This window comes from Chitinophaga filiformis (assembly GCF_021646545.1).
GTDB lineage: Bacteria > Bacteroidota > Bacteroidia > Chitinophagales > Chitinophagaceae > Chitinophaga > Chitinophaga filiformis_A.
The window spans coordinates 230,685-461,370 of record NZ_JAKIRP010000003.1 but is presented as its reverse complement, the minus strand read 5'-3'; the positions used below and the strand labels follow the sequence as shown (position 1 = coordinate 461,370).

General features: G+C 46.9%; 156 protein-coding genes (2 of these 156 only partly in view). 105 read left to right on the top strand and 51 right to left on the bottom strand.

The window, feature by feature from the left end; translation table 11 throughout:
- The 3 genes in view from L3C95_RS11535 to L3C95_RS11525 are tightly spaced (at most 4 nt apart) and all read right to left on the bottom strand, a layout consistent with a single transcriptional unit that may run on beyond the window.
- Positions 1-519, bottom strand: the 5' portion of a protein-coding gene (locus L3C95_RS11535) for a M17 family peptidase N-terminal domain-containing protein (RefSeq protein WP_236386063.1). The gene continues 189 nt to the left of window position 1, outside the view; only the first 519 of its 708 coding nucleotides appear in the window; it begins with the start codon at positions 517-519; its stop codon lies beyond the left edge, outside the window.
- Positions 520-523: 4 nt separating this feature from the next.
- On the bottom strand, positions 524-1,906 hold the full coding sequence (locus L3C95_RS11530) for an alginate export family protein (protein WP_236386064.1): 1,383 nt from the start codon (positions 1,904-1,906) through the stop codon (positions 524-526).
- On the bottom strand, positions 1,903-2,313 hold the full coding sequence (locus tag L3C95_RS11525; protein ID WP_236386065.1) for an OsmC family peroxiredoxin: 411 nt from the start codon (positions 2,311-2,313) through the stop codon (positions 1,903-1,905). The genes L3C95_RS11530 and L3C95_RS11525 overlap by 4 nt, the downstream gene beginning before the upstream one ends.
- A gap of 177 nt (positions 2,314-2,490) precedes the next feature.
- Between L3C95_RS11525 and L3C95_RS11520 the strand changes: the two genes are divergently transcribed.
- Positions 2,491-4,098: a sigma 54-interacting transcriptional regulator gene (locus L3C95_RS11520; RefSeq protein WP_236386066.1), complete on the top strand. Its 1,608-nt coding sequence runs from the start codon at positions 2,491-2,493 to the stop codon at positions 4,096-4,098.
- A gap of 90 nt (positions 4,099-4,188) precedes the next feature.
- Here L3C95_RS11520 and L3C95_RS11515 read toward each other — a convergent pair whose 3' ends face one another.
- The 9 genes from L3C95_RS11515 to surE all read right to left on the bottom strand — a co-directional run bounded on the left by L3C95_RS11515 (position 4,189) and on the right by surE (position 12,992).
- Positions 4,189-4,665, bottom strand: coding sequence for a Dps family protein (locus L3C95_RS11515; protein ID WP_236386067.1), 477 nt, complete (start codon positions 4,663-4,665; stop codon positions 4,189-4,191).
- Positions 4,666-5,073: 408 nt separating this feature from the next.
- Complete coding sequence (locus tag L3C95_RS11510; RefSeq protein WP_236386068.1) at positions 5,074-6,135, bottom strand: PLP-dependent aminotransferase family protein; 1,062 nt, start codon at positions 6,133-6,135, stop codon at positions 5,074-5,076.
- A 32-nt stretch (positions 6,136-6,167) separates the two neighbouring features.
- The gene (locus L3C95_RS11505; RefSeq protein ID WP_236386069.1) at positions 6,168-7,334 is read right to left on the bottom strand and encodes an MFS transporter; all 1,167 of its coding nucleotides are present in this window, start codon (positions 7,332-7,334) and stop codon (positions 6,168-6,170) included.
- 6 nt (positions 7,335-7,340) lie between these two features.
- Complete coding sequence (locus tag L3C95_RS11500; RefSeq protein ID WP_236386070.1) at positions 7,341-8,024, bottom strand: HAD family hydrolase; 684 nt, start codon at positions 8,022-8,024, stop codon at positions 7,341-7,343.
- Positions 8,025-8,034: 10 nt separating this feature from the next.
- Positions 8,035-9,057 (bottom strand): zinc-dependent alcohol dehydrogenase, encoded by a 1,023-nt coding sequence (locus tag L3C95_RS11495; protein ID WP_236386071.1) that lies wholly within the window; start codon positions 9,055-9,057, stop codon positions 8,035-8,037.
- A 13-nt stretch (positions 9,058-9,070) separates the two neighbouring features.
- Entirely contained in the window at positions 9,071-10,303 is a 1,233-nt protein-coding gene (locus L3C95_RS11490; RefSeq protein WP_236386072.1) for an aspartate aminotransferase family protein, read from the bottom strand.
- A 537-nt stretch (positions 10,304-10,840) separates the two neighbouring features.
- Positions 10,841-11,353 carry a hypothetical protein gene (locus tag L3C95_RS11485; RefSeq protein ID WP_236386073.1) on the bottom strand — a complete coding sequence of 171 codons (513 nt, stop codon included), beginning with the start codon at positions 11,351-11,353 and terminating at the stop codon, positions 10,841-10,843.
- Positions 11,354-11,478: 125 nt separating this feature from the next.
- Positions 11,479-11,991: a hypothetical protein gene (locus L3C95_RS11480; RefSeq protein WP_236386074.1), complete on the bottom strand. Its 513-nt coding sequence runs from the start codon at positions 11,989-11,991 to the stop codon at positions 11,479-11,481.
- Between the two features lie 269 nt (positions 11,992-12,260).
- Positions 12,261-12,992 (bottom strand): 5'/3'-nucleotidase SurE, encoded by a 732-nt coding sequence (surE, locus tag L3C95_RS11475; RefSeq protein WP_236386075.1) that lies wholly within the window; start codon positions 12,990-12,992, stop codon positions 12,261-12,263.
- A gap of 62 nt (positions 12,993-13,054) precedes the next feature.
- Between surE and L3C95_RS11470 the strand changes: the two genes are divergently transcribed.
- The 3 genes from L3C95_RS11470 to L3C95_RS11460 all read left to right on the top strand — a co-directional run bounded on the left by L3C95_RS11470 (position 13,055) and on the right by L3C95_RS11460 (position 16,587).
- Positions 13,055-13,945: a diacylglycerol/lipid kinase family protein gene (locus L3C95_RS11470; RefSeq protein ID WP_236386076.1), complete on the top strand. Its 891-nt coding sequence runs from the start codon at positions 13,055-13,057 to the stop codon at positions 13,943-13,945.
- Positions 13,946-14,013: 68 nt separating this feature from the next.
- Positions 14,014-15,000, top strand: coding sequence for an ABC transporter ATP-binding protein (locus tag L3C95_RS11465; protein ID WP_236386077.1), 987 nt, complete (start codon positions 14,014-14,016; stop codon positions 14,998-15,000).
- A gap of 30 nt (positions 15,001-15,030) precedes the next feature.
- A complete protein-coding gene (locus tag L3C95_RS11460) occupies positions 15,031-16,587 on the top strand; it encodes a UvrD-helicase domain-containing protein (RefSeq protein WP_236386078.1) in 1,557 nt (518 codons plus the stop codon).
- 15 nt (positions 16,588-16,602) lie between these two features.
- On the opposite strand, the gene L3C95_RS11455 is transcribed toward L3C95_RS11460, so the two are convergent.
- Both L3C95_RS11455 and L3C95_RS11450 read right to left on the bottom strand, forming a co-directional pair.
- Positions 16,603-17,025, bottom strand: coding sequence for a response regulator (locus L3C95_RS11455; protein WP_236386079.1), 423 nt, complete (start codon positions 17,023-17,025; stop codon positions 16,603-16,605).
- 2 nt (positions 17,026-17,027) lie between these two features.
- Complete coding sequence (locus tag L3C95_RS11450; RefSeq protein ID WP_236386080.1) at positions 17,028-18,497, bottom strand: sensor histidine kinase; 1,470 nt, start codon at positions 18,495-18,497, stop codon at positions 17,028-17,030.
- A 439-nt stretch (positions 18,498-18,936) separates the two neighbouring features.
- On the opposite strand from L3C95_RS11450, the gene L3C95_RS11445 reads away from it, so the two are divergent.
- The 6 genes from L3C95_RS11445 (at position 18,937) to recB (ending at position 32,457) form a co-directional block, all read left to right on the top strand.
- Complete coding sequence (locus L3C95_RS11445; protein ID WP_236386081.1) at positions 18,937-19,563, top strand: (2Fe-2S)-binding protein; 627 nt, start codon at positions 18,937-18,939, stop codon at positions 19,561-19,563.
- Complete coding sequence (locus L3C95_RS11440) at positions 19,560-20,543, top strand: FAD binding domain-containing protein (protein ID WP_236386082.1); 984 nt, start codon at positions 19,560-19,562, stop codon at positions 20,541-20,543. Before L3C95_RS11445 ends, L3C95_RS11440 begins: the two co-directional genes overlap by 4 nt.
- A 28-nt stretch (positions 20,544-20,571) precedes the next feature.
- On the top strand, positions 20,572-22,740 hold the full coding sequence (locus L3C95_RS11435) for a xanthine dehydrogenase family protein molybdopterin-binding subunit (RefSeq protein ID WP_236386083.1): 2,169 nt from the start codon (positions 20,572-20,574) through the stop codon (positions 22,738-22,740).
- Between the two features lie 1,222 nt (positions 22,741-23,962).
- The gene (gene recD, locus L3C95_RS11430) at positions 23,963-25,768 is read left to right on the top strand and encodes an exodeoxyribonuclease V subunit alpha (protein WP_236386084.1); all 1,806 of its coding nucleotides are present in this window, start codon (positions 23,963-23,965) and stop codon (positions 25,766-25,768) included.
- 16 nt (positions 25,769-25,784) lie between these two features.
- Positions 25,785-28,976 (top strand): exodeoxyribonuclease V subunit gamma, encoded by a 3,192-nt coding sequence (gene recC, locus L3C95_RS11425; RefSeq protein WP_236386085.1) that lies wholly within the window; start codon positions 25,785-25,787, stop codon positions 28,974-28,976.
- 16 nt (positions 28,977-28,992) lie between these two features.
- Positions 28,993-32,457, top strand: a complete 3,465-nt coding sequence (recB, locus tag L3C95_RS11420; protein ID WP_236386086.1) for an exodeoxyribonuclease V subunit beta — start codon at positions 28,993-28,995, stop codon at positions 32,455-32,457.
- A gap of 11 nt (positions 32,458-32,468) precedes the next feature.
- On the opposite strand, the gene L3C95_RS11415 is transcribed toward recB, so the two are convergent.
- A complete protein-coding gene (locus L3C95_RS11415; RefSeq protein ID WP_236386087.1) occupies positions 32,469-33,707 on the bottom strand; it encodes a glycosyltransferase in 1,239 nt (412 codons plus the stop codon).
- 292 nt (positions 33,708-33,999) lie between these two features.
- On the opposite strand from L3C95_RS11415, the gene L3C95_RS11410 reads away from it, so the two are divergent.
- The 6 genes from L3C95_RS11410 to L3C95_RS11385 all read left to right on the top strand — a co-directional run bounded on the left by L3C95_RS11410 (position 34,000) and on the right by L3C95_RS11385 (position 40,915).
- Entirely contained in the window at positions 34,000-36,315 is a 2,316-nt protein-coding gene (locus L3C95_RS11410) for a DUF5703 domain-containing protein (RefSeq protein WP_236386089.1), read from the top strand.
- 58 nt (positions 36,316-36,373) lie between these two features.
- Entirely contained in the window at positions 36,374-37,855 is a 1,482-nt protein-coding gene (locus L3C95_RS11405; RefSeq protein ID WP_236386090.1) for an alpha-amylase, read from the top strand.
- A gap of 114 nt (positions 37,856-37,969) precedes the next feature.
- Entirely contained in the window at positions 37,970-39,481 is a 1,512-nt protein-coding gene (locus tag L3C95_RS11400; protein WP_236386092.1) for a S10 family peptidase, read from the top strand.
- 49 nt (positions 39,482-39,530) lie between these two features.
- On the top strand, positions 39,531-40,100 hold the full coding sequence (locus L3C95_RS11395) for a Crp/Fnr family transcriptional regulator (RefSeq protein ID WP_236386094.1): 570 nt from the start codon (positions 39,531-39,533) through the stop codon (positions 40,098-40,100).
- 72 nt (positions 40,101-40,172) lie between these two features.
- Positions 40,173-40,325, top strand: coding sequence for a hypothetical protein (locus L3C95_RS11390; RefSeq protein ID WP_236386096.1), 153 nt, complete (start codon positions 40,173-40,175; stop codon positions 40,323-40,325).
- Positions 40,326-40,576: 251 nt separating this feature from the next.
- Entirely contained in the window at positions 40,577-40,915 is a 339-nt protein-coding gene (locus L3C95_RS11385; protein WP_236386097.1) for a DUF4260 domain-containing protein, read from the top strand.
- Positions 40,916-40,933: 18 nt separating this feature from the next.
- On the opposite strand, the gene L3C95_RS11380 is transcribed toward L3C95_RS11385, so the two are convergent.
- Positions 40,934-43,024, bottom strand: a complete 2,091-nt coding sequence (locus tag L3C95_RS11380; protein WP_236386098.1) for a S9 family peptidase — start codon at positions 43,022-43,024, stop codon at positions 40,934-40,936.
- 165 nt (positions 43,025-43,189) lie between these two features.
- Positions 43,190-43,855, bottom strand: coding sequence for a response regulator transcription factor (locus tag L3C95_RS11375; protein WP_106602516.1), 666 nt, complete (start codon positions 43,853-43,855; stop codon positions 43,190-43,192).
- Between the two features lie 1,221 nt (positions 43,856-45,076).
- Between L3C95_RS11375 and L3C95_RS11370 the strand changes: the two genes are divergently transcribed.
- From L3C95_RS11370 to L3C95_RS11255, 22 genes are all read left to right on the top strand, one after another.
- Positions 45,077-46,813: a gliding motility-associated C-terminal domain-containing protein gene (locus L3C95_RS11370; RefSeq protein WP_236386099.1), complete on the top strand. Its 1,737-nt coding sequence runs from the start codon at positions 45,077-45,079 to the stop codon at positions 46,811-46,813.
- 26 nt (positions 46,814-46,839) lie between these two features.
- Complete coding sequence (locus L3C95_RS11365; RefSeq protein WP_236386100.1) at positions 46,840-47,850, top strand: type IX secretion system membrane protein PorP/SprF; 1,011 nt, start codon at positions 46,840-46,842, stop codon at positions 47,848-47,850.
- Between the two features lie 26 nt (positions 47,851-47,876).
- Positions 47,877-50,174 (top strand): OmpA family protein, encoded by a 2,298-nt coding sequence (locus tag L3C95_RS11360; RefSeq protein ID WP_236386101.1) that lies wholly within the window; start codon positions 47,877-47,879, stop codon positions 50,172-50,174.
- Positions 50,175-50,494: 320 nt separating this feature from the next.
- Positions 50,495-54,583 carry a glycosyl hydrolase family 18 protein gene (locus L3C95_RS11355; protein ID WP_317207684.1) on the top strand — a complete coding sequence of 1,363 codons (4,089 nt, stop codon included), beginning with the start codon at positions 50,495-50,497 and terminating at the stop codon, positions 54,581-54,583.
- Between the two features lie 234 nt (positions 54,584-54,817).
- Positions 54,818-56,272: a T9SS type A sorting domain-containing protein gene (locus tag L3C95_RS11340; RefSeq protein WP_236386102.1), complete on the top strand. Its 1,455-nt coding sequence runs from the start codon at positions 54,818-54,820 to the stop codon at positions 56,270-56,272.
- Positions 56,273-56,430: 158 nt separating this feature from the next.
- Entirely contained in the window at positions 56,431-58,047 is a 1,617-nt protein-coding gene (locus L3C95_RS11335; RefSeq protein ID WP_236386103.1) for a glycosyl hydrolase family 18 protein, read from the top strand.
- 81 nt (positions 58,048-58,128) lie between these two features.
- The gene (locus tag L3C95_RS11330) at positions 58,129-59,298 is read left to right on the top strand and encodes a carbohydrate-binding protein (protein ID WP_236386104.1); all 1,170 of its coding nucleotides are present in this window, start codon (positions 58,129-58,131) and stop codon (positions 59,296-59,298) included.
- A 39-nt stretch (positions 59,299-59,337) separates the two neighbouring features.
- Positions 59,338-61,425 carry a T9SS type A sorting domain-containing protein gene (locus L3C95_RS11325; protein WP_236386106.1) on the top strand — a complete coding sequence of 696 codons (2,088 nt, stop codon included), beginning with the start codon at positions 59,338-59,340 and terminating at the stop codon, positions 61,423-61,425.
- A 292-nt stretch (positions 61,426-61,717) separates the two neighbouring features.
- Positions 61,718-62,302, top strand: a complete 585-nt coding sequence (locus L3C95_RS11320; RefSeq protein ID WP_236386108.1) for an RNA polymerase sigma factor — start codon at positions 61,718-61,720, stop codon at positions 62,300-62,302.
- Between the two features lie 206 nt (positions 62,303-62,508).
- Positions 62,509-63,522: a FecR family protein gene (locus tag L3C95_RS11315; RefSeq protein WP_236386110.1), complete on the top strand. Its 1,014-nt coding sequence runs from the start codon at positions 62,509-62,511 to the stop codon at positions 63,520-63,522.
- Positions 63,523-63,818: 296 nt separating this feature from the next.
- Positions 63,819-67,475, top strand: coding sequence for a SusC/RagA family TonB-linked outer membrane protein (locus L3C95_RS11310; protein ID WP_236386112.1), 3,657 nt, complete (start codon positions 63,819-63,821; stop codon positions 67,473-67,475).
- Positions 67,476-67,487: 12 nt separating this feature from the next.
- Entirely contained in the window at positions 67,488-68,942 is a 1,455-nt protein-coding gene (locus tag L3C95_RS11305; RefSeq protein WP_236386114.1) for a RagB/SusD family nutrient uptake outer membrane protein, read from the top strand.
- Positions 68,943-68,969: 27 nt separating this feature from the next.
- Complete coding sequence (locus L3C95_RS11300) at positions 68,970-69,881, top strand: putative zinc-binding metallopeptidase (RefSeq protein ID WP_236386115.1); 912 nt, start codon at positions 68,970-68,972, stop codon at positions 69,879-69,881.
- Positions 69,882-69,918: 37 nt separating this feature from the next.
- Positions 69,919-71,199: a DUF4302 domain-containing protein gene (locus L3C95_RS11295; protein WP_236386117.1), complete on the top strand. Its 1,281-nt coding sequence runs from the start codon at positions 69,919-69,921 to the stop codon at positions 71,197-71,199.
- Between the two features lie 51 nt (positions 71,200-71,250).
- Positions 71,251-80,187 (top strand): gliding motility-associated C-terminal domain-containing protein, encoded by an 8,937-nt coding sequence (locus L3C95_RS11290; RefSeq protein ID WP_236386119.1) that lies wholly within the window; start codon positions 71,251-71,253, stop codon positions 80,185-80,187.
- A gap of 16 nt (positions 80,188-80,203) precedes the next feature.
- Positions 80,204-84,379 carry a PKD domain-containing protein gene (locus L3C95_RS11285; protein WP_236386122.1) on the top strand — a complete coding sequence of 1,392 codons (4,176 nt, stop codon included), beginning with the start codon at positions 80,204-80,206 and terminating at the stop codon, positions 84,377-84,379.
- Between the two features lie 24 nt (positions 84,380-84,403).
- Positions 84,404-85,411 carry a PorP/SprF family type IX secretion system membrane protein gene (locus tag L3C95_RS11280; protein WP_236386125.1) on the top strand — a complete coding sequence of 336 codons (1,008 nt, stop codon included), beginning with the start codon at positions 84,404-84,406 and terminating at the stop codon, positions 85,409-85,411.
- 38 nt (positions 85,412-85,449) lie between these two features.
- Positions 85,450-87,234: an OmpA family protein gene (locus tag L3C95_RS11275; protein WP_236386126.1), complete on the top strand. Its 1,785-nt coding sequence runs from the start codon at positions 85,450-85,452 to the stop codon at positions 87,232-87,234.
- Positions 87,235-87,271: 37 nt separating this feature from the next.
- Positions 87,272-88,303 (top strand): type IX secretion system membrane protein PorP/SprF, encoded by a 1,032-nt coding sequence (locus L3C95_RS11270; protein WP_236386129.1) that lies wholly within the window; start codon positions 87,272-87,274, stop codon positions 88,301-88,303.
- Between the two features lie 75 nt (positions 88,304-88,378).
- On the top strand, positions 88,379-88,936 hold the full coding sequence (locus L3C95_RS11265; protein WP_236386131.1) for a hypothetical protein: 558 nt from the start codon (positions 88,379-88,381) through the stop codon (positions 88,934-88,936).
- A gap of 109 nt (positions 88,937-89,045) precedes the next feature.
- A complete protein-coding gene (locus L3C95_RS11260; protein WP_236386132.1) occupies positions 89,046-89,627 on the top strand; it encodes an RNA polymerase sigma factor in 582 nt (193 codons plus the stop codon).
- Positions 89,628-89,898: 271 nt separating this feature from the next.
- On the top strand, positions 89,899-92,511 hold the full coding sequence (locus L3C95_RS11255; protein WP_236386134.1) for a TonB-dependent receptor: 2,613 nt from the start codon (positions 89,899-89,901) through the stop codon (positions 92,509-92,511).
- Between the two features lie 33 nt (positions 92,512-92,544).
- Here L3C95_RS11255 and L3C95_RS11250 read toward each other — a convergent pair whose 3' ends face one another.
- From L3C95_RS11250 to L3C95_RS11230, 5 genes are all read right to left on the bottom strand, one after another.
- Positions 92,545-94,053, bottom strand: coding sequence for an AAA family ATPase (locus tag L3C95_RS11250; RefSeq protein ID WP_236386136.1), 1,509 nt, complete (start codon positions 94,051-94,053; stop codon positions 92,545-92,547).
- The gene (locus L3C95_RS11245; protein ID WP_236386138.1) at positions 94,007-95,230 is read right to left on the bottom strand and encodes an AAA-like domain-containing protein; all 1,224 of its coding nucleotides are present in this window, start codon (positions 95,228-95,230) and stop codon (positions 94,007-94,009) included. The genes L3C95_RS11250 and L3C95_RS11245 overlap by 47 nt, the downstream gene beginning before the upstream one ends.
- A 96-nt stretch (positions 95,231-95,326) precedes the next feature.
- Entirely contained in the window at positions 95,327-97,018 is a 1,692-nt protein-coding gene (locus tag L3C95_RS11240; protein WP_236386140.1) for a hypothetical protein, read from the bottom strand.
- A 1-nt stretch (position 97,019) separates the two neighbouring features.
- Positions 97,020-97,547 (bottom strand): RNA polymerase sigma factor, encoded by a 528-nt coding sequence (locus L3C95_RS11235; RefSeq protein WP_236386142.1) that lies wholly within the window; start codon positions 97,545-97,547, stop codon positions 97,020-97,022.
- 206 nt (positions 97,548-97,753) lie between these two features.
- Positions 97,754-98,245, bottom strand: coding sequence for a hypothetical protein (locus L3C95_RS11230; RefSeq protein ID WP_236386143.1), 492 nt, complete (start codon positions 98,243-98,245; stop codon positions 97,754-97,756).
- A 545-nt stretch (positions 98,246-98,790) separates the two neighbouring features.
- Here L3C95_RS11230 and L3C95_RS11225 point away from each other — a divergent pair.
- The 9 genes from L3C95_RS11225 (at position 98,791) to L3C95_RS11185 (ending at position 109,550) form a co-directional block, all read left to right on the top strand.
- Positions 98,791-99,819 carry a TIGR03118 family protein gene (locus L3C95_RS11225; RefSeq protein WP_236386145.1) on the top strand — a complete coding sequence of 343 codons (1,029 nt, stop codon included), beginning with the start codon at positions 98,791-98,793 and terminating at the stop codon, positions 99,817-99,819.
- A 422-nt stretch (positions 99,820-100,241) separates the two neighbouring features.
- Positions 100,242-100,532 carry a hypothetical protein gene (locus tag L3C95_RS11220; protein ID WP_236386146.1) on the top strand — a complete coding sequence of 97 codons (291 nt, stop codon included), beginning with the start codon at positions 100,242-100,244 and terminating at the stop codon, positions 100,530-100,532.
- A 956-nt stretch (positions 100,533-101,488) separates the two neighbouring features.
- Positions 101,489-101,914 (top strand): LytR/AlgR family response regulator transcription factor, encoded by a 426-nt coding sequence (locus L3C95_RS11215; RefSeq protein ID WP_236386148.1) that lies wholly within the window; start codon positions 101,489-101,491, stop codon positions 101,912-101,914.
- Positions 101,915-102,034: 120 nt separating this feature from the next.
- On the top strand, positions 102,035-102,592 hold the full coding sequence (locus tag L3C95_RS11210) for a hypothetical protein (RefSeq protein ID WP_236386150.1): 558 nt from the start codon (positions 102,035-102,037) through the stop codon (positions 102,590-102,592).
- A 142-nt stretch (positions 102,593-102,734) separates the two neighbouring features.
- A complete protein-coding gene (locus tag L3C95_RS11205) occupies positions 102,735-103,229 on the top strand; it encodes a hypothetical protein (RefSeq protein WP_236386152.1) in 495 nt (164 codons plus the stop codon).
- A 218-nt stretch (positions 103,230-103,447) separates the two neighbouring features.
- Entirely contained in the window at positions 103,448-106,261 is a 2,814-nt protein-coding gene (locus tag L3C95_RS11200; RefSeq protein WP_236386154.1) for a SusC/RagA family TonB-linked outer membrane protein, read from the top strand.
- A gap of 10 nt (positions 106,262-106,271) precedes the next feature.
- Positions 106,272-107,618, top strand: a complete 1,347-nt coding sequence (locus tag L3C95_RS11195) for a RagB/SusD family nutrient uptake outer membrane protein (RefSeq protein WP_236386156.1) — start codon at positions 106,272-106,274, stop codon at positions 107,616-107,618.
- Positions 107,619-107,707: 89 nt separating this feature from the next.
- Positions 107,708-108,691, top strand: coding sequence for a cyanophycinase (locus L3C95_RS11190; RefSeq protein WP_236386157.1), 984 nt, complete (start codon positions 107,708-107,710; stop codon positions 108,689-108,691).
- A 130-nt stretch (positions 108,692-108,821) separates the two neighbouring features.
- On the top strand, positions 108,822-109,550 hold the full coding sequence (locus L3C95_RS11185) for a carbon-nitrogen hydrolase family protein (RefSeq protein ID WP_236386159.1): 729 nt from the start codon (positions 108,822-108,824) through the stop codon (positions 109,548-109,550).
- Between the two features lie 238 nt (positions 109,551-109,788).
- Here the strand turns inward: L3C95_RS11185 and L3C95_RS11180 are convergent, their stop codons facing one another.
- Entirely contained in the window at positions 109,789-110,646 is an 858-nt protein-coding gene (locus L3C95_RS11180; RefSeq protein WP_236386161.1) for a flagellar motor protein MotB, read from the bottom strand.
- A 263-nt stretch (positions 110,647-110,909) separates the two neighbouring features.
- On the opposite strand from L3C95_RS11180, the gene L3C95_RS11175 reads away from it, so the two are divergent.
- The 7 genes from L3C95_RS11175 (at position 110,910) to L3C95_RS11145 (ending at position 127,843) form a co-directional block, all read left to right on the top strand.
- Positions 110,910-112,313: an alpha-L-fucosidase gene (locus L3C95_RS11175; protein ID WP_236386163.1), complete on the top strand. Its 1,404-nt coding sequence runs from the start codon at positions 110,910-110,912 to the stop codon at positions 112,311-112,313.
- 452 nt (positions 112,314-112,765) lie between these two features.
- Positions 112,766-117,433: a hypothetical protein gene (locus tag L3C95_RS11170; protein WP_236386164.1), complete on the top strand. Its 4,668-nt coding sequence runs from the start codon at positions 112,766-112,768 to the stop codon at positions 117,431-117,433.
- Positions 117,434-117,441: 8 nt separating this feature from the next.
- Entirely contained in the window at positions 117,442-119,532 is a 2,091-nt protein-coding gene (locus tag L3C95_RS11165) for a fibronectin type III domain-containing protein (protein ID WP_236386166.1), read from the top strand.
- A 20-nt stretch (positions 119,533-119,552) separates the two neighbouring features.
- A complete protein-coding gene (locus tag L3C95_RS11160) occupies positions 119,553-120,095 on the top strand; it encodes a hypothetical protein (protein WP_236386169.1) in 543 nt (180 codons plus the stop codon).
- A gap of 245 nt (positions 120,096-120,340) precedes the next feature.
- Positions 120,341-124,684 carry a hypothetical protein gene (locus L3C95_RS11155; RefSeq protein WP_236386171.1) on the top strand — a complete coding sequence of 1,448 codons (4,344 nt, stop codon included), beginning with the start codon at positions 120,341-120,343 and terminating at the stop codon, positions 124,682-124,684.
- Positions 124,685-124,782: 98 nt separating this feature from the next.
- On the top strand, positions 124,783-126,126 hold the full coding sequence (locus L3C95_RS11150) for a PKD domain-containing protein (RefSeq protein WP_236386173.1): 1,344 nt from the start codon (positions 124,783-124,785) through the stop codon (positions 126,124-126,126).
- Positions 126,119-127,843 carry a hypothetical protein gene (locus L3C95_RS11145; protein ID WP_236386175.1) on the top strand — a complete coding sequence of 575 codons (1,725 nt, stop codon included), beginning with the start codon at positions 126,119-126,121 and terminating at the stop codon, positions 127,841-127,843. Before L3C95_RS11150 ends, L3C95_RS11145 begins: the two co-directional genes overlap by 8 nt.
- A gap of 86 nt (positions 127,844-127,929) precedes the next feature.
- Here L3C95_RS11145 and L3C95_RS11140 read toward each other — a convergent pair whose 3' ends face one another.
- Positions 127,930-128,427, bottom strand: a complete 498-nt coding sequence (locus L3C95_RS11140) for a hypothetical protein (RefSeq protein WP_236386177.1) — start codon at positions 128,425-128,427, stop codon at positions 127,930-127,932.
- A 538-nt stretch (positions 128,428-128,965) separates the two neighbouring features.
- Between L3C95_RS11140 and L3C95_RS11135 the strand changes: the two genes are divergently transcribed.
- From L3C95_RS11135 to L3C95_RS11115, 5 genes are all read left to right on the top strand, one after another.
- A complete protein-coding gene (locus L3C95_RS11135) occupies positions 128,966-129,187 on the top strand; it encodes a hypothetical protein (RefSeq protein ID WP_236386179.1) in 222 nt (73 codons plus the stop codon).
- A 94-nt stretch (positions 129,188-129,281) separates the two neighbouring features.
- Positions 129,282-131,582, top strand: a complete 2,301-nt coding sequence (locus L3C95_RS11130; protein WP_236386181.1) for a fibronectin type III domain-containing protein — start codon at positions 129,282-129,284, stop codon at positions 131,580-131,582.
- Positions 131,583-131,591: 9 nt separating this feature from the next.
- The gene (locus L3C95_RS11125; protein WP_236386183.1) at positions 131,592-135,335 is read left to right on the top strand and encodes a Hint domain-containing protein; all 3,744 of its coding nucleotides are present in this window, start codon (positions 131,592-131,594) and stop codon (positions 135,333-135,335) included.
- A gap of 7 nt (positions 135,336-135,342) precedes the next feature.
- Entirely contained in the window at positions 135,343-135,801 is a 459-nt protein-coding gene (locus L3C95_RS11120) for a hypothetical protein (protein WP_236386185.1), read from the top strand.
- A 139-nt stretch (positions 135,802-135,940) separates the two neighbouring features.
- Positions 135,941-136,396 carry an SMI1/KNR4 family protein gene (locus L3C95_RS11115; RefSeq protein ID WP_236386186.1) on the top strand — a complete coding sequence of 152 codons (456 nt, stop codon included), beginning with the start codon at positions 135,941-135,943 and terminating at the stop codon, positions 136,394-136,396.
- Between the two features lie 8 nt (positions 136,397-136,404).
- Here the strand turns inward: L3C95_RS11115 and L3C95_RS11110 are convergent, their stop codons facing one another.
- Positions 136,405-136,716, bottom strand: a complete 312-nt coding sequence (locus L3C95_RS11110; RefSeq protein WP_236386189.1) for a hypothetical protein — start codon at positions 136,714-136,716, stop codon at positions 136,405-136,407.
- A gap of 139 nt (positions 136,717-136,855) precedes the next feature.
- Between L3C95_RS11110 and nfi the strand changes: the two genes are divergently transcribed.
- Positions 136,856-137,551 (top strand): deoxyribonuclease V, encoded by a 696-nt coding sequence (gene nfi, locus L3C95_RS11105; RefSeq protein ID WP_236386191.1) that lies wholly within the window; start codon positions 136,856-136,858, stop codon positions 137,549-137,551.
- On the opposite strand, the gene L3C95_RS11100 is transcribed toward nfi, so the two are convergent.
- On the bottom strand, positions 137,532-137,993 hold the full coding sequence (locus L3C95_RS11100) for a hypothetical protein (protein WP_236386193.1): 462 nt from the start codon (positions 137,991-137,993) through the stop codon (positions 137,532-137,534). The genes nfi and L3C95_RS11100 overlap by 20 nt on opposite strands.
- A 7-nt stretch (positions 137,994-138,000) precedes the next feature.
- The gene (locus tag L3C95_RS11095; protein WP_236386195.1) at positions 138,001-142,065 is read right to left on the bottom strand and encodes a DUF6531 domain-containing protein; all 4,065 of its coding nucleotides are present in this window, start codon (positions 142,063-142,065) and stop codon (positions 138,001-138,003) included.
- A gap of 136 nt (positions 142,066-142,201) precedes the next feature.
- Here L3C95_RS11095 and L3C95_RS11090 point away from each other — a divergent pair, with 136 nt between their 5' ends.
- The 12 genes from L3C95_RS11090 to L3C95_RS11035 all read left to right on the top strand — a co-directional run bounded on the left by L3C95_RS11090 (position 142,202) and on the right by L3C95_RS11035 (position 158,130).
- Positions 142,202-143,278: an acyltransferase family protein gene (locus tag L3C95_RS11090; RefSeq protein ID WP_236386197.1), complete on the top strand. Its 1,077-nt coding sequence runs from the start codon at positions 142,202-142,204 to the stop codon at positions 143,276-143,278.
- 76 nt (positions 143,279-143,354) lie between these two features.
- Positions 143,355-143,975 carry an RNA polymerase sigma factor gene (locus L3C95_RS11085; RefSeq protein WP_236386198.1) on the top strand — a complete coding sequence of 207 codons (621 nt, stop codon included), beginning with the start codon at positions 143,355-143,357 and terminating at the stop codon, positions 143,973-143,975.
- A gap of 45 nt (positions 143,976-144,020) precedes the next feature.
- Positions 144,021-145,073 (top strand): FecR family protein, encoded by a 1,053-nt coding sequence (locus tag L3C95_RS11080; protein ID WP_236387241.1) that lies wholly within the window; start codon positions 144,021-144,023, stop codon positions 145,071-145,073.
- A 59-nt stretch (positions 145,074-145,132) separates the two neighbouring features.
- Positions 145,133-148,576: a SusC/RagA family TonB-linked outer membrane protein gene (locus tag L3C95_RS11075; protein WP_236386200.1), complete on the top strand. Its 3,444-nt coding sequence runs from the start codon at positions 145,133-145,135 to the stop codon at positions 148,574-148,576.
- 18 nt (positions 148,577-148,594) lie between these two features.
- Complete coding sequence (locus L3C95_RS11070) at positions 148,595-150,127, top strand: SusD/RagB family nutrient-binding outer membrane lipoprotein (RefSeq protein WP_236386203.1); 1,533 nt, start codon at positions 148,595-148,597, stop codon at positions 150,125-150,127.
- A 29-nt stretch (positions 150,128-150,156) separates the two neighbouring features.
- Complete coding sequence (locus L3C95_RS11065; protein WP_236386204.1) at positions 150,157-150,618, top strand: RidA family protein; 462 nt, start codon at positions 150,157-150,159, stop codon at positions 150,616-150,618.
- A gap of 122 nt (positions 150,619-150,740) precedes the next feature.
- On the top strand, positions 150,741-151,988 hold the full coding sequence (locus tag L3C95_RS11060; protein ID WP_236386206.1) for an aminotransferase class V-fold PLP-dependent enzyme: 1,248 nt from the start codon (positions 150,741-150,743) through the stop codon (positions 151,986-151,988).
- Positions 151,989-152,242: 254 nt separating this feature from the next.
- Complete coding sequence (locus L3C95_RS11055) at positions 152,243-153,478, top strand: amidohydrolase/deacetylase family metallohydrolase (protein ID WP_236386207.1); 1,236 nt, start codon at positions 152,243-152,245, stop codon at positions 153,476-153,478.
- A gap of 49 nt (positions 153,479-153,527) precedes the next feature.
- Positions 153,528-154,442, top strand: coding sequence for an RraA family protein (locus L3C95_RS11050; protein ID WP_236386209.1), 915 nt, complete (start codon positions 153,528-153,530; stop codon positions 154,440-154,442).
- A gap of 31 nt (positions 154,443-154,473) precedes the next feature.
- Positions 154,474-155,523, top strand: coding sequence for a bile acid:sodium symporter family protein (locus L3C95_RS11045; protein WP_236386211.1), 1,050 nt, complete (start codon positions 154,474-154,476; stop codon positions 155,521-155,523).
- Positions 155,524-155,733: 210 nt separating this feature from the next.
- Complete coding sequence (locus tag L3C95_RS11040; RefSeq protein WP_236386213.1) at positions 155,734-156,765, top strand: sugar phosphate isomerase/epimerase family protein; 1,032 nt, start codon at positions 155,734-155,736, stop codon at positions 156,763-156,765.
- A 159-nt stretch (positions 156,766-156,924) separates the two neighbouring features.
- Entirely contained in the window at positions 156,925-158,130 is a 1,206-nt protein-coding gene (locus L3C95_RS11035; protein WP_236386216.1) for an NAD(P)/FAD-dependent oxidoreductase, read from the top strand.
- Between the two features lies 1 nt (position 158,131).
- Here the strand turns inward: L3C95_RS11035 and L3C95_RS11030 are convergent, their stop codons facing one another.
- Positions 158,132-158,920, bottom strand: a complete 789-nt coding sequence (locus tag L3C95_RS11030) for a FecR family protein (protein ID WP_236386218.1) — start codon at positions 158,918-158,920, stop codon at positions 158,132-158,134.
- A gap of 209 nt (positions 158,921-159,129) precedes the next feature.
- On the opposite strand from L3C95_RS11030, the gene L3C95_RS11025 reads away from it, so the two are divergent.
- The 5 genes from L3C95_RS11025 to L3C95_RS11005 all read left to right on the top strand — a co-directional run bounded on the left by L3C95_RS11025 (position 159,130) and on the right by L3C95_RS11005 (position 167,680).
- A complete protein-coding gene (locus tag L3C95_RS11025) occupies positions 159,130-160,308 on the top strand; it encodes a proline dehydrogenase family protein (RefSeq protein ID WP_236386220.1) in 1,179 nt (392 codons plus the stop codon).
- Between the two features lie 108 nt (positions 160,309-160,416).
- Positions 160,417-161,211: a thymidylate synthase gene (locus L3C95_RS11020; RefSeq protein WP_236386222.1), complete on the top strand. Its 795-nt coding sequence runs from the start codon at positions 160,417-160,419 to the stop codon at positions 161,209-161,211.
- A gap of 37 nt (positions 161,212-161,248) precedes the next feature.
- Positions 161,249-161,743, top strand: a complete 495-nt coding sequence (locus tag L3C95_RS11015) for a dihydrofolate reductase (RefSeq protein WP_236386224.1) — start codon at positions 161,249-161,251, stop codon at positions 161,741-161,743.
- A 106-nt stretch (positions 161,744-161,849) separates the two neighbouring features.
- Positions 161,850-162,767 carry a T9SS type A sorting domain-containing protein gene (locus L3C95_RS11010; protein WP_236386226.1) on the top strand — a complete coding sequence of 306 codons (918 nt, stop codon included), beginning with the start codon at positions 161,850-161,852 and terminating at the stop codon, positions 162,765-162,767.
- A 146-nt stretch (positions 162,768-162,913) separates the two neighbouring features.
- Positions 162,914-167,680: a PKD domain-containing protein gene (locus L3C95_RS11005; RefSeq protein ID WP_236386228.1), complete on the top strand. Its 4,767-nt coding sequence runs from the start codon at positions 162,914-162,916 to the stop codon at positions 167,678-167,680.
- 169 nt (positions 167,681-167,849) lie between these two features.
- On the opposite strand, the gene dnaG is transcribed toward L3C95_RS11005, so the two are convergent.
- Positions 167,850-169,829 (bottom strand): DNA primase, encoded by a 1,980-nt coding sequence (dnaG, locus tag L3C95_RS11000; protein WP_236386230.1) that lies wholly within the window; start codon positions 169,827-169,829, stop codon positions 167,850-167,852.
- A gap of 403 nt (positions 169,830-170,232) precedes the next feature.
- Between dnaG and L3C95_RS10995 the strand changes: the two genes are divergently transcribed.
- From L3C95_RS10995 to L3C95_RS10965, 7 genes are all read left to right on the top strand, one after another.
- Entirely contained in the window at positions 170,233-170,823 is a 591-nt protein-coding gene (locus L3C95_RS10995) for an RNA polymerase sigma factor (RefSeq protein ID WP_236386232.1), read from the top strand.
- Positions 170,824-170,922: 99 nt separating this feature from the next.
- The gene (locus L3C95_RS10990; protein ID WP_236386235.1) at positions 170,923-171,909 is read left to right on the top strand and encodes a FecR family protein; all 987 of its coding nucleotides are present in this window, start codon (positions 170,923-170,925) and stop codon (positions 171,907-171,909) included.
- Between the two features lie 81 nt (positions 171,910-171,990).
- Positions 171,991-175,401 (top strand): SusC/RagA family TonB-linked outer membrane protein, encoded by a 3,411-nt coding sequence (locus L3C95_RS10985; protein ID WP_236386237.1) that lies wholly within the window; start codon positions 171,991-171,993, stop codon positions 175,399-175,401.
- A gap of 11 nt (positions 175,402-175,412) precedes the next feature.
- Positions 175,413-176,993, top strand: coding sequence for a RagB/SusD family nutrient uptake outer membrane protein (locus L3C95_RS10980; protein ID WP_236386239.1), 1,581 nt, complete (start codon positions 175,413-175,415; stop codon positions 176,991-176,993).
- Positions 176,994-177,186: 193 nt separating this feature from the next.
- The gene (locus tag L3C95_RS10975; protein ID WP_236386242.1) at positions 177,187-178,383 is read left to right on the top strand and encodes a hypothetical protein; all 1,197 of its coding nucleotides are present in this window, start codon (positions 177,187-177,189) and stop codon (positions 178,381-178,383) included.
- Positions 178,383-179,072, top strand: coding sequence for a DUF3575 domain-containing protein (locus tag L3C95_RS10970; RefSeq protein ID WP_236386244.1), 690 nt, complete (start codon positions 178,383-178,385; stop codon positions 179,070-179,072). Before L3C95_RS10975 ends, L3C95_RS10970 begins: the two co-directional genes overlap by 1 nt.
- Before the next feature lie 99 nt (positions 179,073-179,171).
- Positions 179,172-180,347 carry an acetyl-CoA C-acyltransferase gene (locus L3C95_RS10965; protein ID WP_236386246.1) on the top strand — a complete coding sequence of 392 codons (1,176 nt, stop codon included), beginning with the start codon at positions 179,172-179,174 and terminating at the stop codon, positions 180,345-180,347.
- Between the two features lie 66 nt (positions 180,348-180,413).
- Here the strand turns inward: L3C95_RS10965 and L3C95_RS10960 are convergent, their stop codons facing one another.
- Positions 180,414-181,052, bottom strand: coding sequence for a hypothetical protein (locus L3C95_RS10960; RefSeq protein WP_236386248.1), 639 nt, complete (start codon positions 181,050-181,052; stop codon positions 180,414-180,416).
- Between the two features lie 185 nt (positions 181,053-181,237).
- On the opposite strand from L3C95_RS10960, the gene L3C95_RS10955 reads away from it, so the two are divergent.
- On the top strand, positions 181,238-182,221 hold the full coding sequence (locus L3C95_RS10955; RefSeq protein WP_236386249.1) for a pyruvate dehydrogenase complex E1 component subunit beta: 984 nt from the start codon (positions 181,238-181,240) through the stop codon (positions 182,219-182,221).
- A gap of 176 nt (positions 182,222-182,397) precedes the next feature.
- Here the strand turns inward: L3C95_RS10955 and cysM are convergent, their stop codons facing one another.
- Both cysM and L3C95_RS10945 read right to left on the bottom strand, forming a co-directional pair.
- Positions 182,398-183,282, bottom strand: a complete 885-nt coding sequence (gene cysM / locus L3C95_RS10950; RefSeq protein WP_236386251.1) for a cysteine synthase CysM — start codon at positions 183,280-183,282, stop codon at positions 182,398-182,400.
- A complete protein-coding gene (locus tag L3C95_RS10945) occupies positions 183,283-184,098 on the bottom strand; it encodes a serine O-acetyltransferase (protein ID WP_236386253.1) in 816 nt (271 codons plus the stop codon). It lies immediately after the preceding gene.
- 190 nt (positions 184,099-184,288) lie between these two features.
- Here L3C95_RS10945 and L3C95_RS10940 point away from each other — a divergent pair, with 190 nt between their 5' ends.
- The 5 genes from L3C95_RS10940 to L3C95_RS10920 all read left to right on the top strand — a co-directional run bounded on the left by L3C95_RS10940 (position 184,289) and on the right by L3C95_RS10920 (position 188,858).
- Entirely contained in the window at positions 184,289-185,473 is a 1,185-nt protein-coding gene (locus L3C95_RS10940) for a sigma-54-dependent transcriptional regulator (RefSeq protein WP_236386255.1), read from the top strand.
- 59 nt (positions 185,474-185,532) lie between these two features.
- Entirely contained in the window at positions 185,533-186,189 is a 657-nt protein-coding gene (locus L3C95_RS10935; RefSeq protein WP_236386258.1) for an alpha/beta fold hydrolase, read from the top strand.
- 156 nt (positions 186,190-186,345) lie between these two features.
- On the top strand, positions 186,346-187,524 hold the full coding sequence (lepB, locus tag L3C95_RS10930) for a signal peptidase I (RefSeq protein ID WP_236386261.1): 1,179 nt from the start codon (positions 186,346-186,348) through the stop codon (positions 187,522-187,524).
- A gap of 122 nt (positions 187,525-187,646) precedes the next feature.
- Positions 187,647-188,132, top strand: coding sequence for a cytidine deaminase (gene cdd / locus L3C95_RS10925; RefSeq protein ID WP_236386263.1), 486 nt, complete (start codon positions 187,647-187,649; stop codon positions 188,130-188,132).
- 93 nt (positions 188,133-188,225) lie between these two features.
- A complete protein-coding gene (locus L3C95_RS10920) occupies positions 188,226-188,858 on the top strand; it encodes a tetratricopeptide repeat protein (RefSeq protein WP_236386265.1) in 633 nt (210 codons plus the stop codon).
- A gap of 72 nt (positions 188,859-188,930) precedes the next feature.
- Here L3C95_RS10920 and L3C95_RS10915 read toward each other — a convergent pair whose 3' ends face one another.
- Both L3C95_RS10915 and L3C95_RS10910 read right to left on the bottom strand, forming a co-directional pair.
- A complete protein-coding gene (locus tag L3C95_RS10915; RefSeq protein WP_236386267.1) occupies positions 188,931-190,859 on the bottom strand; it encodes an arginine--tRNA ligase in 1,929 nt (642 codons plus the stop codon).
- A gap of 143 nt (positions 190,860-191,002) precedes the next feature.
- The gene (locus L3C95_RS10910) at positions 191,003-192,346 is read right to left on the bottom strand and encodes an OmpA family protein (RefSeq protein WP_236386269.1); all 1,344 of its coding nucleotides are present in this window, start codon (positions 192,344-192,346) and stop codon (positions 191,003-191,005) included.
- Between the two features lie 276 nt (positions 192,347-192,622).
- Between L3C95_RS10910 and dnaK the strand changes: the two genes are divergently transcribed.
- The 3 genes from dnaK to L3C95_RS10895 all read left to right on the top strand — a co-directional run bounded on the left by dnaK (position 192,623) and on the right by L3C95_RS10895 (position 196,964).
- Positions 192,623-194,527 (top strand): molecular chaperone DnaK, encoded by a 1,905-nt coding sequence (gene dnaK / locus L3C95_RS10905; RefSeq protein WP_236386271.1) that lies wholly within the window; start codon positions 192,623-192,625, stop codon positions 194,525-194,527.
- 85 nt (positions 194,528-194,612) lie between these two features.
- Positions 194,613-195,623 carry a mandelate racemase/muconate lactonizing enzyme family protein gene (locus L3C95_RS10900; RefSeq protein WP_236386273.1) on the top strand — a complete coding sequence of 337 codons (1,011 nt, stop codon included), beginning with the start codon at positions 194,613-194,615 and terminating at the stop codon, positions 195,621-195,623.
- Positions 195,624-195,650: 27 nt separating this feature from the next.
- A complete protein-coding gene (locus L3C95_RS10895; RefSeq protein ID WP_236386275.1) occupies positions 195,651-196,964 on the top strand; it encodes a PmoA family protein in 1,314 nt (437 codons plus the stop codon).
- Here the strand turns inward: L3C95_RS10895 and L3C95_RS10890 are convergent.
- Complete coding sequence (locus L3C95_RS10890; protein WP_236386277.1) at positions 196,936-197,229, bottom strand: hypothetical protein; 294 nt, start codon at positions 197,227-197,229, stop codon at positions 196,936-196,938. The genes L3C95_RS10895 and L3C95_RS10890 overlap by 29 nt on opposite strands.
- A 78-nt stretch (positions 197,230-197,307) precedes the next feature.
- The gene (locus L3C95_RS10885; RefSeq protein WP_236386279.1) at positions 197,308-197,946 is read right to left on the bottom strand and encodes a redoxin domain-containing protein; all 639 of its coding nucleotides are present in this window, start codon (positions 197,944-197,946) and stop codon (positions 197,308-197,310) included.
- Between the two features lie 346 nt (positions 197,947-198,292).
- Between L3C95_RS10885 and L3C95_RS10880 the strand changes: the two genes are divergently transcribed.
- Positions 198,293-199,150, top strand: a complete 858-nt coding sequence (locus L3C95_RS10880) for a DUF1266 domain-containing protein (RefSeq protein WP_236386281.1) — start codon at positions 198,293-198,295, stop codon at positions 199,148-199,150.
- Between the two features lie 114 nt (positions 199,151-199,264).
- Here L3C95_RS10880 and L3C95_RS10875 read toward each other — a convergent pair whose 3' ends face one another.
- The 7 genes from L3C95_RS10875 to tssD (L3C95_RS10845) form a co-directional block, all read right to left on the bottom strand.
- Positions 199,265-200,392, bottom strand: a complete 1,128-nt coding sequence (locus L3C95_RS10875) for a hypothetical protein (protein WP_236386283.1) — start codon at positions 200,390-200,392, stop codon at positions 199,265-199,267.
- A gap of 12 nt (positions 200,393-200,404) precedes the next feature.
- Positions 200,405-204,532 carry a DUF6531 domain-containing protein gene (locus L3C95_RS10870; protein WP_236386285.1) on the bottom strand — a complete coding sequence of 1,376 codons (4,128 nt, stop codon included), beginning with the start codon at positions 204,530-204,532 and terminating at the stop codon, positions 200,405-200,407.
- A 5-nt stretch (positions 204,533-204,537) separates the two neighbouring features.
- The gene (locus tag L3C95_RS10865) at positions 204,538-205,920 is read right to left on the bottom strand and encodes a hypothetical protein (protein ID WP_236386287.1); all 1,383 of its coding nucleotides are present in this window, start codon (positions 205,918-205,920) and stop codon (positions 204,538-204,540) included.
- 9 nt (positions 205,921-205,929) lie between these two features.
- Positions 205,930-207,783, bottom strand: a complete 1,854-nt coding sequence (locus tag L3C95_RS10860) for a type VI secretion system Vgr family protein (protein WP_236386289.1) — start codon at positions 207,781-207,783, stop codon at positions 205,930-205,932.
- Between the two features lie 73 nt (positions 207,784-207,856).
- Positions 207,857-208,663 (bottom strand): hypothetical protein, encoded by an 807-nt coding sequence (locus L3C95_RS10855; RefSeq protein WP_236386291.1) that lies wholly within the window; start codon positions 208,661-208,663, stop codon positions 207,857-207,859.
- Positions 208,664-208,670: 7 nt separating this feature from the next.
- Entirely contained in the window at positions 208,671-209,168 is a 498-nt protein-coding gene (locus L3C95_RS10850) for a type VI secretion system amidase effector protein Tae4 (RefSeq protein WP_236386293.1), read from the bottom strand.
- Positions 209,169-209,253: 85 nt separating this feature from the next.
- Entirely contained in the window at positions 209,254-209,646 is a 393-nt protein-coding gene (gene tssD / locus L3C95_RS10845) for a type VI secretion system tube protein TssD (RefSeq protein ID WP_236386296.1), read from the bottom strand.
- A gap of 1,101 nt (positions 209,647-210,747) precedes the next feature.
- On the opposite strand from tssD (L3C95_RS10845), the gene L3C95_RS10840 reads away from it, so the two are divergent.
- From L3C95_RS10840 to L3C95_RS10820, 5 genes are all read left to right on the top strand, one after another.
- Positions 210,748-213,201 (top strand): AAA family ATPase, encoded by a 2,454-nt coding sequence (locus L3C95_RS10840; RefSeq protein ID WP_236386298.1) that lies wholly within the window; start codon positions 210,748-210,750, stop codon positions 213,199-213,201.
- A gap of 53 nt (positions 213,202-213,254) precedes the next feature.
- Complete coding sequence (locus tag L3C95_RS10835) at positions 213,255-213,701, top strand: hypothetical protein (RefSeq protein ID WP_236386300.1); 447 nt, start codon at positions 213,255-213,257, stop codon at positions 213,699-213,701.
- Positions 213,702-213,724: 23 nt separating this feature from the next.
- A complete protein-coding gene (locus tag L3C95_RS10830; RefSeq protein WP_236386302.1) occupies positions 213,725-215,101 on the top strand; it encodes a DUF5458 family protein in 1,377 nt (458 codons plus the stop codon).
- Positions 215,102-215,191: 90 nt separating this feature from the next.
- Positions 215,192-216,064 carry a hypothetical protein gene (locus L3C95_RS10825; RefSeq protein WP_236386303.1) on the top strand — a complete coding sequence of 291 codons (873 nt, stop codon included), beginning with the start codon at positions 215,192-215,194 and terminating at the stop codon, positions 216,062-216,064.
- Positions 216,065-216,076: 12 nt separating this feature from the next.
- Entirely contained in the window at positions 216,077-217,126 is a 1,050-nt protein-coding gene (locus L3C95_RS10820; protein WP_236386305.1) for a transglycosylase SLT domain-containing protein, read from the top strand.
- Positions 217,127-217,319: 193 nt separating this feature from the next.
- On the opposite strand, the gene L3C95_RS10815 is transcribed toward L3C95_RS10820, so the two are convergent.
- The 3 genes from L3C95_RS10815 to L3C95_RS10805 are packed head-to-tail and all read right to left on the bottom strand — an operon-like array spanning position 217,320 to position 220,678.
- A complete protein-coding gene (locus L3C95_RS10815) occupies positions 217,320-219,149 on the bottom strand; it encodes a hypothetical protein (RefSeq protein WP_236386307.1) in 1,830 nt (609 codons plus the stop codon).
- A gap of 9 nt (positions 219,150-219,158) precedes the next feature.
- Positions 219,159-219,590, bottom strand: a complete 432-nt coding sequence (locus tag L3C95_RS10810) for a GPW/gp25 family protein (RefSeq protein ID WP_236386309.1) — start codon at positions 219,588-219,590, stop codon at positions 219,159-219,161.
- A gap of 17 nt (positions 219,591-219,607) precedes the next feature.
- A complete protein-coding gene (locus L3C95_RS10805; protein WP_236386310.1) occupies positions 219,608-220,678 on the bottom strand; it encodes a PKD domain-containing protein in 1,071 nt (356 codons plus the stop codon).
- A 149-nt stretch (positions 220,679-220,827) separates the two neighbouring features.
- On the opposite strand from L3C95_RS10805, the gene L3C95_RS10800 reads away from it, so the two are divergent.
- From L3C95_RS10800 to tssD (L3C95_RS10780), 5 genes are all read left to right on the top strand, one after another.
- A complete protein-coding gene (locus L3C95_RS10800) occupies positions 220,828-221,781 on the top strand; it encodes a type VI secretion system baseplate subunit TssG (RefSeq protein WP_236386312.1) in 954 nt (317 codons plus the stop codon).
- A 74-nt stretch (positions 221,782-221,855) separates the two neighbouring features.
- On the top strand, positions 221,856-222,716 hold the full coding sequence (locus L3C95_RS10795) for a TssN family type VI secretion system protein (RefSeq protein ID WP_236386314.1): 861 nt from the start codon (positions 221,856-221,858) through the stop codon (positions 222,714-222,716).
- Between the two features lie 103 nt (positions 222,717-222,819).
- Positions 222,820-223,995: a hypothetical protein gene (locus L3C95_RS10790; protein ID WP_236386316.1), complete on the top strand. Its 1,176-nt coding sequence runs from the start codon at positions 222,820-222,822 to the stop codon at positions 223,993-223,995.
- A gap of 21 nt (positions 223,996-224,016) precedes the next feature.
- The gene (gene tssO / locus L3C95_RS10785; RefSeq protein WP_236386318.1) at positions 224,017-224,529 is read left to right on the top strand and encodes a type VI secretion system TssO; all 513 of its coding nucleotides are present in this window, start codon (positions 224,017-224,019) and stop codon (positions 224,527-224,529) included.
- A gap of 115 nt (positions 224,530-224,644) precedes the next feature.
- Complete coding sequence (gene tssD, locus L3C95_RS10780) at positions 224,645-225,031, top strand: type VI secretion system tube protein TssD (RefSeq protein WP_089832892.1); 387 nt, start codon at positions 224,645-224,647, stop codon at positions 225,029-225,031.
- Between the two features lie 1,285 nt (positions 225,032-226,316).
- Here the strand turns inward: tssD (L3C95_RS10780) and L3C95_RS10775 are convergent.
- Together L3C95_RS10775 and L3C95_RS10770 are read right to left on the bottom strand one after the other, a co-directional pair.
- Positions 226,317-226,712: a hypothetical protein gene (locus L3C95_RS10775; protein WP_236386320.1), complete on the bottom strand. Its 396-nt coding sequence runs from the start codon at positions 226,710-226,712 to the stop codon at positions 226,317-226,319.
- Positions 226,713-226,720: 8 nt separating this feature from the next.
- Positions 226,721-227,254 carry a YceI family protein gene (locus L3C95_RS10770; RefSeq protein WP_236386322.1) on the bottom strand — a complete coding sequence of 178 codons (534 nt, stop codon included), beginning with the start codon at positions 227,252-227,254 and terminating at the stop codon, positions 226,721-226,723.
- A 174-nt stretch (positions 227,255-227,428) separates the two neighbouring features.
- Between L3C95_RS10770 and L3C95_RS10765 the strand changes: the two genes are divergently transcribed.
- Positions 227,429-227,875 carry a DoxX family protein gene (locus L3C95_RS10765; RefSeq protein ID WP_236386324.1) on the top strand — a complete coding sequence of 149 codons (447 nt, stop codon included), beginning with the start codon at positions 227,429-227,431 and terminating at the stop codon, positions 227,873-227,875.
- Here L3C95_RS10765 and L3C95_RS10760 read toward each other — a convergent pair.
- The 3 genes in view from L3C95_RS10760 to L3C95_RS10750 are tightly spaced (at most 48 nt apart) and all read right to left on the bottom strand, a layout consistent with a single transcriptional unit that may run on beyond the window.
- Positions 227,872-228,444, bottom strand: a complete 573-nt coding sequence (locus L3C95_RS10760) for a Crp/Fnr family transcriptional regulator (RefSeq protein ID WP_236386326.1) — start codon at positions 228,442-228,444, stop codon at positions 227,872-227,874. The genes L3C95_RS10765 and L3C95_RS10760 overlap by 4 nt on opposite strands.
- A gap of 17 nt (positions 228,445-228,461) precedes the next feature.
- Positions 228,462-229,403: a type I pantothenate kinase gene (coaA, locus tag L3C95_RS10755; protein WP_236386328.1), complete on the bottom strand. Its 942-nt coding sequence runs from the start codon at positions 229,401-229,403 to the stop codon at positions 228,462-228,464.
- 48 nt (positions 229,404-229,451) lie between these two features.
- A protein-coding gene (locus tag L3C95_RS10750; RefSeq protein WP_236386330.1) for an NAD-dependent succinate-semialdehyde dehydrogenase crosses the window boundary here: on the bottom strand, positions 229,452-230,686 show its 3' portion. Its footprint extends 124 nt past the window's final position; 1,235 of the gene's 1,359 nt are visible here — the last part of the coding sequence; its start codon lies off the right edge, out of view; its stop codon occupies positions 229,452-229,454.

The following is a 230,686-nucleotide window of genomic DNA, read 5'->3' as shown; positions in this document are numbered from 1 at the left end:
AGAATCAATACCTGCATCTTTAATATCGCTGGCATGTGAGTAAGCGCTTACGCCCAGTCGTAATGCTTCTCTCATACCGATACTACCTACCGTATACATGATATCTGCATTGAACGTATTTCTGTTGCCAAGTCCTACGAGCAACAACTGCTTTGCAGGAATAGTGCCCGGAGGAGGCGTGATAAGCAATGTTTCAAATGCATGTCCTGTAAACTTGCCACTCTTGCGCAATTCAGTAATGATGCCGTGTAATGCTTCGTCGAGGTGTAACATACCATTCAATTGCGCCGGCAGGGCAGGAGGATTGGTGATATCGCCTTCTGTATATTCGAACACACAGGCGATCTGCAGCGGAGTGACCTGTGCCGAAGGACTCTGAACCTTTACTTCTACCGCAATACCGGCGGCTTTACCCGCAATACCGGACGTCCCGATAGCTGGCAGGTCCTGCGCCTGCATGGTTGCAGCAAATAGTAGAAAGAAGCATAATCCCGCCAGGTTTGTTTTTAATGTTTTCATGTGATCAGAACTTAAATGATAACTGTGTATTGATAAAAAAGGAATTAACGGAAGAGGTGAGCTGCTGATCAATGAAGGCCCCTGTATCAAAGTATTGAGCGCCGCAACTCAGTTTGATGAACTTACTGAACACATATTCTGCACTGAGCAGATAAGCGGTACCTATATACTTTTCGTCAGATCCTGCACCCGGTACATTAAAGGAACCACTGGGCCTGTAAATACCATCGCCCGTAGCATAACGCCAGTTGAGCACTACATCTGCCTGCGCAGAGAACCGCTCGCTGAAAGTCAGCGTACCATAAGGATGAAGGTCTATCAGGTTGGCAGGCCCTATGCGCGGATTGAACCCGAAATACCCTCCCTTCGGATACATGGGGTTGAAGGTGCCCAGGCGGCCATCCCCCGGCTTTTTATCGCCGGAGATGTAATCATTGCGCAGGTTAATGGAGGGTTTATACAATGTATTTTCAAAGGAATAACCAATGTCAATAGCGGTAGTCCAGGCGCTGATATGACCATCGCCGAAGGAGCCGAACTGATAGGCGGATTCGAGGTTGTAGATAAAACCGCCACCATATTTCCAATACCGGACAGCCACCGTATGCCGTGTTTCGTTCGCGGTGCCTTCTTCAAAGGTGGCGCCATCTTTATGATACCCCAGGTAATACATATCGAGGTTTCCCTGCCCGGGAATGATCACATAGGAATATGCTCCCCACAGATTGATTTCATGCGTTGGTTGATTATCGAAGACACCCGGATTTATTTCGTCATCCATCATGGCAAAGACATCTGCACCAAAGGAAGGTGCATTGTACATGATCTTTCCTCCGGTAAAATATTTGCGTACGTTCGTGCCCTCCCGCACAGATATCAGTCTGCCGGTACCATAGTCCAGTTCCTGCCTGCCTGCTCTGACGGTAACAGACCGTTTCTCTTTTTCCCATGTTTTGAGCCGTACATCAACAAAGAGATTTTGCACGTTCAACTCGTCTTTATTCACCGGAGGGGGATCCAGTTTACTGAGACTTTCCAACGCACTGCTCAGCTGTGCAAACACCCTGACTGATGGCCCGAGGTGGAGGTCTGCATGCAGATTGTAACGCTGTAATAAAACGTGATTGTTTCCTTCACCATTTTTCTGCCAGTCTTCATGACTCGTGGCAGCATATTCATAACGGGCTTCACCACCAAAGGAAATGTAATAATGGTCTTTATGGAAGAGCGGAAAGTATTTGATCTTACTATGCCAGTTCCGGGAACTGTCTTTATTGAGATAGGAATAATCTTCATTGTAACGCAGCAGTTTGAACTGCTGTGCTGCCAGCGGTTGCAGCCGCAGGCAAAAAGAAACGATAAAAAGAAATATGATCTTATTATTCATGTCAGTTCGTATTCTACCCGGACCCGTGCCTTCAGTACCATACTCAGAGGACTGTTAGCCTCCGCATCTTTGATACAGGATTCGAATAATGCTTTACTTATTTTAGGAACATCAGCTTTTACGATCAGATGTGACTCTGTAATGGCGCCGTTAATAAGACTTACATAAGAAGTTGTTCTGATGATGTTGGGTACATACCCCGCCTCTCCTAATACAAAACTGAGTTTCATAGTGTAACAGCTTGCATGCGCTGCTGCCAGCAGCTCTTCGGGATTAGTGCCGGGAGCGTCGCCAAAACGGCTGTCAAAAGAATACAATTGCTCATCCAGCGTATTACTTTCAGTTGTGAGTACGCCGTTCCCTTCCTTCCCGGGGCCAGACCATACAGCAGTAGCGTGATGTTTCATAAAGCATGATAGATTTAATTGATGTATGATGTCGGGTTGATTGTCTTAACAACGTTCTGTTATCAAAGGTATCTGAAAGAAGCAGATTGCCAGATCAACAAATCATGACAAGTGTTGTACATTTCCAATAAAGCAGAAATAAGTAATTTTGATCCGGAGCACTTCTAATTACAGGCCATGGCGAAATCAACTCATAAAACAACTGCTCACACTTCGGATCAGCAGGAAGCGCTGGAAAAGAAGATACGGCAGCAGGAGATCTTACTCTCGCTGAGTGCAGAGATCATCCGTATAAAAAATAAACCGGGTCTGATGTCAATGATCAGGGAGACACTTGGTCAGTTGTTTGCCTTCTCGCATGCCACTGTTACCCTGATCTGTGAGGATAGAAAACACTGGAAAACATTCCTGGTGGACAGTCAGTCCACCGCTCAGCACCACAGGCAATACAAAGACCTGATCACTCTTACCTATCCTATACAGGATGGAGTATATAACAAGGTGCTGGAAACGGAAGGTAGTGTCGTATTTGATCTGGATGAACTGGTGGCCGCCGGTAATGCGCCTTCACATATTGTTATTCAGCATGAAGCCGGCATTAAGGAAATAGCCGCCATCACACTTATCTGCGATAATATACAACTGGGAGTGCTTTCATTTTATGCCAAAACACATGGGGCATTTACCAGGGATGCCAGAGACATTATGGAGCAGATCGTGGGGCAGGTATCACTGGCTGTAGCAAACATCCAGCAGATGGAAGAGATCAACCGGTATAAGCAGCAACTGGAGGAAGAAAACCATTATTTCAAAGAGGCTAGTGCTACCGGATACACTTACAGCGATATTATCGGGACAGGTGAAGCTATGCAGAAAATGTTCCATCTGTTGGGACAGGTGGCCTATGCTAACAGTACGGTGCTGATCCTGGGCGAAACAGGCACCGGCAAGGAGTTGGTAGCCCGTGCCATCCACAACTCTTCTCCCAGGAAAGATAAGTTAATGGTAAAGGTGAATTGTGCCGCTATGCCAGCCAGCCTGATAGAGAGTGAACTGTTCGGACATGAAAAAGGCAGTTTTACCGGTGCTACAGAACGCCGCATCGGAAAATTTGAGCTGGCCAGTAAAGGCACCTTGTTCCTCGATGAAATAGGAGAGATGCCGGTAGATCTGCAGGTAAAACTGCTAAGAGCTATCCAGGAGAAGGAGATTGAACGGATAGGGGGTAAAGGCCCGATTAAGGTAGATGTCCGCATTATTGCAGCTACGAACCGTAATCTGAAAAAAGAAGTAGCGGAAGGCCGTTTCCGGGAAGATCTGTTCTATCGGCTGAATGTATTTCCCATTACCCTTCCTCCACTCCGCGAACGGAAGGAAGACATTCCTGCACTGGCCAATCACTTCGTAGGAAAATATTCAAGGAACGCAGGCCGTAAGGAAATGAGCATTTCCAGCAAGGCGATGAAAGAGCTGATGAGTTATGACTGGCCGGGCAATGTCAGGGAACTGGAACATCTGCTCGAAAGAAGTGTGCTGCTCACAAACGGCAATGTTATCAGGGAAATAGATCTGCCTGTGATCTATAAGAATACTGTGAAGGAAGAAAAAGACTATACTAAAACACTGGCGGAAATGGAACGGGAATATATTGTCGAAGTATTGAAAAGATGTAATGGTAAAGTGTTTGGACCTGGTGGCGCTGCAGAAGTACTGGGGCTACGTGTATCTACTTTAAATTCCAGGATAAAGAAATTAGGTATCAAAAAGGAAACGCTGATATCCTGATCAGCATTTACATACATAACTGCTAGTATATAAATGAGAATCCCGCAGCATGCAGCCGCGGGATTCCTTTTATAGAGAGTAGGTTGGTAATTATTTGCGGTAGTGCGCACGTAACATCCAGGCCATTTTCTCATGCGTTTCCATCAGTCCTGTGATAAAATCACTGGTGCCTGCATCTTTATAAGTATTTGCAAATGCATCAACGTTACCCCTCAGGAACTCGATAATACTTTCGTGATCTCCCAGTAACTCTTTAATGAAGCCCAGGCTATCATTGGTCCTTTCGCTGTATTCGGTCAGGTGGGTCAGTTCCAGGAATCTTTTCAGTGTAGCCGGCGGGTAGTGACCGATAGCACGGATCCTTTCAGCTACGCTATCCATGATCTCATCCAGCTCTTCGTACTGTGACTCAAAGAACAGGTGCATGGAGTGAAAATCGGGTCCTTCTACATTCCAGTGTGCGTTACGGGTCTTAGTATAAAGTAAGAACTCGTCAGCCAGTAATTTAGCCAGTTGGTCAGCCACATGCTGTCTGTTTGCTTCTGTAATACCAATATTCGTATTCATATATCGCTTGTTTAATGCTGCTAAGGTAGAACATTCTTATTGCTTTAAATTCTTCCGGCAATAATTAACACATCATTTACAGTAAAGTCTACAACAGCAAAAAGCTTCAGAGCCATAGTAAGGAAACGCTATAAACAGGATAGGGGACGGCGCGAGTAGCTACAGTAAAGCCTACAACAGCAAAAAGTTTCAGGGCCATAGTAAGGAAACGATATAAACAGTCATAGGGAGAGCGAAAGTAGCACCCGGTTTCAGATGGGAATGTCGGGCCTTCGGCTCTCCGTCGATACGACAAGTGCTGCCCAATCGGTATGCAAACCCTATTCGCTTGACAACGCCAAATCGACATCCAGAGAGGCGCCGACCGACATCCCATACTGAAACCGGAGCTACTTAGCGTTGAATAATTTATCCGATCAGCTGTTTGATAATCTCCAACCCCTCTGTCACCCTGTTCATATCCCGTTCAGCCCCCATCGCTATCCTGATATACTCGCCTGCATTAACACCCGGTGCGGCAAAGATAGTACCCGGCATAACTTCCACTCCTTTCTTCAACAGCGATGCATATAGGAACGCAGCCGTAATACCACCCGGCAGTTTCAGCCAGCAGTGAAAACCATTGTCATGTCCGTATACCTCATACCCCGAAAGCACCGCTCTTGTTTTTACCTGCCTGCTGTTACCTTCAATACGTTTTTCCCGGATCAGGTTTTCCAGTTCTCCACTGGTAATAGCTGCCGACACAAACCTGGTAAAGAAAGTGGAAGGATTGCTGGAAGTCAGTTTCAGCATCATGATGATTTGATCCCGGTATTGTTCGGGAGCCGCAATGAATGTTACCTTAACATCCGGCGCAAAAGGTTTGGACAGGCTGTAAATGTACCAGCCAAGATCAGGCGCCAGTTGTGCGAAGTTGGCAGGAGGATTGTCTTCCAGGAAACCATAGGCATCATCATCAATGATGATCTGTCCGTGTTTACGGGCAATATCGATCAGTTCCAGGCGGCGTTCCAAAGGCATAACGACACCAGTAGGGTTGTTGATGGTAGGCATAATATAGATGGCCTTCACATTGTGCTGTGCCGTGGCTGCTTCCAGTGCCGATGGTAACATCCCTTTTTCATCGGTTTTGCAGCCGATCAGCTGTATATTCAGCAGTCGGGCAATGGTCAGAAAATTGGAATAGGTAAACTCATCCACCGCTATGGCCTTTCCCTGCAAAGAAGCAGCTAATAGTGACACGATAATAGCCTGATGACCGGAAATGGCCATGAATATACGATCTTCACTAACAGCGGGTCCCTTACGCGAAATCCATCCGGCCGCCACCTGCCTGTCTTCCTGGTTGCCGGCGGCGGGTTTGATGGTAAACCACTCATTGTACGTTGAGTAATGCCTGTCAGTAATGGGTTTAAATACGGCCTGCTGGTCGGCAAGTACCGGGTAATTTGAACTTAGCGATATCATGGAGCTGAGGATTTGGACCGCCAAAAATACAACTATTTCTCTTCAGAGATCTTACCTGCCTGTGAAGCCAGTAAGGTAATACCTGAACCCAGCACTGCGATGATGGCAAAAGACCAGCGCAGGTCTGTGGCTTCGGAAATGAAACCGATCATCGGAGGCCCCAGCAGGAAACCCAGGAATCCGACCGTAGATACTGCGGCAATGGCAACACCGGGGGCCAGTGTTTTAGACTTACCCGCCAACGCCAGCACCAGCGGTACTACAGAAGATACGCCGATGCCCACCAGGAGAAATCCAATAGTGGCAGTGACAAGGAAGGGAAAACAGATCGCCAGCAATAAACCGGAGGTGGTTAGCATACCACTGATCTGTAATACTTTTTTTGCACCCAGTCTTGTAACAAAGCGGTCGGCAATGAACCTGCCGCCGGCCATGGTGCTCATGAAGGCAATATATCCTGCAGTAGTGAGGTGTTCAGGTACCTGCACTGTCTTCTGGAAATAGATACCGCTCCAGTCGAACATGGTACCTTCTGTTACCAGGCTGCAGAATGCGATCAATCCGAGTTTAAGAATGCTGCTGTCTGGTTTGGCAAAGATGGGTTGTGAACTGTCGGAAACTTCATCCGCCGGCAAAAGGTATCGATAGAAGATCAACACCAATGCCCAGCAGATGATACAGATGAAAATGAAATGTTGTAACACCGGCAGCTCCATGTTGATAGCGATAGTGCCGAGCCCTACCCCGGCAAAACCTGCTAAACTCCACAGACCGTGGAAAGAAGCCATAATGGACCTGCCATATAATGCCTCAATTCCAACAGCCTGTGTGTTCATGGATATTTCAAAAACATTATTCATAAAGCCAAAACAGAACAATAGTATCACTAACTGCCATATATCTGAAGCCAGCCCGATCGCAGAAAGCATGAGGGGGAATAACAATCCGGCGCTGATCAGCACTTTCCGGCTACCCAGACGGGTAACCAGCCAGCCCGATACCGGCAGACTTACCATCAGGCCGATAGGCAGGGCAAACAGTACACCTCCCAGTGCGGCATTGTTCAGCCGGAAGATGGCCTTAATGTCATGTATCCTGCAGGCCCAGCTGGCGTAGGTCAGTCCGGCGATGAAAAAGAATACGCTTGTTGCAATACGGTGAGACCGCTTCAGGTTAAGATGGACAGTCAGATCTTTCATAAATCGTTACGAGGTTAAGGTCATAAGGCCAATATGCTGCTCCAGTTCGTCATAGTCCGAGATCTTGATGATGTCGTTGATGTGGGCCAGCTTCTTGTTGTCAATACCGATAAACTTTATGCCAAGTTGCAGCGTGGCCTGGTAGTCCCAGTTGCCATCACCGACATATATAATATCTGACAGCTCGGGCGACTCATTATGCCGCTTGTTCATCTTATTGATGGTATGGCTGATAATATCCCGTCTTGCAAAAGCATCCTGTGCAAATGAAGCCGCACTGCAGTCTTCAATATTAATGCCGGCACACTGCAATTTAAACAAGGCAGATTGTTTCCATCCACCGGTAGCGAGACCTATGCGCAGATCTTCATTACGGGCCAGTGTGCTGATGATCTTTCCTGCTTTGGGGATTTCCCGGAAATGACTGGCTTGTTTTTCATAAGCGGCTTCCAGTAATGTGCAGAAGCAATCAATGAAGTTCTCTATCTCCGTAACGGTGCACGGACGGTTCCTGCGCTCAAGCGATAACTGGTTGAGGATACCGGAGTCGGTGGTGTTCTCGTAATGTCCGTAATTGGTATTAAAGTCGGAAAAATTGAAAGTAGCGGCAATGGCCTTAGTAAAACAGAGATCGTCTATCTCTGTCGTATTGGTCAATGTGCCATCTATATCAAAAATAATGTACTTCATAAAAGCAGTTTTAAAACTTGATAACAGATTTCAGACTGGAAATGTCATTGTTACGCTGACGTTTGGCAACATTACATCCCAGGTCTGATACAGCATCCTTAAATTCATCGATGCCATATGATTTTGTGATGATCTTTTCCAGTCCCAGCACCTGGCCGTTGATGAGATCCACAGCATGTTTGAAAGTGTCTTGTGAATCGATGGAGCCGATGATGGAAATACTGCGGTCGGTGATCTCACGCGGATTGATGGTCTGCTGATTGTTACGCAGTCCTATCAGTGCAATCTTTCCGCCATCGGCTACTGCATCGATCGATTTTTCCAGCATGCTGCCTGTCGTATCTACGATCAGGTCGTACTGGTGTTTACGAGGTGCAAAATGACCAGACAGGTACCAGCCTGAAGTGAGAATATCGTTGTCGGTGATAAGCTCAGTTCTATTGGCAGAAGTCTCATAGATGGTGCCTGCCTGGATACCGTATTGTTTCAATGCCAGGTAGAACAATAGTCCGACAGGACCACCGCCCAGAATGGCTACATTATAGAATGGAGTGACTGCCAGCTTCTTCACCGCCGTTAGCACACAGCTGAGTGGCTCTGACATGGCGCCCTGTTCAAAAGGTACATCATCTGCCAGGGGATAGATGAAGCGTTTCGTAGTCTTAAAGTATTTCGTGAACGTACCGTCAATGGAAACGCCCGCCTCGGTCCTTGATTTCAGGAAACAGTGATTACGTAAGCCTTTCCTGCAGTTCTCGCAATAACCGCAGTAGTAGGTGGGGTCGATAATGACACGGTCGCCCACATTGAAGTTTTCAACGCCTCTGCCTTTTTCAACAATTACACCGGCAGATTCGTGGCCGATGATCACTTTCTCCTTAGCATTATATTCGCCGGAGATGATGCTGAGGTCTGTGCCGCAGATGCCGGTAGCGCGGATCTCTACGATGACTTCATCGGGCAATGTGATGGCGGGGTCTTCCCGTTCTTCCAGTTGAATGTTCCAGGGACCGTGATAAACGATAGCTTGCATGGGTAACAATTTTTTAAAGCTGACTGAATAATTTGTCCAGCCTGTCGCAGATTTCCTGTACATCGTCGACAGTGGCCGTGAGAGCGGGTCTTACTTTTACAACATTGCCAAAGCCATATCTGGAACCTCTCAGAATAAGTTTATGTTCTTCCAGTGCTTTGTCGATGATCCTGTTGGTCAGCGGTACATCCGGAGCGCCGTCTTTATCAACGATCTCCAGACCCCACATATATCCCATTCCTCTTACGTCGCCGATGAAGTGACCGTATTGCTCTTTCAGTCTGTTGAGCAGCTGGCCGAGTATAACGCCGTTATCGCGCACGTTTTCGAGGAATCCTTCGCGGGATACGATCTCCATCGTTTTCTGAGCAGCTGCCAGGGAGAGCAGATTGCCACCTGACGTATACGAGTGCTCAAATTTTTCCAGCACGGCAAATTCAGGCCTGTAAAGGATAGCCGCAGTAGGGATGCCTATGCCGCCTAATCCTTTTGCCAGCGTGATGATATCTGGTTGCATATCAAAATGCTCACTGGCGAACATGTAACCTGTTCTGCCGATGCCGGTCTGTACTTCGTCTGAGATGAGAACTATGTCCAGTTCATCACAGATCTTTTTGATCCTTTCAAAATACCCCGGCGGCGGTACAACGTTTCCGCCGTTGCCCAGGATGGGTTCCATGATGATGCAGGATACGTTGCCGGAGCCGCCGTATTCTACATAGTCATAGATGGCTTCTGTGCACAGGTAACCGCAATTGGGATACTTGGCAGAATAAGGGCACCTGTAGCAATAGGGCGCAGGTACAATAGCGTGTTTGTTGGAGATGGTATTGGCGAACGACTTTCTTCTGAAAGCGTTGCCTGAAATACTGGTCGTAAAAAGTGTTTGTCCATGATGGGAGAGGGACAGGCTGAGGACTTCATTTTTACCATTGAACTTGTTGGCTATTTTAACAGCGCCTTCATTGGCCGTAGAGCCAATGATGTCACGCATCCAGCCATCAGTAATGCCTTCAGGAGCATGTTCCAGTATGCTGTTCAGCACATTGGAAGCAAGTTCGCCGGTAAAAGAGGAGGAAACATGTATCAGGTCTTTTACCTGCTGCTGTAGAATGTCTACCACTTCCGGATGACTGTATCCGAGAGCGAGGTTAAAGGTACCTGAAACGGCATCGATGTACTCTTCGTCATGCGAAGTATAAAGGCGTATGCCACTGCCTTTAGTAAACTGAATGTTAACAGACATGGGGGTTGGGTTTTACATAAGAAAATCAAAAATGGTGGAATGGCGTAAGATAACGGGTCACATAGACTGAGTTACATAACGAACAAATGTTTCTTGAACTTCCTGCAGGGAATCCGGGTTATACAATTTTTTTTAAGACGTGGTGGACCTGAAAATGTGTCTAGCTTCATTATCAAAATTCACGATGCCAAAGTAGAATGTATTTATGAGAATTTCTTTTTTTTGTTTTAAACGAATCCTTTATTTTTTATTAAATAGGATTGTAAATTGTTGATGTGAGAGAGGAAATGAGATGAGCTGTAATGCTTTGTAGTTAACGGTTTCATAGAACTGCTGCATTCATGCTGCATGCAGTGGACCTGTTAAACTGCTGCATGTATTTTATGGTATAACAGTGTTATAAAACAGCAACTGAAATGATGTTGCGCTCACATGTTAGTAACTCCGTAAAACAGGTATGGCTGCTCCGGTATTGATGCGGAACAGCCACTCCCGTATTACTTTTCATTTTCGTTTATGAGAACAACGCTAGCGTCGTTATTCTATTACGGTAACCTTTCCTTTGTAAACACCCCTGATACGACGCTCACCAAATTCAAGTACATATGTGAAGGTTTGGTATTGCGGACCTTGTACGAATGTGAGACTGCCCCCTGTAGGTTTACTGAGTATCTCTCCTGTTCCGGTTACTTCCTGTCCGTCTTTGTAAGTGACATTCTGATAGAGCAGTGCCACATCAAAATTCTTATTGCTGTCAAATGCCGCCGAATCAGATGGCATATAGGTATAAGTGACTTTATCTGACAGTGTTTCCAGCAGGAATTGAACAGTATGCACCTGGCCGGAAAAGGAGGCTGACTGCTTCATGTCAGTAAAGGCAACTTCAACGCCGCCTGTCCAGTTTTTCCTGATGGCATAGTCCGTGTGAAAAAGGGAATCATTCAGTGTAAAACCATTACGCGGATCTACACCATCATTGCCACCATATACGCACCCTGAGAAGTATAAAAATAGTATAGCAGCCGCAAGGCTGAGAGTTGACATCTTCATTAGTTGTAGGTTTCTTGTAGTCTATACCGATAATGATGCAAATATATAAATTGTTTCTGATGACTATATAAAAAAAAGACTGTCTGCCATAGGCAAACAGTCTTCTTATAATGAAATTTTATCAGTTATTTGATAACCTTCACTTCTCCGTTGTATTCACCTTTAACGGTAATGGTCTTGTACTTCAGTTCATACACTACGCTATAAACTTCCTGGGTCTTTTTCACAGTAACTGAGCCACCGATCAGGGAATCCTGGTAAGTGGATGCTTCTGTAAATTCACCATCGGCGAATGGCTGCTTGAAGTATACATATGCATCTTCAAAATTCTTGGTGCCATCGTAACCGGTAGAGTCGCTGTTTTTATACGTATATGTCTGGCCGGAAATAACGGTGTCGAGGTCAATACCAACAGCGCTGGCAGTTCCCGCAAAACCATCAACAGCGATGTCTTTATCTGCAAATGCGATCTGTCTTCCGTCAGTAGCCCAGTCAAACAGGTAGCCATAAGGAGTATTGACAGTTTCTGTGTTGTAGGTAAAGCCACTTACAGGAGATTGGTCCGGATTCTCATCGTCTTTACTACAAGCAGCAAGGAACAGTGTGGCAGCGAACAGGCTAAAAACTAATTTCTTCATGATCTGTGAATTGGTTCTATTTGGTATAGGTTAAACATCGTCGTTATGACGAATATCTTAGGTTTTCTTGTTATCAGATTGACGGATACAGTAAAACAGTCATTCAGTGTAACATCCAGTTGTACGGTAAAAAACAATCATGCCCCCGGGGGCTTGCGGGCGCAAATATAGTAATATTATTTATAATGTTAATGGGTGGAAGCAAACATAATGGAAAGAGTATGCCCTGGCGGTTAACATGACTGCCAGGGCAAGTATACCTGGTTGATCTAGGACTGGCTATTCAGGGCCGCCTGTAGTTCTGCTTCATTTGTAAGGTCGAGCCGTAATGGGGTGATGGAAACAAAATCATTCTCCACTGCCCACCTGTCGGTACCTTCTTCTGCCGGTTCCAGCGGGGTAACGGTAAACCAGTAGTGCTTACGGTTCATGGGGTCGGTACCCGGTACGATCTTTCCATCATAAAGACGAACAGATTGCCGCGTCCAACGGATGCCTTTGGGCAGTGGTGGAAAATTGACGTTAAAAAGGCTCAATCCGGGTTTTTCGAGCAACAATTGAAGCACCATTTCCACATAATTCTCAAAAGCAGGAAAATTGGGTTCTGATTTACCCACAGGCGTGCTCAGTGCAATGCCTTTTATACCCAGTAGTACAGCCTGCTTGGCGGCAGCCAATGTACCTGAATGCCACATGCCGTTACCGAGATTCGGCCCCATATTGATGCCTGAAAGCACAACATCTGTCTTTGCGTAAAGGTGAGTACCTAATGCCACGCAGTCGGCCGGTGTGCCGTTCACCCTGTAAGCCTCTATACCTTCAAAGTTGATAGGAGAAGCCTTGAAGGAAAGTGGCCGGGAATGCGTTACCGCATGTCCCATAGAAGACTGTTCCACATCCGGCGCTACTATTCTTACCTCTCCGAACCGCTTTGCCACTTTTGCAAGGGCAGCTATGCCCGGACTGTAAATGCCGTCATCGTTGGTGATTAGTATTTTCATACCTATGCGGCCTCCAAATTCATGCCATCAGGGCATGGTATCCTTTTTGCAAATAATATGTTATGAAAGCGCATTTACTGCATAACCCCAAAGCGGGCGATAAAGATCATTCCGAAAATGAGCTGGTAAAACAGATCAGTGCTCATGATATCCGCTGTATATATTCCAATGTCAAAAAAGAATGGGTCAAAGACCTCACGCCCGATGCAGACTTTGTGATCATTGCAGGAGGCGATGGTACTGTCAGAAAGGTCATACTCGAATTCCTCGGCGGTAAAGCGGATAGAAGATATCCCATTGCGTTACTGCCCATGGGTACTGCCAACAATATCAGCCGATCGCTGGATGTGGTAGGAAATCCTGATGATATTATCGGTTCCTGGCATCAGCATCGTATCAAAAAGTTTGACGTGGGTAGGATAGCCGGCTTTCATGAAGAGATGTTTTTCCTCGAAGGCTTCGGATTTGGCGTATTCCCCGTGTTGATGGAAGCCATGAAACAACTGGAAGAACCCGATGAGCCGGAAGAAAAGCTGAAAATGGCCCTGGAAATGTTGCATGACGTCATAGATAACTATACTGCCCAGGAATGCCGGCTGGAAATTGACGGTGTGGACCACTCCGGCAAATACCTGCTGGTGGAAGTGATGAACATCCGCTCTATCGGCCCCGGATTGAACCTGAATGGTGATGCAGATGTAGGAGACGGAGAAATGGAAGTGATCCTGCTGGGAGAAGATAAAAGGAAAGCCTTTTCAGCATACATACAAGACAGGATCTCCTCAGCTGCACATAAAGACTACGATCTTCCCGTTATAAAAGGCAAAAATATCCGGATAGGCTGGGAAGACGAACATGCCCATATCGACGATGAACTGATAAAAGTGGGGAAGGGCAAAAGCTACATTGTCAGCATTTTGAAGCGGGAACTGGAGTTTTTAGTCCCGGCCTGAGTATAGATTGCTTGCTTCCTCCCTGTATAAGTGGTAATTTGCAGCTTTTTATGTGATATTACCTTTATATGAATTTGTTAGAAGTATCGGGCGTGCGCAAGCAGGAAGGCAATGAAGAAGTGCTGAAGGGTGTGAGCTTCACACAAAAGGAATTCCAGAAGATAGCCATAGTGGGAGAGTCCGGGTCGGGTAAAAGCACCTTATTGAAAATTATAGGCGGACTGACACAGGCAGACGGTGGACAAGTGCTGTTTGAGAACGTGCGTGTGAAAGGCCCGCTGGAAAGATTGTTGCCAGGACAACCGGGTATAGCTTATCTTTCCCAGCATTATGAATTGCGCAACCATTACAGGATGGAAGAGATCCTGTCTTACGCCAATACTAATCTATCTGACGAAGAAGCAGACGCACTTTATGAACTGTGTCACATCAGCCACCTGATGAAAAGAAAGAATGATCAGTTGTCAGGAGGGGAAAAACAACGCGTGGCATTGGCACGACTGCTCACCACTGCTCCCCGTCTGCTCATCCTCGATGAACCTTTCTCCAATCTCGATCCCATCCATAAGAATACATTAAAAAAAGTGATCCGTGAAATAGGTGAACGCTTCGATATCACCTGCCTGATGGTATCACACGACCCGGTGGATACTTTGTCCTGGGCCGATGAGATCATCATCATGAAAGACGGACAGATACTACAACAGGGAGCTCCTCAGCAGGTATACAGCCAGCCTGTGAATGAATATGCTGCCGCCCTGTTCGGCAGTTACAACCTGATACCTGCTGCAGCTGCGAAAGATTTCAAAGGCCTGCCAGGTATCAATGTGAACGGTAAAAGCCTGTATATCCGCCCCGAACGTTTTGAGATCACGGATAAAAAAGAACATACATTGAAAGGAACAGTAACGGAAGTACATTTCATGGGAAGCATCTATGAAATAGCAGTACAATTGCCTTCCAGTGTAGTCACGGTTAAAACAGGCAATAGCCATCACCGCAAAGGAGAGGAGATCCACCTGTCGTTATCCCCGGATGATGTCTGGTATGCCTGATAATAACCCCGGATGACGTAAATTCACGCCATGAAATTGACCCAGGAGCAGGCCGCCATCATCAAAAGTAAAGGAGATATCAGGATCATCGCCGTAGCCGGCGCCGGTAAAACCACCACATTGGCCGAATACGCAAAGGCAAGGCCTGATAAACGCATTCTATACCTCGCCTTCAACAAAACCGTCAAGCTGGAAGCAGAGAGGAAATTTGCAGCGATGAAGCTCTCTCACGTGAGGGTGGAAACAGCCCACTCACTGGCGTTCTATTACATCGTAAGAGGCTCAAAATATACCCTCAAAAGTGAAGGATACAAGATCAATGAGATCGTAGAGATCCTCAACCTGCGGGGCCTTAAAGGGAAACATACAGAATCGATCCTCGCTACACATATCAACGCCTATCTTGCCTATTTCTGCAACAGTGCGCCTGCCCGCGTGCAGGAACTCGACTATGAAGATATATTGACAGATAAGGAAGCCATCGAATTCGCCACTAAATACAAAAAGGACATCCAGTACCAGACCCGCCTGTTCCTTGATAAAATGAACAAGGGGGAGATTCCCATCACACACGATTTCTACCTGAAGAAGTTCCAGCTGGCCCGTCCTGTCCTGGACTATGACATCATCCTTTTTGATGAAGGACAGGATGCTTCCGGCGCGATGCTGGACGTGTTCCGTTCGCAACAGGGTACCAAGGTACTGGTAGGAGACAGTCATCAGCAGATCTATGGCTGGAGGCATGCAGTGAACTCCCTCGATAAACTGAACTACCCTTTATTTACGCTCAGTACCAGCTTCCGTTTCGACCAGGACATTGCTGATCTGGCGTCTTATGTCATACAGTGGAAAAAGCTGTACAGCGCTCCCCTGACGGTGAAGATCATCGGCTTTGGGAAATCTCATAAGAACCATACCCGCGCGGTAGTAGCAAGAACGAATGCGGGTTTACTGGTCAAGGCAATTGAACTGCTGATCGAAAAGAAAGAGATCAGGACCATCTATTTTGAGGGCCGACTGGAGAATTATACTTATGCCAATGAAGGCGCTTCTGTATATGATATCCTGAATCTTTATACAGGGGACGTAGGACGTATCAGGGATAAAACTATTGCCAGCATGGATAGCATGGACGACCTGGAAGAGTATATTAAAACCACCGGAGAGGCGCAAATGGGGATGTTGGTAGACATGGTGAAGAAATATGGAACAAAGATCCCCGGGTATATCAAAAAGCTGAAAGATTGTCACCTGGAGCACGATGATAAAGAGAAGGCCGATATGATCTTTTCTACCGTACATCGTTGCAAAGGAATGGAATATGACGAGGTGACGCTGACAAACGACTTCATTACCCACGACAAGGTCGTGAAACAGGCAGAGAATATCGACAGGGTTAATATTTCGAAATTATCAGAAGAGATCAATCTCCTTTATGTAGCCATTACAAGGGCTAAAAGCCATCTGTATATTCCGCAGGAGATCCTGACAGGACAACAGAAACTAGTGCCGGCCATTAAGAAACGAAGGGCCTCTGCGGCAGAGACAAAAGGGGAGAACTATGTGTACGCAGGAGAAAGAAAGTAGTATGCAGTATCGCTGTTAATTCTTCTTGAAGTTCAGCAGGTCTATCATCAGGTTAAATGCGTCCATAGCACTGGGACTGTTTAGTTTTAACGGTTTGATGATGTAGCCTGATACGCCCAGTCTTTCCGCCATGGTTTTGTCATCACGGTCGCCGGAAGTGGTCAGTATAAAACGCTTGATCTGCTTAAATTCCTGGCGCCCGCGCATATATTCCAGTACTTCAAACCCGTTCACCTTAGGCATGTTGATGTCGATCAGCATTACATCCGGCAATGGGCCGCTGCCTGAACTGATCTGTTCATCCAATAGCATAATTGCTTCCTCACCATTTTTTGCATTGGTCAGTTTGTAAAAGATATTCAATTTATCTAGTGAACGTTTAATGTCTATCACATCCAGCGTATCGTCTTCTACCAATAAAATATTGATCGGTTGCATTGTTACTCTTTTGACCAGGTGAACGAAAAGACAGAACCTTTCCCTGGCGATGAATTTACATTGATCTGTTGCTTCTTCATGTCGATGATTTTCTTGACTATTGCCAGTCCCACGCCCGTACTTTCGAAGCTGTCTCTGTCTTTTAAAGTCTGAAAAATAATAAAAATCCTTTGTTGGTAGTGCTTTGCAATACCATTTCCATTGTCTTCAATGAAAAATTCATAATAATCGGGCCATTCTTTATAATATACTTTAACGCTGGGAGCCGGCTTGTCATTGTGTTTGATGGCGTTACTGATCAGGTTGGAAAAGATCTGAAAGAGCCATAGTTTCTCGGCGTGAACCACAGGCAGATTGCTGATCTGTACCTGTGCATTGGCGGTATCAGGCAAATTTTCCACCACTTCTTTCACGAGGGCATTAAGTTGCACCTCTTCCTTTTCAATGTCCTGTTTGTCTGCTTTGGCATAGGAAAGCAGCCCTTCAATCAGGTTTTCAGCCCTGTGAACACGCCCTTTGATGATGCCCATATATTCATTCACCTTTGGTGTCAGCTCCTGTTGATGATCTTCTTCAATCCAGGACACAACGTTACTAATGCCTCTCAGCGGGCCTTTCAGGTCGTGGGACACGATCTGGGCGAACTGGTCCAGTTCCTCATTGGAGCGTTTTAACAGGGTAATATTCCTGGACAGTTCTTGCGACATATGGTTGAGGGCATTCCCGAGGGAGCTCAGTTCATCTTTACCAATGTCTTGAATGGTGACATCATAACGCCCGCCGGCAATATCGTTGGCCATATCTGTCATTACCCTGATACGCCTGGATATCTTTAAAGTAACAAAGATGATAATGAATAATCCTAGCACGATGGATGTGGAAGTCAGCAGTAAGGACAATCTGTTCGTGCGCGTCACAGAGGCTGCCAGCTCCTGTTTCCGGATCTCGCGCATGGCGTATTCTGAGGCGGAAAATGCTTTAAACTGTTCCTGCAGGGCCGTCTGGATGCTTCTTTCGTGACCGGAGGCAAACTTCTCCTTATATACCCTGTTAAAGGTATCCAGGTGCTGACGGCTGATGGCGGCGGACATTTTGGCCTGTTTCAATGGGTCTGTATATTCTTCCGTCCATTGGTCATTCAGCTCCCTGATGTGGGTAAGCATCCTGCTCTGGGCAGAATCGGTAATGAGTCCCGCCATTTCTTTTAAGAGCTGCTCGTTTTCAATATTGGCAGTATCATACGACTCCACGAACGACTTCTCGCCCGTTAGCAGGTAGCCCCTAAGCCCATTCACCATTGTCAGCAGATTCCGTTGAAACCTGCTGCTGTTACGCACCAGGTTGGTGGACCTGGTAAAGTAATCATTGTTCTCCATTACCGCATTCGACAGGCTGAAGTTGACGAAAGTCGTGATGGAAAACAGCACCAGGACGGACACAAATCCCAGAAATATGTAATGAGATATCTTCATTGTACCGGCAAGTCTAGTAAAAAAATGCTACAAGCCCAATTTTGAAGATGCAGGAGGAGAGGACCAAAACAGGACTATCCCGGAAAATAGCACGGCCGGCATAGCCCTCCGGTATAGTTTTGGTGGCATCCCTGGCAATGTCTGCACTGCTACATACATCCATTTCGTTGTGTGGCAGTGTATATAACGACGCTGTATCGTATGACGTGCTGGTAAAGGCTTATGTGCCGGGATGATGGTTTTATCGATATCTTGCGGCGTAGCCACCTGCCATTCGTCATTTCATGACGCACGTTATTGACTAAATTCATTAAGTTGAAATACGCCATTCAAGGCAATAAGGAAGCGATGAAGTAAACAGAAAACCTGAAATTGCCGGAGGCTTTACACAACAAACGATAAACCGCACAATACTGTCAAACTGAAACTGAAGCAAACTATGGATGACCAACTCAAAAACGGGGAGCATACCGGTACATCCCGGCGCTCTTTCCTGAAGAAATCCTCCCTGATCACCGCGCTGGCCCTAACGCCCGACACTGTGATCAAAGCCGCTGAGAAGGGCATTGATGAACAGATCGCATCGGCTATTGAAACAATGCCGCTGAATGTCACCATCAACGGGGTGAAACAAAGCGTCAGGATAGAACCACGTGTTACCTTACTGGACCTGCTGCGGGAACGTCTGCACCTGACCGGAACGAAAAAGGGATGCGACCACGGACAATGTGGCGCCTGCACCGTACATGTGGACGGCCAGCGGGTGAACTCCTGCCTGACCCTCGCCCTGACAACGGAAGGCCGGAACGTGACCACCATCGAAGGACTGGCAGATGGCGACAACCTGCATCCTATGCAGGAAGCTTTCCTGGAGCATGACGGTTTCCAGTGTGGATACTGTACACCCGGACAGATCATGTCTGCCGTATGCTGCATCCGGGAAGGGCATGCCAATACACCGGACGAAGTACGTGAATACATGAGTGGCAATATCTGCCGTTGCGGCGCCTATTCCAATATCGTAGATGCTATCATGGACGTAAAACAGGGAGGGAAAAAAGTATGAACCAGTTCAGTTATGTGAGGGTCACCTCCAAAGAATCTGCCATTGCGGCGATGGCAAAAGAGAAAACCGCTATGTTCCTGGCTGGCGGTACCAACCTTGTAGACCTGATGAAGAGTGGTGTAACAAGCCCGGAAAGGTTAGTAGACATTAACAGTGTTCCCCTGGCAACAATCGAAGAAACTAAAACCGGTCTCCGTATAGGTGCGCTGGCAAAAAATACTGCTGTGGCAGAAAATCCGCTTGTCGTCAAACACTTCCCGCTCTTATCGCAGGCCCTGAAAGCAGGCGCTTCTCCACAGCTGAGGAACATGGCCACTGTAGGTGGTAACATGATGCAGCGTACCCGTTGTCATTACTTCTACGACAGCGCATTGCCCTGTAATAAGCGTAGCCCCGGTTCCGGCTGTGGCGCCATAGGAGGTTTTAACAGGATGCACGCCATTTTTGGCGCCAGCGACAAATGCATTGCCGTACATCCCAGCGACATGTGCATTGCACTCACTGCCCTGGATGCAGTCATTACCGTGGCGGGGCCTAAAGGAGAACGGAAGATCCCCTTTGGAGATTTTCACCGTCTGCCGGGCGATACGCCTGAACAGGACAACAATCTCCAGCGGGGAGAGCTGATCATTGCTGTAGATATTCCTTTCAACCAGTTAGCGGAACATACGCATTACCTGAAAGTACGCGATCGTGCGTCCTATACATTTGCACTCGTGTCAGTAGGTGCTGCTATGCAGATCAAGGGTGGCAACATTGCCGACGTACGACTCGCCATGGGAGGTGTAGCGCATAAACCCTGGCGTTTGAAGGAAGCAGAGGCCTGGCTGAAAGGAAAGCCTGCCACAGAAGAGAACTTCCGCAAGGCGGCCAGTATGGCCATGACCAATGCGAAGTCGCAGGGAGGTAATGAATTCAAACTCACCCTAGCGCCCAACACCATAGTGGAAGCGCTTAAAACAGCTGCCGCGCAGGCATAACATCTTCTAAACGTTTAAAACCCACCATATGGGAATCGATAAAAAAAGTGAGCCGATCAACCGGGTAGATGGCAGGGCCAAAGTGACTGGTAAGGCGAAATACTTTGCAGAATTTGAAGTGCCGGGAGTTACTTTCTGTGTAATGGTGACCAGCCCTGTTACACGTGGTACCATTACAAGCATCAATACCAAAGCCGCCGAACGCGCACCCGGTGTACTGGCAGTATACACTCACCTGAACATGCCCGCCATCCCTGGCTGGGCAGATCAGGGCAACAACAGTAAACTTTCTTCCGGCGGAGAGCGATACCGCATGTTAGGCAGTAATAAAATACTCTTCAATGGTCAGCCTGTTGCTGTGGTCATTGCTGATACCCTGGAACGCGCGCAGCATGCCGCTTCCCTGGTAACAGCCACCTACAACAAAGCCGAACATCATACTGACCTGCTGAAGAACAAGGACAAAGCAGCGATGCCTCCCCGTTTGGGCGACTATACCCGCGGTAGTGATACCAACGCACACAATACTGCTCCCGTAGTGTTGAAGGCAGATTATACCGTTCCCATTGAAGTACACAATCCTATGGAGCTGGCAGGTATCCTCGCCTTCTGGGAAGGAGATGATAAACTCACCGTATATGCCAAAACGCAGGGTGTAAAATCCACCCAGCGCACGCTTGCCGGTGCATTTAAGATCGACGAGAAGAATATACAGGTACACTCCGAATTTGTAGGCGGAGGGTTTGGTATGGGCTTACGCACCTGGCCTCAGGAAGTAGTAGTAGCCGCCGCTGCCCGTGCACTGAAAAAGCCGGTGAAACTGGTGCTGACCCGCGATCAGATGTTCACGCTTGTAGGTTATCGTCCTTACACCATTCAGAATATCAGCATGGGCGCCACCCAGGATGGTCAGCTGACAGGTATTTACCATGAAGCTACCGCCGAAACTGCCAACTACGACGACTTTACCGAGGGTACCGTTGCCATGACCCGTTTCATGTATGCCTGCCCGAACGTAACTACTAAATACCGCATTGTTCCACTTGACAGAGGCGTACCTATCTGGATGCGTGGTCCCGGGGAAGCTACCGGCGCATTTGCACTGGAATCGGCTATTGATGAAATGGCATATAAAGTGAAGATGGACCCCCTGCAGTTCAGGCTGAAGAACTTTGCAGAAACTGACCCGGAAAAGAACAAACCCTTTTCCAGCAACAACCTGAAAGAAGCCTACCAGCTGGGCAGCGAAAAGATTGGCTGGGCCAAACGTAATCCCACCCCTGCATCCATGAAGGACGGCGAATGGCTGGTAGGTTATGGCATGAGTACCGGTGTATTCGGCGCTCATCGTGGTGAGTCTACCTGTCGTGCACAATTGAATGCCGATGGCACTTTACTACTACAGAGTGCTACCAGTGACATTGGTCCCGGCACCAGTACTGCCATGGTGCAGATCGCCCACGAGGTAACTGGTCTGCCTATAGAAAACATCCGCTTTGAACTCGGTAATGCCGCCTTCCCACCCTCCGGCAGCCAGGGTGGTTCTTCTACCGTATCTTCTGTAGGATCAGCCGTATTCGATGTGTGTACTGCCCTGAAAGGTATACTGACAGAAGCAGGACTGGCATTCGATAATGGCACTGTGAAGCCGGCTGCCGGTAAGTCAGACAGTTTGCAGCAGGTACTGTCGAAACAGAACAAGACTTTCTTCGAAGTAACAAAATCATCCAAGGGTGGTGCGGAGCTGGAGAAGTATTCCCTGTATTCTTTTTCCATTCACTTCGCAGAAGTGCGGGTACATCCTGCTACCGGTGTTGTAAGAGTGAAAAGAGTTGTAACAGTCGCTGATTCCGGCAGAATTGTAAGTCCCAAAACTGCAGCCAGTCAGATGATCGGCGGTGTAACCGGCGGTATCGGTATGGCGCTCACAGAAGAAGGTATCATCGACCACCGCTTCGGACGTTTTGTGAACAACAACCTGGCAGATTATCATGTGCCTGTAAGTGCCGACGTACCGCACATTGAGACGATCTTCATAGACAAGCCTGATCCGGTCACTAATCCGATGGGTTCGAAAGGTATGGGTGAAATCGCTCTGATCGGCTTCTCTGCTGCAGTCGCAAATGCTGTCTATCACGCTACCGGTAAGCGTATCCGGGAGCTTCCCATAACGCCGGATAAGATATTGTCTGCTTAATTTTTTAAGGCCTCCATATTCTGGGGGCCTTTCTTTTTGCCATTTCCGCCGATATTGACGCGTTGTCTGCTGCAAGTCTTCCCTGGCATATGCAGTTTCGGGAATGCTGTTCATCCGCCGTGTCAGACGTACCAGCTTTGCTTCAGTGTTCTAAGGCTTATGGAGTTTCTGTGGTGGTTGTTGTGTTTGTCGTCTGCTGCGGCTTCAGGTGGGACCACTGGCTGTAGTTCTTTGAAGCCGCTTGCTATTGGGCATATTCAATCGGGCGGGCATTAGGAATGCTATGAACCCACTGGTGCATCGTATCAGCGCCTGCTTCAAACAACTAAGGCCAGGGTCTCCACCCGAAGCCTTCCGCTGCCTTCGGGGGGCTGTGGTGGTATTGGGTTTCATTGTCAATAGGGATACTTTTATTACCGGAATCATCCCTCATTGACATGCCTATTATGCTTTTGACATGCTCTTACAGTGTTTTTATATTGTATTATATTAATCGTGTCTATAAGAGGCAAAAGGCAGAGTCGAAATTGTTGCCATATGTGAGCCATCCGGGGAGATCATATTTGTTGCCCAATACATCTTTTTAAGAGTATTAGGAGAACTTTTGGAGTGTGTCCGTTTCTTCTACACTTCTGTTTGTGGTGCATACGTTACCCATAAAACTAGTTGGGAGTCCGGCGGAGGGCTTCGGGTGGAGACCCTGGCCTTAGTTGTTTGAAGCCGGCCGACACGTCCTACCAGGGGTTAAATAGATATCCCACCGCTCCTCCGCTTGAAAATGCTCAATAGCACGCAGCTTCAAAGAACTCAGCCAGCGGTCCCACCTGAAGCCAGCAGCACCAAAACACAGCACCAAAACACAGCACCAAAACCCAACACCAAATCACACAAAACACAGCACCAAAATCAGAAACTCCAAAAACGCAAATGAAGCACCACATGTGCATATATTCCTCCCGAATTGTGGATAACTTTTACATCCCACCTCCTCCGACCATCAAAGACTAAAACCATGTCAAAGGCATGTTAAAGGCATGGATAAAGCATGTCATCGTGGCCCAATTTTGGCCATGCCAATAATTCAGACAAGCCCTTCTGTCAATCCCCTGAAATCCCCCCGCCGTGACAAAGAAACCGGAAAATCCCCCTGTGAAACAACAACGATAAAAATCGTAATTTCACAGATTGCCCAACCGCGAGGCGACAGGCAACGAAACGAGATATGCATACAATCAACGACGTCCACCAGCAATTTGCAGAATACTTCCAGATACCGGCGCTAAAGCCGTACGCCTACCTGCTTTCAAGAAAGCTGAGTGAAGGCCATATCTGCCTGCACCTGGGTAAACGTATTGAAAATAACGGAGAACTGCCCGCATTCTGCGACAATCTGCCGGTGGGTAGTAAGCAGTTACAACACATACCGCTGATAGCAAAGAATGGCAGTGATACGCAGCCATTTGTGCTGTACCAGGAACGGCTGTACCTGCAAAGGTACTTCCGGTATGAAACGATCTTCCTGCGCCGCATCCACCAGTTCCTCGCCACGGAAAAGACAGTGCTGCAGGAAAGACTGGACATGCTGGAAGCAAACCGCGCATTCATTAGCAGGCTGTTTGCCGCAGGGCCGGCATTCAAAGCAGACGGCGGCGATCCGGCAGACTGGCAACTCAGTGCTGCCGTAACAGGAGTGCTGAACAATTTCACGATCATCACCGGCGGCCCGGGTACCGGTAAGACCACTACTGTGGCGAAGATCCTGGCTATACTCTACAATCTCGATCCGTCTCTCAAAGTAGCACTCGCAGCTCCTACGGGGAAGGCCGCGGCACGTATGGCAGAGAGCCTGCGGAACACACAGCTGCCGGTGGATGAGACCATTACCGCACAGTTCCAGAGCCTGACACCGAGTACTATTCACCGGCTGCTGCGCTCCAAAAAAGATAGTCCGTACTTCGCATATAATGCAGAAAATCCACTCAACTTCGATGTCGTTATCGTGGATGAATGCTCGATGATCGACGTAGCCTTGTTTGCCAAACTGCTGGACGCTATTGGTGCAGGAACAAGACTGATACTATTGGGCGACAAAGATCAGCTGGCCTCCGTAGAGGCAGGTAGCTTGTTCGGCGATCTTTGTCAGGCACAGGATGCACTGAACCTTTTTACGGCCGGCAGGCTGGCACTGATCAATTCCTTTATTGCCGATGAACAAAGGAAACTGCCGGTTACACAGGTGAAAGAAGGCGACACACATCCGCTTTTCCAACACCTGGTAGAACTGCGTCGTAGTCACCGGTTCAGCGGAGAAAAAGGGATCGGTAAGTTCAGTAAGGCGATCATCGCTAATGACCGGACGGCGATACAAAGCTTCCTGACGCCGGGAGCCGATGAACAGGTCGTCATCGATCAGACGTATTCAAAAGAATTGTTCAGGGATTTTGTATCAGGTTACAGCGCGTTTATTGTGGAGAATGATATCCGTGCAGCGCTGCAACTGTTGAATGATCTTCGTGTGCTGTGTGCGATCAGGGAAGGAGAGGAAGGGCTGTACGCTATCAACAGGGCTATTGAAAAGATCCTGCATGATAAAAGGCTGATCCGTGTAAATGCAGACTTTTATGAGAACCGTCCCATTATCCTGACGCGTAACTATTACGAACATGGCCTTTTTAACGGCGATACGGGCATTATTCGCCCGGATGAAGATGGAGTGCTCATGGCATGGTTTGAGGACAGTAACGGGGAGCTGAAGGCTATTCTGCCCGGGTATCTAACGGAGGCAGAAACCGTATTTGCCATGACCATCCATAAAAGCCAGGGATCAGAATTTAAAGAAGTGATGGTGATCCTGCCAAAAGCGAAGGATGTGCCCATCCTGACACGGGAATTATTGTATACCGGTGTTACCAGGGCAAAACAGAAAGTGTATGTGCAGGCATCAGCGGACGTGCTGACGCTGACAGCAGAACGCTTCGTGGAAAGAGCTTCGGGTATCGGTCAGCGTTTTACGGATGACCATCCCTGACAATTGAATAACACTTATGGCACTATATCTGAAAGTGTCCAATTCCCTGGAGGTACTCTCCATGGGATTGGCACAGGAACTTAAAGCTTCTCACAGCCGGGTGTTTGAACAACATCTCATCGTTACACAGACGGAGGGTATGAACAACTGGCTGAAACTGCAGATGGCGGAATACCTCGGTATTGCCGCCAATTGCCGTTTCCTTAAACCGAATGACCTCATCCATCAGATCTATTTCCTGATGGATGGCCACTATACTGAAATGCTTTCCGGCAGGAACCTTACCTGGCTGCTCTACAAACTGCTGGGAGAAGACGCCTTCCGCGAAACTTATCCCGCCGTGGCTACTTATTATCACAATACTGAACCGGATAGCGACCTGAAACGAATGGCGCTGGCTGAAAGAACAGCTGACCTTTTTGACCAGTACCAGATCTATCGCCCGGAGATGATCCGTGAGTGGAATGAACAGGCCGAAGATCCGCTGGCAAAGATGGACTGGCAACAATACCTCTGGGGCAAAGCCAAGAAAGTATCAGGTAATACGCTGCCGGATAAAACGATCGTCGGACAACACATCCTCGATATGCTGAAGAATCCTGATCAACAGGCCCTGCTGGCGGAGCGTATGAGTACCGTACATCTCTTCGGCCTTTCCATCATCACAGCATATCACGTGCAGATACTGCATGAACTGTCTGCTTTTATTGATGTTCATTTCCATATTATCAACCCGTCGCCGGAGCTTTACTGGTTTGAAGATAAGAGTGAGAAACAGCAGGCCCGCTGGCGGTTAAAAGGCCGTCCGCTGCTCGAGTCAGACGTGGCGGGTAATCCGCTGCTGATGGGCTGGGGCCGGGTAGTACAGGATACCTTCGGGCTCTTCTTCCAGTATGATGCTTTTATCAATGCCTACGACAGCGAAGGAGTAGTAGTACCGGAACCGGATACCTTGCTGAATAAGATCCAGCATGATATTTTTAACAATGCCAATGAGAACAGGAACCGCATCTTCCCCGAAGATATTGAAGATGGGTCCATCACTATCAATAACTGTTATACCGTTGCCCGTGAAGTGGAAGTATTGTACAACTACCTGGTGCATCTGATAGACAGAAAAAAAGAGACATTGTCGCCCCGTGATATCGTAGTCATGGTGAGGGATATTGATGCCTATGCGCCCTACATTAAAGCGATCTTCAATAACGCTCCTTATAAATTCCGCTACACGATAGCGGACGAAAGTTACGCAGACAGCGATAACCTCTTCAATGCACTGCATGCCATCCTACGGTTGAATGAAGAGAACTTTAAGGCGGAAGAGGTGTTGCAGCTGCTGGATTCATCCTATATCAGGAAACGTTTCGGAATCAATAATGTGCCATTGGTACGTTCCGTAGTAGATCAGGCAAATATCCGTTTCGGCATACATGGCGCGAAGGAAGATGAAACCTTCCTGGTGAGCTGGAAATATGGTATCAGGCGGATCATGTTCGGCATCTGTATGAGCGGTGGTGAAGAATATGGTAAAGGTGATGACAGTTTCTTCCCGCTCGATATCCTGGAAGGCAGTGATAGCCTGGAAGTGATACGTTTCTGTCACTTCGCCGAGGTATTGATCACAGCTGTGGAAGAGCGTAAGAAGGAACGCAGTATCAGCGGCTGGGTGGAGTATATAGAAAACCTGCTGCACAACATGGTGTACGAGCCCGATGAAGAAGTGGATGAAGACTATAACACGCTGATGCAGCAGCTGGCAGACTATAACCTGCTGAATGAATATATGAGTGATACCGTGACGTTTGATGTGTTCAGTCACAGTTTCCTGCAAACGCTGACGGGTACTACCCGCACAGGCCTGTTTGTGAATGGCGGTATCACCTTCTGCTCGCTGATCCCCATGCGTAGTATTCCTTTCAGGGTGGTAGCTATGCTGGGACTGGATTACGATAAGTTTCCCCGTCGGGAGCAGCCCATTGGTTTTAACCTGATGGAGAAGAATAAACAACGGGGCGACCGTAACGTAAAGGATAACGATAAACACCTTTTCCTGGAAACAGTATTGTCGGCCCGTCAGTACTTATACATCAGTTATGTGGGACAGAGCGCCAAAGACAATAGCCGTATGCCCCCTTCCGCACTGGTGGATGAACTGCTGGACTATATAGAAACCGGTACGGATGAACCGGACCTGGTGCGAAGTCAACTGGTGACCCGGCAACCCTTACAGGGCTTTAGCAGGAAGTATATGACGGGAGATGAACGCTTGTACAGTTACCTGAATACAACCGTGCCGGAGCGACCCATTACACGGGCCGGTAAGGTGATGGAGCCGCTGGTACTGGAAGAGGTAGACCTGGATGAACTGGTACGCTTCTTTAAAAATCCTTTCAAAGCATACTATAACAAAGTATTAGGCATCTACTATAACGATGAGCAGGTATTGCTGAATGAAACAGAGATCTTTCACCTGGACAGTCTGCAGAAGTGGAACCTGAAGAATGAGTTGCTGCAGATGGATGCGAATGCCATCGCTAATATGAAGATCCGCCTGGTGAAGACTGGCAGACTGCCCTTGAAGAATATGGCATATGTAGCTTTGCAGCAGATTGAATCGGAAGTACAGCCCGTGCGGGATAAGTACAGGACCTGTATCAATGGTGCTGAGGAGCAATCCGTACAGGTGAACCTGGACATAGAAGGGACCTTGCTGAAAGGTACTATTCACAGCGTGTTCGATGGTAAACTGGTGCAGGTGTCGTGGTCGAAACGGGAGGATAAATACCTGATAGAGGCATATATCCGTTATCTCGCAGGCAGAGCAGCAGGCGTGCTGACAGGCATGTGTTTCATTTCAGGAGCCAGTAAGCAGGAGGCCTTTGAGGCAATGCCACTGGAGCAGGATGAGGCATTAAGAAGATTAACAGCATTAATGGATATATTCAGGGATGGTTTTGAACGTATCACACCATTCTATCCTGACTTTGATATTAAACCTGCAGATGTGGCAGACCTGGACTTCGGCAAGTTTGTGAAGAAGGTGGATAAGGCCCTGGACAAAGGAGACGATCGTACAGTAGATCCTTATATTTTCCGCGAATATGAAAACGGCTTCTTCAGTGATGAAGCCACACTGGATACTTATAAGATCATCTGCGCGCATGTACTGCTGCCGCTGGCAGAATTGATACCGGGTTATTACAATTAATACAGGCAAGAACACAATGACTGAACATATTAACTACCAGTATTTTGACGCAGGTACTGTGCCACTTCAGGATAGCAACCTGATAGAGGCCAGTGCAGGTACAGGAAAAACGTATTCCATCGCCATTCTTGTATTGAGGCTGGTGTTGGAAAATGCATTGTCTGTAAAAGAGATCCTGATGGTGACCTTTACAAAGGCTGCTGTCGCTGAGTTGGAAGAGCGTATCCGGATGTTTGTGCGGAATGCTTACAAGGCCAGTCAGGGTCTGGAAATAAAGGACGACAACATCCTGCGGCTGGTAGAAGAAGCAGTTGAGCGTAATGGCCTGGAACAGGTACAGCAGCAGTTGAAAGACGCGGTATTGTTCCTCGACGAAACAGCGGTATTGACAATACACAGTTTCTGCCAGAAGACATTGAACGAATTCGCCTTTGAAACCGATCAGCTGTTTGGTGCAGAGATGATACAGGATACCCGCACGCTGATAGAGAAAGAAGTACAGAAGTTCTGGCGCAAATATGTGACTACCCTGCACATCCGCCTGCTGGAAAAGATCTGGGAACCAGGCATGATGCCTGGTATCACAACTGCGCTCAATGAGCATATGGGAGGTAAGCGCTATTTCGCCTACGAACCAGGTAAAAGATATCAGATCAAAGCAAAGGAACAGGAGGAGTGGTTACAGCAGCTGGATGCGGTGGATGACAGGAGAGATGCGGCTGAAAAGGAGCTGACGACCTTTGTGAAGGATAATATAGACCGGCTGAAAGCATTGTGTGAAGGCAATCAGTACGCGAAGAAAGCGCTCCTGCCATGTGTCGATGATCCGGCGCAATTCATTGGTGTTATAAAGGAAAAGCGTAGCTCTGCAGGGTACATCGCCAAATTGTTCCCCGATCTGCTGGAACGCCTGGATAAAGTAGCCGCCCTGGATGAAGAACGTAAAGGCATCGTGCAGCAGGTGATCAGCCGCTTGTATTGTTTTGCGATAGAGGAAATTGCAGCAGGCGTTAAAGGTTATAAGAAACGTAATAACCTGCTGAGCTATGATGACATGATCACTAACCTGCACCGCTCACTGGTGGAAAAGAATAATCCGCAATTAGTGAAGGTGCTGCAGGAAAAATATAAGGCAGTATTTGTGGACGAGTTCCAGGATACAGACAGGATGCAATATGAGATCTTCGAGAAGGCATTCGGCACAGACACTATCCTGTTTTATATCGGCGACCCTAAACAGAGTATCTATGCATGGCGTAAAGCCGACATCTTTACCTATTTTAAGGCCAGAGCCAGCGTGCAGCATGTGTATGGTATGAACCATAACTTCCGCTCCTCTGAGCCGTTTATAGCGGCGATGAATACCTTCTTCCTGCCGGTGCCGGATTTCGATACTTTCTATTTCAATGGGGAAGGGAATGCGATCAACTACATTGAAGTGGAGAGTCCCGAAAGGAATACAAAAGGGCGTTTATTCAGAGGCGAAGAAGCAGATGTACCTATCACGGTTTTTAATGCTTCCAACAGCAATGAACTGACCGAAAGTGTAGCGGCACAGGTAGCTTTGCTGTTGAGAAGCGGGGAATATACTATCGGGAATGAAGAGAACCGACGCCCTGTCAAACCTTCTGATATTGGTATACTGGTGCGTACCGGCAGACAGGGAAGGGAAGTGAAGGCCCAGTTGGCGAAACTGGGAGTACCTGCTGTAACGGTAGATGACGCCAGGGTTTTACAATCCGAAGAGGCTACCTATCTCTTATACCTGCTGGAAGCAATGCTGGAGCCAAACAGATCTTCTATCAACCGGGCCTTATTGTCGCCTTTTACGAATCTCAAACTGGAAGATGTGCTCCTGCTGGATGATGAAGTTACACTGGCTTTTTTTGGCAACTACAAGAACCGCTGGCAGCAGGATGGTATTTATACTGCCATGATGGACTTCATTACAGACTTTAATGTTCGTAACATATTACTGCACGCACATACAGAAAGCGGGGAACGTGTTATTTCCAACCTGTTTCAACTAACAGAGCTGGTGCATCAGATCCAGAGCCGTAAGAATTTATCGATGACGGAACTGGTATCATGGCTGAAACGGGGAATAGATGGTATGGCCACAGAAGGAGATGAATATGAGCAGCGGGTGGAAAGTGATGAAGAAGCGGTGAATATTGTGACCATTCACAAGAGTAAAGGCCTGGAATATAAGATCGTCATGGCCCCCTTCCTTGATTTTGTGGAGAACAAGCACGCTGAGTTCTTCAGCTTCCGTGATCCTGTTACGGGCGATTATGTGGGGGTAGAAAAGAAACGTATGACGGATGAACAGCGTAGCTCCTATGCCCGTCAGGCAGAGCAGGAGAACAGACGTCTGTTGTATGTTGCCATCACCCGTGGTGTATATAAGTGTTTTGTATTCCGTAATAACAGCAAGTACTATAGCAATTCCACCTTATTGACCTTTCTGCAGGCGCTGATAGCCGCAGCGCCGCCTCCCGATATTATAAAGTTTGAGCAGGACCTGCCGGTAGCGCCGGAACAGGATGCGAACCGGAATACCGGAGCAGTGGCGAATACCGGTACAGACGTACCTGTCAGGTTTGTGCTGAAAGAGCAGAACTGGCGGAAGATGAGTTATACCATGCTGGCAGCAAAAGCTGAACAGAGCCTGAAAGGACGTCCTCTGCAGCAGGAAGATCCATATGAGACATTCATCTTCCATACGCTGAAGAGAGGTGCGAAGACAGGTAACTTGTTGCACTTCCTGTTCGAGAACATCAACTTCTCTGAAGATAGCCGCTGGGAGAAATGGCTGACAGAAACCATCCGCCGCTTTGTACCGGGGCAGCAGGAAATATACGCACCTATGCTGCGCCAGCTGCTGGAACATGTGTTACATACCGACATCCATGTAGGAGGACAAACCTTCCCGCTGTCAGCCGTTGTATGGCATAAACGTATCCCGGAATTCGAGTTCGACTTCCCTGTGTCAGCCTTCTTTCCTGATATGTTGAATGGTCTTTCTGACGACAGGACCAGCGTGATCGTTCGCCGTTTCCATGAGCATGGCAGTCATGAGCTGGAAGGGATCATGAATGGTAAAATGGACCTCTTCTTTGAGCATGAAGGAAAATTTTACATCCTTGACTGGAAATCCAATTACCTGGGCGACTCACCGGCAGACTATGCGCCGGCTGCTTTGTCTGTCGCCATGAATGAGAACAACTATCACCTGCAATACCTCATCTATACACTGGCAGCGAAGAAGTATTTAGAAAGCCGCCTGCATGCATTTAACTACGAAAAGCAGTTTGGTGGCGTGATCTACTGTTTCGTAAGAGGGATCAGAAAAGGGCAGCCTACCGGCATTTTTACCAGTAAGCCACCCTTGACGAAAATATTGCAGCTGGAGAATAGCCTGTCGCCCAATATCAATAAAAAACAGCCACCACAGCAAAAGCTGTTTGATATCTATTAAACCATATTGTTTCACGCAGGCCGCTTCATCAGCAGGTCTGCCACATATCCCGCACTAAGCGGAATAGGGTCGTATTGGTTGAATTCTTCCATCAGCCTCGATATATTCGTTTTATACAGAGGGGTCTCCATTATAACATCAAATGCTTCACTGATCTGATCTGCACGGGGATTTTCTGTATGCAGGTTAATACCATACTTCATGTATCCAATCCTGGCAGATGTTTCGTTCTTGCACTCGTCTGTCCCAGCTGCAATGATGGGAACGCTGTGCTGCAGGCTTAATAACACGCCGCCATAACCTCCATTGGTGATAAAGGCGTCTGCATAAGGCATCACATCCTTGAAAGGAATATAATCTTCAATGATCACATTCCGGTAAGGATATCTTGTACGTAATACTGCCGTATTTGATCCGCCTGTTGTGACGATAGTGAGCACATTCGAATCGCGGAATGCTTCCAGCGCAGGAATGATGATCTTATTAATATCTTTTTCTGTTCTGCCCTGTGTAACCAGTACGATCTTGCTGTATTGATGCAGCCTGTTATCAAACCAGGGTGCTCCTTTTTTCCCAACTGAATAGGGGAGCAGGGCGCCTATATACCGGATGTTGCTTCCCATATCTCTGCGCTGGTATTCCAACCCGGGAGTGCCTATCTGCAGGACGAGGTCAGCGTTCTTTACAATACTGTCCAGCATATTGACACCTTTGTTCCTGATGCCATATCTCCTGAAGACCTGCTCATGTACTTTACGGGATTGTTTGAACAGTATCTTATCTATGAGAAAACGTAAAGCTGCTTGTTTTAACCGGCCGAAAAAATGATAGGAGGGAGGCATACCAAGACCATAGGGAGGCAGGTCGCGGGATGCTTCTGCCAGCGGTACTACGCCAATGGCGATCACAGGTACGCCGAGTATCTTACGAACGATAGGAGCGGCGGTGAACATGTTGTCCACTATCAGGATATCGAAAGGAAATGCCTCATAGATGTAGCGGATGTCCTCAAAGTGTCTGACGGTAGCTACATGTTCATCATTTACAGCCCTGTGTTTTCCCGGTGTGTAATGATAAATGTACAACTGGTGGAATTTAGCGGTATAGTATTTCGATGCATACCATCTTACATCACACCCCAAATCCTGTAAATACTTCGCTAAACCTGTCAAAGGATCAATATGGGCATCAGTTGAGATAGTAGCAAATAATACTTTCTTACCGGCAAGTTGTTCGATACTACTTGTCATAATAAAATATTAAAAGCGTATGTGATAATGCTTGTAAAAGAATAGCGTTACTAAGGTTTACAGCATTAACCTTAATGGTTATTATGTTGACAGGAACGTTGCACAGGAGTTGTAGGTTCAGCGTGTAAGTGAAGTTGTTCGTTCGATAGAGTGATACAAAGCTAAGGGATTTCTGATGATAAAAACACGCGCTTGTCGAAAAAAGAAATGTTGTAGTCCCCTTTTAGGATAATCTATTAATTGTCAGCTTAACGACTTATTTTAGGGGCATTTAAATCCGGTTCCATGTATTATGAAAGGCGTTAATACCCTGCCATTAATCTTGTGTCTGAGTCTGGCTGTAATCTTTTGCAGGCATCATGCCATAGCACAGCAGACGCCTGTTTCCCGTTATGACGTGTCCTGGGATACACCGGGTAAAAGTGCTGCTGATGCCATGCCCTGTGGAGGAGGAGATATTGGGCTGAATGTCTGGGTGGAAAATGGAGAGGTACTATGCTATCTGTCAAGAAGCGGCACATTTGATGAGAACAATGCCATGTTAAAACTGGGAAGGGTGCGACTGAAATTATCCTCAGGGCCGCTTGGGCTGAAAGGATTTAAGCAGGAGTTAAAACTGCAGCAGGGAAGTGTGCGGATCCGGGATGAGCATACGGATATGGAGATATGGGTGGATGTATTTAATCCCGTAGTACATATCGATATAAAGAATGATGATCCGGTGAAGGTGACCGCTACTTATGAATCATGGCGATATGCAGATCACCTCATTACAGATACCAGAGAATGCCGTACAAATTCCTATAAGCGCTTACAATCATTCCCCATTACAACCTATAAAGATGATATAAGTTTCCAGGGAAATGATGTTGTTTTCTATCACCGTAATCGTGCCGGTGTGCAGGATGTTTTTTCATATACGGTACAAATGGAAGGGATGGGAGCAGTGACGGACCAGTTGTATGATCCTTTAAAGAATAACACCTTTGGCGGCATGATGCGGGGCGATCAGATGGTAGCAGCAGGAATAGATTCAGGTACTTACGCAGATGCGGCTTATCGCGGATGGTCTTTGCAGAGTAAGAAAGCGGTGCGTTCACAGCATCTGACAATAGGGCTGGAAGTGGCACAAACTGCCGGTGTCAGTGAGTGGAGCGAAGCGTTGCAGTACATAATGGAAACTGCGGGTAGCAACCGGGATGCAGCCCGGCGTAAAACACTGGCATGGTGGCAGCAGTTCTGGGACAGGAGTTACATATACATAGATAGTAAAGATACGGCAGCAGTAACTGTCGGACGCAACTACCAATTGTTCCGTTATATGCTGGGATGTAACGCCTTCGGCAAATGGCCGACTAAATTCAACGGTGGTCTTTTTACGTTCGATCCGCGTTATGTCAGTGCACAGTATCCTTTCTCTCCCGATTTCCGCCTCTGGGGTGGCGGTACGATGACAGCGCAGAATCAGCGGCTGGTATACTATCCATTCCTGAAAAGTGGAGATGCCGATCTGATGAAAGGACAGTTTGATTTTTATCTGCGGATAAAGAAGAATGCGGAACTCCGTAGTCAGACATACTGGGCGCATCCTGGCGCCTGCTTTACAGAACAGATTGAGAACTTCGGCTTGCCTAACGTCACCGAGTACGAACCTAAAAGACCTACCGGCGCCGATCCCGGCGTGGAATATAATGCATGGCTGGAATACCAGTGGGAAACAGTGTTTGAATTTTGCCTGATGATGCTGGACGCGAACCGTTACACCGGCATATCAAATCCTGAACATATTGCATTCATCGAAAGCTGCCTGACTTTTTACGATGAACATTACCGGCAGCTCGCAAAGAAAAGAGGTGTTAAAGAACTGAATGAAAAGGGACAATACATACTGTTCCCAACATCAGCAGCGGAGACCTTCAAAATGACCTACAATTCCACAACAGTTATTGCTGCTTTACAGGTCATCCTGCAAAGAATGTCTGAACTGCCGGAAATACAGGAAGACACATTGCGTCTGGGCAGGATCTTACAGATGAAGAAAAGAGTGCCGCCTATTGCGTTGACAGAATTCACCGGACATACAACCATTGCACCGGCGCTTGCCTGGGAAAGGGTGCAGAATACGGAGACACCACAATTGTACCCGGTTTTCCCCTGGGGTATCTACGGAGTGGGTAAGCCTGACCTGCATATTGCGCGCAACACCTGGGAATATGATCCACATGCGGTGAAATTCCGCAGCCATGTAGGATGGCGGCAATACAACATTTTTGCTGCGCGCCTGGGACTGACAGCAGAGGCGGCAGCACTCACGAAACTAAAGTTCGCCAATGGTCCTCACCGCTTTCCCGCCTTCTGGGGGCCCGGCTTTGACTGGACACCCGATCATAACTGGGGAGGAGCCGCCATGACCGGTTTACAGGAAATGCTGTTGCAGGTGGATGGAAACAAGATCTACCTGTTACCCGCCTGGCCGGCAGAATGGAATGCGGTGTTCAAACTGCATGCACCCTACAATACCATTATCGAAGGAAAGGTGAGTAATGGTAAAGTGGAGCAGTTGAAAGTGACACCCGCCGCCCGGGAGAGGGACGTGATCATCATGTAAAACACGGTGGCATGTGGTTTGTACCCCATTCATATCTTTCCCCAATTAATGATAACGGATGAAAAACGGTACAATGATGCAATACTTCCACTGGTACGTACCAGGCGACGGAAGTTGGTGGAACAAAGTAAAACAGGAAGCACCGAAACTGGCTGCCCTGGGTATTAACGCCGTTTGGCTGCCGCCTGCCTATAAAGGTGCAGGTGGTATCGACAGCCGTGGTTACGATGTATATGACTTCTATGACCTTGGTGAGTTTGATCAGAAAGGAACAGTACGTACCCGTTACGGTACCCGCCAGGAATACATCGACGCTGTCAAAGCTATTCATGACGCCGGTATGCAGGCATATGTGGACATTGTGGTCAACCACCTGATGGGAGGTGATGAAACAGAAAAGATAACTGTCAGGAGAGTAGATCCTGAAGACAGGAATAACTTCACTTCTGATCCAATGCTGGCCGAGGCCTATACCAAATTTGTTTTCCCCGGACGTAAAAGAACTCATTCTGCATTTATATGGGATCATCAGTGTTTTACCGGCATAGATCATATCACCGGATCTGACGAAGATGCGATCTTCAGCATACAGAATGAATACGGTGAAAGATGGGAAGATGTAGTGGACGAAGAAAAAGGCAACTTTGATTTCCTGATGGGTGCTGATATCGAATTCCGGAATCCCGCAGTGCGTGAAGAAATAAAGCGATGGGGAGAATGGTATTACAATACTGTGAAGCCTGATGGCTTTCGACTGGATGCGGTGAAACATATTACGCCTGGTTTTATGAAGGAATGGCTGGACCACATGCGGAAAATTACCGGCAGGGAGCTTTTTGCTGTAGGAGAGTACTGGGCTGCCGACGACGTAGAACCGGCATTGAAATATATCGACGCCATTGAAGGAAGAATGTCCCTGTTTGACGCATCTTTACATCATAACTTCTTTGATGCAGCCAAAGCGGGCAAGGAGTATGATCTTACTACCATCTTTGAAGGCTCGTTGGTATTGCAGCAGCCTGCCCTTGCGGTGACTTTGATCGACAATCATGATACACAACCACTACAGACGCTGGAAGCTCCCGTTGAGAACTGGTTCAGGCCAATAGCGTACTCCCTGATATTACTGCGTGAACACGGTTATCCCTGTGTTTTCTATCCCGATCTGTATGGTGCAACCTACACCGGCGAAAATGAGGATGGAGAGGAGGTTACGATAGAGCTGGCGCGTGTGGAGGGACTGGACAAACTGCTCGCCGCCCGGGATCAGTATGCTTATGGCCCGCAAAGGGATTATTTCGACCATCCCAATTGTATTGGCTGGACACGGGAGGGAGATGAAGAACATAGCGGTTGCGCTATTGTGATCTCCAACTCAGAGGAAGGAAACAAACACATGGAAATTGGAAAGCGTTACGCAGGGAAACCGTTTAAGGATATATTGGGCAGGCGTGGGGAGGAAGTCGTGATAGACCAGGAAGGATGGGGCGATTTCCGCTGTGCTGCGGGTGCAGTATCAGTATGGGTGCCGGGGGAATGATAGTAGCTGGTACATCGCGAACAGCAAACGGGGATTTTTCCTTTTATCCCAAAATTCGCTGTATAGCCGATTGCTTCTATTATATTTACCCTGAAACCATTTATCAATCAATTTATGACCAACAAGATCTTATTGCCCCTGCTGCTTACAGGTGCAGTCATTGCGCGGATGGCTGTATTGCCGGCACAGGCGCAGATGAAACCCTCGCCTTCCAGAGTATTGGCTGTTGACTCTTCCGTAGTAACCAAACATGAAGTGACGATCAAAGGCCAGCGGGTGCCTTATACCGCTACCGCAGGCAGCATTCCCGTGTGGGATGATGAAGGCAAACCTATTGCCGGTGTGTTTTATACTTACTATGAAAGAGATGATGTAAAAGATAAATCCGGCCGTCCGCTGGTGATCTCCTTCAACGGAGGCCCCGGTACGCCTTCCGTATGGATGGAGATCGGTTATACCGGTCCGCGGATGCTCAACATAGATGATGAGGGCTACCCGGTACAGCCCTACGGTATGCGCGATAATCCGCATTCCATCCTGGATGTTGCCGATATAGTGTATGTAGACCCTGTGAATACAGGCTATTCCCGCCCCGTGAGTAAAGATATTCCCGGCAGCAAGTTTTATGGCGTGAATGCTGATATCAAATACCTGGCGGAATGGATCAATACTTTCGTAACCCGCAAAGGGCGCTGGGCCTCTCCCAAATTCCTGATAGGCGAAAGCTATGGTACCACCCGTGTATCCGGACTGGCGCTGGAGCTGCAGGATGCGCAGTGGATGTACCTGAATGGTGTTATTCTCGTATCGCCGACAGAACTGGGTATACTGCGTAACGGACCATTGGACGCTGCCCTGAAACTGCCTTATTTTACGGCTACTGCCTGGTACCATAAAAAGCTGCCCGCCGACCTGCAGCAGAAAGATCTGAATGATGTACTGCCTGAAGTGGAAAACTTCACGATCAATGAGCTGGTCCCTGCATTGTCAAAGGGCGGCGCGCTGGATGATGCACAACGTAAAAACATCGGCGCCCGTATTGCACGTTACAGCGGATTGAAGGAGCTGGTGGTGCAGGAAAATAACCTGGATGTGTCTACGAACCTTTTCTGGAAAGAACTGCTGCGTGACCAGGGATATACTGTCGGCCGGCTGGATTCCCGTTACAGGGGTATAGATCGTCAGACAGGTGGCACAAGCCCTGACTATAACGCAGAGCTGACTGCCTGGTTACAGGCCTTTACACCAGCTATCCACATCTACCTGCGGGATGAACTGAATTACAAAACAGACCTGAAGTATAACATGTTCGGCGATGTGCATCCCTGGGACAGGAAGGATGACAAGACAGGTGAGAACCTGCGTCAGGCCATTGCCCAGAATCCTTTCCTGCACCTGCTGGTGCAATCCGGGTATTACGATGGGGCCTGCGATTATTTCAATGCCAAATACAGCATGTGGCAGCTGGACCCCAGCGGCAAACTGAAAGACCGTCTGAAATGGGAAGGTTATCGTAGCGGGCATATGATGTATTTGAGAAAGGATGATCTGGCTGCAGCAAATGAGAACCTGAGGAAGTTTATCATGGAATCTATCCCGGCCAAAGGACAGGCCGCAAAATATTAAAACAGGAGGCTCCGTACAGGAGCCTTCTTTCTTTACCGTAATATTGTGTATGCAAAGGCTCATCGCACATATCAGCAAGTTTATAGACCTGACGGAAGAAGACAAGGAGATCATACTGTCCTGCCTACAATACCAGGAGGTAAAAAAGAAAGAATACCTGCTCCGGCAGGACGCCATCTGCAATGCCAATTATTTCATTTTAAAAGGTTGTTTCCGCCAGTATTACATTGATGAAAAAGGATCTGAACAGATCATCCATTTCGGTATCGATAACTGGTGGATCACTGACTATAACAGCCTGGATAGAAGAATGCCCTCACAATACTTCATACAGGCCGTAGAACGCTCTGAAATAGCTGTGCTGGACTGGAGAGTTCAGGAGGAGCTTTTTGCCAAAATACCAGCCCTGGAACGTTATTTCAGACTAATCCTGCAAAGGGCATATGCTGCCTCCATGCAGCGCATCCGGTACATCTACGATTTTACCGGCGAAGAACGTTATTATCATTTCAGCAACCTGTATCCCGAATTCCTGCAGCGCATCCCGCAATATATGGTGGCATCCTACCTGGGTTTCACACCCGAATTCCTGAGTAAGATCAGGGCTAAGAAAATCTGAACAGTCATTTCTTGAAGGGAAACGCCTTTCTTTTCCCAGGAAGAAAGAGCCATCCTGGCCCTCACCGAAGAGGTGACCCTGATCAGCAATCATGTGAGCGATGCCACGTATAACACGGCCATACAGGTGCTGGGCGAAAAGCTGACCGCCCAGGTAATGATGGCGGCCGTGGCTATCAACTCCTGGAACAGGATAGGGATTGCCACCAGGATGATGCCTGCATGAATATAGTTAGTATAGTATAGCAATATAGTGGGACCTATAACCTACAGGCGCTGTACTATAGCGTTAAAGGCACTATTCTATAGCCATCGCTATAGAATAGTGCCTTTAACGCTATAGTACAGCGCCTGTAGATAGACAGTGGATACGGATACGTACCATAGTCGTACACTGTTGTTACCCTCCTGACCACATGCCTCCGCAATTCATATAAGTAATTATCTTTATGCCCGGCCTAAACCTGCCTGTAATTAATGAAAACCATACTTATCCTGGAAGAACTGGCGCTTTTCCTGCTCGCCATCCTTGCTTTTCACCTGCAATCGCCATATGCCTGGTGGCTGTTCCCGGCATGTATCCTGTTACCCGATCTTTCCATGCTGGGCTACCTGGCCGGCAACCGTACCGGCGCTTTTATTTACAACCTGGTGCATCACAAAGGCATCGCGCTGGCCGTTTATCTGGCTGGTCTGTACTTCCGCCTCGACTGGATCGTTTTCACCGGCATTATCCTGTTTGCCCATTCGGTAATGGACAGGATGTTTGGTTACGGTTTAAAGTATGAAACCGGTTTTAAAGACACACCTGGGTAAGATCGGGAAATAATAGTCTTACTTTTTCAGATGTCTGATCAGGAATGCGGAGGTCGCTTTGTCGACCGTAAGCCCATTACTGTATTTCATCCAGTGATGGGTATCGTCGGGAATAGCGAGATACTCAAATGGCACACCTTTGTCCTCCAGCCGGCGGAAAAGGTCGATGGTCTGGCCGAAATCCACATTGCGGTCGTCATCAGCATGAATGAGCAGTACCGGCGAGGTCCAGGTGCTGACATAGGCCACGGGCGAGGACAACCATGACACTTTTAAAGCGGTATCAACATCCGGAGCCGGGTTGGCAGTAGGAGGAGGTAGAAATTGCGTACGGTTATGCACACCGTGTACATCTACGCCTGCGGCGAATAGTTTTGAGTCCCTGCCCAGGGCGTGTGCGGTCAGAAAGCCTCCATAGGAGCCACCATATACACCGATCTTTTTAGCATCCACCTGCGGTTGCGCCGCCAGCCATTCACCGGCAGCTTTGATATCCTGGTATTCTGATGCCCCGATGATGCCGGCATGCGGCGGCTTATGGAATTCGTAGCCATAACCGATGCCCAGTCGGTAGTTCACCGACAGTACTATAAATCCCTGGCTGGCCAGGTATTGGTTCACAGCGTAAGCATTGGCATAATAGTCCATGTAGTGCCAGCCGAGCAGCATCTGGCGCTGAGGGCCGCCATGGATGTATACAACGGCAGGATGTTTTGCTGCCTTGTTTTTTGGTTCAAACAGCTGCGCATGCACCAGTGTGCCATCAGGCGCTTTGAAGGTAACCGGCTTCGGTGTCACCATCTGCGCCGCAGGGAAATTGCCTGGCAATAGTTCCTTGCCTATTACACTGGGAACGCCTTTCTGAAAAGGCATCACTGCAGGCAGTAAGGGTTGCTGTGCAGTACCGGCAAATGTGGCAATCGTCTGGCCATCGCCGGTTACGACAGGGTATGTTTCAATACCATCCCCCGAAGTGAGTATTTCCATCGCTGCTTTATCGACCGGTACGCGGGCGAGATGCCTGCGGTCTATGTCGGTAGCTGTGGAACCCGTATTGGCGCTGAACACGATCCATTTCCCGTCAGAAGTTGGCTCAATATGTTCGGCCATAAATGCGCCTGGCGTAAGTAACAGTGGTGTGCCTCCTCCTGGTGCGATGGAATAGAGATGTGGCCATCCATCGTGGTAGGAGAGGAACACGATCCTGTCATTCACGGGCCAGTTGAGATTCGTACCACCATCCGTGGTTGGAATGGAACCGCGTAGGGTAACGGGCGCTTTCCATAGCAGCCGGCCTTCTCCGCTGGCTACATCTGCTGTCCAGATAGCCCAGGGCTGGTGTCTCCTGGCCAGTAGTGAATCGGTAGCACCACCGGTACCGGGTATACGGATAAAGGCGATCTGTTTGCCATTGGGCGACCAACGGGGCGAAAAGTCTTTGGAAAAGCCAGGGGCCATCCATTGCAGCGGAGTACCTGCGTTGCGGTATACACCAATATAGGAATGATCATTACGGTTGTTCGCAAATGCAAGTCCGGAGCCATCGGGCGCCCATACAATACTGTGACAGGATCCTTTGAGCGTAAGCAGGTTCCGGGCGGGAGCAGCGCCGTCTGTGGGAGCGATCCATATCTGACCGCCCTTGATGAACGCAACGCTGTCGCCACGGGGGGAGATGACGGGAAAATCGCCTTCTGACAATACTTTGGCAGTACCACCAGCAAAAGGTACTGACCATACTTCAGTTTTGGGAGGTATGGGCTGGTGGGTGGCATTCACAGGATTACTGCTTTCTTTTCCACCATGATCACCTCCACGGGTATACACTACCCATTTACCGTCAGACGATATAGACAGGCTGCTGATCTCCTGTCCGTCGTCCTGCGTGTAGCCGGTGAGTTTCCGGGGAGTAAAATCAGGACCGGTGGCAACATATACATTCCTTTTTCCCTGTTCATTCAACGCCCAGGCAATACTACTGCCGGTGGATGCGCTGGTAAGCAGGGAGGGGAAGGGATAACTGGTAACCGCCTCCATCGTAAACTGTTGAGCGTTTACGCAGTATATGTGCAGGAGAAGGGTTGTGGAGAGAAGGATACTTCTGATCATGAGTAGCAGGAGAATTAAAATCAGGAATTAAGAATCAGGAATGAGAAAATACGAATACAAATTGACATTCCGATACTTTAGTCAATTCATTACAGCCGGCATCGGTGAAGAAGCGCTGCTGTACTGAGTTGCTGGTTCCTGACCCTTAATTCCGATTTCAGTGGGCTACTGTTTCTGCTGCTGTATAATATTCCTGATCACAAATTCAGTCAGCGCGTTGCGCCCGGCAATACCAAGTTTGCCGGCGATCCTGTACCTGTGATTTTCGATAGTACGGATGCTCACATTTAATTCATCAGCCATCTGCTTGGTGCTTTTGCCTTCTGCGATCATTTTTATGATGCGGTTTTCAGCTTTACCAAGCCTGTGATACAGTGCCTGTTGTGCGGTTGATGAGTTAGCAAGAGATACACTTCTGGTTTCGTCAGGTGTATGCACATGATTGAACTTGGCAAAACGGCCCAGTCGCGAGCGAATACTGAGCAGCAGGTCGCGTTTTCTGAACGGCCTTGCCAGATAATCATCTGCGCCAAGGTTCATGGCCATGCGCATTTCCTGTTTGTTATCTTTTACACTGATGAAGATCAGCGGAATATGATCAAAACCAGGGTCGTTCCTTAGTGCCATAATGAAATGATGCCCGCCTGTTCCGCGCAGGTGTGCACCACAAATGATAAGATCGGGTTGCTGTTGCTGGCAGATGATGATTCCTTCTTCTTCTGAGGAGGCTGTATGGATGTCATAAGATTGGGTAATCAATAACTGCCGGGTCTGTCTTACAAATACCTGATCCTCATCTACAAGTAAAATTTTATAGACTGCAGTATTCATCAGAAAAGTGTTTGCAGGTTGATATACAGGTATGAATGTAACCGATTACAATACCCATATACATGGCGGATACTGGTCAGGCATTAATGGCTCCGGTCTCCGCAGGCCAGAATTACTCGTGTAATAACAGAATGGAATGGTCGTGTGCATTTTAAATTGGTTAATATTAATGAGTTAGCGGTAGAATGCAGACACACGTATGGCATAGTTTTTTTCCGTTGCGCGTGCAGCCTCCATCAGCTGTTTTTAAACATGGTCTTTCAGGTAGAAGATATGGGAATGGTCTTTCCAGTGGCGTAAATATGAATAGAATAACGGGTGCGATTTCAACTAATGATCTTCGTCATATATAAAATAAGCGCTAGTACTCAAAAAAAGGTGAGCATATACTTACTGCTTATTCCCGCCGGGCCTGGTAAAGCGATCTAGGTAACTACATTTATATTAGTAAATATAGTGATTTGTTCACATATAGGAATTTTATGCTGTGAATGAGGGAACAGAGAGAATCTCATAGAAATAGGGTAAAATAATATTACAGAAAATGTCATTTTGAAAATATGCGTACAAGGGTGATAAGAAAAGTTATCCACATTTCGGGTCGTTTCCTTGTTTAAAAAATGTGAATAACCACATTCTTCGTTGGGCCGGTAAGGGTAGTTATAACGTTCAGCCACCATATGTTTATTGTATGAGTTAAAATATATATTTGAATGCCCCGAAGCCTTCATCAGCAAGGTTATTCCAATGGTCATATGTATATAAAATATCATGTGATTGATCCCGGAAAATGGCCATTTTTATATGCCAAATTGCATAGTATGTGCCCCAATTTCATTTGTAATGTTTTGATTTATAACCGAGAAGTAGGAGGGGTTAATGCTCATTAATTTTTAAAAAGATATTGTTTTATCAATAAATATAGATATTTTTATATTCGAATTTACTATATCCTTGACTGTCGGATATTTATAAATCATAATCCTAAACCAATGAAGAACGCTGCCTTATACGAATTGTGGACTGCTCTGAGAGCAATTTTCCATATGCCTGACCACCGTCCCCGGCTTGCCCGGATCTATATATATAATAAGAGGACAATTGGTGCACGGCGTTTCTAATGAGAGCAATACATTGGTACAACAGCATTCAAAATACACTACTTGCAGTAATCCTAAGCCTATGCGCATAAATTATAACTCTCGCTTAAATCTGCAAACGATGATGCAGCAGCGAGTTGGCCTGGTCTTTACCGATATTAAAAAGATGTCTGATCGCTGCCTGTTCATGCTACTTTTTATAGTAGGTATGACCTGGTTGCCAGCGAAGGCCAATATTCCGACAGCCGGAAAAAAAGCAGCTACCGGTATTACCGTTAACGGTAAACCATATACCAAATCCGTTGACATTTGGGTAACATATTCCTACAACGGTTCCGGTGCTGACGGCGCCGTAAAGGTGGGAGACCAGATCGACTATAAGATCTTTATTAAAAATACCGGTGATGAAGCCCTCACAGTGCGTGTAGTGGACACACTGCCTGTACACACCATTTTCTATGGTGCTTCTCCAGGCGGTACGCTTAATAATGATGTACTGTCATGGAACAACCTGCCACTGGCTCCCGGCGCACAGACCTCAGTTTCCTTTTCCGTGAATGTGGATGGTGCTTTAACCGGTGTAGACTATATTAATAATACCGGTTATGTAGACATCGGAGATGGACTGGGATTAAAGCACACTTTCGCACCTGCGGTTGACAACAACATCAACTCCGCTATAGGTGTCGACAAAGGATGGCCTGCTACAAGGACCCCGGTTGATAATGGTATGAACTCCATCGCCTGGATGAGCGTGAACTACACCGGTACTGGTCCGAACAATACTATCCAGTCAGGCGACCTGGTTACTTATGTAATACACGTACAGAATACAGGTACCGAGCAACTGAAAGATGTGGTGATTCAGGACTTCGTTCCCATATATACCAACTTCTACGATGCACCCGACGCAGCACCTGACGCTAATAACCTGCTGCAATGGACGATCCCTTTACTGGATCCGGGACAATCAGTTGTCCGTTCTTTCCGTGTAAGGGTGGCGACAGACCTGACAGGCGCTAAAGCTATCGTAAATACAGCGACCGTAAATAACGGGAATGGTAAAGGATTCGTTGAAACATTGCCATCCCTCGCTACCGATCCTAACCAGCCAGATCCAAATGGCGCAGGTAAAGAATCTACTACTATTCCTATCGTGAGTGTGACTTCTTTCGAAGGATGGAAAATAGTACTGAATGCCAGCGGTGAGGCCAGTGTAACTTCAGGTGAAGAACTGTCATATATTATATATGTACGCAACACAGGTAACGTTACTATCCCTACCCTCCAGGTAAGTGATCCTGTTCCTGCACTGACGACTTTCGTATCTGCTACAGATGGTGGTATCCACCTGGTAGGTTCCAACACAGTAATGTGGGCAGTAAATAACCTGGCTGCAGGTGCAATTGCCACACTCCACTTTAAAGTAAAGGTTGATCCGCTGCCTGATGGTATCAAGAGTATCGATAACACAGCAAGGATACAGATCGGTGGTAACTCCGACTCTACGTCCAAAGCAACATACCACTGCGACCCTAAAGAAGCAGGTTGCGATAAGGGAACCGTAACAAGTATCAAGACAGCCGGTAAGGCTGCAGGTATGGTGATCTCCAACGTGGTAACACCAAACGCAGATGGAAAGAACGACCACTTTATAGTAAGAGGAATTGATAAATACCCTGACAGTCAACTGTTCATCTTCAACCGTTGGGGAGGCATTGTGTACCAGGACAAAAACTATCAGAACACCTGGGATGCGACAGGATTAAGCGAAGGTACCTATTACTACCGCCTTGAATTGAACAGCCCTACCGAAGGAGTAAAGGTTTTCAAAGGCTGGGTAATGATTATTAGATAATGAACTGTGATCCTAAAAGTGCAATTATGTACATGACAAAAAAATGGTTTACTGTAGTATTATTACTTTGCCTGGCAGCAGGTTCCCGTGCACAGCAAAGTGTCCAGTTCAGCCAGTATATCTTTAACGGATTGAGCATCAATCCCGCATATGCAGGTTATAAGGATGTACTGCATCTTAACGCCGCTTACCGCCAGCAGTGGACCGGTATAGACGGTGCTCCACGTACTGCCAGTGTATCGCTGGACGGTCCACTGAACAGAGGTAACAAAGACGCAAACGTTGGTCTGGGTGTACAGGCCATGATGGATAACCTCGGTCCTCAGAGCGCTGTTTCTCTTTATGCTTCCTATGCATATCGTATACGCCTCGATGAAGAAGACACGCGCCGCCTGTGCCTCGGTATCGGCGTAGGTGCAACACAGTATGGCCTGAGCGGTAAAGACCTGATCTACCTGGATAACGGCGACCGTATCATTCCTGATGGTTCTGCCAAGTCTACCGCTCCTGATGCACGTGTAGGTATCTATTACTATACTCCTTCACTTTATATTGGTCTCTCTGCACTGGATCTCTTCTCCAAGTACAGTAGCTCCGGTTATAAATGGAGAGGATATACATATGAAAGTATCCGCAGAAAACAACATGTTTATTTAACTGCAGGTTACATGTTCCCGGTGAATGATAACATTTACCTCAAACCATCAGTGCTGTTCAAAACCGACTTCGCAGGTCCTGCAGGTCTGGACGCAACATTGATGATGCACATTGATGAACTTTTATGGATTGGCGGTTCCTACAGAACGAATCTCTCTGTATTCAACAAGAAATCAGTTGTAAGTAATACATCACTTGACAAGGCCAATGCGGCAAGTGCTATCCTCGAATATTACGTCTCTCCCAAGTTCCGTGTAGGTTATTCCTATGACTACAGCATGAACAAACTGGCAGGTATACAGGGCGGCTCGCATGAACTTTCGATCGGTCTATTATTTAATTCAAAGCTTTTCAGCACATCCAATCCCCGCTATTTTTAATATTTAAAAGATCATCAAATCTCGATATGCTACGTTGTTACGCGATATTATTATGCACCACTCTGATGGTTCCGGTGATGCTGTTTGGCCAGGAGCAGAAAAGCGTGCGGGTAAGGGCTGATGAGGCTTTTGAAAGACAGGAGTATGCTGTTGCAGGGTCCCTGTATGGCAGGATCATTGCAAAGAAGAAAACCAAAACTTCTATTGATCTCCTGGAACGTATAGCTCTCTGTAACCGTGAAATTGGCCAGTATGAAGACGCTGCCTTCTGGTATGAGAAAATGGATCAACGTCCGGATTGTCCGCCAGTGGCACATCTGCAATATGGAGAAATATTAAAAAGTGCAGGTAAATATGTTGAAGCAAAACAACAGATAGCCAAATTTAAAAGTTCAAAGCCAGATAGTGTCCGCCTGGCGAACGCTATGATGGCTGGCTGTGACAGTGCTATCGCATGGAAGACCAACCGTCTCGACATGGCGATGGAGAACATCAAGGAACTGAGTTCTTCCGGCTCGGATTACGTAAGCGGTGTAACAAGGCAGGGTCTCCTCCTGGTATCCAACGGCTACCGTAAAATGACCATGAACCTGTTGCCTGAGAAGAATCCCAAAATTGATACACGTACCAATCAGCCCTATTACAAGGCATATATCTTTAAACAATATTCACAGGGCGTGGCCAATACTTTCGTTGAAGAAGTAGTGCCGCAATTATTAGCCCTGGTACCTTATCACATCGGACCTGTATGTTTTAACGCCAGGGAAGATACCATCTATGTAACACTGAACTCATGGCAGCAGGATATCGCCAACCGTAAGAAACGCGGTCCTGTAAATGGTGAACGTACAATGATGGTGTTCTGGTCTGTGAAATCAGGTGATGAGTGGAGACCACTCGAACCACTGAAAGAGATCAACTCCAACGGTGCTTCTACCGGGCACGTTGCCCTCAGCCGCGATGGCAGGACCATGTACTTTGCTTCCAACAGAAAAGGCGGTCAGGGTAAAATGGACATCTGGTTCAGTGAAAAACAGAAGAACGGCAGATGGGGTAAACCTAAGAACTGCGGTCCGATCATCAACACTCCTTTCGATGAAGCATTCCCGACCTATAATGAAGAAGACATGTTGTACTTCTCCAGTAAAGGTCATCCGGGTATGGGAGGTTTTGACATCTTCCGTGTAGCCGGTAAGGGAACTGAATGGCATCGCCTGCAGAACCTGCGCTATCCGTTCAACTCCGGTGGCGATGATCTGGGTTTCATCATGAAGGCGAATATGTATGAAGGTTACTTCTCTTCCAACCGTCCCGGCGGCGGTGGTAGTGACGATATCTACCGTTTCATGGATACTCACTTCACAGAAAGGTTCAACAACGACCAGGGTATCCAGCCTTATAAAGATCCGGAGCCGGGATCAAATCCAAACCCGGTTATACTGGCACAGAACAAGCCTGCTGATAAACCACAGGTGGCAGAATCAACAGGGGTGGCAACGCCTAAACCGGATGAACCGGTGGTGGTATCTCCGAGACAAACTGTAACTGCGCCGATCAGCTTACCGGGAACAGTGGCTACTACTACAACTCCGGCAAAACCTGCTGACGAACCAGTGGTACACTCTCCGAAACAGCCTGTAAGTGCTCCGATAGATATTCCATCTACAGTTAGTACTACACAGCACCCGGTTTCAGAACCACTGGTAGCTAAAAACGAACCTGCGAGCGAGCCGGTTAAAGAACCGGTAAAAACGCCTGTCAAGCGTACACCTCCTGTTAAACCAGGAACCGGCAAACCAGTGAAGACGCCTGTGGTAGCTCCTCCAGTACCTGTAAACGAGCCAAAATCAGAATACGAACCAGAACCAGTTGCAGAAAAACCAGCTGAGAAGATCGAAACTGTAGCCGTTGCACAGCCGCAACAAACCAGACAGGATATTGAAATGTCAGAAATGGACCATGCTATCCAGAACAAAATGGAGAATATGGAGTTCTACTACGACTATAACAGTGCTATCCTGACCACTAAGTCAAGGAACCTGCTGGATAGGGTTGCCGTGGTGCTGAACCAGTACCCTGACTGGAAACTGCAGATACGTTCCTACACCGATAGCCGTGGTTCTGACGCCTATAATAAGGACCTCTCTGCTTTACGTTGCTACGCAGTAATTGACTACCTGGTAAGAAAAGGTGTAGCTTCAAACAGACTTTACTACGAGAATATCGGTAAAGATCCCGAAGATCCATGCGGTAAAGGTGCACCTTGTACGGATGAACAGTACATGCGCGCAAGACGTACCATGTTGAAAATCATTCACAAGTAAGATCGTACTACCAGAATAAAGGAACGCCCTCCCGGTACAATACCGGGAGGGCGTTTTGCATATAACAAAAAAAATTATTTTTGGGATGGTACCATACCACGTTAGGTACGACACCTTTATAGAGAGTCTGGAAAAGAGCGAACTAAAGAGTTTTTTGTATTAACCATACGCCTTAAAATACCATTTGCCTGTGAAGACCGGTCTTATATCTGCACATACTTACTTAAAGAGCAACCTGACGTAACAACAACCTGTGGCTTGGATTATTGTAAGCAGAAATAAACCAGTAGTTCCATATCGTCTCAAAAAAACCGTTATAAATGAAAGTAAATTCTACCTTTCGTAGCGCATTGTCATACCATCGCGTAAGACATGCCTTGCTGGTACTGCTCCTCATGCTGGGCATATCCCCCCTCATGGCGCAGGTAAGTCCGCAGGTGCCCGCAACGACAAAGAACCACAACAAACAGGTGATAGGATATATCACCCAATGGGATGCCTGGAAAGACGTGGCTGGCATCGTGCCCAAAGGAGGTTATAACCAACTGAACGTGGATTATTCGCAGTACACCATCCTTAACTTCTCCTTCTTCGGTGTAGCGAAAGACGGTTCCTTGCACAGTGGGGACTTCCGCAACAAAAATATTTACCAGGTGGGCGCTGTACAGGAACCCGGTGCGCTCGTAAATGAGGACATTTACAGCAGCTGGGATATGTTCCTGCTATATGGTGAGCTGGATGCTCCATTATATTATATCTCTGAAGGCAGTTATGCCTATACCCTGGGATACCGTAATGAAGGCAGCGGCTGGAAAAACGTTAACACCGGCAAAACCGGCGCTTTCCCTTTATCTGTTCCTAAACAGGGTGGTGCACAGGGCGTACTCGACCTGGCTCATTCCAAAGGTGTAAAAGTAATGGCTTCCATCGGTGGCTGGAGTATGTGTAAACACTACCCTGAAATGGCTGCCGACGCTACCAAACGGGCTAAGTTTGTGGCCAATTGCGTTGACCTGATCAACATGGGCTTTGACGGTATCGACTTCGACTGGGAATATCCTAACGATCCAGGTATGAACATTGAAAGATACAGCACTGCCGACTATAACAACTTTGCAACGCTGGTAGAAGCAGTAAGAGCCGCTATTGGTCCGAATAAACTGATCACAGCTGCATTCGCCGCTTCTCCTGCCAAACTGCAGGGTTTCAACTGGTCTCGTCTGAATAATTCAATGAATTATTACAACATGATGACCTACGACTACAATGGCGGATGGTCTAATAAAGCTGGTCACAACGCTCCACTGTACGACTATCCGGGTGCAGAATACAGCAACTTCTCCGTAGATGCTACTGTGAAAGCGCTGAAAGCCCTGGGCGTAAACATGTCTAAAGTGAACATCGGTGCTCCTTTCTATGGCCGTGGTGTAGTAACCAGCGGTGCGGCTGCACTGAATGCTGCTACTACCAAACGTGCTGAGACTGTACAACCGGATGGTCCTATCCAGACCTGCGCTGACTATACCAACTGGGCGAAAGACCTGTGGGATGGTACACCTAACTACAGTTACATTCTGCAGCAAACAAGTTCTGGCTGGACTGAAGGCTGGGATGATGTTGCAAAAGTACCTTACAAAACAAAAGGCAATTATTTCCTGAGCTACGACAACGAACGTTCAGTAGGAGAGAAAGCTAAATATATCAAGGACAATGGACTGGCAGGTGTTATTATCTGGCAGGTATACGGAGACATGCTGAACATGACCAGCAGTACCGTTGCTAAGGGCAAGCTTATCTATTGTCCTAACACTACTTCTCCGCTTGTAAATAAGATCAATGCTGTATTTGCTGATGGCAGCACTCCGACCAACCAGCCACCATCAGTGAACCTGACTGCACCAACTGCAAATGCATCATTCACTGCACCTGCAAGCATCACTGTCAGCGCTAATGCTACAGACAGCGATGGCAGCATTGCCAAAGTTCAGTTCTTCAACGGCGCTACCAGTCTGGGTACCGCTACTGCTGCTCCATACAGCATTTCCTGGAGCAATGTAGCTGCAGGTACTTATAGCATCACTGCTGTAGCGACTGACAATGCAGGCGCTGTTACCACTTCATCTGCAGTATCAGTTACCGTAAAATCAGGTACTGTTGATCCTCCTCCTCCCGGCGGTAAAGTAGTGGTAGGTTACTGGCATAACTGGAACCTCGCTTCTGCTCCTTATATCCGCTTACGCGATGTAGACAGCCGTTTCAACGTGATAGAAGTAGCTTTCGGTACTACCGGCAGCGACTATTCTACTGTAAGCTTCACTCCGGAAGGAACAACCGTGGCAGATTTCAAAGCTGATATCGCTACGCTGCAGTCACAGGGTAGGAAAGTGTTACTGTCACTGGGTGGTGAGACTGGTACGCTCATGCTGAATACCACTGCCAATAAACAGTCTTTTGTTACCAGCATGAAAAACCTGCTGGATACTTACAACTTCGATGGTTTTGACATCGACATCGAAGGTGGTACCTCTTTGCAGCTGAACAATGGCGATAACAACTTTATGGCGCCAACTACGCCTAAAGTAGTGAACCTGATCGCAGCCGTGAAAGAGATCGTTGCTTACCGTCAGGCACAGGGTAAAACCTGTCTGCTGACAATGGCGCCTGAAACTTACTATGTACAGACAGCTTACGGCGCTACCTATTCTCCGCTGGTAGGTGCTTATCTGCCTATCATCTATGGTCTGCGTAACGAACTGTCCTGGATACAGCCGCAGCTGTACAATACCGGTTCTGTAATGGGCCTGGACAACAAGGTATACAACTCAGCAACAGCTGACTTCATCGTATCTATGACTGAGATGCTGTTACAGGGCTTCCCTGTATCAGGTACCAGCCAGACTTTCCCTGCACTGCGTGAAGATCAGGTAGCATTCGGTCTGCCTGCTGCTCCTGGTGCTGCTGGTAGTGGTTATACTGCTCCTGCCGAAGTAAAGAAAGCACTTAACTATCTGACCAAAGGGCAATCATACGGTGGTGGATACACCCTGCGTAAAGCAGCTGGTTATCCCGGTCTGCGTGGTATCATGACATGGTCTGTAAACTGGGATAAAGTGAACAACAGCGAGTTTGCTGCCAACTACTATCCTTATTTCTTCGGTTCTACTCCGGGCAACCAGTCTCCGGTAGTGAGCATCACTTCTCCGGCTGCAGGCGCTGCTTTCACTGCACCGGCTTCCATCACTATCACTGCAAGTGCATCTGATGCTGATGGTACTGTTTCTAAAGTTGAATTCTATAATGGCGCGACCAGATTAGGTCAGGCCACTAGTGCTCCCTATACCTATACATGGACTAACGTAACAGCAGGCACTTATAGCCTTACTGCTGTTGCTACTGATAATGGCGGTGCTGTTGCCACATCATCTGCAGTATCAGTTACAGTAAACGGCACAGGTGGCAATACCTGCGACGGTATTGCTGCCTGGTCAGCTACCGCTGTTTACACTGCTAACATGCAGGCAGTTTACAACGGTAAGATCTATAAGGCCAACTGGTGGACACAGGGCGACCAACCTGATACCCACAGCGGCGCCGGTCAGGTTTGGGCATATGTAAGTGATTGCGGCGGTACTAATCCTGGCAACCAGGCTCCTGCTGTAAGCATCACTTCTCCTGCCAGCGGTGCTACATTTACAGCTCCTGCTACAGTAACCATCCAGGCTACTGCTTCAGATGCTGACGGTACCGTGTCTAAAGTTGAATTCTTCAACGGCAGCACTAAACTGGGCGAAGCTACTGTAAGTCCTTATTCTTACACCTGGAGCAATGTTGCAGCCGGTTCTTACAGCATCACTGCTAAGGCTACCGACAATGGCAACGCTTCAACTACCAGCGGTACAGTAACTATCACAGTAGGCGGTGGCAACACCGGTAACTGTGCAGGTGTGCCAACTTACCAGCCATATCCTGCCGTGTACAACATGGGCGATAAAGTGGTATACAATGGTAACCTGTATGAAAGCCTGTCCAACGGACTGTATAACGTAACTCCTGGTACAGCTGACTGGTGGTGGAAACCACTGGGTGCATGCGGAGCAAGTGCTGCAACCGTAGCAGCCGTATCTCCTGCGCCTGACAATGTTGTAAATGAGAAAGTACTAGTATTCCCTAACCCGCTGACAGGTACTACACTGAAAGTACAGTTCAACGCTGCAGCAGGCGAGAAAGTACTGATCGAACTGTGGAGCACCGGTGGAAGTGCCGTGATCCGCAAACAATACATCGCGGCATCCAAAGGCCAGCAAACAGTTGATCTGGATGTTTCTCAGGTACCAGCAGGTTCCTGGATACTGAAAACAAGTCATCTGAAGAGCGGTCGTAAGGGTACTGCGAAAGTAGTGCGCCTGTAAGAGGTAATTTAGAAGTCAGAGAATCAGGAACTGAGAATGTCATTCTTAGTTCCTGATTCTTAACTTTTAATTACTGATTTTTCTATCAACCATATCATTAAAACGAGAGTCTGTATGCTGCTTTTTACACCTTCCAATACTGTAATTCTTTAAGTGCTCTTTCTGTGGAGCCGGCCATAAGGCCCCTTCACTTCCCTCGAAATAATTTATCGCTGATGCTAAAATTCCATAGGTATGATTAAAAATTTTACACATTTATGTATTAAGAGCTTTATTATTCCTGTCCTGATTGCAGCCGGCCACCTAACGGTGCTGGCGCAATCAGGTATTTACGGAGGCGGCCCCATTTACAAGAACCGCAGTTATGCTATCAATGAACTGAGAAATTCAGGATACACCTATGTAGTGGTGTGGACCATTCACATTGATGCCAGCGGCAACTTTAACTTCAATGCTGAATTCCCCCTGGTGCAGAATGGCGCCTATGTTGGGGGCAGTTCCTATCCCAATTTTGTGGATGACATGGCGCGGCTGAAGTCTGCGCCCACTACCATCAACAGGCTGGAGTTCTGTCTCAGCGCCTGGGGATCTTCTACCTTTACCAACATAAAAAATCTCATTGCTGCGCAGGGTACAGGTAGCAGCAGTATCCTGTACCGTAACTTCCATGCATTGCGGAATACCTTCCCGATGGTGGATGCGATAGGCTTTGATGATGAAAGTGCGTACGACGTAAGTTCGGCTACCGCGCTGGCAGTCATGCTGGGCAATCTGGGTTTTAAAGTCAGCCTGGTGCCCTATACCAATTCCGGTTTCTGGACAAGCGTAGCTACCAATACCAATAACCAGCGCCCCGGAACGGTTGACAGGATAGACCTCCAGTGTTATTCCGGTGGCCGCAACAATTCTCCCTGCAACTGGAACTTCGGTACAATACCGGTGTATGCCGGTTTGTGGGATGCAGAGAAAACAACCGCACAGGTACAAAGCCAGCTGACCACCTGGAAGAATACGTGCAGTGCACGTATCAAGGGCGGTTTTATGTGGCTGTATGATGATATTGATAACAGTACACAAACCGCAGCTTATGCAACCGCTATCAGGAACGTATTTGGCGGTGGTACCCTCAATACGGCTGCTGCTACGTTTTACAGGGATTGCAATTACGGCGGACTGGCAATCAGTTTGCCGACAGGCGATTATACTCTTGCCAGACTGCTTTCCTTTGGCATCAGGAACGATGAAATTTCATCAGTAAATGTAAACAGCGGATATAGTACACGCCTCTACGTAAACGATAACTTTGGTGGCAATTCCCTCGCGCTTACAGCCAGTAATGACTGCCTCGTAGATGAAGGCTGGAACGACCTGGCAAGCTCCCTGATCATCCGTGCCGGTTCCGGTGCACGAACTGCTGATAATGCAGTACAGAAGACCAGCATTCCTTCGGCGCCGTTAGTAAAAGGATTTATCCTTTATCCTAATCCTGCGAACAGTCAGTTGATACTGGCCGCAGATGAGGACCTAACCGGCGTATTCATGCAGGTATTTGACATGACAGGAAGAGCGGTCCTCTCGTTCAGGAATACCAATAACAGGCTGGATCTTTCCAGGCTGCGGCCGGGCGTATATACGCTTGTATTTAACAGGAGCGGCAACAAGGTGTCCCGGCAGTTTATTAAGCAATAACCATTTGAAATATATCCTGATTACAAGTTCTGCTTTACACTTCTTGTACATGAGCGTATAAAGGGAAACACATCTCTGTCCGGAGGCAATAGTGGAACTTGTAATATGGCATGCACGGTTCATGACCGGCTTATTTTTTATCCCTCAAAACACAAAGCATGAAAACAACGAAATGGATCAAGGCGTGTCTGCTGCTGGCAGCAGGTGCGTTTATCTCCGTACAGACATTTGCCCAATTCAAGGTAGTAGGCTATATGCCTTCCTGGTCGGGCAGTGTGAGTGCCATTCAGTACAGCAAACTGACGCACATTAACTACTCTTTCGCATTACCAACTTCTACAGGTGGCCTCCAGGCCATCGAAAATCCTTCCAAATTATCCAGCCTGGTTAGCAGCGCTCATGCCAATGGCGTGAAAGTGCTGATAGCAGTGGGTGGTTGGAACAATGGTAACGATGGCGCGTTTGAAGCACTTGCTGCAAATGCCACCTATCGTACCAATTTCGTTAATACCATGATGAGTTTCGTAAACCAATACGGGCTGGATGGTGTGGACATCGACTGGGAATATCCGGACGCTGGTGCATCTGCAAATAACTACCTGTTATTGATGCAGCAGTTGTCAACTGCGCTTCACAACCAGGGAAAACTGCTGACAGCAGCAGTTGTTGGTACCGGTGGCGCCAGCATCCTGAACGGAGTATTCAATGTAGTTGATTTCCTTAACCTCATGGCTTATGATTATAATAATTACGAACACTCTACCTACAATTATGCATCTCAGTCGCTGTCTTACTGGGTTGGCAGGGGTCTGCCTAAGGCAAAAGCTATATTAGGTGTGCCTTTCTATGCCCGTCCATCATGGAACAGCTATGCAACATTGTTGTCACAGGGCGCCAGCCCAAATTCCGATTATTTCGGAAGTGACTATTACAATGGTATTCCTACCATCAAAGCTAAAACCAACCTGGCATTCGATCAGGGCGGTGGTATCATGATGTGGGAACTGTCTCAGGATGTTAACAACGCTAACTCGCTGCTGAGTGCTATCTACCAGGTGAAAATTGACCGTGGTGGTGGTACGAATCCTCAGCCCGGTTCAGTGATCCAGGCAGAAAGCTATAGTTCTATGTCAGGTGTACAAACGGAAGCCTGCACCGATGAAGGTGGTGGATCTAACGTAGGTTACATCGAAACCGGCGACTGGATGGCATATTCCAGCATTAACTTCCCGACTTCCGGTACTTACAAGGTAGAGTACAGGGTAGCCAGCCAGAGCACTGGTGGTCAGTTATCACTCGACCTTAATTCAGGTTCTATTGTACTGGGTTACCTGAACGTACCTGCTACCGGTGGATGGCAGACCTGGACCACTATTTCACACAACGTGAATGTGGCTACTGCAGGTACTTATTCTGTAGGGATCTATGCACAGGCAGGTGGCTGGAACATTAACTGGTTCCGTATTACAAAAGTATCTACTGCTGCTGCTGCTACTGTAGCTGCAACAAATCCGAAAGACGTGGTATTCGAAAATAAAGTGGCTGAAAAAGCGCCTTTATTATATCCGAACCCGGTTGCTACTTCACTGAACCTGAAAGGTGACTTTAACCAGCCAGGTGGTATTATCACTATCTATGACCTGAACGGTAAACAGGTGCTGAACGCCAAAGGTGGTGTCAGCAACATCAGCGTAGATGGTCTTCCTTCCGGTACATACCTGCTGGTATATACGAAAGGTGATAAGAAAGTGACCCAGAAATTCGTGAAGAGATAATATAAACTGTAGTCTCCGGCAGAGAGTGTTTCCCTTTTTACACAGTCCCTTTTATTAACCATTTAAAAACAAAACCCTTTTATGATGAGATCACTAAAATTGTCCCTCATGTTAACCGCTGGTCTGGCGCTTGCAGGGAGCGCCGCATCAGCCCAGAACTGGCAGCTGGTCTGGCAGGACGAATTTACGAACAGTATAGGCCCCGATTGGGTATTCGAAACCGGTACCGGTTCCGGCGGATGGGGCAACAATGAATTACAGTACTATCGTCAGGAAAACGCTTCAATTGAAAATGGCCAGCTTGTGATCACTGCCAAACAGGAGAGCTTTGGTGGCATGAACTACACCTCTGCCCGTATGAAAACCCAGGGCAGAAAATCATGGACATACGGCAAGATAGAGGCACGTATTGCCATACCTTCTTTCCAGGGCTCATGGCCTGCATTCTGGATGCTGGGTAGCAACATCGCCCAGATCGGATGGCCGTCCTGCGGAGAAATAGATATCATGGAACATGTGAACACAAATGCAGAAGTAAATGGAACTGTACACTGGACAGGCACCAATGGCCTCCATGCTTCCTATGGAAGCACTACGCCGGTGAATGTGACCGGGTACCATGTCTATACCGTTGAGTGGGATGCCAATGCCATTAAATGGTTTGTAGACGGCGTACAGTACAACGTGATCAACATTGCCAACAATGTAGGCAGTACAGAAGAGTTCCATCGCGATTTCTTTATCCTGCTCAACTTTGCGATCGGTGGTAACTGGCCTGGCTTTACCGTGAACAATGGTGCGTTGCCGGCTAAAATGTATGTGGATTATGTAAGAGTATACCAGAACGGTGGCGGCACCAATCCGGGCTTCTCCACTACCATCCAGGCAGAGTCTTACAGCGCTATGTCTGGTGTACAGGTGGAAGCTACCACTGATGCAGGTGGCGGTTCAAACGTAGGGTACATTGAAACAGGCGACTGGATGGCGTATCCCGCTGTTACTATTCCTACTACCGGCACTTACAGGGTAGAATACCGTGTAGCCAGCCAGAATGGCGGCGGCCGTTTGTCGCTCGATGTAAATGCTGGCGCTAACGTGCTCGGTTACGTTGACATTCCTTCCACAGGGGGATGGCAGAACTGGACCACCGTTTCACACAACGTTACTATCAACGCCGGTACTTACAACTTCGGCATCTTCGCCCAATCCGGTGGATGGAACATTAACTGGTTCCGCATCACCAAATTGTAAACCACATCCTTTATTAAAAAACGTAAAACAGTTTACCCTATGAGCAAAATGTTAAAATATATAGCAGGAACGTCACTGGCATTGCTGGCGGCTTCCATTACAAACGCACAACAAAAAGAGCCTTATCGTCTGGGCAGTCCTGCCGGTATCCTGCAGGATATCCGCTCGCAGGCACAAAAGCCACATGCAAGACTGGTAAGCGCTACAGAATTGAAAATAGGCGCAGGTGCTGTCCTGACAGGTAAAGTGAACGCCCGCCATACAGATGGTAAAAACATGGAAGCCGTGATCGGTGAGATAGAGAACACACCAGGTTCTTCCTTCTACCTGCAGGTAAAGGATGGAGAGGTAACAGGAAATATCATCCTGCGCAGCAGCAAAAAAGGTTACAAATATTATACAGATAAAACAGGCACGGCCTATGTAAAAGAGGTACACCTCGATTCGCTTTTATGTATTGATTATAACAAAGCACCAGATGGAGAAACCGCCGGAAGGATAGCACCTGCCAATACCAGTGTGCTGGGCGCTCTGGCCCTGCCGGAGCTGCAAAGTCTTCCGGGAGCGAATGGTGTGGTATTGCTGGACTTTGACGGGCAGTACGTATCAGGTACATTATGGAACAACGGTAATCCTATCAATGCAGCGCCTACAACACTGACAGAAGCGCAGCAGCAGGAAGTGTGGGAGCTGGTGAGTGAAGATTTCCGTCCTTTCAGACTGAATGTGACCAACAGTGAAGCCGTGTACAATACATATCCTGCCAACAGGAGAATGCGTTGCATCTTCACACCGACCAATACTGCTGCTCCCGGAGCTGGTGGTGTTGCCTACGTGGGTTCTTTCAACTGGGGTAATGAAACTCCTTGCTGGGTATTCAATGGTGGCGTAAAAGGCGCTGGTGATGCAGCCTCTCATGAAGTAGGTCATACTTTCGGTCTTGGTCACGACGGCCGTACCAGCCCTTCAGAAGGTTACTATGCAGGTCATGGCGACTGGGCGCCTATCATGGGTGTAGGTTATTATGAGCCAATCGTACAGTGGAGTAAAGGTGAGTACACCAGTGCCAACCAGCTGGAAGACGACCTGGCAAAGATTGCCAGCAGCACTTATGGTGTTGGTTACAGAACAGATGATGCAGGTGGATCTACCGGTGCCGCAGCTGTATTGAATGTGAGCGGTGGCACAGTAAATACCAACGGTGTGATCGAGCGTACCGGTGATGTGGATTTTTACAGCTTTACTACCGGTGGTGGTGCAGTGTCGCTGAACTTTGCAACACCTACCCGTCATCCTAACCTGGATATCCTCGCTACCTTATATAACAGCAGCGGCGGCGTAGTGGCTACCGGCAACCCGACAGGTTTGTCTGCATCTATCAGTACAACAGTGGGCGCAGGTACCTATTACGTATCTGTAACGGGCACAGGTTATCTGAATCCGGCCAATACCGGTTATTCCAACTATGGTTCCCTGGGTAGCTATGCTATTACCGGTACCATCGCTTCTTCTGCAACAACAGCAGCTACCGTTTACAAAGATTGTAACTATGGTGGTTACGCTGTTGCATTACCGGTAGGTAGCTATACATTATCGCAGCTGCAGGCAAGAGGTGTAGTGAACGATGATATCTCTTCCCTGAAGGTAGCCGGCGGTTATGAAGCGATCCTCTACAAGGATGATAACTTCGGTGGCGAGGCATACCTGTTCAGAGGAGACTTCTCCTGCCTGGTAGACCTGTCGCTCAATGGCGCACCGCTGAACCTCAACGACTGGACTTCTTCCATCGTGATCCAGCCTTCTACCGCTAAAGCAGCAGCACGTACTACTGGTGCACTGCAGTATATCGAGAAGGTAAGTTCAGCAGCAGCTGAAAGCAAATTGGGTACTACCCTGAACGTACTGCCGAATCCGTTTGTAAATGATGTAGTGGTGAGAACTACCGCCACTACGAAGGAAGGATTCCTGTACGTAACTGTGTTTGCGCTGGATGGTAAAACAGTACTGCCGGCCAAACGTATTGTGAACGGTGAGAAGATAGACCTCTCAGGCGTAAGCAAAGGCGTATACCTGATTAAGATCTTCAACGGTAAGGATACTGAAATAAGGAAGATCATCAAGCAATAGTGACTTTCCTGCTTGCCGGGATTGTGTAAAAAAGCAAAAAACAGGATTACCACCTACTAAATGTGGTAACTCCTGTTTTTTGCTTTTTTTGTTTTCCCCTTTTCTACAGTAGTAAATACATTCCAAATACTTTTAATTTAATTTTTTGTTATAAAATAGTGCATAATAAAAAGAATTGTTACTATTTTATATGTCGAAAAGATGGAGATTTAACATTGTAATGAAAACCCGGAGCCATTAAAACTGCCGTATAATTTGTATTGGGAAGTACGAATTATATAAACGACGTGATATGAATACACAAGATGCCGAGTTAGTAGTAAGATTAATAGAAGATGATGTAAGCGCCTTTGATGCCCTGTACTGGAAATATCACCAGGCAGTCTATCGAAATATTTTCAAGTTTGTTAAGGAACCCATTGCAACAGAAGATATTTTGCAGGAAGTCTATGCCCGCCTGTGGGAAAAGAGAAAGGACATTAATGCCGGCCAATCCGTTGCCGGATGGTTGTTTGTGATCAGCTTTAACCTCTCGGTGGACTACGTCCGGAAGAAACTGCGCGAACATACTTTTCACAAAGAATTATATAACCTGAATATTGAAGGCAGCAATTGGGAGGACAATCCGGCTGCCTATGAAGAACAATATCGTTTACTGGAAGATGCCATTTCCCAGCTTTCTCCCAAGAAACAGAAGATTGTTACTTTATGTAAACTCGAAGGCAAAACATACGATGAAGTAGCGGAAGAACTGAAAATTTCAAGGAACACCGTTAAGGAACATTTATCTATAGCGATGACCCGGATCAATGAGTACGTACAGAAGAACAAGGAACACAAATATGTGCTGCTGCTCCTGCTGTTCATGAAAAATTAGTTCGTAAACCATAATGGACTGTCATTGACAGAGAATGTAAATGCCATAGAACCAGTGGCAGGACCGTTATATAATTAAATATATATGGAGAAACCAACCAGAGTAGAGTAAGACACATTATAAATAAGAATATGTAATATTTCTCGTAAACGCACCCACCCACATCCTGTGGGTCGCCGTATTTAGGGTAAATAATCATCAAAATAGTGCAGAACAGGAAGGAATACCTCAAGCAACTGTTGCATCAAAAGGAGTGGAAACAGGAAGACCGGGATTGGCTGCTGCAGTATTTGAATGAAAACGATCTTACAGACCTGCAGGAAGTTGCAGCAGAAGCTTATGATGCTGACCTGCTCAACACAGATCCTGTCCTGGAAAGAGAACACTCAGAGCGTATACTGGAAAAGATCCATCAGCGCATCAGCGCCCGCAGGCAACCGGAACCTGTTGTGAGAAGGATCAGCTTCAGTCGCTGGAAAGTAGCCGTTGCTGCTATCATTATCCTGATAGCAGGGGCAGGCATCCTGGGCCTGCTCAGAAAACCCGTAAAACAGCTTTCAGTTACATCCGGGACACAACGGAAAACAGTGACATTGCCTGATGGTTCGGTCGCTTACCTGGAACCGGGAACAACTTTGAAGTATACCGGCAACTATGGAAGAAAAGAACGTAATGTAACGCTTACAGGAGAAGCGCTGTTCAAAGTACAAAAAGATGATAAACTCCCTTTTATAGTTGCTTCATCGCTGATCAGCACTAAAGTACTGGGTACTTCCTTTAATATGGAAGCAAAGAACGTAACAGAGGCAAGAGTAGTAGTACTGACAGGCATGGTACAGGTTGAAGCAAAAGGAGAAGAAGATCAGAAAGATAAAGAGGTGATCCTCACTGCCAACAAAAGAGCGGTATATAACAGTAACACGCATTTGCTGGAAATGTCTGACGCCACCGACGATGCAAGGTTTTATTCGCAGAAGCAGCAGGGACGGTTTATTTACGATGGAGAGGAAATAATAAAAGTAGTAAACGACCTGGAAAGGTATTACAATATAGAAATTAAAGTAGACGGAAGGATACAACACTGTGCATTTTACGGAGATGTAAACATTGTGGATGACCTGGAGAAGGCACTCGATCTGATCGCAGTGTCGCTGAACGCCAAAATCAATAAGGATAAAAATGGAAACGGCTATGTAATTGCCGGAGGTAACTGTCATTAGACAAAAAGACACAACTAACAGTTAACCTGCCTGATACCTTAAGTAAATGTACTGAGCATACCCAAAGTATGCTAGCCAGCTTGTTTTTGACCAGTTTATAAATATTGCACACAACCAAACTAAATCGACTTATGACGACTCAGGAAAGAACGCCATCCGGTTAACTATATCCTATAAAGTTAACTCAGTAAAAAAACATGTACTGCACCGCAGCTGGTGCCCTATTGCCCTGGTCTCGCAAGGACCGGTAATGGGATCTCTATTTCCCGAACTGAACCAAAATCAAATCATAACCGATGCTCAAAAAGGCGACCCTATCCCTTCACCTGATAACGCTCGCACTACTCGTGTTGCTACAAACCATCACAGTGCCGGCAGCTGCTTCAGGAATACAGGATGCCCTCGACAAAAAGATATCACTGGAATTGAAGAATGTGTTATTGAAAGAAGCACTGGACAAGATCGGAAACCTCGCAGAAGTATCTTTCATCTATGCAGGCAACAAGATAATAGTAGCCAACAAAGTAGATGTCAGCGCACGCAATGAAAAAGTGGGCGATCTGTTGAAGAAATTGCTGAAGCCCTTGTCACTATCCTATACGGTCCTTTATGACCGCATCGTGATCCGGCCCGTTGAAAAAAAAATGGACAACCTGACCGTTCCGGAAAACGACCGGCAGGTAAGCCAGCGCACACAGGACGTAAAAGGTACAGTGATGTCTCCTAAGAATGAAGCCCTGCCCGGCGTAGCCATCCTCATTAAAGGCACTACCCGTGGTACCACCACCAATGATAAAGGTGCTTTCGAACTGAAGAACGTTCCGGCCGACGCTATACTGGTATTTAACCTTACCGGTTACCAGCAGCAGGAAATAAGTGTTGCAGCTTATAAGAGTGGTGTCATCAATGTACAGCTGCAGGAGAAAACAACCAAACTGCAGGAAGTAGTGGTAACAGGTTTCCAGGATATCGATAAGAGCAAATTCACCGGCGCCTCCGCCCGTATTAAAATGGATGAAGCGAAGATTGACGGTATGGCAGATGTAAGCCGCATGCTGGAAGGGCGTGTGGCCGGTGTAGCCATTCAGAACGTGTCCAGCACATTCGGTACCGCTCCGAAGATCCGCGTACGTGGCGCTACCTCTATCAATGGCGATAACAAACCATTGTGGGTAGTAGATAACGTGGTGCTGGAAGATGTAGTGAATATCTCTAACGACCAGCTGTCCAGCGGCGACCCTACCACCTTGCTCGGCTCTGCAGTGGCGGGCCTGAACCCGAACGATATCGAAAGCTTCGACATCCTCAAGGATGCGGCAGCTACCGCACTGTATGGTGCACGCGCCATGAACGGTGTAGTGGTGATCACGACCAAAAAAGGACGCGCCGGCGCTAAACCGGTTGTTACCTACAGCGGCAACTACAGCACACAGCTGAAGCCTAACTATAGCAATTATAATATCATGAACTCCGCCCAGCAGATGTCAGTACTGGCAGAGCTGGAGCGGAAGGGCATGCTCACTTCCGATATTCTCTCCCGTGGAGATATAGGCGTGTATGGTAAGATGTATGAAATGCTGAATGCGGATGACAACGGAAATTTCCCGCTGGAAAATACACCCGCTGCCAAACGTCAGTTCCTGCTGCGATACGCTTCCGCCAATACAGACTGGTTTGATATTCTCTTTAAGACCAGCTTTATCCAGGAACATTCCCTCAGCATATCTTCCGGTACAGATAAAAGTCAGTCTTACTTCTCAACCAGCTATTACCATGATAATGGCTGGACCGTTGCCGATAAAGTAAGCCGTTACACACTCAATTTCCGTAACAACTATAAGCTCTCTGACAGGGTCAGCACAGGTTTCTCTGTACTCGGTTCTGCACGTCAGCAAAGAGCGCCCGGTGCACTCACCCGTACCAGCAACCCGGTAGAAGGCCAGTATGACCGCGATTTTGACATCAATCCATTCAGCTATGCCCTGAATACCAGCCGTACCTTAACAGCCTACGACGAGCATGGTGAACTGGAATATTTCAGGAGGAATTATGCGCCCTTCAATATCATCAATGAATCGGCCAACAATTACCTGAACCTGAGTATGATGGACCTCCGTCTCCAGGGCGACTTCTCCTGGAAGTTGGCTAAGAACTTACGTTATGAATTTGTAGGCGCCCTGCGCTATGTAAAGTCTTCCCGTGAACACCAGATCACCGAGAACAGTAACATGGCCAATGCTTATCGCGCTGCCGACAATGCCACCATCGCAGAGAACAATAAGTTCCTTTACCGCGATCCTGCCAATCCGGACGCATTACCGGTCATCGTGCTGCCTTATGGTGGTTTCTACAACCGCACAGAAGATCAGCTCATCAACTTCGACTTCCGCAACAGCTTAAACTATAATGCTACTATCGGCGATCGTCACAGCCTGACAGCCATGATAGGACAGCAGGTAAAATATGCAGACCGCCAGAATTCATCCAACACCGGTTACGGTTACCAGTACAATAATGGCGGTGTACCTTTTACAGACTACCGGATCCTGAAGCAAACTATCGAGAGCAGTTTTCCTTACTACGGCATGAGCAAGGACTATGACCGCTTTGCTGCCTTCTACGCCACTGCTACCTATGCTTACAACAATAAATATAACCTGACAGGTACGACCCGCTATGATGGCTCCAACAGACTGGGAAGGTCGAGCACAGCACGCTGGCTGCCCACCTGGAGCGTATCGGCTTCCTGGAACGTTGACAGGGAAGCCTTCATTCAGGACCTGGGTTGGGTAGATTACCTGGCGCTCAGGGCCAGCTACGGACTGACCGCCAGCATGGGACCTGCTACTAACTCTAACATCGTATTCCAGACAATTAACAGCAAGAGAACACATCTCGATGAAGTGGAGTCAGTGATCAAGATCGCTCACCTGCAGAATGATGACCTGACCTGGGAAAAGCTATACACGACCAATATCGGTCTGGATGGTACACTGTTCAACAGAAGGCTCAATTTCACGATCGATGCGTACAGCCGTAAAAGCTTTGACCTGATCAGCATCATCAAAACTTCCGGTATCGGTGGTGAAACTTTTAAAGCAGCCAACTATGCCGACATGAACTCAAAAGGTGTGGAAGTGCTGGTAGGTGGTGATGTGATCAAGAAGAAGGATTGGGGCTGGAAAACCAATGTAACATTCGGTTACAACACCAACAAGATCACCAATGCCAAGAACATCCCCAGGATCTTTGACCTGGTGGTAGCAGAAGGTGGCAACAAAGAAGGTTATCCCGTAAGAGGTCTTTTCTCTCTCGAATATAAAGGGCTGGACCCACACACAGGCACGCCGCAGTTTGTGAACCAGCATGGTAATACAAGCAAAGACGTATTCCTGCAGGACCTGAACACATCTCACCTGGTATACCAGGGACCGGTTGATCCTCCGGCAACAGGTGGATTCTCGAACACCTTCCGCTACAAAGGTTTGTCCATGAACATATTCGTGACTTACCAGTGGGGTAACAAGATCCGCCTGTATCCTGCTTTCAAGACAGCATATTCTGATCTGGATGCGATGCCGAAAGAGTTCTATGACCGCTGGATCATGCCGGGAGATGAGAAGGAAACACAGACGCCATCCATCCTCGACGGACTGGAGCAGGTAATGCTGGGCGGCGCTTATCCTTACAACAATTACAACTACTCCACCGCGAGAGTGGCAAAAGGAGATATGATCCGTCTGAAAACAGTATCACTCACCTGGCAGTTGCCCGCTACGCTGTTGAAAAGAACCGCGCTTAACAATGTCACACTGACCGGTGCGGCTATTAACCCATGGCTGATCTATTCAGACAAGAAACTGAGAGGACAGGACCCCGAGTTCTTCAACACAGGTGGTGTAGCCCAGCCTATACAAAAGCAATTCACTCTATCACTAAAAGTAGGTCTCTAAATAAACATGGTTATGACGAAATTTTTCACAAGGGTAGCAGTCATAAGTGGCTGTCTGATAACCATAGCCGGATGTAACAAATACCTCGACAAATCTCCGGATAGCAGCTGGACAGAACTGGATACCCCTGCCAAGGTATCACAGCTGCTGGGTACTGCCTATCCGCAGGCCAACTATATAGTTTTTGCAGAAGCGATGACTGATAACGTGGAAGATAAAGGCGCCGGTGTGACCGACAGGACTAACCTGGACCCTTATTTCTTCAATGATGTATCAGCTACAGAACAGGATTCTCCCGAATACTACTGGCAGGCATGTTATACGGCTATTGCAGCCGCCAATAACGCATTAAAAGCATGTGAGGCAGCGGCCGATACCAGCCGTTACACTGCACAGAAAGGAGAGGCACTGGTGGCCAGGGCATATGCACATTTTATGCTGGTAACCTTTTTCTCCAAATTCTATGATGCAACAACTGCTTCCAGTGATCCCGGTATTCCTTATGTAACAGAACCTGAAAAAGTGGTGATGAAACAATATGAGCGTAAGACGGTGGCTTATACGTATGACATGATAGAAAAAGATCTGCTGGCGGGTATGCCGCTGATCAGTGATGATAACTATGATGTGCCACGTTATCACTTTAATAAGTCGGCCACTTATGCTTTCGCTACACGGTTCTATCTCTTTAAGAAGGACTATCAGAAAGTACTGGAGTATGCTAACAAGGTATTTCCCAACAATGACCTGGCCAGCAATATGCGCCCCTGGAACACTACTTATAAAACAATGACCCCCGCAGTGATCTGGGATACTTATGCCAGGGCTTCTGAGAAAGCCAACCTGCTGCTGGTGGAAACACAATCACTGTATGGCCGTTATGTGGCGCAATACAGATACGGACTGACTTACAACATCCAGCAGCAGATACTGGGCAGTAATGTAACAGGTGGGTCTTTTGCTTATCCATTATACTACTATGGCACCAGAGATTACTTCGTGCCTAAGCTGACAGAATACTTCGTAAAGGCATCTGTAAATGCTACAATTGGTGATCCTTATGTAATGGTGCCGCTGTTCACTACAGAAGAAGTATTGTTCAACAGGGCAGAGGCTAATGCTTATCTGGGTAATAACAATGATGTGCTGGCAGATCTGAACCTGTTTGCCAGCAAACGTATCACCAATTACAGCGTTTCTACCCACCGCATCACTACCACGAAGATCAGGAACTACTATGGCATCTCAGATGTAAAGAACGGTTTGTTACAGACCATACTTGACCTCAAACGTGCTGAATTCGTACAGGAAGGACACCGCTGGTTTGACATTCAGCGCTATAAGGCGCCTGTGACGCATTATACGGACAAAGGCGAACAGATGGTACTGCAGGCAGACGATAAACGCCGTGTGTTGCAGATCCCTTTATCGGCCACTACCTCCGGTATAGCCCTGAATCCCAGATAATCTCAACCGTAAAAAGAACGCATAAATATGAAACATATAAAAATATTCTTCTTGCTGTTTGCAATGGCGGTATTGGCTGCCTGCTCAAAAGGAGATGATGATCTCAGTGGTGTGCAAGACATCCCGGGCCTGGGTGGCGATACCTGGGTTCCGGGATCTTTAGATGCCTGGTTGCACGATACGATGACTGTTCCTTACAACATTGAAGTAAAATACAAATGGGACCAGTTTGAGTTTGATGTGACCAAAACCCTGGTGCCACCCCGCGAAGAAGTGGTAGTCCCTGCTATCAGGGCCATCAAGAAAGTGTGGATCGATAATTACATCAATGCCGCAGGTGAAATTTTCTTCAAGAAATACAGCCCTAAGTTCTTCATCCTGTCAGGCAGCGCCAGCTGGAATGACAATGGTACCATCACGCTCGGTACTGCAGAAGGAGGCCGTAAAGTAGTGATGTACCTGCTGAACGATTTCCGTACCAAAGATATGCCTGGTTATACCAAAAGAGACACCGGAAATGTGAAACAGATCTTCCATGTCATCGAACATGAATTTGGCCACATCTTGCATCAGACAAAAATGTATCCTCCTGAATTCAAGAAGATCTGCGCCGGCTATTATACCGGTAACTGGAACAATATCGCTGATACGACAGCCCGCAAAGACGGCTTCGTAACAGCGTATGCCATGTCAAACGAAAATGAGGACTTCGTTGAAATGATCTCCATGATGCTGATAGAAGGAAAGGCGGGTTTTGACAGGATCGTGAACAGCATTCCGGAAGGATACAGTGTGAACGGCTCTTCCCAGGCGCAGGCCAAAGACAGGTTAAGACAGAAAGAAGCGATGGTGGTAAACTATTTTAAAGCGGCTTACAACATTGATTTCTACAGTCTGCAGGACAACACCAGAAAATCTATCGTACAACTGCTGTACTAGGTAAGGCTTTATCAACCAGATCAATTTCGAACTCATTATGAGAAAAAATCTATCATTATATTTTTTACTGATTATCGTTGCAATTGCTTCCTGCCGGAAGTATGACGATGTTTTTGATAAATCTCCGGACACCAGGATCAATGAAACGCTGGCAGCATATAATGATGCGTTGACAGGTGCTCCCTACGGGTGGCGGGCGCTTGTATATCCTTCCGGTTTACCCAATACAGCATTCGGGTTCTATTTCAAATTTGATACCGCCAACAGGGTGGATATGTTTTCAGACTTCGACTCTTTGTCGTCCGTTACTGTAAGAAAAAGCAGTTTCCGTCTGAAGTCATTACAGCAGCCATGTCTGTTGTTTGACACTTACTCCTATATCCACGTGCTGTGCGATCCCGATGCCAGTCAGAACGGTGGCTACTATGGAAAAGGATTATTCTCTGACTTTGAATTTGCGATAGATGGTATCTATGGCGACACTATAAAACTTACAGGACGTCTGAATGGCAGCAAGGCCATTCTCGTTAAAGCTACCTCGCAGGAGGCACAGGATTATTACGATAAAAAACGGAACTGGGAGTTCAATAATATTTCCCGGTTCCTTACTTATTTCAAACAGCTGACCGTAGGTGACAACAAGTATGATATCTATGTTGACAAGCTGTATCGCCAGATCACTTTCGTACGTCCTGACGCTAATGATGTAAAGACCATTACGGCCAATTACTATTTCGATGGTAACGGTGTCTCATTCTCAAGCCCCTTCCGTGATGGCGCGCTTACCTTTTCATCGTTTGCGGATATTAAGTGGGATCGCGCCGGACAAAAAATGACGATGAAAGCAGGTGAGCATACTGCTGTTGTCACCGGTGTAATTAAACCACAGGTGTTGGATCTGAACGCAGGGCGACGCTGGTACAACCAGGCTGCGTCAACAGGTTCTTACTGGACTTCTACGACAGGGTTCCATGTCAATGGTGTAGATGACGCCTACAACGTGTCCGGTATTGCAGGTTTCCGTTTTATGTTCTATTACCCCAATTATGGTGAAGGATATGACTTCGCCGGTATTGTACCGGATGGTTATGCCTATGGTCCGGCGTTTACGCCCACATTCAGATCCAATGGTACTACCACTTTTGCATATCCCGGTGGAGGTTGGGGAGAGATTCCCGACGCCGCAGCTGCTACTATGAGCCTTATTGTTACCAAATACCAGGAAAGTGAAGGATTCTACTTCGTGCAGACAGGCAATACTTCCTTTGATATGGTGAATGTAAAGGATGCCCGTAGCTGGATCAGCTGGCAGCAATAATATCATCACCCTATCATTCATCCAAGAAAGAAATATTTAAAACAAACAGCCATGAAAAATCAGCCTGTTTCTGTATTATACAAGGCTTCTTTATACCTGGTCATACTGTTGTTGTCTGTCCTCCGCCTTTCGGCACAGGTAGATATCACGATCGGGTCCAATAGCGGGGCCAATACCAGCTCGGCATATCCCTGCCCGATACAGGATTATTACGAAGGTTCCAGGGCACAGTATCTGTACCGGGCCAGTGAACTGATAGCTGCAGGCATGCAGCCAGGGTTTATTAACGCAGTGAAGTTCACTGTGAATAGTCTGAACAGCGCCAGTATTATAGACGGATACACTATTAAGCTCGCCACTACCGCGAAGACCACCCTGGATGCGAATGCCTGGGAACCTTCCGGTAATGCAGTATTTGGCCCTGTGAACTATCAGGTGGTTACAGGTGTAAATAGCTTCCCGGTATTACCCACGTTCTTCTGGAATGGTACGGACAACCTGTTGGTGGAAGTGTGTAACGGAGGCAATGGATTTACCGGGAACCCGAGTATAAGATGGACAACAGGACTGAGTTTTAATGGTTCTCATACTTACAGGAGTGATGGTCTGGGTAGCCTCTGTGGTACCGCTACTACGAGCAACTCCGGTACAATGACCACCCGTCCCGATATTATACTGAACTATACACCGGCTGCTGCATGTGCCGGCGTGCCGGAAGCAGGTACGACTGCTACTACGGCAACTACTGTATGCGGCGGTAACAGTTTCACACTAAGCCTCACCGGCAATACTGCCGCTACAGGACTGACCTACCAATGGCAATCTTCAACTGACAATACCAACTGGACAGATATTCCCGGTGCTAATACTGCTTTCCTGAACAGGACACAGTCGGTGAGCACTTACTACCGTTGTGTGGTAACATGTACCGGCAGCGGCAGCAGTGATAACTCTACCGCTGTACAGGTAGTAAGCCCGGCACTCGTTCATGGCTGGTTCACCATTGATAAGAATTCCCCAGCCGGTAACGGTAACTTTACTTCATTCAATGCTGCTTATGATTATATCAAATGTGGCATAGATGGCCCTGTTGTATTCAACGTAGCAGCAGGCAGCGGTATATATGACGAGCAATTGATCATCACAGCGGTGAGTGGTGCTTCTGCAACCAATACGATCACCTTCAACGGTGCTGGCCAGACCATCACCTACCTTCCTACCAAACAGTCAGAGTCTGCTGTGATCAAACTGAATGGTGCGGATTATTTTACTTTCAATAACCTGAAAATAGTGCCCAAAGGAACTACCTCTTCCCAATGGGGCTTCGGCGTTCAGCTGATCAATGATGCAGACTTCAATACGATCGACAGTTGTATTATTCCTGTACAGCAAACGCTTACTTCTTCTTCCTACGCCGGTATCGTAGTCAGTGCTTCCGATACCGACCCGGTTGGCAGGGGAAATACCAGTTGCGACGATAATATTTTCAGTTATAACACCATTACAGGCGGTTATTACGGCATTACCCTGGTAGGTAGCTCCTCAGTAGCCAACCAGCGGAATAAAGTATTAAACAATACCATCAACGAGTTTTATAACAGGGGTGTCTATGTACATGGCGCATTTAATGCCATCATAAAGAACAACACCTTTAGCAGGGGGACACGTTCCAGTGTGACCACCTTCACTGCAATTGGTCTCACAGACCTGAGCACAAAAGTGGTAATAGATGGTAACCGCATCAGCAATCCATTCGGTGGCGCCCTCACCAACACTTCAGCTTTCTATGGCATCTTCCTGGAAAATGTAGACGCAATAACCGGCCTGGAAAATGAAGTGATCAATAACCTGATCTACGGCCTGAATGGTAATGGTATCCGTTATGGTATTTATAATAGCGGCTCCAGCAACGTCAGGATCTATCATAATACCATCTCGATGGATGGTACATCTACTACAAACACTTCCTCTTCAAGAATAGCTGGATATAACCAAAGCTCTACTGCTGCAGGAGTGGAATTCATCAATAACATCATTACGCTGACAGGAACATCGAATATCTCACAATACGGTATTTACTTCGGTACTGCTTATCCCACAAGTGATGTTATCTCCGATAAGAACGACATCTTCATCAATCCACTGGCAACAAACAAGCACACCGGCTTCTATGAAAAGAACCTGCCTACCTTGAGCGAATGGCAAACTGCCAGCCAGCAGGATGCAAACTCCTTCGCGGTAAATCCTTTCTACCAGGATATTGCTGCAGGTAACTATTCTGCTACCAGCGCCATGCTGAATAACAGAGGTGCAGTAGTGAATGTGGCCATAGACATCAATAATGCAACACGTAATGTGAGTGCGCCCGACCTCGGAGCATATGAGTTCACACCTCCTCCCTGCGTAACGCCTCCTACAGGTGGTACTGCACAGGTGAGCAAGCCGGTAGTGTGTGCAGGTAACCAGGTGGTGTTAAGTCTGACGGGCAACACGATGGGAATGTCACAAACCTATCAGTGGCAGTATGCCACCACCGCCGCTGGTCCTTATACCAACCTGGGAGCTCCGTCTGAATACGCTGACAGCACCATCACCGCAACAAGCACCCTGTATTACAGAGCGGCACTGACCTGTGGTGTAACTACGGGTTATTCTGCACCTGTGTTACTGACAGTGAACAATGCATTGCCAGGCGGCACATATACGATCGATAAAAACACTCCGGCCAGCGCTACCAACTTTGTCAGCTTCAATGCTGCCAAAGAGGCCATGCTGTGCGGTATTAGCGGACCGGTGATCTTTGACGTCGTAGCCGGCCGTACAACTTATGAAGAACAGCTGATACTGGATTCTATTCCGGGTACTTCCGCCATCAATACCATTACTTTCAACGGTAATGGCAACACGATCCATTTCAGTGGTGATAACACAGCGGAAAGAGCGGTGATCAAACTGCGTAAGGCAGATCATATCACCTTCGACAGCCTGAGAATAGATGCAACTGGTACAGGGGGATTTGGTTATGGCGTTCAGCTGTTCAATCATGCCGACAGCAACACCATTACCAGGTGTGAGATCATTGTAAAAGCGGATGCAACAGGCACCCAGTACAATGGTATTGTTGTGAGCTCTTCTGATCAGGATGCAGATAACTCCTCAGGTAACAACTGGTGTGATGCCAACGTATTCAGTAAGAATAAAATTACCGGTGGATACTATGGTATCACCCTGACAGGTATCAGCAACAACGCAACAAAGAACAATGTGGTGATAGGAAACAAGGTATTGGATTACTACAGCGCAGGTATCAAAGTAAGATACAGCTCCAATACCCAGATAGCGGAGAATACCATCGACCGTCCGACCCGTCAGAACCACGACTGGAGTGTATATGGTATCTCGCTCGGCGGACGTGCTGACTGGGCCAAGATTGCCCGCAACAAGATAGCGAATGCTACGCCGCAGGTGGATGATTATACCTACTATGGTATTGCACTCGACAACCTGGACATTGAGGAGACAAAGCCGGATACAGTGGTGAATAACATCATCTATAGCATGAACAGCACTGGTACCCGTTACGGTATCTATGTGAGCTGGACCGGCAACATCGTTGTAACACACAATACTGTATCTGTTGACCGTGCAGGAAGTAATCAGACATGGACCGGTTCTACAGGCGCGTATATCAACTCCAGCGACAATATTAAATTCACTAACAACAATATCACCGTAACCAGTACAGGCACCGGTCCGAAACATGCGATAGAGATAAGTGGCGGAACCGTTTCCCACCAGTATAACAACTACTTCGTAAAAGCCGGCGGTACAGAAAACTACACCGGCGACTTCAACGGAGAGCGCAGAACACTGGCCGACTGGAAAACAGGGACAGGTCAGGATACTGCTGCAACAGACTATGATCCTATCTATACAGACCTCGTTGGTGGTAACCTGTCTCCATTGTTCTATAAGATGGATAACACAGGCACACCGGAAGGTATTGCTATTGACATCCTGGGTAAGCCAAGAAGTGCGACCACACCAGACGTAGGCGCGTATGAAATAAGCATGCCGCTTTGCCAGACGCCTATCAACGCCGGTAAAGCAGTCGTGACTCCTAACTCCGGCATCTGTATGGGTACGATGGTGTCGCTCGATCTGATAGATAATACAACGGCCGGTAAACTAACTTACCAGTGGCAGGCTTCCTACTCCGCAACCGGCCCATGGATCAATATCAGCGACACAGCATTTATCCCGGCATTTAAAACAGAACTGGGTACTAACAACTATTTCCGTTGTCAGCTGGTATGTAGCAATACAGATACTGCATGGTCGGTAGTGGCTTCAGTAAACATGAATCAGCCACTCATCAAAGGGGTCTACACTATCAACCCAACCGGTACAGGCAACAGGAACTTTACTTCATTCAAAACAGCGGTAGCAGCAATGGAGTGTGGTATTGCCGGTGAAGTGATCTTTGACGTGGTACCGGGTACTTATACAGAACAGGTGTACATGCACCGGATTCCAGGCGCATCAGATACCAGCCGTGTAACCTTCCGCAGTCAGAATGGTAATCCGGCTTCTGTTACACTGACCTTTGCAGGCACTGCAGCTAATAACTATGTACTGAAGCTCGACAGCGCCAGCTACATTACCTATAAGAACATCACCATTACTGCCGGCAACGCTGCTAACGGACGCGCAGTGGTATTTGACGGTACTGCTATCAAAGACAGCCTGCTGAACAACAATATAAATATGCCTGCTGTGACTGTGGATAATACCGATGCAGTAGGTGTGTTTGCAGAAGATTTCATCGGCGGTAATATCGCTATCATCGGCAACACTATTAAGAATGGCGCCAGCGCGATCCACTTCTCCGGTCTTTCTGATGTGGAGCAGGTGCGTGGTCTGATAATAGACAGCAATAAGGTAAGCGGCATGTATGCAAGCGGTATCCATATCAGTAATGTGACCCGTCCGGTGGTGACAAGGAACGAGATTGATATCAAAGATCCGCTGGCTGCATCAGTTTACGGTATCATGCTGTATCATGGTGATACTGCTTACAGGGTAAGCAACAATACCATCACTATCAGTAATACAAGCGGTTCAATATGGGGTATTAACCTGCAAGATTGCCAGGCTTCAGCTGCTGCTACCGGCCTGGTAGAAGCGAATAAGATAGCAGCGGTGACAGGCAACACCGGCATGATCTGGGCACTGGCCAACAACTCGTCTACTTACAACACTACTGTAAACAACGTGATCAGTGTGAAGACGACAGGCGCCGTAGCTTATGGTCTGTACAGTAACCAGGGTAATAATATCAACTACTATAACAACTCTGTATACAACGTTTCCACAGCAGTTGGCGCCAATGTAGCGGGATACTTCTCCCACACGAATGCTACTGAAGGCAACGTCAGACTGCGTAACAATATCTTCACCAATGAAGGTGGCGGTGTGGCAGCAGAATATGTATACAGCGACTTTATTAACAGCGATTACAATACTTATTATACAACAGGCCCGGTACTGATCTCAAGAAGTGGTACAAGTGATGATTATGATAATCTGACAGACTGGATCGCTGCTTCTGACCTGGATATCAGTTCCATTGTACACAAACCTGCCTTTGCAAATACAACTACACTGGAACCTGAACTGAGCAACCCGGATGTATGGGCCATCCATGGCCGTGGTGTGCAGATAGCAGGCAACGATCATGATATCAACAAACAAACCAGACCCGTTACCCTGACAGCAGGTGTGCCTGATATGGGCGCTTATGAATTCCTGCCAACGGCACAACCGACAGTACTGCAGGCTATCCCTGCCACACCAGCTCCTGGTATCACCCAGCAGTTCCTCTACGGTTCTGACACTGTAGCGAAGATCACCTGGGATCCTAATACCGCCGTACCAACAGGCATCACCCTGAAACGTTACTCCGGTGTGGTACCGCCAAACCTGGCTCCGGGTACACCTTTCATGTACTTCTACACAGACGTGGATGTAACTGGTGGCGGTGCATACAAATTCAACCTGGAACAGTTCTACGTAGATTCCTGGCTGGGTTACCTGGACAGAGAAAAGAACATCCGCCTGGGCAGAACAGATGCTGCCAATACCTGGATCATCAATGATAGCAGTACAGTAGATGTGGCAAGGAATATCATTGCAGATACAGCCCTACAATATCTCGACAAATTCACTGGCTTGAGAGGTAACCTGATATTCGAACCTTCAGGTCCTGCCAGTGCAGATACTTCTAATATCGGTACCCGCTTCTGGGTGGCTTATGGTCACGACAGGTCTTTCATGACCAACAATAACCAGAACCTCGCTCTTTACCTGGTAGCCGGACAAACAGACGCACACGTAGTAGTGAAAGTAAATGGTACCGCATGGGGTAAAGATTACCTGGTACCAGCCAACACGTCACTGACTACCGACATGATACCTAAGTCAGGATTGAGCGATGCGCGTCTGACAGGTGAAGGCTTATATCCTTACGGTATCAGTATCGAGAGCGATGCGCCAATAACAGCATATGCGCATCAATACAGCTCACAGACTGCCGGCGCCACCTTGCTGATGCCTGTAGGTACCTACGGATATGAATACCGTCCGATGTCAGCCCGCCAGGCTGGTGATGCGAATTCCTTCTCCTGGTTCTACATCATTGCTGATAATGACAGTACAGTAGTAGAGATCACGCCATCACAGGCAACCGTTGGCGGACATGCCGCTGGCCAGCCGTTCACCGTGACGCTGAACAGGGGAGAGGTGTACCAGGTGTTGGGTGCGATGAAAGATGTGGATGAAGGCAATGATCTCTCCGGTAGTATCGTACGCGCAGTACAGAATACAAATGGTAAATGTTATCCGGTAGCAGTATTCTCCGGTAATAGTTACAGCGCTTTCGGTTGCGGCGGTACTACAGGTGGATTCGGTAGTGATGGTGATAATGTGGTGCAGCAAAATCAGCCGGTACAATCGTGGGGTAAGACCTTCATGACAGCGCCAGCTTCCGGTATGGCCGATCCTGTGCGCCTGATGACAAACATCTACCGTGTACTGGTGAAAGATCCTGCTACCGTGGTGACAAGGAACAACACACCGCTGACTGGCCTGATCAACAACAGCTATTACGAATTTGAAAGTAAGACTGCCGATTATATCGTGGCTGACAAACCGGTAACTGTGGCGCAGTACTTCACTATCGATGGCTCCTGTAACAATGCACCGGGAGGTGACGTAGACATGGTGTACATCACACCGGTAGAGCAGGCCATAAAGAAAGCGACCTTCTACCGTAACAATGAGGCCAATGTTCAGTACAACTTCATTACACTTGTTATCCATAAGCAAGGCCTGAACTCCCTGTTAATAGATGGCAGCAATGCATTCAGTTACTCTTACAATCACGCGAACAGACCAAACTATGTAGTGATCACAAAACGCTGGAGCGCAGGTGATGCCCTGAGCACTGTGACGAGCGATTCTGCCTTCACCGCTATTACTTATGGTTTCGGTACGGACGTAAGTTATGTATACAACGTAGGCATGCAGATCAGGAACCTGAATGTGCAGCCTGCCATTACCAACGTACACAACGGAACAGGCAATAAGAGCGCCTACACCTGTGCGAAAACACCGTTCCGCCTCACTGCGCTGCTGCCAGTGGTACCAGCTACGCTGACATGGCAACTGAGCCAGGTGGCGAACCTGCAACCTGCTACAGATGTGGTGACAAACAACCCGGTACCTGTGGATACACTGGTGATTGATGGTCAGACATACTACAAATATGAGATCGCTACTGATTACACCTTCACTGCTCCTGGTACTTACCAGATCCCTGTGAAAGTGACAAACCCTGATATCGCCAGCTGTGATAACAGTATCACCACTTACCTGCCGGTAAAGGTGATTGCCGCGCCACTGGTTGATTTCTCTATCAGTTACAACGGATGTATCAGCGATATCGCTGTATTCAACGGAACAGCAGTTACTGAAAACAATGCAGCGATCACTAAATGGCAATGGACATTCGGCGATGGCACTACAGCAAATACCCGTAGCATCACCAAACAGTATGCAGCTGCCGGTAGCTATGCCGAAAAACTGCAGGTGATCACGAAAGATGGTTGTGTAGGCGATACTGTGAAAACGATCGAAGTGAGTGAACCGGTAGCAGCTACGCTCAATGCCGACACACTGAGGATCTGTGCACATACCGATGCCACCTTCTCCGTACAGAACCCTGATCCGAACGCTTCTTACAATTGGTACAATGCCGCTACAGGTGGTGCATTGATCAAAGCAGGAGCTACGCTTGAAATAAAAGACGCTACAAGTGCTGCGGTATACTATGTAGAAACAACAAAAGGTGGTTGTGCCGGTCTGGCGCGTACACCTGCGGTATTACTGGTGTTACCGCAACTGGCCACCCCTGTGCTCAGAGTAGATTCAGTAGGTGTGGATCTGATCCGCTTCACCTGGAATGAGATCAGCGGAGCGGCGGGTTACCTGGTATCTACAGACAATGGCGCTACCTGGATCACACCATCTTCCGGTGCGCAGGGCCTGGAGCATGTAATAAGAGGTCTTAAACCACAGCAGTCAGTAACACTGCTGGTGAAGGCTACCGGTTGCGAGGATAAAGTGTCCCAGTCAGTTACCGGTAAAACATTGCCAGACGGTGTATATATCCCTTCAGGCTTCTCACCAAACGGAGATGGATTGAACGATGTGTGGAAGGTATATGGTGCAGTGGTAAGAGAGCTCCATTTCATGGTGTTCAACCAGTGGGGTGAGAAGATATTCGAATCCAACAGTCAGAACCTCGGATGGGATGGTAGTTATAAAGGCAAGGCACAGCCTTCCGGTGTATACATCTACATCTGCAAACTGAAATTGGCTGATGGTACCTCGGTAGACAGAAAAGGTACGCTCAACCTCTTGAGGTAATATAAAAAATGGTTTTATGGAGAAATGGACATTGCTTTTAACCAGACAATTCTTTGCTTGCTATTGCTCTCCGCCTTCGGGCGGGGGCACTGGCAGCAGGAAGTTGTTCCTCAGCAGCCTGACAGCTACATTGTTCATCCTGCTGACTTGTTTGCAAACCTATGGTCAGAACTTATCCAACAGAGGTAAAAGCTTCTGGGTGGGATATGGCCATCACCAGTTTATGGAGCCCAACAGGGGCAATTCTCAGGAAATGGTCTTGTACCTCAGTGCAGAAGAACCCGCAAATGTAACGGTAACCATAGATGGCACTACCTGGACAAGATCTTACAGCATCCCTGCCAACACTGTTATTGCTACAGACCAGATTCCCAAAACAGGGACCTTCGATGCGAGGTTATATTCCGTACCGCCTACTTTCGGTGGTACAGGAGGAGAGGGGCTCTTTATCAAAAAAGGGATCCACATTGTAAGTGATGTACCCATTGTAGCGTATGCACACATCTACGGATCAGCATCTTCGGGTGCTACCATGCTGATGCCTGAAGAAACATGGGGGTATTATTATGTATCGCTGAACAGCCAGCAGGACTACGATTTTGACTGCTTCTCCTGGATGTTTGTGGTAGCGAAAGATAACAATACCCGGGTAGAGATCACACCCTCTGTACCCACCCGTAACGGTAAACTGCCTGGTGTGCCTTTCACGGTTACATTGAACAGGGGAGAGATCTACCAGGTGATAGGTGCATCCTTAGGCGGCAGTGCCGGTCACGAAATGACAGGTACTACGGTAAAGTCTATTGCCAACGCAAATGATACCTGTTTCCCTATAGCGGTATTCTCCGGTAGTAGCCGTACTACGCTCGCCTGTGCCGGTAATTTCGGTTCCAGTGGCGACAATAACATCCAGCAGGTCTTTCCTTCCCAGGCATGGGGAAAACGTTATCTCACCGCGCCTACTTCTACCGATAACACGGCGGGTAGTTTTATGACCAATCCTTACAAGGTGGTGGTGAAAGATCCTACGACGATCGTGAAGCGTAATGGTGTGCAGCTCACCGGTCTTAAGAGCAATTCCTACTACGAATTTGAAAGTAATACACCCGATTATATAGAATCAGACAAACCTGTTCTCGTTGCCCAATATATGGCCTCCACCGGCGCCTGTCCCAATACAGGGGGTGATGGCGACCCGGAAATGGTATACCTCAGTCCCGTTGAGCAATCCATTAAAAGAATAGGTTTTTACAGGAACAACAGGGAAAGCATCCGGGTGAACTATCTCACCATGATCATTCCTACAAAAGGTACAGAAACACTGACGATCGATGGACAGAAGAACGCATGGACCGTTGCCATTCCCCATCCTAATAAACCCGGTTATTCAGTGGTTATAAAAAGATGGAACGCTGGTCAGGCGCAGGCCATTGTACAAAGTGATTCTGCATTCACGGCTGTTACCTATGGTTTAGGTTCTGTGGAAAGTTATGGTTACAACGCAGGTACGCTCATTAATAACCTGAATGTAATAGGTGTTATTCACAATGAACAGGATACCTCCTCTTATAAGAACGAATTTACCTGTACGCAAACACCTGTGGAACTGTCGGTACTCCTGGCATACAAGCCAACGGAGATGCAGTGGAACATCAGCAAGCTGGGGAACATGATCACGCCCAATGCTGATGTAACATTAACCAATCCTCAGCCTACGGGAGAAGAACTGGTGAATGGCGTACCCTATTATAAATACACTTTACCGGGTACGTATCTCTTCAGTACAATTGGTACTTACGAGATACCCATTACTAATACACACCCCAGCATTGAAAAATGTGATCATAAAGAAGAAGTAAAGATCACCGTAGATGTTAAGCGTAAGCCAACAGCCTCCTTTAAAATTGATTTCACGGGTTGTACCATGGATACGGTGTACTTCAAGGGCGACAGCAGCGGTAATGGGTACGAAATAGACCGCTGGAAATGGGTGTTCCCCGGAGCGATACAGGATAGCGGCGCATTGGTGAAACGCAGGTTCCCGGTAGGCCAACAGAATATACAGCTGAGTGTGATCTCTAAAGAAGGCTGCCTGGCAGATACTATTATTCCGGTGATAGTGGCAGCGAAGCCAGTAGCTGATTTTACTACTGTACCTGCCGCCATTTGTGAGGGTGGAGGTATCAGCCTGACGGATCAATCTACCTATGGTGGTACAGCTCCAATGAAGAACTGGTACTGGAACTTTGGAAATGATACTACTGCATCCCTGGATAAAGCAACTGCGCAAACAGCACATTATTCGAAATACGGCACCTATACAGTGTCGCACGTTGTAAAGGTGAGCGAGCTGTGTGTGAGTGATACTGTGAAGAAGCAGGTACAGGTTAATGCGAAACCGGTATTGGGCTTTACTTATCCGAAGAACTGCCTGGAAGTAGATGGTCTTGTACAGTTCAATAGCACAACGACTGTACCCGACGGACAGGCTATCAGCACTTATGCGTGGAACTTCGGCGATGCCAATGCGACGCCACAGAATCCCAACACATCTGCTGTAGCCAATCCACAACACAACTATACAAGCTTCGGCACTTATAATATTAAATATACTGTTACCACTGCTCAGGGCTGTACAAAAGACACGACGGTGTCTGCAACATTCAACCTGAAGCCCCGTCTGGTATTCGCAGCACTGCCTGCAGTGTGTGTGAACGATAAGCGGGTGATATCGGTAGCAAAAGGAAGCGTAACGAACGGCGTGACAGGTACCGGTACTTATAAAGGCCCGGGTGTGTCTTCCACTGGTGTATTTAATCCGCTGACCGCAGGGGCAGGTACGCACACGGTTTGGTATGTGTTCACCACACAGGCTGGTTGTACCGATTCCATCTCTGCTACTATTACTGTGCATCCGAAGCCACAACCTGCATTCGCAGCCAACGAGGATATCTGTCTTGGAGAAGCAGTGAATTTCGCAGACCAGTCGACCGTTGCTACGGGTACCATCACTAACTGGAAATGGTTCTTTGGAGATGGTACTAACGAAACACGTACAGATAATATTCCTTTCAACAGGACCTACACTGCCTGGGATACATACGATGTGAAACTGGTAACAGTAAGTAACAACGGCTGTATCAGTGATACCGCTTCAAAGACGATCGCAGTGCATGCTATACCGGTTACGGACTTTGGCTTACCAACCAGCATCTGTATGCCTGAAGGTACTGCGCGATTCACGAATATGTCTACCATACCTGACAATGCTGGTCTGACCTATCAATGGGCCTTCGGCGACGGTGGCGTATCTACCATGGCATCTCCGGTTTACAATTATCGCACGGCAGGTTCATACACCGTCTCATTGACCACCACTTCAATACATGGTTGTACTTCGACGAAAGAAAAGGTGCTGGATGCCTTCTTTACGCAGCCACAGGCCGACTTCACCGTTGCACCGGATACACTGTGTCAGGGAGCTGACAATATCTTCACAGACAGAAGCGTAGACGACAATGACGATATCGTTTCATGGGCATGGACCTTCGGCGATGGAAGTGGAGCGACAGAACAAAACCCCGTGAAGCGTTACAGTCAGCCAGGTGACTACCCCGTACAGCTGGTAGTGGCCAATGGTGCGGGTTGCGTATCTGAACCGTTCACCAGTAATGTGGTAGTATACCTGCAGCCGGTGATAGATGCAGGACAATCCTTCATCGTACCACAGGGCACGCTGGTAACATTTAACGCCACTGCCAATGATTCTACGGTACTTAAATTCCGCTGGACACCGCCAGATGGTCTGTCTGATCCTACTGCGCTGCGACCAACCCTGCAGGCGATGGAAGACCAGGTATATACACTGACGGCAATAGGAGAGGGAAGTTGTACCGCCGTAGATGAACTGTCAGTGAAAGTATTCAAACCCGTAAAAGTGCCTAATGCATTTTCTCCGAACGGCGACCAGATAAATGATCGCTGGGAGCTGACTAACCTGTCGGAATATGCAGATTGTACGGTGGAGGTATTCAACCGTTACGGACAGCGTGTGTACTATTCAGAAGGTTATAAAACGCCATGGGATGGTACTTATAAAGGCCATCTGTTGCCACAGGCTACTTACTACTATATCATAAAACTAAAGAATGGATTTGCACCACTAACCGGGTACGTAGTCATTTTACTTTAACAACCGCTAAAAATATCGACCAAAATGAGAAATATACTATCTATCATCCTGGTATTGCCCTTTCTGATCTTCACAGGGAATACAGCAACAGCGCAGACCGATCCGCATTTTTCCCAGTATTATGTGTATCCGGCATGGCTTAACCCGGCGCTGACCGGTGCATTTGATGGCCAATATCGTATCTCAGCCATCTATCGTAATCAATGGGGGAACATCAGCGATCCGTTCTCAACCTACGGTGTAGCTGCTGATTTCACCACGAACAAGCAGTTCAATTTCGGCGCCAGTGTACTGAACCAGAAGGCCGGCGATGGTGGTTACAACTATACCACCGCCTATGGAAGTGCTTCTTATACCGGTGTACGTTTGGGTGCAGCGGGTACACACAGGGTCGTGTTCGGTTTACAGTTCGGCATGATCCAGCGTAAGTTCGACGCTTCCAAGCTCACCTTCGGTGATCAGTGGAATCCTATCACCGGTTACAATCCCGGTACACCCAGCGGTGATGCCTTCAGCAGAACATCCTCTACCTCATTTGATGCAGGCGCCGGTGTATTGTATTACGATGCGGAGCCAGGAAAGAAGTATAACCTCTTTGGTGGTTTCTCTGTATCACATCTTACACGTCCTACAGACCAGTTCAGCAAGAACGGTGATGCCCGTTTCCCAATGCGCTTTACAGGCCATGCAGGTGTGAAGCTTGCTATTACAGATGTGATCAGCGTAACGCCTAACCTGCTGTACCTGAGACAGGGCAATGCAGAAGAGAAGATGGCCGGTGCTTACGGGCAGCTGTTTGTAAATCCTATGACAGATGTATTGCTGGGTGTGAATTACAGGTTCAAAGATGCAGTATCTACACATGCAGGTTTTACCTACAAGAACTTTACGCTTGGTGTAAGTTATGACATCAATACATCTGAGCTGAGCAAGATGGCCAGGGGTTCCAACAGTTTTGAACTGTCGCTCACCTTCATCGGCAGAAAGCTTTTCCGTTCACAGGAAGTGGAGTTTGTTTGTCCGCGTCTCTAACCTGAACCTTCATCCATCAAACGTATCAAAAGAAAAACATGAAACATATCTTTCTTACAGCAGTATTGTTTTCAGCGGTTACCATAAGCAAAGGACAGGTTGCTTATAACTACCTGCGGTCTGCTGACTATTATTACAAGAATGCAGAGTATAGTTCTGCAGCGCCGTATTATGAGAAGTACCTGGCAGGTGCCAGGAAGATTGTAAGTGACGCTGCATACCGGCCTTATAACACGCAGCCTTCTGCAAAGAAATCGCTGGCCACAGTAAGCACCGAGCAACAGGCTATCTATAAACTGGCAGAAAGCTACCGCTTGCTGCATGATTACAGCAAGGCAGTGCCCTGGTATGCAGAAGCAATGGAGTTTGATAAAGCAGCCTTCCCGCTGGCGCCTTATCATTATGCAGTAGCCCTGCGTGCGCTGGGAAGACATGAACTGGCTGAAAAAGCATTTACTTATTTCCTGGAATCATATACACTGCAGGATACTTACCGCGAAACAGCACAACGCGAATTGCAGAACCTCCGCTTCATCATCGCAGAGATGGGCAAGCCTGATCTGAATATGTATAAGGTGGAGAAAGCGCCTGAAGTGATCAATCCCATCGGTGCCAACTATGCCCCGGTATGGTTTAAAGACAGTGTACTGGTATTTACCTCCACGAGGCCCGATAAAGGTGCTAAAGGACATGCTTTCGTAAACCGTCTGTACAGCGCCAATTATGCGTCCGGACAACCGGATACGGTTAGCCTGCTGGCCATTGCACAACCAAAGGATGTTGACCAGGGAGTAATTGCATTGAGCCCGGATGGTAATACGCTCTTTATGACACGCTGGACGGTGAAACAGGGTAAGAAGAGCGCAGCGATCTATAGCAGCAAAAAGAGCGGTGATACCTGGAGTGAACCAGCATTGCTGGATACGGTGCTGAATGTACCTGGTTACAGTGCACAGCAGCCGTTTGTAACGCCGGATGGTAAACGTCTTATCTATGCCAGCGACAGACCAGGTGGTGTTGGCGGTTTTGACCTGTGGGAAGCAGAACTGAATGGCGAAGGAACACCTTTCTTTACAAAGAACCTTGGTCCGGTGATCAACACTGCCTGGAACGAAGAAGCGCCTTATGTACATGCAGCTTCCAATCTGCTGATATTTTCTACGGATGGCAGGGTAGGTATGGGGGGCTTTGACTTCTTCTATGCGAAGGATTCTGCGGGTGCCTGGAGTACACCGGTGAACTTCGGTTATCCTGTGAACTCTGTAAAAGATGATATGTATTTCATCAGCAAAGGTAGTAAAGAGAATATCCTGGAGAATGTCTGGTTATCGTCCGACCGTGCGGCCGCCTGTTGTCTGGAGCTCTTCTCCTTACAGAAAGTAGTGCCACCACCACCACCGCCACCGCCAGCACCAAAACCGGAGCCAACGGTGATTGCGCTGGAACCGCCAACAACAGACGGACCTATTGTACTGGAGAATATTTACTATGACTTCAATATGTCTTATCTGCAGCCCGCGTCTTTCCCGTCATTGGACAGGCTGGTGGCGATGTTGAAAAAGTATCCTGCTATCGTGATCGAACTGAGTGCACATACAGACAGCAAAGGTTCCAATGAGTTGAATGAAAAACTATCTGAAGCCAGGGCGAAGAGCTGTGTAGATTACCTCGTAGGTCAGGGCATTGAATCCAGTCGTCTGCAGTCAAAAGGATATGCCGCTACACGTCCGATAGCGCCTAATACAAATCCTGACGGATCTGACAATCCAGAAGGCCGTGCGCGTAACCGCAGAACGGAGTTCAGGATCATCAGCGGCAGATAAATAAGCTATCCGCACACCACTTAAAAAACAAAAGCTTATGAAAAGAAAACCATTGTTGTTGCTGCTGCTGACGTTGTTGTCGCAGGGGATCTATGCACAGCAACAGCCGCATTATACGCAGTACATCCTGAATCCATTCATCATCAATCCTGCTATAGCAGGTATTGAAAACTACTGGGATGTAAAGGCAAGTCACCGGCACCAGTGGACCGGTCTGAATGGTGCACCGGTTACGACTTACTTAACCGTTCATGGTCCTCTTCGCAAAAGTGATTACCCACAGGCCAGTGTGACTGGTCTGACGCCTCCTGGCGAAAACCCCAGGGGCAGGGCATACTGGCAGGAGTATACCACACCGCCTTCCCATGCAGGGATGGGAGTGACCATTCTGAACGACAGGACCGGCCCATTGAACAGATTCTCGATTAGTGCTACATATGCGCATCACATTCCGCTGTCATCGCGGCTGAATGTAAGTGGTGGTATCTCCATAGGCATGCAATCCGTGTCAGTAGACGCTGCCAAGCTGCAGTTTCAGCAGCCTGGCGATCCCGTGGTAGCTTCCAGCGAGCTGCTTAACAAGTGGCGGCCGGAAGTGAATGCGGGCCTCTTATTGTACGGTGCTGACTTCTATATGGGTGCGGCCGTCCAGAACATCGTTCCCCAGGAAATAGCCTATGATAATGGTAAAGTAGTGGGTGATTCTCTATACAGGGGAAAGCTGGTGCCGCACCTGTTCTTTTCGGGAGGTTACAGGCTCTGGATGACGGATGACGTGAGTGTGTTGCCTTCGGTGATGGTAAGGCTGATCACTGCAGCACCGGTAAGCTATGATGTGAATGCGAAGTTCCTGTACAGGGACCGCTTCTGGTGGGGAGCTTCCTATCGCATCAAAGACGGCTTTGCCGCTATGCTGGGTGTGAATATCAGTTCAACGGTGAATATTGGTTATTCCTATGACTACACTACATCATCGTTAAATACGGTCAGCAAAGGCACGCACGAAGTGCTGATCGGTTTCCTGCTGGGCAACCGTTACGGCGATCTCTGTCCGAGAAACAATTTTTAATCATAGGGATGGAATGACACAATTATAAATTTTTAACAAAAACATCTTCACTAAACACAAACAAACAATTTACTTATGAAACGAATTTCCAGCTACTTCTTTGTCGCATGTATGTTCTCACTGATGATCGGTATTGCTTCCTGTGGAAAGGATGGCGCTGCTGGTCCTGCAGGTCCGGCGGGTGCAAACGGTCCAAAAGGCGATAAAGGAGATAAGGGGGACCAGGGGGATCCGGGATCCGTTAACATTACTTATTCAGAGTGGTTGGATACACAATTTGCGCTGGATACAGCTTCAGGCGAATACGTATGGGGTGTGGACGTAGAAGCCATTGATGCAGAGCTGCTGAGCACAGGTTTTGTAAAAGTTTATTTCAACCTGTATACGGCTGCTCAGCCAAACATTTCGTCTGTACCTTATGTAGAGGGCGACCTGTATATCAGGGAAGTATTGACAGAAGGCGGTTTACTGTTGTTCAGCAACTTTAATGTAAGCACACAGACAGATAACAACGGTAACAAGAGATTCCAGGTAAGATATGTAATTGTTCCGGGTAATGTTGCTGCGCGTGGCAGGAGCATCGACTGGACCAAGTATGCTGAAGTGCAGGCACTTCTTGGCATTAAGAACTAGTTTACTAATGACCATCTCCATCAAAACCACATGTAAGATGGCTGCTTTATCCAGGGCGGCCGATTTTTCAAACTTCTTTATTGCCCGGTGTTTTTAAAAAAATAATGACATGAAAAGATATTGTGACCTGACAGATGAAGAGCTCATAAAACTGTACAGATCCGGCGACGACCGTGCTTTTACGGTGCTGGTACATCGCCATAAGAACAGGATCTTTACAACTATCATGCTGTTGGTAAAAGACCGATGCCTGGCGGAAGATATATTCCAGGATGTATTCATCAAGATCATCAACGCCTTCAACGAAGGCCATTACCTGGACAACAGCCGCTTTATAGCCTGGGCTGTCAGGATAGCGCATAACTGCTGCATCAGCCATTTTCGTAAAAAGACGGCTGCTTTTGTCCTCATCTACAGGGATGAGTTAGCCCACAGCGATTATAGACACGTGGATAGCCAGGAGCACCGCATCATTACGCGGGAAACCCATGCTTCCGTACAAGTATTGATCGACCGCCTGCCGGAAGCACAGCGTGAAGCGCTGATCTTACGGTATTATGCCGACCTCTCTTTTAAAGAGATCGCACAGATCGTCAATGTAGGTATTAATACCGCATTGGGAAGGGTGCGTTACGCTGTTATGAATATGCGTAAAATGATGGAAAGAGAACAAACACCTGAAGCTGTGTAAAAGCTCCTCCCGGAGCTTTTTACCGGTTTTATCCCCATACCGCAGACATGATGCAGTCCGGCCATTTTTTTACTGGCCATCTCCCTAAAAAAGACTAAATTGAACAGGCAATTACTTATTGCTTTTGGGATACTTTTGCATTTACAGGAAGCCCCGGAATCATGATTAATTTATAATAGTTTTAGCCAAGTTAGCCAAGTTATATAGTTAACCCGTAATCAACAGTATCCCCATATTATTACAGGTCTGAAATGAAGCCCAGTTTTTTTGTATGAAGAGGATTTTCCTGCTCATTTGTTTCCTTTGCTGTCTGCATACCCTGTTGGCACAGACTGGATATAACGTATCAGGCACTGTCAGGGATACAACCGGTCAGGAAATGATCGGGGCTAATGTATGGCTGATAGCAGGCCGTGATACAATGCATACTATCGCTAATGATGCCGGTAAATTCATTTTCAGGAATGTACCGCAACCGGTATTTACTATCCGCGTGACTGTGATCGGATACGATACATGGTACCGTGAATTCTCATATAAAGAAGCAGGTACTGAGATAGATCTGCCGCTTATCAAACTGTCTATTAAGACAAGTACATTGAAGGAAGTGGTGGTAAAAGGCGCAGTGCCGCCTGTTGTCATTAAGGAGGACACTATCGAGTACCGCGCTGACCAATACCGTTTACGCGAAAATGCAGTAGCGGAGGATCTCTTAAAACGATTGCCCGGTATGCAGGTGGATATGGAGGGAAACGTAAAGACCATGGGCAAAACGATCACCAAGGTGCGGATCAACGGGAAAGACTTCATGATCACTGATATCAAAACCCTCACACGTCTGCTGCCGGCAGACCTCATTGATAAAGTACAACTCATAGATGACTATGGCGATCTGGCGCGTGCCACCGGCCGCAAGGTAGGAGAGCCGGAAAAGATCATCAATATCCAGACGAAGGCCGATCTTGAAAAGGTATACCAGGGGCAGGCATTGGGTGGTATAGGCAATGATGGCCGGTATAATGCTGCCTTACTGGCGAATTATTTCAGTGAAAAACAGCAGCTCTCTATTAACGGTAATACCAACAACATTTCTGCACAGGTGGGCAATACTATCACCTCTACCGGTAACATTAACTACCGGGGTAATTACTCCGAGAAATTTTCAATGAATGTGGGCATTATTGGCGGACGCACCACCAGTGAGATAGAGTCGCTCAGCACTTCACAAACGGTGACTGACGATGGCACGCTGTCAAGCATTAATACCAGCAATAACAGCAGCCGTAATGATAATTATAATATCAATATAGGCACGGAGTACAAGCCGAAAGAGGGGGATATGGTCAATTTCAACCTGAACTATAGCGGCAACAAATCGTTCAACAGCAGTATGAACAGTGCTATACAAAGCGGCTTGCAGCGTAAGGATCAGATTTCCAACAGTCTGAACACCAACAATACGCCCGTGTTCCTGGCGGGTTTATTTGCTTCTCATCGCTTCAAGGGACTGGGAAGGGTCGTTTCCCTCGGGCTCTATGTCAATACCACGAAGAACGATAATCTGCAGGACGGTACCGACAGCCTGCGTTACTATAATCCCGACAGCACGATTGCAAAGGATTCTTTATTACACCAGCTGCTTGATAAGAAGAACAATACTTTCACCGGCAATGGCCAGTTGTCTTATATAGAGCCACTCGACTCTGCTAACAGTCTTGAATTCCGCTATTCGATCAATTACAACCATACTGATAACGGGCAGGAAACCCGTTGGGTCAATCCTGACGGTAAGATCGATTTTATTGACTCGCTCAGCAATCGTTACATTTACACGATGGTGCAACACCAGATAGAGTTGAACTTCCGCAGGGTAAAGAACAAATGGGATTACAACTTCGGTGTGCGCTTACAGCCGGCCAGTCTGACCAGCAGCATGGCGGGAGGGGCGAACAAAGCGGTGGTGAGCAGTAATAAGCTGGTGCCTGTTTTCCGTATTCAGTACAAGCTGCCTAAGCAGGCCATGATGAGCCTTTCTTACGCCGGCAATGTGATCTTTCCGACCTATCAGCAATTGCAACCGGTGCCTGATCTGACCAATGCACAGTTTCCCATTATCGGTAACCCTGATCTGCGTCCTTCATTTGCACATTCTCTATTCTTCAATTATCGTAATGCGGGAATGAATACTTTATTCATTCACCTGTCGGGTAACTATACGCAAGATAAGGTGGTGACGAATGTCTCTCTGGTGAAAGACAGTTTTAATACTGTTAAACAGGAAACCCGTTTCCTGAATACTGGTGGTGATTATAACTTCCGCTTCATCTACGGATGGTCTTACCGCCTCGCTGATGGGAAATACAACCTCTTCCTGGACGGAAACAGTTCTTACAACAATAATATCCTGTACATGGACAACGTCCGTAAAACGGGCCAGAACCTGATGATGACGCAATCTCTCAGGGCCAACATGCTGCGGGAATTAGCAGAGCTCACGGGTGGGGTGGCTTATACTTACAACCGGAACGTATACATACTGCAGCAGAATAATATCACCAATATCCATACCTGGAATTTCAACCTGAACGGCAAGGTGTATTTCCTGAAAACATTCAGCCTGGGAGCTGATATTAATAAACAGTTGAACAGTGGCTACAGCGGAGCGCTGTCAGCTAATCCGCTGATGATAAACGCTACTTTAGAGAAGATGCTCTTTAAAAGAAAGCTGACGGTCCGCCTGCAGGGATTCAACCTGCTGGATGAGACATCGAGATTGTCGCAGAGTATATCGGGCAATACCGTGACGGAGAATCAAAACAGATTGTTAGGACGGTACTTTATGGCCACTTTGCAGGTGGATATGAGGTTGTTGAAGGGGAAGTAGGAAGGCTTAAATTATCATTGTTTGGCAGTTATATTACTTTTTTTCTTTTATCTCCTGAAGAATAACATTAACCGTCGATGTAATTTCTGGTGGAATTTTTAAGTGGATATTTTCCTTGGTCTGCGTTAATATGAGACAGGCATAATAAATAGGCGCAAATAATTCACGTAATGTATTTGCCATTTCGGGAGAATGGAATATCTGATAGACAAGATTAAATTGGCCATGTAGCAATAGCTGTCGTAATAAATGCCGTGATTGGATAGGGTCATTCTTCACAAAAGCGTGTACTGTTTCGTGGAGATTTTCAAATTGCCCCGACGATATTTTGTTAATAATTGGTTGATGTTTTCCAGTTAGCAACTGCATTTTTTCGATGGCATAGAAATCCTCAAGGAAAATAGTCAGATATTTGGCCTTCCTTTTTTCCAATGGACCTCCCTGTGTGAAAATTAACCAGAGATTGAAGAACCGTTCTACCAATCTATATAAATGATTCTTATTTCCAGTCTCTACCTTTTCTACGATTCCTTTATCACTTAACTGCTTCAACTGTGCAGAGAGCGCATTATTATTCATTTTAGTCACTTCTGCCAGTTTTCCTGTACCCACGGCCTCCCAGACAAAGGCTAATTGAAGCACAATTTTTCTTTGGGAAGGGGGTAATGAATTTAATCTTTCCTGATATAATGGGGTAACATTGTCCATCACATGATGTAAGTATTCATACCCCGTATCCTGAGCATTAGTAAGCAGGATATTTACAAAAAATTGTAGCGTTCTTGGCAATCCGTCTGTAAGTAGACGGATTGTCTCCAGTTGCCCGGGGCGTGTTTCTACAAAAGCTCTAAGTTGTGGAATGTCAAACTGATCACTCCAGCTAAGCAATAGAGTTTTTACTTCCTTGGTTGTTAATGCTCGCAATTCCAGTACGCGAAAAAACTGGTAGAATGGTTTATTGTACTTGCAGAAATGTTCAGTCATTCTTGTGCTGCCCCCAATAATCCGAATATTATCATAATTAAGAAGATATTCTCTTAGTATGCTGGCTTCATCCTCAATATTTTCAAAGATACGATCTATATTATCCAATAGCAGGATGATTTTCTTTCCTGATTGAGTGATTTTTTGCTGCAAATGATCGAATAATTTCCTTGTGTAGATGTGTATATCGTCATTCCATTCAAATGGAGTTTGAGTTATTCCATGCTGCTCCAGTTCCCCAATGATCTCTTCCAAAAGGTCATATAACCTATAAATATTTGCCTGTTCCTCAGCAAGATTGATGGGGATATATTTGTCTTTTAGCGCTGGATTGGAGCCTATCTCAATCTGTATCCTTTTTAGTAGCGTTGATTTGCCACTGCCCCTACGTCCAATTAGCAAATAATGCTGAACAGATCCCTTCATGGGATTTCTCATAATGTCCTGGATAATAATATCATATTCGGACAGACGGATAAGAAAGTTCGCCTTGATGGTTTCCTCATCCGCGTTAGCCGATTGATAAAAGAGATGTCGTTGATAAATTGAATTGTTCATAATAAACGGGGTATTTTCTCAGCCAGAATCTTTTGAGGAAAGGGGAAATGAACTTATAAACATGTCTGGGGGATTCAATTAAATATCCGTCGTTTGTCAATTGATCTATAAAATCCATATAGTCATCCTGCCTTTTATAACTGTCATGGCAGGCAATGTCATAGATTTCCCGAATCGTTATTTGTTCCCTATGTGCCGCATGTTTTAATATTTCATTAACAAATTTAAAATTTACCGATTGGTAGTCTTTCAGTCGTTCCAACCAGTCTTCAAAATTCTTGTTTTTCTTAAGTACATTTTCAAACGCATTATCGATATCTGACGTAGATATTTCCGGTTTATTCTGCTGTCTGGCCAGATGATCAATCTCTTCCAACATCAGTTGGATGTAGTAAGGTAATGTATGTTCCACTACTTTTATTAAGTACGCTATGGCTGGTTCAGATAAACTTATAGTGGCGTCTTTAGTTAACTGTTGGATAAACTGTCTTGTTTCGTGATTAGTGAGTGCATCTGTTTGTATGGGATGGAGGTCGTTGATGAGTTTAGGTCTGTCAATGTTCCTGATTACAAATTCCAATCCTACTGATCCTGCGTAGACAATAGAGAAGTTCTTAAATTTTTTATAGCTACGGATCTCTCTGAGTGTATGTAGTATTGCTATTGCGTCTTCTTTCTGATCTGACTTGCTCATCCTGCTGATAACTTCTGCAAATTCATCCAGAAATAGAATTGTATGTACTTTTGTTTCTTCAAGAGAAAGAATAAGATTCTGTAACTCCAGTTCGTAGTTTAATTCTGAGGTTTTAAGTTTGAGGCCTGAAGTGGTAATCTCTTCGATAGCATACTTCTTAAAACATGATTGTAAATAGGACTTAACAGATTGAACACGGCTTCTGTTAAGGCATTGTATGACCAGCGTAAATAAACGTTGATAAAATTCACTTCTTGATGTAACCCCTTCGATATTTTGGTAAATGCATACATACTGATCAGTGCAGTTTTCCGCAAGATCCATCATAATGGATGTTTTACCCACCCTTCTGGGAGCCACAAAAAGTATGTGATTACCTTTTTTTATTTCGCGCCAGAATTCTTCGTTAATTCTCTCTCTTCTAAAATATCGTCCCGCAGTAGCTGCGTCTCCTGTGATGGTATTTGGGGATAACCAATTCATTGTCAAACGTGTTTCTTCAAATATATGCCAATAATTTTATTGGCAAAATTTCTGCCAATAAAATTATTGGCATATATAAATTTGAGGTAACTCATTTTACTTTGCCCACAACCTTCTCCTAAACACTACTTCCACATTTACCGGCCTGGCTGAAATATCCTTTGTTTTACTTATCCGTGTAACCGGCACCAGGGTGCGCAGCCCAAATTGCCATTTACCAGCCATATAGTCGAGTTCCACCACGCCATTGATATGAAGTCTTGACAAATCTTGTTTATCCGCCGCAGAGGCGGGAAAAATGCCATCTTTTACGATTCTCATGGTAGAGTCCATAACCGTCAGCCGCATAAGTGCCTTTTGCATGAAATTGGCCTGTATACCCGCACCTATCTGCCACCTGGAATGGACGCGGATCTGGTATTGCAAGGCTAGTCCCCAACCAAATTGCTTTAGTAAAGAGCTGGTGGTATCAAAGGGCGTCCATGTGGTGCCAACGTCCGTTTGTATATTGGATTTAGGAACAGCGCTGACTGAAGGTTGTACATCCAAAGACAACGCGCCTTTCCATAGCCTCCTTTCAATTCTCACAGTAGGGATCAGGCGCCGGTAGAATTGTTTTTTTCCGTTAGGTCCCAGGAAATAGAAACTGCTATCATAGAATGGTAGCGCTACATTCAATTGGGCATATAAAGCCCAGGGTTTTTCTGCATGCTGATCGCCTGAGCGACGTAATACAAGCGGATCTGCTTTATGTTGTAAGCTGGTTTTATACCCTGCAACAGGAGCGTGTATAAATGATAATTGCAGTGAGGGATGGTCTTCCATTTCCCTCACTGCGTGTTTGTCTGTATTGGTCTGAGCACTGGCTGACAACTGTTGTTTCTGTGCTACCAGTGGCTCAGCGACAGGCGTACGCGTTGTTCCCCCGTAATGTTTTCCGTCAGATGCAGATGGCTTTGACAGCTGTTTGTCTGTTGCATCCTGCCTGGCTAAATTCTTTGGTTCGGTAAGGGGATATTTGCCGGCAACAGGCTGTTTGAAAGGCCGTTTGCCGGTAGTCTGTTGCTTAGCGGTAGACTTTTTTTCGATAGGAGGAAGGTCGTTATTTGTAAGCTGCTTTAAAGGTTCCTCGCCTGTTGCCAATTGCTCTGCTGTTTGTTGGCTAGTAGTTTTTCCAGCTACAGGTTGTGGTTTGTTAGCAATGGATGATGACCGTAACGTAATGATTTTTCTACCTGTAGGTTGTAGTTTGCCAGCAGTTGATGATGACAGTAATGGCGTAGATGCGTTTGATCGCTGTGTTGCCGATGATTGTAATACGGGTTGTGTTTCGGATGGATGTAGACCGGCTGCCGCCTGGGAAGACGCAGTTACAGGAACATCATTGACTATCGTTGATGCACTCTTTATCGTTGGAGATATAGCGTGTTGAAAAGCAGTATCGTTCTCTTTTGATAGTCTCAGTGTCTGGCTGTCGGACGCCGGAGATACTGGTTGTATATAAGCCAGGCTGGTATCATGATTAGCATTATCCGCAGCAGCTAACCCCGTATTTTGTTTACGCATGTAATACCACAAGAGTACACCGGCTGCCGCTACAGCAGCTATCACAAATACGCCTTTTATCCACAGGTAGCGTACATGGGTATGGGCTGGCAAATTCCCATCCACAGGCAATTCGGCGTCCAGCTTTTGTCGCATGGACTGCCACGCCTGATCGGCAGGCGGTATAGGAATTGGTAATTCCTCTTTGTTGAAGTTTTTATTACCCGGATGTTGCTCAGCCATTTTAAGAATAATACTTTAATAATACCGGCTTTAATTTGTTTCTTGTCTCACTCAGGTGCCATTTTACGGTACCCTGACTCAATTGTAATCTTGCACATATCTCATTAATAGAAAATCCTTCGAGGTAGAATAGAATGCATATAGCTCTGGTAGCTGGCGGTAAGACATCCAGCAGTTTATAGATATCTCCCGACTCCATAGCAGAAAGTGGATTATCACTATGCGAAACATCGATGCCCTCTACACCTACATGTTCTGTCCATTTAGCGGTCTTTAGCTTGTCCAGCGCAGTATTACGCACTATTGTATATACCCAGTTGAAGAATTGTCCCTTGTCGTCCTTAAATAGTCCTATATTTTTAAAAACCTTTAGCATACCATCGTTCAGCACTTCCAGTGCGTCTGCCTGCTCCGGGAAGAATTTCCGGCATAACAGGAATAGCGCAGGATAAAACTTTTTATAAAGTTTCTCCTGACCTAAGCGGTCGTTCGCTACGCACTGTTTGATCAATTCCTGAATATCTTCCAAATGAAATTGTTCCGATAGGTATACAATAATTTATGCTCGTGCTATGCCTGCATTGCGAAGGTGGCTGTTAAAAATGACTTTTACCGGATAGCTCCCCTTATGAGCATCTCCGGTAAAAGTACAAATATAGCCTGCTCCGCTACAGTAGCAATTGTGGCCTTTGACTACTGTAACGATATTGAGCCTGATTAGTTACAGCCATCGCTCTAGCCCCGCTTACGAACTCTTACTGTATCGTGATGCGGGAAGGAATCATACGGTGGCCGGGGTGGATTCGGATAGGAAGGGAACGTATCGTGTGGTGGATACGTTGGATGTGACGGGAACGTGTCATGTGGCGGATGCGGGGTATAGGGAGGATAGGACGGAAAAGTATCGTGTGGTGGGTATGGGATATGCGGGAACGTATCATGTGGTGGATACGGTGTATGCGGGAAAGTATCATGAGGCGGATAAGGGAACGTATCATGAGGTGGGTATGGAATACTATCATGAGGAATGGTGTCATGAGGAATGGTGTCATGAGGGATAGAATCATGTGGAATGGTATCGTGAGGAATGCTATCCGTAGGAATGGAATCCTGCTCATATGCCAGGCCCTTTCCCTTCATTTTCTCCTGCAGCGACTCTTTGGTACAGGAACTTTGAATAAAAATAATAAACCCGGTAACGGCCAGGACTCCGATAAGTTTTTTCATAGAGTACTTGTTTTATAAAGATGAACGGTGGGGGAGTGGCAAAAGGTTGGGTGCGCTGAAAAAAAATCTTTGGGTTTTGTCTAAATATTTTATGCTCAATCGGTTAAGGGTATTAAGTGGACTGTTTTAAAACTATCTTAAACATAGTTGATTCGTAATGTATTATGATGCGGCACTTATTATAAGGTCAAAATAGTATAGTGAATGAAAAGTGCAGCAGAAATATGCCCCGGAATGCTAAGGCAACTTTTCCGGTTAAACACACGTATTAATTAATAGACAGCGGTTTAGATGTCTTGTGTCCTGTTTGGTCCCTCCAGTGAAGCGTAAAAAGTACGGTTCCTGCCCAAGTTTGTCTTCCTGGTACAGACATGCTATGTAGCATGCCTTATTCGTTCACCGTTAAATTGAAAGAAATGATAGTGTTGTTTGAAAGATGCCCGGTGATAAATGCTGTAACCGCAGGGTCACGTAAAGACAGATCTATCCGGACATCAGTGCGAAATTCTTTTATTTGGCCCCTTGCCAGCTTAATAGTCTTGTTTGTGTTAAACATAGGTTGTAGTAAAGACAACGGTTATAATAATAACAATAATCCTCCTCCCGTTACCAAGAATTACAACCAGGTGGCCCTTGTAACAGATGTTGGTAGTGGTCCTTATAGTTCTGGCCAGGTAGATGCCAATCTTATAAATCCCTGGGGTATCGCTGTTAATCCCGCAGGCGCCATCTGGGTAACGAACAATGGTACCGGCCTCAGTACTGTCTACGATAAAAGTGGCGCCATCTTGCAGTCGCCCGTTAGTATCGGAGCTCCCGGAAGCTCCACCGGTGGTAGACCTACGGGTATCGTTTATAATGGAACAAGCGATTTTATGGTAGGAGGGGCACCAGCTAAATTTATCTTTAATACAGAAGATGGTCTTATTCTTGCCTGGGCCGCTGGTGCGGTAGCAACTACTGTCGCCGACAGATCGGCCGCTCATGCGGTTTATAAAGGATTGGAATTGGCTAAAGATGGTGCAGCTAATTTCCTGTATGCCGCTAATTTTTATGCAGGAACTATTGATGTATTTGACAAGGATTTCAACATGGTCACCGGCAAACCATTTGTAGATCCGACTATGCCTGCTGGTTATGCGCCGTTCAATATCAGGAGTATAGGAGGTAATCTATATGTGACATATGCAAAACAGGATGCAGTGAAAGAGGATGATGTAAAAGGGGAGGGGAATGGGTATGTGAGCATCTTCAAACCCGATGGATCTTTTGTGAAAAGATTTGCATCACAGGGTGCGTTGAATGCCCCTTGGGGTATTGTGGCTGCTGCCGACGGATTCTGGGAAGTAAATAATACGATTATTATCGGGAACTTTGGAGATGGGAAGATTAATGTGTATGATCAGGATGGAGCGTTTTTAGGTCAATTGAAGAAAGGGGATAATCCGATTGTAATTGATGGGTTATGGGCGCTGGAGAATATACCATCTACTCCATCGACGCAGTTGTTTTATGTAGCGGGTCCGGGTAATGAGACGCATGGGGTGTTTGGGTATGTGATGAGGGCGTATTAGCACTGCATTGCTCAATAACGTTATTCGGGAAACTATTAAAGCAAAGAAACGGGCGGGGTTTTACTCAGGACTGATTTATTCTAGTATGCTCTAATCCAGAGTTGTTGGAATTCTTGAAATAACCCGTTGCAAAAAAGTATACATGTGTTGCCACTTTTAATTGAGTAAGAACCGCAATAAGAATTTCATTTGTTTTAAATGAAAAAACTATTGAAAGAAGGAGGCTATTTCGTTTAGAAGCGGCTTCCTTTTTATTCTCACCCAATTGCAAAATAGATATGCTACCCGCCCAATTTGACCTATGAAATTAGAAAAAGTTTTTCTGTTGCCTAAATCGTATAAAAAGAAATGTACCTATGTTGTCACTTTTTAATTGCGTAAAACCCGCAATCCCATTTTCCCTAGTTTTAACTCAAAAAACTATGGCAAGAACTAAAAATCCATTATTAACCGGCGTAAAACTGGGCCACGGTAAAATAGCTCCGGGCTTTGTGCTGAAAACCCGTAAAGGGAAGGTATTTATCAGCAAATGTCCCGACATGAGTAATGTCGTCCCTTCGAAGTTGCAGTTAAAATCTAACAGTAATTTTACCACTGCAATAGAATATGCAAGAAGCATTATCAATGATCCGGTAAAGAAAGCTGCCTATAAAATCCGGCGTGGAATGAGCGTATATCATTCTGCAGTTAAAGACTATCTTGAAAGTCATTAGACGTATTCGACAGATCGACCGGGATGCTGATAACTTCTTTATGAAGAAAGCCGCTTCATTGGAAGCGGCTTTCCTTTTTTACTCCTACCCAATTTCAAAGTGGATTAGATCTTCATCCACTGCTTCTTGTTCTTAGAGACCAGTTTCCAATTTGGCGGATTGTGGAACCGCCTGGCGTGAAGGTCAAGGGTTCCATCGTCGAAGTAATAGTAGTGTTTCCAACGGATATCTGAGCATCGGCTCCAGAATGTTCCGTGATAAGGACAGATCCAACAGCGACCGTACAAACGCTTATGAGCCCATTTGTAGGTTTTGTTATCAGTCGTCTCCTTCAATACTTTTTTGTATTTCACTTGTAAGCACTTTGGTGTTACAAGGCATCAAACTCTTTTTTCATATTGCGAATATACAGTATGTCAGATGCTGGTTGAAATTTTTGTCATGTATACGAGTGATCTGCGGTCGATCACTGCGCTTGTGCGTTTGCTGACAAGGAACATGAAATGAAATTGTCTCACGTAAATGGTACATCTGGCATTAAAACCCGTTGGAGATTCGCTTGAGATATAGTTGAGATTCGCTTATCCTCCCTTAAAAAGGGAGGATTAAGGGAGGATAAGCGAATCTCAACTATATGTCTACTGGAATTCCACCCAAATTATAACAATAATAATTTGAAAAATTTAAATCTCATTTTGATCTCTAAATATCTATTTTTCAGTAAATTACATGATTATTGTTCAATCCCACAACTGTTATTTTTATAATATTAAAGTTTTGAATTATGAAGACCATTTTGGCTAATCCCGCAACAAGCAATTCCCAGTTCCGTAACCCAATTACTGGTCAGTCTAACCTATTGCTACTACTATCCCTACTACTATATTCCCTACGTAGCTTTCACAGCTCCCTCCCTCTCTGTCCTAAACCCAAATTGTTCACGATTCCTGATATTAATGAAAGAAGGTATTCTGATCTATACAAAAAACGGTATTCACGAAGTGGTCTTTTATGAGGAGATCATCTATATCACAGTACAGAAGCATTATATCCTTTTAAAACTTACAGACGGTCGTTCCCTACCTGCTAAATACAGCCTGAAGCAAATCGAGAAGCAACTTCCCCCCAATATTTTCTTCCGTACCCACAGAAATTATATTGTTTCCCTGAGATACATCAAAAGTGTCGGAGTGGACACGATCATCGTAACGGGGGGTGAAGAGATTTTGCTTACACAAGAAATAAGAAAGTCTTTTTTTAACCGTTTTACAGTGATTGGAAGTGTGGAAAATGAGGGGTCTCATGACGGGATTTCGCCTCCTCGTGATCGAATTTCGCCTCCTCGTGCACTTTCTCCAAAACCGCGTCAAAATCCTTCCTAACATTGTGTCATCAATCACAGCAAAAGGGGCTGCACCCGCAACAGGAGAGAGGTGCCTCCTGTTACACCCGACGGTTGTGATTGTAGTAAACCTTTTTTTAATCTTAAAATTTAGAAAGTTATGGCACACATAAAACAAAATAAAATGATGGAAGGAACGTCCGGTACTATTGGAAACGTAACCTTCAGTGTAAGAAAAAATAAGACAGTTTCCGGTCCCAGACGTGGTCCTAACACAAAACCACCGACCGAGGAGCAATTGGCGGTACAGCTGAATTTCGAACGTTATTCAGCATATGCCCAGAAGGCAATCGGTAATCCAGCCACGAAGGCAATGTACGCGGCAGCCGCAAAACCTGGACAAACTGCTTTTAATGCTGCCTTCCAGGATGCAGTCAGACCGCCGCGTATTTTGGATATTGATACAAGGAAGTACAAGGGCGTCGCAGGAAATGAGATCTCATTCCGGGTGAAGGATGTCGTCCGTGTCGAATCTGTAAATGTAACAATCCTGTCTGCGGCAGGAGCGGAGCTGGAGCAGGGAGACGCAGTTCCGGATATCGGCAACTACTGGAAGTATACAACCAGTGCAGCAAATGCTGCCTTACCGGGTACACGTATCCTGATTACGGCAACAGACCTGCCAGGTAATGTTACCGAAGTAGAAGAAGTGATCTGACGATCATTTAAACAAAAAGCGTCCCGGCTTAACAACCGGGACGCTTTCTATAATCCCCAAAAAAGGTAAAGAACATACAAACAGTCATTTCCGTTCTATTTTCCGCAACTGGATTAAAATAGCATTGCATTAAAAACGACTAATGCGAACGGCTATCACTATTATTTTGCTCTTTACTTTTTCATCAAAATTAACCGCACAGACCACCTACCCCCGTATTGCCGGCTACGTAGGAATATTACATCCTATTGTACATTTCGGTGACGGTGGCGCACATTGGAATTTCGACGGCGCCTATGTCGGCGGATTACCCACAGGTATTAACATCTGGAAAAGCCAGAAGATTGGATTCTCCTGTGAGTTCGTTCCCTTCATCCGGGCTGCGAATGGAACCAGTAAAATGAACAACTTCCTCTTCCATCCCGGAGTACTCGTTTCCCTCGGCCATGGATTCACCTTCGCAGGCCGTGCTGCGTTTGAAACGTCAGGTAGATATGGAGTAACACCTGTACTGAATAAAGTGATCAAAAAGAACAAGGACTGTAGTTATTTCGTGGCAATACCCGTGCCCGCCCGTTTCGGCAATGACCATCCTTCTACAATAGGTATCGGTTTCCAGTTCGGAATCGCATTTTAGCATAACAGCCCACTCATTAAAAAAACAGTAATAAAGAAAAATCTCCAATTATTTTGATAACTGATTTTTTAAACTAATTTTGTCTACATAATTAGTAGACTAAAGCCCGTTTGTATCCCACCAACACAAAACGGCTATTACCTATCAATACTTTAGCAACCTTCCATTCCCTCGGCAGCAGCTGCCGATGAGTATTTCCATTACCAAAATTGTTCGATGTGAAAAAAAGTTTACACGTCCTTATCATGCTATGCTTACTGGGGGGGCCCTTATTCATTCATGCACAAACGGTAGCACCTCCCGACACCACCATTGCCTCTTCTATGAACCGTGCGCTGAGCGAAGTGATCGTTGTGGGTTACGGCGCGCAAAGTAAAAAAGCGGTCGTTGGGGCCGTGACCAGTATTAAGGCGGCAGGTATCAAAGACCGGCCGGTAGCCAGTTTTGATCAGCAGTTAGAAGGCCGCGCGCCAGGTGTGCAGGTCAGCGCCAATACAGGCGTTCCGGGAGACGGGATCTTTTTTCGTATCCGTGGAACAACTTCTATTAATGCGGGAAACGATCCTTTATATGTTGTAGATGGTGTATTCATCAACAACCAGTCATTACAGAAAGTAACAACACAGGGACAGGCAAATAATCCGCTGGCGGATATTAATCCGGCGGACATCGAGTCTATCTCCATTCTCAAAGACGCTACAGCTACTGCCATCTATGGCGCACGCGCTGCCAACGGCGTTGTACTCATCACCACTAAAAGAGGTACTTACAACAGTCGCCCGAAAGTGGCATTCAATACTTATGCAGGTGTAGCATGGGCGCCTGAATTGTGGGAACTGGTAACAGGGCCTGAACATGCAACCATTATCAATGAAGCCTGGGGCAATGATGGTAAACCCGTTTCCACCAGACCTTTCCGGCCAAAGTCGGAAGGCGGCCGCGGCCTGCCGGAAGAGCAGCCTACATATGATCGGCTGCATGATATCTTTCGTACAGGAGCTATACAGAACTATGACCTTTCGCTGTCGGGCGGTAACGAGAAAACAAGATATTATCTGAGCGGTGGCTTTAACAAACAACTGGCTAATATCAAAACGAACGACTACCAACGTGCCAGTCTGAAAGTAAACCTCGATCAGCAGATCAATGACAGGGTACGCGTAGGTACCAGCAACTCTTTATCACGTTCCCGCCGTACCAATGCACGTGTAGGCGACGGTCCGCAGGGAGGCATTTTACAGGCAGCCCTGCATACACCAACGTATCTGCCGAAATTCAATGATGACGGCACCTATGCTAAATGGGCCGGTTTTGATAACCTGGATGTACTTATCAAATATACAGATATGCATTCCACCAGCACCCGCTATATCGGCAACTTATACGCAGAAGCTGACATCCTGCGTAAGCTGAAGTTTCGTACCAGCTGGAGCCTGGACTATAACGACTATGACGAGTACGAATACTGGAACAGTTATACGAACAGGGGAAGTGCCAGTAAAGGCCTGGCTACTTCCAGCGTCAGTAAGAATATTGTTTGGGTGAATGAACAGACATTGTCTTATCGCACCAGCCCGGGACAACGGCACACACTGGGAATACTTGTAGGGAACTCAGTCCAGGGCAATATTGCGCAGCAAACATTTGCACAGGGTACCAACTTCCCCAGCGACGCTTTTAAACAGATCGCTTCCGCCGCTACTACTACCGCCTCCTCTAATCGTGCAGAGAACAGACAGGTATCTTTCTTCTCCCGTGTGGAATATAACTACGAAGGGAAATACCTGGCGGAAGTGAATTTCCGGGCAGACGCTTCCTCTAAATTCGGCGCAGACAATCAATGGGGCTATTTCCCGTCTCTTGGCGTGGCATGGCGTGCGAAGGAAGAGCGCTTCCTGCAGGCGGTAGATGCGATCAGCGATCTGAAAATAAGGGCGAACTATGGTCTGACAGGCAATCAGAACGGTATAGGCAATTTTGCGTCCCGTGGCCTCTGGGGTGGTGGCTCCAATTACCTGGACAATCCGGGTACTGTTCCGCAGCAACTGGCTAACCCGGAGCTGGGCTGGGAAACTACCCGGCAATGGAACTTCGGCCTCGACCTCGGATTGATCGACGATCGTATCAGCATAGAATTTAACTGGTATGATAAATATACTTCTGACCTGTTACTGAACCTGCCATTGCCTGTCAGCAGCGGCTTCCGTACCATTGCCAGCAATTCCGGCGAGATCAGTAACAAAGGTTTTGAGCTGGGTATCAACACCACAAACATCCGCAGTAAGAATTTTATATGGCAGACAGGGTTCAATATTTCCCGTAACATTAACAGGATTGAAAAACTGAATATCCCGATAGATGCGTCGTATAGCGTGGAAAGGATGGCGCAGGGATATCCCATGCATTCCTTCTTTGTATATCGCCAGTTATACGTCGATGCAAAAACCGGAGATGCGGTGTATGAAGATGTGAATAAAGATGGTAAACTTACAGCAGCTGATCGGCAGATGACAGGACAGGCAACGCCGAAATTTTTTGGAGGGTTGAATAACAATGTAAGCTATAAAGGATTTGATCTCGCGCTGTTCTTCAACTTCCAATGGGGTAATAAAGTATACAACAGCAACCGTTTCTTCCATGAATCCGGCGGTACACGCGATGACCGCAGGGCTATCAACAAAAATCAGCTGAACCGCTGGCAGAAACCAGGTGATGTGACCGATGTACCAAGGATCACTACTATCGGTAATAACTATACTCTCAATCCTATCAGCCGCTTCCTGGAAGACGGTTCCTTCCTGCGATTAAGTTCACTTACACTCGGATATACAATACCTGCACTGCTGGCTAACCGTATCCATGCCAGTAATATCCGTTTTTACCTGAGCGGTACAAATCTCTGGTTGCTGAAAAAATACAAAGGACCAGATCCCGAAGTGAATGTTACTTCCGATCCCAATGTACAGGGCTATGATCTCGGAACACCGCCACAACCGCGTACCGTGCAATTTGGCCTGAACCTCACACTTTAAAATGATGAACATGAGATTAAGTATATATCTTTTAGCCGGTATCTCCCTGCTGAGTACCTCCTGCAAAAAGTTCCTCGATGTGCAGCCCGAGCAGCAGGTGGACGATGCAGCGGCTATTACCAACCTGGCAAGCGCAGAAACTGCAGTAAATGGTCTTTATAACCTCTTGGGGAATGATAGTTATTACGGCTCCAATTTTCAGGCATTATCTTACCTGTCGGGTGGGGATATCCAGTGGACAGGTTCGCAATCCGCGCCGGCACAGATAGCCAACCGTCAGATAACGGCCGATAATGGCAACGTGGCCTCTTCCTGGGCAGCGATTTACCGGACGATCCTTTCTGCGAACTACATTATTGATGTTATTCCAAAACTCTCTGATCCGCTGTTTACACAGGTAAAGAAAGATCAGCTGACAGGAGAGGCGTATTTTATCAGGGCATTATCTTATTTCGATCTGGCCAGGGGCTGGGGAGGCGTACAGCTCATACTGACACCTACGCGTCTGCCGGGCGATCATGCCGGCATTAAAAGAAGCAGCCTGGATGAGACATATCAGCAGGTGCTCAGTGACCTGAATAAAGCGGCAGCGCTGCTGCCATTGACCACCAACAGGAACAGGGCTACCCGTAAAACAGCATGGGCGCTGAAAGCCCGGTATTTCCTTTATCAGCAGCAATGGGATTCTGCCGATGTGTATGCCACCAGGGTTATTGACGATGCAGCTAATTACCGGCTGTTAAAACCTTATAATGCCTTCTTTGCGAACAATGCGGTAGCGACCGCAGAATCGGTGCTGGAGATTGGTTATAGCGTATCTTTCAAAAACGGGCATTATAACTGGTGGCTGCCACCTGCTCTGGGCGGCAGAAGAGAGTGGGCGCCCAATGCGCAGCTGGTGGCGCTGCTGAATGACCCCGCCGTGGGTGGTAACAGAAGTGCCCTGATAGGCCAGACCGCTCCCCCGGGAAATCTCTGGTATGGTAAACTGTACTATCGCACGCCCACCGGTACCGATCCTGCCTACCTGATAAGGATAGCAGAACTGTACCTGATACGGGCAGAAGCACGGGCGAAAAACGGGCAGCTGACAGAAGCCCTGCTGGACCTGAATGCCATCCGCGACCGTGCCGGTATTGCTCCCGGTACAGCCGATACAAAAGAGGCGATCATGCTGGCGATAGAGCATGAAAGAAGGCTGGAATTTGCTTTCGAAGGCGACCGTTGGTTTGACCTGGTGCGTACAGGTAGGGTAGCGGCAGTATTGGGTGTAACTGACAAAAACCGTTATGTGTTCCCGATACCGGCAGATGAACTGCTGGCGGATGAAGATCTGGACCCTAATCCTGGCTATTAGGAACCATATATGCAATGATAACATGAGTGATGGCCCCAAGAGACTATCAACAGAAAAAACACGATTATAAACCCCTTAAATACGATCCGATGAAACGGCTGATCATGCCTTTTTTCTCCGCCGGCTGCCTGTTCTTAGCTGCCGGCGCTGCCGCACAGCAAAAAACAGCTGCTACTGCACAATCATCCAACGTAGCCAGTGCCGGCGTAACACAATCCTCGAATACGGTGCAGGCTGACGCCGTTATTGGCCCTCAGAAAGGAGCCCTGATCATCGTTGGCGGCGGCAAAGTGGGGCCGGAAATATGGGCACGCTTTATTGAGCTGGCCGGCGGACCTAATGCCAATATTGTAGTGATCCCTACTGCTGGTGAAGACTCAGCGCTTGCCACCGGCAAATCATTTGAAAAGGAACTGCTGCAGGACCTCGGTGTAGCCCAGGTAACAGTGCTGCACACACGCGACCTGAAAGTAGCCAACACGGAAAGTTTTGTAGCGCCATTAAAAAAAGCGACGGGCATCTGGTTTCCCGGCGGCCGTCAGTGGAAGATTGCAGACGCTTACCTGCATACACTGGCAGAGAAGGAGATCAAAGCCGTACTCACCCGCGGAGGAGTAATAGGCGGTACTTCTGCGGGAGCTACCATCCAGGGTTCATTCCTGCTGAGAGGCGATACTAAAGGGAACGGCATCCTGGAAGGCGATCATGTACAGGGGCTTGATCTGATACATCATACAGCTATCGACCAGCACATCCTTCGTCGTAACCGGCAGTTTGACCTGGTAGGTGTTATAAAGGCGCATCCCGACCTGCTAGGTATCGGTATTGATGAAAGTACGGCTATCGTGGTGCAGAAAGATACATTTGAAGTGGTCGGAAACTCCTATGTGGCTATTTACGACATAGCCCACATCAACGAAAAACAGAAAAGTCCTACAGGCGAATACAGCACCGATGGGCCTTTTTATTTCCTGGGCAGGGGACAGCGATTCGATCTCCAGCAACGGAAAGTGATCACTACTGCTAACCGTTCTGCGGCCGTCAATGCCCCCAGGCTGAGCAACGATCATTAGATTCCCTGTTGCGCTACAGATAAATAAAAAAGCCGTTCCTGAAAAATATCTGGAACGGTTTTTTTTTGTTAAAATATAGCAATAATATTACGTCATCCTAACCCGGCAAGCATCCACAAAAAACTAGACTATGAAACTCTGCGTAGCACAGGCAAAAGCGGTAAAAGGCGACATCCGGAGCAATATAGACAACCACAAAAAGATCATTGATCTGGCTATTTCCCACGGTGCAGACACTATCATCTTCCCGGAATTGTCCATAACAGGTTATGAGCCTACACTGGCCAAAGATCTGGCAATCTGTATCGATGATGAAAGCCTGAACGATTTCCAACACATCAGCGATGCCAGGCAGGTAACCATCGGGATCGGCGCTCCTCTGAAAGCGGATACAGGTATCACGATAAGTATGGTGTTGTTTCAGCCAGATAAAGACAGGCATGTCTATGCGAAGAAGTACCTGCATGCAGATGAAGATCCTTACTTCGTTAGCGGACAAAGTACCATTAGCCTGTTAGGAGAAGAAAGCGATGTGGCTTTAGCTATCTGTTATGAGCTCTCGGTGCCGGCACATGTAGAAGACGCGTATAAAAGCGGAGCAGCAGTGTATTTAGTTAGTGCGGTGAAATCGACAGGAGGGATTGATAAAGCTATCGCGAGATTATCAGAAATAGGAGAGCAGTATGAGATGACGGTATTGTTGTCGAATGCAATAGGAGAGTCCGATGGATTTGAATGTGCCGGTAAGTCAGGTATATGGGATAATACTGGTACGCTTATCGAACAGTTAGATGCCAGCAGCGAAGGTATTCTGGTGTTTGATACGAAGACGCGTAGTGTCGTTGCAGCTACTTTGTAATAAACATAAGTGTACCAGGAATTGTAAAGACGTGCTCTGTTATTCGGAAATGAGCATAAAGAATACTTTGAACTGACATATGCAGTTACCCGGAAATAAGCGTAAAGAACACTTAAATTAACATACGCAGCGTTATTGCAGTCACCCTGTAAGAACAAAACCCAATGTCATCAAAACAAAAAGAGCGCCCCTGAACACAGAGACGCCCTTACTTGCTATAATGAAATGGATGATGATCTTATTTCTTTTCCAGCAGTTTGAAGAACTGGTCAAGCTGCGGCAGTATCACGATACGTGTACGGCGGTTAGCAGCCCTTCCTTCAGGAGTATCGTTGGTAGCAACAGGAAGATATTCACCTCTACCCGCGGCGGTGATATGGGCAGGAGGAATACCATAGTCATTCTGTAACACCCTTGTCACGGCGGTAGCTCTCTTCACACTCAGATCCCAGTTGTCAAGTAATACACCTCTCTTGAATGGATTGGTATCTGTGTGACCTTCCACCATAAACTCAATATCGGGCTGATTCAGTAATACTTTCGCTACTTTTCCGAGTACTTCTTTCGCCCTTGCAGTGATATCGTAACTACCGCTTTCAAACAGCAGTTTGTCGGATATATCGATATACACTACACCTTTTTCTACTTTGATGTTAATGTCTTTATCATCCAGGTTGCCAATAGCGCCTTTCAGGTTCATTACAAGTGCCATGTTCAGAGAGTCTTTACGCGCAATGGCGGATTGCAGGTCCTGTATATAAGCATCTTTAGCGCCTATATTATCGAGTGATTTTTTGATGCTTTCTGCCTGTGAATTGCTGATAACAGACAGATCTTTCAGCTGGTTCAGTAACGTGTTATTATTCTGTTTTAAGCCTTCTAATCTTTCTTCATTCAGGTTTCTGCTACGCTCAAACGCAGAAGCAGTATCGCGCAGGCTACGCTGGCAATCATCCAGTTTGCTTTGCAGGCTTGCATATTTGCCAGCCAGATCGGCATATTTGGCTTCAGAAGCCTTGAACTTTTTCGTACTGACGCAGGAGAATAATAAGACAGGACATGATAATGCTAATAAGAATATGACTCTTCGTTTCATACAAATTGTATTTGTTTTTAATGACTCTAACTGTTGTTCCTTGTAACCCGCATAAATCCAACACCATGCCACATTTTGATACGTACTCATGCTTATTCCTGTTAAATTGTTAAAATGTATCAACTAATGAGAAATTCGCAATTCGTTATATTGTATTACCATACAGGGAATGCATAGGATGATTGTTATATTTTAGTAGCAGTAGAAATAGATTATCCACGAACATCAGGTTCTCAAAATCCAAAATCGCATCAAAGTTCACTATGAAGAAGACATTCTGTTTACGTCTCTTACTGGGCATCCAACTATTAATGCCTGTCATGTTACAAGCGCAGGTGAAATCTGCCGCTACGCCGCTCGCTACCTTGCAACAGCAATTCGTTGATCTGCGTTTCGGTATGTTTATCCATTTTAACATCCCTACTTTCGCTAACCAGGATTGGCCTGATCCCGAAGCGCCGGTATCACTTTTCAATCCGACAAAACTGGACTGTACCCAGTGGGCCGCTACCGCCAAAGCAGCCAATATGAGCTACGGCTGTCTTACTACCAAACATCACAGCGGTTTCTGTATCTGGGATACAAAGACCACTGACTATAACGTGATGAACAGTCCTTATAAAAAAGATGTGGTAAGAGAATACGTAAACGCCTTCCGCGCCAAAGGGCTGAAGGTAATGTTGTACTACTCTATACTGGATACGCATCATAAACTGCGTCCACACGATATTACACGTAAGCATGTGGAGATGGTGAAAGCACAGCTTACAGAACTGCTGACCAACTATGGAGATATCACTGCGCTGATCATCGACGGATGGGATGCACCGTGGTCCAGGATCTCTTATGATGAAATCCCTTTTGAAGAGATTTACCGCCTCATTAAGAGCCTGCAGCCTAATTGCCTGGTGATGGACCTCAACGCGGCAAAATATCCGACAGAGGCTTTATTTTATACGGATATCAAGTCTTACGAACAGGGAGCAGGACAGCATATCTCCAAAGAGGCGAACAGATTGCCTGCGTTATCCTGTCTGCCGATCAACAGCGCCTGGTTCTGGAAATCAAATTTCCCTACCACACCTGTGAAAGATCCGGTGAAACTCGTGGACGATATCCTGGTACCGCTGAATAAAGCCTGGTGTAACTTTATCCTTAACGTAGCGCCTAACCGTGAGGGACTGATCGATCCTAACGCTGTGAAGGCACTGGAAGAAGTGGGTAAACGCTGGAAGAATACAGGTGCTATGCCTGCGCTGCCACCTGCTATTGCGCCAATTATCTCTTCTAATATCGCTAAGTTCCAGCGCAGTAATTCCAGCTGGAGTGACGACATGAACATCATGGACTTCGCGAACGACGACCGTTTTACCAGCAGCTGGCAGTCTAACGCTACGGTGAAACAACCATGGTATGAAATAGATTTTGATAAAGCACAGCGCTTTAATATGATCAGTATTGTGGAAGATGGCAGCAATATCAAAAAATACCATCTTGAATATGAAGATAACGGTACCTGGAAACCTTTAGCCAAAGGTGAAGCAGAAGGCCGCGTAAAAATACACCGCTTCGACAGCGTATGGGGTGGACGTGTGCGTATCGTGATCGACGAGTTCAGTGCGCCTCCTGCTATTGCAGAATTTGGGGTGTATAACGAAAGAAGATAGTGGTGTAGAATAGTATAAAGAGGTTATATCGTTTAGTAAAAATGCCTCCAAAGGTCAAGCACTTTTGGAGGCATTTTCATTTAAATGCTATAACCTTTTGTATTCGGCCAACCTTATGAAGACGGCTTTTGTTTAAGACACATCAGGACTTTCATTCGTTTTGGGGGTCCTTTCTTTTCGTCCAGGAATGGTATAATCTCCCTGATCCCACTCCTTTATTAAAAATTCCGGCTACCCGAGAATACAGGCTCAACTATTGTAACGTAGCAGAATGCCTCTGCAACGCTTTTTCAAATAAAATATTTTGTTAATGTTGAAAAAACACTAATATTTACACCAAATTTCGTATCCGGGAAAGTTTGTCAGCACGAAATACCTGTTGTTTACTGTTGTAATTGATCGTTGTTAACTGACCTCTCACCGTCAAACCTATACCTATTATTATCGGCCCTATGGTAAAACCTTACCTGAGAAACTGCTGTTACCGTTTCATTAGCCTCCTGACGCTATTTATTATTAGTCAAACTGTTACCGTGCATGCGGAGGACAGCGATCATGTTAAGGCCCCTTTACCGGCCGCCACTGTCCTGGCCACCAGTATGATGGAAAGCCGCAGTTTTCCGGATATTGACAAGCAGCTGGTGGCGGAAGCCCTGATAGCACCCGAAACCGGTCTGTTTACCGATGCCGGCTTGCAGCGTATGTTTGATGTGGACAGCAATACCCACGCATTTCGTGACATCGCCAGGGCTGAATTTGAGAAAATAGAGAAGAGTAACCGTTATACATCCTCAATCTCGCCAGACGACTTAAATGAGCTGCCTATGGGGCTTTTTAAGACCGTTGGCAATACTACCGTGACCATCGCGGTCAGCAACGCTATTTTCCATCCTACCTATGCCGAGCTTACCGTATATGCCAAAGTGCAGATACCACAGGAGCCGCGTGAGATCTTTTTTGGTCTGAAAGGCCTTAAACTATCGTACAAAGGCGGCATATTAGGCGATGCCAAACTGGTATTGCTGGGTGATGTGCCTATACGCCTGGGTGGTGGCACCGCAGCCCTGGTACTGAAGGGTGGTATGGATATGCAGACTGGTCAGGGGCTCGACCTGACTTATGTAACCATAGATTGTAACGGCTTTAAGGAACTGGGGCTTAGCGCCGATCTGGCGTTCCCACGCAGCATGCTGGTACCCTTAAATTCGAACGGCGAACGGACTACAGACAGCTCGCAGGTAAAGGCATCATTCAATACCGTGGTGCGCGACTGGAACGACATACTCGTGAGTGTAGACCTGCCTGCATTTGAAATAACACCCCTCAAAGGCGTTGGGTTCCGTATAGGCAAAGCTGTATATGATGGCAGTGACCTGCGTAACTCGCCCGACGTTGTATATCCCGCAAATTATCAGCGCTACCTACCCGCAGATGATCCAAACTTATGGCGGGGAGTATATGTATCGAGCCTGGAAATAACCTTGCCGAAACAATTTGAACGGGCTAATCAGGCCGGCAAACGTGTTTCGTTTGGCGGCAAGAGCATGCTCATTGACAATAACGGTATCTCCGGCAACTTCTTTGGCAATAATATATTGAACGATGGCAGCGCTGCCGGCTGGCATTTTACCGTGGACCGTCTGGAGATAGACGTAGAGGCCAACCACCTTACGGGCGCAGCGTTTAATGGCATGTTGGGCCTGCCGATGGCTAAGGTGCCACTGGGTTATTCTGCCGTCATTACCGCAGATAATGAATATATCCTGAAACTGAACACCATTGATACACTGGACTTTAGTGTATGGCGTGCAAAAGCCCAGTTGAACCCAAACTCATGGGTACAATTAAAATTGTCTAAGGGACACTTTGAGCCGGAAGCGATGCTAAATGGTAGCCTGATCCTGTCCTCGTCCCTGAAGGCGGGCGATAACGGCAAGCCTGTCGCTAAATTTAAAGGCATTGTGTTCCAGAACCTGCACCTGCAGACGAAAGCCCCTTATCTCACTGCCGATTACTTTGGATATAAGGATGAGAATACCGTTTGCAATTTCCCGGTGGCCATTAAAGAAATCTCCCTGGAAACCAAGGACAGTACTACGGCCAATCTCAATATTGAGCTCCGCTTTAACCTGATGGAAGGGAAATTTGGCGGTGATACCCGGCTGGCCCTGGTAGGGAAATTTGATAACAATAAAGGGTTACAGACCTGGAAATTTGAGAAAGTAAAGCTGGACTCTATTTCGCTGCGTGCGGAGCTGAGCGAGGCAATGTCGATATCCGGCCTGCTGAAAATATATGACGATGACGCTGTGTATGGAGATGCGATCAGTGGAGAGGTGAATGCCAGTTTCATGAAGGGGAAAATAAAGGTAAGGACCCGCGCTATGTTTGGTGCTAAGACATTCCGCTATTGGTACGTAGATGGCAAAGCTGAATTTAAGCCGGGCATTGCAATAGCCCCGCCCATGAAAATCTCTGGCTTCGGCGGCGGCGCCTATTACCGGATGAAAAAAGAAGGCATAGATACCATTGCTTCTCCGACGGGCGTAAAATATCTGCCGGATTCCACCGCAGGACTGGGCCTCAAGGCCGCTGTCTTGTTCGATATGGTGGAAGACAAGGTAGTACACGGCGAAGTATCGTTTGAAGTAGCGTTTAACCGTAGCGGTGGTATCAACTTCATGGGCCTCTATGGTTATGCGAAAATACTGGCCACAGTGCCTTTGGGCAATATCTCAAAGAAAGTGACTGAACAATTTGCCAAATTCCAGGCACAGGAGCAGAAAGCCATTGCCAAACTGGGCTCCGCAGGGCAGAAACTGGAAGAATTGAAAGTCTCCGATCCCTCCAGCGCAGCCGCCCTTTTGTCGGGCGATGAAAATCTATCCGCTGAAGTGGGTGTCACTGCCTATGTGGGTATACAATATGATTTCACGACATCTACGCTGCACGGCAACTTCGATATGTATATGAACGTGGCAAACGGTATGATGACGGGCAACGCCAGTGGCAACCGCGCCGGCTGGGCCGTGATCCATATTTCGCCGAGCGAGTGGTACCTGCATATGGGTACGCCTACCAACCGGTTAGGTACCAAGTTGTCGATAGGTGGTCTCAATATTAAATCCGGCGCTTACCTGATGGTGGGCGATAAGATACCCGGTTCTCCGCCACCGCCGCAGGAGGTAGCAGATATCCTGGGCGTGGATATAGAGGAACTCGATTATATGCGCGATGCCAATGCACTGGGCGAAGGCCGCGGTTTTGCTTTTGGCGCCAGCCTTACCGTGGAAACGGGCGATATCACATTCCTGATACTGTACGCCAACTTTAAAGCCGGCCTGGGCTTCGATATCATGCTGAAAGATTATGGGGATGCGCATTGCGTGGGTAGTACTGAGAAGATCGGTATAGATGGTTGGTACGCCAATGGTCAGGCTTATGTGTACCTGCAGGGTGAATTAGGCGTGAAAGTAAACCTGAAATTCATCAAAGCCAGGGTACCGCTTATATCTGGCGCAGCAGCCATGCTGATGCAGGCTAAATTGCCTAATCCTACATGGGTGAGAGGATATATGGCTGTTAAATTCAGCGTGCTGGGTGGCCTGGTAAAAGGTAATATGCGTATGAAGGTGGTGATCGGTCAGGAGTGTGAGATCGTAATGAACGGTAACAGCCCCGTAGATGTGAAGATCATATCCGATGTAAAACCGTCTGCTAATGCCGATGCAGTAGATGTATTCACTGCGCCGCAAGCTGCCTTTAATATGCGTATGGGGCAGCAGTTTGATGTAGACGACGACAACGGAACAAAGACCTACCGCGCAAGACTGGCATCCTTTACGGTGATGGATAATGGTCAGCCGATAGCTGGTCGCCTGGAATGGAATGCCAACAATGATGGTGTTTCCTTCTATTCCAAAGAGGTACTGCCTTCTCAAAAACAGCTGACTGCTACGGTGAAGGTAACCTTTGAAGAGCGGGTGGGCGTAACCTGGCAAACGGCCTATGTGGATGGCAAACCGGGCGAAGAGATTGAAACGGTGACCTTCACGACCGGTACTGCACCGGACTATATCCCGATGCAGAATATCGCTTATTCGTACCCGGTGGTGAACCAGCAATACTACTATAAAGATGAATCTGATAAAGGTCTCATTAACCTGAGTATGGGACAGGCTTACCTGTTCGACGCTAAATGGCAGTATGCGATCAACTTCAAAGATGCCGCCGGTCAGACAACTAAATTGGATATGACCTATGACGCCCCTTCACAGACGATTCATTTTACTCCGACGGGGCTGAAGGCGAATACAGCTTACCAGTTTGACGTAATAGCCATTCCTCCGGGTGCACAAAGCACCGATGAAGTTGTCGCTTACCAGCAACAACAGGATGTGGGCGAAGACGGTAGCTATACTGTTGCCAACAACCAGGCACAGACAGTTTCCAGGGGCGATGTGGCGAAATCATTGCTGCATTATGGATTCCGTACCAGCAAATTCAACACGTTTGCAGAGAAGATGCAGTCGCTGCGTTTGAAAGACGGTATTGGCGAAACAGTATCGACAGATGTAGTACGCCTGCTGGCCGACGTAGGCGACTATGAAGGCTTTGAAGTAGTGGAAATGACAGGTAACAACTATACCGGTTACAAACCGATGGTGAATGTGGAAGCGGTGATGGATGATGCGTATTTTACAAGTGACATCAATCCGTTGTTGTATGCCAACTATCCTATCAATAACGAAATATTTATTAAGAAACGTAACACGGACGAATTCGGAGTAGCGCCAAGCAAGGCGTTTATATTGATGCCTACTTACCTGGCAGAAGCATCTACCGGCAAAGTGACCAGCTGGATAAAGACAAGGCTGCCGTATCTCTACAATCTTCCGGACGTATACAACCTGGACTTCGTCGAGCTACAAAACAAAGTAGTGAACAGGTTCATGGGCACAGAAGATGCACCGAAATATGCCTACCTGATAAACGGGCATTTCCCTTTCATACGGTACGGCGCTTACAAAGTAAAATACCAATACGTGCTGCCTGACGGGACTAAAACGAGCAGCGCTGTATTCAATTATCATAATCCATTTAAAACAACCGGCTTCTAATGTATACAATGCGCAGGCTATTTTCTATACTGCTTATATTTATATGCTTTACCGCTGTGCTGCCACTGCGCGCGCAGCATAAAGACAGCGCCAGGGTAGCGGTTACCGCCAGGGCCCGGCAGCACAGCATATTGTTGCGATGGGGCATGAGCACTTCCCGCGCCTGGAAGCTCGGTAATCAATATGGTTTTCAGCTTACCCGTTATACCGTTACCCGGGATGGGAAGCTATTGCCAACACCGGAGGTGAAAGTATTGAATACGCAACCGCTGCGGCCTAAACCATTAAACGAATGGGAGAAAATAGTGCAGCAGGACCAATATGCTGCCATCATTGCACAGGCATTGTATGGTAAGGACTTTGAAGTAAGTGGTGGCGGTGGCGGTGATAAGGGTATTGCAAGTATCATGGCACAATCGGCCGAGCAGGAACAGCGTTTCTCGCTCTCCCTGTACGCTGCCGACAATAGCTTTGAAGCGGCTGTAATGGCAGGCTGGGGCTGGGAAGACAAAGACGCGCGTCCCAACGAGAAATACCTGTACCGGGTGAAATCGCTGGCGCCACCCGATCGGGTGACTGTAGATTCAGGTAGCGTATTCATAGGTATACAGGACTATGCACCGCTGCCGGTACCCGGAGATGTAGGAGCTGTGTTTGGCGATAAACAGGTGGCACTTAGCTGGGATTACAGCATTTTAAAACACTACTATACTTCGTGGATCGTAGAACGCTCTAAAGATGGCGGTAAAACCTTTGAGCCGGCCCGTTCGCTGCCGGTGACCAACCTGAATGAAAAAGAGGGCAGACCTTCCACGCGCATGTATTTTATTGACTCGCTGGAGGATAACAATACGGTGTACCAGTTCAGAGTAAGAGGTATTTCCGCATTCGGCGAAAAGGGCCCGCCTTCTGCTGCAACTACCGGTAAAGGCAGGCACGTGTTGATATATGTACCTAACATTCGCAGTAACAAGATCTCTGCACAGGGTAAAATGACGCTTACCTGGGACTTTGAAGCAGCAGGCAATCCTTTCATCAAAGGTTTTGCCTTGAACCAGGCCGCAACTGAAAATGGGCCTTACAAAACAGTACTGGCTAATATCGCGCCGGATCAGCGTAGCCTGCAATACGAGCAGCTATTGCCTTCCAACTATTTCACCATTACAGCTGTTGCCAAAGAAGGTGAATCGACCACCTCGTTCCCTGTGCTGGTGCAGCCGGTGGATTCTATTCCGCCTGTGCCACCTGTAGGACTTGCAGGCACTGTTGACAGCAATGGTGTGGTAACGCTAACCTGGAAAGCAAATGCGGAAAAGGATATGCTGGGGTACAAAGTATTCCGTGCCGGCCGGCTGAATGAAGAATTGTCTCCACTAGTGGACTCTATCCATATGACGACTGTTTACAAAGACACTGTTCCCATAAAATTCCTTAACCGTAAAGTATACTATGCGGTAGCTGCATTGGATAAACGCTATAATCAATCCGATTATTCCGCTATCCTTGAGCTGAAGCGACCGGATGTGATACCGCCTACCTCCCCGGTGTTCACTGCGTATAAGGTAACCGATGGCCAGGTACAATTATCCTGGGTGAACAGTGGAGATGAGGATGTTGCTGCTCATCTGCTGTACCGGAAGGACCGCGCAGATACCAGTCATAAATGGTTATTACTGCAGACATTCCGTGATAAGACCCACTATTACGCAGATCAGCTGATTGAAGGTGGCCAAACCTATACCTATATCCTGATGGCGAAAGACAGCAGCGGGCTTGAATCGCCGCCTACCCAGCCTATTACCGTAACAGTACCTTCAGACCCGAACGCCATCAGCGTAAAAACAGTGAATGCGTATGTGAACCGGGAGCAGCGTTACATTGAACTATCCTGGAAAGATAGTAATGTGGGCGTAAACGAATATCAGTTATATAAAGGTGCAGGCGGCCAGCCGCTTAGCCTGTGGAAGGTAGTTCCGGCAAATGTAAAAATGGTCGTGGATGAATCGCTGAAGATCAATACGGCTTATGAGTATGGCGTACGCGCTGTAGACAAAAACGGTCAGAGCGGTCCGCTTAAAAAAGTTAAAACAAATTATTAACACCTACATACCTTTTATTTATGAGAACCATGACACAAAGAGCCTTATTGTTGTTATTCCTTCCGCTGTTGGCGTTTACCAGCAGACTGTCCGCGCAGAACGCAACGTACGAGCTGACCGTCGATTACACTATCATGGGCTTCGGCACCACAGCGAGCTGCGGCAGCGGCTATGAAATATATGCCATTATGCAGAACGGCAGTACAAACCTTATCACCTCCGGGTCACTGGATGGTCTGAACGATGGCGAGGTATGGCCTTTTCCCCCACAGACTATCACCTTTACTTCGGACAACCCGGTAACACGGATTGCCGTATGGAGCAAGCGGAAAAACAGCCGCTGCAATACCCTGGCTGCTGGCCAAAGAGATTACGTCCTTCCTGCGGGCAATATTAGCTGGTTTGATGTTAACGTTGGCGACTTGTTCACTGGCTATAACGTTCAGTCTAATATGCATATAACCATTAAGCCTGCGTCCATAACAACTGCGATTCCCTCCAACGGGGATGTCATCAACAGGACAAGCAGCACCCCGCATAATTCTTCCAAAACACTACGTTGAATTATGCCCGGAAAAATAATGATGCCGGAATAAACGAATGCAGTTATACTCAGCGGCTGGTGAACGGCCGCTGAGTTGCTGGAAAATACTTTCGGAAAACGTGAAAATGACTATAGACGAATTGCTGACGATCGATACTGTTTATGAGTATGGCGTACGCGCTGTAAACAAAAACAGTTTGAGCAGGCCCGCTCAAAAAAGTTAAAATAAGTTAAATCCCTGCATACTTTTTACCTATGCGACCAATGATAAAAAGAGCCCTATTCCTGTTATTTCTCCCCCTGTTGGTGTTTACCGGCAGGCTAGCCGCGCAAAACCCGACGGCGGTGTACGAGCTGACCATAAAATGCGACATCATGGGCTTCGGCACAGCAGCCTGCGGCAGTCTCTACGAAGTATATGCCCTTTTTGACCATGGCGACTCAAGGCTTATCTCATCCGGATCCCTGGACGGTATCGGAGATGGCCAGCCATGGTATTTTCCCGCCAAGACGATTACCTTTTCGTCGGACAATATGGTAAAAGGGATTGCAGTATATGGTAAGCGGAAAACCAGCTGCAGTAACACTGCAGAGTCAAAGGAACTAGATTACATGTTCCCTGCGGGCGATCGTACCTGTTTTAGTACCAGGGTTGGTGGTTTATTTGCTGGCTATCATTCTGAGTCTACTCTGTTTATAGACGTTAAACCTGTGTCCAATGTGTATGAATTACAGATCCAGACAACGGAAGTATATCCCAGCAGTCTGGCGCTAAACTATAACATGATTGCTCATTATACAGATGGCACACAGGACGAGATATTAGCATTTATATCGACTGCGCTTCCCTCCGCATGGGAGGTCATCAACAGGACAGGCAGCGCCATACACAGCACCGCAAAAAAAATAGCATCCATAGAAGTTAACAGTACATGGGATCGAAGCTTCCCTTTTAACGATGTAAAGCGGTCGGAGACTTTCAATGTCAGTCATACAGGGCAGGAATTTGACGGGAATATTGATAACCCTTTTGTCTCGGCGATGGACCCGAGCAGTAAAATCCATGTGACCTATAGAAGAGTCATGAATGACGTGGTATACAGCGGAACAGGCTCTAATATATTACCGACAGACACTGAGATCAGGCTCATTGGTACTCCAGGGATACCAAACCAGCAATACATCTGGCAATACTCGGCTGATAACGGCCCCTGGACGAAAGCTCCTGATAACAAGCAGGGATCGAATGTTCTTCAGGTCTCCGGCAAAAGCCTGTTGGGAAGTGACTGGGAAAAATACCTCACGAAAAATGTACGGGTTAGAATGGTACCGGCTTGTGCACAGGACCGCGAATCCAATACTTTTACGCTGGATTACCGGCTGGAAGCACCGCGCATTACGAACATCATTCCCAAAAAGATATCCTGTAACGGCGCCAGTGACGGTGGCTTCATAGTTACCTTTGACCGTCAGGCGTATACTGGTGAGACTATAAACGTAGAAGTCAAGGACTTGAAAAACGTTATTGGTGGCACCCTACCTAATCAGATCGGTGTAACAATGCAGCCAGATAGGACTTATACCTGGCCTTCAAATACACTTTTCGCCAGCACTTTCCAGGTAAAAGTAACCGGGAATATTAATGGCACCAACAGTTACAGCGACGGAAGTACGTTCGACTTCCAGCTGGACGAACCTACACCTGTCACCTTCTCTACGCCGGTTCCTATTGATGCAAAATGTTTTGGAGGCAGCGATGGTGGCGTTAACCTAAATATTAATGGAGGTGCAGGCGGCTATGTAGCCTCGTATAAAGGGGTGGCGGATAATGATTATCTCACGCAGCCGTTCACTCTGAACACCATAACCGGCCTCGCCAAAGGAGACTACCTGATAAAGGTAAAAGACCAGAACGGATGTACCGGCAAGACAGCTGCCGGAGACGAGGAGATAGGCTTCAGTGTTAAACAACCTGACGCGCCGCTTGCGGTGGATGCCTATTCCATCACCGATCCTAAAGCATTCGGATATTCGGATGGCAGCATTACCGTCCATCTGAAAGGTGGTACGCCAAAAGCAGACGGCTCTTATGATGTTGTGTGGAGAAAGGCAGATGGCACCTTGTTAACACCCGTAAATACTGTAGATGGCAATGGCATCTATACCACCACTATCAGCAACCAGCCAGATGGCGATTACACCCTGACAGTTGAAGATGGCAACTATAATGCGGCTGCTACAGACAGCAGGACAGGCTGTACGGTCATCAATACCTTTCCGCTAAGACAACCGCCACCATTAGTCGCCAATATACAGATTACCGACAGCGTTAGCTGTACCGGCAAGTTCGATGGTACGCTTACTGCAATTATAAATGGCGGTGTACCATATAAAACTCAGCCCCGTTATACCTACGAATGGTATCACATCGTGAACGGCATGGCTGTGTCTATCGGACAAACAGATAGCATCGCAGTTGACCTGCCTGCCGGTCAGTACCTGGTAGAAGCAAAAGACGCCAATGGCATCAGCATATTATCCGATACTACAGACCTGATAGATCCGGCTCCTTTACAGGTACAATTCAACACCACGCCAGCCACCTGTTACGATGGCAGCAATGGAGCGCTGGAAGCACTCGTAAGCGGTGGTACAACACCATACCAATACAACTGGAGCAACGGCAGTCAGCAGGCTTATAATACGGGTCTGCATGCCGGCGCGTATACAGTGAACATAACAGACTACCATGGATGTCCTCTATCAGGCGACTCCACAGTTGAACAACCTGCTGCCCCAATAGAGATAGCGCAGCAAGTATTGACCCAACCCCTTGCTTATGGCTACTCAGATGGTAGCATTAAAATACTGGTGCGGGGTGGTACTGCTAAAGCTGATGGTAGCTACAATGTTAGTTGGCAAAAGGCAGACGGTACACCGTTGGGCAATGGCGTCGGTCAGGTAGTGGCGGGTGGTTATGAAAGTGTGTTATCGGGTATACCTAAAGGCGATTACAAGGCTATTATCACAGACGCTCAATATACCGGTCCGTATCCCAATATGGAGGGTTGTACGTTGGTGGCAGAGTTCCCATTGAAAGAACCACCTCCGCTTGTAGTAACCGTTGCAGAGCAGCGTTACGTATCATGTAAAGGAGCCGCAGATGGCGTGCTGAAAGCTACTGCAGATGGTGGGGTACGCATCAATGGTCCGCTGCCATACCGCTTTGCATGGTATAAGAAGGGGAGTGGCGGTTATACTGCCATCGGTCAATCGACGCCATCAGCGAGCGGATTAACAACCGGTACATATAGAGTGATCATCACAGACGCGAATAATATTGATAAAATATCCGACACCTTCCGCCTCGTTGAGCCGAACCTGCTGGAAGTGCAGCTGACCACCAAACCGGTTACCTGCGCCAGCGGACAGGATGGTGCTGTAAATACCACCGTTACCGGCGGTACAGGCCCTTTCAGTTATGAATGGACGAATGGTGCAACCACCAGCGATATCAGCAACTTAATAGAGGGATCTTACCTCGTGTTTGTAACAGATTCCCGTGGTTGTGAAGCACAGAATAATGCAGATGTATTCATACCTAATGGCATCGTAGTGAATGCAGACATCATATCGCCGGTTTGTGCGGGCAATAGCGATGGCGCCATTAACACGCAGATCAGCGGCGGCATTAAACCTTACCGGTATGAATGGAGTAACGGAGCAACCACCAACAGTATAAGCCAGCTGCATGCAGGCAAATACACGCTTACTGTACAGGACGCGAATAATTGTAAACGTGTGCAGACTTTCAACCTGCCAGACCCGCCACCTTTGCAGGTGCTACTGGGAGGCGATATAACCCTTTGTAATGACCAGAGTTATACGGTAAATGCTGCTATAGCGGATCCTGCTGCTACTTATACATGGGGCGGTGAGCCAGCCTTCCAGGCCACTACACCGGCGGTGACGCTTAATCAGAGTGGCCAGTACTGGGTAAGTGTAATGGACGGTAAAGGTTGTATAGGTCGTGATACCATCGGCATACAACAACGGCAGGCAGATATCTCAGCAGAATTTGTGGTATCCACACAGGTATTCCGTAATGAGGAAGTATCGCTGATCAATATCAGCACGCCGATGCCGGAACGTACCGTATGGGAAATACCAGCCAGCAAGAACATTACTGTGTTGCAGAACACGCCGCTGCTGGCCAGTCTGCGCTTTGCAGATACAGGTGTGTATCGCATCACCCTGCACTCTTATATTGGCAATTGTGAAAAGGTATATACAAAAGATATTGCCGTATTGGAATCACAATCCATACCGGCTCCCGGAGGTGCACAGCAGCCGTTCATCACATCGTTTGAGGTGTCGCCTAATCCTAACAACGGGCAATTCACCGTACGTGTGACTTTAGACAAAGCAGCAGAGATACGCCTGCGCCTGTTCAACATCATCAGCAATCAGCTGGTGAATGATCGAAAAGAAAGCGCTGCCGAGCAATTTAACATAGGCTACCAGCTGAATATAACGGCAGGTACCTACGTGCTCCTGCTGGAAACGCCGTTGGGCAATCTGATAAGGAAGATCATCATCACACAATAATCACTAAAGAAGATACTGTTGGCAGCTGAAACGCGGTATACAGTATCTTCTTTACCGATTTTATAAAGAAGAAGGGCTGGTGCGAAGCTTTTAATAATATGAAGACGAAACTAATATCCTATACACTATTTATACTGCTGCTGGCTGCATGCTACAAAGAGGTAAACCGGCCACTTACGGTGGATTTTGCCTACGTGCTGGCAGACAGTTCGCATACCGTGCCAATATCTGTAAACATGGCCAACCGCAGCGCAGGCGCTACGGGGTTTAAGTGGACCTTTGAAGGCGGCGAACCTGCTACTTCTGATTATGAGAACCCGGGGGCCATCAGCTTCAAACAGGCCGGTCCGCATAAGATCACGCTGGAAGCGTGGAATGACGATACCCGGAGTAGCAAGACCATCATCCTGCAGCTGGACAGTGCCGTACAGGTGTCTTTCGATGCCGAGATACAGGTGAACGATTTTTCACCCGTGCAGGTAAAGCTCACTAACCGTACTGTAGGCGCCAGCAGTTATAACTGGACCTTCCAGGACGGCGAGCCGGCCAGTGCCAACACCGCCGTACCGCCGCTGGTAACCTTTACCACACCCGGGCCGCATGTTATAACTTTACAGGTGAGTAATGGCGGACAACAGTTCACCGCCAGCAAAACCATTACAGTAAAGTCACCCTTACATACCGATTTTACGGTAGCTCCGGGCCCATTCGACGACGACTACGAAGCACCCCTGACAGCGGTACTCGGTGGCAAAAGCGTGAGTTATCTTACGCAGCAGTGGCAGTCTACAGGTGGTGTGCTGGATAGCGATACGGCTTCCGCTAACACTATCTACTTTGCCAATCCGGGCACCTACACTATTACACTGACGAATACAAATGGGAAGGGATCTGAAACGGTAAATAAGACCATCACGGTAAAACCTAATTCGCATCTGCGCACTATCACGGATGTTAAACTGGGTATCAGCACCGCGCACGCAGATATTGGTTGTTTTTATTCTACCCGCCTGCGGAAAGTATATCGTAAAAACGATGACCTGACAAAAGTCGGGAAAGAGATTGACCTGGTATTCTTTGGGCTGGGTCGCACTTTTACCTATAACAAATTTGTATCGCCGGATTCTGCCGCCAGCTATACCTTCCCCGCCATACCCGGTGCTACGGTGACGCGGTTTATCAATAAACAGGAGCAATGCAATTGCGGCGTTTCATTCAGCGTAAGCGATTTTGACAACATGCAGACAGATGCGCCCCTGCAAGCCATCCAGGTGCCTGCCGGCGTTAGTGGCGGCCTGCAGTTTGACCAGACAGTATTACCCCGTATTATATTATTCCAGACGGCAGATGGCCGTAAAGGCGCCATTAAGATAAAAGACTATGTGCTGGAGGGCAGCACAGCCTATATCATGGCGGACATTAAAGTACAGAAATATGAATAGATCCCGTATCCTATACCTGTGTACTGTTGCCTTACTGCTGCCACTGCTATCATCTGCGCAGCAGGTAGACCTGGAACATATCCGGGATCTGTTTGGCAAGGGTAAGCCCCTTAAAGTGAACGGCGGAGTAAACGCCAGTACCGTATTCAACAGCGGCAGTGGTAGTGGCCGGCAGCCGTTTAACTGGTACCTGAACGGTAGCGTGAATATGAACATACTAGGGCGGATCAACCTGCCATTTTCGTTTAACCTGACTAACGCCGGTGCCGGTTACTCGTATCCTACCATGCCCAATCGCCTGAGCCTGCATCCGACTTATAAAGGAGTGACAGCTCATATAGGAGATGTAGCCATGTCGTTCTCTCCCTATACATTAAATGGGCACCAGTTCACCGGGGTCGGACTGGATATAGCACCGCAACAAACCTGGAGCATTAGTGTGATGTACGGACGGTTGTTGCGCGCAGTAGATTACGACAGTACAAACAGAAACATACTGCCTACGTACAAACGGATGGCTTATGGTGCTAAACTTGCCTTACAGCAGCAAAACTATTCGTTATCACTGAACTTCCTGCGGGCCCAGGATTTCAGGGATCCTATGCAATACATCCCGGATACCCTGCACATCTTCCCCAGAGCAAACCTTGCCGTGAGCCTTGCGGGTATGTTGCGCCCTGCAAAAGGATTGGAGCTGACCGTTGAATACGCCAACAGCGCGATGAAACTGGATAAGCGGGACTTTCATCCCTCCAGCTCAGATCGCGGCAATTTGCTGGAAAACGTATTTATGTATGATATCAAGAATACCCAATTCTTTAAGGCCATCAGAGCAGGTATGAACTACACATTCCATAAAAGCGTGATAGGCTTAGGCTACGAGCGTATAGACCCCGGCTACCAGACGCTGGGTACCTACTATATGAACAACGACATGGAGAACATCACCGTGAATCTGTCACAACCACTGCTGCATGATAAGGCTACTATATCCGGCAATGTGGGCTATCAGCGTGATGACCTGAACAATACCAAGGCTGGTGCTACGTTCCGTATGGTTAGCGCGATAAATGCCAGTTACATGCCGAATGAAAAGTGGAATGCGAACTTCACTTATTCCAATTTTCAGACGTTCACACACATAAAACCGCAGTTTGATTATATCAACCAGACGAATCCTTATGAGAATATGGATACGCTGAACTTCAAACAGATATCGCAGAGTGCCGGGCTAACGCTTACCTATATGATAAAAGCCAATAAGACCAAAAGCCACAATATCAACCTCAACCTGAATGTGCAGGACGCGGCAGATATTCAGAACGACGTGCTTTGGAAAGGCAACGGTTCGCGGTTCTATAACTCCAGTACTGCATATACCTTGTTGCTGATACCACGGCAGATGAGCATTACCGGCGCTTTTAACCTAAGTTATAATACTATTGGGAGAGATGAGTTCCTAACGTTGGGGCCTACCTTTGGCGTGAACACACGGTTGTTTGATAAGAAGGTAACCGCTGGCTTTAACAGCTCGTACAATAGCAGCACCAATAATGGACAGCAACAGGGACAGGTGTTGAATTTTCGCGCGAATGCGGCATACCTGTTCATGAAAAAACATAATCTGAATATGAATGCGGTGCATCAGACACGTTGGAGTACCAAGGGCACGGCGAGTAATGTAACGGCAACGGTGGGATATAGTTATAGTTTTTGAAGTAGCGGCTTTATTATCAACAGATACCTGCAGGCAAACATGAAGCCGTCCGCCCCACGCGGACGGCCTCCAGGTTTATACATAGTCTATATCCGGTCGTCATTCAGTAAAATACTACCCAGGCATATCATCGCCACATCTTCCACAAGTCCTGCAACAGGATCGGGTGTGCCGGTGATCTTTCCGAATTTCTTTCTGGCATAAAAGGTTATATAAGCGCCTGCACAGGCTGCAGCAGCACCGATCAAAGCACCCAACCACATACTTTTATGTTTTCTTCTGCTAACGATGGCCCCGGTAACAGCGCCTGAGATACTTCTGGTAATTAGTCCAACAGGCTCAATTCTGTCGCCTATGCCGGGAAGTTTGTCCACATAAGTTTCTCCGGCAGCCATCAGGGTTAGTACCTTGCTTTCAGGAAAGATCAGGGCGGGGGCTAACGTTGTACGTGAGCCGGCAATAGCGCTTACGCCGGCAATAACAGCGATATCCCTGGCCCTGTTATGATTTACAGGCTGCTTTAATATTCCTGTTGCGCTTCTGGTCTTTGGAATGCCTGTAGTGGTCGTTGTACCGTTTCTCATGCCATGAATTTTAAATGAAACATTTGTTCGAAGACATTCAGATTAATGTCATACCACTTTCGTACCAGCAACTATCCGCCGGAGTAGCATGCTCAACCTGTAGGCAGCCTCTATATATGAAATATGCAGACACCCGGAATAGCTACGGTTAACGGTTTTAACAGAAAACGATAATTTTTTACTGCTGTAGGATATCCCAAAAAATGTAATGATATCAATGGATTCACACCGTACTCAGGCAATACTGCAGCGAGGTTGTGTGTAAAATGTACTACATTCTGGCACTTTATTTGGAACCAGTATAGCATATACGTCTCAACTTTTAATGAATGCATAGGGCCTTTCATCCATCAGCCATTAACCGACAAAATCCCCGGACAGTAACTTTTCCCTCATTTCTTTCTCTTTAGTGGGACTATACACCTGTGTGTACTACGCTAGCCTGCTTATAATCACAGATATATAAAAAAATGTATCTATCTTAATATTATTTTAATATATTCGTCCTTGTTTGTACTAAGCACACCACACCCTACCTATGAATACGATAACCTACGACTTGGGGTTACGCCTGCTGTTGACATCCTGTTTTAAAGAAGTAGTAATACCCGTTGCTACTGATTTTATTTACACTGCAAAAGACAGCATCCACCATCAGCACAATATCAATTTTATACATAGCACTACCGGTGCAACTTATCCGCTTAACAGGCAATTGACTATAGTCGGTCCACATAGTTCAACCTCTTTTACAAGCTGAATGTAACGGCAGGTACCTACCTGTTGCCGGGAACTTCCATGGGCATTGCAGTGGTAAAAATTGTCATAAACACACACATGTAGCAATCAGAAAAATGAAACACAGTATATATAACACATTCCGTATAGCGCTGCTGGCAGGCATGCTGCTGTGCGCTGGTTATTTCAGATCGGCCGCGCAGAAGTATCCTGTAAAGGTGCAGGTGCAGTTATTGCAACCTGTATCACCGCAGCTGGCTGACCTCTATACCGGTACGCAGGCCAGAATGATTGTCACCCTGCTGAACACTGACCTGCAAAGTCCTACGTTATCCGTCCGTTTACGCTTTATCATCAAGGGTGGTAATGCGGTGTTGCGTAGTAAAGACTATGTTTATTATCAGGCTATTCAACTGGATGCAGGTATTCCATTGCGACTAAGCGTGGATGATCTGGCCCCTTATTTCCAGTTGGCCAATCTCGATGCTTCGGGCATTCCTCCTTCGCAACTGATGCCGAATATCCACCTGCCGGACGGATATTATACTTTCTGTGTGGAGGCGGTAGAAGTGAATAGCGGTCAGCAGGTCAGCAATAGTACGCAGGGGTGTTCCCCGCCTGCATGGATCAGTGTTAGTCAGCCGCCTTTATTGAACCTGCCCGTCAAAGGTGGAGGCGTGGCATTCAGGGATCCCCTGAATATTATCTTCAACTGGACACCACGCCATATGAGCAGTGCCAATGCAGCTTTTCAGACAGAGTATGAGTTTACACTGACAGAGTTATGGGATACGGTGATTGCACCGGAAGCGGCATTTCTGAATTCACCTCCGTTGTATCAAACCACTACAGCTACTACAACATTATTGTATGGGCCTGCAGAGCCCCCGCTCTTGCCGGGTAAGCGATATGCATGGCGTGTAAAGGCAAAAGCGAAATTAGGCGCTGATGAATTTGAAGTGTTCCTGAACAATGGTTACAGTGAGATCTATTGGTTCGTATTGCAGGAGAACTGTCAGCCACCACAGCAGGTATTGGCAACGATAGAGGAGAACGTCGTTACTGTCAACTGGTTACCGCAGCCCCAAATGTCGGAATACATAGTAGAATATCGCGAAGCAAATAAAACCGGTGCAGAATGGTTCAGTATGAAAACAACAGAAACCCGAGCGGCGATCAATGATGCGGTGCCGGGCAGAAGTTATGAGTACCGTGTGGGTGGGTATTGTGTGTCAGCAATAAAAACAATGGGCGACCTGCATGGTTTTGATATGCCGGCAAGAGATACTGCTGATAATAAGAACTGTGGATTATTACCTGATATCAAACTGGCTAACCAGGAGCCTATTAAGGAACTGAAGAATGGTGATCAGATCATGGCGGGCGATTTCCCGGTACGTCTTACGACCGTATCTGGTGCTGGTACATTCCAGGGGGCAGGTTATATAATGATCCCATTCCTGGGCGATACAAAAGTAAAAGTGAAGTTTAACAATATTACTGTCAATACCAGCCGGCAGTTGCTGAGCGGTGTGATACAAACCACTTTTGATAGCCTGGCAACACAGGTAGTAGGGGTGGACAAGGTGGTACAGGCCATCAAAGATCTGGCTAGCGTGATAAATGACCTGGCGCATCTGTCGATAGATAGTGACTATCTCCTGGTGAAAGATCTGGCTGATGAGATCAGGAAAATGGCCGAGAATGAATTGCCGGAAGACCTGAAAGAGCGTATTACTAAAGCTGCAGACAACCTGGAACAGGCTAAGAAAGACTACGACAATGCAAAGGCCGAGTATGACAATGCGAAAACACCGGAAGAGAAGGCCGCAGCAAAGGATAAGAAAGACAAGGCAGCAGCTGCATTTGAAGAAGCAAAAAAAGAAGTAGATGCAGTGAATAAGGAAAAAGAGGAGCTGGTGAAGTCGGTTACTGACATGTTGGTAAAAGCAGTTAAAAAACTGAAGTCTGATTATGATGACAGCAGACGTACTAAGATCAATGAGGATTTCGATGCCAGCCGAACCGCATTGAATGATCTGATCAGCAGAACTAAGAAAGCACTTTTAAATGGAAAAATAATGCCTGACAATGCCAACCAGGGTAAGAACGTAGTTGTCATTGCCATAGATAGTGTGGATGTTTCAGCGCCTGTAGAAGATGAATTTTCAAAACTGAGTGTCGCATTTAAAGAGGCGGAACTGCAGAAGAACAAAGTGGCAGTGGCAGACATGTTTGACCAGCATATATCCAGTAAGGAATACTATGCATTCATCACCCAGGTGCTCAGAATAAACGGTAAGAACCTCGTTGACTACATTGTTACTGAAAGAAATGACGAAGTAGAGGATGATGTTATCGTCGACAATCTGAAAGTCGAACTGGAACAATTAATAACTGATTTGTTGAATAAATAAGCTGGTAATATGAAAATGTTACATAAGTATATACTCTTGCTCGGTCTGTTGTTGCAGGCTGGTGTAGGAATTGCAGCTCCGGACCGGGACAGTCTTATGACGAAGGTAATTGAGAGAGGCAGGATGGCTTTTAAAGAGCTGGTGCGGCAGAACAAGCTGAATGATGAAAAAGGTCTGTCATCCCAAAATCACTATGTATTGCATATCAATACAGCAGACCTGATAGATGGACAGATAGACAAACTTGATAAGGAATATATCAAACAGCGGAAAATAACCTATGGCGCAGGATATGTAACAGGTGATGAGACGGCTGGAGATTTCCTCGTACCTGCCGGTGAAGATCTCGATGAACTGGAAGCGAAGCTGGAAAAGTTTAACACAGACCCTAATACAAAAGTACGGGCGTATCTGGTCACCGTTGATTTTATTCCAATGATCTTCGATGCTCCGGGACTTGATCTGGAAACTCTCATGACCTACTATAGAGGAGGAGCCGGTGGAACAAAGGAAGGAGACATGGCAGAGAACGCAAAAAATGATGCGGCGGCCATCATACAGGGAATCTCATTAGAACTGGTGGCTGCACCACCAGAAGACGGTACAAAGCCGGCATTTAATACAGCTTGTTTCGGGATGGTGAACTACAGGATCTATGATAAAAAACGGAGGTACAAGAAACTACAATTATTTTCCTGGTATTCTAATCTGTTAGGATCAGAGCTCGAATCTTATAATTTATTAATATCGAAGCACCTGCAGTCAGTCAAGGGGGAGACTGGTTATAGCCTGATAGAGAAATTTATAGACGCCACTATTGAGAATAACACAGACTTTACGTTGTTACCGTCTGTAAAGAGTAAGATATTCAATGCCTATACTCGTTCGCAGATGCAAGAGGTGCTATCAACGATTAGTGCTAATGCATACGATCAGTTTACTTATGAAGAGCGTATTCGGGCTGTTAAAGTGCTTGCCTCAGAAGAGCTGATGGGTAGTACCGCAGGAGAAATGATAGCGGATCTCCTGGCAACTGCAAACTTTGAAGAAGATGCCGGAAAGCTTAAAGAAGATCTTGACAAAGTTAATGACCTTATTCCGAAAGCATATGAAGCAGAAGAAGCTGAGGCTACTATGAGAACGGTTAATTACAGGGAGTTGAGCCTTCTGCATTTACTGGTAGATGGTATATCAGACCATCTGATCGGAGACAAATCTTATACAAAGCTGATGCAGGCCTTCATTAACATAGCGAGATTTTCGCCAACTGCTGTTACCGAGGCGCTGGAGTTTTATAGAGATCCGAAAAAACTGGACCGGACAATAGTGTGGGACAAGAGCTATGCGCTTGAATTGTTTTCTGCACCTCCTGCTGGTATTAATAAATATGAGGTTGCGCTAGATGATAAGTTGGATAAGGTTACCGTTAAGAAGTCTCAGTTAGAATATGATCCAAACCAAGGATATCTGAAGCTTCGGGATGTGATGCGTGAGTATGTCAAAGGCAATAACACCTTTATCGAAAATATCTTAAAAGATATCGGCGCTGCTATGGATAACATGGATTTTGCCGGTTACTATGCAGAAAAATTTCCTCCCGAACCCAAGTGGAAGGAGGAACCTGCATTTACCTTAGGGGCGTGGCAGCTGGTGTCATTTACTAATAAGTCCGACATAGGATTACTGGCAACAGCTGTAGGAGAATCGCCGGACCAGAAAGAGCATAAAGCGCAGTTCATGCCGGCCATCGTACTGAAATACGCTGCTGATAAGAAATTGAACCAGGCTATAGGTAAAGGTGTTGTAATGGCTTTTGATGTGATTACATTGGTGACACCGGTAGGAGAATTAGCATATCTGGGCAAAGTAGCTAATTATGTTTACAAGGGTGTTGAATATGGGGCTAAAATGACAGCCCTGGGTCATCTGGGCGTAGAAACGGGAGCTATACCCCCGGACAGTAAGTTAGCTGAGTTTATCAATGAATGTTATCAGGTGACCGCCCTGCTACAGTTAGGTAATCTCGGTTTTGCTGCAACGAACGGTGTCATTGCCAGGCTATCGAAGGCAGAAGCTACGAAATTCCTTAAGTTGTATTACGGGGCGGAGAAAGAAGGGTTGCTATATCTTATGAAGGATCCTGATGAAGTAAAACTGGTGCTCCGGTTCAAGAAAGAACTGGAAGAGGCGGGTGTTGTAGCCGGATATGGTCAGAACTGGTTCAAGGCGATCAGAGACGAGGTATATGGCGGTATTTCAAGTACTGTTGCCAAAATGAAGGACAAGTTCAAGTTTCTTACGGCTGAGGGAAGTGGTAACCTGCTCAGATTCAAGGATGGAGCAGGTCAACAGGTTATGCATACGATGGCCGACGGAACCCTGGTGGTCGATAAAACAGCAGTGACAATTGCAGAAGATGCTCGTGTGCTGGAGGCAATGGATGGCGTTTCTATTCGTACGGCGGAGAATGCGAAGGAAATTGTGGAAGACCTGATGTTTGTGCAACGAGCCAATAAGAGCGTGGAGTGTATAAGAGGCGCTTGTTTTATAGCAGGAACACCCGTGCGTACGAAAGCGGGTCTTACTCCTATTGAGCAGGTCAAAGAGAATGATACCGTGCTTGGTGTGAAGGTAGCAAATGGCGATACTACCTGGCAAAAGGTCGCACATGTCTTCACAAAACATGCTTCGAAACTGGTGCGTATCATTACGGGGCGTGATACGATCTTCTCCACACCAGAGCATCCCTACCTTACAGAAAATGGCTGGAAAAGCGCTGCTGACTTAAAAGCGGGATGGCGGCTTAGGCTGGCAGGATATGCCTTTGCTACACTGACCGCAGTACTGCCGATAGATACCAGCGTAACGGTTTACAATTTTGAAACCAGTATTACACACAATTATTGTATTGGCAGCGAAGGCATCGTCGTACATAATTCGTGTGAGATCATTCGAAAACTTGAAAGCCGTATTCCAAAGGAGCATTATGACGATTTTGTTGATGATTTTAAAAATGCAGCCAAAGGTTCAGATGAAGAGAAACTGCTAAAGAAGTTCAATGAAGGAAAAATTTCTACCGATATATGGGTGATTTTGCATGACTTTCCTTCCCTTCGCGCAAACGCTGACGAACTTGTCAAGTTTCGGGATCTGCTGGGTGTATGTACCACTCCTAATTGTACTGCTTTGTTGAGGGAGATTGTGGCAGGCGAAAAGGAATTTAATGCGTTGAATCAAATTGATCGTAATATCTTAAGGTCCCGGTTTGAAGAATTTTTATATTGGGCCAAGTACAAAAATGAGACTGCCCTGGCGGCTCAACTGGAGAAATATGTAGCCCGGCTCAAAGAAGCAGGTGCATCCGGATTAAGTCGTATAGAATGGGTGGATCCCAAATCACTGCGTTTCTCTCAGGGATATGTAGGAGAAGAGGTATACGAATACGTAGAAATAATGAAGGCGAATAAATGGGATTGGACAAAGAGTCCCTTAGAAGTGGCTGAGATAGATGGTTACCTTGTAAGTCTCGACAACAGGCGTTTACTGGCAGCACAGATGGCTGATGTGAAAGAAGTGTCTATACGAGTGGTCACACTGGATGCCCCCCGTCCCGGAGGCGGCACCTACCGAAGTAATCTTGATAATAAGCTGTTTTCCAGACCATCGAAAAGAAAAGATCTTCCAAAAATTGATTTGCGACCTTACGGGTCACCTAACCGGCCCAAGATCGAGCCAAATGAATTGAAAGAATAATAAACGTATGAACAAGAGTATCCAGCAGCATTGGAATGAAAGTGAGTTACCAGGACTAGACGCCATTCTATTTTCCGATGGCACTATGATTATTCTCAATATTTATGCCTCGATAGCGAAGACGGGGAGACGATATTACGCCAGCCCGATGTGTGAAACCACCCTGAAAAGTGTTGAAAAGTATGATGACGATGTGTGGAGACACATACAAAGACATCCGGCATCTTTCGTGCTTCCTGATGGGAAGAAAGTTTATTTCGGAGAAGGAACGATGGGGCAGGAGGGATTCGTAGCGCTTACTGAGAATAATGACCAGCTGATCTGGGCATTGTTCTGTACAAACTCCAATCCATTTGTCAGTGGGGAGTTTGTGAATGGTAGGATCCGTGTTTACTCCACCTATGATCTCTATTTTAACATCGATATCCTTACACCTGAGAAGATCACTATTGAAGCGGCTGAATAACATCTGCCGCTTCACCGTTTGAAAGGCTGTTCGTCACCAACGGACAGCCTTTTCTAATCCCTATACACTGATTTTCATAAATATCCGTTAATGTTATAAAAAATATTATTAATATTATCCCCTATATCAGAATCAACAGATGGCAAAATATCTGGACTTTTTACAACAATATGCGAAACACCTGGGTGATCCTCAGGGAGTTAGTGAAGCAGAGATCAAAGCGATCGAACAGCAATTTAATGTGAAGCTACCTTTAGCCTACGTAGAATTCATCTCCATTTTCGGTAAGAAAAAGGGCCGCATTCTCAGGAATTATTCCAGCGAAGTATCCTACCTGGCACAGAACAGGAAAGATGCTGTGAAAGCATTGGCGAGTATGGGAAACGGTTCTTTTGCTATCAAAGACAGCCATTTCTTCTTCGGCGAGTGGCAGGGACTTTCTTCTTATTTCTTTGATTGTGAGCAGCAGGAAGACGATCCCCCGGTATATGTCCTGGATGCAGGTAAGGCGGAAGTATTTAAGCCTTCATTTTCACAACTGATCAGGGAAGAACTGAATAAAGTATTAAAATTCGATGGGGTTATTAAAAAATAGCATCCCACTTATTGTACCTTACTCACATCCGACAACCGTACCATTTCAGGCATCACGCAGATAGCCAGGCAAAGTACTGCCGGTGGGGTATCTGTAGCATGCATATTAAATGCAATGGTGTCGCCCAGGTTGATCTCTGCCGGTAATACGGTTGTAACAGTACTGTCTGTCCCAAGAATGTTAACCTTGTATAGTCTGCCGCCTTCTGTAGATGAGCAGCAATTGTCAGCTGTTGTTACCACTCCCTTAAAAGACCTGCCATTTTCCTTCGAGCAGGACAGCATAGAGATAAGGCATAAAAAAATAAAGATCTGTTTCATTTCAATTAGTCTGGTTGATAACTAGGGTATAGATGACCGTATAACGGGCAGCGGCAGAAAAAGTTACAAACTGCTGCAGACCGCATAGCGAATGACATGATGTTTTCCATATATTTATCTTATAAGCAGGAAGCATAACATGATAAATTCAAATCTCGCGGAACACAAAGCCATCGATATTCAGCAGCGGTTAAGGGGACAGGTCATAACGTCTGACCACTTGCCAGCTGAAATAAAGCTGATTGCAGGTGTGGATGTGGAATATGATAAGAGCAGCGATGTTATTGCCGGCGCTTTTGTATTGCTGGACTATCATACGCTGGAAGTGGTGGAAGTGGCCACACATTGTATGGAGGTGACCTTCCCATACATCCCCGGCTTGTTTTCTTTCCGTGAAATGCCTGTCCTGCTGGAGGCCTGGAAGAAGCTGAAACAGCATCCTGATATCATCATCTGCGATGGGCAGGGGAGGGCACATCCGCGGCGTTTTGGCCTGGCATGCCATATGGGTGTGCTGTTGGACAAACCCACCCTGGGATGCGGTAAAACAAGGTTATTTGGCACATATGATCCACCCGCTCCTGACCGGGGTGCTATCAGTCCCTTACTGGCGGAAGATGACGGGGAGCATATCGGGAATGCATTGCGGACACAAACAGGCATTAACCCGGTATTTGTGTCTGTGGGGCATAAGATCTCGCTGGATACTGCTACAAGCCTCGTATTAAAAATGTGCACGGAATACCGCCTGCCGGAAACGACCCGCAAAGCAGATCATTACGCGCGGGAGGCATTCCTGGCCTACAAGAGCGGCACTACTCCGCCGCTTCAATAACGATCTTCTCAGGTGTGAGGATGTCAATGTTATAATAGAGGTTGTAAGTCGAATAGGCGCGGATCTTACCGTTCACGAATTCAGCCTTTGTGAATGGATTGGAAGCCGTACTGTATAAGGCCCAGATCAGCTGATCATCATTTTCTGTAAGCGCTATAAAACCTTCTTCTCCCATCGCTCCTTCTCCGAAATAAACTTTCTTTCCATCAGGAAGTGTAAGGGTAGCGGGATGTCGTTCTATCTCTGACCAAACGTCGTCATTATATTTTTCAACACTTTGCAGATTGCTTTCACAGAGGGGATGCACATAATGTAACTTCCCGCCGCCTTCAGTTGATACAGCATAAAACTCAAGAATGATCACTGTACCATCTGCAAAAAGAATGGCGTCTATACCCGGCAGTTCGTTATTATTCCAATGCTCCTGGATGATGTTCGTCATGTGTATGTTATTTATTCGGATATACGATCTTAGGCTGTTTTGGTGAACCATGCGGCCGCAGATCGGCTTTTTGAAGATCAGGTCTTTTCTTCGGTTTCGAATTCAGTTTCTTTTCCAGGTTGCTGCGATAAGTACCGCCATCAGGACGTGGATCGTCCAGGTTGACTATACGTATCGGCACCTTTTTTACGTCTGCCATTTGTGCTGCCATCAAACGTCTGTTGTCAAGACTCACACGGTGACCGTCTATCTCTGCTACTTCCAGCGGGCTTCTTTCCCATTCCCAATTACCTTCCCTCATCAGCTGCGCGTATTCTTCCACCTGATGTCCGACATATCCCTGAGAGAAGTTCAGTGATTTCGGATCTACCCACTCGATAGGATTCAACCCGTAGATGTCTACATAGGCATCCGGCTTTTTCACATATGCGTAGAGATGGATACCGCCAAATAATCCTGTAGGATCATGGCTGATATAATTACCTTCCTCCGGACTGTAATACCTGAACCTGTTGTAATAAAGACCTGTCTCCGCATCTTCATACTGTCCCTGGTAACGGAAGGGTACAAAGTGGCGGTCGCCTGCTAACTTACGGACGTTTCCATAAATATCCAATTCGCACGACCATACACTGTTGCCTTCATCGTCGTATGCTTCGCAAGGTGTACCGAGATAATCAGTGATAACAGAGTATTTCTTACCACCACTGATCCGCGCAGCGGGAATAGCTGCATCTGCTTCAAAGGTCCAGGTGATCAATGCTTCGGCTGGTACAGGCTCTGGTGGTGTTAATATATTCCCGTCTTCATCTATAGTGGTGACAGGGCGTTGTTTTACAGGATAATGCCATTCATGGAGTGGCGCATTACCATCCCAGAGCCAGCGGGTGATCTGCTGTTTATAGATCTTTGCAGTCCTTCTTCCAAGGGCGTCATATTCAAATGAAACAGCCTGTTTATCTGGTCTGATCACCTGTTTAAGCATACCATTGCCATACCACTCATATTGCCATACTTTTCCGTCTCTGGTGATCTTTTGTATGAGATTACCTTCTTCGTCGTATGCAAAACGGGCTTCTGTACTTTCTTTTAATTCTCCGCCGGCAGTGTATTTCCTGTCTTTGCGTTCAGTAGTTCTATACAGGTTGCCCATTTTATCAGGCAGGCGGTAATCATACTGTCCGTCTTCATATTGCGCCCTGGCCAGGTAACCAAAGCTATCATGACTGAAGGTGCTGACGCCTTTATCAAGCGCATTAACGATCTGGCGTAGTTGCTGGTTGGCGTCCCAACGATAATACCTGCTGCGTAAGCTGCGTGCACGGTGACTTACACTATGGTGTACCGGCAGGCCGGCTTCATCATAAACACGTCTGCTTACAATACCGCCCGGCAACATCCTTTCTGTTTCAAGTCCACGCAAGTTTCTGATGATCTGTGCTGTCCATGCATCATCGATACTACCATCTGTGGCAGTGATGCCAGTTACCAGGCCATTGTGGTTGCGTTCATAGCGGATGTCTGCACCGAGGCTGCTGCTCACATGGAGCCGTTTGCCATACTTATCAAATGCAGTGTTGATCTCGTGTCCGTTCTGCCATTCTTTCACAATATTGCCCAGCACATCTCTTTCAAATCTGACCGTGCTGTTTTCATTGATGGCTTCGATCAGCTGGCCATTACGATTGTAACTGAATGTTTCCCAGCTGCCGTCACTGTGCTCGGCTCTTGTTGGGCGATGGTTATAATCGTATTCATAAACGGTGGATCTTTTACCGGGACGATCTATTCTTATCACATTGCCCCTGGCGTCTCTTTTCAGATAGCGGGACACATTATCAAAGCCTGTCTCTTCAATGACCTGTCCGCATTGGTTCCGCTTAAAGCGATAGCTGGCACCATGTTCATTGACAACCGCTACAAGCCGTTCTTCCGTGTCGAGCAGGAAGTGTATCTTGGCGCCGTTCTCTTCCCTGGATTGCAGGCTGCCTAACTGTGTATAAGTGAAGCGGATATCATGGTGTTTGTCTTTGGCATGAATGACCTCGTCATACGCATTATATCCTAAGCGGATATGATTGCCATCGGGTGTTCTGATATCTGTCACCCTGCCCAGTGCATCGTATTGGAAGTGCTGCGCCTCCTGCTGCGGATTATTGATTCGGATACATTGTCCCCATACATCGTATTGCCAGCTGTAAGTGGCCTTATCCGGTAACATGACAGACGTCAGGTTGAGGTCTTCATCATATTCCAGTAAGGTCCTGCCCGCATGCAGTCTTTCCACTTTACGCAGCAGTTGCTGCTGATCATATTCAAACATCACGAGGCTGCCATCGGCTTCTGTAATGGTATGTATCTGACCATTCTCTTCATTGTATACATAACTGCGGGTGTTGCCCTGTGCGTCTTTGACAAGCAGCAGGTTGCCTGCTTCATCATAAGTGAATGAGCGGGTGGTGCCATCCGCTTTTGTAAAGGCAACGCAGTTTCCCCATTCATCGTAGGAGAAGCCGGTAGCATTTCCATCTTCGTCTATATACCTGTAGATCTCAAAATCTTCTGTGTATTCTGTAAATGTGGAATAACCCATTGGATCTTTGATCTGGTGTACCACAAAGTCAGGTGTGTAATAGTAGGTCGTTTCATTTCCCAGGGAATCTGTGAGCACATTGTATCCTTTCTCCGGATGGTATGCAATATATCCATCGAGTACACCTTTTTCACCCCAGGCATGAATACAACGGCGCTGGCGGTCATATTCCCAGTAGAATGATTGTCCGTTCCTGTCAGTTCTTTGTACCATCAGGTGATCTTCGTAGATCATTTGTATGGCTTTGTTGTTGGCATCAATGATGGCGGAAAGATCACCGGCTTCATTGTATTCATAGCTTACCATGAGACGTTCCTGTCCGCGGTGATGCGCCGTTACCCGGGTGATCCTGCCGCTTTTATCATTCTCTATATGCAGTTGTCTGCCGGCAGTGTCGATAATACGCAGGAGGTGACCTTTTGAATTATAATGGCAGGTGATGATGAACCCTGCCTTGTCATGAATAGATACAAGACGGTATTGCTGGTCGGCAGGATGTAGTTTATGGAATGTATAAAAGAGTTTTTCCTTCTGATCATAGAGCAGGTAGCTGTTGACGTCTGTCCGCGTGAGTGTAAGTTGTTCATGACGGTTATACTCGCCCGGCATTCCGGAGGGCGTATAACCAAATACAGCGCTGCGTCCGTTTTTCAACAGTACGAGCGTGACGCCTTCCTGCACAAATTCCTGCACACGCATGTCGTAAGAGAAATGCGTGGCGTGTCCCAAGACGCCTTTGTGCGGACTGTCACTGTTCCATGAGCGTGCCCAGGTAAGCGGAATAGGTCCGGGCAGTTCAAAATCCACACCATCATATATAACGATACCCTGCACAAGGTCAACAGGTTCGAGTCCCAGTTTACAGAGGAAGTCGCTGAGTTTATTACTGCCGATGGTTTTCTGCAGTGCATGGTTGAATTTCGTTACCACCGTTTTCAGGCCTTTCAGGAGTGCGCCAAAACCGAAAGATGCTATCAGGTTGATGACCACGCCGGCCCAGTCGGGCACGTAAGGACCGCCTACCATAACAGGTTTGCCGAAAGAGAGCGGAATGGAAAAGGAAGTAGGCAAATACATGCTGGGCAAAGGCTTCAGTTTTTTGCCCGGTTGCAGTGACAACGGGATACCGATATCGTTACAGGTCATGAGCATATGTCCGGTAGGGCTCATGAGCCGGCCCTCTGCTTTCACCTTTTTGCTGCCATAAAAATTGACAGAATCATGCCCGATCAGTGGCGCCAGCAGCCAGGGGCCGCCCATGGGAAAATGTATGAATATGATAATGATACCACTGGTATCGCTTACACCACGGGGTACGTGATTTACTTTGGTAGTAGCGCCAATGAAGGGAATATAATCCATAGGGTCTACTACAAAGCCGATATATGGATGCGGTAGCGGAATGGGAAATCCAAAGAGCAGTACGATATGGATATCAAGGCCAATTACGGGTACAAAATGCTTATTACTTACTAACATGCTTAAGGTTTTTCTACGGGCTAAACCAGGGTTAAAATGGAAATATTTTCCAGATACAGTTATAGTGCAATATAGAAATTATTCTATTATCTTAACTGCCAAGGCAATACTCAACCAGAATAAAATCGCAATTTAAATGAAACAAAGGCTCCTGTCGCTCGACTTTTTCAGGGGTTTGACCGTGGCAGCTATGATCCTGGTCAATAACCCGGGAAGCTGGTCCTACGTTTATCCGCCACTGGAACATTCAAAATGGAATGGCTGTACACCCACCGACCTCGTATTTCCCTTTTTCCTCTTTATGGTAGGCGTATCTGTCACCTTTGCGCTGAGCAGCCGCAGGGCAGATACCGAAGAACATGAAAAGTTGATCCTGCATATTTTCCGCCGGGCGGCGATCCTATTTGGCATCGGACTGGCCTTCCGCCTGATCCCTTCCTTTGACTTCTATAATCTGAGGATCCTGGGCGTTTTACAGCGCATTGCGATCGTTTTTCTTGTCATCTCCCTATTGTACCTCAAAACGGGCACAAAAGCCCGTATATGGCTTTGTTTTTCGTTTCTGGTGATATACTGGCTGCTGATGACAGTAGTTCCGGTACCGGGTACAGGCCCGGCGAACCTGGAGCCTGGTACTAATCTGGCTGCCTGGCTGGACCGTACTATAATGGGAGAGCGGCATCTGTGGAAGCAGGCCCGCACCTGGGACCCTGAAGGGATTTTAAGCACCCTGCCGGCTATTTCGACAGGCCTGCTGGGTATTATGACGGGCGACTGGCTGCGGCGGAAGGATAAGGAGGATGCGGAAAAGGTGTCGTGGCTGTTTTCAGCAGGTTTTCTGGCTGTGCTGGCGGGACTGGTATGGGACGGGGTATTCCCGATCAACAAGTCCCTCTGGACAAGTTCATTCGTACTGTATACCGGCGGACTAGCGGCGATGGGCCTGGCATTATCGTATTGGTTCATTGACGTGCAGCAATACCGGCGTTTGACACCGCCTTTTGTAGCCTTCGGCAGAAATGCCATTACTGCCTACGTTTTATCCGGAGCCATTCCTATGATCTTTAAAGGGATGTCGGGAGGGATGTTCAGCGGTTACTCCGGGCTATTTTCACCTTTCAATGCATCCCTTGCCGCAGCCATCACTCTCGTGTTGCTGCTATTCATACCAGTATGGATCATGTATAAAAGAAATATCATCGTAAAAATCTGATGTGAAACGAAAATGTTACCACCGGCCGGTAATTTTTTTGTATTATTAGGCAATCGTCTTCCTAAACTTACTGCCAATGCAATCGGAGAGTCACGTGTTATGGTGGAATGCGTTTAAACAGGGGGATTGGGATGCCTTTACTGCGCTCTACGGCGAATTTTATGAACTGTTGAACAATTATGGCCGCAAGTTTACGCAGGACGCGGACCTGATCCAGGATGTAGTACATGATCTTTTCGTAAGATTATGGACCACCCGTACACGGCTGGGCAACCCTGCCTCCGTGAAGAACTACCTGTACAAAGCGTTACGCTCTGCATTGTTCCGTAAACTACAATCCCTGTCCAAATTTGTTGAACTGGATAATGCTTCCGGACAGGGCGGCTTTGCGGTGAACTTCATTCCCGATGCCTCTTTCCGCCAGGAAGAACAGGAACTCAGGAACCAGGTGATTGCCCTGGTCAATACATTGCCCGCACGCCAGCAGGAGATCATCTTTCTCCGCTTTTATGAAGGAATGTCCTATGAGGAAATCGCCGTCATTATGGACATTAATATGAGCTCAACCTACAAGTTATTATATAAGGCCCTCGATAACCTGCAAAAGGTGTCAGATAAGCGTTTCCTGACAATTTTAAGCGTACTGTTTTTCCTGTCTAAAAGTTTTTCGAAAAAAAGTTTGATTCCAGAGGGATAATTTCCACCATGTCATGTCTAATAGTAGTAAATCGGGGATATCGTGATGAACAATGAGAAATATGCAACATATAGATTGGAAGACTTCCTGGACGATGATGCCTTTATAAAGTGGGTGTCAGGCAAAGAACAGGATGCACTTGTAGCACAGTTCTGGAGCGAATTCCCTTTGGAGTACCCATCCGCTGCCGCTAACTATGAGTTTGCCGTCAGCGTGATCCGTACCTATCGTTCGCAGGAAGTGTGGGAGAACAAGGATAATAAGGCACATGTGCTGGAGAGGATCACCGCTACCATAGAAGCAAATAACAACCGCCGTCCTGCACTGATCCGTCGCATGAGCACCTGGGTACGCGCTGCGGCCATTGTCCTGATCGCGACTGTGGGTGGTTACCTGCTCTATACAAAACTGGGTAAACCAGCACAGGAAGTGATAGCAACAGGCTATGGTGAAAAGAGAACGATCACGCTGCCCGACCATTCAGTAGTAACGCTGAATGCTTCTTCCTCCATTACATTCAACGAGAAATGGGATACCACCGCTGCCAGGGAAGTATGGATAGAAGGAGAGGCTTTCTTCGATGTGAAACACCTGAACAGGGATACACTTAATATCCGGCCCGGACAACGCTTCCTGGTACATAGCAATGGCCTTACGATAGAAGTATTGGGAACGTCCTTTAATGTAAGAAGCCGCCATGGAAAAACGAAGGTGGGACTGGTAACAGGAAAGATCCAGGTAGGATTCAACGGCCCTGCCGCACCGAAAGCAGTGGTGATGTTGCCGGGCGATTATATTGAATACGCAGATAGTCATTTATTACTAACTAAAAAGATAGACAAGCCGGAATCAATTAAACGTTGGACACAGGTACCACTAACGTTTACAGATGCCACATTAAGTGAGATAATAGAAACATTGCAGGACAACTATGGTTACACTGTAAAGGTCAGTGAACAATCAATCAAAAAGCTAAAGATCGAGGGAGATATTAACGTAGCCAACGTAGAAGAACTATTGACTGTAATTACCACGACGCTGAACGTCAAAATAGAACAGCCTTCTGAGAAGGAGCTTGTCATTACTTCAGGAAAATAACAGCGGGAAAACACGCGCGTAAACGCTGCGGAAGAAACTAGGACACGTAAAAAAAAATTATGAACATTTTGAACCAAAATCTCGTTTTGGGGCTGCTCTCTTGTGCCCTGCTGCCAGGTATTGCCATATCTGCCAGTGCACAGACGCCCTCGATGTATGCCGCGAGGCAATCTGATAAGATCCCTGTAAAACATGTATCAGCTACTGTGTCCCTGAAAGAAGCTTTAATAAAGCTGAAGAAGTTCCAGAATATCCGTATTGCTTACAAGGAGGGGCTACTGGACGGGAAAGTAGTATCTGCTGAGTTACTGGAAAAAGCAGAGCGTATGGAGGCAGAAGCTGCCCTGAAGCTGCTGCTTTCTGATTTCTCATTAGCCTATATGCGCGTCAATAAAACACAGTATTCCATATATGTACCAACAGCCGCTACCATACTGAACGTCAACAGTCTGATGGCTGATAAGCTGAAGGGTAAGGTAACGGGTCCTGATGGCGCACCCATTCCCGGCGCCAGCATTGTGCTCAAGGGAAACACATCAGTCGCTACGATGGCTGCTGCTGATGGCAGTTTTGAACTGAACCTGAAGGGCGCTACTCCTCCCTTCGTGCTGATTGTAAGCTCTATGGGCTTCAGCAAACAGGAAGTGAACGTGACCGATGCGGCCGCTCCTTTAACCGTAAGCCTTGCAGAAGCGAATGAATCATTGTCTGAAGTGGTAGTAACAGCCCTCGGTATCAGAAAAGAGAAAAAGGCGCTGGTATATGCCGTAACAGAAGTAAAAGGAAGTGAATTTACACAGGCACGCGAAGTGAACATCGCCAATGCTTTGAGCGGAAAGATCGCCGGTGTGAACGCTACGAGCCTGGCAAGCGGCCCCGGTGGTTCCAGCCGTGTGATCATCCGTGGTAACAGTTCACTGGGTAGTGAGAACCAGCCTTTATATGTAGTGAATGGTATGCCGATAGACAATACCACACCAGGTGGTGCACCTACTACCGGCGGTGGTGGCCAGAACGTGGACAGAGGTGATGGTATCGGCGGTATCAATCCGGACGACATCGAGACCATCAGCGTATTGAAAGGTGGTTCTGCTGCTGCATTGTACGGCTCCCGTGCTGCAAATGGCGTTATCCTCATCACTACCAAAAAAGGCCGCGCCCGTAAAGGTATTGGTGTAGACTACAATACTACTATGACCCTGGAAACGCCTTCCGTAATGCCTGACTGGCAGTATGAATATGGTCAGGGTGATAAAGGCCTGAAGCCAACTTCACAGGCAGAAGCTATTACCTACGGCCGCCGTTCATGGGGTACTAAAATGGATGGTACGCAATACATCGCCTTCGATGGTAAAATGCATACCTATTCTCCTCAGAGGGATAATATCAAAAACTTCTACCGTACCGGATCTACCTTTACCAATACTGTAGCATTCAACGGTGGCAGTGAGAACATAAATTTCCGCTTCTCGCTCTCTAATACCAACAGTAAAAGCATCGTTCCCAACTCCAAGTTCGACAAGAAGATCGCGAACCTGAACCTGAATGCTTTCCTGGGTAAAAAACTGAGCATAGAAGCTGTAGCGCAATATAATGTTGAGAATGCAACCAACCGCTCCAGTTCCGGGGATGCCACCGGTAACCCCAACTGGGGCGTGTATATGATCGCAAACACGGTGGATATCCGCTCACTCGATCCCGGTTATGATGAAACAGGCCGTGAGATCCAGTGGAACGAAACCGCGTACGCATCTAACCCTTACTTCGTTATCAACAGGTTTAAGAACAACGATACCAAAAACCGTTTTATCGGTCAGGCGAGCGTGAAGTACGATCTGCTGAAGAACCTCTATGTAAAAGGTACTGTGAGCCGCGACTTCTTTAACTACAACTACGTAGGTATCATTCCTACCGGTACAGTATATACGACCGGTGCTGCAGGTGAGTACAGTGAACTGAGAAATGCAGTTGCTGAGACCAACTCTATGGTGACTGCCAACTACAATACCAAGATTGCCGGTACTATTGGTGTGAATGCACTGGCTGGTGTGAATGCCCGTCGCTTCAATTCCAACCAGACCGCTATCACCGGTACACAGTTTATCATTCCGTTCTTCTACAGTTCTACCAATCTGACCACTTCTACTACTACGCCTACAAGGAATAAAGTAGCCACCAACTCAGTGTTCGGTTCTGTGGACCTGGATTATAAATCTGTCATCTTCCTGAACTTCACAGGACGCCAGGACTGGTTCTCCACACTCAGTCCAAAGAGCAACAATATCTTCTACCCGTCTGTAGGTGGAAGTGTTATATTGTCAGATGCGGTAAAACTGCCTAAAGCGATCAGCTTTGCAAAACTGCGCAGTTCATGGGCACAGGTGGGTGGTGCTACGCCCGATCCTTACATCCTGAACCAGACTTACTCTATGGTACAGGGTGGTCACCTGGGCCGTCCGGTACAGCAGATCACACAATCCAATCTCGTGAACCTGGTTACCAACTCCAACCTGAAACCGCTGACCTCTACTACTTTTGAAGTGGGCGGCGAAGTACAGTTCTTCGATAACAGACTGGGTATTGACCTCACTTATTATAAGAAGCAGACTACTGACGATATCGTAAGCACAGCTGTATCTACCGCTTCCGGTTATAACAACGCTTTGCTGAACGTAGGTAAGTTGTCTAACAAAGGGATCGAGTTACTGTTGACCGGTACACCTGTTAAATCAAAGAACTTCTCGTGGAATGTGAGCTACAATATGGCGCATAATACCAGCAGGGTAGAGCAGCTGGCTGCGGGTTTGACCACTTTACAGATGGCAACGAGCGTAGGTAGCTGGGCATTTATCCACAATACAGTAGGACAGCCTTATGGTATTATTAAAGGATATACTACTGTAAAGAATGCAAAAGGACAAACTGTATATAACAGCACAACAGGTTATGAGCAGAAGAGTGACCTGGTAGCTCTCGGCAATGGGGTGCCACCTTTAACAATGGGGCTGAGCAACACTTTCAATTACAAACGTCTCTCGCTCGATATATTGCTGGACGGTAAGTTTGGTAACAAAGTATTCTCCGGTACAGATGTATACGCCACCCGTTTCGGTCTGCACAAGAAAACACTGGCAGGAAGGGAAACAGGTCTGGAACTGAATGGTGTTGACCAGAATGGTAATGAATACCACAACACGATCCCGGTAGCGAATCTGCGTCTCTATTACGACAACACCAAGAACTACACAGATCAGTTCCTGTTTGACGGCAGCTTTGTAAAACTGCGCCAGGTGATCTTCAGTTATCAGATCCCTGTACAGAAGATGAAGTTTGTGCAGAGTGCTTCCATCTCTTTTGTAGCTCGTAACCTGGCCATCCTGTACAAAAAGACTGACAACTTCGATCCGGAATCCAGCTATACAAATGGTAATGCACAAGGCTTTGAGGCGTTTGGTATTCCACGTACAAGAAGCTTCGGTGCTAACCTGATGGTGAAATTCTAATCTCTAAAACTACTACGGATGAAAATGCGCTTTAACTACTTACTATATACAGCCATTGCAGCAACGCTGGCTTTCCAGTCCTGTGATAAAGGATTCGAAGAAATGAATGTGAATCCGGATGCATCACCGACCGTACAGCCTGAATATATGTTCAGTAAAGCTTTGCTGGATGCTTTTGGAAACAGCTATTTCTCTACTGATGTACTGGCCTGTGGCGGTTCTATGCAACATTTCGCTACTTACAAGGATGTACCTGGTATCGGTGATAAATATTATTTCCAGCAGGGTACCTATCCCTACGATTATTTCACAACAGGATATACAACTGCTGTCAATGAAATAGCCACTACTATCAATGCACTGGATGCAGATAATCCTGCTGACGGGAATAAGCTGGCTATCGCCCGCATTTTCAGGGTGTACATCATGCACCGCCTGACAGACCTGTACGGCGACATTCCATATTCAGCTTCAGCGAAAGGATATACAGAAAATAACTTCACACCGAAATATGACGCACAGGAAGATATCTATGCCGACATGCTGAAAGAGCTGGACGAATCAGCTGCGAAACTGGATCCGGCAGTAGCAACTTTTGGTCCTGGCGACTTTGTTTATTCCGGTGATGTGAACAAGTGGAAGAAGTTCGCGTATTCCCTGATGCTGCGTCTGGGCATGCGGCTGTCAAGAAAGGCGCCTGATGTGGCAGAGACCTGGGTAAAGAAGGCTATTGCCGGAGGTGTCATCACCGCGGATGGAGATATTGCTACGATGAAGTATGTGGATGGTTCACAGGCTATCAACCGTAATCCTGCAGCAGCCAGTATGTTGTCTAACGATTATGCAGTAGCAAATGGCAATAACAATACAGAGGGCGGTAAGCTGGCCAAGACATTTATTGATGTGCTTAGGGCAAACAATGACCCCCGTTTGAATGTTATTGCTATAGTATGGAATAATGGTAAAGCAGATACCAGCACCGCACTCCAGAAGGGTATGCCAAATGGTCTGCTGAATAAGCCGGCTGATTTTACCACCTATTCAGAGCCGAATCCGGCTACTATCCTTCAATACAATGCCCCTTTCATCCTGATGAGTGCCGCCGAAGTGAACTTGTTGCTGGCAGAAGCGGGCGTGAATGGCTGGTGGGAAGGAAGCGCTGCTGGCGCATTTGCTGACGCCATTGGGGCTTCTATGCGTAACTGGGCATTGTTTGGCAGTGGTGGTGTGATTGCCCGGGAAAAGATCGCTGCCTATCAGGCTGCTCATCCGCTGACAGGAGGTGCAGAGGCTATGAAAGCGATGATCGGGCAGGAGAAATGGGTGTCTTTATTCCTCGATGAGCAGGAGATACATGCTAACTGGCGCCGTACCGGATATCCTGCATTGACACCGGTAAATGTTCCTGGTAATACGACCGGTGGCACTATTCCCCGCCGTCTGTTATATCCGCCTTCTGAAGAAAGCGTGAACAGCGGCAGCCTGGCGGAAGCAATTACCCGTCAGGGACCAAACCTGATGACAACCCGCGTATGGTGGGATAAACAATAACATACCCGTATCTCAAATTAACTGAAATCATGCAAAACCAAAGAAGATCCGTATTAAAGAAGATAGCAGCTACATTGGCTGGAATCACAGGTGTCAACGCAATTGCCAAAGCCGCAGCTCCTGCTTTGCCGGGAGGCACTCCGCAGGGAGAGGTGATCTACGACCAGGAAGTGCCATTGTTCTCAAGTTTTAAGATCCATGGCAACACGGTCTATATCGCGGGAATAGGCGCCCACTTTGAAGGAGATATCAAAGCACATACGGACCATGTATTAAAAGAAATGGAGAAAGTACTGACCAAGGCAGGGTCATCAATGGAAAAGGTGCTGAAAGTAAGTGTGTTCCTGCATGATCTGAATGATTACAAAGCGATGAATGAGGTGTTCAGAGGACGGTTCGGTAAAAATCCGCCTGTCCGTACCACGGTAGCAGTATATGGAGGTGTGCCCGGCGATTCTCTCGTAGAGATGGATTGCATCGCTACCCTCTGAGGAAGCGCTTTTCTTTACTCTTTCTTTTTTTACTTATGAAACCGAGCATGATGGACCTCGTTCACACGGGGGCAGGTTCATGCGAGGTTCCATCCGACCAGTAAAAAATAAAAAATTAACGGATGAAACGCAGAGACTTATTGAAGAATATGTCTGCAATCCCGGTATTCGGTGCTCTTGCAGGCAGTACTAAACTATTGCCCTTACCTGATGAAACGGTAGATGCGGCTGCAGGTGGAAAGGACTATTTCAAGGAGCTGGGCATCCGCACTTTTATCAATGCTGCCGGTACCTATACTTTTATGACAGGCTCCCTGATGCGCCCGGAAGTGATGGGCGCCATCAATTATGCTTCAAAAGAATATGTATTGCTGGATGAGCTGCAGGATAAAGTAGGGCAACGTATCGCTAAACTGCTGCGTTGTGAATACGCTACTGTTACATCAGGAGCTGCCGCTGCCATGACATTGGGGGCTGCAGGCGTACTGACCGGCATGGACGAAAAGAAGGTGGTACAGCTGCCCTTCCTGGAAGGTACAGGCATGAAAACAGAAGTGATCCTGCAGAAAGAGCACGATATTCCCTATGTGCATGCTTTGAAAAATACAGGGCTGAAGATCGTATATGTTGAAGGTGGCCGCGAAGCACTGGAAAAGGCCATCAGTGATAAGACTGCTCTCATGTATTTTCTCAACGCCAACAACTTCGACGGCAAGGTACAGGTGGAAGAGTTCCTGAAAATAGCGCAGGCACATGGTATCCCTACCATGATAGACTGTGCGGCAGATGTGCCTCCGGTAGAGAATCTGTTCAGGTACACTGAAATGGGGTATGATCTCGTTTGCTTCTCGGGAGGTAAAGGCATTCGCGGTCCGCAGAGTGCGGGACTGCTGCTGGGTAGGAAGAAGTATATTGAAGCTGCAAGACTGAGCACGGCTCCCCGTGGTAATACGATTGGCAGAGGATTGAAGGTAAACAAGGAAGAGATACTGGGCATGCTGGTGGCGCTGGAAACTTACCTGGCCACTGACCATGCGAAAGAATGGAAGATGTGGGAAGCGCAGATTAAGCTGATCAGCGACGCGGTAAAAACGGTATCTGGTGTGGAAACCAAGGTGGTGGTACCACCAGTGGCCAATCATATTCCCACCTTGCATATCTCCTGGGATCCAGCGAAGATCCCTGCTACAGCAGCAGAGATCAGGGAAAAGCTCCGTAGCGGCAATCCTTCTATAGAAGTCGCCGATGGCGCTAATCAGCACACCTTTAATGTTACCACCTGGATGCTGGTGCCCGGCCAGGAAAAAATAGTCGCAACACAACTGAAAAAAGTATTGACAGAAAAGGCACTGTCTGAAGCGCATGGTTGATGGTTGATAAACAGTGGTGTGTTTAATCACCTACAGGGAACTACAGGGTTGGTAAAGTGCACGGAATTGCCAACTCTGCCCTGTTTTCTCTTTAAACGATTTCGGATTTACATAAGCCGGTAAAGGGCGCTCCTGCCAGTAAACAGGACTGCACGTTTCGATACTGTCGCGCAGCTCTTTGTATACTGTCGCAGGGGCGCCGCCTACCCGGTTCTTTCATTCATGCACAGGTCTCAGTATTAAAAAGTAAGGTCATGAGGAGCATCATTCAATACCTGGTACTGCTGGTATCGGTGAATGTTATTTTCACCGGTGCCCGCGCCCAGCAATACAGCCTGCTGATCAAAGGCGGGCACGTTATAGATCCGAAAAATAATATCAATGCAGTCATGGACATTGCATTGACAAACGATACTATTGCAAAAGTAGCAGCGCACATAGACCCGGCTGCAGCGCAGAAAACCATTGATGCAAGCGGCTTGTATGTCACACCGGGGCTGATAGACATTCATACACACAACTTCATGGGTACTACTCCCAACCGTTACCTGAACAACAGTTATGAGGCCGTGGCGCCGGATGGTTTTACTTTCCGCTGTGGCGTGACTACCGTTGTGGACGCGGGTAGCTCCGGCTGGGAGAACTTTGAGCTTTTTCTTGATCAGACTATCCGGCACTCAAAAACAAGAGTGCTTGCTTTTATCAATATTGTTGGCGGCGGTATGCGTGGCGGACCTTATGAACAGGACCTCAGGGATATGGATGCGAAAATGACAGCGCTGACCATCCGCCGTTACAAACAATGGATAGTGGGAACAAAAGTGGCGCATTATGAAGGGGCAGAATGGGCGCCGGTAGACCGTGCGGTAGAAGCGGGACGCCTCACGGGAACGCCTGTCATGATTGACTTTGGTGGTAGTAATCCGCCTTTGTCGCTCGAGGAACTATTCATGCAGCACCTGCGTCCCGGCGATATCTTTACACATGCCTATGCGAAAGTGAAAGGCCGTATGTCTATTGTTGACGATAGTGGTAAGCTGCGTCCGTTTGTGCAGGATGCCCGTAAGAAAGGTATTCTGTTTGACGTCGGGCATGGAGGTACCAGCTTTAGTTATTCACAGGCCATTCCTGCATTGAAGGCGGGGTTTTATCCTAATACGATCAGTACAGATATTCATAGCGGTAGTATGAACGGAGACATGAAGGACATGCTGAACGTCATGTCCAAATTCCTGAACATGGGAATGTCCCTGCCGGAATTGGTGAAGGCAGGCACTTCGGCTGCAGCCAGCGCGATACATCATGAGGAATTGGGCAACCTGTCGGAGAAAAGTGTGGCAGATATTGCTATCCTGCGTGTGGAAAAAGGGAGGTTCGGCTTTACTGATGCGCACACACGTGTGGAAGGCGACAGCAGACTGGTATGTGAAGCAACACTGCGTGCGGGAAAGGTGGTATATGATCTTAACGGTATTTCAATGCCTAAATAACCCGAAGCATTGGGTATTTTTAGTATATTCTTCATTCAAAAACTGATACATGAAATTGTTTTATTTCCTCCCTTTATTGTTACTGTCATGCTGCTTGTATGCACAGACCATTCCCAGGGAGGAACTGATCTTTCTTACTGCCGAGTGGAAGGGAGAGCGCTTTCCTGACGGAAGGCCGAAAATACCAGACGCAGTTGTTGAGCAGGCGCGTACGGTAAGCCTGGATGATGTATGGACGATTCTTGAGGGAGAAGGCTACCATTGCCAGTTTGATGGCGGCTGGAAAATGATCCATGACGACAAGCCGATTGTTGGTCGTGCTATAACAGCGATGTTCATACCCTCCCGTCCTGATGTGGAGTTGCATATGAAGGAGAGGGGACAGCAGCGGGGCTTTAAGGGAAACAGCAATTCCTGGCCTATCCAGCAGTTATCGAAAGGGGACGTATATGTTGCGGATGGCTTTGGTAAAATAGCGGATGGTACGCTGATCGGTTCTACGCTGGGCAACGCTATTTATGCCCGCTCAGGCAATGGCGTAGTGTTTAACGCAGCTGCACGCGACCTGGAAGGGCTGAAAGAGATCAACGGGTTTAATGCGCTGGTGCGTGACTGGGATCCCTCTTTCCTGAAAAATGTGATGTTGTCGGGGTTGAATGTACCGATACGTATTGGCCGTGCGGTAGTGCTGCCGGGCGATCTGGTGCTGACTTCCAGTGAAGGTGTGGTATTTGTGCCTGCACACCTGGCAGAAAAAGTGATCGGTATTGCAGCGTTCATACAGGTAAAAGACCAGTTCGGATTTGAAATGGTGAAAGCCGGAAAATATACGCCTGGCGAGATCGATAATAACTGGACAGATGCTATCCGCGAGGCGTTTCTGGAATGGCAGCACAAACAAGCCGGCAAAAAGCCTATGACCCGCCAGGAGCTGGATAAGATGCTGGAAAAAAGGACCTGGTGATCATTCTTAATTTTAAAACTATTTCCACTTTATGACAGCATTACTTCCCGCCGCCGGGCCTTTCATCATTGCATTCTGGGTCATACTGGCCATTCTTTTTTCAAGACATCCGCAAACGAGAGGTTTTGTGTATACGCTGATGATCTTTGCGGCTGTTACCACAGCAATGTATTATCCCCAATACTTTCTGACTATAGGAGGTTTTGACCTTTCAAAGCTGATTACGCCGCTTATCCAGATCATCATGTTTGGAATGGGAACTGCTATGAGCTTACGCGACTTCTATGGTGTGATCAAAATGCCGATGGGTGTTTTTACCGGTGTAGTGTGTCATTTCACCATTATGCCTTTTGTAGGCTGGGGGCTTGCCCACCTGTTCAGCTTCCCGCCTGAAATAGCAGCCGGTGTGGTGCTGATAGGAACAGTACCCTGTGGCATGGCATCCAACGTTATTTCTTACCTCGCCAAAGCCAATCTGGCGCTGTCGGTTACATTGACGGCCGTTTCCACTATGATGGCGCCTTTTGTAACGCCTTTCCTGATGCAGTGGCTGGCAGGCAGTTATATAGATATCAGCGTCAGCGCAATGATGTGGGACATCTGTAAGATCGTGATCCTGCCGGTGGCGGCAGGTCTGCTGTTCAATCATTTCCTGAGTGGTAAACTGAAATGGCTGGATAATGCCATGCCGAAAGTATCGATGTCGGCTATTGCTTTTATTATCGTCATTATTACAGCTAAGGGGCGTGAAAGCCTGCTGGATGTAGGTGCATTGCTGATATTATCATCACTTATACACAACCTCTCGGGGTATACACTGGGTTATTGGTTATGCCGTCTTATCAGAATGAATGAGCAGGATTGCCGTACGATAGCGATTGAAGTGGGCATGCAGAACGGCGGACTTGCAACGGCCATTGCGAAGGATATGGGAAAGATCGCTACAGTGGGACTGGCGCCGGCGGTATTTGGTCCGCTGATGAACGTAACCGGTTCTCTGCTGGCATCGTGGTGGCACCGGCATCCGCCCAAAGAAGCACCAAATGAAAAAGCCGTTCAGCTGGAAACGGAACGGCTTTAGTTTATCATTTATAATGTAGCAACAGTGACGTTGTACATCAACGAGGTGGAATATATAAATAAAGACAAACGGGGAATTACTGTTAAGTGGCTATCAAGATAATGACAAAATGCGAAAAAACTATTCTTTTAAGGTAATTTTTTACAGTTTTTTTCATGAGGCATTTACTTTGATCCATAAAAGTGTATTTTGTTATATAAAACCACGTATATGAATAATCCTAAACAACGCAGGGAATTTCTCAGGCAGATGGCATTGTACACTATGGGTGCGGGTCTTTTGCCCTCGGTGCTCGCAGCATGCAATACCGGCTCTTCCACAAAGGAAAGCAAAGACAGTACCAACGTAGGAGAAACAGCAGCTGACAAAACGGCTAAAGAATTATTCTTTAAGATATCTCTGGCGGAATGGTCTTTCCATGAGGCTATATTCGGAGGAAAACTGTCGCATCTTGACTTTCCGCTGAAAGCCAAGAATGACTACGGGATTGAAGCTGTTGAATATGTAAACCAATTCTTTAAGGATAAAGCAACGGACAAAGCCTACCTGGCAGATCTGAAGAAACGTTGCAGCGATAATGGTGTGCGTAGTGTGCTGATTATGATTGATGGTGAGGGGGAAATGGGAGACATGGCTGAGAAGAAAAGGAACAAAGCCGTAGAGAATCACTATAAGTGGGTGGAAGCGGCAGAATACCTGGGTTGTCATGCTATCCGTGTAAATGCGGCAGGAGAAGGCAAACCGGATGATGTGGCAAAAGCAGTAGCAGAATCGCTGGCTAAATTGTCAACATTCGCCAATACACATAACATCAATGTCATCGTAGAAAACCATGGCGGAAGTTCGTCCAATGGTAAATGGCTGGCAGGTGTGATGAAACAGGTGAATATGCCTAACTGTGGTACTTTACCCGACTTTGGTAACTTTTGCCTGAACCGTACCAAACCTGTAGATAATACGCCACAGGGATGGGCGGCTACCAAATGCCTGGAAGAATATGACCGCTATGAAGGAGTTACAGAATTAATGCCTTTTGCAAAAGGTGTAAGCGCCAAAACACATGATTTTGACGCCGAAGGCAATTGCGTGGAAACAGACTACCGCAAAATGCTCAAAATAGTAAAGGACGCCGGTTATACAGGTCATATCGGTATCGAATATGAAGGCGCTAAACTTTCTGAAGAGGAAGGTGTACGTAAGACACTGGAACTGCTGAAGCGAGTAGGTGCAGAACTGAGCTGAGAATAAACAGCAACGTAAGAGATCGGGAACCCGGAACGCTATTGTTCCGGGTTCTTTTTTTAGTCCATTATACGAAAAAGCCGACCTGCCTGCAGTGGTAAAACTGATTTCTCCCGGTACAATAATTGGATGTTTGTTGTTAACTAAAACATTGCCGCCTTGGATCTTCATGCTGGTTATCCTTATTCTTTGGTAAAATATGGGCTGCCATTCAATTACCCCCGTCTCGACCATGATGTAAAGACCGACGTATTGATTGCGGGAGGTGGTATTTCAGGCGCATTAGCGGCCTATTATCTTACAGCAGCAGGGATACCGGCTATTGTTGCAGACAGCCGTACTATAGGATTAGGCAGTACCTGCGCCAGTACTTCGTTGATACAGTATGAGATAGATGTTTCCTTGTCCCGTTTAACAAACAGGATAGGGGAGAAGAACGCGGTTGCCGCTTACCGGTTATGTTATGAGGCTATAGGGGTGTTGGAAAAGATCTGTAAGAAGATCGGCGCACCCTTTTTTGATCGCAGGGATAGCCTTTTTCTGGCGTCGTACAAGAAAGATCAGGAATGGATCAGGAAAGAGTATGCCTTACGTAAATTGCTGGGTTTTGATGTGAGCTATTGGGATGATGCGATGGTAAAAGACAAAATGGGGTTCGATGCTCCGGGCGCTATTTATTCCCGCATGGCTGCACAGACAGATACCTACATGCTGACCCATTTACTGCATCAGTACAATATTAAAAAGGGAGTGGAAGTATATGACAGGACCACTGTTGCCGATATTTCCCATCAAAGGAATGGCGTCATTGTTCATACGCAGGAGGGACACCGGATCAAAGCAAAATACCTCATCATGGCAACCGGTTATGAAGCCTCACAATATATCAGGGAGCCATTGTTAAAACTGCGCTCTACATATGCTACGGCGAGTGAAAGCCTGCAGATGGATGGTTGTTGCTGGCATAACAACTGCCTGATATGGGAAACCAAAGATCCTTATTTGTATATGCGCCCGACAAAAGACAATCGCATATTGGTAGGTGGCAGGGACGAGTACTATTACAATCCGTCGAGGCGCGATAAACTGATCAGCAAAAAAGGGAAGATGTTGCAGGAGGACTTCAATAAGAAATTTCCGCATATTCGCTTCATATCTGAATTTCAGTGGACGGGTACATTTATTTCAACTGACGACGGACTTCCGCTCATTGGTAATTATCCGGCTATGCCGCGTACTTACTTTGCCCTGGGTTTTGGTGGTAATGGTATTACGTTTGCCCAGATAGCTGCTGAAATAATCACCGCCATTATTCTCGGAAAGAAAAATGCTGTACCGCAGATGTTTGCCTTTGGAAGAGGATAGGTCAGAAATCAATAGTTACTTTATTCTTCCTGACTTTGTAATTAAACCCGGCAGTCTGCCGGATCTCTTCCAGTACTTTTGTCAAAGATGCCTGGCTGAATTCTCCATTCACGCCTCCCGCAGCAGATACGTCTCCTTCCACATAGATCTCTGTACTGTACCATTCCTCCAGTTTGCGAACGGCATTCATAAATGGTTCATCATGGAAAGTCAGTTTATCCTGCAGCCAGGTTTCCATTTCTACCGGGTGATATGTTTCTTTCTCCATCAGGTCAATTTCTTTATTGGCCAGTACCATATTTCCCGGGCCTAACATCTCCGGCTGATCATCAGTTTTGGAATAATAGGATTTGCTCACCTTCACTTCTCCACTCCGCACGTAGGCCGTTGCACCCTGTTGTGACTCAAAACACCGCATTTTGAAAGCTGCAGGTTTTGTGGCCGTCATGGTCAGGATATTTGTTTTGACTGTGAGCGGATAAGCGGTGGAATCAAAATATGCTTCCCCATCCAGCAGGAGGGTGTGGCTTTGAGCGAAATTGCCAGGCACGAGCAATTTGGTATTGCTGTTCAGGATAACAGGTGTTCCGTCTGGTAGTGAGATCTTTTTACGTTCTCCCAGTACGCCTTCGTAGGTGGTGTAGGTCTGTCCTTTTTCATGAAAGGAGGCCAGCACTTCTTTCGGCTTCCGCAGTAAGAATACGGAGACTAAGGTAATGATACATAGTAGCACTACGATAATATAAGGCGATCTGCGACGTGACCTGGTATTTGCTTGCTTAGTAGGCACTGGGAAATATTGACTTTGATGAAGATATAAAATTAAAGAAAAAAATATAGGACGGAAGCTTTATTGGGTTTAAATAAAAAGAAACTTACAGATGTTCTGTTTAATAAAAGAAGGCTTTTGTTCGAGTTTTTCAAAACAGCTGCGGGCGGACGGTCATTGTTGTCAGATCATTTTGTTGGAAATCTGTCGGCATACTAACTTTGCGGCCCATGGAAAAGCAGCTATCATTATCATTCGAGAATACCGCCATAGCTTTTGAATCAAAGACAGATAAGGCATTAAAAAAGGCTGACTTCCTGTTTAGCAGCATTGGCAAGCCCTGGTTGGTGAAATTAGGGGCAACAATGACGCCGCTGGCGCTGAAAATGAAATTGCCTATAAAGGGATTGATCCGTAACACCATCTTCAGTCAGTTTTGCGGCGGGGAAAGTTTGCAGGAAGCAGCACAGACTGCCAATCACCTGGGGAAATTTCATGTGGGAGTAGTGCTGGACTATGGTGTGGAAGCCATGGAAGGAGAGGAGAACTATGATCACGCTGTACCTGAATTTATCCGCGCCATAGAGTATGCGGCAGCTAATCACAATATTCCGTTCATTGCTATTAAGGTAACCGGCTTTGCCCGTTTCAGCCTGCTGGAAAAGATCCACAGCCGTGAAGCACTGACGCCGGAAGAAGCAGCAGAATTTGGCCGTGTCAGGAGCCGGATACTGTCCATTGCAACAGCGGCAGCCAAACATAAGATAGGACTGCTGATAGATGCGGAAGAGTCCTGGATCCAGCAACCGGTGGATGACCTGGCAGACGAGCTGATGGCGCAGTTTAACAGGCAGCAGGTAATTGTATATAATACTTTCCAGATGTATCGCCATGACAGGCTGGCTTTCCTGAAGAAATCCTTCGAAAAGGCGCAGCAACAGGGCTATCTGCTGGGTGCTAAGCTGGTAAGGGGCGCTTACATGGAAAAAGAGCGCAAGCGTGCAGAAGAGATGGGATACCCTTCTCCGATCCAGCCCAACAAGGAAGCGACCGACAGGGATTACGACGCTGCTGTAAAGTTCTGTATGGAGCGCATAGATAAACTGGCTGTATTTGTGGGCACACATAACGAGCAGAGTAGCATGCTGGCCGCCAGCCTTTTACATCAGCAGCAATTACCACATAACCACTCACATGTAAGCTTCTCCCAGTTATTGGGGATGAGCGATAATATCACCTTTAACCTCGCCCATGCCGGTTATCATGTTTCCAAATACCTGCCTTACGGCCCGGTAGAAGATGTAATGCCATACCTGCTGCGCAGGGCCCAGGAGAATACGTCTATTTCCGGACAAATGGGACGTGAGCTGGGACTGATCCGCCGGGAAAGGAAGCGTAGGGGGATATAGAAATTATCAGACACCTTATATTTTTAAATATACATAGCGTTTCATAGCGGTAGCTTCACTGTTATGAAACGCTTTTTGTTTAAGGGACAAATTCGTTACTTTGCGCCCATGGAACAATACCTTCAACTACTCCAACACATTATAGATCAGGGAGCTGTGAAAACTGACCGGACTGGTACAGGTACTACGAGCTGCTTTGGCGCCCAATTAAGGTTTGATCTGCAGAAAGGTTTTCCGCTGGTCACCACCAAAAAACTGCACCTGAAATCCATTATTTATGAGCTGTTATGGTTTCTGAATGGGGATACTAATATTAAGTACCTTAAGGATCATGGTGTAAGCATCTGGGACGAGTGGGCGAACGAAAACGGCGATCTGGGTCCCGTTTACGGCAAGCAATGGCGTAGCTGGGAAACCAAGGATGGCCGTGTTATTGACCAGATCAGCGAAGCTGTAAAGACCATTAAGAACAATCCGGATTCCCGGCGGATCATTGTGAATGCCTGGAACGTGGGCGACCTGCCTGAGATGGCGTTAAGTCCCTGTCATTGCCTGTTCCAGTTCTACGTAGCGAACGGTCGCCTGAGTTGCCAGCTATATCAGCGTAGTGCAGATGTGTTCCTGGGAGTACCCTTCAACATTGCCTCATATGCCATTCTTACCATGATGATGGCGCAGGTATGCGACCTGGAGCCGGGAGAGTTTATCCATACATTCGGAGACGTGCACCTTTACAGTAATCATTTCGAACAGGCTAAGCTGCAGCTCAGCCGTCAGCCGTTTGAACTGCCAACGCTGAAGATCAATCCGGCGGTGAAAGATATTTTCGGCTTCAAATTTGAAGATTTTGAACTGCTGAATTATCAGCATCACCCTCATATCAAGGCTCCGGTAGCTGTATAAGGGATGATACTTTTTCTGAATTTAAAATGTTTACTGCTTGACACTTTCTATAATAGTAGCTGCATCTGAAAATAATGTGATCGGTATTAACAATCATTTGCCCTGGCATTTACCGGTTGATATGAAATACTTCAAGGACACGACCATGGGTAAGCCTATTGTCATGGGCCGTAAATCTTTCGAAGAACTGGGCCGCGTTCTGCCGGGAAGACCCAACATTATGATCACCCGGCAATCGGGATATACGGCTGAGGGGCTCTACGTGGTACCTTCCCTGGAAGCGGGCATTGAAAAAGCTAAAACATTCGGGACAGAGGAGATCTTCATTACCGGTGGCGGTGAGATTTTCAAAATGGCACTTCCAATTGTAGATAGATTATACCTTACACGTGTGCACGCAGAAGTTACCGGCGATACCTATTTCCCGGAATTTGATCCGAGAGGATGGAAACTGGTGAAAAACGAGCGTCATGAAAAGGATGAAAAACATGCGCATGCCTTGACATTCCAGGTCTGGGAAAGAGAGAAATAAAAGCATAATATATTATAATGGGAATCCCACCGGTTTACCGGTGGGATTTCTTATTGAATGATGATTTTTGTCTATATTTGTAGTGTAAATTTAACCCGTATTACTTATGAAAAGAATGCTATTATTGTTTGTTTTGCTCGCTCTGGGCCGTATGTCTATGGCCAAAAAACCGGTTACTTCTCATGACAATTCCAGCGGAACAGCGGTCACGTATATGGATCTGTCGTATCATTATCTGAAGCCGTGTTCGGATACTGTGGTATTGGTGGCGCGTGTGTATAACAGACCAACGCCAAAATATACTGTTGTGTGGTATAACGGTGCCGTAGGAGATTCGATTTATGTGTCCGTTGCATTGAATAATATCCTTCCATCTTATACGGCAGTTTTAAAAAATCCGTTAGGAACAGTAATTGACAGAGACACAGTAAAGGTCTTACCACAACAAGCCTTAAACCCAACGATTGAAATTCATCGTTCAGCTATCCTGAATAATGATACGCTGATGGCTTTTCCGCAACAACCAGCAACGTCTGTAGAGTATCTGTACAAGTGGTACCGTGGTATCTGGGAAATACAGGTGGGAAACTATCCTATGTTAATTAATCCACAGCCAGGTACTTATAAGGTATATGTTCGTGACAGGGCAGGTTGCAGTGGCGTTTCTGATACGGTTCAGTTTACCCGCACTAGTGACACGTCGCAGGTGGCCAGTATAAGTCCCAATGGAGATTTAGCATCGCGATTTGCATCGATCAATGCACGTGAAGAGGTAACATTGGGCGCTAATAAGGTGAAAGCCTTCCCGAATCCTTCCACAGGTCAGGTATCGCTGCAATTTGAAAAAGCCATACAGAAAAAAGTAACGGTGATCGTCTACAATCTCAACGGTCGTGTGATGTATAACCGTACTACATATCAGCAATTACAGCCGCTGGACCTCTCTGCTTTGCCGAAAGGTTATTACCTGATAGAACTGACAGGAGAGGGCGAGAAGAAAGTATTGCCACTGATCCTGCAATAAGTAAAGAAAATTTAAAAAGGGCTGACTGGTTGATAGTCAGTCCTTTTTTTATCTATATAATTCGTACATGCGGTGGCGGGAGAACCAACTGGATGTTTTAACATATATTTGCAAATACTATATTTTGTAATATTCCCTTAATACTTATGAAGAGATCTCTACTATTGTTTGTGTTATTAACCCTGTGCCGTTTCGCTTTCGGGCAAAATGGACCGGGGGCAATGTTCGTACAATCGCATTATCAATCCTGTACTGCACCATTTACCGTTACATTTAAAGATTCCAGCTGGTCGCCGACGCGCACACCACTTGTTTTCTGGAAATGGGAATTTGGAGATGGTACGGTCGATTCTTCCGGCGCAATTGTAACGCACACATTTTTACAAAAAGGCTTTTTTCGTGTAAAGCTGACGGTACGTGACCAGCTTGGCAGGGTGGGCACCTACTCCGCTCATGATGATCAGCTGATCAGGATAGGAGCTGCTTTGCAGCTGCCATCTACAGTGTACATTTGTAATCCGTCGCAACCGGTTACATTAAGGAACCTTGCTACGCCCCAGTGGTTTGATAGCCTGGGTACTTATCAGTGGTTGCTGGATGGCAATGTGGTATCTACAGCGCGCAACTGGCAGACAAGTCAGGTGGGGCTGTATCAGCTGAAGTATACAGCCTGTGATACAACACTTTCCGGTTCTATATCAATCGCAGATGGCGCGATCACACCGAGCGTATTGACGCCTGTTGTATGGTCGAATGATACAGCAAAACTTGATTTTGCTATTATGGGGGCGCCTTATATGCCGGGTCAGGTCAGACAGGTGTCCTGGGACTGGGGGGATGGTAAAAATTCCGTGGCACAGGGCCTGTACAATAGTGTTACTCATAGCTATACAGTACCGGGTACTTATAATGTGCGTGCTACTGTAAGATTGAATAATCCCGCAGATCTGGTCTGTGATTCCGTAGGGACCTATACTGTTAATGTCCGCGCGCCATATGTTACACATAATGTGTGGAATAGAATGGATACTTTATACACAGGAGGGGATAAAACATATCTTATTTCTGCTACAAATACCGGAGCTACTTTCAAATGGAAAAGCATGGATCCAAACTTTGCTTCCAGTGCACAGATCCTGTCAACCTGGGAGCCGGGCAAATACTGGGTTGAGATCAGCAAATCGGGGGATGTAATAACAGATACGATTAACATAATGCCTAAGGCCAATTTTACTTTCATGATGCCCAGTTGTAGTCAGATGGGAAGCATGAAATTTTACAACGGCATACTTGTACCCGTTTACGATTCTCTTTTGTCTATCACCTGGCATTACGGAGATGGTAAGTCAGACGTATATCCCAAAGCTAAGTATTACTACGAACATACCTATGATGCGCCAGGTATATATAAAGTCGTTATGGAAGCCTGCTATAAATCAGGTTACAATGCTTTTGCAGCGAAGGATGTACTCATTTACCCGTTAATTGCCTGGGATATCAAGATACAGGACGACACAGTATCTGTACCGGGGATGCATATACTAAGTGCGAAAACTGTGAGTACGGCGAATCCCGAAAAGATCTTATGGTATCCCGTAGGGCGTAACCTTGTATACAAATCGATCAACGATACTATTCAGACGACAGTACCGGTTGGATGTAGAGCATATTTAATGGACTCCTGTACTATCCAAAGAGCTGCTGACACCTTTAGGATCAACAATCAGGTCCCTATTGAATGGACGGCAAATGTGGCCGTAAATTATAACAATTGCATGGCTACATTAAAGGTAAATACCAACGCTCGTAAAGGATCTTATTGGGTATTGTGGAACACTGGTGCAACCTCCGACTCTATCCTGGTGACAAAACAGGGATGGTATGGGTTTACTCTTAAAGACAGTACCGGTAACATACGCAAGGATTCAGCCAATGTTATTATCTCTCCACTGGATGCCGCGACGTTGAGTGCCCATTCGGGATATGGACGTGATACATTGATCGCTGAGCCTTACGGTCCTAACAACCAGTATTTCTTCTATCGTAATGATACTTTGTTATCAAACGGGGGAAATAATTTTTTTAGTCTTTACTTTAATCCTATTCCGGGAGTATACAAAGTAACGGTACAAAATACACAGGGTTGCACGGTTACTTCGCCACCGCTGTATTTTCGTGTTCCTAAAGACAGCGTTGCAGTCAATTTCATTTATAGTGCTGACCAATGCATTAGTCAACAGATTAAATTCATTGGTACAGCTGTTTCTTCTAACAGTCAGGATACCGTAAGAACTGTTAAATGGAATTTTGGTGACGGTATGACTGCAACATATCCGGGGGCTAGCAATACTGTTAGTCATTATTATGAGGCAGCTGGTACATATACGGTTACCCTTATTGCGACAACAGCTGCGGGCCACACGTACAGCGTGTCAAAACAGGTAGCAGTTTGGAAGGTACCTTACAACGTGAATATCATCAGTGATACTACGAGTTTACCAGGCACAAATGTTCTGACAGCCGTTAAAAATCCTGCTGATGCGTCTGTAATATGGAGTACCGGTAGCACAAATGATACCATTCATGTGCATACCACCGGTTATTATTCAGTATGGCTGAAGGACAGCTGTGGAAATGTCCGCGCTGCAGACACACTGCAAAGTGTAATTAATGCCGGATGGAATGCGGATGCTTACATATTGAAATGGACTGCCTGTGGCGATACCGCCATAGTGGTTGCCAGTACACAGATTTCTGGCGCAGGTTCTATTTCCTGGAGTAATGGTCAGGGGGGATCTGTGATTCGTGTTACTACGCCAGGTGTATACACTGTAACAGTAAGAGATCTTAATGGAAATATCAGGGCGGAAGATTCTGTTTATGTGGAATTGAAACCGTTTAAGCCAGGACTGGAAGCACATCTTTCTGTTGATCCAAATAATGACACCCTGATCGCTTATCCGCATGATTCTGTATACTACTACAAATGGTACCGGAATGATACCTCATTCATGTCAGGTTCATCTCCAATATTGAATCGTCCAACACCTGGCGTTTATCGGGTATTTGTTACTAATGGTGCAGGATGTACTGCCGCAACAGATACCGTGCATTATAAAGTGAATGTGCCGGTATTGCCTGTAGATTTCAGTTACGAAATGACAGGATGTGATCCGACATTGGTAAAATTCATAGGTACTGCTGATACGCAGGATTCTGTAACATACAGATGGAAGTTCGGAGATGGAAGTGGGGAAGTATACGGTTTGAATGCTAGTCACAATTATGCGGTAGCCGGCGCATACAATGTGACGTTGGAAGTAACAACAGCTTCCGGCAGAACTGGTTCAAAAACTAAACCATTGGCCATCCAGGCTGTGGATACAAGCATCTGGATAACTCACATTACTCAACAGCGTAATCAATGCGGTGACAGTGTGTTGCTGACAGCTTTCAATAACGCTGCAACAGCTGTTTATTCCTGGAATACCGGCGTGCAGGCGAAAACTATCCTGGCTACCGCATCTGGTTATTATGCTGTTAGTGTTTACGATACCTGCGGTCATAAACGATTTGCTGACAGTATTTATGTGACGGTAAATGTACCATGTGTTCCACAGCTGCCAACTGATACCGTTCTCGATTTCAGTTATAAGGCAGCACCGTGCGAGCCGCGTGTAATACATTTCAAGGGCATTACTGACACAGTGGATTCCGCAACATACAAATGGAATTTCGGTGACGGCAGTGGTGAAGTATCTGGTCTGGATGCATCTCATTATTATGCAGTACCGGGTGCATACAGCGTAACATTGAAGGTAACAAGAGCTTCTGGCAGAACCGATTCAATCACTAAACCATTGGCCATTCAGGCTGTGGATACCAGTATCTGGATAACGCATATCACTCAACAGCGTAATCAATGTGGTGACAGTGTATTGCTGACAGCTTCCAATGGTGCTACAGCCGCTGTTTATTCCTGGAATAACGGCGTGCAGACGAAAGCCATCATGGTTACGGCATCCGGTTATTATGCCGTTAGCGTATACGATACCTGCGGTTATAAACGGGCTGCCGACAGTATTTACGTGACGGTAAATACACCATGTGTACCAGAGACACCAACTGATACCATCTCCATTGGCGATGGTCCGATCGAAGGAGGTAGCGCGCTTCCTGTAACTGCCGGTTTCGGACAGGACTTTAATGCAGACAACGTCTTTACAGTTCAGCTGACACTGAAGAATCCAGGTGGCCGCCAGACAGGTTTACAGCCTGATGAGGTGATTAATCTGGGCTCCAGACCCGGAACAGGCAAGGACATTACTATGGAGGTAGACCTTCCGGATAGCCTGGCTTGTGCTACGAGTTACGCAGTGAGAGTAGTGGCTAGTTCTCCTGCAGATACTACTGCATGGTCACAGCTGTTCACTATTACCAATCAGCCTCCTCAACCAGTGATCACCCAGCGTGGCGACAGCCTGTTCACTTCCGGTAAATATAACTGGCAGTGGTATCTGGATAATAAGGCCATCGATGGCGCTACTGCCGCTAATTACCGTGCAAGAAAGAACGGTGTTTATATGGTGGAATCACTGAATGGAAATGGCTGTACCAGCAAATCAGCTCCGGTATCCGTGATTATCACCGCGGTGGGAGAGGTGACCCTGGGCGGTAATAAGGTGAAAGCCTTCCCGAACCCATCAGAGGGACAGGTATCCCTGCAATTCGGAAAACCATTGCTGAAAACAGTGACGGTGAATGTATATAATCTCAATGGCCGTGTAATGTACACCCGTACTACAACACAGCAACTGCAGCCACTGGATCTGTCTGGTTTGCCGAAAGGTTATTACCTGATCGAACTGACAGGCTATGGTGAGAAGAAAGTATTACCACTGATCCTGCAATAAGAAAGGATATAAAAGAAAGGGGGCCTGACTGTCTGACAGTCAGGCCCCCTTTTATGTACAAAGTGAAGGCGTTTTAGGTAATAAATCGCAAGGTCGCTTGTTCGTCGCTAAAAGGTCGCTAGTTCGTCCCTTATAGGAACACAAGGCTTTTGCTGTCATTCTGGCAAAACTACCTGAATATAACCGTTCCGATACCCTGGGTCAATTCCGTTTCCAGCTGTTTCAGGTGCTTATGCATCTCAATACACTTGATCTGCTCTTCAAACACGGTAGACCGTTCCATTTCCTGTTGATTTTCCACGATCATTTTACGGATCTTCCTCAAAATGAGATAATTGGTGGTGGAGATGGTATCTTTCAGATAGGCATTATCACCATATACGGTATCTATTTCAAATTTTTCCTTCCAGGCAGTACTTAGTTCCGCTTCTTTATCTTCCATAATACCGACTACCATACCGGCAACATCCTGGTCATTGTGGTACAGGAACCACTTTTTGTCGGGCAGGTTGTCCTGGTCGTACATCTCTTTGTATTCCCTCAATATCCTTTTCACCAGCTCATTGTCGGCCAGCGATTCGAAATCGTAGGGCAGATGGAAAATATAGTCGGCCACGGTGCTTTTATCTTCCTCACTGAAAGGTTTGTCGCCAAAGCGCAGGAGTATTTTCACCAGTTCCCTTTCCTGTTTTTCGTCCGGATTGAAGAAGTTGACTGCCGGTTCTCCGCCGTTCTCCATCGCCTCCATGGCGGCAATCGCCTCTGGTGAGAGGTCGTCGTCCATAGGCGGCGCAGCAGCGGCATTATCCCTGGCCTGCTGGTTCTCCTTTTTCTGGAAACGCTCCCGGATGAACTTATTCACCAGGTTGATGAGTCCCTGTTCATCGATCTTCAGTACCTGGCTGCATTGACGGATGTAATCCTGCTGCCGGGTGAAATCTTCCGTTTTATCGATCTTGGAGATGGTCTCCGCAATCTCATTTACGAGCTGTGATTTGCGGTTGCTGTCATTGCCGGCGTCCTGCATGGAGATCTGCAGCTTGAACAGCACAAAATCCTGCTTGTTATTGGCTATAAATTCACGGAAAGCATCTGCCCCAATCTTTTGCACATAACTGTCCGGGTCTTCCTTATCGGGGATTAAAACCAGTTTTACGTTCAATCCCTCCTCTATCGCCATATCCAGACCTCTCAGGGCCGCCTTGATACCGGCATTGTCCCCGTCGAAGAGGATGGTCAGGTTGTTTGTGTACTTTTTAATGAGCCGCAGCTGGTGTTGCGTCAGGGACGTACCACTGGATGCCACTACATTCTCAATCCCTGCCTGATGGAGGGAGATCACGTCTGTATAACCCTCTACCAGCAGACATTCATTCAGTTTGTCGATCGCATGCCTGGCAAAGTAGGTACCATACAGTACCCTGTTCTTGACGTAGATCTCATTTTCCGGTGAGTTGATGTATTTGGGAGCACGGTCATTCTTGACAAGGATACGGGCACCGAATCCCAGTACCTTACCACTCTGGTTGTGGATCGGGAAGATCACACGGCCGCGGTAGTTATCTCCGGGCTGCTCATTCCTGACGGTGACCAATCCTGTTTTTTGCAGGTATTCCAGGTTATAACCTTTGGACAGGGCCGTTTTAGTGAAGGCATCCCAGGTGTTCAGGCTGTAACCTAACTGGAACTTACGGATGGTCTCCTGGGTAAAGCCACGCTCTTCAAAGTAACTGAGACCTACGTTCTGGCCTTCTTCCGTATTAAAGAGTGTATTGGAAAAGTATTCACGGGCAAAGCTATTGATGATATAGAGGCTGTCCGCCATCAGCTGCTGCTGCCTGGCTTCCGGACTTACCTCAGTTTCCTCAATGGGCACGTCGTACTTCTGCGCCAGCCAGCGTAAAGCTTCTACGTAGGAATACTTCTCGTGTTCCATCAGGAACTTAATGGCATTACCACTCTGGCCGCAACCGAAGCATTTGAATATTTCCTTACTCGGCGTAACGGTGAAGGAGGGAGACTTCTCGTTGTGGAAGGGACATAACCCTAAGTAGTTGGCACCCCGTTTTTTAAGTTTCACGAAATTGCCTACTATCTCCACAATGTCAATCCGGCTGAGTATCTGTTGTATGGTATTTTGTGAAATCAATGGCGCTTAATTCAGACTGCAAACTTAAATAATTTTTCACCGCCTGGCGGGACAGCGGTCATACATTGTTGTCCGAACCCATCCGCAGGGCAGGAACAGGTAGTTTGAAGAATACTACTGAAAAAAATAGTATTGCAGGGGCCTGGCTTTCAGCCTTGCCCTCAAGCTACCACCTGATCCTTATTTTGGGAGACAATGCATGTAAAGTACCGTCAATGTTGCAATGCACACTCATGCCTGATAGTATTATCGGCAGGATCTTTTTATTCAGGATAAACGATGTTAAAAAAATATCTTACTTGGATAATTTACCATTTATTTAAAATAGTATCATGGCCTAATTTTAGACAACACGTTTAAAACTCAAACAGCATTCACAGAGAGGGGGATCTGAACAGTGTCCATGTATATTCTCAATAATGATCAGCAACTGGCTGCCCGCCTGCGCGACAGTGATCACAACGCTTTTGAAGAATTATATGCTGCCTATCATCAACTCTTATATAGTACAGCCTGTAAATATCTGAAAAGCACCACTGCTGCCGAAGATGCCGTACACGAAGTATTCGTGAAGGTATGGTTGCACCGTGAAGAGCTGGACCCCGCGCAGGGAGTACGTAATTTCCTTTTTAAATGCCTCAAGTTCCACGTACTGAACCTCATCCGCGATCATAAACGCAGTCTTTCCAAACAATACGAACTTGTCTACAACGCCAGCAGTGAGCACCGGGACGCTGAATCGACCGTTATATTTAATGATTACCGCAAAGTAGTGGACCATGCTATTAACAATCTCTCTGCCCAGAAGAAAAAGATCTTCCGCCTGCGCTCTTACGAAGGATTGAGCAACGAGGAAGTAGCCCGACAGCTGGGATTGTCCATTAATACTGTCAAATTTCAGTATGCCCAGGCCAGTAAGGCATTGAAGCACGCATTGAAGATCATGATGAGCGCACTCCTGAGCCTTGCCTTTCTTTTTGTTACCTTTTCTTAAATTTTTTTTCAACTCCTATAATACTTTTCATTTCCCCAGGTGTAGTATTATACAGAACGTAACAATTTCATTTGTCATATTTCATCGTAAGTCCACATTATGGAGCAATTCGACCAAAGTCTGCTGCATAGATACCAGCTTAACCAATGTACCCCTGAAGAATATGAAAGGGTACTGGAATGGTTTACCACTCCGGAAGGAAGGGAATACCTGGATATTGTTATGACGCGGGATCTTGATATGGCAAAGCCGGATATCATGCTGTCGCCGTCACAATCTGCAGATCTCTACCAGCGTATCGTTGATACTACTGGTCAGCGCCAGCCACGTTATCGCCGGTCCCGTTGGTTTACAGGTCTCAAAGCAGCCGCCGTGGTATCAGGAACCTTATTACTTGCTTATGGGGGATGGAAAGTCTATCATCATCACCGTAACACCGTTATCCAGACAGCTTATGGGGAAATACGTACGGTAGTCCTCCCCGATCAGTCGGAAGTTACCCTGAATGGTAACACTACACTGCGTTACGCCAATAACTGGGAGCGGTCCGCCAGCCGTGAAGTGTGGGTGGAAGGTGAGGCATTCTTTTCAGTAAAACCATCAACTGTACCCCGGTCTTTCGTTGTACATACTGCAAGCAGGATGAACGTTGAAGTATTGGGCACCACTTTTAATCTGGTAGACCGTCACGGACGGATGCAGGTGGTGCTGAACACCGGAAAGGTACGTCTGCACAGCAACAGTACACCGGAAGAAACAATCATCATGCAACCTGGAGACCTTGTAGAATACAAGGAACAGGTACGTACAAAGGTGAAGAACCACACCAATACGCAACGTTATTCTTCCTGGAAAAGAAACAGCCTGCAGTTTGAGAATGCCAGCTTCGCCGAACTGGCGCAGCAACTGGAAGATACGTATGGCGTAACTGTCGAGATCAGGGACACTTCATTATTACGCCAGGAATTTACGGGTACAGTCCCCAGCCAGCAAATGGATATGCTGCTGGAGGGACTCTCACAGCTTTTTCATCTGAAAGTAAGCCATGTCAATAATATTGTTATAATCGAGAGAAAGAGTATTTAAAAACAATGCAGTAAATACTGCAGGCCGGTGTACAACGGAATGCAGTGACCACAGCACAGGTAATCATTCAAATTTAAATGTATGAACAAGTTCATTAGTGCCTTTATGGCTGCTATGGGCATGGCATGTTATTGCAGCATGCCGGCAAATGCGCAGGACCTGGCAGCGCTGGGTAAACCTGTCAGCCCCTTCGAAAGATCACAGACTAAGTCGCTGAAAAGTGTGCTGGATGGGCTTGAAGTAAAATACAATGTACACTTCATGTACAAGAGCAATCTCGCAACATTGCAATTGTCACGTATTGAAAATAACAGAACATCCTCTCTTGAAGAAGAATTGAAGAGTATCACTACTGCTAATAAACTCCGGTATAAAAAGATGGGAGAGGGGTTCTATATTGTGTATCTGCAGGATGATGAACCTGCTGCAGCACCTCCTCCAACCGGGTCCCGGGAAAATACGCCTTCACCCGTACAGTCAGCAATGAACATGCCCCCGCTTGCTGCTCCTGCCGCTATCCCTGTAAAAGGTGTAGTGACCGACGAAAATGGCCAGCCTATACCAGGTGTAACGGTACTGGTGAAAGGTACTACAAATGGTACTTCCACAGGTGTTGATGGTTCCTGGTCATTACAGGTACCAAATGAAAATGCGGTACTGGAATTTTCATTCATTGGTTATACGAAACAGGAAGTGGCCGTTGCTGGCCGTACTACTATTACAATAAAGCTGACGCAAGATGTCACTGCTATATCTGAAGTGGTGGTAGTCGCTTATGGTACGCAGAAGAAAGTAAACGTTACCGGTGCTATCAGCGCCATAGATGGTAAAGACGTGAGCTGGAAACCTGTTGGCCAGGTATCTGCCGCGTTGCAGGGGATGGCGCCTGGTGTCACAGTGACCACAGGCAGCGGACAGCCCGGTGCTGACCAGGGCACTATCCGTATCCGTGGTGTGGGTACGCTGAACAGTACCGATCCATTAGTGCTTGTAGATGGTGTGCAGATGAATATGAATGATGTGGACATGAATGATATCGCATCCTACTCTGTGCTGAAAGATGCGGCATCTTCAGCTATCTATGGTGTAAGAGCGGCAAATGGTGTGATCCTGATCACTACCAAAAGAGGCGCCTCCGGTAAAGCGAAGGTGAGCTACTCCAACTATTTTGCATGGCAGCGTCCCGCACGTCTGGCAAAATATGTAGGTGCGAAAGACTTCATGAAACTGGTGAACCAGACTGCCACCAACTCCGGTGCGAATCCTACCTATACCGATGCGCAGATTGCTGCTTACGATGATCCCAACCGTAATAAAGATCAGTACCCGGACAACTACTGGCTGGATGATGTATTGACCGGCAGCGGCTTTCAGCAGGAGCATAGCCTGGGTATATCCGGCGGTACGGAAGATATTAAATACCGTTTCTCCACTAACTACTTCGATCAGAAAGGTCTGATCTCCAACATGGATTTCAACCGTCTCACTGTTCGTCTGAATACAGATATTAATGTCACAAAGAAACTGACCTTCAGTGCAGACATTGCCGCCAGACTGGGCGACAGGCAGGAGCCACAGGGGGCTTCAGGATCAGCATGGTACCAGTTTGGACAGGCTGCAGTAGTGAATCCTCTTTCTGTAAACAAATATTCAGATGGCACCTGGGCACTTGTGAGAGGTGGCCAAAACCCTATCCGCCTTCAGGAAGAGGGTGGTCTATACCAATATAAAAGCAATCTCTTTACAGGCAACTTCAAAGCCACATACAACCTGCTAAAAGGTCTGAAACTGACCGGCCTCACTTCTGTTAACTACAGGTCCGACTATAACAGCATGCACGAAAAGGCACTGACATATTTTACCGATTTCCCTACCAACGAAAATACATTGACACTGGGGCAGAATACTATCAGGAAGGCCTACCAGGGTTACTGGTTCAGGAACTACCAGGGATTGGCAGAATATACACACAGCTTTGGCAAGCACAGTTTCACGTTGCTGGCGGGTGCTTCCCGTTTGTCTGAAACTACCGATGACCTGAGCGGTTACAGGGTGAACCTGCCTAATGGTACGATAGAACAGATCGATGCAGGTGCTGCCACCGGGCAGATTGCTACAGGTAATGGCGTTGCCTATTCCCTGGTATCTTTCTTTGGTAGATTGAACTATTCCTACAACGATAAATATCTCTTTGAAGCCAACCTCCGCCGCGACGGTTCATCCCGTTTCTCTGATGGTCAGAAATGGGGACTGTTCCCGTCATTCTCTGCCGGCTGGCGTATCTCTTCAGAGGAATTCATGCGCGATCTGACCTTCATCAACAATATGAAGATACGTGGTTCATGGGGTAAGCTGGGTAACGACGTGATCCTCGACAGAGATAAACAATCTACCAACTATCCTTACCAGTCAGTATACTACTACAACAGTTATCCTTTCGGCGGTGTGCTGAATCCGACAGCAGGTATTCAGATCTATCCTAACTCAGGTCTGACATGGGAAACAACTGTAATGACAGACGTGGGTGTGGACGCAACGTTATTCAAGAACCTGGATTTTACTTTTGATTACTATAAAAAAAATACAAAAGATATCCTGTTATTCCTTCCTATCAATCCTTCAGTAGGTCTGGATCCTTCTGCACAGAATGCTGGTAAGGTACAGAACACGGGATGGGAAGTATCACTGAACTATCGTGGTAAGATCGGCCAGGTTGATTATCATGTAGGTGGTAATCTCTCTGATGTTCGCAACAAGATCATTGATATCAAAAATACTGATGCGATCACAAGAGATAACAACTTCATTTATACAGGTCTCATTACAGGACAACCTATCGGAGGTTTTTACGGTTACCAGGTAGAAGGCATCTTCCAGAACGCTGCACAGGTAGCAGCACATGCTACGCAGCCATTCCCGACTACAGGTCCCGGCGATTTAATCTACAAAGATCAGAACAATGACAAACAGGTAAAAGAAGGCGCAGTGAGCAAAGGTGGCGATATGGTGTACCTGGGTAGCAATATTCCAAGATATACTTATGGTTTCAACCTGGGTGCTGACTACAAACATTTCGACCTGTCTGCCTTCTTCCAGGGTGTAGGTAAAGTATCTATCCATACACTGCCGATAGAAAGAGCGCCGACATCGAATGATGGTAACTTCAGGGAGGAACACCTGAACAGCTGGACAAGTACTAATACAAGTGCAGATTTCCCAAGATTGGTGAATACTACACAGAACTATCAGTCTTCTTCTTACTGGGTGAAGAGCGGTGCTTACCTGCGACTGAAAAGCGTGCAGCTGGGTTATACCTTGCCTGATCACATCATGAAACGTGCGGGCTTTGACAGATGCCGCATCTATGTGAGCGGACAGAACCTCCTGACCTTCTCATCCCTGCCGAATGACATTGATCCGGAAGCACCAAACGATAGCAGGTATTACCCACAGGTGAGAACCATCAACTTTGGATTAAACGTGCAATTTTAAACTAAGTAGTCATGAAGAAATTAGCAATTATATTCACCTTGGCCGGACTTGTATCAATGACGGCCTGTAAAAAATACCTGGACGAACAGCCGCAGAATGCTGTAAGCCGGGAGGATTACTGGACTACAGAAGCGGATGCCATTAATGCCGTAAATAACTGTTACCGCCGCCTGGGCGATGTGGATAACCGCATATTCCTGAGCTGCGCTACAGATGACAGTTATTCCTGGAGTGACTGGCCAAGTGATGTAAGGCTTGTTGGTAACGGAAGTGCTTCTATCGGAACGGGTATGTTCGCCAACTTCTGGAGCAACTTTTATAAGATGATCGCATCCTGTAATGATGTGCTGGATAATATCGACAGGGATAAGGCATTATCAGATTCCCTCAACAAACGTCTGAAAGGGGAAGCCCGTTTTATCAGGGCCTATGCATATCAGCAGCTGATAGGTCTGTATGGTGATGTGCCGCTGAGAACAACTATCCCACCGGTAAGCGACTTTGCAGCGAAACGTACGCCACGTGCGGAAGTAGCACAGTTCCTGGTAGCAGAGCTGGATACCATCGCGAAATACCTTCCTGTTACCTATGATGCCAACAACGCAGGCCGTGCTACGAAGGGCGCAGCACTGGCCTTAAAAGCAAGAGTGTTGTTGTACGAGGGCCGTTATACAGAGGCTGCTGCTGCCGCTAAGGAAGTAATGGACCTGAATGCATATGCGATCGACAATAACTATGTAAGCCTGTTCAACGGTACCAACAAGAACAGTCAGGAGATCATCTTCTCTGCGCGTTACGTGAAGAACACACTGCCTAATGCCATGGCTACATGGGTGGGCGGACCATCTCTCGGTGGCTGGTCGCAGGTAGTGCCGTTACAATCGCTGGTGGATGCTTATGAATGTACTGATGGAAAGACGATTGATAAGTCAGGGCTCTATGATGCGGCACATCCTTATGATAACCGCGACCCCCGTCTCAAGATGACAGTCGTGGTGCCAGGTGTGGTGGTAAATGGTATCACGATTGATGTAAGCAATACTAAGAGCCTGGATGCATTAAGCAAGAATAATGCTTCGCTGACTGGTTTTTATTATAAAAAATATGTGCCTGCTGATATTCAGGGTAACTGGGATAGCAACTCTTATAACGATGTAGTATTGCTGAGATTTGCAGAAGTACTGCTGACCTATGCTGAAGCTAAAATAGAAGCTAACCAGATCGATGCTTCGGTGTATGATGCTATCAACCGGGTAAGACAAAGACCTGGTGTCGTGATGCCTGTTATAACTGCAGCAGATTTCCCTGGTCAGACGGCACTGCGTGATGCAGTACGTCGTGAAAGGCATGTAGAGTTCCCGATGGAAGATAACCGTCTGTTTGACATCCGTCGCTGGAAGATAGCAGAAACAGTGATGTCTGGTCCTGTTTATGGTATCCTGAACAACTTTGATCAGACAAGACAGGATTATGGTAAGCACGTACTGGTAGAACAGCGTAGTTTCAATGCAGGACGTGATTATCTCTGGCCGGTGCCACAAAGTGAAACATCTCTCAATCCGAATGTCCTTCCTAATAACGGAGGTTGGTAAAATACATTCCGGTTATCGTAAGGACCGGTTATGCTTGAAGAAAGAGCCGTCTCAATTTTTTGAGACGGTTTCTTGTTTTATATACCATTGTCTTCTTGATGTGCAGGAATGGCCTTTAACGTTTTCTTAACTCCCACAATGTAACTTCTGCTTTCCTCTGCACGCTTAACTGCAAATGCCTAACCTATATTGTATGAATCGTCTGCAAACCTATGTACTGTTTATCGTCTGTTGTCTCCTGGCGGCTTGCTATGATGATCCCTGGGAACGTGGAGTTGTGGAAGGATATGTCCCCATTTATAGTACCGATGCTTCTTTGAAACAGATCAGTTTTCAGCCACCCCGTAAGACAGTCAATGGTGGTAAGTTATTTACAGCAGGTATGAATGTGCTGCAGGAGGAAATTGATTCAGGACTACATGTTATTTCATACCAGGACCCCGCTCGTCCCGTAAAAACGGGCTTTCTGCGGATTCCCGGATTCCAGGTGGCTGCCATTGATGGCGATTACCTGTACGCAAACAATTACAATGATCTCGTTGCTATTCCTCTAAAAGCACTCTCTGCGAATATGACCGTAGGAAGGGTGGCTGGCGTGTGGAGGCAACTGGATTATCCTTCGGGACCGGACGTAAATTATTTCGAATGCGTTGATCCTTCGAAGGGAATTGTGATTGGCTGGCATAAGGCTAAAATTAATAATCCTAAATGTCGCAGGTCAGGTGAACAGGATATTTATAATCCGGACGCCGTCGGTCACAATAATGCCGGATTGGTTATCTCACGTGGTAAACTTTATCTCGTGAATGCAGAGTCGCTGGCTGCCTATTCCCTGTCGTCTCCCGGCCAGCCGGTAATCCTGAAGAGCCGGCAGCTATTGGGTACAAAAGTGGATAGTGTCTTTCTGCTGAATAATGAATTGGCTGTGCTGTATAGCACCCGGTTGAACCGCCACGACACCACCAGCCTGGAGTACACTTCTCATTACAGGGACTTGACCGACTGCTTAAAACTGACAGCAACAGGCGATATCGCATATGCTATTTCCAGTCGAAAAAGATTTTGTGGTGCTACCTCGCTCTATCTGATAAAATCCAGGCTGAAAAAGGATACGACTGCCAGTATTGAATTAAATCGTTTGCAGGTAGGCGAGACCAACGCTTTCGTTATAGCAGGCAGTTATATGTATCTGGCGGCAGAGCAAGGCATGGTGACGATAAATATCGCCGGCGCAACCCTTGAAAGGGTAGGTGAAGTGACGGATGTAGCTTATTCAGATATTGTGAACAGTGGCAACCTTCTATTCGTGCTTGGCAAACGGGAAATAATTTGTTACAGCATAGCAGCTTCCCCTGTATCTCCCGGCTTAATTTCTAAACTACCTTATTGATGAAACAACTCTACACTGTTCTTATACTTTTCTTATTAATTACCCTTACCTCCAGGGCACAAAGAAATACGCCTGATTCCTTTCTTACGGGACTGCGCATCAGTACCAATCTCGTAACGCTCAGAGAGCCTGACGGGGGCGTTTCCCTGGCACTGGAATACCGGTATAAGAAAAACTGGGGTGTGGTGCTGGAAGGTACCTGGATCTTTATTGATGAAAAGGCGGATTACAATTTAAGAGGCAGGTATTCGCCAATGGCGAAGGGCTTCCGCATCCGTCCTGAAATACGTTATTATCTGCCGGGGAGAGGACATGTTTACAAATTATTCTTCGGACAGGAAATTTCATATAAGCGTGTTAGTTACCGGGAAGAATGGATACAGCCGGTGAGATGGGATCCTAACAGCTGGAAACCGGACTATGAGAAGATATCTGCCTATGATAAGGTTAAGAACATCTACGGTACATCCGGTAAAGTAGGTTGTCAGTTATTCTTTGACAGGCCACATAAATTCATGATAGAATTCTACATTGGGCTGGGAGTTAAATACAGGGATGTAGCCTTCAAAAACGAAGTTCCTTCGCCAGACAGCTATCTGGAGGATAACAGCAGCTATCTGGTAGATGAACCCAAAACAGGATGGGATATTAATATACCTATGGGGATTAAGTTAGGTTACCGGTTTTAACACCTGCGCCCAGCTATCGTTCCTGAAATTCCGTTATATTTGGTGGAAACCAAACAATCTTAACAGTTGCGCCTTTGGGCGTGACGAAAATTTCTACGGATGAAAGAAGTATTTATAGTTTCAGCAGTGCGTACCCCCATTGGCTCCTTTAATGGCGCATTATCGGCAATGTCTGCTACCCAGCTGGGCGCCCTGGTAATGAAAGCGGCGCTCGAAAAGGCGGGCGTACCTGCCGCTGCGGTGAATGAAGTATATATGGGTAATGTGATCAGTGCTAACCTGGGCCAGGCGCCTGCCAACCAGGCCAGTATCTATGCCGGCATTCCCACGAATGTGCCCTGCACAACTGTCAATAAGGTATGTGCTTCCGGTATGAAAGCGATCATGTTGGGAGCGCAGAGCATCCTCTCAGGCGATAATGACATAGTAGTGGCCGGCGGGATGGAGAGTATGAGCAATGTGCCTTACTACCTGGATAAAGCCCGTAATGGCTACAGATTAGGTAGTGGCGCTGTCACTGATGGTATCATCAGGGATGGCCTGTGGGACCCTTATAAGGACTTTCATATGGGAAATGCGGCGGAACTCTGTGCTACAGAATACAAGATCTCCCGTGAGGAACAGGATGCATATGCTGTAGAAAGCTATAAAAGGGCGGCAGCGGCCACCGAAAAGGGATATTATAAAAATGAGGTCATTCCTGTAGAAGTGCCTGGAAAACAGGTGGTTACTGTCACAGAGGATGAAGACTATAAAAAGGTGAACTTCGAGAAGATCCCTACACTGAAACCTACCTTCCAGAAAGATGGTACCATCACGGCGGCCAATGCCTCTAATATCAACGACGGCGCGGCAGCAGTGTTACTGGTAAGCGGGGAGAAGCTGAAAGAATTGGGACTGAAGCCTTTGGCAAAAGTTATCAGTTTTGCGGATGCTTCCCAGGCGCCTGAATGGTTCACCACTACTCCGGTGAAAGCTATTAATAAAGCGCTGGAAAAAGCGAAGCTGACCGCAGCAGATATGGATTTTGTGGAGATCAATGAAGCCTTTTCCTGTGTGCCTATCGCCAATGAACGTGATCTGGGACTATCACGAGATAAAGTGAACGTATGGGGAGGTGCAGTTTCTATGGGGCATCCTATCGGATGCAGCGGTGCACGTATTGTGGTGACGCTCAGCTCTATCCTGCGTCAGAACAATGCCCGTTACGGTGTGGCAGGCATTTGTAATGGCGGTGGTGGCGCCAGTGCGATCGTTATCGAAAGAGCGAATTAGCAATATTGTTGTTAAGGATCAGGAATTTACGGGAGGATCATCACGTAAATCCCTGATCCTTGAAATTTATTGTATCAGGCTGATGGTTGTGTCAAAGCGTGAGGCCCTGCCTGGTCCATTGATCAGGTTCATATATAGATGTATGCTATCCTGCCCGCTTTTCTCCATTTTTAAGGCCTGCAGTTGCCCCGCAGGTTTTACCACATCTCCTGATATCTTCTCAAAAAACCAGTACTTATCCTGTACCAGGCTGTAGGTAGGATAGCGGTAAATAATATCCACCGAGGTGGATTGCAGCGCAAAGTCATCGTCAATCGGATAGCGTTTCATTTCCCCGTCAGACAATAATCCCAGTCCCGCAATGACGGTCAGCGTGCGTAAAGGAGGCAGCAGCAGTCCAAAGAGCAGCACAAAAGGGAAGCCGTAAAAGGCACACAGGTATACCCACTTGCCTGACACTTCCTGCTGGGTGAGGCCATACAATATGATACCAGATCCTGCATAAAGGGTATAGAACACCCGCTCCGTATAAGTGCCTTTAAACCCATAACCGCTGAAAAGCAGTATCAGGCACAGAACAGAGAATATGCACATCGAGAGATGGAAATACCAGATCAAACCCGTTATCAGCGGGGCTTTGACCTTTTTGATCTTACAGGAAATGGCCGCCAGAAAGCATAAAGAAAGCACGGTAATGGTAAACATAGGATAGGATATTAACTTATAACAGGCAGTCTGTCCGCTAATATATATAATATTTCATATATAGTATTTAAAATCTCAGCTCGCTTACTCATAAGTTTTCCTTTGCTTTTTCGCCAACAAACAATAATTTTGCCCCTGCCTTAAGATAAATGAGGCATTAACTTTCAAACTTTAAGAGTAACAGCATGCGTCAGATAGCTTTCAGACAAGCCTTACGAGAAGCCATGCAGGAAGAAATGCGCCGTGACGACCGCGTTTTCCTGATGGGAGAGGAAGTAGCAGAATACAACGGAGCCTATAAAGTTAGCCAGGGAATGCTGGATGAGTTTGGCCCTAAGAGGGTAATAGACACACCGATCGCTGAGCTGGGCTTCACTGCAATTGGTGTTGGTGCTGCACAGAACGGTCTTCGTCCTGTTCTGGAATTCATGACCTGGAACTTTGCTGTACTGGCGCTGGACCAGATCCTGAACACAGCTTCTAAAATGCTGGCAATGAGTGGTGGTCAGGTAGGTTGTCCTATCGTTTTCCGTGGACCTAACGGTTCTGCCGGTCAGCTGGGTGCACAGCACTCCACTGCTTTCGAAAGCTATTATGCAAATATCCCGGGTTTAAAAGTAATATCAGTTTCAAATCCTTATGATGCAAAAGGTCTGTTGAAAGCGGCTATCCGCGATAACGATCCGGTTGTTTTCATGGAGAGCGAAGTGATGTACGGCGACATGGGTGAAGTGCCTGAAGAAGAATACATTATCGAAATTGGTAAAGCTGATATCAAACGTTCCGGTAAAGACGTGACCATCGTATCTTTCAACAAAATGATGAAAGTTGCCCTGGGTGCTGCTGAAGAGCTGGCAAAAGAAGGTATCGAAGCTGAAGTGATTGATCTGCGTACCATCCGTCCGCTGGATTGGTTCACCATCCTGGAATCTGTTAAGAAAACCAACCGTCTGGTGATAGTAGAAGAACAATGGCCGTTCTCCAGCGTTTCTTCTGAGATATCTTACCGTATCCAGAAAGAAGGTTTCGACTACCTGGATGCTCCGATCCGTCGTATCACAGCTGCTGATGCGCCAATGCACTACGCACCGAACCTGGTGAAACTGTACCTGCCTGATGTTGAGCGTACCGTGAAACTGGTGAAGGAAGTAATGTACATGAAGAAGTAAGCAGTAAAACTGTAATAAAAGAAAGCCGGTCTGATGAAGACCGGCTTTCTCTTTTACCGGCGGTTCGGGGGAAAACCCCAATTGTGGGGAACCAATGGCCGTCAACCACGCGTGGAACCCGTGTGTTTCAACCATGGATCAACGGATATTCCCGGGAACCAATTGGCCGTTTCGGTTTAGCTCCCAAACAGATCTGACGACAGATACCTATCTCCACGGTCACAGATAATACATACCAGCACCCCGTGGTCCAGCTCTTTTGATATCCTTGCCGCTGCAGATACGGCCCCGCCGCTGCTCATGCCGCAGAAAATGCCTTCTTCTTTGGCCAGGCGACGGGTCATCGCTTTCGCTTCTTCCTCCGAAATATCCATGATGCGGTCTACTCTCGATCTGTCAAAGATCTTAGGCAGGTATTCCTCCGGCCATTTACGGATACCGGGTATCCTGGAGCCTTCAGTGGGCTGACATCCTACGATCTGTACCTGGCTGTTTTGTTCTTTCAGGAACTTAGACACCCCCATAATGGTACCGGTAGTGCCCATGGCGCTCACGAAGTGGGTGACACCGTGGTTGGTGTCCCGCCATATTTCCGGTCCGGTGGTTTTATAGTGCATGCCGTAGTTATCCGGATTGCCGAACTGGTTCAGCATATGATAACCACCTTTGGCCACCTGCGCATTGGCGTAGTCAATAGAGCCTTCCATAGATGCTTCCTTAGGTGTCAATGTCACTTTGGCGCCGAAGGCTTCCATGGTCAGCACTCTTTCGCGGGTAGCATCTTCCGGCATCACCAGTTCTATTTCTACGCCGAACAGGCTGGCAATCATGGCTAATGCGATGCCTGTATTGCCGCTGGTGGCCTCAATCAGTTTAATGCCCGGTTTAATCTCGCCTCTGTCCAATGCTCCTTTGATCATACCGTAAGCTGCTCTGTCTTTTACACTGCCTCCCGGATTATTTCCTTCCAGTTTCGCATAAATTGTAACCCCCGGATTGGCGCTGATGTGTTTGAGCGCTACCATTGGAGTGTTACCAACAAGATCTAATATCGAATGCATCTAATAACTGTTTTCTACTACGCTAATACTGCCATCCGCCCGGTAATAGATCCGGCTGAAGGGGGCAGTGCTTTTTATAAGCCATACATTTCCGCCTATAATACTATGGTGGCCCACCACAGTATCGCCGCCCAGGATGGTGGCGCCGGCATATATAATGACATTGTCTTCAATTGTCGGATGACGCTTGCTGCGCGCCATATCCTTATCCACGCTTAATGCGCCCAGTGTAACGCCCTGGTAGAGCTTTACATTGGAGCCGATAATGGTGGTTTCACCGATCACGATACCGGTACCGTGGTCAATGCAGAAATAGGGCGCTATCACTGCCGCGGGGTGAATGTCGATACCGGTGCAGCTATGCGCCCGTTCGGTGATCATACGGGGCAGCAGTGGTATCTTCAGCTGATGCAGCGCATGCGCAATACGGTAAAAGGCGATCGCATAAAACCCGGGATAGGCGCGTATCACCTCGTACATGCAGGTAGCCGCCGGGTCTCCTTTATAAATAGCTTCTGCGTCTTTTTTTAATGCATCATAAATGACTTCCGCCTGCTCCATAAACTGGCGGCTCAGCGCTTCTGCCGCCGCCGGCAACTGCTGTTGCATCGGCGCTAATAGTTGCTGCAACTCGGATTGCAGTCCATTTGCGTATTCCTCCAGTAACACGATATCAGCCATCACCTTCCCGGTATATTCTGGAAAAAGCCAGTTGATAAAATTGTTGGCAAAGTCGTTCACCGCACTGGTAGTCGGATAAGCAGTAGCTGCAGCCAGCTGGTGCCTCCGCCTTAATTCTTCTAAAAGTTGTTGCATATCCAAGTGAATTACAGGATTGAGGGAAACGATCAATGAAATTACGTATTAATGTCGAGAGTCCATAAAGTTAGTAGACAAATGGCCGATATCGAAGATGGGCGCGTTGGTTCTTGCCTCCATTTTGTTATCTTGGATGGGTATCAAGTAATTTCCCTTAATTTTGTACGTTGTTCACTAAAATAATGATATGGCCAACATTCTGATAATTGATGACGAGAAAAGCATACGTAAAACGTTGTCTGAAATACTGACCTATGAAGGATATAAGGTAGACGAGGCAGCTGATGGGGCGGAAGGCTTTAAAATGTTCAAAGAAAAGCAGTACGACGCCATCCTGTGCGATATAAAGATGCCCAAGATGGACGGTTTGGAATTCCTGGAGAAAGCCAAAGAAACCAATCCGGATGTGCCTATTGTGATGGTGTCAGGACATGGAAATATCGATACGGCCGTAGAAGCAGTAAAAAAGGGCGCTTACGACTATATCTCCAAACCACCGGACCTCAACAGGTTGCTGATCACCCTGCGTAATGCGATGGATAAAAGCACGCTGGTGACGGAGACAAAGACACTGCGCCGTAAAGTGAACAAAACTCAGGAGATGATCGGCACTTCTGGCCCTATCCTGAAGATAAAGGAAACAATAGAGAAGGTGGCGCCTACCGATGCCCGTGTGCTGGTAACAGGTGAGAATGGGGTAGGAAAGGAGCTGGTGGCCCGCTGGATACATGAACGCAGTAACCGTGCTGCCGGACCTATCGTGGAGGTGAACTGCGCAGCTATCCCTAGCGAACTGATTGAAAGTGAGTTGTTTGGGCATGAGAAAGGCTCCTTCACATCCGCAGTAAAACAACGTATCGGTAAGTTCGAACAGGCGAACGGTGGCACTTTGTTCCTGGACGAGATCGGGGATATGAGCCTCAGTGCGCAGGCTAAAGTGCTGAGAGCCCTGCAGGAAGGAAAGATCACCCGTGTGGGCGGAGATAAAGAGATCAGCGTGGATGTAAGGGTGGTAGCCGCTACCAATAAAGACCTGCTGAAGGAGGTGGAAGAAAAGAACTTCCGTCTCGACCTTTACCATCGTCTCAGCGTGATCCTGATACATGTACCTTCCCTGAACGATCGCCGGGACGATATTCCGCTGCTGGTGGAACACTTCCTGGAAAGCGCCTGCCAGGAGTACGGTATGGCGAAAAAGACCATCGACAAGGAAGCCATGAAGGCATTACAGCAGCACAACTGGTCCGGCAATATCCGTGAGCTGGGCAACGTGGTGGCCCGTCTTGTGATCCTGTCGGGCAAAACGATCATGGCAGATGATGTATACGATTATGTGCTGCCCTCCAGAGATAAAAAGAAAATAAACGCTTAGTAAATATCAGGGGCTGTTCCCACCATAGGCGGGGACAGCCTTTTTCATATTATTGAACCATGGCCAGACATCTGTACCTGATCAGCGGTATGGGAGCAGATGAAAGGATCTTCAGATACCTTAGTTTCCCCGAGGAATATACCGTACACTACCTGGATTGGCTGACCCCCGACCCACAGGAGACTTTTCCTGCGTATGCCGCCCGGATGGCGGCCAGGATTGAACATGAAGATGCCACATTGCTGGGCGTATCTTTTGGTGGCATGTTATCAGTGGAAATAGCCCGGCAAAGACCCATACAGAAGGTTATCCTCATCAGTAGTATTAAGCGTACAGGAGAGAAGCCCCCTTACCTGACCTGGGTGAGGAAAACAGGTTTGCTGCAATTACTGCGGCTACCGGATTCAATCATTTTTACACGCAGAAAAGGACTGGTGAAACTGTTCCTGAGCGCCGAAACAGCGGAAGAACAGGAATTGCTGGCCGACTATATGACCAAAACGGCCTATGGTTATCTTCGCTGGGGCATCCGGATAGTGGTGAACTGGCAGAACGATTTCGTCCCGGCATCATTGGTACACATCCATGGAGGCAAGGACAGGACCTTCCCGTCAAGGCTTATCAAGGCTGATTATATAATACCCACTGGTGGCCACTTCATGGTGTATAACCGTGCCAGAGAAATCAATGAGATCCTGCGGAAGGAGCTGGCGTGAAATGCAAAACTCTTATAAACCAATTGCATTACATGTAAAAAAGTTTATTAAATCAACCTAATCCCCTTATTTTAGCAAAACTTTTGATTAGTATTAATTAGCTTGCAGAATACAGAATATTATATTTGATCTTTTAAATATCTTAAACGAATCTTAATGAACCTGGCTTTTTGGAGAAGAAATAAAGAGGGTCAGCCAAAGAAGAAATCTGCCGTTAGAGAGTGGTTTGATGCCGCTATTTTCGCCATCATCGCAGCTACCTTGATACGCACCTTTATTTTTGAGGCGTACACTATCCCAACCCCATCTATGGAAAAGACATTGCTGGTAAACGACTTCCTGTTTGTCAGCAAGATCAGTTACGGGCCTCGTATTCCCATGACGCCACTCGCTGTTCCTTTTACACATCATACGCTGCCATTCACCAGGTATAGCAAGGCTTACTCCGAAGCGGTACATTGGAAATACAGACGTATGCCAGGTTTCTCAGATGTGGAGCGTTATGATGTAGTGGTGTTTAACTTCCCCGAAGGAGATACTGTAGCCCTGGAGCAACAGGAGCAAAGCTACTACCAGCTGGTAAGATTTTATGGACGTGATAATGTATGGGAACAGAACCATGTTACTTCCCGTCCTGTCGATAAACGTGAGAACTATATTAAGCGTTGTATGGCTGTTGCCGGCGATACCCTGAGCATCAAAGAAGGTATCGTTTTCGTGAATGGGTCACAGGCGCCGATCCCACCGGAAAGCGAGCGTACATACTGGGTAAAAACCACCGGAGATCCGCTGAACCCGAGCCGTCTCGATGAACTGAACATAGATCCTTCTCCACGCAGCGTGGATGATTCCAGTACTTTCAGGTATGACCTGACGCCAGGTATGGCCAACCTGTTAAGAACATGGCCGGCAGTGCAGGACATCAGACCGTATGTAAAATCGCCCAGACAGGATATACAGGTGTTTCCGCATGATACAGCACACTACAGATGGACAGAGCATAACTTTGGTCCGCTGTATATTCCTAAGAAAGGCGCAACGGTGAACCTGGATAGTACTAACATCGCTTTCTACGACCGTATTATCAGCGTATATGAGGGCAACAAACTGGAAGCCAGGAACGGACAGTTCTATATCAATAATAAACCTGCCAATACCTACACTTTCAAAATGAACTATTACTGGATGATGGGTGATAACCGTGACAACTCACTGGATTCCCGCTTCTGGGGTTTTGTGCCTGAAGATCATATCGTAGGTAAAGCATGGCTGATCTGGATGAGCTATGGCCATGGCAGCATCCGCTGGAACAGGCTGTTCAGAACAATCAAATAAAAGCTCGGGTTTAGGTAACACCTTCTTCCCGCTGTTTCACAATATTCTGTTACGAATTACGCATGACATCCAATTACAAACACTAACTTGTAATTCGTCATCCGTAATTCGTAATTTAGTATATGGACATCCGTAAACATTCTTTTGAATACCATTCCTTCCAGGACAGTGCAGCCTTACCCATTGCAGACCTCCGGTTACTGGAAGAAGCCCGGGAAGTAACTGCCCAGGCCTATGCCCCTTATTCCAATTTTTATGTAGGAGCTGCCATTTTACTGGCCAACGGTATTGTGGTAAGAGGAACAAACCAGGAGAACGCTTCTTTCCCTGCCGGCATTTGTGCGGAAAGAGTGGCTTTATCTACCGCAGCGTCCCTCTATCCGGGAGTACCGATACTCACTATTGCCATCAGCTATCACAATCCTTCGGGGAGTAATGATACCCCTATTTCTCCATGCGGCATCTGCCGGCAGACCTTATCAGAATATGAAGGCCGTCAGCAGCAGTCCATTCGTGTGATCATGAGCGGTCAGACGGGGAAAGTGTTCATCATCCAGACTATCAGACACCTGTTACCATTGGGATTCTCCGCAGAAGATATGCAATAAATTTATTATCTTTGCAGGAGTCTATGAAACTCTATGTTAAACGTCCGTGTCTTATGTCCGCTGCTATGGACGGTTTTATTCGTGCAAGTTGCTATGGCTTTTCCAGGAAATAAGTTAAAGGGTCTTTACAGGGAAGGGGTGAACTGCCGCAATGAAGGCAGATTTCAGGCCGCAAAGAAATGTTTCAATGAAATCTTACATCAGGATAGCAGCTACACGGTAGCATACCTGCAAATGGCCGAGATCCTGGCATTGGAAGAGGAATATCAGGAAAGCATCCGTTATTACCAGTATTTCCTCCGCCTGGATGGAGAACAAGCTTCTTCCTGGTATGCCGTCGGCGTATTATACTTTAATACCAAAGATTTTCACAATGCAGCAGGTGCTTTTGAAAAGGCACAGCAAAAAGGGCATCCTGCCGATGCAGATTTTAACCTGCACCTGGGTACTGCCTATCTGCATATCCGCCAGGTGGAGAAAGGTGTGAAACATCTGCATTCCTGCCTTGCTTTACGGAACAACGATCCCAGACCTATGCAGGCGCTGGCTCACCACTATTACCTGGCTGGCAATTATAGCGCTGCTATTAATTATTGGGACAAATTACTGTGCATCCAGCCTGAGAATGCTTTTGCCATGTTTATGCTGGGTAAGTCATACATTGGCAACGGAGAGGTGGCAAAAGGGGAGGAGCTGTGTGACAGGGCGCTGGCGGTTACGCAATAATACTATCCAGACAAAAGATAAAAAGAAAAAGCTCCCGGGATGGGAGCTTTTTGCTTTATAAGAAGTGCGTTATTACATTCTTTCAGGTACATCAATACCCAGCAGTTTCATGCTCTTTGCAATTGTTCTGGCGGTGAGCATAACGATCTGTGTACGAAGCTTCTGTTTCTCCGGCGTTTCTGCGTCCTGCACAGAATAGGTGTATTTACCTTCCACTTTCTCTGCATAGAATGAGTTGAACTGTTGTGCGAGCTGGAACACATAGTTAGCGATCACGGAAGGGCTCATTTCTTTCATGGCTTCTTCCAGCACGCTTTCATATTGCTCATTCAGCAGGATCAGTTCTTTCTCCAGCGGCAGTAAGCTGCCCTTATGACAGTAGCCTTCCAGTTTATCTGCATCAGGCGCTACCTCACGCAGAATGGATTTGATACGGGCATGCGCATACTGAACGAATACACTGGTAAACCCATGCAGGTCAATAGACTCTCTCGGATCGAACACCATTCTCTTCTTCGGATCTACACGCAGGAGGAAGAATTTCATAGCGCCTATGCCAAGCATGTTGTAAAGCGTCTGCAGGTCTTCTGCCGCCATGTCTTTCAGCTTACCGGAATTGGCTGTCTGTTCTGCAGCTGCTGCGATGGTCTCATCTATCAGGTCATCTGCATCCACAACGGTACCTTCACGGCTCTTCATACGGCCGTGTGGTAATTCCACCATGCCATAGGAAAGATGGAATATACCATCAGCACATGGTTCCTGCAGTTTCTTCAGGATCAGTTGCAGCACCTTGAAGTGATAGTTCTGTTCATCGGCCACTACATAGATGCTTTGCTCCATCTGGTAGTCGTCGTATTTAAGACGGGCAGTACCCAGGTCCTGCGTCATATACACAGAGGTGCCATCGCCACGTAATAACAGTTTCTCATCCAGTCCGTCGGCAGTCAGGTCTATCCAGATAGAATTATCCGGCTTTTTGAACAGCACTCCTTTAGCCAGGCCTTCCTCTACCAGGTCTTTACCCAGCAGGTAGGTCTCGCTTTCGTAGTACATCTTGTCGAAGTCGATGCCCAGGCGTTTGTAGGTTTCATCGAAACCTTTGTACACCCAGCTATTCATTGTTGACCACAGGGTCCGTACTTCATGATTGCCTGCTTCCCACTGCTGCAGCATGATCTGTGCCTGCTGCATGATCTCTGTCTGCTTACGGGACAGTTCTTTGATCTCATCATTGAGTTTGGCGTGTTTCTCTGCATCAGCCTTTATTTCGGGCTTATGGAAGAGGGTAACCAGTTTCTCTATACGTTCCAGGTCTGCGCCCTGGAAATCTTTGAAATCGTTTTCAAGCGCGCGGGCTATAATAGGTTCTGTCTGTTCTTTCAGGATGGTCTCAAACTTCACGTAGTAGTCGCCAACCAGGTGGTCTCCTTTGATACCGGTTGATTCGGGTGTATCTCCATGGGCAAACAGCTGCCATGCCAGCATGGATTTACAGATATGGATACCCCGGTCATTCACCAGGTTGGCCTTGATCACATCATAACCGTTGGCTTTCAGGATCTCTGCGATGGAATAGCCAAGGAAGTTATTACGGAGGTGACCCAGGTGCAAAGGTTTATTTGTATTGGGGGAAGAGTATTCCACCATTACTTTTTTTCCGTTGGAAGGCTTCTTACCGATGTTACGGTTATTGAAGTGTTGCTGCAGGTACTGCGCCCAGTACTGCTCACAGATCTGCAGGTTGAGGAAGCCCTTGATCACATTATAGCCGGACACGAGGTCGGGGTTATGTTCAACAAGGTATTTGCCCAATCGATCAGCAGTTTCCTCCGGTTTTAAGCGGCTGAACTTTGTGAAGGGGAATACCAGGATGGTATATTCACCTTCAAATTCAGGTTTGGTAGTATTGATCGCAATGTCCTTTGCAGGAATTGTCTGTTCGTAAAGCGCCTTAATTGCTGCAGCAGCAGCAGATCTGATGGATTGTACAACACTCATGCTGATAAACGGTTAATGCCAAAAGTAACGTCAAAGGTATAAAAAATCCGCTGGGCAGCCCGGGGCGCTGAATAATATAATAAAGAAAAAGGGCCGGCAACAAAACTGCCAGGCCCTTTCCAGGGTTTATCGGATGCTGAGTATTAATAGATAGTGAACTCCACCCTTCTGTTTTTCTGCCTTCCAGCCTTGGTTTTATTGCTGGCTACCGGTTGGGTAGAGCCATAACCTACGGCTTCGATCTTGGATGGATTAGCACCCTGGTCTACCAGGTACTGTTTCACTGATTCTGCCCTGTCTTTTGAGAGGGCCATATTTTTTGTTGAATTACCCACATTGTCCGTATGTCCGCCAAGTTTAAGGCTGAAGCCCCTGTTCCTGAGCAATTCTGCCAGTTGGTTCAGGGCGCCGTAAGAGCCGGGTTTAATGCTGGATTTACCAGTTTCAAACTCCAGGTCCTGAATAGCGTTTCTAACGATGCGGCGGTCTTCATCTGTAATCACTACCTGGGTAGGTACTTTAGGCTCGGTCGCTTTCGGTAGTTCACAGCCACTGCCATCTACCTTGTTACCGGATGCCGTACCGGGGCATTTATCAAAATAATCGGATACGCCGTCAGCGTCAGCATCGGCCGTCAGTTTATTCACCTCACCAGTCAGTCGATTATTTTCGGCCCGGCTGGTTTCCAGCTCACGCTGCAGGTTAGCCTTTTGCGCCTGTAGTTCATCGTACATCACTTTAGCGGGGTTCTGCCAGTTCAGTTGTGGTTTATTTTTGGGTCCCAGTGGGAATTCCACTCCTGCATACCCATAGGAGTATTTGTCTTTATTCTGGCCGAGATAAAAGCCATCCAGGTTATCTCCATCCACATAATGCATGGTATATCCCAGATCCAGGTTGATGGCCTCAGTGAGTTTAAATTTCAATCCTGCGCCTATGGGTACATAAAACTCGGTGATACTTCCATTAGGTTTGTACTCCGTCAGGCCTCCTTCCATTTGTCTGCTTACTTTGGGAGAATAACCCGCCAGTCCGGCGCCACCTGACACATATATCTGAAGGGCATTCTTTCTGTACATCCAGTTGATAGTGGCCAGATTGATAACTGCGTTCAGGCTGGTAGACCACTTCAGGTTGGTTTCAAAGGAGTTTAAGCGCCGGTTGGGTTCCTTTTCGTTCCCCAATTTGCGGTCATTATTGCCTGCCAGCTTGCCACCTATAAAGTCTGCCCGGATGCCCAGGGAGTGTAAAATCTGCCATTTTACATAAGCGCCATAGCCGACTTTAGCTTTCCATTTTGTAAAATCGTTGCTGCCTCCTGTGGGGGCGACCGGAGCCAGCAATCCGCCATTTACGCCGACCGACCATCGCTTGTAACCGGGGCCATTAGTAAAAATGGGGCCGTTTACAGTGGTCTGGGCAATACTGCATAGAGGAGTAGAAAGGGCCAGCACACACGCTGCCCGGATGAGTGAGGTGTTTTTCATAATCATTCAGGGTTACTCGGTTATTTAAATTACTTAGCAGGTGAATTAATAAATAAGTGTATTTCGCACGTCGGTTTAATACTTACCATAAAAAACCCCGTTGCATGTAAATTGTTCATTATTAAATCGTATTAAACGTGTGGGAAGAGAAACTGACGGTCGACTGACATAAGGAACTGACATATTTGCATGCTTCGTCCGTTGGCATAATCATTGACATTTGCTTTCTCGGAGACAAAAATCTATCTACAACTACAAGCGAGAATATTAACAATTATGGGAAAGATAATAGGTATTGACTTAGGAACTACCAACTCATGCGTTGCTGTAATGGAAGGCAACGAACCGGTAGTAATTGCCAATGATGAAGGACGCAGAACTACGCCCTCCGTTGTGGGTTTCTTGAAGAATGGTGAGAGAAAGGTGGGTGACCCGGCAAAACGCCAGGCTATCACTAACCCTGTGAACACGATTATGTCAGTAAAACGTTTCATGGGACGCCATTTTGACGAGGTATCAAATGAAATACCTCATTGGAGCTATAAAGTTGCGCGTGGTGAAAATAACACTACCCGTATCGATATCGACGGCAGACTATATACTCCGCAGGAGATCTCTGCTATGATCCTGCAGAAAATGAAGAAAACTGCTGAAGACTACCTGGGTCAGGAAGTAACTGAAGCGGTGATCACTGTTCCTGCTTACTTCAACGACGCTCAGCGTCAGGCTACAAAAGAAGCAGGTGAGATTGCAGGTCTGACTGTACGTCGTATCATTAACGAGCCTACTGCCGCTGCACTGGCTTATGGACTGGATAAAAAACATGCTGATAGCAAGATCGCCGTATTCGACCTTGGTGGTGGTACCTTCGATATCTCCATCCTGGAACTGGGTGATGGCGTATTCGAAGTAAAATCTACCAACGGTGATACCCACCTGGGTGGTGACGACTTTGACAAGGTGATCATGGACTGGCTGGCCGATGAATTCAAGAAAGACGAAGCGGTTGACCTGCACAAAGATCCAATGGCATGGCAGCGTCTGAAAGAAGCAGCTGAAAAGGCAAAAATTGAACTGTCTTCTTCTCAGGAAACAGAGATCAACCTGCCTTATATCACTGCAGTAGACGGTGTACCTAAACACCTGGTAAAGAAACTGAGCCGCGCTAAATTCGAGCAACTGGCAGATGCCCTGGTGGAAAGAACACTGGAGCCTTGCCGCAAAGCCCTGAAAGATGCAGGCCTGAACACTTCTGAGATCGACGAAGTGATACTGGTAGGTGGTTCTACCCGTATTCCAAAGATCCAGGAAGTAGTAGAGAAATTCTTCGGTAAAAAGCCAAACAGAGGTGTGAATCCGGATGAAGTAGTAGCTGTTGGTGCTGCGATCCAGGGTGGTGTACTGACCGGTGAAGTGAAAGATGTACTGCTGCTGGACGTTACCCCGCTTTCTCTGGGTATCGAAACCATGGGTGGTGTATTCACTAAACTGATCGAATCCAACACTACTATCCCGAGCAAGAAATCTGAAACCTTCTCCACTGCTGCTGATAACCAGCCAAGTGTTGAAATTCATGTACTGCAGGGTGAACGTCCTTTAGCTAGCCAGAACCGTACACTGGGCCGCTTTATCCTGGATGGTATTCCACCGGCTCCGCGTGGTGTACCGCAAATCGAAGTGATCTTCGATATCGATGCCAACGGTATCCTGCATGTAACTGCGAAAGATAAAGGCACCGGTAAAACACAGAATATCCGTATCGAAGCAGGTAGTGGTCTGAGCAAAGAAGAGATCGAAAAGATGAAGGCAGAAGCAAAAGCGAACGAATCATCCGATAAGGAACAGCGTGAAAAGATCGAAAAGCTCAACCAGGCTGACAGCCTGATCTTCCAGACTGAAAAACAGCTGAAAGAATATGGCGATAAGATCCCTGCAGATAAGAAAGGCACCATTGAAACTGCCCTGAACAAATTGAAGGAAGCACATAAGAGCGGCGATATCGCTCAGGTAGATGCAGCTGTTACAGAAATGAACAATGCATGGACCGCAGCTTCTGAAGAACTGTACAAAGCAACACAGGAAGCACAGGCTAACGGTGGTGCTACAGGTCAGGGACAGCCACAGGGAAGCGCTGCCGGCAACGAAGGTGTAACTGATGCTGAATTTGAAGAAGTGAAATAGTCATAAGCAACTTAGGGATATTTGGTAAGAGGGCTGGTCCAAAAGATCAGCCCTCTTTTTTGTGCCTATTTTTATATTTTGTGTTATGCAATTGACACTACACCCGTTCGAATTAAAGTTCAGACATACCTTTACCATCTCGCGTAAATCCAAAGACGTTCAGCCACTGCTGGTAGTAGCGCTGCAACAGGATGGAATCAGTGGCCTGGGAGAAACTGCTGATAACTCATATTACAATATGACCGTGCCTCGCCTGATGGACGCCATCAATGCTCACCGCGCACTGATAGAAGGGCACACCTTAACGACTCCCGAAGCCTTCTGGGAATTGTTGTACCCCCTGTTCAAAGACAATCTCTTTGCGCTTTGTGCCATTGACCTGGCCGCACATGATCTTTATGCCAAAAAACTAAATAAGAAACTGTATGAGGTGTGGGGGCTCGACATTTCTCACAACCCGATGACCGACTATACGATCGGTATCGATACGGTAGAAAATATGGTCAGTAAACTGAAAGAGTTTCCCTGGCCAATCTATAAGATCAAACTGGGCACACAGGACGATATTGCTATCATAAAGGAACTGCGCCGGCATACTGACGCTATCTTCCGCGTGGACGCCAATTGCGCCTGGGGAGTGGAAGAGACTTTACGTAATGCTGCTGCCTTCAAATCGCTGGGCGTGGAATTCATCGAGCAGCCTATGCCGGCTGAAGATGTGGAAGGCATGAAGAAAGTATATGCATCGTCAGCCCTGCCGCTCATTGCCGACGAGAGCTGTATTACGGAAGCAGACGTAGCGCGCTGCAATGGGCTCTTTCATGGTATCAATATCAAACTGACCAAGTGTGGGGGGATTACACCTGCGCGCAGGATGATTGATCATGCCAAACGCCTGGGCATGCAGGTGATGACCGGCAGTATGAACGAAAGCACCGTCGGTACTTCAGCGGTAGCCCACCTGCTGCCTTACCTGGACTATGTGGATATGGATGGCCCGCTGTTACTGGCCGAAGATACCGCTGATGGTGTAAAGATCGTTGACGGACGGATCATCTATGCCGACAGGCCAGGTACCGGCGCCGTATTAAAATAAAACTATTACCCTCAAATGTTACCCGTTATGAAAAACAGACAATTATTGTCCTTTCACGTCTTTCCGGTTCAGCAACACGATTTGCGATGCAAGCCGGCCAGATTTAAGCTGTGCATAGCCTTATTGCTGCTGTTGTCTACAACAGCCCTGCCGGTCAGCGCCCAGTTGCTGGCCCGTATCAGTGTAAAAGCAGGCGCCCGCCAATGCGTAAATGTGCCCGTTTCCACTATAATGAAGGATGTAGTAATAGCCATACAGGATTCATTACAGTTCTTCGAAATACAGCAGGGACGCCGCACACCTGTGCCTCTTCAAGTCTCCGGGGGCTATCTCTACTGGATAATGGATGGGAAAACAGCTCCGGGAAAGATCCGCACATACGAACTGTCGAAAGGCAGTCCTGTTCCGGCCATCGCCCGTATGCAGGCAAAAGACAGCGCCGGGGCCCTGGTGCTGGAAGAAGGAAAGCAACATCTTTTGCAGTATAATTACAACATTGTGGAACCACCTGCCGGTGTGGATACCGTGTACCGCCGCAGTGGCTTCATACATCCTTTATGGGCGCCCGATGGACAGGTCATTACCAATATACATCCGGAGGGCCACTGGCACCATGTGGGTATCTGGAATCCTTGGACACATACGTCTTTTAAAGGGAAAGAGACTGATTTCTGGAACCTTCACAAGAAGGAGGGTACTGTCCGTTTCAAAGGCTTTATCAGTCGTACGCAGGGACCCGTATGGTGCGGTTTCCAGGCGTTGCACGATCATATCGCCTTCTCCGGCAAACAGGAAACGGTGGCTATCAATGAGGAGTGGGACGTAAAGGCATTTAACAGCGATGGCAACACCAGCCGGATCTGGGATATCGACAATACCATGAGCTGTGCCGATACTGCCGGTATCACCTTCCTGCAGTACCGTTACGGCGGTGGTTTTGGACTCCGTACGACGGCGGAGTGGAAGGCTGCCAATAGTAAAGTGCTTACATCAGAAGGTAAGACGCGCAAAGACGCCGACAGTACCCGTGCCCGCTGGATCAAGATCACCGGCCGCACAGATAAAGGAGAAGCTGGTATTCTTGTCATGAGCCACCCTTCCAATTATGACTATCCTCAGCCCGTACGTGTATGGCCGGAGAATAACGAAAGAGGGGAGATCATGATGAATTTCAGCCCTACCAAAATGAAACCCTGGCAACTGAAATACGGGCAAACCTACCGTCTGTGTTACAGGGTGATTGTATTCACGAACGATCTCTCAAAAGAGGAAGCGGAAGAAGCATGGGAAGCATATGCAAAGCCTCCGCAGGTTACTGTTTCCTGGAGCGCAGGTCTCTGATGTTGATAATGGCATTATAGAGCCCGAAAATGCCCATAATTATAAAAACGGCTATAACACCCCAATGACCGGTGGCGCGGTAAATATAGAGCTCTATACGCGTCAGGCGAACGTTATGCAGCTGATTGCCAGCCTCCGAGAACTGGAGAAAACGGTAAACGGCAAAACCAAAGCCGATCAGTGCAACTACAGACATCCAGATCACTGTTGTCCAGGAGGCAGGTTCCGTTTCGTTGGAAGTGGGTTGTTCAGGGTTAGTACGCATATCAACAAGATACATAAAAACACAACACCCTGTACGCCGACGGCGCACAGGGTGTTGTGCCTTTTTCTGATATGTATTTTATATAGCTATTCCATGTGATCCCTGGTGACTTGCTTCATACACGGCAGACAGCAGATCCCTTCTTTCCAGCGATTTTTCCAGCCACAGGTCTACTGCACTGTAAACGATCTTCAGTGATGGCGTCAGTACATAAATGCCCGGCGTTGGTACATCTTCATTCACACCGGATATTCTGTCCCAGATAGGGTCGGTAGCAGAATAAAGACCCGCTTTGCCGGCAATCAGGTTGTGCTGATCCCAGATGCTGGCGAATGGCAGCTGTAATGCTGACGTGGCCTCGTCGAAATGTTGCTTTTCGTCAGTAGTTACCAGCAGCAGCTGACCGCCCATTACACGGATATCTGCGTAAATATCCTTCAGTTCTTTCAGCAGCCTGTTTCCATAACCATTCCAGTGGATGGAGTGGAAAGCGAGTACCAGCGGACGGTCTATTACCTGTGTGATAGATTGTGGGCCCTGTACAGACTTCAAGATATCTGAAGTAGCAATAATATTTTTCTTATTTATATGGAATGCAGGTAATGTATCTCCTGCATGTAAAGGGCTGATCGGGGTCCTGGTCTTATAGGCTTTTTTCACATTTTCAATCTCAAATTCAGGAAAAAGATCTGCGTATCTGTTGAAGTTGTTAGACATAAAATAAATTTAAGGGATGGTTGGTAAACAGTGTTTAAATAAATGGTTGTAATGATTTTTATGAAACGGTTGCCGGCGGGCGATCCGTGGCAATGAGGTATCAGCTACAACAACAGACAGCAGCGGTCTTTCTGTTTTTAAACTGCGTTAATACTTTTAACTGAGGCATGTGAACTTGTGTTTTATGTGATTGCCTGTATTGACAAAGCAAATATAGGAAGAATTTCTTAATACCCTACAAGTTTTGTAGGGTATTTATTAAGTGATTGATAATCATATACAATTCTTTAAAGAATTTGAAAAGTTTTATATTTGATGCTTCTATGTTCATCAAAACAATAGCTACATGAAAGGAATACAGTCAAATATCATCCCGGCCATCTGTTTGCTGGCTATCAGTATGGCAGGATGTAACAGTAATACTAGCAAACAGGATAAACAGGAGCAGGTAGCTGCTACCAATAATGCGACTATAATCAGGAATGATGAACTATATCCCTTTATGCTGGCGGGCGTATACTTTATACATGGTTACGGCGGTCCCGAATCCACGTTCGACAGGTTGATCAAACCGGCAGTACAGGGTGAACCGGGCACTGATAGTTTCTCTACATCCCTGCAGAATGCCTATACCCGATATTTTGTCTTCCCGTTCAAACCGCAGGATGATAAAGATGGTAAAGAAGCAAAAGCAACCCTGGCTGACTACTGGAACATCCACAACACCGCAGAACTGGAAAAATCACTGACCTGGTTGCTGGAAGAGGGGCATCAGGCGCAATACGCGCAATATCGCAAGGTATTAGAAGAAAACGGTGGGGCAGGGGCAGACATCGCGGCTATCGACCTCGCAAAATATAAACTGTCAAAGACGGATATTCCGGGCATGGAGTTTATCAAAACCCATTACACAGAATTCAGTAATGGCGGTATCAAGGCATGGGATATCGCCCGTTATATTAACAACATCTGCGTGGCTTACCAGGCAGGATATCTTAACAGGGGAGAAGCCATGGTGTGGTTGAAGAAGGCGCCGCACGTGGTGCAATCGCAGTATAGCGACTGGAAAGCTTATTTCAACGATTTTCTGTTAGGGCGTCAGTTCTGGGGCGGTGCAGAGAGTGACAACGATCGTTTCAAAAGAGAAGTAGCAGGTATGCTGGAAGGGAAGTACAGCATCTATACTTATATGCCGGTGAAATAATTTACTGTTATAATAAAATGAAGCGCCCGTCTCAATTACTGGGACGGGCGCTTTTCTTCGATTTCGCTTGCCATAAATTATTTTTATTGCTGCGGATGTGTTGGTGGCACAGTATCAAATGGAATAATTATATATGGGCAGCAGGGTAGGCTGATTATCCGGTGTAATACCTTCAGGCAGCAGGCCAGCGTGCAGCATAGCATGTGTATGGATCTTCAGCGCATACAATTTTTCCAGGCAATACCGCTGTACCTCGTTCAGTTGTGATACATCAAGTACACTGCCCCGGTTCAGGAAATCCCTGAACACGATGCTTGTCAGATCTTCAGCCATGTAAGGGTACAAAGGGAAATCCATCTCCTGTTCTTCCTCTTCAAATTTTGCCTTTTGTTCTTCCAGTACCGGGAATAACCCATCCAATGCAGTCTTTAACCGCTCAGCGTCCTGCAGGTTACCTATCAGTAAAGCATCTGTTGCTGCTACAATAATAAATGCCTGCGCCCATTGTACTTCAATGTCTTCTTCCATATCCAGCAATTCCTGCAACTGTTCCTGTTCCACCGGAAAACCGCTGATGCCATTGTATACCGGTATATATGGCGCCAGTGATTCATCAGCTGTCAACAACTGCGTAATTTCTACCGGAAGGCTTGTCCGTTCTCCTGTCAGATAGTTGATCAGGGCCGCGCTGATCAGTGCATTTTTGACCAGGGCGGTATTCTCATTATTGCGTTGAATGATATCGAAGATCCTGCTGATCTCTTCTTTTGCCGGGAACAACACGGCGGTAAAATATATGTCAGTGGGCACCAATTCTTCGTTGTCCGTCCTATAGAAATGGTCCCTGAAGAATGATTTGAAGGCTGTAAACCCTGCATCGGGTTGCTCATCTTTCGAGCCAAAACTATACCGTACCGGCATGGTTAGTATCGGTACGGCCGACCTGATATCCATTGTATACACATATGCCAGGAAGTCTGTCAATGTTGAAGGATACGCAAAGTCTTCCTTACATAAACTATCAAATACCTGTATAACCGGCTCGATTATCTCAAATACATTATATCCCTGTTTTACATGACTGAGCATCTCTCCAAACAGCAATGAAAGCACCTCGTCTTCCTCTTCTATATCACAAAGTGCTTCCAGTATCGGAGGTACTTCTTCTACTGAAGTGCTATAGCCTCCGGTAAAGCTGCTCCATTGTATTTGCTGTATAAGTTCTTTTGTGTTTGGATACATAACTTGTTTTTATTAAGGACAAGGATGAGGCGCGTTGATATTTTGATGTTCCAACCCGGCCAGCGGGTATTTTACAGTAACAAGATGCTTGGTCTGGATCTTGTTCTTGGTCGTAATTTTAGTATACTTATATGTGATCGTCATTTTATTGTCTACTGCAAAGTTATGCATCGCAGGATTACAAAACTCACATGGCGCTATTCCTGGTACCGGGTAGCCTTTTCCTGAGGGTAGCCTTATGAATGATGGTTTCGATTCAATTTCCAATGTAGCACCATGCAATTTTTCCATATCGTCCTTAAATCGTTCCTGCAGCTGGCGTATCAGCTTTTGTTCAGCGTCTTCTAAACGGCCTTCTACTTTTTTTGCGCCACTGGATGCCCGTATGGTCTTTAATTGCTCCGGAGCCTGCCCTTTCAGCGTCAATACCGAATCTATTATGGTCAGACCAAGGACGTCTATCTGGGTGTTGGTATCCCTTACATAACTATAAAAAGTGGCATTGGTGCTGGCAAGTCGTATGGGGTCCTGGCTGATATAGACGCCTTCTTCCGGTAAATAATACCTGAACCGGTTGTAATATAACTCCGTCTCTATATCATGGTACTGACCCTGATACCGGAAAGGTATGAAAGTGAGGTCGCCATTCCGCTTGCGCGGTTTGCCATAGATATCCAGCTCGCAGGCCCATACCAGCGTACCTTCTGCATCATATGCCTGACAAGGGGTGCCCAGATGATCAGTAATGATAGAATAGGCTTTACCGTCAATGATCTTCGCTGACGGGGCTCCAGCTCCTTCGAACACCCAGGTGATGAGTGATGCTGGTGGTACTGGCTCAGGTGGCTGTACCACATTGCCCATTTCATCCACTTCTGTCACAGGTCTTTGACTGGCTTCATATGTCCACTCATGCAGGGGAGCATGCTCATCCCAGATCCAGCGGGTGATCTGTTGCTTGTATATTTTGGCGGTCCTCCTACCTAAAGCATCATATTCGAAACAAACGGCGGTATTGTCAGGACGGATCACCTTTTTCAACATGCCGTTGCCATACCATTCATACTGCCAGGTCTTCAGGTCAGCAGTGATCTTCCTGCTGAGATTACCTTCTTCATCATATTCGAACCTTCCCTGTGCAGATGCTTTTAATTGTCCGCCGGCATTGTATTTCCGATCGTTCCGCTGTTCTGTGCGGAACAGATTACCAAGTTTATCCGGCAGCCTGAAGTCATATTGACCGTTCTCATACTGTGCCCAGGAGAGATTGCCAAATTCATCATGCCCGAACTTAGTCACTCCTTCGTCCAGTGCATTCACGATCTGCCGCAATCTGTCATTCGGGTCCCAGCGGTAATGTAAATTACGGGTGATCTCATCACCATGCCGTACAGTATGTGCTGATGGCATTCCCCCACTATCATAAGTCCATTTACTTTGGATATTGCCGGGAAGATAACGTGCTACTTCCAATCCCAGGTGATTGCACATGATCTCTGTCACCCACGGTGCCTTTGTGCCTTCATGGCTGGCCCTGATGCCTGTTACGGCACCTATCTTGTTGTGCGTGATTTCTATCAGTGCTCCCAATGAACTTTTAATACTATCTCTGCGACCATGTTTGTTATAGTTGCTCGTTACAGTATGTCCGTTTTGCTGCTCTTCTATCACACGCCCCAGATTGTCTCTTTTAAAGGTGACAATATTAAATTCATTGACGGCTTCAATCAGCAACCCGTTGCGATCGTAGGTATAAGTTTCCCAGCTGCCGTCACTGTACTCGGCGCGTGTGATCTGGTGTCTGCTGTTATATTCAAAGACTGTTTGTCTGCCACCCGGGCGGTGCATGGTGATCAGATTGCCGGTAGCATCCATACTGTAGCGGCGTATAATACCATCAAAACTTCTATCCTCGATGATCTCTCCCCGTGCATTACGAATGAAACGGAAGCTGCTGCCATGTTCGTCAACAACTGTACTCAGCTGATCTTCTGTATCGTATACCAAATGCATCTTCACGCCATTTTCTTCCCGTAGTTTCAGCTTACCCAATGGTGTGTACTGGAACTTCACATCATTGTATTTATCCTTTGCCCGTATTACGTCGAGATAGGCGTTATATTGCAGTTGTACAACATTCCCATCCGGGACATGCACCTCTGTTGCCCGCCCTAATTTATCATAACGGAAGGTTTGTTTTTGCTGCTGAGGATTGGTGGCACTCAGGCATTGTCCCCAGTTGTCATATTCCCAGCTGGCAATGCCTCCATCGGGAAGTTTAAGTGCAGCAAGATTATAGTCGTCATCATAGCTGAAAATAGTCTCGCCTGCATGATATTCCGCTATACTGCCCAGCAGGTTTTTTTCATTATAGGAGAATAGTTGTAATGTGCCATTGGCGTCACTACGACTATGCAGCAGCCCATTCTCATAATAGACATAGGAAGTATTGTTGCCCTGTGCATCACTGGCCACCAATAAATTACCTGTTTCATCATAAGTGTAATTTAGCTGGCTTCCATCCGGGTATACCACTGATGTGCAGTTCCCCATTTCATCATAGACATAACCGGTCATGTTCCCATCTTCATCGATCTGCCTGTAGATCTCAAAATCCGGCGTGTATTCCGTGAAGGTGGAATATCCCAGCGGATCTTTGATCTGGTATACAACAAAGTCCGGTGTGTAATAATACGTAGTGGTTTGCCCCAGGGAATTGGTAACAAGGTTATATCCTTCTTTCGGATGATAAGCGATATAACCTTCCAGTAATCCGCCATCACCCCAGGTATGCACGCAGCGCCCCTGTTTATCATATTCCCAGTAAAAAGACTGGCCATTCCGATCCGTCTTTTTGATCATCAGGTGATCTCGATATGTCATTGATGTGGTTTGCTCCAGTGCATCAGTGATGCCGGTAAGATCTCCCTGATCGTTATAGGTATAACTGATCAGCGGTCTTTCCTCGCCACGGTGACGTGCTGTGACGCCGGTAATACGCCCTGCACTGTCACTGCTTATATGCAGGTGTCTGCCCACACTGTCTATGACACGCACGATCGCTCCACGGCTGTTATAGTGGAAGCTGATCATGAACTGCGCTTTATCATGAATAGTGGAGAGATGATACTGAGTAGCCCCGTTGTATGTTTTACGGAAGGTATAGAACAAGCCATTGTCATGGTTGTACAACTGGTATTCATCCATATCGGTCCGTTTCAGCGTCATTTTCTCATGCCGGTTATAGTCGCTGTCACCGCTGGCTGGCAAAGCCTCAAACACCGCAGTACGTCCGTCTCCCAGTAATACCACTACAGCGCCGTCACTGATAAACTCTTCGATGCGCATATCATAGCAAAGATGTGTACCATGACCCAGCGCGCCCTCAAATGAGCTGTCACTGTTCCATGATCGTTCCCACCTCAGCGGAATAGGACCGGGCAGCTCAAAGTCAAGACCATCATAGATCATGATACCCTGTACCAGGTCCACTGGCTCGAAGCCTTTTTTACAGAGTGTTTTACTCAGTTTATTACTGCCGATCTTGCCTTTCAGTGCATGATTGAATTTGGTTAAACCTTTCCTCCCCATCTTACCCAGGCCTTTCATCAATGCACCAAATCCGAAAGACATCACAAGGTTCAGCAATACACCGGCCCAGTCAGGCACATAGGGACCACCTACCATCACCGGCTTTCCAAATGACAGCGGAATAGAGAATGAGGTAGGCAGATACATACTGGGGATAGGTTTCAGCTTCTTGCCCGGTTGCAGCGAGAGCGGAATACCAATATCGTTACAGGTCATCAGCATATGACCTGTGGGGCTTAACAACCTGCCTTCGGCTTTCACGGTCTTACTGCCGAAGAAGTTGACAGAATCATGGCCTATCATGGGCGCCAGCAGCCAGGGACCTCCCATGGGGAAGTGAAAGAGGATGATGATGATACCGCTTGTATCGCTTACTCCTCTGGGTACGTGGTTAACCTTGGTGCTGGCGCCCATGAATGGAATATAATCCATGGGGTCCAGTACAAAACCAATGTAAGGATGGGGCAGGGGAATGGGGAATCCCAGCAGGATAACAATATGTATGTCGAGCCCTATAACGGGAATGAAATGTTTATTGCTGACCAGCATAAGCTTTATTTTAGAGGCTGAAGCGACTCGGGTTGTTCCATTTCAAGTGGAAGAATCATGGGTTCACGGTTCTTCCTGACCGTGTCTACGTCAGTTTTCCAGTCATGGCCAAATACTCTGCTCATTTTCTCATCTATCGCCTTTACAATATCATGTTTGCGATTGGCATGTACATAGTCGTAGTAGTCACGCAGCAGGTATATATAGATGGATGCACTGATCTCTTCGTCAGTTAAGTGTAGTCCAGCCTTATATCCTTTTTCCAGCACGTCATAGTACCTGCCGCTGTCCTTTCTTCTGCACAGCTCTGCAGCCTGGTACCAGGCATTCAGTGCCTGCTGGGAAAATTTATGTTGTTCGGCCAGTTCTGCCTGTTGGATGAACCAGTTGATGGCTTCCGTAAAGCGGCGGCGTATTTGCGCGTAAGCGCCATGATAGCCGTAGAATTGTACCAGCAGCGGAAGACATGCGGCGTCTCCCATCTGTGTGCCCTGCTTGGCAATGCGTTGTCCGCGTTCCAGCAGCTCAGGTATTTTTGGGTCTTTTTTGAAGTGAAATAACATCCCCGCGTACATGATGTGGGCGGTGGCAAACAATCCTTTATTGCCACTTCGCTGTGTAGCATCGAGTGCCTGCTGTCCCCAGCGGTGAAGACGCTTCACGTCCTTGTCTTTCAGGGCCGCACCCATTTCAAACACACATTTTCGCAGCATGATCTCCGGGTCATTGGGATTGCCGGTAGTAGCCAGTTTCTGTATAGCAGCATTCAGGTCCATCGGCACATGGATGCTGCAGATCATATCAGGGAACTGACGGTCATGAAAGGCAAAATGCTCTGCATTGATATGATCAATGACCAGCAGTTTCACACCGGCAGGAATACCTTTCTTCAGCAGGGTGGAGATCCAGTTCTTCATGTCTTTTGTACTGCTCACCTGGCGGGGTATCAGTGCAAGCACCAGCTGTTTGTTTTGCTGGGGCAGTGATTGCCGGAAGCTGCCCAGTAAGGACAACAGTACGTCGTCCATGGGCGTGCCATTACTGCGTTCCAGCAGTTGTTTAAAAGGGCGGGGATCCCAGAGAAAGAGCGATCGCTCATTCACCTGTTGCAGCAACGCGGTACTTTTTTCGTATGTATCCAGCCAGTCTTTGATCAGCGCTGCACTGAAGGTATCTTCATCTTCGAAGGAAGTGAACTGGGTAACAAACACTTCCGGCAGGCTGCCATGCTCTGATGATTCCAGTTTACAGAATCCTTCATAGACACGGGCTTCTTCCGGTTTGATGATAAACCGTACGAATCTGAGTGATGGTTTATTGGCAGTTTTCTCCATCCATTGTTTCTGGATGAGATTAACTAACTGTGCTATAGGATTATGCTCGTTCATAGGATGCATTTAACAGTTCAGATTGAGCATGCCACCTACTATATCGGTAGTTTTATTTCCATCTATCTTCACATTTCCTTTCGTGCTGTCGATCTTCACCACCTGTTCGCCGGTAGCATAAAAGTTCTTGGAATTGACATACAGGTTGGATTTGCTGGAAACAGTGTTCGCGTCTTCTGCAGCACATAAAATGGTCTTGGCGCCGGTTTCAATATTATTGGCAGCATTATCCACCAGTATGCTGGCATTCTGTTCACCAATGAATACTTTCTCTGAGCCTATAAGATGGATCTCTTTAGATTTGAGCTCTATCTTATTAGGCGCTTCCACCACAATATGGTCTTCTGTCTTCACTGTGATCAGCGTCTGGGAGCTCACTGTAATATTACCTGCTCCGTCCATGGCCATGCTACTGCCATTTTTGTCGGTCACCGTAATACTACCGGTAGCATCGTTCAGCAGAATAGTATTACCACTTCTGGTCTTCAATGCCTTCACGTCATTGCCGGCATTGCCATAGCTGCTTTTAGCACCGCCATTGTAGGTAGCGCCTATTACAAAGGGCTGTTCAGGATTACCACCTTCAAATTCTGTGATCACTTCCTCGCCAACTTCCGGCATGATGAACATACCTTTATCACCACCGCCTGAAGCAGATACAACACGTATCCATGGGGTTTGACCTTGTTGCATCCAGCGGAAGCGCACGCGGATACGGCCCAGTCCTTTGGGATCATTATTGTCGAGTACTACCGCCGATTGTGGTTCTGTATATGGAATGTTGGTCAGGTCAACATGAGGGGCAGCCGCATCAGCCGGGATGCCTTCAAACATATTATGGTAGCTGCCGTTGGCGCCACAGTAGTGGCGGATGTTAGTGATCATGAACTCGCCATGATGCTGCTCCTGCCCAAATGCAGATTCTTTAATGCTCACAGTATCGCCAATACGGAAAGATGGATTAGTGCTGCTGCCTTTGAGGGTTACCATCTTGGCCAGTTTACCCTTTTTCTGTAGGGTAGCCAGTCTATCCATCTGCGATTTGGCGCTGCTGTTAAACGCATAGTTCATTTTATACAGGCCCTCGCGGCTATACAGTTTACTACTGATATCGCTGGCATGTTGTGAGTAGGCATTCAGCTTACCTGTTTCTTTGGATTGCGTGGTATCTTCCACTACTTTATCCTGGCGGTAGTCATACCCGTTCAATTTGGCATTGTTAGGCAATACAGATAATGCAATATTGAAATCAAGCAGATCTACCTGGTGTGTCAGTGTCACCTTCTGCGGAGAGAATTTACCAAAGATCTGCTGTTGACCGTCATAAAAGAACCATTCGCCGTGACGTTCCGCCAGACGTGTAATAAAAGCCTGTGAGCTTTCATTATACTGCACCACATATTTCTGTGTTTCTTTTGTCTCGGGGTTGATCGCTGTTTTCAGCACATTGGGCGGATAACTCTTGACAGTAGCAGATATGATATCTGACAGGGATTTGTTCTCATAGGCGGCAATATGTGGATCATCATCCAGCAGGATGCTGGGACTGTGTCCGCGGATGATACAATGACCATGTGTGCCGTCACCCACCTTACCTGTTGTGATATTTGTGACCAGTCCTTTGAAGATGAGATCTTTTACACCTGGCAATTGTTCTGCGGGCGCCACGGTGATCTCCACTTCTTCACCCAGGAATTTGTTGGCAGCGCCAGACATGCCGCCTCCCAGTTTTTCGAACCAGTCATAGCTTACATATATTTCAAACTCGTGATGGTCATTAATGTATTGTCTCAATTCGATGGTGTTGAACGTCTCGAATTGTTGTCCGGCTATGGAAAATGAGGTCTTTGTATTCAGTGCCATTGGAAAAAAAGTTAGGAATTACTAATGGGGCGTGTAGCCTCTTCTGTGTTAAAAAGTTCCTGATTCCTGAAGCTTAATATTTTGTTTTTTCTTTCAGTACAAGTGGTTTATTCAATGTGCCTGTTGCCTGTTCGGGTTGCAGGGAGATATTTTCTCCCTTGAAGGCGACATTAAAACTGGAAATACCGGGATCTGCCTGGTTGTCGGATATTATCTGGAAGATATTGTTGGACGTAATACTCCATGATTTGTACCCGGGCAATCCCTCGATTGCACCGTTGGTATCTGTCTTTACATTGTCGTACAACAGGGTACCTTTGTCATCGTAGATGTCAAACTGCTTCCCCTTGAAGTAATAAGCCAGATAATTATTGGCGTGCATCCATAATGGCGCATTGCCGTCCTGTTTGGGTACGGGCGCCAGTTGGATGGAGTCCTTTTTGCCATCTTCGTAAATCAACCCTACCCAGAGATCTGTCCGGTCGTTATTATGGCTGATCAGGCTGAAATGTACGTTGTCATAAATAGCAGACTGACCACCGGTAAAAATGGGTTTATCCAGCAGCCATTCCTTGCGGGTGCCTGCATGTTTTGTACCTGTTACGGCGATCGGGAAATTTTCTGCACCATAAGTATACACACTGACCTGTTGCTGCCCGCTGGAGTTGGTGATGCGTAAAGCGCTCACAGGACTGAGGTATTTCGCAAAGTCTACCGTCTTCCAGAAAGTATCCTGCGGAGGATGTACTTTTCTGGCATCCAGGTAGGCTTTAGGCATCCACACAGCATCCTGCACGGCTACTTTGTTAGCTTGCGTCTGAGCGCAGGCGGTAGTGGCAGCGCATAACAGTGAGATACAAATGATGTGTAATATCTTCATACAGTCTTTAGTTTACTTCCCAGAACCAGATCTGTTTTACCCGGCTGTCATTGGTATAATCGCCCGTGGCTGTTCTGATCTGTGTATTGACATGATACAGGAGATCAATATGATCGCCTGTATTATTGTTGCCATAAAAATCTTTAAAGAAAATAATGCCATTCTTTGACCAATACTGATTGGTGATGAAGGCATTTTTTTGTGCGGCGTTGGCGCAATCCACCTGCAGAGGCTTACCAAAATTGCGCCAGATCCAGGTAGCCAGGCTTTCTGCACCGCGTGCATAGCCATGTTTACATTTCGGATCGGTATAATTGGCCAGGGAAATACCAGCTTTGATGAGGCAGTGCGACATACGGATGGCGCACTGGTTTTCGTAATGATAATAACCATTCCTGTCCTTTTCATCACAGGGCATAGCGTGTGCACTACCGGGAGGCGCCTCGGAATCGTGTGGATAACTGGACCATAATGTGCTGAAAGCAGGGAACTTTTTCAGGGCCATGGATACATGTTTTTAATAAAAATTACATGTTTACATTGATGCATACAGCGCAGGGAAACAATGCTGTGGGAGCGTGACAATTATATCACGACTGCGGCCAGGGATTCTGGTAAGTGGAACTTCCCAGCTGCACTTCCCTGGCAGACAGGACGAGTCTTATCTGCATCGGAACATCGCCGGCTGCCCTGAAATGTTCAGCATACTCTACACAATAGGCATCTGTAAATTTCAGTTCTTTCATTTTGGACATGGCGTCCCGACGGTAAAAGACAATACTCCCGCTCTTTGTCTGTGTATTGGAGATCATCCAGTCGAACAGGTTCGTATTTCCATCTGATTCTAGTAACACGGTCAGTGCTCCTCCCGTAGGACGGGCAGCTGGTTTTCCGTTGTGGTCTGTATGCTGAGCGAAAGAAAACTGGCAATCCAGCACATTGATTTCTTCACCATCTAAACGCAATACTGCTTTGAATGACATACCCTTGAGGTTTAGCTTGATAAATATGGTATTGTTAACAAATTTATTTATGACAGCAAATGAAGCATGTATATGGAAATTGGGGACAACGTGTATTCATTTTCAGTAGGTCCCGCTCGGATTAACTGCTTTGTCAGCGGCAGGTTTTTCCATAGTTACTAAACTCAAATGCCGGATTAACGAATATAACTACTCAATTAAAGATACATGGTCAGCACGAAAATAATTATTCTGAGACATATTGTAAATTATTTTATCAAAAATCAGGAATTAACAACGAAGTTATTGTCCTGTTCGCTGATTGGTAATCGCGAAATGCTCAAGTCCACCTATGCGTCGGGTATGCGTCGGGTATAAAGCGTACATAAGGGACATCCATTGGATAATGATAACAGTATATCCGTCACCGTCCTGATAAGCAGGTCCCTATGTATTATCGTTGGGAGAGCGGAAGTAGCAGCGGTTTCAGATGGGAATGGCGGGCCTTCGGCTCTCTGGGCTATGACTGACGCAGCTAAATCAGCGTTCCAAAGCCCATCCGATTGGCAAAGCTAAATAGCTCTCTGCTGCCAGAGAGGCGCCGACCGCCATCCCATACTGAAACCGGGCTACTTAGCGTGAATAATCGATCATACGTTACGATTCGCTTAATATCCGCTCAACATCCGGTGAAGGCTATAGCCTACAGGCTCTATACTATAGCATTACAGCCACTGTTCTATAGCCCGGGCTATACAAAATCAGGTGTAATGCAGGACTACAGTGCCTATAGGCTATAGTCATCACCGAATCTCTACTATATCTCAAGTAAGGGTAAGAGCGCTTTAAAAGAAAGTTGACACATATATGGTTTCTATCATCTGTTTACCTTTCTTTCTATATAATTATTCCCTGTTACAGCTGTATAAACAATGTATACACGATACTTACAAATGTTATAATATATTAATCCCTCTTTCCTGTGCGTAATAAATATTTCATATACATTTTCGCAGTATCTTTACTTCAATTAATAAAAACCCGATATTACATTTGAGTAACAGATCTATGTAATATTCTGTAACCCTTAAACAGTTAACTGAAAAACCTTGGACGACCCAAATGACCCTGACTACGTATACCATATATGCTCCGGAGGTGCAGGCTGCGATACGCATTGCACAGGCGCTGGCAAAAGAACATCACCACGTGAACTATACGCCCGCTCATCTGCTACTGGCATGTCTGCATAAAGAAACCGGCCTTGTTTCACAGCTACAGGCAATGGACGTTGATACTTACTATCTCGAGGAATGGGCAGAAGTGAGGCTGGACAGCATACCCAAAGCAGGTCGTTCACCGGAGGAGCCAGAGGCAGATGATTACGCTGCAAATGTGTTGCAGGAAGCAGATGCTGTAAGGCTTGAATATGACCTTGATAGTGCGGATGCCTGGTGCGTGTTGGTAGCGCTTAGTACGCCGGGTGTAGGGTTTTCATTTGAACAGCTAAAGACGTTCCCGTTGCAGAGAGCACAACTGCTCACTCACTTTAATAAGAAAGATAATAATAGCACTGCACCTAAAACAACGGTTGTTACGGGTAAAGCAACTGCTTATAAATATATCTATCGTCTTACAGATCCGCAGCGTTTGCAGGCAAAACATGCGCTCGCCGGACGAGACGCAGAAGTGCGCTCCATGTTTGAAATACTGACCCGTAAAGGTCGTTCCAGCATTCTCGTGACAGGTGAAGGAGGGGTAGGTAAAACGGCACTGGCTGATGCAGTCGCCCGCGCTATTGTCAATAAACAGGCGCCGCAGCAATTACAGCAGACGGATATTTATGCACTGGATTATGGTGCCTTTATAGCAGGGGCAGCCTATAAGAATGAACTGGAGGATCGCCTGCAACAGATCATTGCACAGCTGCAGGGTGCCGGAAGGCATGTGTTATTCATCGATAATCTGCATACCCTGCTGGACAAACAGCCGGGTTCCGCCGGCGGTATCGGTAATGTATTGAAGGCTGCTATGAACAAAGGCGATATTATACTTATTGCCACCAGCACACCGGAAGGTTACCGTAAGCTGATAGAGCCGGATGGACTGTTGCGCCACTGCTTTGAGATCATACAATTATCTGAGCCGGACGAGTCAACGGCTGCACGTATGATACAGGCCGTCATGCCGGAATATGAAAGTTATTATACATTAAAGGTGGCCCCAGATGTGATCACGGAAGCGATTAAACTGTCGCGCCGTTATCTCAAGGAACGTAGTTTACCCGACAGTGCTGTTAACCTGTTAGACCGTACGCTGGCCGCCATACGTACCACGCAGGATACCGGTCTTCAAACGCTGGAAGACCTGAAGGAGAAACTTGAGGCAGCGGGTGATAATAAAGAAGAGTTACTGTGGTGGTATCAGCAATGTATGCAACGTTTCAGCGCATTACTCACCACGCGGTTACAGATAGAACATGATGTATATAAGATCGATGAGGTACCTGCATTAAAGGCCACATTGAACAATATCGTCTCGCAACTTGAGCCATTGGTGCAGAAGGAACATACAGCGGTTACCGCTACCGACCTGGCGACTATGATCGCTGAAAGCACGGGTATCCCGCTGGGTAAGATCCAGTCGGGAGAACGGGAACGCCTGGTGAATATGGACCTCGAACTGCGGAAACGGGTAGTAGGGCAGGACCATGCATTGAAAACAGTGGCAGATGCCATTCTGGAATCGCGCTCCGGTCTCAGCAGGCCTGGTCAGCCGATAGGGTCCTTCTTTTTCCTTGGCCCTACCGGTACCGGGAAAACGGAGCTGGCGAAATCTTTGGCAGACTTCTTGTTCCAGGATGAGCGGTGCATGATCAGGTTTGACATGTCCGAATTTAAAGAAGAACATTCGGCGGCATTACTATATGGCGCTCCGCCGGGATATGTTGGATATGAAGAGGGGGGATTGCTGGTAAACAAGATCCGTCAGCAGCCCTATGCCGTAGTCCTGTTTGATGAAATAGAAAAAGCGCATCCATCAGTATTTGATATTTTCCTGCAGATAATGGATGAAGGCAAATTGCACGACCGCCTGGGTAAGACCGGCGATTTTTCAAATGCCCTGGTCCTGTTCACCTCCAATATCGGAAGCGATGTTATCGCCCAGTCGTTCAGACAGGGAGTAATACCAGCTTCTCAGCAATTGATGGAGATCATGTCACGGAATTTCAGACCCGAATTCCTTGGCAGGTTGACAGAGATCGTACCATTCGGCCCGATTCAGCAGGAGAACGTTGTAAAAATATTTGATATTCACCTTAAACATCTGCTGCAGTTACTCGCGCAGCAACAGATCACACTGGAAGTATCTGTTGCAGCAAGAGAACAACTGGCGGCAGAAGGATATTCGCCACAGTATGGCGCGCGTCCACTAAAAGAAGTGATCCGTAGCAGGTTACGCAAGCCCTTGTCACGTATGATAATAGAAGGTAGCCTGCAACCCCACATGACTGTTAAGCTGGATATAGACGCTCAGGGTACGCTGCAATGGCATACCAGCGCTCAGGAAGTTTAGACAGGATCAGAAGAAGGACCATAGAACATTTATTGTTGTAAAAACCAATTGATATGAATGACAATTACGGTATTGGCGGTAACGAGGTGAAACTCGACGCCAATGAGGCCATTGTTGAGATCTCTCATAACCGGACCCTGTTTGCTGAAAAGTTAACCCAGCAAACACCTGTTAAACCGGAAATCGTGCAGGGATTAACTAATGTAGAAGCGGTATTCGAGCATTACAAGCCTGCTGTGAATATGCTGTTCCATGACGCGGAAGGCCGTACGATCCCTGAAAATCTGGAGTTCCACAACCTGGGCGACTTCGGTGTGAAGGGTATTACTGCCCAGAGTGATTTCCTGGATAATCTCGCTACTGAAAAGGAACAGTACCTCAAAATCATGAAACATCTGAAGACAAACAAAGTGTTGAAGGCAGCTTTGGCTGATCCGGCTGCGAGACAGGCATTACTGGAAACTATCCGGGCTCTGGTAGCAGACTTGAAAACAAAATAATTGACAACTGACAACTTGTTCTTATGGCAGAATTAGAAAAACAGCAGGAGCAGCAGGAAGTGCCACAAACAGCAGCGGCCAGGCAGCAACCCGCATCCCTGCAGGAAAATTTAGATATACTCACCAAATACGGTGGCTTTGACCTGCTGGAAGGCACCATTGAAGGTGTGCAGAACCTCAGCCCCGAGCGTAAGGCACGCCGTAATATCTTCTTAACAGAAAGCTCCAAAAAAGGAGAAAGAGATAAACTGAAGAAAACCCTTGAGCTCTGGGAGAAAGTACTGACCGAAGCAGATGACCTGCCCGATATGGTCAGCTACTGTACCGAACACTCGGAACAGGCGGAAAGGATACTGAACAACAACCTGGCTGAAGCGGTTGAGGCAACCCGTGAACTCGAACAATCTTACCGCAACGTTGCCTTGTTCTTCAAGAATACGGAATCGGACAAAGTGAAAAACGTTGCCTTCATCAACGTAGAACTCGACCAGTTAAAAGACCTGGACAATACCCGCTTTATTGACGCCATTCACCAGGAACTGGTAAGCAATTACGATCGTCTCGATCTACGCGATAACTACAGCCTGCTGGTAATTCCAGGATATCTCGGTTCAAATAAGGTGCTGGAGAAATGGGCAAAGATCGCTTATGAAAATAAGGTGATGCTGGTGACGGACTTCTCTCATCTTGATGCACCTGATGATGTGATGGAGATGTTTGAAATTGCGAACCTGACTGGTGGTGAAATACATCGCTCGAACGTCATGATGACCTGTAACTGGCTGGTAGGCCGTGGTAAGTTTGATGAGATCAATGAACAGGATAACCTCTATGTTCCTCCGTCCGGCGCACTGGCTGGTAAGGTTTACAGAACCCTGATGTCGCAGGTAACCGCTGGTAAGAAATTTGGCGGGATGAACGAAGTGGATGGTGTAAGGTTTGAACTGAAGAAGAGTGAAATAGCCAGCCTGGAAAAAATGGGACTGATACCCATGGTAAAGGAATACGGCAAGGTAATGGCCTTCAGTGCCAAGACATTGTTCAATGGTGACAATATTGGTTTGCAGACCTACTCAGTAGTGCGTGTATTTGACTATGTGACCAAAGTACTGATGGACTTCCTGAACCGCCGGGCTTTCGAGAACTTCAATGCGAATACCCGTAAAGACCTGATGAAACAGATCATTCGTTTCCTCGACAGCATTACCGGACCTGAAAAACTGATCGAAGACTTTAACGTCCGTAAGTTTGAGCAGGACCCTATTCAGAAAGATCGTATTCACCTCAATATACATCTGAAACCATACTTCCCTGCCAAGAACTTCATGATCAAAATGGAAGGTCATAAAGGGGAAGATGCAACAGAATGGGACACTGAATATGAACAGGATAAATCCTGATATGAAAATAGTGAAGCTGAATGGCAATAGGGTCTTCAGCTTCACTGTTTCTCATTATTTTGAAAATTAAAGAAAGGAAAAGAATATCAGATGAAGTATGTCTTAACAGGCGTCTTCTGTTTTTTGTTGTCATGGTGCAATGCGCTCGGACAATCACAGACAGATAGCATTATTACAACTAAAGGCGCTGTCACCCTTATTACCTGTGGATCAGCAATCACTACATTCCAGATAGGAGATGGTAAGAATTCAGATTATGATTATCGCATAGTAGATGGTAACGTAGTATTCATACGGCCAACAGTAGCCAATCCTAGGGCTACCAACCTGGTGATCAGGGAAGGAAATAATATCCATTACCTGATACTGGCATTCCGTGATAAAGCAGAATTATCACGTTTGAAATACAATCTTTCTGCAAGCGGTTCAAGCAGTGCAGGTAGCAGCAATACCAGTGCAGGAAGTAACACCACTTCCCCGCAAGATGAAGATAATGCAACGGAGAATGAAGATGCAGCGATTGCGGCATCAGGTATTGATACAGTAACGGTTGGCAATATTGCAGAAGATTTCCGTAAACAAAAAAGGGGTGGCCGCCAGTATGAGACGACCGCAGATGGTATCACATTGAGCTTTTCACAGGCAATGAGCCTTAACAACCTGGTATATTACAGCTTTCATATCAGGAACCGTTCAGGGAAAGCCTATGTGATCAGAAAAGTAACGCTGATGCACAAGACGAAGGCAGATACAGCCAGCTTGTTCACCATGCCGGTGCTTTACAGAAAAGGGACTTCTTCTATTGCCGGTAAAGCGGACGAAAATATAGTGTTTGTCGCGGCTGCACGCGATTTCAAAAAAGATGATGAGATCATTCTGGTAATGTACAACAAGGCCAGTGAAAACCAGGTAGTATTGTATACACCTGTGAGTGCTCTGCCAAAATATATGATCAGCAAATAGTAATCTATTCACGTGCGTACCATTATTCACATATTGTTTGTTGGCTGTCTTTGCCTGGTTGCATTGACAGGCACCGCACAGGTAACTTTCTGCGGGGAGATGGTGCCTATGGAACGCGACTTTGTTTCCTACAAACTAATGGATGTCATCAAAGGGCATCTGAAGTACCGCAACTTTTTGCCGGTACTGAAAGCAAAGACCGATATTTACTTTCCGGTCATTATCCCCATTTTACATCAGTACAATATACCTGAAGATTTTAAATACCTGCCTGTCGTTGAAAGCGGTTTTACCAACGCCACCTCCGCGGTGGGGGCACAGGGTGTGTGGCAATTCATGCCGGCTACAGCAGCAGCGATGGGACTGGAGGTGCGATATGACAATGACGAACGCAATCACCTGTTAAAATCTACACACGCTGCCTGTCGTTATCTGCAGCAACTCTATGGTCAGCTGCATTCCTGGACCCTGGCGGCTGCCGCCTATAACGCGGGCGCAGGCAACATATCCCGTAATATCAAAAGACAGGGGAGTAGTGATTATTATCAGCTGGTGCTGAACAATGAAACTGCGCAATACATCTACAAGATCATTGCTATTAAGCAATTGTTCGAAAGTCCGGAGTTGTATATTCCGGGCTTCGGATATAATGTGTTCAACAAAGAGAATGCGAATGTCTCAGTATTTTCCAAACCCTCATCAGGAATAGTACAGCCGGGACAAACGAATAAAGATTTTAAATCGATCCGTATAACTGTGGATGTCAAATCCAGGGGCAGGAATCCGGTGGTAGCCGCTGTTTTTGCTGCCCGGCTGCAACAGAATAATACCTTCGAAGACGGACAGCTGGTAAGTATTCTTTTATTGGATGATCTGCAGGCGAATGGTGTGTATATCAGGAAGAATACCAAGCTGTCGGGGAGGGGCTGGATTGTGAGCGATCGTGTTTATGTAGATCTTGGTTTTGGAAATACCATTACGTTGTGTGATGCAGGCGGGCGTAAAGGCGTGCCGGCGGGATCGTTGAAGTCAGGGGAGGATGTGCGGTTAATGAAGATGTGATGCTTTTGTTTAATAATTGGTTTTTGTTGCTGAATCCCTATATGTTTGCGGCGCCAAATATTGCGCCGGGGAATAAATGTTGCTAAGAAAAGAGTGCAGCCATTTTGATCAGTGGTTGAGAACACTTGAAAATTTAAAATAACCACACCTCTTTCCTTATTAAAAATCAGGTAAAGGTATTCATCACATTACCTTACATCAACATCTCATTTATAAATATCCTGTAAGGATAATTATTAGCCGAATGCTCTTTTAGCTGTGACAGCAACTCATCTTTCAGATAAACGAGATTTCCCGCGGCATAAGTGTTCGCAGGCCTGGAAAGCGTTAACCGGATATCTAAAGTACGGCTGTAACCTTCTGCTGCTCCCGGTAGTACCGATACACCTTTGGAAACAGCTACCTCGCGCAGCTCATTGCCGATCACATAACGGCACAGTGCTTTAATATCTTCAGGTGTAACAATACGGTTGCGGCTTAGCAGATGATAACGGTAAAGATTGATCTTCTCATCTATACTCAGACGGTCTTTACCACCCTGTGTGTTGGACAGCAGGGTAATGGATCCCGGCTGTAACTGTACGCTACCGTACTCCTGCAGACGGGTGCCCATACGTATGTTGTTGGCAATACTACCATTGGTAGTATAAAATTCAATAAAGAGGAAGTCCGCATCTTCCCGGGGCTTGATCATCAGATAAGGGATGTTGCCGCGGTTGATGCCTGGTTGTAACTGTTCTTCAAGAGAAGCAATCAACTGATGTAGTTCACGTATACGGCTGGCAACATAGTCATTCCGTACTTCTTCGAAGAGAGAGCTTTCATCCCTGATCACTTCAATGAGGTAGGCAATGATCTCTTTTGCCTCACGGGAGTCAAATCTGCCGATACCACTGCTACGCACCACCAGCTCACCTTCCTGCATTTCACCGGTAGTGGTGAAGTTACGGACGTGGTAATCAGTACCTGTTACATCATGCACCCGTTTTATGTCGAAGTAAATATCTGATGTATGCAATGGCATGATATTGAGGTAGCGGTTCAGGCGTTGCGACTGCTCATTGATGCGTTTGTTGACAACCGGAAAGCAGTTGATATTGCAGAACAGATCTTCCAGTAAAGTGTGCCGGATGGCTTCGGGGAATTCAACCCTGATCCACTGAATATCCGGTTGCAGCTTCGTGAGTCCCTGCCCGAATACCTGTTGCAGGGCAGCAGGTGTGGCAGGCTGGGAGGGAAGTGAAGCCGGTTTGCTGATGGTGAGGAAATGATGCCGGAAACGTTGTAGTATCTGCTGGCTGTATCGTGTATTCGTATCGAATGCCGGTTGCATAATACTGTCAAGCTCTTCGGATGCTACATCACGGCTGTGACTGTAACCGCTTTTTACCGTGAGTTCTGTATTACCGAGGAAGAAACGGGCAAGTGGCAGGTAGTAGTAAAACATCTCCTGCTGATGGGCATTCCTGAGATCGAAGAAGAAAGACAGCTCTTCAAGGGAGGGATTGCCTTCCATGGAAAGCCCCAGCCATAAATGACTGGGAGGTGTATCGGGCTGCAGGGAGCCCTGTAATACCTGTTCTTTGAACCAGTGTTCCCGGGTCTCATACAGTTTATTGCCGATAGCCAGGTATTTGATATGTCCGCGGAACAGGCGGTGCCTGGTCAGGGGCATAAAGAAGAGATCTTTTGAATTGAAGCCGTTCCTCAAAGTGTAGAAAAGTTGATGCTCGGCCGTAATAACGGTAGCTGCTTCACTGCTGGAAGCATGCAATATGCCATGGGCCGGCTGACTGCTCGTAATGGGTTCCGGCATCATGATCTGCGCCAGTCTTTCCACCAGGCGGGCATGTGACACATCTACCTCGCCCGAGATCTTTTCCAGTTCGCTGGCGCAGGCTTCCAGTAATAACTGCACGATGGGGTCGAAAGAAGATTCTACCTCCGCATCGGGATAGCCCCAAAGCCTGGCGGCTGTCTTCAGCATGCGGTCTTTTATCCGTTCTTTTTGTTCTTTGGGCATGACATGGCTTTAATCGTAAGACAGCGGGCTCACATAGAAGAAGCTGCTGTAGTGGAATGGTGTTTTATTTCGGGACAGTGTACCGGTGATCGTCACTTTGATCTTCTTCTTGACCTTGCGGGTACTGAGGCCGGTCAGCTCTTCCTGGCTGACCACGGCCATTACTCTGATCTGTGTTAGCCGTTGTTCGTACCGCGAGATGGAGGCTTTTACCGCCATTTCTACCTGTTCTTTCACTTCGTTGTTGGACGCCCGGATATCAAAATCCGAATCCCACAACTTACAACCGTATTGCGGATCGTCTTTATTCTCTCCCAGTACGGTAGTAATAAGCAGGTGTATATGCTGGGCCACTGAGTCTTCGAGACTACAGTCCGGAAGGTCCTTCTTTTGCAGGATGCGGGAGAAGTCCAGTGGCAGTTTATAATACTGACTTTTCATACAGATAATGTAACTGATCAGAATATACCAAGGAATTTTTTGTCGTATCTCACACGGATCTCCTTTACACAACCGTTCTGATCTTTGATCAGGTTCACGAGTTCTATTTTGAACCGTTTTTTACCACGGATCCTGGAGCAGAAATGCGAAAATGTATCAGTCTCTTTATCATTGAGTAACACGCGTGCCCCGAGATTATCGCAGAGGTATTGTGAGAAGTCGGAGGCATTTTTCTGCTTGTCGACCACCTGTGTCAGGAAGAACTTAAATTCATCATCCGAAATAGCGGGTGTTTTAGGCTTTTCTGGCACCGCAGCAGCTCCGGCTGATGGATCGGCAGGTTTCGGCTCTTCAGGGAAAGGAATGGGCTCAAAATGGTCATTTGAAGGGCGTTGGGCAGGAGCAGGGAATACAGTGATACGTTTTGTCACCATTTTACTGCTGTCGCCGTTCACGATCAATGACAGGATACGTTCTCCCGGAGAGCCAAAGGTATACTTAACCGTATTGCCTGAATGGGTTTCAGCGTTGGGTTGTAGCAACTGCCATGACCAGCTGGTGGCATTAGGCAGATGGTTGGAGTAGGTTACAGCCCTTCCTACAAACACTTCATCCGGACCTTCTATGACAGGGTAGATATCACCTCTGGTGTCGGGCTCTTTCTCGGGTGGGGCATTCAGGACAATCACTTCCTGCCGCCAGTCACATTTGCCGCGGCGTAAGGTAACTGTATAGCTGCCTGCTTTGCTGAAGGCATGATACACCTGTAAGCCGGGTGCAGCAGCGGTAGAATCACCGAAATCCCAGCTCAGTCCATCATTGCTGCTGCCTTTCAGGTCTGCCCTGAACGTGATCACCTCACCGGCTGTAAATGAATTGGTTTTACCGGCATGCTGCTGACTGGCCAATACAATGGCAGCCTCACTACAGGTCTCCCGGTTAGACGCCTGGAATGCCAGCAAAACTATGCTGATAGCCAATAATGACAGGAATGTATACAACACCATCGGGTCAATATGGCTTGTAATCTTGCTGAAGGGCCTGTACGAATTCACCTTTCGCTCATTTTGGGTCTTGCGCGGGGTCATGGGTTTTTCAATTTCTGCAATTTTAAATATTTTTTTAGATAAATGACTAAACAACCTACATTCGTAGTTGAAATTTTAATAATTGTTGTGTTGGTTGAAAGCCTGAAAATACGACCCTGATTAATCGAAAAACCTAAATTAACCCGTTGATGGTAAATAATGCCCAAAAAGCCGCAGTGCTCGAAGAAGTCATCGATCATATCCACCGTCTGCATTATGACGTGCGCGCCGAAGTAGTGGTAGGCGAGCTGCTGGATAATCATGTACAGGAAGCAGAGGTGGCGGTACAGATGAAGAACGTTTTTACAAGAGCTTTTAATAAAGATATTTTAGATGCACAATTGGATGACTCACAACCGTATCATCCATTTATAACTTTAACACTCTCCCGCGACGGACTGTACGACCGCTTACCTGAGGGAATGTTTCATACCTTCTCGCCACAGAAACAACAGGAGGTAAGTGAAATGGTAGCAAACTATAAGAAGCATCAGCAGGAGGAACAGGAAGCCCGTAAGTTCTTCCGGCCGCTGGAGCATGAGTTCTTTCTGCAGCGGGTATTTCTTGAACAGCGGGAAAAACACCTGTTGTTTGATGCTTTCGGGAAAGATGCTGATGCGCTGTTCCTGTCTTTCTGGGGTATTCCGCAGGGACTTCCCAAAGGACCGGTTAATAAACTTATCAGGTTATTGCCGTATATTCATCGTATAGCAGGTAATCTGCCTTTGGTGCAATTATATTTACAGGCTATATTAGATGAACCAGTGGAGATCTCCCGTGAAAATGGACCCGTAGCCGTATCCACCGGCAATCAGACTGGCCTGGGAGAATGCAGGCTGGGAGTAGATACAATGACTGGCAACCTGTTTTACACCGATATGCCGCGGGTACTTGTAAAAGTAGGTCCCCTGCAACATCACCGGGTATACGATTTCCTTTCCTGGCAACCTTATGGTAAATTGCTGGAGACTTGTCTGGGCTTCCTGATGCCTGCAGATGTGGAAGTGGAAACCTTACTGGAACCCCATCCGGATGAAAAACAAGTAGTTGTGGCCGATAGCAGATTTAAAGAGGGAATTATGGGCTATAATTTTTTCCTGTAGCCTTAAATGGAACTATTTTTGCATGTAATGTTGGCTCTGTAAACTGTTTTAACCCTTTTCCCAATTGGAAAACTATGATACTTAAAGCGAAAATTTATCTTGTTTTAGCCGCGATACTAGCGATCGGATCTCTGATAGTTGGATTGCTGAGCCGTTATATTAAAAACTTTACCCTATATAAGAAAAAGGCATTGTGGTATCTGTTTTTGCTCACGCTCGTATTTGCAGTTATCAGCTCCATTCCGTTCCTGTTCACACATCAGAATCTGGTCAGCCAATATCTCTTCTATCAGGTATGGTTCCTCGGTCTTGGCATTGCCCATTGCCATATTATGTATACACGGTTCTGGGCAAATGAGCGTACACTTGGCTCTGAACTATCCTTCATCCTGGCCATCTGTCTGTTTGGCGGTGTAGGCTTTATGCTGGTACAGTTCCTTTTCACCAAAGGAGATTTCCTGTATTATCCGATGCTGACCTGTTTCCTCGCATTCGCGCTACCAACGTTCGTGTACAAGACCTTTGAAAAGATGATGGCCATACCAGCCAAAGTACATAAGTGGTGGCAGTACCCAGCTTATCATGAGCAGCCGGAAGTGAATGAAGACGATATGAGAGACCTCATCGTAATCGGGTTTGAACTGGAGAAGAACAGCAAAGACAATGACCGTACTTATTTCAGGGCACGTACGCCTATTAAGATGGACCTGGGTGACTTGTTCTATCATTTCGTAAATGACTACAACGACCGCTATCCGAATACACCGATAGATGTGATGGACCAGAACGGACAACCCTATGGATGGGTATTCCATCTGAAATCAAGATGGCTGGGAATAGCCCGGACGCTGGATCCTGAAAAGCCGGTGTTCATGAATGGCATGCAGGAAAATAGTGTGATCATTTGTAACAGGGTTGTGTTGAACAATAATTGAATGGTCAATAGTAGAATGATCAATAGTAGAAGTTGACCTGCACAATTGATCCCTTATATTATGTATGTAAACAATCATTTCTTATTACGTAAACAATCATCCCATGGCAGAGCCGCTCAAACATTTTCCCGTTAACTGGGTGGATGGAATGAAAATAAAGAAGCAGCATTTCGTAGAGACAGAAAATGCGATGCTTGATCAGATCCGGGATGCTATTTCCAGCGGTTTGCATCCGCAGAACTATGGACTGCTGCCGGCTAAAGCAGAAAACAAGGAATCCCTCCGTTGCTGGTTTGTAACAGACAATCAGCATCAGTGGCGTGTCAAACTGACCGAGTGCCGTGCCGTTACGCCGGGTGGCGCACGTATAGAGATCCCTGAGCATACGGTACATTCATTGAAATATGCAACGACGTTCCCGGAAGCAACTTTCAGCTGGGACCCGCAACATACTGAGGGGGCTTACTATATCATGATCCAGGTGAATCCCTTTGAGCGTCAGCCGAGCGGAGAACCGCTGTTGCATGAAGATCCGCCCCGCCTTCCCTATGCAACACCGGAATACCAGTTGTTCGTGCAGCCGGTATCGCAGTTGCCACAGGGACAGCTGGGCAGCTATCAGATGGTGCTTGGCCGTATCTCCGTTACAGATGGAAGACCTCAACTGGACGACGATTATATACCGCCTACCAGCATTGTAGCCGCTCATCCCGCATTGGCAGACCTGCATCAGGAGCTGGACCAGTTCCTCGGCCACCTGGAGCTGCACGGTGTACAGATCGTGCAGAAAATCTATGGCAGAAATCAGAACAATGATCTGGCACAGGTGGTGCTGTATATCACAGAAAGGCTTGTACAATATCTGGGCACACGTATTTCGCAGTTCCGCTGGTTAGGTATGTATCAGTCGCCCGCAGCGATGCTGGAGGTGGTAGCCGGCCTGGCACGCACTATTAAAAATGCAGTTGACCTGCGTGCAGGCACAGGCAAGGAAGAGTTGCTGAACTATTTCTCAGAATGGTGTGAACTGCGGCAGGGAGAGCTGGAAGCACTCATGGTAAATTGCGCTAACATCCGCTATAAACATATAGACGTCAGGGAATGCCTGCAACCTATGATCCCCTTTGTACGTGCAGTCAACAAGCTGTTTGAGAGCCTGAGCAGACTGGATTACATCGGACGTAAAACAGACAGTGGCATTTTTGTGAAAGAGGAGTCGGCCGAAGATGCAGAATACCTGCGTAAGCACAAAACCAAAAGATGGTTCTTCACAGATTAATTTATTCAAACAATATAATACATGCGTGTACTAAACAAACAGGAGAGAACATCGGCCTTCTTATGGTTCCTGCTTTTCTTCGTTATTACCGTAGGGCTCTTTGTACTGGCCATATTCTTTAACTTCCAGGTACCTTCACGAGAGAACGCTTCGCTGCGTAAGCAACTGAGCGCTTTCCGCCAGGAACAGGCGTTTCAGGGCGAGTTTCTGCAGCGGATGGAGAAGGTGAAGAACAATCTTGATTCTATTAATCTGCCTAACCAGAATGCCAATTACATGGACCAGGTCATTGCCCAGGACCTGGTGAATATGCGTAATACCATCCCAAAAGAATCAGTAACGCACTACGGTCTGTACAATAATATTATTCAGAATTTATTGTCCATTCAGCAGAGTAAACAACAAATGAGAGGTTTACAGAATGCACAACAGACTATTGCAGAACTGAAAGAGAAGATTGCTGACCTTAACAGAGAGTTGGAAACGACCAGGAATGAACTTGATTATAACAGGCAGATTATGAGATCAAGATGAGTTAAATTTTTGGTTGTATTAAAGGATTAATTTAAATTTGGAACATAGATAAATACATAAATAGTTAGCTTCATTTGTTAATTCTTTATTGCAAACCTTAAACATTTAACCCATCATGTCCTTCAAATCAGTCTTTGAAGTAGCTGGCAAAAAAATGGTAGTAAAACATTGCAGCTACGATCTCACACAGGAAGTAGACGCTACCGGCCGCCCCTCATCAATAACCCGTGGTGGTCGCATCCGTCTCGTTGTTGAATCAACTGGTGAAACAGACCTCTTTGAATGGATGGTGAACAACTTTGAAAGAAAAGATGGCACCGTTACATTCTTCAAGAGAGATTCTGATGCCGAGTTGAAAAAGCTCAATTTTAAAGAAGGCTATCTGGTAAAGTTTGAAGAGTCTTTTGATTCTGATGACAAGAGCCCGATGACCGTTGCATTCACCATTTCTGCCCGGGAATTGAGCATGGGCAGTGGCACCCATATCAACGAATGGGTATGAGTGGTATGATTTGTTAGCTTAACGAAATTATGCCAGGGCCCTCGCGGATAACGCGGGGGCTTTTTGGTGTTAGTTCCTTTCTTATTGCTGCGTGTTTCAGAGAATGCAATGCTGTTTGGTTGCGTTGGCTGTTGGTGATTTGTCGTTTGGGTTACGCTGCGGTTTCAGAGTTGCCGGTGATTGTTGTTCTGTTGAGATACGCTGCGGTTTCAGGTGGGATCACGGCTGAGTTCTTTGAAGCTGCGTGCTATTGAGCATTGGAAATCGTGTGGGCGTTGGTTTGTCTATTTAACCCCTATCAATCGTGTCTACTGGCTTCAAACAACTGAGGCCGTGATCTCCACCTGAAACCCTCCGCTACTTTGAGGGCTCCACTAATGGCAATGACGCTATCTGAACATGCCTTTCTTTTTGTCTCCCATTAAGCAAACTGTATCTGTCTAAAGTGAGCTATCTCTGTCAAAAACTTTTGTCTGCTTTTGAGATTTCGACTTAAATAAAGGCAGCTGTCTTTTCTGAAAACGACCTGCAGTTCATGTGTTCAATTGGAGTTCGATTACAGTTCAACTACAAATCGATTACGGTTCAATTACAGTTCAATTAGAGGACACTATCTCCATATGCTCCTCGTTTACTGTTCGTTTATCCGCTTACTTTTTGTCAGTCGATGTTGATAATTTCTTTTAAGCTGAGTGTGTAGGAGGAAGAGGGTGTTATGTGAGGAATGGTATCAACGGGCACAAAAGGTTTAAATATAGAAGGATGCCGGGAAGTAAGTTAATTGTATTGCATTAACACAATAATGCGATTATAAAGCTCTTTTAGGCTGGATATGTAGAAGGGAGTCATGTATAGAACAGTACCATAAAGAACAGCAACTTTAAGTATATGAAGGGGCCAGGAAGTAGTGGAGGTTTCATATAGTATCCGGGCCTTTGCCCGGTTCCCTGCATAGCGGTGCCGCTGATAAATGCACCAATGTTCATCTTTTTCACAAATCTCTAACAGCGTTACAAGCGGGCACCGACCGGATACTATATGAAACCGGAATGGATGCCGGACAAGTAAGTCAATTATCGCATTAACACATGATGCGTCAGAAGCGGGCACCGACCGGGTACTATATGAAACCGGAATGGATGCCGGACAACTAAGCCAATTATTGCGTTAACACATGATGCGTCAGAAGCAGGCAATGACCGGGTACTATACGAAACCAGAATGGTTGCCGATTAGGGGAGCCAATTATCATCATGCGATAACAAAACAATGCGGGAAGAGTATCTCAGGAGCGCAAGTTGCCAAAGAAAGGCTTGAACGCAAACCAGCCCAGTACAGGAAATAACTGCATCGGTACAACCAGCCCCGGAAATAATTCAGGCCGATCCACATCTAACGGAAGACTGATCATAAAAGGAATGATGAGGCTCACAAGCGTACCACCAGCAAGTAAAATACCCGTTAAGGTTTCCATTTCCTTTTTGAATAGTTTATCCATGCCAAAAGCGAACAACGCAATCAACATTCCCGCAAACAGTGACGCACTGAAGATAGCTGCTGACGATACGATGCTATCGTAAGAAACCTCCAGCGCAGTAACGTAGATGCGGTAATAAAAAAAGGCAGCAAGCCCTGAAAGTATGCCTGCTGCCAATCCGGTGAAGAAATATTTTTTAAACATGTAATTGCTTATTGAGTAACGGGAACGGTTACATTCAATTTGAATACGTCGTCAACCCTGCCTCCAGCTTCGCCAATACCAAAGTCAACACGGTTTACATCAAAGTTACCGTTGAAAGTACCACCATTACCATTTCTCGTGAAAGTGAAAGGAACAGTGAACGGTTTCTTCACACCATGCATTTCCAGCTCACCCTGCGCCTCATAACCAGATGCAGTTTTATTCACTTTTGATGCGATGAAATGAATGGTAGGATATTTCGAAGCATCAAACCATTTACTGCCTTTAGCATGTGTATTCTTTAAGCCATTGCCGGTATTGATGGAAGTTACGTCGATAGTCACGTCAAATTTGGAAGCGGCCAGGTTCTTTTCGTCGAATAGCACCTGTCCCTTCAGATCTCTGAAGATACCGTTGGCGCCGGAGCCGGAAAACTTAATGGAATGTCCCTCGGCGATCTTCCAGTTCTGGGAAGATACAAAGGTGAACGCCGAAGCCAGCAGAATGATGGCAGCTGCAAACGGATAAAATACTTTTTTCATTGTAGTGTTCATTAGTGTGATTGTGTGGTTCAAAAGTAATCGGATAATTACTCTACTGCAAAAAGGATACCTATAAATAAATGTTAATAAGTACTGCCTGGCAAGCGGTAAAAGCTAACAAATGTTAGTCCGGCGGGAGGAGTTTTACCGGAACTTTGTGTCAAATTCAAGGTTATGGCATTCCTTTCCGGTCTTTTATCAATAGGCTTATTATTACTACTGGCAGGTCATTTATTCAACATTCCCTTGCTCCGGCAATGGCAACATGATGCCCGGGTGGCAGCCGCGGTGATGTTTATACTGATAGGTTTTATGCACCTTGCCACTCCGCGGAAACTGACGTACATGATCGAAGGCTGGCTGCCATATGCACTGGAGCTGGTATTGATCAGCGGTCTACTCGAAATAATATTGGGAATCGGATTGCTGATACCGGGCCTGAGGATCTATGCTGCATGGGGATTGATCGTACTGCTGGTGCTCATGTTCCCGGCGAATATCTATGTGGCAGTAAAACAATTACCAGCCCCCGGCGGACTACCGGCAAAAGCCTGGTATACGTGGAGCAGACTGGCCTTTCAACCTGTTTATATTGCGTGGGTGTGGTGGTGTGTGCGTTAAAGTCCCCGTCTGATACGGCTTAGGCTCTCAGGTTCTATGCCCAGGTATGAGGCAATGTATTTTACGGGTATCTGCTGCACTACCTGTGGATGTTCGGCCAGCAGCTGGAGATATCGCTCTTTGGCGCTGTATTGTAAAAAGGCCAGTTCACGGTGGTATTTGCGGACATACTGATATTCTGCCAGCAGGCGGCCGGTATGTTCTGCTGCATGACTTCTCTTGTACAGTTCCTGCAGATCGGCATAATAGAAAGCAAAGCCATTTACAGGCGTTATAGCCTGCAAAGAGACGATGGATGGCTGTTGTGTAATAAAAGAGGCGTAGGCGGTCGAAAACTGCCCGGGAAATGCGAAATCGAGCGATACTTCCTTGTCCTGGTGTACCGTGAATACCCGTACAATGCCCGACAAGATAAAATAGATGGCGGAAGATACCCTGCCCGCATGTGCAAGAAAAGAGCCGCTACTGAACTCCACTGGCTGCAGTAACGGCTCAAATAAATGCCAGTTATCCCCCGAATGTTTGTCAAGCTGTAATAGTGCCTGTTTTACCTGGTTGACATCTGGCATCGTTCGGTATTTTTAGATCAGATCCTTCTTAGTTTCAGCGACTGTACAAAGTGATGGCTGCCCTTTTCCAGTATCAGGCTGGCCCTGAAACGGGTGGGCATAATGTTCAGTTCCAGGTTGGGCTTGTTGATCTCATTCCAGATGTTGGTAGCAAATTCTACTGACTCGTCATCCGATAAATGTGCATACCGGTGGAAGTAGGAGTCGGGATTCTGGAAGGCTGTCTGTCGCAGGGACTTGAACCTGGCGATGTACCATTGCTGAAGGTCTTCCAGCTCCGCATCCACATAGATGGAGAAATCGAAGAAGTCAGAAACGAAGATAGTAGGCTCGCGCTGCTGCTGTCTTGGTCTTACCTGCAATACATTCACACCTTCAACGATCACAATATCAGGAGATTCTATCCATTGTAACTGATTCGGAAGGATATCATATTCCAGGTGACTGTACACCGGGGCAGAAACCCTCTCCCTGGCAGATTTAACATTGGCGAGGAACTGTATCAGCCGGCGGATATCGTAGCTCTCGGGGAAACCCTTACGGTTCATAATGCCCCGTTGTTCCAGTACCCGGTTGGGATAAAGGAACCCATCCGTGGTGACCAGGTCCACTTTCGGGTGGTTAGGCCAGGCCGACAACAAACGTTGCAGCACGCGGGCTGTTGTGCTTTTACCTACAGCCACACTACCGGCAATGCCGATGATGAAAGGCACTTTCAGGAACTGACTGCCAAGAAAGCTGTTGGTGGCAGCATGAAGCCGCTGTGCACTGCTCACATACAAATTCAGCAGGCGGGAAAGCGGTACATATATCTGGGTGATCTCGTCCATCGTCAGTGGCTCGTTCAGCCCCTGCAGCGTGTCGATGTCATTCAGTAGGTGTAACATAGGATCGTCACTCCTTTTCGCCCATTCTTCCCTGCTGATTGTAATATAGGGAGCATAATTATTCCTCGTCATGAAGATTTTGTTGCCAGTTTACGTGTTGGTACCTGTCTTTTCAGGCTGCTAAGCTATATAAACCGTTTTAACATTCAAAAATTCATGTGCGCCTTCAAGGGCCAGTTCCCTGCCGTAGCCGGACTGTTTCACTCCTCCAAAGGGCAGACGCGCGTCTGAGCGCACCATGGCATTGATGAACACGTTTCCGCTCTCTATCTGGCGGGCCAGTCGCCGGGCTTTATCTAGATCGGTGGTCCAGAGGGAGGAGCCTAATCCAAACGGTGTCTGGTTGGCCAGTTGAATGGCATGGTCTTCATTGGCCGCTTTGATGATCACCGCCAGTGGACCGAAGGTCTCTTCTTCAAAGGCTGTCATGCCCGGTTGTACGCCGGTGAGCAGGGTAGGGACGAAGTTAGCCTCCTGGTGCTGCCCACCCAATGCCAGGCTGGCGCCCTGGGAAACGGTTTTTTTCAGTTGCTGTGCCAGCTCGGCTGCCAGGTCAGGGCGCGCCATAGGTCCCATATCTGTCTCCTGATCGAAAGGATCACCCTGACGCATATGCCCCAGGATACCGCTCACCTTGTCGGTGAAGTCGCCTAATACGGCTTCCTCCACGATCCAGCGTTTAGCCGCAATGCAGGACTGTCCTGCGTTCTGCATGCGGGCCTTCACTGCAATCTTAGCGGCTTCGTCCAGATTGGCATCCTTCAGTACAATGAATGGGTCGCTTCCGCCCAGTTCCAGGACGGATTTCTTAATGTATTTTCCCGCCAGTGCGCCGACACTCATACCCGCGCCTGTGCTGCCTGTGAGGGTTACTCCCTGCACCCTGGGATCTGCTATTACAGGTTCAATATTCTTTGAATTGATCAGTAATGCCTGAAAAGCTCCTTCCGGGAATCCTGCCTGCAGAAACAGGTCTTCCATGGCCAGCGCACAGCCGCTTACATTACTGGCATGTTTCAGCAGGGCGGTATTGCCGGCCAGCAGGTTCGGAATAGCGAAACGGAACACCTGCCAGTAAGGAAAATTCCAGGGCATGATAGCCAGAATAATACCTTTCGGCTCATACGATATATAACTTTGCTGTGCATCCGAGGTGATGAGTTTGGGTTGCAGTATTTCAGCGATATGTTCAACGTAATATTCAGCGGATGTAGCGCACTTCAATACTTCTGCTTTTGCTTCCCTGAGCGTTTTCCCCATTTCACGGGTAATGATGGCTGCGTGCTTATCTGCATTCGCCTTCAGCAAACCTGTCAGCGCCAGCATCCAGTCGCAACGCTCCTGCAGGCTGGTAT

Bases quoted from the DNA above. Each gene is read 5' to 3' on its own strand.
- L3C95_RS11335 (WP_236386103.1), top strand. From the start codon at position 56,431: ATGAAAACAACGAAATGGATCAAGGCGTGTCTGCTGCTGGCAGCAGGT.
- L3C95_RS11330 (WP_236386104.1), top strand. From the start codon at position 58,129: ATGATGAGATCACTAAAATTGTCCCTCATGTTAACCGCTGGTCTGGCG.
- dnaK (WP_236386271.1), top strand. From the start codon at position 192,623: ATGGGAAAGATAATAGGTATTGACTTAGGAACTACCAACTCATGCGTT.
- L3C95_RS10860 (WP_236386289.1), bottom strand. From the start codon at position 207,783: ATGGCACTGAATACAAAGACCTCATTTTCCATAGCCGGACAACAATTC.
- L3C95_RS11090 (WP_236386197.1), top strand. From the start codon at position 142,202: ATGAAACAAAGGCTCCTGTCGCTCGACTTTTTCAGGGGTTTGACCGTG.
- L3C95_RS10790 (WP_236386316.1), top strand. From the start codon at position 222,820: ATGGCAGAGCCGCTCAAACATTTTCCCGTTAACTGGGTGGATGGAATG.
- L3C95_RS11065 (WP_236386204.1), top strand. From the start codon at position 150,157: ATGCAAAACCAAAGAAGATCCGTATTAAAGAAGATAGCAGCTACATTG.
- L3C95_RS10960 (WP_236386248.1), bottom strand. From the start codon at position 181,052: ATGTTTACCATTACCGTGCTTTCTTTATGCTTTCTGGCGGCCATTTCC.
- L3C95_RS11120 (WP_236386185.1), top strand. From the start codon at position 135,343: ATGAACAAGAGTATCCAGCAGCATTGGAATGAAAGTGAGTTACCAGGA.
- L3C95_RS10870 (WP_236386285.1), bottom strand. From the start codon at position 204,532: ATGCTGGTCAGCAATAAACATTTCATTCCCGTTATAGGGCTCGACATA.
- lepB (WP_236386261.1), top strand. From the start codon at position 186,346: ATGAACCTGGCTTTTTGGAGAAGAAATAAAGAGGGTCAGCCAAAGAAG.
- L3C95_RS11405 (WP_236386090.1), top strand. From the start codon at position 36,374: ATGAAAAACGGTACAATGATGCAATACTTCCACTGGTACGTACCAGGC.
- L3C95_RS10765 (WP_236386324.1), top strand. From the start codon at position 227,429: ATGGCATTCCTTTCCGGTCTTTTATCAATAGGCTTATTATTACTACTG.
- L3C95_RS11385 (WP_236386097.1), top strand. From the start codon at position 40,577: ATGAAAACCATACTTATCCTGGAAGAACTGGCGCTTTTCCTGCTCGCC.
- L3C95_RS11490 (WP_236386072.1), bottom strand. From the start codon at position 10,303: ATGTCTGTTAACATTCAGTTTACTAAAGGCAGTGGCATACGCCTTTAT.
- L3C95_RS10840 (WP_236386298.1), top strand. From the start codon at position 210,748: ATGACCCTGACTACGTATACCATATATGCTCCGGAGGTGCAGGCTGCG.
- L3C95_RS11340 (WP_236386102.1), top strand. From the start codon at position 54,818: ATGATTAAAAATTTTACACATTTATGTATTAAGAGCTTTATTATTCCT.
- L3C95_RS10760 (WP_236386326.1), bottom strand. From the start codon at position 228,444: ATGCCAGATGTCAACCAGGTAAAACAGGCACTATTACAGCTTGACAAA.
- L3C95_RS11155 (WP_236386171.1), top strand. From the start codon at position 120,341: ATGATAAAAAGAGCCCTATTCCTGTTATTTCTCCCCCTGTTGGTGTTT.
- recB (WP_236386086.1), top strand. From the start codon at position 28,993: ATGACTGAACATATTAACTACCAGTATTTTGACGCAGGTACTGTGCCA.
- L3C95_RS10940 (WP_236386255.1), top strand. From the start codon at position 184,289: ATGGCCAACATTCTGATAATTGATGACGAGAAAAGCATACGTAAAACG.
- L3C95_RS11435 (WP_236386083.1), top strand. From the start codon at position 20,572: ATGGGAATCGATAAAAAAAGTGAGCCGATCAACCGGGTAGATGGCAGG.
- L3C95_RS11095 (WP_236386195.1), bottom strand. From the start codon at position 142,065: ATGTTAGTAAGTAATAAGCATTTTGTACCCGTAATTGGCCTTGATATC.
- L3C95_RS10835 (WP_236386300.1), top strand. From the start codon at position 213,255: ATGAATGACAATTACGGTATTGGCGGTAACGAGGTGAAACTCGACGCC.
- L3C95_RS11440 (WP_236386082.1), top strand. From the start codon at position 19,560: ATGAACCAGTTCAGTTATGTGAGGGTCACCTCCAAAGAATCTGCCATT.
- L3C95_RS11370 (WP_236386099.1), top strand. From the start codon at position 45,077: ATGATGCAGCAGCGAGTTGGCCTGGTCTTTACCGATATTAAAAAGATG.
- L3C95_RS11100 (WP_236386193.1), bottom strand. From the start codon at position 137,993: ATGACGAACATCATCCAGGAGCATTGGAATAATAACGAACTGCCGGGT.
- L3C95_RS11415 (WP_236386087.1), bottom strand. From the start codon at position 33,707: ATGACAAGTAGTATCGAACAACTTGCCGGTAAGAAAGTATTATTTGCT.
- L3C95_RS10800 (WP_236386312.1), top strand. From the start codon at position 220,828: ATGGTAAATAATGCCCAAAAAGCCGCAGTGCTCGAAGAAGTCATCGAT.
- L3C95_RS11295 (WP_236386117.1), top strand. From the start codon at position 69,919: ATGAGAAAAAATCTATCATTATATTTTTTACTGATTATCGTTGCAATT.
- L3C95_RS11395 (WP_236386094.1), top strand. From the start codon at position 39,531: ATGCAAAGGCTCATCGCACATATCAGCAAGTTTATAGACCTGACGGAA.
- L3C95_RS10995 (WP_236386232.1), top strand. From the start codon at position 170,233: ATGTATATTCTCAATAATGATCAGCAACTGGCTGCCCGCCTGCGCGAC.
- L3C95_RS11270 (WP_236386129.1), top strand. From the start codon at position 87,272: ATGAAAAGAAAACCATTGTTGTTGCTGCTGCTGACGTTGTTGTCGCAG.
- L3C95_RS11275 (WP_236386126.1), top strand. From the start codon at position 85,450: ATGAAACATATCTTTCTTACAGCAGTATTGTTTTCAGCGGTTACCATA.
- L3C95_RS11320 (WP_236386108.1), top strand. From the start codon at position 61,718: ATGAATACACAAGATGCCGAGTTAGTAGTAAGATTAATAGAAGATGAT.
- L3C95_RS11375 (WP_106602516.1), bottom strand. From the start codon at position 43,855: ATGAATACTGCAGTCTATAAAATTTTACTTGTAGATGAGGATCAGGTA.
- L3C95_RS10910 (WP_236386269.1), bottom strand. From the start codon at position 192,346: ATGAAAAACACCTCACTCATCCGGGCAGCGTGTGTGCTGGCCCTTTCT.
- L3C95_RS10890 (WP_236386277.1), bottom strand. From the start codon at position 197,229: ATGCGTACTAACCCTGAACAACCCACTTCCAACGAAACGGAACCTGCC.
- tssD (WP_089832892.1), top strand. From the start codon at position 224,645: ATGTCCTTCAAATCAGTCTTTGAAGTAGCTGGCAAAAAAATGGTAGTA.
- L3C95_RS11150 (WP_236386173.1), top strand. From the start codon at position 124,783: ATGAAGACGAAACTAATATCCTATACACTATTTATACTGCTGCTGGCT.
- L3C95_RS11265 (WP_236386131.1), top strand. From the start codon at position 88,379: ATGAAACGAATTTCCAGCTACTTCTTTGTCGCATGTATGTTCTCACTG.
- L3C95_RS11470 (WP_236386076.1), top strand. From the start codon at position 13,055: ATGAAAGCGCATTTACTGCATAACCCCAAAGCGGGCGATAAAGATCAT.
- L3C95_RS11280 (WP_236386125.1), top strand. From the start codon at position 84,404: ATGAGAAATATACTATCTATCATCCTGGTATTGCCCTTTCTGATCTTC.
- L3C95_RS11495 (WP_236386071.1), bottom strand. From the start codon at position 9,057: ATGCAAGCTATCGTTTATCACGGTCCCTGGAACATTCAACTGGAAGAA.
- L3C95_RS11040 (WP_236386213.1), top strand. From the start codon at position 155,734: ATGAATAATCCTAAACAACGCAGGGAATTTCTCAGGCAGATGGCATTG.
- L3C95_RS10920 (WP_236386265.1), top strand. From the start codon at position 188,226: ATGGCTTTTCCAGGAAATAAGTTAAAGGGTCTTTACAGGGAAGGGGTG.
- L3C95_RS11145 (WP_236386175.1), top strand. From the start codon at position 126,119: ATGAATAGATCCCGTATCCTATACCTGTGTACTGTTGCCTTACTGCTG.
- L3C95_RS11485 (WP_236386073.1), bottom strand. From the start codon at position 11,353: ATGAAGATGTCAACTCTCAGCCTTGCGGCTGCTATACTATTTTTATAC.
- L3C95_RS11125 (WP_236386183.1), top strand. From the start codon at position 131,592: ATGAAAATGTTACATAAGTATATACTCTTGCTCGGTCTGTTGTTGCAG.
- L3C95_RS11075 (WP_236386200.1), top strand. From the start codon at position 145,133: ATGAACATTTTGAACCAAAATCTCGTTTTGGGGCTGCTCTCTTGTGCC.
- L3C95_RS11465 (WP_236386077.1), top strand. From the start codon at position 14,014: ATGAATTTGTTAGAAGTATCGGGCGTGCGCAAGCAGGAAGGCAATGAA.
- L3C95_RS11285 (WP_236386122.1), top strand. From the start codon at position 80,204: ATGGAGAAATGGACATTGCTTTTAACCAGACAATTCTTTGCTTGCTAT.
- L3C95_RS11055 (WP_236386207.1), top strand. From the start codon at position 152,243: ATGAGGAGCATCATTCAATACCTGGTACTGCTGGTATCGGTGAATGTT.
- L3C95_RS11450 (WP_236386080.1), bottom strand. From the start codon at position 18,497: ATGAAGATATCTCATTACATATTTCTGGGATTTGTGTCCGTCCTGGTG.
- L3C95_RS11005 (WP_236386228.1), top strand. From the start codon at position 162,914: ATGAAGAGATCTCTACTATTGTTTGTGTTATTAACCCTGTGCCGTTTC.
- L3C95_RS11140 (WP_236386177.1), bottom strand. From the start codon at position 128,427: ATGAGAAACGGTACAACGACCACTACAGGCATTCCAAAGACCAGAAGC.
- tssO (WP_236386318.1), top strand. From the start codon at position 224,017: ATGCGTGTACTAAACAAACAGGAGAGAACATCGGCCTTCTTATGGTTC.
- L3C95_RS11240 (WP_236386140.1), bottom strand. From the start codon at position 97,018: ATGGCTGAGCAACATCCGGGTAATAAAAACTTCAACAAAGAGGAATTA.
- L3C95_RS10855 (WP_236386291.1), bottom strand. From the start codon at position 208,663: ATGAAGATATTACACATCATTTGTATCTCACTGTTATGCGCTGCCACT.
- cysM (WP_236386251.1), bottom strand. From the start codon at position 183,282: ATGCATTCGATATTAGATCTTGTTGGTAACACTCCAATGGTAGCGCTC.
- cdd (WP_236386263.1), top strand. From the start codon at position 187,647: ATGGACATCCGTAAACATTCTTTTGAATACCATTCCTTCCAGGACAGT.
- surE (WP_236386075.1), bottom strand. From the start codon at position 12,992: ATGAAAATACTAATCACCAACGATGACGGCATTTACAGTCCGGGCATA.
- L3C95_RS10815 (WP_236386307.1), bottom strand. From the start codon at position 219,149: ATGCCCAAAGAACAAAAAGAACGGATAAAAGACCGCATGCTGAAGACA.
- L3C95_RS10900 (WP_236386273.1), top strand. From the start codon at position 194,613: ATGCAATTGACACTACACCCGTTCGAATTAAAGTTCAGACATACCTTT.
- L3C95_RS10775 (WP_236386320.1), bottom strand. From the start codon at position 226,712: ATGTTTAAAAAATATTTCTTCACCGGATTGGCAGCAGGCATACTTTCA.
- L3C95_RS11355 (WP_317207684.1), top strand. From the start codon at position 50,495: ATGAAAGTAAATTCTACCTTTCGTAGCGCATTGTCATACCATCGCGTA.
- L3C95_RS10955 (WP_236386249.1), top strand. From the start codon at position 181,238: ATGCGTCAGATAGCTTTCAGACAAGCCTTACGAGAAGCCATGCAGGAA.
- L3C95_RS11500 (WP_236386070.1), bottom strand. From the start codon at position 8,024: ATGAAGTACATTATTTTTGATATAGATGGCACATTGACCAATACGACA.
- L3C95_RS10895 (WP_236386275.1), top strand. From the start codon at position 195,651: ATGAAAAACAGACAATTATTGTCCTTTCACGTCTTTCCGGTTCAGCAA.
- L3C95_RS10810 (WP_236386309.1), bottom strand. From the start codon at position 219,590: ATGAAAAGTCAGTATTATAAACTGCCACTGGACTTCTCCCGCATCCTG.
- L3C95_RS11210 (WP_236386150.1), top strand. From the start codon at position 102,035: ATGGCACACATAAAACAAAATAAAATGATGGAAGGAACGTCCGGTACT.
- L3C95_RS11085 (WP_236386198.1), top strand. From the start codon at position 143,355: ATGCAATCGGAGAGTCACGTGTTATGGTGGAATGCGTTTAAACAGGGG.
- L3C95_RS10970 (WP_236386244.1), top strand. From the start codon at position 178,383: ATGAAACAACTCTACACTGTTCTTATACTTTTCTTATTAATTACCCTT.
- L3C95_RS11460 (WP_236386078.1), top strand. From the start codon at position 15,031: ATGAAATTGACCCAGGAGCAGGCCGCCATCATCAAAAGTAAAGGAGAT.
- L3C95_RS10945 (WP_236386253.1), bottom strand. From the start codon at position 184,098: ATGCAACAACTTTTAGAAGAATTAAGGCGGAGGCACCAGCTGGCTGCA.
- L3C95_RS10795 (WP_236386314.1), top strand. From the start codon at position 221,856: ATGATACTTAAAGCGAAAATTTATCTTGTTTTAGCCGCGATACTAGCG.
- L3C95_RS11130 (WP_236386181.1), top strand. From the start codon at position 129,282: ATGAAACACAGTATATATAACACATTCCGTATAGCGCTGCTGGCAGGC.
- L3C95_RS11230 (WP_236386143.1), bottom strand. From the start codon at position 98,245: ATGAAAAAACTTATCGGAGTCCTGGCCGTTACCGGGTTTATTATTTTT.
- L3C95_RS11205 (WP_236386152.1), top strand. From the start codon at position 102,735: ATGCGAACGGCTATCACTATTATTTTGCTCTTTACTTTTTCATCAAAA.
- L3C95_RS11255 (WP_236386134.1), top strand. From the start codon at position 89,899: ATGAAGAGGATTTTCCTGCTCATTTGTTTCCTTTGCTGTCTGCATACC.
- nfi (WP_236386191.1), top strand. From the start codon at position 136,856: ATGATAAATTCAAATCTCGCGGAACACAAAGCCATCGATATTCAGCAG.
- coaA (WP_236386328.1), bottom strand. From the start codon at position 229,403: ATGACGAGGAATAATTATGCTCCCTATATTACAATCAGCAGGGAAGAA.
- L3C95_RS10975 (WP_236386242.1), top strand. From the start codon at position 177,187: ATGAATCGTCTGCAAACCTATGTACTGTTTATCGTCTGTTGTCTCCTG.
- L3C95_RS11325 (WP_236386106.1), top strand. From the start codon at position 59,338: ATGAGCAAAATGTTAAAATATATAGCAGGAACGTCACTGGCATTGCTG.
- L3C95_RS10830 (WP_236386302.1), top strand. From the start codon at position 213,725: ATGGCAGAATTAGAAAAACAGCAGGAGCAGCAGGAAGTGCCACAAACA.
- L3C95_RS11135 (WP_236386179.1), top strand. From the start codon at position 128,966: ATGAATACGATAACCTACGACTTGGGGTTACGCCTGCTGTTGACATCC.
- L3C95_RS11080 (WP_236387241.1), top strand. From the start codon at position 144,021: ATGAACAATGAGAAATATGCAACATATAGATTGGAAGACTTCCTGGAC.
- L3C95_RS11195 (WP_236386156.1), top strand. From the start codon at position 106,272: ATGAGATTAAGTATATATCTTTTAGCCGGTATCTCCCTGCTGAGTACC.
- L3C95_RS11510 (WP_236386068.1), bottom strand. From the start codon at position 6,135: ATGATATCGCTAAGTTCAAATTACCCGGTACTTGCCGACCAGCAGGCC.
- L3C95_RS11020 (WP_236386222.1), top strand. From the start codon at position 160,417: ATGGAACAATACCTTCAACTACTCCAACACATTATAGATCAGGGAGCT.
- L3C95_RS11365 (WP_236386100.1), top strand. From the start codon at position 46,840: ATGTACATGACAAAAAAATGGTTTACTGTAGTATTATTACTTTGCCTG.
- L3C95_RS10825 (WP_236386303.1), top strand. From the start codon at position 215,192: ATGAAGTATGTCTTAACAGGCGTCTTCTGTTTTTTGTTGTCATGGTGC.
- L3C95_RS11525 (WP_236386065.1), bottom strand. From the start codon at position 2,313: ATGAAACATCACGCTACTGCTGTATGGTCTGGCCCCGGGAAGGAAGGG.
- L3C95_RS10850 (WP_236386293.1), bottom strand. From the start codon at position 209,168: ATGGCCCTGAAAAAGTTCCCTGCTTTCAGCACATTATGGTCCAGTTAT.
- L3C95_RS11530 (WP_236386064.1), bottom strand. From the start codon at position 1,906: ATGAATAATAAGATCATATTTCTTTTTATCGTTTCTTTTTGCCTGCGG.
- L3C95_RS11110 (WP_236386189.1), bottom strand. From the start codon at position 136,716: ATGAAACAGATCTTTATTTTTTTATGCCTTATCTCTATGCTGTCCTGC.
- L3C95_RS11220 (WP_236386146.1), top strand. From the start codon at position 100,242: ATGGCAAGAACTAAAAATCCATTATTAACCGGCGTAAAACTGGGCCAC.
- L3C95_RS11070 (WP_236386203.1), top strand. From the start codon at position 148,595: ATGAAAATGCGCTTTAACTACTTACTATATACAGCCATTGCAGCAACG.
- L3C95_RS10885 (WP_236386279.1), bottom strand. From the start codon at position 197,946: ATGTCTAACAACTTCAACAGATACGCAGATCTTTTTCCTGAATTTGAG.
- tssD (WP_236386296.1), bottom strand. From the start codon at position 209,646: ATGTCATTCAAAGCAGTATTGCGTTTAGATGGTGAAGAAATCAATGTG.
- L3C95_RS11400 (WP_236386092.1), top strand. From the start codon at position 37,970: ATGACCAACAAGATCTTATTGCCCCTGCTGCTTACAGGTGCAGTCATT.
- L3C95_RS11060 (WP_236386206.1), top strand. From the start codon at position 150,741: ATGAAACGCAGAGACTTATTGAAGAATATGTCTGCAATCCCGGTATTC.
- L3C95_RS11290 (WP_236386119.1), top strand. From the start codon at position 71,251: ATGAAAAATCAGCCTGTTTCTGTATTATACAAGGCTTCTTTATACCTG.
- L3C95_RS10985 (WP_236386237.1), top strand. From the start codon at position 171,991: ATGAACAAGTTCATTAGTGCCTTTATGGCTGCTATGGGCATGGCATGT.
- L3C95_RS11245 (WP_236386138.1), bottom strand. From the start codon at position 95,230: ATGAATTGGTTATCCCCAAATACCATCACAGGAGACGCAGCTACTGCG.
- L3C95_RS10990 (WP_236386235.1), top strand. From the start codon at position 170,923: ATGGAGCAATTCGACCAAAGTCTGCTGCATAGATACCAGCTTAACCAA.
- L3C95_RS10935 (WP_236386258.1), top strand. From the start codon at position 185,533: ATGGCCAGACATCTGTACCTGATCAGCGGTATGGGAGCAGATGAAAGG.
- L3C95_RS10805 (WP_236386310.1), bottom strand. From the start codon at position 220,678: ATGACCCCGCGCAAGACCCAAAATGAGCGAAAGGTGAATTCGTACAGG.
- L3C95_RS11215 (WP_236386148.1), top strand. From the start codon at position 101,489: ATGAAAGAAGGTATTCTGATCTATACAAAAAACGGTATTCACGAAGTG.
- L3C95_RS11165 (WP_236386166.1), top strand. From the start codon at position 117,442: ATGCGCAGGCTATTTTCTATACTGCTTATATTTATATGCTTTACCGCT.
- L3C95_RS11445 (WP_236386081.1), top strand. From the start codon at position 18,937: ATGGATGACCAACTCAAAAACGGGGAGCATACCGGTACATCCCGGCGC.
- L3C95_RS11380 (WP_236386098.1), bottom strand. From the start codon at position 43,024: ATGATCAGAAGTATCCTTCTCTCCACAACCCTTCTCCTGCACATATAC.
- recC (WP_236386085.1), top strand. From the start codon at position 25,785: ATGGCACTATATCTGAAAGTGTCCAATTCCCTGGAGGTACTCTCCATG.
- recD (WP_236386084.1), top strand. From the start codon at position 23,963: ATGCATACAATCAACGACGTCCACCAGCAATTTGCAGAATACTTCCAG.
- L3C95_RS11175 (WP_236386163.1), top strand. From the start codon at position 110,910: ATGAAGAAGACATTCTGTTTACGTCTCTTACTGGGCATCCAACTATTA.
- L3C95_RS11185 (WP_236386159.1), top strand. From the start codon at position 108,822: ATGAAACTCTGCGTAGCACAGGCAAAAGCGGTAAAAGGCGACATCCGG.
- L3C95_RS11480 (WP_236386074.1), bottom strand. From the start codon at position 11,991: ATGAAGAAATTAGTTTTTAGCCTGTTCGCTGCCACACTGTTCCTTGCT.
- L3C95_RS11170 (WP_236386164.1), top strand. From the start codon at position 112,766: ATGGTAAAACCTTACCTGAGAAACTGCTGTTACCGTTTCATTAGCCTC.
- L3C95_RS10770 (WP_236386322.1), bottom strand. From the start codon at position 227,254: ATGAAAAAAGTATTTTATCCGTTTGCAGCTGCCATCATTCTGCTGGCT.
- L3C95_RS11455 (WP_236386079.1), bottom strand. From the start codon at position 17,025: ATGCAACCGATCAATATTTTATTGGTAGAAGACGATACGCTGGATGTG.
- L3C95_RS11050 (WP_236386209.1), top strand. From the start codon at position 153,528: ATGAAATTGTTTTATTTCCTCCCTTTATTGTTACTGTCATGCTGCTTG.
- L3C95_RS10880 (WP_236386281.1), top strand. From the start codon at position 198,293: ATGAAAGGAATACAGTCAAATATCATCCCGGCCATCTGTTTGCTGGCT.
- L3C95_RS11115 (WP_236386186.1), top strand. From the start codon at position 135,941: ATGGCAAAATATCTGGACTTTTTACAACAATATGCGAAACACCTGGGT.
- L3C95_RS11250 (WP_236386136.1), bottom strand. From the start codon at position 94,053: ATGAACAATTCAATTTATCAACGACATCTCTTTTATCAATCGGCTAAC.
- L3C95_RS11180 (WP_236386161.1), bottom strand. From the start codon at position 110,646: ATGAAACGAAGAGTCATATTCTTATTAGCATTATCATGTCCTGTCTTA.
- L3C95_RS11045 (WP_236386211.1), top strand. From the start codon at position 154,474: ATGACAGCATTACTTCCCGCCGCCGGGCCTTTCATCATTGCATTCTGG.
- L3C95_RS11305 (WP_236386114.1), top strand. From the start codon at position 67,488: ATGACGAAATTTTTCACAAGGGTAGCAGTCATAAGTGGCTGTCTGATA.
- L3C95_RS11025 (WP_236386220.1), top strand. From the start codon at position 159,130: ATGGAAAAGCAGCTATCATTATCATTCGAGAATACCGCCATAGCTTTT.
- L3C95_RS11520 (WP_236386066.1), top strand. From the start codon at position 2,491: ATGGCGAAATCAACTCATAAAACAACTGCTCACACTTCGGATCAGCAG.
- L3C95_RS11010 (WP_236386226.1), top strand. From the start codon at position 161,850: ATGAAAAGAATGCTATTATTGTTTGTTTTGCTCGCTCTGGGCCGTATG.
- L3C95_RS11160 (WP_236386169.1), top strand. From the start codon at position 119,553: ATGAGAACCATGACACAAAGAGCCTTATTGTTGTTATTCCTTCCGCTG.
- L3C95_RS11310 (WP_236386112.1), top strand. From the start codon at position 63,819: ATGCTCAAAAAGGCGACCCTATCCCTTCACCTGATAACGCTCGCACTA.
- L3C95_RS11410 (WP_236386089.1), top strand. From the start codon at position 34,000: ATGAAAGGCGTTAATACCCTGCCATTAATCTTGTGTCTGAGTCTGGCT.
- L3C95_RS10965 (WP_236386246.1), top strand. From the start codon at position 179,172: ATGAAAGAAGTATTTATAGTTTCAGCAGTGCGTACCCCCATTGGCTCC.
- L3C95_RS10915 (WP_236386267.1), bottom strand. From the start codon at position 190,859: ATGAGTGTTGTACAATCCATCAGATCTGCTGCTGCTGCAGCAATTAAG.
- L3C95_RS11300 (WP_236386115.1), top strand. From the start codon at position 68,970: ATGAAACATATAAAAATATTCTTCTTGCTGTTTGCAATGGCGGTATTG.
- L3C95_RS10980 (WP_236386239.1), top strand. From the start codon at position 175,413: ATGAAGAAATTAGCAATTATATTCACCTTGGCCGGACTTGTATCAATG.
- L3C95_RS11505 (WP_236386069.1), bottom strand. From the start codon at position 7,334: ATGAAAGATCTGACTGTCCATCTTAACCTGAAGCGGTCTCACCGTATT.
- L3C95_RS11260 (WP_236386132.1), top strand. From the start codon at position 89,046: ATGAAAAGATATTGTGACCTGACAGATGAAGAGCTCATAAAACTGTAC.
- L3C95_RS11190 (WP_236386157.1), top strand. From the start codon at position 107,708: ATGAAACGGCTGATCATGCCTTTTTTCTCCGCCGGCTGCCTGTTCTTA.
- L3C95_RS10875 (WP_236386283.1), bottom strand. From the start codon at position 200,392: ATGTATCCAAACACAAAAGAACTTATACAGCAAATACAATGGAGCAGC.
- L3C95_RS11515 (WP_236386067.1), bottom strand. From the start codon at position 4,665: ATGAATACGAATATTGGTATTACAGAAGCAAACAGACAGCATGTGGCT.
- L3C95_RS10865 (WP_236386287.1), bottom strand. From the start codon at position 205,920: ATGAACGAGCATAATCCTATAGCACAGTTAGTTAATCTCATCCAGAAA.
- L3C95_RS11360 (WP_236386101.1), top strand. From the start codon at position 47,877: ATGCTACGTTGTTACGCGATATTATTATGCACCACTCTGATGGTTCCG.